General features: G+C 71.9%; 178 protein-coding genes, 3 pseudogenes and 1 riboswitch (2 of these 182 only partly in view). Of the genes and pseudogenes, 62 read left to right on the plus strand and 119 right to left on the minus strand.

Going from position 1 to position 230,686, the window contains the following annotated elements; genetic code table 11:
- The 4 genes from ACIOD1_RS16200 to ACIOD1_RS16215 form a co-directional block, all read left to right on the plus strand.
- On the plus strand, positions 1-263 hold the 3' end of the coding sequence (locus ACIOD1_RS16200) for a response regulator transcription factor (protein ID WP_365616641.1). The gene continues 400 nt to the left of window position 1, outside the view; 263 of the gene's 663 nt are visible here — the last part of the coding sequence; its start codon lies beyond the left edge, outside the window; its stop codon occupies positions 261-263.
- A 124-nt stretch (positions 264-387) separates the two neighbouring features.
- Positions 388-1,668, plus strand: coding sequence for a ribonuclease D (locus ACIOD1_RS16205; protein WP_365616639.1), 1,281 nt, complete (start codon positions 388-390; stop codon positions 1,666-1,668).
- A gap of 294 nt (positions 1,669-1,962) precedes the next feature.
- Positions 1,963-3,189: an acetyl-CoA C-acyltransferase gene (locus ACIOD1_RS16210; RefSeq protein WP_365616637.1), complete on the plus strand. Its 1,227-nt coding sequence runs from the start codon at positions 1,963-1,965 to the stop codon at positions 3,187-3,189.
- Positions 3,186-5,324 carry a 3-hydroxyacyl-CoA dehydrogenase NAD-binding domain-containing protein gene (locus ACIOD1_RS16215; protein ID WP_365616635.1) on the plus strand — a complete coding sequence of 713 codons (2,139 nt, stop codon included), beginning with the start codon at positions 3,186-3,188 and terminating at the stop codon, positions 5,322-5,324. The genes ACIOD1_RS16210 and ACIOD1_RS16215 overlap by 4 nt, the downstream gene beginning before the upstream one ends.
- A gap of 94 nt (positions 5,325-5,418) precedes the next feature.
- Here the strand turns inward: ACIOD1_RS16215 and ACIOD1_RS16220 are convergent, their stop codons facing one another.
- Both ACIOD1_RS16220 and ACIOD1_RS16225 read right to left on the minus strand, forming a co-directional pair.
- Complete coding sequence (locus ACIOD1_RS16220; protein ID WP_365616634.1) at positions 5,419-7,155, minus strand: polysialyltransferase family glycosyltransferase; 1,737 nt, start codon at positions 7,153-7,155, stop codon at positions 5,419-5,421.
- Positions 7,152-8,129, minus strand: a complete 978-nt coding sequence (locus ACIOD1_RS16225) for a glycosyltransferase family 2 protein (RefSeq protein ID WP_365616632.1) — start codon at positions 8,127-8,129, stop codon at positions 7,152-7,154. Before ACIOD1_RS16225 ends, ACIOD1_RS16220 begins: the two co-directional genes overlap by 4 nt.
- A gap of 309 nt (positions 8,130-8,438) precedes the next feature.
- On the opposite strand from ACIOD1_RS16225, the gene ACIOD1_RS16230 reads away from it, so the two are divergent.
- From ACIOD1_RS16230 to ACIOD1_RS16245, 4 genes are read left to right on the plus strand one after another with little or no spacing between them, the layout of a single operon-like run.
- Positions 8,439-9,713: a DUF6716 putative glycosyltransferase gene (locus tag ACIOD1_RS16230; protein ID WP_401902812.1), complete on the plus strand. Its 1,275-nt coding sequence runs from the start codon at positions 8,439-8,441 to the stop codon at positions 9,711-9,713.
- Between the two features lie 46 nt (positions 9,714-9,759).
- Positions 9,760-10,536 carry an acylneuraminate cytidylyltransferase family protein gene (locus ACIOD1_RS16235; protein WP_365616628.1) on the plus strand — a complete coding sequence of 259 codons (777 nt, stop codon included), beginning with the start codon at positions 9,760-9,762 and terminating at the stop codon, positions 10,534-10,536.
- A gap of 6 nt (positions 10,537-10,542) precedes the next feature.
- Positions 10,543-11,460, plus strand: a complete 918-nt coding sequence (locus tag ACIOD1_RS16240) for an N-acetylneuraminate synthase family protein (protein ID WP_365616626.1) — start codon at positions 10,543-10,545, stop codon at positions 11,458-11,460.
- A complete protein-coding gene (locus ACIOD1_RS16245) occupies positions 11,457-12,503 on the plus strand; it encodes a hypothetical protein (protein ID WP_401902814.1) in 1,047 nt (348 codons plus the stop codon). The genes ACIOD1_RS16240 and ACIOD1_RS16245 overlap by 4 nt, the downstream gene beginning before the upstream one ends.
- A gap of 9 nt (positions 12,504-12,512) precedes the next feature.
- Here the strand turns inward: ACIOD1_RS16245 and ACIOD1_RS16250 are convergent, their stop codons facing one another.
- A complete protein-coding gene (locus ACIOD1_RS16250; protein ID WP_365616622.1) occupies positions 12,513-13,532 on the minus strand; it encodes a hypothetical protein in 1,020 nt (339 codons plus the stop codon).
- Between the two features lie 266 nt (positions 13,533-13,798).
- Between ACIOD1_RS16250 and ACIOD1_RS16255 the strand changes: the two genes are divergently transcribed.
- Positions 13,799-14,917, plus strand: coding sequence for an LCP family protein (locus ACIOD1_RS16255; RefSeq protein WP_365616620.1), 1,119 nt, complete (start codon positions 13,799-13,801; stop codon positions 14,915-14,917).
- A gap of 48 nt (positions 14,918-14,965) precedes the next feature.
- Here the strand turns inward: ACIOD1_RS16255 and ACIOD1_RS16260 are convergent, their stop codons facing one another.
- The 6 genes from ACIOD1_RS16260 to ACIOD1_RS16285 all read right to left on the minus strand — a co-directional run bounded on the left by ACIOD1_RS16260 (position 14,966) and on the right by ACIOD1_RS16285 (position 23,555).
- The gene (locus ACIOD1_RS16260) at positions 14,966-16,495 is read right to left on the minus strand and encodes an amino acid permease (RefSeq protein WP_365616618.1); all 1,530 of its coding nucleotides are present in this window, start codon (positions 16,493-16,495) and stop codon (positions 14,966-14,968) included.
- 137 nt (positions 16,496-16,632) lie between these two features.
- Positions 16,633-18,549 carry a 1-deoxy-D-xylulose-5-phosphate synthase gene (gene dxs / locus ACIOD1_RS16265; RefSeq protein ID WP_365616616.1) on the minus strand — a complete coding sequence of 639 codons (1,917 nt, stop codon included), beginning with the start codon at positions 18,547-18,549 and terminating at the stop codon, positions 16,633-16,635.
- Positions 18,550-18,802: 253 nt separating this feature from the next.
- Positions 18,803-20,125 carry a sugar ABC transporter permease gene (locus ACIOD1_RS16270; RefSeq protein WP_401902817.1) on the minus strand — a complete coding sequence of 441 codons (1,323 nt, stop codon included), beginning with the start codon at positions 20,123-20,125 and terminating at the stop codon, positions 18,803-18,805.
- Positions 20,122-20,910: an ATP-binding cassette domain-containing protein gene (locus ACIOD1_RS16275; RefSeq protein ID WP_365616614.1), complete on the minus strand. Its 789-nt coding sequence runs from the start codon at positions 20,908-20,910 to the stop codon at positions 20,122-20,124. The genes ACIOD1_RS16270 and ACIOD1_RS16275 overlap by 4 nt, the downstream gene beginning before the upstream one ends.
- Before the next feature lie 193 nt (positions 20,911-21,103).
- On the minus strand, positions 21,104-22,222 hold the full coding sequence (locus ACIOD1_RS16280; RefSeq protein WP_365616612.1) for a substrate-binding domain-containing protein: 1,119 nt from the start codon (positions 22,220-22,222) through the stop codon (positions 21,104-21,106).
- A 118-nt stretch (positions 22,223-22,340) separates the two neighbouring features.
- Positions 22,341-23,555, minus strand: a complete 1,215-nt coding sequence (locus tag ACIOD1_RS16285) for an ROK family transcriptional regulator (protein WP_365616608.1) — start codon at positions 23,553-23,555, stop codon at positions 22,341-22,343.
- Positions 23,556-24,130: 575 nt separating this feature from the next.
- On the opposite strand from ACIOD1_RS16285, the gene mgtA reads away from it, so the two are divergent.
- Positions 24,131-26,851 (plus strand): magnesium-translocating P-type ATPase, encoded by a 2,721-nt coding sequence (gene mgtA / locus ACIOD1_RS16290; protein ID WP_401902821.1) that lies wholly within the window; start codon positions 24,131-24,133, stop codon positions 26,849-26,851.
- A 16-nt stretch (positions 26,852-26,867) separates the two neighbouring features.
- A complete protein-coding gene (locus ACIOD1_RS16295) occupies positions 26,868-27,605 on the plus strand; it encodes an MgtC/SapB family protein (protein WP_401902823.1) in 738 nt (245 codons plus the stop codon).
- Here the strand turns inward: ACIOD1_RS16295 and ACIOD1_RS16300 are convergent.
- The 5 genes from ACIOD1_RS16300 to ACIOD1_RS16320 all read right to left on the minus strand — a co-directional run bounded on the left by ACIOD1_RS16300 (position 27,598) and on the right by ACIOD1_RS16320 (position 35,181).
- The gene (locus tag ACIOD1_RS16300) at positions 27,598-28,524 is read right to left on the minus strand and encodes a carbohydrate ABC transporter permease (RefSeq protein WP_401902824.1); all 927 of its coding nucleotides are present in this window, start codon (positions 28,522-28,524) and stop codon (positions 27,598-27,600) included. The two genes, ACIOD1_RS16295 and ACIOD1_RS16300, sit on opposite strands and share 8 nt — an antisense overlap.
- Before the next feature lie 12 nt (positions 28,525-28,536).
- A complete protein-coding gene (locus tag ACIOD1_RS16305; protein ID WP_365616602.1) occupies positions 28,537-29,481 on the minus strand; it encodes a sugar ABC transporter permease in 945 nt (314 codons plus the stop codon).
- A 43-nt stretch (positions 29,482-29,524) separates the two neighbouring features.
- The gene (ngcE, locus tag ACIOD1_RS16310; RefSeq protein ID WP_365616600.1) at positions 29,525-30,976 is read right to left on the minus strand and encodes an N-acetylglucosamine/diacetylchitobiose ABC transporter substrate-binding protein; all 1,452 of its coding nucleotides are present in this window, start codon (positions 30,974-30,976) and stop codon (positions 29,525-29,527) included.
- A 330-nt stretch (positions 30,977-31,306) separates the two neighbouring features.
- Positions 31,307-34,036: an aconitate hydratase AcnA gene (acnA, locus tag ACIOD1_RS16315; protein ID WP_365616598.1), complete on the minus strand. Its 2,730-nt coding sequence runs from the start codon at positions 34,034-34,036 to the stop codon at positions 31,307-31,309.
- A gap of 140 nt (positions 34,037-34,176) precedes the next feature.
- Positions 34,177-35,181, minus strand: coding sequence for a LacI family DNA-binding transcriptional regulator (locus ACIOD1_RS16320; protein WP_365616596.1), 1,005 nt, complete (start codon positions 35,179-35,181; stop codon positions 34,177-34,179).
- 142 nt (positions 35,182-35,323) lie between these two features.
- Between ACIOD1_RS16320 and ACIOD1_RS16325 the strand changes: the two genes are divergently transcribed.
- The 4 genes from ACIOD1_RS16325 (at position 35,324) to ACIOD1_RS16340 (ending at position 41,242) form a co-directional block, all read left to right on the plus strand.
- Entirely contained in the window at positions 35,324-37,222 is a 1,899-nt protein-coding gene (locus ACIOD1_RS16325; protein ID WP_401902827.1) for an amidohydrolase, read from the plus strand.
- Between the two features lie 240 nt (positions 37,223-37,462).
- On the plus strand, positions 37,463-38,992 hold the full coding sequence (locus ACIOD1_RS16330; protein WP_365616592.1) for a UDP-N-acetylglucosamine 1-carboxyvinyltransferase: 1,530 nt from the start codon (positions 37,463-37,465) through the stop codon (positions 38,990-38,992).
- Positions 38,993-39,150: 158 nt separating this feature from the next.
- Positions 39,151-39,654 (plus strand): NUDIX domain-containing protein, encoded by a 504-nt coding sequence (locus tag ACIOD1_RS16335; protein ID WP_365616590.1) that lies wholly within the window; start codon positions 39,151-39,153, stop codon positions 39,652-39,654.
- 118 nt (positions 39,655-39,772) lie between these two features.
- The gene (locus ACIOD1_RS16340; protein WP_401902830.1) at positions 39,773-41,242 is read left to right on the plus strand and encodes a cytochrome P450; all 1,470 of its coding nucleotides are present in this window, start codon (positions 39,773-39,775) and stop codon (positions 41,240-41,242) included.
- Here ACIOD1_RS16340 and ACIOD1_RS16345 read toward each other — a convergent pair.
- A complete protein-coding gene (locus ACIOD1_RS16345; protein ID WP_365616588.1) occupies positions 41,239-42,804 on the minus strand; it encodes an MFS transporter in 1,566 nt (521 codons plus the stop codon). The genes ACIOD1_RS16340 and ACIOD1_RS16345 overlap by 4 nt on opposite strands.
- Before the next feature lie 82 nt (positions 42,805-42,886).
- Here ACIOD1_RS16345 and ACIOD1_RS16350 point away from each other — a divergent pair, with 82 nt between their 5' ends.
- Entirely contained in the window at positions 42,887-44,944 is a 2,058-nt protein-coding gene (locus ACIOD1_RS16350; RefSeq protein ID WP_365616586.1) for a prolyl oligopeptidase family serine peptidase, read from the plus strand.
- Positions 44,945-45,043: 99 nt separating this feature from the next.
- Here ACIOD1_RS16350 and ACIOD1_RS16355 read toward each other — a convergent pair whose 3' ends face one another.
- The 14 genes from ACIOD1_RS16355 to ACIOD1_RS16420 all read right to left on the minus strand — a co-directional run bounded on the left by ACIOD1_RS16355 (position 45,044) and on the right by ACIOD1_RS16420 (position 61,443).
- Positions 45,044-46,048 (minus strand): oligopeptide/dipeptide ABC transporter ATP-binding protein, encoded by a 1,005-nt coding sequence (locus ACIOD1_RS16355; protein ID WP_365616584.1) that lies wholly within the window; start codon positions 46,046-46,048, stop codon positions 45,044-45,046.
- A complete protein-coding gene (locus ACIOD1_RS16360) occupies positions 46,045-47,070 on the minus strand; it encodes an ABC transporter ATP-binding protein (RefSeq protein WP_365616582.1) in 1,026 nt (341 codons plus the stop codon). The genes ACIOD1_RS16355 and ACIOD1_RS16360 overlap by 4 nt, the downstream gene beginning before the upstream one ends.
- On the minus strand, positions 47,070-48,056 hold the full coding sequence (locus ACIOD1_RS16365; RefSeq protein ID WP_365616580.1) for an ABC transporter permease: 987 nt from the start codon (positions 48,054-48,056) through the stop codon (positions 47,070-47,072). Before ACIOD1_RS16365 ends, ACIOD1_RS16360 begins: the two co-directional genes overlap by 1 nt.
- Positions 48,053-49,054 (minus strand): ABC transporter permease, encoded by a 1,002-nt coding sequence (locus ACIOD1_RS16370; protein ID WP_401902835.1) that lies wholly within the window; start codon positions 49,052-49,054, stop codon positions 48,053-48,055. The genes ACIOD1_RS16365 and ACIOD1_RS16370 overlap by 4 nt, the downstream gene beginning before the upstream one ends.
- A 29-nt stretch (positions 49,055-49,083) precedes the next feature.
- Positions 49,084-50,829 carry an ABC transporter substrate-binding protein gene (locus ACIOD1_RS16375; protein WP_365616576.1) on the minus strand — a complete coding sequence of 582 codons (1,746 nt, stop codon included), beginning with the start codon at positions 50,827-50,829 and terminating at the stop codon, positions 49,084-49,086.
- Positions 50,830-51,028: 199 nt separating this feature from the next.
- Entirely contained in the window at positions 51,029-51,739 is a 711-nt protein-coding gene (locus ACIOD1_RS16380; RefSeq protein ID WP_365616574.1) for a GntR family transcriptional regulator, read from the minus strand.
- Between the two features lie 56 nt (positions 51,740-51,795).
- On the minus strand, positions 51,796-52,716 hold the full coding sequence (locus ACIOD1_RS16385; RefSeq protein ID WP_401903073.1) for an ornithine cyclodeaminase family protein: 921 nt from the start codon (positions 52,714-52,716) through the stop codon (positions 51,796-51,798).
- 95 nt (positions 52,717-52,811) lie between these two features.
- On the minus strand, positions 52,812-53,843 hold the full coding sequence (locus tag ACIOD1_RS16390) for a proline racemase family protein (protein WP_365616570.1): 1,032 nt from the start codon (positions 53,841-53,843) through the stop codon (positions 52,812-52,814).
- Entirely contained in the window at positions 53,840-54,844 is a 1,005-nt protein-coding gene (locus tag ACIOD1_RS16395) for a proline racemase family protein (protein WP_401902839.1), read from the minus strand. Before ACIOD1_RS16395 ends, ACIOD1_RS16390 begins: the two co-directional genes overlap by 4 nt.
- Positions 54,845-54,864: 20 nt before the next feature.
- Positions 54,865-55,803: a dihydrodipicolinate synthase family protein gene (locus ACIOD1_RS16400; protein WP_401902842.1), complete on the minus strand. Its 939-nt coding sequence runs from the start codon at positions 55,801-55,803 to the stop codon at positions 54,865-54,867.
- Between the two features lie 74 nt (positions 55,804-55,877).
- On the minus strand, positions 55,878-57,323 hold the full coding sequence (locus ACIOD1_RS16405) for an NAD(P)/FAD-dependent oxidoreductase (protein WP_401902843.1): 1,446 nt from the start codon (positions 57,321-57,323) through the stop codon (positions 55,878-55,880).
- A complete protein-coding gene (locus tag ACIOD1_RS16410) occupies positions 57,304-57,615 on the minus strand; it encodes a (2Fe-2S)-binding protein (protein WP_401902846.1) in 312 nt (103 codons plus the stop codon). The genes ACIOD1_RS16405 and ACIOD1_RS16410 overlap by 20 nt, the downstream gene beginning before the upstream one ends.
- The gene (locus ACIOD1_RS16415) at positions 57,615-58,907 is read right to left on the minus strand and encodes an NAD(P)/FAD-dependent oxidoreductase (protein ID WP_401902848.1); all 1,293 of its coding nucleotides are present in this window, start codon (positions 58,905-58,907) and stop codon (positions 57,615-57,617) included. The genes ACIOD1_RS16410 and ACIOD1_RS16415 overlap by 1 nt, the downstream gene beginning before the upstream one ends.
- A gap of 127 nt (positions 58,908-59,034) precedes the next feature.
- Positions 59,035-61,443, minus strand: a complete 2,409-nt coding sequence (locus ACIOD1_RS16420) for a collagenase (protein WP_401903075.1) — start codon at positions 61,441-61,443, stop codon at positions 59,035-59,037.
- 240 nt (positions 61,444-61,683) lie between these two features.
- Between ACIOD1_RS16420 and ACIOD1_RS16425 the strand changes: the two genes are divergently transcribed.
- Positions 61,684-63,066 (plus strand): aminopeptidase P family protein, encoded by a 1,383-nt coding sequence (locus tag ACIOD1_RS16425; RefSeq protein ID WP_401902850.1) that lies wholly within the window; start codon positions 61,684-61,686, stop codon positions 63,064-63,066.
- 85 nt (positions 63,067-63,151) lie between these two features.
- Here ACIOD1_RS16425 and ACIOD1_RS16430 read toward each other — a convergent pair whose 3' ends face one another.
- On the minus strand, positions 63,152-63,550 hold the full coding sequence (locus ACIOD1_RS16430; RefSeq protein ID WP_365616556.1) for a RidA family protein: 399 nt from the start codon (positions 63,548-63,550) through the stop codon (positions 63,152-63,154).
- Positions 63,547-64,674, minus strand: a complete 1,128-nt coding sequence (locus tag ACIOD1_RS16435) for an acyl-CoA dehydrogenase family protein (RefSeq protein ID WP_365616554.1) — start codon at positions 64,672-64,674, stop codon at positions 63,547-63,549. The genes ACIOD1_RS16430 and ACIOD1_RS16435 overlap by 4 nt, the downstream gene beginning before the upstream one ends.
- Before the next feature lie 149 nt (positions 64,675-64,823).
- On the opposite strand from ACIOD1_RS16435, the gene ACIOD1_RS16440 reads away from it, so the two are divergent.
- The gene (locus ACIOD1_RS16440) at positions 64,824-66,443 is read left to right on the plus strand and encodes an AMP-binding protein (protein ID WP_401902854.1); all 1,620 of its coding nucleotides are present in this window, start codon (positions 64,824-64,826) and stop codon (positions 66,441-66,443) included.
- Positions 66,444-66,447: 4 nt separating this feature from the next.
- Entirely contained in the window at positions 66,448-67,248 is an 801-nt protein-coding gene (locus ACIOD1_RS16445; RefSeq protein WP_401902856.1) for a PaaX family transcriptional regulator C-terminal domain-containing protein, read from the plus strand.
- Positions 67,249-67,491: 243 nt separating this feature from the next.
- On the opposite strand, the gene ACIOD1_RS16450 is transcribed toward ACIOD1_RS16445, so the two are convergent.
- Both ACIOD1_RS16450 and ACIOD1_RS16455 read right to left on the minus strand, forming a co-directional pair.
- Positions 67,492-69,762, minus strand: coding sequence for a bifunctional salicylyl-CoA 5-hydroxylase/oxidoreductase (locus ACIOD1_RS16450; protein ID WP_401903078.1), 2,271 nt, complete (start codon positions 69,760-69,762; stop codon positions 67,492-67,494).
- A 13-nt stretch (positions 69,763-69,775) separates the two neighbouring features.
- Complete coding sequence (locus ACIOD1_RS16455) at positions 69,776-70,603, minus strand: enoyl-CoA hydratase family protein (RefSeq protein WP_365616549.1); 828 nt, start codon at positions 70,601-70,603, stop codon at positions 69,776-69,778.
- A gap of 300 nt (positions 70,604-70,903) precedes the next feature.
- Here ACIOD1_RS16455 and ACIOD1_RS16460 point away from each other — a divergent pair, with 300 nt between their 5' ends.
- Entirely contained in the window at positions 70,904-71,323 is a 420-nt protein-coding gene (locus tag ACIOD1_RS16460) for an ATP-binding protein (RefSeq protein ID WP_365616547.1), read from the plus strand.
- Positions 71,324-71,353: 30 nt separating this feature from the next.
- Here the strand turns inward: ACIOD1_RS16460 and argF are convergent, their stop codons facing one another.
- The 7 genes from argF to ACIOD1_RS16495 all read right to left on the minus strand — a co-directional run bounded on the left by argF (position 71,354) and on the right by ACIOD1_RS16495 (position 80,446).
- Complete coding sequence (gene argF, locus ACIOD1_RS16465) at positions 71,354-72,370, minus strand: ornithine carbamoyltransferase (protein WP_365616546.1); 1,017 nt, start codon at positions 72,368-72,370, stop codon at positions 71,354-71,356.
- Positions 72,371-72,492: 122 nt separating this feature from the next.
- Positions 72,493-73,719 carry an arginine deiminase gene (locus tag ACIOD1_RS16470; RefSeq protein ID WP_365616544.1) on the minus strand — a complete coding sequence of 409 codons (1,227 nt, stop codon included), beginning with the start codon at positions 73,717-73,719 and terminating at the stop codon, positions 72,493-72,495.
- 55 nt (positions 73,720-73,774) lie between these two features.
- The gene (locus ACIOD1_RS16475) at positions 73,775-74,233 is read right to left on the minus strand and encodes a hypothetical protein (RefSeq protein WP_365616542.1); all 459 of its coding nucleotides are present in this window, start codon (positions 74,231-74,233) and stop codon (positions 73,775-73,777) included.
- A gap of 210 nt (positions 74,234-74,443) precedes the next feature.
- Entirely contained in the window at positions 74,444-77,011 is a 2,568-nt protein-coding gene (locus ACIOD1_RS16480) for a polynucleotide kinase-phosphatase (RefSeq protein ID WP_401902860.1), read from the minus strand.
- Positions 77,008-78,591 carry a 3' terminal RNA ribose 2'-O-methyltransferase Hen1 gene (locus ACIOD1_RS16485; RefSeq protein ID WP_401902863.1) on the minus strand — a complete coding sequence of 528 codons (1,584 nt, stop codon included), beginning with the start codon at positions 78,589-78,591 and terminating at the stop codon, positions 77,008-77,010. Before ACIOD1_RS16485 ends, ACIOD1_RS16480 begins: the two co-directional genes overlap by 4 nt.
- Before the next feature lie 5 nt (positions 78,592-78,596).
- Positions 78,597-79,508: a homocysteine S-methyltransferase gene (gene mmuM / locus ACIOD1_RS16490; protein ID WP_401902865.1), complete on the minus strand. Its 912-nt coding sequence runs from the start codon at positions 79,506-79,508 to the stop codon at positions 78,597-78,599.
- Entirely contained in the window at positions 79,505-80,446 is a 942-nt protein-coding gene (locus ACIOD1_RS16495) for an LLM class F420-dependent oxidoreductase (RefSeq protein WP_365616535.1), read from the minus strand. Before ACIOD1_RS16495 ends, mmuM begins: the two co-directional genes overlap by 4 nt.
- Before the next feature lie 298 nt (positions 80,447-80,744).
- Between ACIOD1_RS16495 and ACIOD1_RS16500 the strand changes: the two genes are divergently transcribed.
- Positions 80,745-80,903: a hypothetical protein gene (locus tag ACIOD1_RS16500; protein WP_401902867.1), complete on the plus strand. Its 159-nt coding sequence runs from the start codon at positions 80,745-80,747 to the stop codon at positions 80,901-80,903.
- Positions 80,904-81,125: 222 nt separating this feature from the next.
- Here the strand turns inward: ACIOD1_RS16500 and ACIOD1_RS16505 are convergent, their stop codons facing one another.
- From ACIOD1_RS16505 to ACIOD1_RS16520, 4 genes are all read right to left on the minus strand, one after another.
- Complete coding sequence (locus tag ACIOD1_RS16505; protein ID WP_365616533.1) at positions 81,126-81,611, minus strand: DUF6099 family protein; 486 nt, start codon at positions 81,609-81,611, stop codon at positions 81,126-81,128.
- A 122-nt stretch (positions 81,612-81,733) separates the two neighbouring features.
- Positions 81,734-82,114: a nucleotide pyrophosphohydrolase gene (locus tag ACIOD1_RS16510; protein WP_365616531.1), complete on the minus strand. Its 381-nt coding sequence runs from the start codon at positions 82,112-82,114 to the stop codon at positions 81,734-81,736.
- A complete protein-coding gene (locus tag ACIOD1_RS16515; protein WP_401903080.1) occupies positions 82,111-83,376 on the minus strand; it encodes an ATP-binding protein in 1,266 nt (421 codons plus the stop codon). The genes ACIOD1_RS16510 and ACIOD1_RS16515 overlap by 4 nt, the downstream gene beginning before the upstream one ends.
- Positions 83,377-83,553: 177 nt before the next feature.
- Positions 83,554-83,949, minus strand: a complete 396-nt coding sequence (locus ACIOD1_RS16520) for a cell division protein SepF (protein WP_365616527.1) — start codon at positions 83,947-83,949, stop codon at positions 83,554-83,556.
- 246 nt (positions 83,950-84,195) lie between these two features.
- On the opposite strand from ACIOD1_RS16520, the gene ACIOD1_RS16525 reads away from it, so the two are divergent.
- Together ACIOD1_RS16525 and ACIOD1_RS16530 are read left to right on the plus strand one after the other, a co-directional pair.
- Positions 84,196-84,933 (plus strand): DUF2470 domain-containing protein, encoded by a 738-nt coding sequence (locus ACIOD1_RS16525; protein ID WP_401902871.1) that lies wholly within the window; start codon positions 84,196-84,198, stop codon positions 84,931-84,933.
- Between the two features lie 55 nt (positions 84,934-84,988).
- The gene (locus ACIOD1_RS16530; protein WP_401902873.1) at positions 84,989-85,909 is read left to right on the plus strand and encodes an NADP-dependent oxidoreductase; all 921 of its coding nucleotides are present in this window, start codon (positions 84,989-84,991) and stop codon (positions 85,907-85,909) included.
- An 88-nt stretch (positions 85,910-85,997) separates the two neighbouring features.
- Here ACIOD1_RS16530 and ACIOD1_RS16535 read toward each other — a convergent pair whose 3' ends face one another.
- The 6 genes from ACIOD1_RS16535 to ACIOD1_RS16560 form a co-directional block, all read right to left on the minus strand.
- Positions 85,998-87,329, minus strand: coding sequence for an LLM class flavin-dependent oxidoreductase (locus tag ACIOD1_RS16535; protein ID WP_365616521.1), 1,332 nt, complete (start codon positions 87,327-87,329; stop codon positions 85,998-86,000).
- A gap of 96 nt (positions 87,330-87,425) precedes the next feature.
- A complete protein-coding gene (locus ACIOD1_RS16540) occupies positions 87,426-88,523 on the minus strand; it encodes an ABC transporter permease subunit (RefSeq protein ID WP_401902876.1) in 1,098 nt (365 codons plus the stop codon).
- A complete protein-coding gene (locus ACIOD1_RS16545) occupies positions 88,520-89,341 on the minus strand; it encodes an ABC transporter ATP-binding protein (RefSeq protein ID WP_365616519.1) in 822 nt (273 codons plus the stop codon). Before ACIOD1_RS16545 ends, ACIOD1_RS16540 begins: the two co-directional genes overlap by 4 nt.
- Before the next feature lie 8 nt (positions 89,342-89,349).
- On the minus strand, positions 89,350-90,381 hold the full coding sequence (locus ACIOD1_RS16550; RefSeq protein ID WP_365616517.1) for an ABC transporter substrate-binding protein: 1,032 nt from the start codon (positions 90,379-90,381) through the stop codon (positions 89,350-89,352).
- A gap of 38 nt (positions 90,382-90,419) precedes the next feature.
- Positions 90,420-91,043, minus strand: coding sequence for an NADPH-dependent FMN reductase (ssuE, locus tag ACIOD1_RS16555; protein ID WP_401903082.1), 624 nt, complete (start codon positions 91,041-91,043; stop codon positions 90,420-90,422).
- Between the two features lie 134 nt (positions 91,044-91,177).
- Positions 91,178-92,119, minus strand: coding sequence for a TauD/TfdA dioxygenase family protein (locus ACIOD1_RS16560; protein ID WP_401902878.1), 942 nt, complete (start codon positions 92,117-92,119; stop codon positions 91,178-91,180).
- Between the two features lie 873 nt (positions 92,120-92,992).
- Between ACIOD1_RS16560 and ACIOD1_RS16565 the strand changes: the two genes are divergently transcribed.
- The 4 genes from ACIOD1_RS16565 (at position 92,993) to meaB (ending at position 99,645) form a co-directional block, all read left to right on the plus strand.
- Positions 92,993-94,195 (plus strand): ROK family protein, encoded by a 1,203-nt coding sequence (locus ACIOD1_RS16565; RefSeq protein ID WP_401902881.1) that lies wholly within the window; start codon positions 92,993-92,995, stop codon positions 94,193-94,195.
- Positions 94,196-94,570: 375 nt separating this feature from the next.
- A complete protein-coding gene (locus ACIOD1_RS16570) occupies positions 94,571-96,436 on the plus strand; it encodes a methylmalonyl-CoA mutase family protein (RefSeq protein WP_401902883.1) in 1,866 nt (621 codons plus the stop codon).
- Positions 96,433-98,646, plus strand: coding sequence for a methylmalonyl-CoA mutase (scpA, locus tag ACIOD1_RS16575; protein WP_365616508.1), 2,214 nt, complete (start codon positions 96,433-96,435; stop codon positions 98,644-98,646). Before ACIOD1_RS16570 ends, scpA begins: the two co-directional genes overlap by 4 nt.
- Before the next feature lie 12 nt (positions 98,647-98,658).
- The gene (meaB, locus tag ACIOD1_RS16580; RefSeq protein WP_365616506.1) at positions 98,659-99,645 is read left to right on the plus strand and encodes a methylmalonyl Co-A mutase-associated GTPase MeaB; all 987 of its coding nucleotides are present in this window, start codon (positions 98,659-98,661) and stop codon (positions 99,643-99,645) included.
- 21 nt (positions 99,646-99,666) lie between these two features.
- Here meaB and ACIOD1_RS16585 read toward each other — a convergent pair whose 3' ends face one another.
- On the minus strand, positions 99,667-100,668 hold the full coding sequence (locus ACIOD1_RS16585) for an asparaginase (RefSeq protein ID WP_365616504.1): 1,002 nt from the start codon (positions 100,666-100,668) through the stop codon (positions 99,667-99,669).
- Positions 100,669-100,792: 124 nt separating this feature from the next.
- Between ACIOD1_RS16585 and ACIOD1_RS16590 the strand changes: the two genes are divergently transcribed.
- The gene (locus ACIOD1_RS16590) at positions 100,793-101,248 is read left to right on the plus strand and encodes an Lrp/AsnC family transcriptional regulator (protein WP_401902886.1); all 456 of its coding nucleotides are present in this window, start codon (positions 100,793-100,795) and stop codon (positions 101,246-101,248) included.
- 5 nt (positions 101,249-101,253) lie between these two features.
- Here the strand turns inward: ACIOD1_RS16590 and ACIOD1_RS16595 are convergent, their stop codons facing one another.
- Positions 101,254-103,848 (minus strand): DUF262 domain-containing protein, encoded by a 2,595-nt coding sequence (locus ACIOD1_RS16595; protein WP_401902889.1) that lies wholly within the window; start codon positions 103,846-103,848, stop codon positions 101,254-101,256.
- Positions 103,849-104,334: 486 nt separating this feature from the next.
- Between ACIOD1_RS16595 and ACIOD1_RS16600 the strand changes: the two genes are divergently transcribed.
- Entirely contained in the window at positions 104,335-106,017 is a 1,683-nt protein-coding gene (locus ACIOD1_RS16600) for an SWIM zinc finger domain-containing protein (protein ID WP_401902891.1), read from the plus strand.
- Positions 106,018-106,127: 110 nt separating this feature from the next.
- On the opposite strand, the gene ACIOD1_RS16605 is transcribed toward ACIOD1_RS16600, so the two are convergent.
- The gene (locus ACIOD1_RS16605) at positions 106,128-107,168 is read right to left on the minus strand and encodes a beta family protein (RefSeq protein ID WP_401902894.1); all 1,041 of its coding nucleotides are present in this window, start codon (positions 107,166-107,168) and stop codon (positions 106,128-106,130) included.
- Positions 107,169-107,510: 342 nt separating this feature from the next.
- On the opposite strand from ACIOD1_RS16605, the gene ACIOD1_RS16610 reads away from it, so the two are divergent.
- The gene (locus ACIOD1_RS16610) at positions 107,511-109,373 is read left to right on the plus strand and encodes a DNA/RNA helicase domain-containing protein (protein WP_401902897.1); all 1,863 of its coding nucleotides are present in this window, start codon (positions 107,511-107,513) and stop codon (positions 109,371-109,373) included.
- A gap of 196 nt (positions 109,374-109,569) precedes the next feature.
- On the plus strand, positions 109,570-109,698 hold the full coding sequence (locus tag ACIOD1_RS16615) for a DUF6408 family protein (protein WP_401902900.1): 129 nt from the start codon (positions 109,570-109,572) through the stop codon (positions 109,696-109,698).
- 54 nt (positions 109,699-109,752) lie between these two features.
- Here ACIOD1_RS16615 and ACIOD1_RS16620 read toward each other — a convergent pair whose 3' ends face one another.
- Entirely contained in the window at positions 109,753-111,819 is a 2,067-nt protein-coding gene (locus tag ACIOD1_RS16620) for a DUF2075 domain-containing protein (protein WP_401903084.1), read from the minus strand.
- A 331-nt stretch (positions 111,820-112,150) separates the two neighbouring features.
- Here ACIOD1_RS16620 and ACIOD1_RS16625 point away from each other — a divergent pair.
- Positions 112,151-113,812, plus strand: a pseudogene (locus tag ACIOD1_RS16625) (NERD domain-containing protein); the annotation flags it as partial.
- Between the two features lie 28 nt (positions 113,813-113,840).
- Positions 113,841-115,283, plus strand: a pseudogene (locus tag ACIOD1_RS16630) (helicase-related protein); the annotation flags it as partial.
- A gap of 620 nt (positions 115,284-115,903) precedes the next feature.
- On the opposite strand, the gene ACIOD1_RS16635 reads toward ACIOD1_RS16630, so the two are convergent.
- Together ACIOD1_RS16635 and ACIOD1_RS16640 are read right to left on the minus strand one after the other, a co-directional pair.
- Positions 115,904-117,235 carry a class I SAM-dependent RNA methyltransferase gene (locus tag ACIOD1_RS16635; protein ID WP_401902903.1) on the minus strand — a complete coding sequence of 444 codons (1,332 nt, stop codon included), beginning with the start codon at positions 117,233-117,235 and terminating at the stop codon, positions 115,904-115,906.
- 118 nt (positions 117,236-117,353) lie between these two features.
- Positions 117,354-119,408 carry an APC family permease gene (locus ACIOD1_RS16640; RefSeq protein ID WP_365616460.1) on the minus strand — a complete coding sequence of 685 codons (2,055 nt, stop codon included), beginning with the start codon at positions 119,406-119,408 and terminating at the stop codon, positions 117,354-117,356.
- Between the two features lie 243 nt (positions 119,409-119,651).
- On the opposite strand from ACIOD1_RS16640, the gene ACIOD1_RS16645 reads away from it, so the two are divergent.
- Together ACIOD1_RS16645 and ACIOD1_RS16650 are read left to right on the plus strand one after the other, a co-directional pair.
- Positions 119,652-120,320, plus strand: coding sequence for a TrkA family potassium uptake protein (locus ACIOD1_RS16645; RefSeq protein ID WP_365616458.1), 669 nt, complete (start codon positions 119,652-119,654; stop codon positions 120,318-120,320).
- Positions 120,317-120,982, plus strand: a complete 666-nt coding sequence (locus ACIOD1_RS16650) for a TrkA family potassium uptake protein (protein WP_365616456.1) — start codon at positions 120,317-120,319, stop codon at positions 120,980-120,982. The genes ACIOD1_RS16645 and ACIOD1_RS16650 overlap by 4 nt, the downstream gene beginning before the upstream one ends.
- A gap of 151 nt (positions 120,983-121,133) precedes the next feature.
- Here ACIOD1_RS16650 and ACIOD1_RS16655 read toward each other — a convergent pair whose 3' ends face one another.
- The 7 genes from ACIOD1_RS16655 to ACIOD1_RS16685 all read right to left on the minus strand — a co-directional run bounded on the left by ACIOD1_RS16655 (position 121,134) and on the right by ACIOD1_RS16685 (position 127,802).
- Positions 121,134-121,889, minus strand: coding sequence for a DUF3159 domain-containing protein (locus ACIOD1_RS16655; RefSeq protein ID WP_365616454.1), 756 nt, complete (start codon positions 121,887-121,889; stop codon positions 121,134-121,136).
- A 3-nt stretch (positions 121,890-121,892) separates the two neighbouring features.
- Positions 121,893-122,312: an OB-fold nucleic acid binding domain-containing protein gene (locus ACIOD1_RS16660; RefSeq protein ID WP_365616452.1), complete on the minus strand. Its 420-nt coding sequence runs from the start codon at positions 122,310-122,312 to the stop codon at positions 121,893-121,895.
- 24 nt (positions 122,313-122,336) lie between these two features.
- On the minus strand, positions 122,337-123,023 hold the full coding sequence (locus ACIOD1_RS16665) for a response regulator (RefSeq protein WP_365616450.1): 687 nt from the start codon (positions 123,021-123,023) through the stop codon (positions 122,337-122,339).
- Positions 123,020-125,728, minus strand: a complete 2,709-nt coding sequence (locus ACIOD1_RS16670; protein WP_365616448.1) for a sensor histidine kinase KdpD — start codon at positions 125,726-125,728, stop codon at positions 123,020-123,022. Before ACIOD1_RS16670 ends, ACIOD1_RS16665 begins: the two co-directional genes overlap by 4 nt.
- A 163-nt stretch (positions 125,729-125,891) precedes the next feature.
- Positions 125,892-126,674: a DUF3710 domain-containing protein gene (locus ACIOD1_RS16675; protein ID WP_365616446.1), complete on the minus strand. Its 783-nt coding sequence runs from the start codon at positions 126,672-126,674 to the stop codon at positions 125,892-125,894.
- Position 126,675: 1 nt separating this feature from the next.
- Positions 126,676-127,218 (minus strand): dUTP diphosphatase, encoded by a 543-nt coding sequence (dut, locus tag ACIOD1_RS16680; RefSeq protein WP_365616444.1) that lies wholly within the window; start codon positions 127,216-127,218, stop codon positions 126,676-126,678.
- Positions 127,218-127,802, minus strand: a complete 585-nt coding sequence (locus tag ACIOD1_RS16685) for a PaaI family thioesterase (RefSeq protein WP_401902905.1) — start codon at positions 127,800-127,802, stop codon at positions 127,218-127,220. The genes dut and ACIOD1_RS16685 overlap by 1 nt, the downstream gene beginning before the upstream one ends.
- Positions 127,803-127,860: 58 nt before the next feature.
- Between ACIOD1_RS16685 and ACIOD1_RS16690 the strand changes: the two genes are divergently transcribed.
- The gene (locus tag ACIOD1_RS16690; RefSeq protein WP_365616441.1) at positions 127,861-128,331 is read left to right on the plus strand and encodes a DUF3093 domain-containing protein; all 471 of its coding nucleotides are present in this window, start codon (positions 127,861-127,863) and stop codon (positions 128,329-128,331) included.
- Between the two features lie 18 nt (positions 128,332-128,349).
- Here ACIOD1_RS16690 and ACIOD1_RS16695 read toward each other — a convergent pair whose 3' ends face one another.
- The 4 genes from ACIOD1_RS16695 to ACIOD1_RS16710 all read right to left on the minus strand — a co-directional run bounded on the left by ACIOD1_RS16695 (position 128,350) and on the right by ACIOD1_RS16710 (position 131,866).
- Entirely contained in the window at positions 128,350-129,273 is a 924-nt protein-coding gene (locus ACIOD1_RS16695; protein ID WP_401902908.1) for a hypothetical protein, read from the minus strand.
- A 9-nt stretch (positions 129,274-129,282) separates the two neighbouring features.
- Positions 129,283-129,579: a DUF4193 domain-containing protein gene (locus tag ACIOD1_RS16700; protein ID WP_365616438.1), complete on the minus strand. Its 297-nt coding sequence runs from the start codon at positions 129,577-129,579 to the stop codon at positions 129,283-129,285.
- A 384-nt stretch (positions 129,580-129,963) separates the two neighbouring features.
- On the minus strand, positions 129,964-131,208 hold the full coding sequence (locus tag ACIOD1_RS16705) for a HAMP domain-containing sensor histidine kinase (RefSeq protein ID WP_365616436.1): 1,245 nt from the start codon (positions 131,206-131,208) through the stop codon (positions 129,964-129,966).
- Between the two features lie 4 nt (positions 131,209-131,212).
- Entirely contained in the window at positions 131,213-131,866 is a 654-nt protein-coding gene (locus tag ACIOD1_RS16710; RefSeq protein WP_365616434.1) for a response regulator transcription factor, read from the minus strand.
- A 273-nt stretch (positions 131,867-132,139) separates the two neighbouring features.
- Between ACIOD1_RS16710 and ACIOD1_RS16715 the strand changes: the two genes are divergently transcribed.
- The gene (locus ACIOD1_RS16715; RefSeq protein WP_365616433.1) at positions 132,140-132,313 is read left to right on the plus strand and encodes a hypothetical protein; all 174 of its coding nucleotides are present in this window, start codon (positions 132,140-132,142) and stop codon (positions 132,311-132,313) included.
- A 142-nt stretch (positions 132,314-132,455) separates the two neighbouring features.
- Here ACIOD1_RS16715 and ACIOD1_RS16720 read toward each other — a convergent pair whose 3' ends face one another.
- Together ACIOD1_RS16720 and ACIOD1_RS16725 are read right to left on the minus strand one after the other, a co-directional pair.
- Positions 132,456-133,259 carry an inositol monophosphatase family protein gene (locus tag ACIOD1_RS16720; RefSeq protein WP_401902910.1) on the minus strand — a complete coding sequence of 268 codons (804 nt, stop codon included), beginning with the start codon at positions 133,257-133,259 and terminating at the stop codon, positions 132,456-132,458.
- Between the two features lie 11 nt (positions 133,260-133,270).
- A complete protein-coding gene (locus ACIOD1_RS16725; protein WP_401902911.1) occupies positions 133,271-134,431 on the minus strand; it encodes a ferrochelatase in 1,161 nt (386 codons plus the stop codon).
- Positions 134,432-134,615: 184 nt separating this feature from the next.
- On the opposite strand from ACIOD1_RS16725, the gene ACIOD1_RS16730 reads away from it, so the two are divergent.
- Together ACIOD1_RS16730 and ACIOD1_RS16735 are read left to right on the plus strand one after the other, a co-directional pair.
- Positions 134,616-135,881, plus strand: a complete 1,266-nt coding sequence (locus tag ACIOD1_RS16730) for an MFS transporter (protein WP_365616429.1) — start codon at positions 134,616-134,618, stop codon at positions 135,879-135,881.
- On the plus strand, positions 135,823-137,160 hold the full coding sequence (locus tag ACIOD1_RS16735) for a D-arabinono-1,4-lactone oxidase (RefSeq protein WP_401902914.1): 1,338 nt from the start codon (positions 135,823-135,825) through the stop codon (positions 137,158-137,160). Before ACIOD1_RS16730 ends, ACIOD1_RS16735 begins: the two co-directional genes overlap by 59 nt.
- A gap of 36 nt (positions 137,161-137,196) precedes the next feature.
- Here ACIOD1_RS16735 and ACIOD1_RS16740 read toward each other — a convergent pair whose 3' ends face one another.
- Positions 137,197-138,051: a hypothetical protein gene (locus tag ACIOD1_RS16740; protein ID WP_401902916.1), complete on the minus strand. Its 855-nt coding sequence runs from the start codon at positions 138,049-138,051 to the stop codon at positions 137,197-137,199.
- Positions 138,052-138,589: 538 nt separating this feature from the next.
- Between ACIOD1_RS16740 and sepH the strand changes: the two genes are divergently transcribed.
- Positions 138,590-139,615: a septation protein SepH gene (gene sepH, locus ACIOD1_RS16745; protein WP_365616424.1), complete on the plus strand. Its 1,026-nt coding sequence runs from the start codon at positions 138,590-138,592 to the stop codon at positions 139,613-139,615.
- Between the two features lie 126 nt (positions 139,616-139,741).
- Here the strand turns inward: sepH and ACIOD1_RS16750 are convergent, their stop codons facing one another.
- Positions 139,742-140,575, minus strand: coding sequence for a sulfurtransferase (locus ACIOD1_RS16750; RefSeq protein WP_365616422.1), 834 nt, complete (start codon positions 140,573-140,575; stop codon positions 139,742-139,744).
- Positions 140,576-140,756: 181 nt separating this feature from the next.
- Here ACIOD1_RS16750 and ACIOD1_RS16755 point away from each other — a divergent pair, with 181 nt between their 5' ends.
- The gene (locus tag ACIOD1_RS16755) at positions 140,757-141,578 is read left to right on the plus strand and encodes a VOC family protein (RefSeq protein WP_365616420.1); all 822 of its coding nucleotides are present in this window, start codon (positions 140,757-140,759) and stop codon (positions 141,576-141,578) included.
- A 24-nt stretch (positions 141,579-141,602) separates the two neighbouring features.
- Here ACIOD1_RS16755 and ACIOD1_RS16760 read toward each other — a convergent pair whose 3' ends face one another.
- From ACIOD1_RS16760 to ACIOD1_RS16770, 3 genes are all read right to left on the minus strand, one after another.
- On the minus strand, positions 141,603-143,309 hold the full coding sequence (locus ACIOD1_RS16760) for an aspartate-alanine antiporter (protein ID WP_401902920.1): 1,707 nt from the start codon (positions 143,307-143,309) through the stop codon (positions 141,603-141,605).
- Positions 143,310-143,393: 84 nt separating this feature from the next.
- Complete coding sequence (locus tag ACIOD1_RS16765; protein WP_401902922.1) at positions 143,394-144,179, minus strand: SGNH/GDSL hydrolase family protein; 786 nt, start codon at positions 144,177-144,179, stop codon at positions 143,394-143,396.
- A complete protein-coding gene (locus ACIOD1_RS16770; RefSeq protein WP_365616414.1) occupies positions 144,166-144,735 on the minus strand; it encodes a PadR family transcriptional regulator in 570 nt (189 codons plus the stop codon). Before ACIOD1_RS16770 ends, ACIOD1_RS16765 begins: the two co-directional genes overlap by 14 nt.
- Before the next feature lie 90 nt (positions 144,736-144,825).
- On the opposite strand from ACIOD1_RS16770, the gene ACIOD1_RS16775 reads away from it, so the two are divergent.
- Positions 144,826-145,293 (plus strand): nuclear transport factor 2 family protein, encoded by a 468-nt coding sequence (locus tag ACIOD1_RS16775; protein ID WP_401902924.1) that lies wholly within the window; start codon positions 144,826-144,828, stop codon positions 145,291-145,293.
- 43 nt (positions 145,294-145,336) lie between these two features.
- Here the strand turns inward: ACIOD1_RS16775 and ACIOD1_RS16780 are convergent, their stop codons facing one another.
- On the minus strand, positions 145,337-146,128 hold the full coding sequence (locus ACIOD1_RS16780; RefSeq protein ID WP_401902925.1) for a hypothetical protein: 792 nt from the start codon (positions 146,126-146,128) through the stop codon (positions 145,337-145,339).
- 58 nt (positions 146,129-146,186) lie between these two features.
- Positions 146,187-147,482: an MFS transporter gene (locus ACIOD1_RS16785; RefSeq protein ID WP_401903086.1), complete on the minus strand. Its 1,296-nt coding sequence runs from the start codon at positions 147,480-147,482 to the stop codon at positions 146,187-146,189.
- A gap of 171 nt (positions 147,483-147,653) precedes the next feature.
- Here ACIOD1_RS16785 and ACIOD1_RS16790 point away from each other — a divergent pair, with 171 nt between their 5' ends.
- The 6 genes from ACIOD1_RS16790 to ACIOD1_RS16815 are packed head-to-tail and all read left to right on the plus strand — an operon-like array spanning position 147,654 to position 153,577.
- Entirely contained in the window at positions 147,654-148,691 is a 1,038-nt protein-coding gene (locus ACIOD1_RS16790) for an ABC transporter substrate-binding protein (protein ID WP_401902927.1), read from the plus strand.
- Positions 148,681-149,811 (plus strand): iron ABC transporter permease, encoded by a 1,131-nt coding sequence (locus tag ACIOD1_RS16795; RefSeq protein WP_365616407.1) that lies wholly within the window; start codon positions 148,681-148,683, stop codon positions 149,809-149,811. The genes ACIOD1_RS16790 and ACIOD1_RS16795 overlap by 11 nt, the downstream gene beginning before the upstream one ends.
- Positions 149,808-150,599 carry an ABC transporter ATP-binding protein gene (locus ACIOD1_RS16800; protein WP_401902929.1) on the plus strand — a complete coding sequence of 264 codons (792 nt, stop codon included), beginning with the start codon at positions 149,808-149,810 and terminating at the stop codon, positions 150,597-150,599. Before ACIOD1_RS16795 ends, ACIOD1_RS16800 begins: the two co-directional genes overlap by 4 nt.
- 11 nt (positions 150,600-150,610) lie before the next feature.
- Complete coding sequence (locus tag ACIOD1_RS16805) at positions 150,611-151,525, plus strand: Rossmann-like domain-containing protein (RefSeq protein ID WP_401902931.1); 915 nt, start codon at positions 150,611-150,613, stop codon at positions 151,523-151,525.
- Positions 151,522-152,517: a GHMP kinase gene (locus tag ACIOD1_RS16810; RefSeq protein ID WP_401902933.1), complete on the plus strand. Its 996-nt coding sequence runs from the start codon at positions 151,522-151,524 to the stop codon at positions 152,515-152,517. The genes ACIOD1_RS16805 and ACIOD1_RS16810 overlap by 4 nt, the downstream gene beginning before the upstream one ends.
- The gene (locus ACIOD1_RS16815) at positions 152,498-153,577 is read left to right on the plus strand and encodes a pyridoxal-phosphate dependent enzyme (RefSeq protein ID WP_401902934.1); all 1,080 of its coding nucleotides are present in this window, start codon (positions 152,498-152,500) and stop codon (positions 153,575-153,577) included. The genes ACIOD1_RS16810 and ACIOD1_RS16815 overlap by 20 nt, the downstream gene beginning before the upstream one ends.
- A gap of 158 nt (positions 153,578-153,735) precedes the next feature.
- Here ACIOD1_RS16815 and ACIOD1_RS16820 read toward each other — a convergent pair whose 3' ends face one another.
- Genes ACIOD1_RS16820 through ACIOD1_RS16830 form a run of 3 tightly spaced genes read right to left on the minus strand, consistent with a single transcriptional unit; the run spans position 153,736 to position 154,662 of the window.
- Positions 153,736-154,224 carry a hypothetical protein gene (locus ACIOD1_RS16820; RefSeq protein WP_401902936.1) on the minus strand — a complete coding sequence of 163 codons (489 nt, stop codon included), beginning with the start codon at positions 154,222-154,224 and terminating at the stop codon, positions 153,736-153,738.
- Positions 154,221-154,460, minus strand: coding sequence for a hypothetical protein (locus ACIOD1_RS16825; RefSeq protein ID WP_401903096.1), 240 nt, complete (start codon positions 154,458-154,460; stop codon positions 154,221-154,223). The genes ACIOD1_RS16820 and ACIOD1_RS16825 overlap by 4 nt, the downstream gene beginning before the upstream one ends.
- Positions 154,396-154,662 carry a hypothetical protein gene (locus ACIOD1_RS16830; RefSeq protein WP_365616853.1) on the minus strand — a complete coding sequence of 89 codons (267 nt, stop codon included), beginning with the start codon at positions 154,660-154,662 and terminating at the stop codon, positions 154,396-154,398. The genes ACIOD1_RS16825 and ACIOD1_RS16830 overlap by 65 nt, the downstream gene beginning before the upstream one ends.
- Before the next feature lie 6 nt (positions 154,663-154,668).
- Here ACIOD1_RS16830 and ACIOD1_RS16835 point away from each other — a divergent pair, with 6 nt between their 5' ends.
- Entirely contained in the window at positions 154,669-155,286 is a 618-nt protein-coding gene (locus ACIOD1_RS16835) for a hypothetical protein (protein WP_401902938.1), read from the plus strand.
- A 294-nt stretch (positions 155,287-155,580) separates the two neighbouring features.
- Here the strand turns inward: ACIOD1_RS16835 and ACIOD1_RS16840 are convergent, their stop codons facing one another.
- Genes ACIOD1_RS16840 through ACIOD1_RS16855 form a run of 4 tightly spaced genes read right to left on the minus strand, consistent with a single transcriptional unit; the run spans position 155,581 to position 161,044 of the window.
- The gene (locus ACIOD1_RS16840; RefSeq protein WP_365616393.1) at positions 155,581-156,231 is read right to left on the minus strand and encodes a thymidine kinase; all 651 of its coding nucleotides are present in this window, start codon (positions 156,229-156,231) and stop codon (positions 155,581-155,583) included.
- A 54-nt stretch (positions 156,232-156,285) separates the two neighbouring features.
- Positions 156,286-157,491: a nucleotide pyrophosphatase/phosphodiesterase family protein gene (locus tag ACIOD1_RS16845; protein WP_365616391.1), complete on the minus strand. Its 1,206-nt coding sequence runs from the start codon at positions 157,489-157,491 to the stop codon at positions 156,286-156,288.
- Positions 157,491-158,087: a DUF5998 family protein gene (locus tag ACIOD1_RS16850; protein ID WP_365616389.1), complete on the minus strand. Its 597-nt coding sequence runs from the start codon at positions 158,085-158,087 to the stop codon at positions 157,491-157,493. Before ACIOD1_RS16850 ends, ACIOD1_RS16845 begins: the two co-directional genes overlap by 1 nt.
- 47 nt (positions 158,088-158,134) lie before the next feature.
- On the minus strand, positions 158,135-161,044 hold the full coding sequence (locus ACIOD1_RS16855) for a GNAT family N-acetyltransferase (RefSeq protein ID WP_365616387.1): 2,910 nt from the start codon (positions 161,042-161,044) through the stop codon (positions 158,135-158,137).
- A gap of 209 nt (positions 161,045-161,253) precedes the next feature.
- On the opposite strand from ACIOD1_RS16855, the gene ACIOD1_RS16860 reads away from it, so the two are divergent.
- Positions 161,254-161,535: an HPr family phosphocarrier protein gene (locus tag ACIOD1_RS16860; RefSeq protein WP_351815341.1), complete on the plus strand. Its 282-nt coding sequence runs from the start codon at positions 161,254-161,256 to the stop codon at positions 161,533-161,535.
- A 442-nt stretch (positions 161,536-161,977) separates the two neighbouring features.
- On the opposite strand, the pseudogene ACIOD1_RS16865 reads toward ACIOD1_RS16860, so the two are convergent.
- The 4 genes and pseudogenes from ACIOD1_RS16865 to ACIOD1_RS16880 form a co-directional block, all read right to left on the minus strand.
- Positions 161,978-162,699 (minus strand): annotated as a pseudogene (locus ACIOD1_RS16865) (GntR family transcriptional regulator).
- Positions 162,700-162,884: 185 nt separating this feature from the next.
- On the minus strand, positions 162,885-163,694 hold the full coding sequence (locus ACIOD1_RS16870) for a M23 family metallopeptidase (protein WP_401902940.1): 810 nt from the start codon (positions 163,692-163,694) through the stop codon (positions 162,885-162,887).
- 12 nt (positions 163,695-163,706) lie between these two features.
- Positions 163,707-163,866: riboswitch (cyclic di-AMP (ydaO/yuaA leader) on the minus strand.
- Positions 163,867-164,114: 248 nt separating this feature from the next.
- The gene (locus tag ACIOD1_RS16875) at positions 164,115-165,482 is read right to left on the minus strand and encodes a pitrilysin family protein (RefSeq protein WP_365616851.1); all 1,368 of its coding nucleotides are present in this window, start codon (positions 165,480-165,482) and stop codon (positions 164,115-164,117) included.
- Positions 165,483-165,502: 20 nt separating this feature from the next.
- The gene (locus tag ACIOD1_RS16880) at positions 165,503-166,864 is read right to left on the minus strand and encodes a M16 family metallopeptidase (protein ID WP_401902942.1); all 1,362 of its coding nucleotides are present in this window, start codon (positions 166,862-166,864) and stop codon (positions 165,503-165,505) included.
- A 277-nt stretch (positions 166,865-167,141) separates the two neighbouring features.
- Between ACIOD1_RS16880 and ACIOD1_RS16885 the strand changes: the two genes are divergently transcribed.
- Both ACIOD1_RS16885 and ACIOD1_RS16890 read left to right on the plus strand, forming a co-directional pair.
- Positions 167,142-169,598, plus strand: coding sequence for a DNA topoisomerase IV subunit A (locus ACIOD1_RS16885; protein ID WP_365616380.1), 2,457 nt, complete (start codon positions 167,142-167,144; stop codon positions 169,596-169,598).
- Positions 169,599-169,712: 114 nt separating this feature from the next.
- The gene (locus ACIOD1_RS16890; protein WP_401902943.1) at positions 169,713-171,860 is read left to right on the plus strand and encodes a restriction endonuclease; all 2,148 of its coding nucleotides are present in this window, start codon (positions 169,713-169,715) and stop codon (positions 171,858-171,860) included.
- Here ACIOD1_RS16890 and ACIOD1_RS16895 read toward each other — a convergent pair.
- Both ACIOD1_RS16895 and ACIOD1_RS16900 read right to left on the minus strand, forming a co-directional pair.
- Complete coding sequence (locus tag ACIOD1_RS16895; RefSeq protein WP_365616378.1) at positions 171,857-173,008, minus strand: GTP-binding protein; 1,152 nt, start codon at positions 173,006-173,008, stop codon at positions 171,857-171,859. The genes ACIOD1_RS16890 and ACIOD1_RS16895 overlap by 4 nt on opposite strands.
- Positions 173,009-173,022: 14 nt before the next feature.
- Complete coding sequence (locus ACIOD1_RS16900) at positions 173,023-174,174, minus strand: citrate synthase (RefSeq protein WP_401902946.1); 1,152 nt, start codon at positions 174,172-174,174, stop codon at positions 173,023-173,025.
- Between the two features lie 70 nt (positions 174,175-174,244).
- On the opposite strand from ACIOD1_RS16900, the gene ACIOD1_RS16905 reads away from it, so the two are divergent.
- Positions 174,245-175,525, plus strand: coding sequence for a citrate synthase (locus ACIOD1_RS16905; protein WP_401902948.1), 1,281 nt, complete (start codon positions 174,245-174,247; stop codon positions 175,523-175,525).
- A 39-nt stretch (positions 175,526-175,564) separates the two neighbouring features.
- Here ACIOD1_RS16905 and ACIOD1_RS16910 read toward each other — a convergent pair whose 3' ends face one another.
- The 6 genes from ACIOD1_RS16910 to ACIOD1_RS16935 form a co-directional block, all read right to left on the minus strand.
- A complete protein-coding gene (locus tag ACIOD1_RS16910) occupies positions 175,565-177,172 on the minus strand; it encodes a glycoside hydrolase family 13 protein (RefSeq protein ID WP_365616373.1) in 1,608 nt (535 codons plus the stop codon).
- 55 nt (positions 177,173-177,227) lie between these two features.
- Positions 177,228-178,103, minus strand: a complete 876-nt coding sequence (locus ACIOD1_RS16915; RefSeq protein ID WP_401902949.1) for a carbohydrate ABC transporter permease — start codon at positions 178,101-178,103, stop codon at positions 177,228-177,230.
- Positions 178,104-178,117: 14 nt separating this feature from the next.
- The gene (locus ACIOD1_RS16920) at positions 178,118-179,026 is read right to left on the minus strand and encodes a sugar ABC transporter permease (protein ID WP_365616369.1); all 909 of its coding nucleotides are present in this window, start codon (positions 179,024-179,026) and stop codon (positions 178,118-178,120) included.
- A 114-nt stretch (positions 179,027-179,140) separates the two neighbouring features.
- Positions 179,141-180,544 (minus strand): ABC transporter substrate-binding protein, encoded by a 1,404-nt coding sequence (locus ACIOD1_RS16925; protein ID WP_401902951.1) that lies wholly within the window; start codon positions 180,542-180,544, stop codon positions 179,141-179,143.
- Between the two features lie 202 nt (positions 180,545-180,746).
- Positions 180,747-181,757: a LacI family DNA-binding transcriptional regulator gene (locus ACIOD1_RS16930; protein ID WP_365616366.1), complete on the minus strand. Its 1,011-nt coding sequence runs from the start codon at positions 181,755-181,757 to the stop codon at positions 180,747-180,749.
- 164 nt (positions 181,758-181,921) lie between these two features.
- Entirely contained in the window at positions 181,922-186,208 is a 4,287-nt protein-coding gene (locus tag ACIOD1_RS16935) for a discoidin domain-containing protein (protein ID WP_401902953.1), read from the minus strand.
- Between the two features lie 215 nt (positions 186,209-186,423).
- Here ACIOD1_RS16935 and ACIOD1_RS16940 point away from each other — a divergent pair, with 215 nt between their 5' ends.
- A complete protein-coding gene (locus ACIOD1_RS16940; protein ID WP_401902955.1) occupies positions 186,424-188,040 on the plus strand; it encodes an ATP-binding protein in 1,617 nt (538 codons plus the stop codon).
- Entirely contained in the window at positions 188,037-188,744 is a 708-nt protein-coding gene (locus ACIOD1_RS16945) for a response regulator (RefSeq protein WP_365616360.1), read from the plus strand. The genes ACIOD1_RS16940 and ACIOD1_RS16945 overlap by 4 nt, the downstream gene beginning before the upstream one ends.
- Before the next feature lie 12 nt (positions 188,745-188,756).
- Here the strand turns inward: ACIOD1_RS16945 and ACIOD1_RS16950 are convergent, their stop codons facing one another.
- The 3 genes from ACIOD1_RS16950 to ACIOD1_RS16960 all read right to left on the minus strand — a co-directional run bounded on the left by ACIOD1_RS16950 (position 188,757) and on the right by ACIOD1_RS16960 (position 193,151).
- On the minus strand, positions 188,757-190,349 hold the full coding sequence (locus ACIOD1_RS16950; protein WP_401902956.1) for a cation acetate symporter: 1,593 nt from the start codon (positions 190,347-190,349) through the stop codon (positions 188,757-188,759).
- Complete coding sequence (locus ACIOD1_RS16955; protein WP_401902958.1) at positions 190,346-190,831, minus strand: DUF485 domain-containing protein; 486 nt, start codon at positions 190,829-190,831, stop codon at positions 190,346-190,348. The genes ACIOD1_RS16950 and ACIOD1_RS16955 overlap by 4 nt, the downstream gene beginning before the upstream one ends.
- 199 nt (positions 190,832-191,030) lie before the next feature.
- Positions 191,031-193,151: a DNA topoisomerase IV subunit B gene (locus ACIOD1_RS16960; protein WP_365616355.1), complete on the minus strand. Its 2,121-nt coding sequence runs from the start codon at positions 193,149-193,151 to the stop codon at positions 191,031-191,033.
- A gap of 447 nt (positions 193,152-193,598) precedes the next feature.
- Here ACIOD1_RS16960 and ACIOD1_RS16965 point away from each other — a divergent pair, with 447 nt between their 5' ends.
- Positions 193,599-193,835, plus strand: a complete 237-nt coding sequence (locus tag ACIOD1_RS16965) for a hypothetical protein (protein ID WP_267032258.1) — start codon at positions 193,599-193,601, stop codon at positions 193,833-193,835.
- 252 nt (positions 193,836-194,087) lie between these two features.
- On the opposite strand, the gene ACIOD1_RS16970 is transcribed toward ACIOD1_RS16965, so the two are convergent.
- From ACIOD1_RS16970 to ACIOD1_RS17005, 8 genes are all read right to left on the minus strand, one after another.
- The gene (locus ACIOD1_RS16970) at positions 194,088-194,942 is read right to left on the minus strand and encodes a serine protease (protein WP_365616353.1); all 855 of its coding nucleotides are present in this window, start codon (positions 194,940-194,942) and stop codon (positions 194,088-194,090) included.
- Positions 194,943-195,100: 158 nt separating this feature from the next.
- Positions 195,101-196,669, minus strand: a complete 1,569-nt coding sequence (locus tag ACIOD1_RS16975; protein ID WP_401902961.1) for an RNA polymerase sigma factor — start codon at positions 196,667-196,669, stop codon at positions 195,101-195,103.
- Positions 196,670-197,029: 360 nt separating this feature from the next.
- Positions 197,030-197,971: a FadR/GntR family transcriptional regulator gene (locus ACIOD1_RS16980; RefSeq protein WP_401902963.1), complete on the minus strand. Its 942-nt coding sequence runs from the start codon at positions 197,969-197,971 to the stop codon at positions 197,030-197,032.
- A gap of 157 nt (positions 197,972-198,128) precedes the next feature.
- Positions 198,129-200,186: an ATP-binding cassette domain-containing protein gene (locus tag ACIOD1_RS16985; protein ID WP_401902964.1), complete on the minus strand. Its 2,058-nt coding sequence runs from the start codon at positions 200,184-200,186 to the stop codon at positions 198,129-198,131.
- A 170-nt stretch (positions 200,187-200,356) separates the two neighbouring features.
- Positions 200,357-201,103 (minus strand): NUDIX domain-containing protein, encoded by a 747-nt coding sequence (locus tag ACIOD1_RS16990; RefSeq protein WP_365616345.1) that lies wholly within the window; start codon positions 201,101-201,103, stop codon positions 200,357-200,359.
- Positions 201,104-201,223: 120 nt separating this feature from the next.
- Positions 201,224-203,254 (minus strand): glycogen debranching N-terminal domain-containing protein, encoded by a 2,031-nt coding sequence (locus tag ACIOD1_RS16995; RefSeq protein WP_401902966.1) that lies wholly within the window; start codon positions 203,252-203,254, stop codon positions 201,224-201,226.
- 464 nt (positions 203,255-203,718) lie between these two features.
- Positions 203,719-204,993 (minus strand): DUF4192 domain-containing protein, encoded by a 1,275-nt coding sequence (locus tag ACIOD1_RS17000; RefSeq protein ID WP_401902968.1) that lies wholly within the window; start codon positions 204,991-204,993, stop codon positions 203,719-203,721.
- Between the two features lie 338 nt (positions 204,994-205,331).
- Positions 205,332-207,491 carry a RecQ family ATP-dependent DNA helicase gene (locus ACIOD1_RS17005; protein ID WP_401902971.1) on the minus strand — a complete coding sequence of 720 codons (2,160 nt, stop codon included), beginning with the start codon at positions 207,489-207,491 and terminating at the stop codon, positions 205,332-205,334.
- Between the two features lie 609 nt (positions 207,492-208,100).
- Between ACIOD1_RS17005 and ACIOD1_RS17010 the strand changes: the two genes are divergently transcribed.
- The gene (locus ACIOD1_RS17010; RefSeq protein WP_365616337.1) at positions 208,101-208,730 is read left to right on the plus strand and encodes a hypothetical protein; all 630 of its coding nucleotides are present in this window, start codon (positions 208,101-208,103) and stop codon (positions 208,728-208,730) included.
- 102 nt (positions 208,731-208,832) lie between these two features.
- On the opposite strand, the gene ACIOD1_RS17015 is transcribed toward ACIOD1_RS17010, so the two are convergent.
- From ACIOD1_RS17015 to ACIOD1_RS17025, 3 genes are all read right to left on the minus strand, one after another.
- The gene (locus tag ACIOD1_RS17015) at positions 208,833-209,483 is read right to left on the minus strand and encodes a hypothetical protein (protein ID WP_365616336.1); all 651 of its coding nucleotides are present in this window, start codon (positions 209,481-209,483) and stop codon (positions 208,833-208,835) included.
- A 38-nt stretch (positions 209,484-209,521) separates the two neighbouring features.
- Positions 209,522-210,232 (minus strand): ribonuclease HII, encoded by a 711-nt coding sequence (locus ACIOD1_RS17020; RefSeq protein WP_365616334.1) that lies wholly within the window; start codon positions 210,230-210,232, stop codon positions 209,522-209,524.
- Positions 210,233-210,305: 73 nt separating this feature from the next.
- Positions 210,306-210,911 carry a TetR/AcrR family transcriptional regulator gene (locus tag ACIOD1_RS17025; RefSeq protein ID WP_401902974.1) on the minus strand — a complete coding sequence of 202 codons (606 nt, stop codon included), beginning with the start codon at positions 210,909-210,911 and terminating at the stop codon, positions 210,306-210,308.
- A gap of 141 nt (positions 210,912-211,052) precedes the next feature.
- On the opposite strand from ACIOD1_RS17025, the gene ACIOD1_RS17030 reads away from it, so the two are divergent.
- Positions 211,053-212,606: an MFS transporter gene (locus ACIOD1_RS17030; protein ID WP_401902977.1), complete on the plus strand. Its 1,554-nt coding sequence runs from the start codon at positions 211,053-211,055 to the stop codon at positions 212,604-212,606.
- Positions 212,607-212,724: 118 nt separating this feature from the next.
- On the opposite strand, the gene ACIOD1_RS17035 is transcribed toward ACIOD1_RS17030, so the two are convergent.
- The 4 genes from ACIOD1_RS17035 to ACIOD1_RS17050 form a co-directional block, all read right to left on the minus strand.
- Positions 212,725-213,642, minus strand: a complete 918-nt coding sequence (locus tag ACIOD1_RS17035; protein WP_401902979.1) for an ADP-ribosylglycohydrolase family protein — start codon at positions 213,640-213,642, stop codon at positions 212,725-212,727.
- An 11-nt stretch (positions 213,643-213,653) separates the two neighbouring features.
- On the minus strand, positions 213,654-214,313 hold the full coding sequence (locus ACIOD1_RS17040) for a histidine phosphatase family protein (RefSeq protein ID WP_365616327.1): 660 nt from the start codon (positions 214,311-214,313) through the stop codon (positions 213,654-213,656).
- Positions 214,314-214,386: 73 nt separating this feature from the next.
- On the minus strand, positions 214,387-214,992 hold the full coding sequence (locus ACIOD1_RS17045; protein WP_365616325.1) for a YdbC family protein: 606 nt from the start codon (positions 214,990-214,992) through the stop codon (positions 214,387-214,389).
- Between the two features lie 32 nt (positions 214,993-215,024).
- Positions 215,025-215,933 carry an arylamine N-acetyltransferase gene (locus ACIOD1_RS17050; protein WP_401902982.1) on the minus strand — a complete coding sequence of 303 codons (909 nt, stop codon included), beginning with the start codon at positions 215,931-215,933 and terminating at the stop codon, positions 215,025-215,027.
- Between ACIOD1_RS17050 and ACIOD1_RS17055 the strand changes: the two genes are divergently transcribed.
- Both ACIOD1_RS17055 and ACIOD1_RS17060 read left to right on the plus strand, forming a co-directional pair.
- Positions 215,932-216,189 (plus strand): hypothetical protein, encoded by a 258-nt coding sequence (locus tag ACIOD1_RS17055; protein ID WP_401902985.1) that lies wholly within the window; start codon positions 215,932-215,934, stop codon positions 216,187-216,189. The genes ACIOD1_RS17050 and ACIOD1_RS17055 overlap by 2 nt on opposite strands.
- A gap of 5 nt (positions 216,190-216,194) precedes the next feature.
- Positions 216,195-216,518: a hypothetical protein gene (locus tag ACIOD1_RS17060; protein ID WP_401902987.1), complete on the plus strand. Its 324-nt coding sequence runs from the start codon at positions 216,195-216,197 to the stop codon at positions 216,516-216,518.
- 174 nt (positions 216,519-216,692) lie between these two features.
- Here ACIOD1_RS17060 and ACIOD1_RS17065 read toward each other — a convergent pair whose 3' ends face one another.
- The gene (locus ACIOD1_RS17065) at positions 216,693-219,578 is read right to left on the minus strand and encodes a vitamin B12-dependent ribonucleotide reductase (RefSeq protein WP_401902990.1); all 2,886 of its coding nucleotides are present in this window, start codon (positions 219,576-219,578) and stop codon (positions 216,693-216,695) included.
- A gap of 137 nt (positions 219,579-219,715) precedes the next feature.
- Positions 219,716-220,231 carry a transcriptional regulator NrdR gene (gene nrdR, locus ACIOD1_RS17070; protein ID WP_365616321.1) on the minus strand — a complete coding sequence of 172 codons (516 nt, stop codon included), beginning with the start codon at positions 220,229-220,231 and terminating at the stop codon, positions 219,716-219,718.
- Positions 220,232-220,801: 570 nt separating this feature from the next.
- Here nrdR and lexA point away from each other — a divergent pair.
- Entirely contained in the window at positions 220,802-221,596 is a 795-nt protein-coding gene (lexA, locus tag ACIOD1_RS17075; RefSeq protein ID WP_365616319.1) for a transcriptional repressor LexA, read from the plus strand.
- Between the two features lie 118 nt (positions 221,597-221,714).
- Here lexA and ACIOD1_RS17080 read toward each other — a convergent pair whose 3' ends face one another.
- The 4 genes from ACIOD1_RS17080 to ACIOD1_RS17095 form a co-directional block, all read right to left on the minus strand.
- Positions 221,715-223,685, minus strand: coding sequence for an ATP-dependent DNA helicase (locus ACIOD1_RS17080; protein WP_401902993.1), 1,971 nt, complete (start codon positions 223,683-223,685; stop codon positions 221,715-221,717).
- A 348-nt stretch (positions 223,686-224,033) separates the two neighbouring features.
- The gene (locus tag ACIOD1_RS17085) at positions 224,034-224,672 is read right to left on the minus strand and encodes a GNAT family N-acetyltransferase (protein ID WP_365616315.1); all 639 of its coding nucleotides are present in this window, start codon (positions 224,670-224,672) and stop codon (positions 224,034-224,036) included.
- Positions 224,673-224,702: 30 nt separating this feature from the next.
- Positions 224,703-226,583 (minus strand): IucA/IucC family protein, encoded by a 1,881-nt coding sequence (locus ACIOD1_RS17090; protein ID WP_401903088.1) that lies wholly within the window; start codon positions 226,581-226,583, stop codon positions 224,703-224,705.
- 1,536 nt (positions 226,584-228,119) lie between these two features.
- The gene (locus ACIOD1_RS17095) at positions 228,120-229,439 is read right to left on the minus strand and encodes a diaminobutyrate--2-oxoglutarate transaminase family protein (RefSeq protein WP_365616846.1); all 1,320 of its coding nucleotides are present in this window, start codon (positions 229,437-229,439) and stop codon (positions 228,120-228,122) included.
- 518 nt (positions 229,440-229,957) lie between these two features.
- On the opposite strand from ACIOD1_RS17095, the gene ACIOD1_RS17100 reads away from it, so the two are divergent.
- Positions 229,958-230,686 carry the 5' portion of a hypothetical protein gene (locus ACIOD1_RS17100; protein WP_365616311.1) on the plus strand. 459 nt of this gene lie beyond the right edge of the window, so the window shows 729 of its 1,188 coding nt (coding positions 1-729); its start codon is at positions 229,958-229,960; its stop codon lies off the right edge, out of view.

The following is a 230,686-nucleotide window of genomic DNA, read 5'->3' on the forward strand; positions in this document are numbered from 1 at the left end:
CCATCGGCGCCGCGGCCGCCCGTATGCACCGCCGCCCCCCGGGTGCCCCGAGCCACCCGGGCGGCTACCGCGAGCTCTCCGGCCGCGAGGTCGAGGTCCTGCGCCTCGTCGCGGAGGGCCAGTCCAACAAGGCCATCGGAGTCTCGATGGGCCTGTCCGCCCTGACCGTCAAGTCCCACCTCGCCCGGATCGCCCGCAAGCTGGGCACCGGCGACCGGGCCGGGATGGTCGCCGTCGCACTGCGGACCGGGATCATCCACTGACCCCTCCCGGAGGACCCCGGGCGAACTGCCGGGGAACCCCGGGAATCGTCCCGCCCCGCCCCTCGCGCCCGTCGCCGGAACGTTCCGGCGACGGGCGCGTCACATCCACGGATACCCTTGACCGGTGACCGACGCCCAAGAGACCGCAGCAGACCTGCGCACCACCACCGGGGGCGGCCCCCCGGACGACGAGGTTTCGTCCAATGGGCTGCCGATTCCGTTGCTGGAGCCCCGTGAGGGCATCCCCCCGGTGGTGGCCGACGCGGACGCCCTCGCCCAGGTGGTCGCGGCCTTCGCCGCGGGCACCGGCCCCGTCGCCGTCGACGCCGAACGGGCCTCCGGGTACCGCTACGGCCAGCGCGCCTACCTGGTGCAGCTGCGCCGCGAGGGCGCCGGCTCCGCACTGATCGACCCGGTCGGCTGTCCGGACCTCTCCTCCCTGGGCGAGGCCCTCTCCGGAACCGAGTGGATCCTCCACGCCGCCACCCAGGACCTGCCGTGCCTGCGCGAAATAGGCATGGCCCCGACCTCCCTGTTCGACACCGAGCTGGCGGGCCGACTGGCCGGCTTCCCCCGGGTCGGACTCGGCGCCATGGTCGAGAGCGTGCTGGGCTACGTGCTGGAGAAGGGCCACTCGGCCGTCGACTGGTCCACGCGCCCGCTGCCCGAGCCGTGGCTGCGCTACGCCGCGCTGGACGTGGAGCTGCTGGTGGACCTGCGCGACGCCCTGGAGGAGGAGCTGGACCGCCAAGGCAAGCTCGAATGGGCCCACCAGGAGTTCGACGCCATCGCCGCCGCACCGCCCGCCCCGCCCCGCAAGGACCCGTGGCGCCGTACGTCCGGCATGCACAAGGTGCGCCGGCGCCGACAGATGGCCGTCGTACGGGAGCTGTGGGAGTCCCGCGACCGGATCGCGCAGCGCCGCGACGTCTCCCCCGGCAAGGTGCTGGGCGACGCCGCGATCGTCGAGGCGGCCCTCGCGCTGCCCGCCAACGTGCACGCCCTGTCCGCCCTGCCCGGGTACGGGCAGCGGATGGGACGGCGCCAGCTGGACCAGTGGATGGCCGCGGTGGACCGGGCCAAGGAGGTGCCGGAGAGCGAGCTGCCGCAGCCGGGGGCGTCCCCGTCCGGACCGCCGCCGCCGCGTTCCTGGGCCGACAAGGACCCGGCCGCTGCCGCCCGGCTCTCGGCGGCCCGCACGGCCGTCTCCGAGCTGGCCGAGGGGCTGAACCTGCCCCAGGAGAACCTGATCACCCCGGACACCGTGCGCCGGCTGTGCTGGGAGCCTCCGCAGCGCCCGACGGCCGACGTGGTGGCCGAGGCGCTCGCGGCCCACGGGGCACGCCCGTGGCAGATCGAACAGGTGACCCAGGCGCTGGTCAAGGCCTTGGGCGCGAAGGGCTGACCCGAGATCCACGACAGAAGACCCCCGGCCTCGGCCGGGGGTCTTCCGCGTTCGGCCGGGTGCGCCGAACGCTCGGGCCGCGGGGCACCCGGGCCTGCGAGGGAGCCCGCGGCCGAGGTCGCGCCGGGGTCCACGGCGGAGGCCGCGGAAGTGTGACCTTCGCCGCTCCTCGGGGAGGGGGTGTGCACATTGGTTACCCACAAGTAGCATGGGCCGGGTGAGCGGGCGCTCAGGACCAACGTCCCGAACCGCCCCCGCGCAGCAGTGCACACCCGCACCTGGAGGAGAGCCAACGTGCCTCGTACCGTCAGGGACGTCGTCTTCGTCGACGGCGTCCGCACCCCGTTCGGCAAGGCGGGCCCGAAGGGCATCTACAACGGGACCCGCGCCGACGACCTCGTCGTGAAGGCGATCCGGGAGCTGCTGCGCCGCAACCCGGACCTGGACCCCGCGAAGATCGACGAGGTCGCCATCGCCGCGACCACCCAGATCGGCGACCAGGGCCTGACGCTGGGCCGTACGGCCGGCATCCTCGCGGGCCTGCCGCAGTCCGTCCCGGGCTACTCGATCGACCGCATGTGCGCCGGCGCGCTGACCGCCGTGACCGCCGTCGCGGGCGGGGTGGCCTTCGGTGCCTACGACGTCGCCCTCGCCGGCGGTGTCGAGCACATGGGCCGTCACCCCATGGGTGAGGGCGTGGACCCGAACCCGCGCTTCGTCTCCGAGAAGCTGGTCGACGAGTCCGCCCTGTTCATGGGCATGACCGCCGAGAACCTGCACGACCGATACCCGACGATCACCAAGCTCCGCGCCGACGAGTACGCCGTGCGCTCGCAGGAGAAGGCCGCCAAGGCGTACGCCGACGGCAAGATCCAGCAGGACCTCGTCCCGATCTCGGTGCGCAACACCAACGAGGCGGCCGGCGAGACGGGCTGGGGCCTGGTCACCGCCGACGAGCCGATGCGCCCGGGGACGACCCTGGAGAACCTGGCGGGCCTCAAGACCCCGTTCCGGGTCCACGGCAACGTCACCGCGGGCAACGCCGCCGGTCTCAACGACGGCGCCACCGCCGCGATCATCGCCTCCGAGGACTTCGCCCGCGCGAACAACCTCCCGGTCAAGATGCGCCTGGTGGCGTACTCCTTCGCCGGCGTCGAGCCGGAGGTCATGGGCTACGGGCCGATCCCGGCCACCGAGAAGGCCCTGGCCCAGGCCGGCCTGACGATCGACGACATCGGCCTGTTCGAGGTCAACGAGGCCTTCGCCGTACAGGTGCTGGCCTTCCTGGAGCACTACGGCATCGCCGACGACGACGCCCGCGTGAACCAGTACGGCGGCGCCATCGCGTTCGGCCACCCCCTCGCCTCCTCCGGCGTACGCCTGATGACGCAGCTGGCCCGGCAGTTCGAGGAGCAGCCGCACGTCCGCTACGGCCTCACCACCATGTGCGTGGGCTTCGGCATGGGCGCCACGGTCATCTGGGAGAACCCGAACTTCAACGCCGAGGGAGACTCCAAGTGAGCACCACCGCTGAGCTCCTGAAGGGTGCGGCCGAGCTGTTCCCGGACGAGGTCGTCACCGCCGCGCACGTCCGTCACCTGGACCTGCCGTTCGGCGCCGGGCGCTTCGCCCTGATCACGCTGGACAACGGCCTGGACCACACCAAGCCGACCACCTTCGGCCCGCAGTCCCTCGCCAACCTGAACGCGGCGATCGACCAGGTAGAGCAGGAGGCCCTCGCGGGCTCCGTCGTGGGCGCGGGCATCACCGGCAAGCCGTTCATCTTCGCGGTCGGCGCCGACCTCAAGGGCGTCGAGCTGCTCAAGAAGCACGACGAGGCGCTCGCGATCGGCAAGGGCGGCCACGACGTCTTCAAGCGTCTGGCGGCCCTGACGGTCCCGACGTTCGCCTACTACAACGGCGCGGCGATGGGCGGCGGTGTCGAGGTCGGTCTGCACTGCACCTACCGCACCGTCTCCAAGGCCATCCCGGCCTTCTCCCTGCCCGAGGTCTTCCTCGGTCTGGTCCCGGGCTGGGGCGGCTGCGCCCTGCTCCCGAACCTGATCGGCGCGGAGCGCGCGATCTCGGTGATCATCGAGAACTCGCTGAACCAGAACCGTCAGCTCAAGGGCAAGCAGGTCTTCGAGCTCGGCATCGCCGACGCGCTGTTCGAGGGCGCCGACTTCCTGGAGCAGTCGCTCCTGTGGACGGCGAACGTCCTGAACGGCACCACCGAGGTCACCCGCGCCGAGGTCGAGCGCGGCGAGACCTGGGACGCGGCCGTGGCCAAGGGCCGCGCCGTCGCGGACTCCAAGGTGCACGGCGCCGCTCCGGCCGCCTACCGCGCGCTGGACATCATCGCCGCGGCCAAGGACGGGGACCTCCAGGCCGGCTTCGACGCCGAGGACTCCGCGCTCGCGGACCTCATCATGGGCGGCGAGCTGCGCTCGGGCATCTACGCCTTCAACCTGGTCCAGAAGCGCGCCAAGCGCCCGGCCGGCGCCCCGGACAAGTCCCTGGCCCGCCCGGTCACCAAGGTCGGCGTGGTCGGCGCGGGCCTGATGGCCTCGCAGCTGGCGCTGCTGTTCCTGCGCCGCCTGGAGGTGCCGGTGGTCCTCACCGACATCGACCAGGAGCGCGTGGACAAGGGTGTGGGCTACGTCCACGCCGAGATCGAGAAGCTGCTCGGCAAGGGCCGCATCAACCAGGACAAGGCGAACCGCCTCACCGCCCTGGTGACGGGCGTCCTGGACAAGGCCGAGGGCTTCGCGGACGCGGACTTCATCATCGAGGCCGTGTTCGAGGAGATGTCCGTCAAGCAGAAGGTGTTCGCGGAGGTCGAGGCGGTCGCCCCGGCGCACGCGATCCTCGCCACCAACACCTCCTCGCTGTCGGTGTCGGAGATGGCCTCCAAGCTCGTCCACCCCGAGCGCGTGGTCGGCTTCCACTTCTTCAACCCGGTCGCGATCCTCCCGCTGCTGGAGATCGTGCGCGGCGAGCAGACCGACGACGCCTCGCTGGCCACGGCCTTCGGTGTCGCCAGGAAGCTGAAGAAGACCGCGGTCCTCACCAAGGACGCCCCGGCGTTCGTCGTGAACCGCATCCTGACCCGCTTCATGGGCGAGATCCAAAACGTCATCGACGAGGGCACCCCGGTGGTCACGGCGGAGAAGGCCATCGAGCCGCTCGGCCTGCCGATGTCCCCGCTGGTGCTGCTGGAGCTCGTGGGTCCGGCGATCGGTCTGCACGTGTCCGAGACCCTGAACCGCGCCTTCCCGGAGCGCTTCACCGTCTCCCCGAACCTGGCGGCCGTGGTCAAGGCCGGCAAGCGCGGGTTCTACGTCTACAAGGCCGAGAACGGCTTCAAGCCGGAGCTCGACCCCGAGGTCGCCGCGCTCCTGGTGCAGGGCGACACCGTCCTGACCGAGGAGCAGGTCCGCGACCGCGTCCTGGACGCGGTGGCGCAGGAGATCGGCCTGATGCTGGAGGAGGGCGTCGTGGCCGAGGCCCAGGACATCGACCTCTGCCTCATCACCGGTGCGGGCTGGCCCTTCCACCTGGGCGGCGTCACGCCGTACCTGGACCGTGAGGGCGTCTCCGAGCGGGTGAACGGCAAGAAGTTCCTCGCCCCGGGCGTGGCGAGCGTCCCGGCGTAACGCGCCGGTTCGACCGAACGGCCCGTCCGCACCAGGGGTGCGGACGGGCCGTTCGGCGTTTCCGGGAGCGTACGGGCGCCTCCTCGGGCCCCGTTCAGCGGCGGCTGAGGCGGCCGCCCTTGACCAGGCGCTGGGCCGCGGGGGAATCGGGGTTCAGGCGCAGGGCCCGGCCGCCCGCCTCGCGGCGGAGGTCGTCGCCGGCCTTGCCGAGCTTCGCCGCCGTCTCCCCGATCCGCAGCCAGACCAGGGCCCGCCCGCTGTCGGCGGACAGGCCGATGGCGCGCTGGAGGCGCCGTCGGGCCTGGTCGGTCTCCTTGCGGCGGATGTGCGCCTGGGCCATGCCGAGCAGCAGGTCGAGGTTCTCGTGTTCGGCGAGCAGCTTGGCGCCCACCTCCAGGACGCCCCGGTCGTCCTTGGCCTCCACGAGGGAGGCGAACCCGCTGAGGGTGATGTCGGTGAAGGGCGTGTCCTCCTCCCCGCGTTCCCGGGTGGCGAGGAAGGTCCAGCCCTTGCCCCGGCGCCACTTCCAGGTGCGCGGGCCGGGGAGGTCCAGGCGGGTGCGGGTGCGCTCGTTGAAGTGCATGGACAGCTCGGGGCGCTCCTCCCACCGCTCGACGGCGGCGGCGACGTACACCTCGGCGACCGGGCGCAGGAAGGCGTACCGCTTGGGCTGCATGCAGTAGCCGACGGCCTGGACGTACGGGGTCACCTCGTCCCGGACGTGCTCGACGTCGAGGATCCGGTCGACGCCGTGGCCGGCGGGGGCCTCCAGGTCGGGGAGCAGGGCGTGGGTGAGGGTGGCGGGGATGCGGTTGCTGTTGGCGTAGGGCCGCATCCGGCGGATGACCTCCAGCGCGCCGATCTGGGCGACGGGGATGCCGTAGAGGGCCCGGGCGGTGAACAGGCCGGTGGAGAAGCAGCCGATGACCTGGCGGGGGCGCAGGTGGGCGAAGACGGTCTCGGCGAGGACGGGGAGGTCCAGGACGAGGAAGGGGACGCCGGCCGCGCGGGCCGCCTCGGTGAGGGTGTCGGCGAGGCTGGAGGGGGCGCTGGGGTGCGGTTTGAAGACGACCGCGGCGTGTCCGAGCCGTACGGCGTTCCGGAACATGCGCAGGTGGAGTTCCTCCTCCTCCGCCTCGGTGAGGATGCCGAGCGGGGAGAGGTACTGGCCGAGCAGGAGGGCGGTGTTCGGTCCGAGTCGGGCCAGTTCGGGCGGGATGGCCCGTTCGAGGAGGGGGCGGCACTCGTGGGTGACCTCGGCCATGAGCGCGAGGACGGCCGCGGTGTGCACGGGCCGCGAGGGGATCGCGTACTCGGTCAGGAGCAGCGGAAGCAGGGTGGGGACCAGATCGAGGTAGAGGACCTGGGTGATCCGGCCGTGGACGCTCCGGTTGAGGTCGTTGCGGGTCGGGCCGTAGCTCATGACCCCGTCCGCGTAGACGGCGAGGGTGGCGTCCGAGAAGATCTTGCAGAGGGTCTGGGCGGGTTTGACCTGAATGGACTCGACGACCAGTTCCAGGGGGCCGGGGCGGATGCCCATCTTCTCCGCCATGACGGTCCGCCACAGGGGGGCGTCCTCGTCGCGGGGGGACCAGAGCGCCGGGTGGAACGGGTAGATGAGGTCGTTCCAGTAGACGACGCGGTGGAAGCGGGCGAGCACGGCGGCGGCGCCGGGCATGTGGTGCAGCGGGGTGGCCACTTCGGGGATGTCCACGTTGTTGCACACGAGCAGGACGCGTTCGCGGTCGTCCCGGCCGAACTGGCCCGCGTCGACGGCCGCGGCCACCGTCATGGCGCCGTAGAGGGTGGAGGCGGCGAATATCCGGGTCATCGGGCGGCGGCGCCCTGGTGCCGGGACATCAGTGCTCTGAGCTTGTTCACGCGTGCGGAGTCCATTCCTGCCAACGTCCCCTCCAGGATGTCCTGGGGGAGGTCCCGGAGGATCTGCCCGCTGCGTTCCAGGAGCAGGGTCCGGGTGAGTTCCTCGTACGACTCGGCGCGGTCCATGTGAATGACGATGAGGGCGCACAGAGTTCGCATGGCCTTGAACGAGAGTTCATATCCGCGGGGGTGACGGGCCAGCTCGTCGAAAATCAGGCGGAAGGCCGGAAGGAAGTCCAACTGGCGCTCGTCCGGCGCCTTGGTGAGGGAAGTCGACACGTCCCGACGGTAGAAGACGCCGTGGAGGTCGACGACTCCGAAGGAGTGGGTGCGCAGGTGCAGCTTGTAGAACCAGGGGCGGTCCTCGGCGGTGCGCAGTCTCTCGTCGAAGTAGAGCGCGCCGAGGTCCAGGAGGCGCTGTCGGTCGTAGATGCCGGCCCAGGACTGCGGGTAGTCCATGAAGGTCGAGGCGTCGACGGGTCCTATGTAGTCCGCCGGATCGAGCGGAAGGGCCCTCGGCGCGAGCGGGGCCATGACGATCTTCCGCTTTCGCCCGTATACGCGCACGTGACCGGTGCGCAGGAAATCCACTCCCGACTGACCCATCCAGCCGACGAGTTGCGAGAGGTATCCGGGGGCGTACCAGTCGTCTCCGTCGAGAAACGTGACGAACCTTCCGCGGGCGGCGGCGAGACCCACGTTGCGGGTGGCGGAGATTCCCGTGTTCTGCGGATTGACGATCAGCACGGCGCCGGGAATCCTCGGCACCATCTCCTGAAGGATTTCGGAGGTCCCGTCGACGGATCCGTCATCCACCACGATGAACTCGAAGTCCTGCCGGGCATTCAGCGCCAAGGACTTGAGCGCGGTCCGGCAGTAGTCACGGACGTCGCACATCGCGACGATTACCGAAAGGGTCACCATCGGAAGCACTCACCTTCTCCCCATTCATCGCCACACTCCCGGCAAGTCGCCCGGACCGGTCGTCCGCGCACTCTCCCAGCCTACGTTCAGGTAACACGTCGGCCATCATGGCAGAACCACTCGAACCCTCAGAACGATCACCCTGGTGTGACGTACAACTCCCTTGCGCATCGACGCGCTTCCGTGACATGTAGGGCTGAGATCAGCATGTAAGGTCGAGCGGACCGCGCGGCAATCCCGGCTGTGCCCGCGCTCGGCTGCGTGTGACTCGACGGCAGTTGGGCTTCACCGACCGACCAGGAATCCCCCGTGCGCATCCACGTGCTCGCAGACTCCGACACCCGCTGGAAATGGGGCGCGGGGCTGGCCGTGGGCTTGGCACCGGGCAGCGAGGTCCACGCGCACATGCTCCGCGGCCGCAGCACGCCGACGGCGCGCCAGTTGGCCGAGGTCGGCATCACCCCCGCCTCGATCACCGAGGGGACCCTCGCCGAGTTCGCGGCGGCGCCCGAACTCGCGGCGGCCGACGTGGTCGTCCTGGGCACCGTCGGCGGGGCCACCCACTCGGCGCTGCACGCGCTCGCCCACCGCTTCAGGAACTCCCTGCACCGGCCCGTGGTCATGACCGGGTACGTCGGGGTGGTCTACGAGAAGATGGCCGACGGGCTCCTGCTGCGCGCCGGCGCCGATGTCGTCCTCGCCAACAGCCCTTTCGACCGGCGCCGATTCCGCGATGTCTACGCGCCGCTCGGAATTCCGGAATCCTGCATCGTCCAGACGGCGCTGCCCTTTCTCGACCAACGTCCCTACGACATGAACCGGACGCACGCCGAACACCCCTATACGGTGTGCTTCGCCGTCCAGCCCTCGGTACCCGAGGATCGAAACGGCCGCCTCTACATGCTGCGTCGGGCGATATCCCACGCACGGCGCCGCCCGGGTCGGGACGTACTCGTCAAACTCCGCAGCAGGCCGGGTGAGGCGACCACCCATGTCGAGGCGCACCACTATCAGGTCCTGGCGGAACAGACCGGTGAACCGCTCCCGCCGAACCTGCATTTCGTGTACGGCAACATGTCGGAAACCCTGGACCGTACCGACCTGCTCGTGACGGTCAGTTCCACCGCCGCCCTGGAATCCATGCACCGGGGCATGCCGACCGCCATCCTGAGCGATCTCGGTGTCCGGGAAATCCACGGAAACCACTATTTCGTCGGATCCGGATGCGTCACGGACTGGAGCGCGATAGACGAGGGCGCGGCCCCCCTGGCGCACGAATCCTGGACCGCCGACCAGGGAATCCGTTCCACCGATCCCTTCGGGGAACTGCGGCACAGGATCGCGGAATTGCGGCGCTTCCCGCTGCCCCCGATCTCCCCCTACTACACGGCCGAGAGCGCGCCCGAATACGTCGCCACGCTCCTGCGCCGCCGGGGCCTGAATCCGGACGGCTCCCCCGGGGCGGGCGCCGCGACCCGCTCGCGCGGCCCGATGCGGCGCACTTCGCGGCGCGTGCTGAAGGTGGCGTATCAATTCGGCGTGCAGCGCGTGGCGCCGAAGATCCAGCAGTGGGGCGGCGTATGAGCGCCGTCCACGTCCACGATCACGTCCACGATCACGGGAGCGCCTTGTGAACGTCACCGCCGTCATACCCGCCCGGGGCGGCTCCAAGGGGATCCCCGGCAAGAACCTCGCGGAAGTCGGCGGGGTCCCCCTCGTCGCCCGCGCGGTACGAGCCTGCCTGGCCGCCGCCGGGGTGACCCGGGTCGCCGTCTCCACCGACGACGGGGCCATCGCCGACGCGGCCCGCGCCGCCGGCGCCGAGGTGGTCGCGCGCCCCGCCGAGCTGGGCACCGACCGGGCGTCCAGCGAGTCCGCGCTGCTGCACGCCCTGGACGCCTTGGAGGAGCGGCACGGCGAAGCGGTCGACGTGCTCGTCTTCGTCCAGTGCACCAGCCCCTTCCTCACCACCTCGGAGGTGGAGGAGACCGTCGCGGCAGTGGTCCGGGACGGGGCGGACTCGGCCTTCACCGCCGTGCCCTTCCACGGGTTCCTGTGGACCGCCGACCCCGACACGGGGGCCGGGCACCTGGCGCGGGGCGTCAACCACGACAGCGCCGTCCGTCAGCGCCGCCAGGACCGCCGCCCCGAGTACCTCGAATCGGGAGCCGTCTACGCGATGCGCGCCGAGGGGTTCCGCCGACACGGCCACCGCTTCTTCGGCCGCACCCAGCTCGTCCCCACCGCCCCGGAGCGGGTCGTCGAGATCGACGAGCCCGGCGACCTCGCCCGGGCGCGGGCCCTCGCTCCCCTGCTGGACGCCGCCCTTCCGGCGGACGTACCGGCGCAACCGTCACCGGCGGCCCCGTCGCCGGGATCCTCGCAGTACATCGGAAAGGAACTCTGAACAGTGGTGCACAGCAACCGTATCCGCCGTATCGGTAACCGGGAGGTTGGCAAGGGCCGCCCCGTCTACGTCATCGGCGAGATCGGGATCAACCACAACGGCGAGTTGGCCAACGCCCTCGCCCTCGTGGACGCCGCCGCCGACGCGGGCTGTGACGCGGTGAAGTTCCAAAAGCGCACGCCCGAGATATGCACCCCCCGCGACCAGTGGGACATCGAGCGGGACACCCCCTGGGGGCGGATGACGTACATCGACTACCGCCACCGCGTCGAGTTCGGCGAGGAGGAGTACCGGGCCATCGACGAGCACTGCGCGAAGCGCGGCATCGACTGGTTCGCCTCCCCGTGGGACACCGAGGCCGTCGCCTTCCTGGAGAAGTTCGACGTGCCGGTGCACAAGGTGGCCTCGGCCTCGCTGACCGACGACGAGCTGCTGCTCGCCCTGCGCGCCACCGGCAAGACGGTCATCCTGTCCACCGGCATGTCCACGCCGCAGCAGATCCGGCACGCGGTGGAGGTGCTCGGCAGCGAGAACACGGTCCTGCTGCACGCCACTTCCACCTACCCCGCCAAGGCGGAGGAGCTGAACCTCCGCGTCATCCAGAGCCTGGAGGCTGCGTACCCCAACGTCCCCGTCGGCTACTCCGGCCACGAGACGGGGCTGCAGACCACCGTCGCCGCCGTCGCCATGGGCGCGTGCGCCGTCGAGCGGCACATCACCCTGGACCGCGCCATGTGGGGCTCGGACCAAGCCGCCTCGGTCGAGCCGGGCGGCCTCGTCCGTCTCGTCCGCGACATCCGCACCATCGAGACCGCCCTCGGCGACGGCGTCAAGCGCGTCTACGACTCCGAGCTCGGCCCCATGAAGAAGCTCCGCCGCGTCCAGGGCGCCCTCGCCGACGAGGGCGTGACGACCTCGGCATGAGCGACACCCTCGCCCTGGTGGAGAGCCCGGCTCAACTGCTGAACGTCCTGGAGTGGGCCCACCTCCACCCGGGCGGGGCGTCGTCCCTGGCCATCGCCGTGCTCCAGCCGACGGACCCGCGCTCGCGGGAGCAGGTCCGTCGGCTGTGCCGGTTCGCCTCCCGGTCGCAGGTGGCGTGGCGGCGCTACGAGGTGCGCGCCGGCTACCTGGGGCGGGCCCACGAGCTGGTGCGCCTGCGCCGTGCCGTGGCGGCGGCCGAACGCCTGGTGATCGGGGACCTGTTCTCCCGGACCATCCAGCTCGTCCTGCCGCGCTCCAGGGCCCGCGAGGTGGTCGTGGTCGACGACGGCACCGCGACCGCCGAGCTGGTCGCGCTGCTGGCCGAGGGACAGCCGTTGACCCGCTGGCACCAGGGCGAGGTCAAGGCCTCGGCGAAGGCAGGGCCGGTGAACCGGTGGCTGGCCCGCGAGGAGTTGGAGCGCGTCACCTTCTTCACCTGCATGCCGGTGCCGGCTCCGCCGGGCGCCGAGGTGCGGGCCAACGAGTACGCGTGGAGCCGTGCGACCTTCGGCCCGGTGCGGGTCCGGGCGGGCGCCGACCTGGCGGGCAGTTCCCTGGTGGAGACCGGGGTCGTCGACCAGGACCGCTACGTCGAGGCCGTCGCCTGGCTCACCCGCAGCCGCGGCGCGCGCCGCTACCTGGCGCACCGGCGCGAGAGCCCGGAGAAGCTGGCGCGGATCGCGGCGGCGACCGGGCTGGAGGTCGTCCATCCCGAGCTGCCGCTCGAACTGACCGCGCTGACCGAGCCCATCGGGCAGTCCGTGCTGACCTTCGCGTCCACCGTCGCCTACACCCTGCCGATCGTGCTGGCCGGCTCGCCGGTGCGGGTGGAGCTGTGCGAGATCGACGACGACTGGATCACCCCGGACACGGCGGAGCGTTCGGTGGACTTCCTGCGCCGGATCTCCGCCCTCGCGGTGGACCGGCACGGCCTGGGCCTGATCCCGCCGCAGGGGCGCGGTCGCAGGCCGGTGACCTCGTAGGCCCGAGGGTCAGAGCCGCTGCCAACGGCCCAGCGAGAGGCCCGAGCTGTCCTTCTGGCGGTTCACCAGCAGTTCGCCGCCGGCGGCGATCGAGGCGATGACCACCCTGCCGCGGGCGTCCACCGCGAGGGCCGGGGAGCCGGGGCAGGGCTCGCCGATCTCCGTCCACCAGAGTCCGGCGGCCTCGTTCTCGGTGGGGTAGGCGGCCAGCGCCGTACGGCCGCTCGCGGCCCGGTGGGCCAGGACCGTGCAGTCGTAGCCGTCCACCACGGCCCGTACGGCGGCGACCGCACCGGTGCCCGGTCCACCCCCCAGCGCCAGCACCCCGGCGCCCTCGCGGTGGGCGACGAGCCCGCTCCCGTCGGCCGCGTGCCAGAACCGGGTGATCCGGCCGGGGGCCGTCTCCAGCGAGCACACCGAGCCGTCCTGGGCCGGGTACGGGATGTCCTCGCCCCGGTGCAGCGGGCCGCCGGGGCCGGTCTGGGACCAGAGGGATATCCCCTTCTCCCCGGGGGCGGCGAGCAGGATCCGCCCCTCGGCGGTGACGTCGGCGCAGGGCCCCTCGAAGGTCTTGCTGCCCCGCAGGTCCTCCCACTCGGCCCACTTCCCCCCGGCGTCCTGGCGGCGTACGTGGACCCCCCGCCCGGCGTTGCGCACGAAGACGTGCGGGGCCCCCCGGGCGTCCACGGCGAGCGCCGGCGGGCCGCCCCGGTGGAGCATCTCCGGGCGCCGGTAGAGGGTGCCCAGGGAGTTCCAGGGGCCGAGCGGGCGCCCGCTCTGGTACTGCACCGCGTGGTGGTAGGTGACGCGGTCGCCGTCGGCCCCGCCGTCGCCGGGGCGGTGGTGCCTGCCCACGAAGTGGGTGTAGCCGTCGCGGCCCCGGGCCATCGCGAGGTCGGTCAGTCCCTGGGCGGGGAAGAACGCGGGGGCGCCCCACTCGGGTCCGCCGGGGGCCCGTTCGGTCCAGCGCAGCAGTCCGCCGCGGGCGCGGGCGTAGGCGGTGAGGCGTCCGTCGCGGTCGACGGCCAACCAACGGCCGTTCAGGGGGCCGAGAGCCGGCGGGATTCCGTCCCGGGCGGGGGCCGGCGCGGACGCGGGCGCGGCGGTCGGTGCGGAGCGCGGAGCGGACGTCGTCGCCCTTCCGCGCCTGGATCGCGTCCCCATGGACCGCAAGCAACCCTTCCCCGACAAGATTCGAACACAATCAGGATACCCCGGAGGCCTTCTGGCGTGTTCCTGCGTCTATGTTGAAGCCCGCCAGATTCCCCCAAGCGTTCGGAAGGCCGGTCCCGGGAATGACTGCAGACACGACCACAGCCGCCACCGGCTCCCCCTCCCGGCCGCCCCGCTCGCGCGGCAGCCGGATCCGGCGCGGGCTGGCCTGGACGGCCGCCGTGGTGGTGCTGGGCGCGGCCGGCGCCGGCTGGTGGGGCTACGAGCACCTCAACGGCAACATCTCCAGCGTGGACCTCGACAAGGCCATCGGTTCGGACAACCGGCCGCCGAAGGTGGTCGAGAACGCCCAGAACGTGCTGGTGCTCGGCTCCGACTCGCGGGCCGGCGCCAACGGCGACCTGGACCACGGCGACGTCAGCGGCGCCCGCTCCGACACCGCGATGCTGGTGCACATACCCGAGGGCCGGGCCAGGGCCACCGCGGTGAGCATCCCGCGCGACACCCTGATCTCCCGGCCCGAGTGCAAGGACGGGGACGGCAAGACCGTGCCCGAGGCGAACCGGGTCATGTTCAACTCCGTCTACTCGGTGGCCGGTCCGGCCTGCGTGGTCAAGACGGTGGAGCAGATGTCCGGGATCCGCGTGGACCACTTCGTCGAGGTGGACTTCGCCGGCTTCAAGGGTCTGGTGGACGCCCTCGGCGGGGTCACCGTCACCCTGGACCAGCCGATGAGCGGGGCCAAGGGCGGCCTCAAGCTCGACGCGGGCACGCACCGCCTGAACGGCACGGACTCGCTGAAGTTCGTACGTACCCGCTACGGCTACGGGGACGGCAGCGACCTCGGACGCATAGGCCTCCAGCAGCAGTTCATGATGGCGATGCTGACGGAGATCAAGAACCAGGACGCCTTCGGCAACCCGGCCCGCCTCTACAAGCTCGCGGACGCCGGCACCAAGTCGCTGACGACCGACTCCGACCTCGCCTCGCTCACCGCGCTGTCCGACTTCGCGCGGAGCATGAAGGCCGTGGACCCGTCCACGATGGAGACGATCATGCTGCCGGTGGCGTACGACAAGATCGACCGGAACCGGGTGATCGTCGCCCAGCCGCAGGCCGGCCAGTTGTGGGAGGCCCTGCGCACCGACCAGAAGGTCCCGGCCTCGGCGAAGGACTCTCCCGCGAAGGGCGGCTCGGGCGCCAAGTCCCCGGCGCCCAAGCCGTCCCCCTCGACCTCGTAGTCGGGCCGGCCGACGCGGGGCCGGCCCGCGTCGGCCGGCCCGCGTCGGCTACCGGGTACCGCGTGCTTCGGCGCCCGGCTCCGTACCGATGCCCACTCCCTCGCCGCGTCCGAGCCGGCTGTGCCCGCGCCCGTAGAGGAAGTAGACGAAGAAGCCGATGACCATCCAGATCGCGAACCGCAGCCAGGTCTCCGCGGGCAGGTTGAGCATCAGCCAGACCGAGGCGGCGATGGACACGATCGGGAGGAACGGCACCCACGGGGTGCGGAAGGCCCGGTGCAGGTCGGGGCGGCTGCGGCGCAGGATGATCACGCCGAGGGCCACGACGACGAAGGCGAACAGCGTGCCGATGTTCACCAGGGTGGCCAGTTCGTTGATGCTGGTGAACCCCGCGACGATCGCGATGATCACGCCGAGCAGGATCGTCGGCCGGTAGGGCGTACGGAACTTGGGGTGCGTCCGGGAGAAGAAGCGCGGCAGCAGTCCGTCGCGGCTCATCGCGAAGAACACGCGCGTCTGGCCCAGCAGCAGGATCATGCAGACCGTGATCAGGCCCACCGCGGCGCCGAAGCTGATGATGCCGCCGTACACGGGGTGTCCGGCGGATTTGAAGGCATCGGCCAGCGGGGCGCTCACCGACAGTTCGGTGTAGTGCTGCATGCCGGTGACGACCAGCGAGACGGCCACGTAGAGGACCGTGCAGATGAGCAGGGAGCCGAGGATGCCGCGGGGCATGTCCCGCTGCGGCAGCTTGGTCTCCTCGGCGGCCGTGGCGACCACGTCGAACCCGATGAAGGCGAAGAACACCACGGAGGCGGCGGTGAAGATGCCCATGACGCCGAAGTCGGTGGGCTGGTAGCCGAACATCAGCTGCACGAGCGGGGCATTGAGTCCGCCGCCGCCCTTCTGCTTGACGGCTTCCGGGATGAAGGGCTCGTAGTTGCTGCCCTTGATGAAGAACAGCCCCGCGATGATGACGATGAGGACGACGGTCACCTTGATGGCGACGACCACCGCGGTGATCCTCGCGGACAGCTTCACGCCGACGACCAGGATCGCGGTCAGGACCAGCACCAGGACGAAGGCCAGCACGTCGAAGTGGCCGCCCGGCACGTCCGGGCCCTCCAGCGAGGCCGGCAGGTGCATGCCGAGGTTGTCCAAGAGCGAACGTACGTACCCGGACCAGCCGACGGCGACGACCGCGGTGCCGAGCGCGAACTCCAGCACGAGGTCCCAGCCGATGATCCAGGCGGGCAGCTCGCCGATCGAGGCGTAGGAGAAGGTGTACGCCGAACCGGCGACCGGGACGGTCGAGGCGAACTCGGCGTAGCACAGCGCGGCGAGGGCGCAGACGACACCGGCGGCGACGAACGCCAGGGCGGTGGCGGGGCCCGCGGTCTCCTTGGCCACCTTGCCGGTGAGCACGAAGATTCCGGTGCCGATGATGACGCCGACGCCGAAGACGGTCAGGTCCCAGGCCGACAGCGACTTGCGGAGCGCGTGTTCCGGCTCCTCCGTGTCGCGGATGGACTGCTCCACCGACTTCGTGCGGAAGGGACTGTGGGGATCCGTACTCACCGACGCACCTCCGAACAGGTGGCGCCCGCACGTACTGAACGCGAACGCGAACGGGCCGGGAGACCCGCCCTCTCAGGGTGATCTCCCGGCCCGTGACGTGCAACCGCGCGTGATCCGGCCGGCGGCCGGTCCGGCGCCTAGTCCACCGTGGCGGCCTGCTCGCTCTCGTAGCGCCCGTCCAGCTTGGCGACCAGGCCGGTGACCTGGCGGGCGATGTCGGGGGCGGTCAGACCGATCTCGGCCATGATCTCCTTGCGGGAGGCGTGGTCGAGGAAACGCTGCGGAATGCCGAAGTCGCGCAGCGGTACGTCGACGCCCGCGTCCCGCAGGGCCTGCGCCACGGCGGAGCCCACACCGCCGGTGCGGCCGTTGTCCTCGACGGTGACGACGACCCGGTGGCCGTCGGCGAGCGGGGCCAGGGCCTCGTCCACCGGCTTGACCCAACGGGGGTCGACGACGGTCGTGGAGATGCCCTGCTTGTCGAGGAGGTCGGCGATCTCCAGGCACATCGGGGCGAGCGCGCCGACCGAGACGAGCAGTACGTCCGGACGGGTGACCTCGGGGGCCGGGGCCCGCAGCACGTCCATGCCGCCGACGCGGCCCACGGCCGGGACGGCCGGTCCGACGACGCCCTTGGAGTAGCGCACGACGGTGGGCGCGTCCTTGACCGCGACGGCCTCGCGGAGCTGCGCGCGCAGCTGCTCGGCGTCGCGCGGTGCCGCCAGGCGCAGGCCGGGGACGACCTGCATGATCGACATGTCCCACATGCCGTTGTGCGAGGCGCCGTCCGTGCCGGTGACCCCGGCGCGGTCCAGGACGAAGGTGACCCCGCACTTGTGCAGGGCGACGTCCATCAGGACCTGGTCGAAGGCCCGGTTGAGGAAGGTCGCGTAGACCGCGAAGACCGGATGCGCGCCGCCGGTGGCCAGGCCGGCCGCCGAGGTGGCGCCGTGCTGCTCGGCGATGCCCACGTCGAAGATGCGGTCCGGGAAGGCGTCCGCGAACTTCTTCAGGCCGACGGGCTGGAGCATGGCCGCGGTGATCGCGACGATGTCCGAGCGCTCCTTGCCGAGCTTGACCATCTCGTCGGCGAAGACGGAGGTCCAGCTCGCGGCGTCGGTGGTGACGGGCAGGCCGGTGTCGGGGTGGATCGGACCGATGCCGTGGAAGCGGTCCGCCTCGTCCTGCTCGGCGTGCGTGTAGCCGCGACCCTTCTGGGTGAGGCAGTGCACGATGACCGGTCCGCTGAAGCGCTTGGCGCGCTGCAGGGCGGACTCCAGGGCCTCGATGTCGTGACCGTTGATGGGGCCGATGTACTTCAGGCCCAGGTCCTCGAACATGCCCTGCGGGGCGATGAAGTCCTTGAGGCCCTTCTTGGCCCCGTGCAGGGTCTCGTAGAGGGGCTTGCCGACGACCGGCGTGCGCTCCAGGAGGTCCTTGCCGCGGGCCAGGAAGCGCTCGTAGCCGTCGGTGGTGCGCAGGGTCGCCAGGTGGTTCGCGAGGCCGCCGATGGTGGGGCCGTACGAGCGCTCGTTGTCGTTGACGACGATGACCAGCGGGCGGTCCTTGGCGGCGGCGATGTTGTTCAGCGCCTCCCAGGCCATGCCGCCGGTGAGGGCCCCGTCGCCGATGACGGCGGCAACGTGGTGGTCCTCGCGGCCGAGCACCTCGTTGGCCTTGGCGAGGCCGTCGGCCCAGCCCAGCACGGTGGAGGCGTGGGAGTTCTCGATCACGTCGTGGTCGGACTCGGCGCGCGAGGGGTAGCCGGAGAGGCCGCCCTTGCTGCGCAGGCCGACGAAGTCCTGGCGGCCGGTGAGCAGTTTGTGCACGTACGCCTGGTGACCGGTGTCGAAGAGCACCTTGTCCTTGGGCGAGTCGAAGACCCGGTGCAGGGCGATCGTCAGTTCGACCACCCCGAGGTTGGGGCCGAGGTGCCCGCCGGTCTTGGAGACGGCGTCGACGAGGAAGGACCTGATCTCGGCGGCGAGCTGGTCGAGCTCCTCCTGGCTGAGCCGGTCCAGATCGCGCGGTCCCTTGATGCGGGTCAGCAGCACCCGTGCCTCCTTGCAGTTGCTTGCCGGTCTGACGAGTCTAATGTTCCGCTCGCGAGCGCGGTCATCGGGCGGTACCCACAGGGTCACGCCTTTGTCATACCTGTACACCCCGGCACGGAATCACACCTCCCAAACGGGCGTATACCCGCACAGCTGTACGTGCACGGGCACGCACAGGTGCCCGGCGCCGCACGGGGCGGCGCCGGGCACTGTGACGGGTCTTACCGCCCGGGGACGGCCCCCGGTCGCGCGGTCAGGCGCGGCCGGCCGTCTTCTGGGTCTTGCGGGTCACCGAGTCGATGACCACCGTGGCCAGCAGTACGGCACCGGTGATCATGTACTGGATCGGCGTCGCGATCCCCTCAAGGGCCAGACCGTACTGGATCGAGGTGATGACCATGACGCCGAGGAGGGCGTTCCAGGTCCGGCCCCGGCCGCCGAAGAGGCTGGTGCCGCCGATCACGGCCGCCGCGATCACGTTCATCAGGAGGTCGCCGGCACCGGCGCTCTGGTTGGCCGCCGCGATCTTGGAGGCCCAGAAGAGGCCGCCGATGGCGGCGAAGGTGCCCGCGATCGAGAAGACCGCGATGCGGATCCCGGTGACGTTGATGCCCGCGCGGCGGGAGGCCTCGACGCTGCCGCCGAGGGCGAAGATGCCGCGGCCGAAGGAGGTGCGACGCAGCAGGAAGTCCGTGCCGACCAGCGCCAGGACGAAGAGCACCACCGCGAGCGGCAGGCCCTTGTACTGGTTGAAGACGACGGCGGGGCCGAAGGTGAAGACGGCGAGGACGCCGGTGCGCAGCAGGATCTCCGTCAGCGGTCGCGAGGGGACCTGGGCGGCCTCCCGGCGACGGTTGTCGTAGAAGGTGGCGAGGAAGTACCCGACCACGGCGACCGCCGCGAGGCCGTAGCCGACGGCCACGTCCGAGAAGAAGTACGTGGTCAGCTTGCCGACCACGCCGTCGGAGTCGAGGTTGATGGTGCCGTTGCTGCCCAGGATCTGGAGCATCGCGCCGGACCAGAACAGCAGGCCCGACAGGGTGACGGCGAACGCCGGGGCACCGATCTTGGCGAAGAAGAAGCCGTGGATGGCGCCGATCAGGGCGCCGCCCGCGATGGCGGCGAGGATCGCGAGCCATTCGTTCACGCCGTGGGTGACGGCGAGGACGGCGACGATCGCGCCCGAGACGCCGCTGACGGAGCCGACCGACAGGTCGATCTCGCCGAGCAGCAGCACGAAGATGATGCCGACGGCCATCATGCCGGTGGCGACCATCGTGATCGCGATGTTGGTGAGGTTCTCCGGGGAGAGGAAGTTCGAGTTCAGGCCCTGGAAGATGCCCCAGATGACGATCAGGCCGAGGACGACCGGGATGGAGCCCAGGTCACCGGCCTTCAGCTTGCGCCCGAACTCGTTCAGGTAGCCCGCGAAGCCCTGCTCGCGCACGAGCAGGCGGGGGTCCACCGCCGGGATGGCGTCGGCCGCCGCGGCCCGGTTGACCGGGTCGACGTGGCGGCCGGAGCCCTTGTCGGGCCCCTTGCCGAGCGGGGTTGCGGCAGAGTTCTGCGTGCTCACTTGCGGGCCTCCCCGGTGCGGGCCGCCCGGCGGGTCACGGCGTTGTCCGTGGCCCCGGTGATGGCGGAGATGATCTCTTCCTGCGAGGTGTCGGCGACGTTGAAGACACCGTTGTTGCGGCCCAGCCGCAGGACGGCCACCTTGTCGGCGACGGCCTTCACATCGGCCATGTTGTGGCTGATGAGGATGACGGCGTGGCCGCGCTCGCGCAGTCGCTCGACCAGGTCGAGGACCTGGGCGGTCTGCTCGACGCCGAGGGCGGCGGTGGGCTCGTCGAGGATGACGAGCCTGGGCTCGCCCAGCATGGATCGGGCGATCGCCACGGTCTGGCGCTGTCCGCCGGAGAGCGAGGCGATCGGGATGCGGACGCTGGGGATCCGGATGGACAGGGTGGTCAGGAGCTCGCGGGCGCGGCGCTCCATCTCCACCTCGTCGAGGGTGCCGAAGCGCTTCAGTTCGCGGCCCAGGAACAGGTTGCCGACGACATCGATGTTGTCGCACAGCGCGAGGTCCTGGTAGACCGTGGCGATGCCCAGGCTCTGGGCGTCGTGGGGCCGGTTGATGGAGACCGGGCGTCCCTCCCACTCGATGACTCCGTCATCGATGGGGTGTACGCCGGCGATCGTCTTGACCAGCGTGGACTTGCCGGCGCCGTTGTCGCCCACGAGGGCGACCACCTCACCGGAGTGGATCTCGAGGTCTACGTCGGTCAGGGCCTGAACGGCACCGAACCGCTTCGAGACCCCTCGCAACGCCAACACGGGCGCAGCGGACACATGAACCATCTCCTTCGCCGCCTGACCGGCGGGGATGTCGTGCAAAAGAGCAGGAGCGGGGCGGACGGGGGGGTATGACAAACGGGGCACCGCGGAGAGGGGAATCGTTTCTGCCCGGCGCCCCGCCGTGGCGGGGTGAAGAAGGGCGGGGCGCCGGGCAGGCGTGGGGGTCACGGCGCGGGGAGCGCCGTGACGGGGGGCCTTACTTCAGGCCGAGGGTCGCGCAGGCGGCCGCGTACTTGTCCGCGCAGATCTCGTCGGCGGTGTAGACGCCGTCCTTGATGACGGTGTCCTTGATGTTGGTCTTGGTGAGCGACACGACCGGGATCAGGACGGACGGGACACCCTTGGTGGTGGGGCTGTCCACGTTGTTGTTGATGATCCCGTCGATCTTCTCGCCCTTGGCGAGGGCGACGGCCATCTCGGCGGCGGCCGTGGCCTCGGGGGCGTACGGCTTGTAGACGCTCATGAACTGCTCGCCCGCCACGATGCGCTGCACACCGGCGAGTTCGGCGTCCTGGCCGGTGACCGGCGGCAGGGGGGAGAGGTTCGCGGCCTTGAGGGCGGTGATGATGCCGCCCGCCATGCCGTCGTTGGCGGAGTAGACGCCGACGACCTTGTCCTTGCCGAGAGCGGAGAGCGCGGCCGCCATGTTGGTGTTGGCGTTCTCCGGCTTCCACTCCTTGGTGTCGTACTCCTTGCCGATGGTCACCTTGCCGTCGAGGACGGAGTGAGCGCCCTTCTTGAACAGGGCGGCGTTCGGGTCGGTGACGGAGCCGTTCATCATGACGATCTGGCCGTCCTTGGCCTTGTCGCCCAAGGCCTCCAGCAGGGCCTTGCCCTGGACCTTGCCGACCTCTTCGTTGTCGAAGGAGGTGTAGGCGTCGATCGGGCCCTCGGCCAGGCGGTCGTAGGCGACGACCGGGATGCCCGCGTCCTTGGCCTTCTTGACCGAGCCCGCGATCGCCTTGGCGTCGACCGCGTCGACGATCAGGACGTTCACCTTGTTGGTGATCATCGCGTCGACCTGGGCGTTCTGCGCGGTGGCGTCCTGCTTGGCGTTGGCGTAGACGACCGTGCCCTTGCCGTTGGTGAGGTCCGCGACCTTCTTCTCGATCAGCGGCTTGTCGAACTTCTCGTAACGCGCGGTCTGGTTCTCCGGGAGGAGCAGGCCGACCTTGACTGCGTCACCGGCGACGGCGGCGGAACCGCTGGGCTTGGTCTCGCCACCGGCCTCCTTGGCACTGCCACAGGCGGCGAGCGAGACGGCCATGGCGCCGGCGGCTACGGCAACGGCGGTTCTGCGCATACGCGTGTTCATTGGTTGAACCTCCCTGACGAGGCCGCAACACTGCGGCCGAGGTGGATGTGAGTCAACCCCGGCCGCAAGTTCGCCGTCAAGGAGTGAATCCTTAACGAGATGACAACGGTGCCATCCGTTATTTAACTGAAGACAGGACGGCGGGAGCCCGCACCCCGAACCCATTCTCCGCCAAAAGCGTCGAATCGCCCATCTCGCTCAGCACCAGGGCCAGGGCTCCGAGCACCTCCGCCCGCTCGCCCAGCGATCCGGTCAGGACGGACAACTGACGGGCCGCGCTGGGGATCGCGTACCTCCCCACCGATTCACGGATCGGAGCCAGCACCAGTTCACCCGCCTCGGCCAGGGAGCCGCCCAGGACCACCCTGCTGGGGTTCAGGAGGTTGCACAGGCTGGCGACCCCGCTGCCCACGTGCCGGCCCACGTCGGTGACCACACGACGGCATCCCGGGTCCCCCTCGCGCGCCAGCTCGACGACCCGCTCCATCGTCAACTCCGGCCCGTGGCTGCTCTGCAGGAGCGGCAGCACGTAGCGGGCGGCGGCGAAGGTCTCCAGGCAGCCGCGGTTGCCGCAGCGGCAGACGGGCCCCGATTCGTCCAGGGTGATGTGCCCGATCTCGCCGGCGGTCCCGCCGGGCCCCCGGTAGATCTGACCGTTGATCACCAGCCCCGCGCCCACACCGCTGGCGACCTTGATGTACGCCAGGTCCTTGACCCCCCGGCCGCTGCCCCAGACCAGCTCGCCCAGCGCTCCGAGGTTCGCGTCGTTGTCCACGTAGACGGGGACGCCGAGGCGCTGCGAGAGCTCCTGGCGCGGGTTGATCCCGGCCCAGCCCGGCAGGATCGCGGTGGAGCCGAGGGTGCCGGATTCCACGTCGATGGGGCCGGGAACGCCGAGCCCTACGCCGATGACCTTGTCCCGGCCGACCCCGACCCCCTCGACCAGCCGCCCGACGAGGGCCTCCGCCCGGTCGAAGCCGTCCACCCAGGAGGCGTCCACGTCCAGCGGCTCCGACTCCTCGGCCAGCACCTGGTGCGCGAGGTTGCCGACGGCCACCCTCAGATGGGTGTGGCCGAAGTCCACGCCGATCACGATGCCCGCGTCCCCGCTGAGCGAGACGCTGCGGGCCCGGCGACCACCCGCCGAGGTGTCGGTGACCTCGACGGTCCCGCCCTCCTTGAGCTCACGGACGATGTTGGAGACCGTGGCCGCCGACAACCCTGTGGTGCGGGCGATCTCCGCCTGGGTCAGCGAACCGGCGAGGCGCACGGCGCGCACGACCCGTTCGAGGTTCGCGCGATGCAGCGAAGACTGCGATCCGGGAGTCTGCACGACTCATCCACTCCTGCCCATAAGCGACGGCAAGCCGTCGCCCCCCGAGCCGGTCGTCGCGCATACGCGGTCGCCCACGCTCCGAGACCCCGGCGTCTCTCCAACTTGTGAACCTTAAGTCGAGCCTTTGGCCCTCCAGACGTCAAGAGGCTGACGCAGCACGAATGGGACACCTCTGACCAAAAGGAGGAACAGTGCCCCCTCTCGATCGTGCTACGGTCGCTGAGGCGCCGATCCTCTGCGGCCTTTCCGGCCGGACCGGGCGCCCTTCGTTGACAGCGCTACGCAAGGAGGTGTTCGGGAATGAGTCCCGATCGAAGTCCTCGCAGCGCTCGCGTCAGCTGACCCGTTGAACAGCTGACCTGCCCCGAGTGCGCACGGCAGCGCTTCACCACGCGCCTCTCCGTGCATCTTTTCATTCCTTCCGCATGCCCTGCACTTCGTGACGGGGCTGCGTCATCCATGCCCATCGGTGCGTCCCGAGGCCTTCCGTGCCCTGCCGCGCCGACCCATGATCACTCCACGTGACCGCTCGGCCGCGCGCCGTCCGGACACCGTGGAGGGAGGTATTCGTCATGACCATGCTCACCCCTCGCACCCCCACGAAGCTCGCGCCGCCGGGCCGCTCCCGTCGCGACCGCAAGGCCGCCGAACTGGAGGCCGGCACCCGACGCGTCGCCGACCGTCTCGCAGCCGTCAGCGCGCGCCCGGTCGTACAGGTCCTCCAAGAGGTAGACACCTCCCGCAACGGCCTCACCCACACCGAAGCCTCCCTGCGCCTGGAGCGTCACGGCGCCAACGCGGTGGCCAAGGAGCGCGCCCCGCGATGGTACGTCCAGCTCGCCACGGCGTACTGCAACCCCTTCATCGGGGTGCTGGTCTTCCTGGCCGCCGTCATGTTCTGGCAGGACCCGGCCGACCCGGGCGTCGTCATCCTCTCCGTGATGGTCGGGATCAGCGGACTGCTGCGGTTCTGGCAGGAGTTCCGCTCGGGCCGCGCCGCCGACGCCCTCAAGAAGCTCGTCACCACCACCTGCGCGGTCCAGCGCCGGGCCGGTTCCGGCTCCGGGCCGACCACCTTCGAGGTGCCCATGGACCAGGTGGTCCCGGGCGACCTCGTCAAGCTCGCGGCGGGCGACCTGATCCCCGCCGACCTGCGGCTGCTCACCGCCAAGGACCTGATGGTCGGCCAGGCCGCCCTGTCCGGCGAGTCCCTGCCCGTGGCCAAGGCCGACTCGCGCGCCGAGGACCTCGGCCAGCACACCACCACCGACCCGGTCGAGGCCGACAACCTCTGCCTGATGGGAACCTCGGTCACCTCCGGCACCGCCACCGGCGTGGTGGTCGCCACCGGCGCCGACACCTACTTCGGCTCCATGGCCGGCTCGCTGGTCGGCGAGCGCCCGCAGACCAACTTCGACACCGGCGTGCGCAAGGTCAGCTTCCTGCTGATCCGCTTCATGCTGGTCATGGTCCCGATCGTCTTCATGATCAACGGCTTCACCAAAGGCGACTGGAACGAGGCCTTCCTCTTCGGTATCGCCGTCGCCGTCGGCCTGACGCCCGAGATGCTGCCGATGGTCGTCTCCGCCAACCTGGCACGCGGCGCGGTGGCCATGTCCAAGCGCAAGGTCGTCGTCAAGCGGCTCAACGCGATCCAGAACCTGGGCGCGATGGACGTGCTCTGCACGGACAAGACCGGCACCCTCACCGAGGACCGGATCGTCCTGGACCGCTACCTGGACGTGCACGGCGACGACGACAACGAGGTCCTGGAGTACGGCTACCTCAACGCCCACTTCCAGACGGGCCTGAAGAACCTCATGGACCAGGCGGTCATCGACCGCGTCGACGAGGCCGAGGAGGTTGTCGTCGACGCACGGTTCTCGATGGTCGACGAGATCCCCTTCGACTTCGCCCGGCGCCGGATGTCCGTGGTCCTCAACCGCAACGGCGTGGTCGGCGGCCCCGGCCGTGCCGAGCACGTCATGATCACCAAGGGCGCCGTCGAAGAGGTCCTGGACCTGTGCACCCACCTGACGGACCGCGGCGAGAAGGTGGAGCTGACCGGGGAACTGCGCACGCACGTCACCCGGATCGCCGAGGAGAACAACCGGCGCGGCCTGCGGGTGCTGGCCGTCGCCACCCGTCGGATCGCCGCCCCGCGCGACACCTACGCCGTCGCCGACGAGGACGGACTGACCCTGGTCGGGTTCCTCGCCTTCCTCGACCCGCCGAAGGCCTCCGCCGCGGCCGCCCTGCGCGGCCTCGCCGACAAGGGCATCGCCGTCAAGGTCGTCACCGGCGACAACGAACTGGTCGCCGCCCGGGTCTGCTCGGACGTCGGCATCGCGGTCGGGCACGTGGTCTCGGGCGCCGGGGTGGACACCCTCGACGACACGGAGCTGCGCGCGGCGGCCGCCCGTACGACCGTCTTCGCGAAGGTCAACCCGGTCCAGAAGGCCCGGATCGTCCGGGCCCTGCAGGCCGGGGGCCACACCGTCGGCTTCCTCGGGGACGGCATCAACGACGCCGCCGCGCTGCGCGACGCCGACGTCGGCATCTCCGTCGACACGGCCGTCGACATCGCCAAGGAGTCCGCCGACATCATCCTCCTGGAGAAGGACCTCACCGTCCTCGAACAGGGTGTGGTCCAGGGCCGGACCACCTTCGGCAACACCATCAAGTACATCAAGATGACGGCCTCCTCGAACTTCGGCAACGTCTTCTCGGTGCTGGTGGCGAGCGCCTTCATCCCCTTCCAGCCGATGCTCGCGATCATGCTGCTGGTGCAGAACCTGGTCTACGACATCTCCCAGCTGGCCACCCCGTGGGACCGGATGGACGAGGAGTACCTGCGCAAGCCCCGCAACTGGGACGCCAAGGGCATCTTCCGCTTCATGGTGACGATCGGACCCGTCAGCTCGATCTTCGACATCTCGATGTTCCTGATCATGTGGAACGTCTTCGGCGCGAACAGCGAAGCGCACCAGGCGCTCTTCCAGTCCGGCTGGTTCGTCGAGGGCCTGCTCTCGCAGACCCTGATCGTCCACATGATCCGCACCCGGAAGATCCCCTTCATCCAGTCCCGCGCCTCCTGGCCGGTGATGGTGATGACGGTCCTCGCGGTACTGGCCGGGCTCTGGCTCCCCTTCTCCCCGCTGGCCGCCTCGCTCGGCTTCGTCGCCCTGCCCGCGGGCTACTTCCCGTGGCTGGTCGGCGTGCTGCTCGCGTACTGCACGCTCACGCAGCTCGTGAAGACCTGGTACATCCGCCGCTTCGGCACCTGGCTCTAAGGGAGGAGGCGGAGCGATGACGCTGCCGAACGAATGGGAGATGGCCGGGCACCTGGCCGCCGCGCTCGGTTTCGGGGCGGTCATCGGCCTGGAGCGGCAATGGCGGGCCCGCCTCGCGGGGCTGCGTACGAACGCCCTGGTGGCGGGCGGGGCCGCGCTGTTCGTGCTGCTCTCGCAGTACGGGTTCCTGAGCACGGTCTCCGAGGTGAACTACGACGGCTCGCGGGTCGCCGCCCAGATCGTCTCGGGGATCGGCTTCCTCGGCGCCGGGGTGATCATGCGGGACGGCCTCAGCGTTCGAGGTCTGAACACGGCGGCGACGCTGTGGTGTTCGGCGGCCGTGGGCTGCCTGGCCGGGGTGGGCCTGTTCGTCCTGGCCGCCCTCGGCACGGTGGGCGTGGTGGGGGCCAACCTCCTGCTGCGCCCGCTGGGCCGGCGGCTCGACCGCGAGCCGCGCGGGGGGGCCGAGGTGGCCGTCGACTACCACTTCGAGGCGGTCTGCCTGGAGGCGGAGGAGGCCCACATCCGCCACCGGCTGGTCGACGCGCTCGGCCGCCCCGGCTACCAGCTCCGTGAGATCCGCAGCCAGGACGGCCCGGTGCCCGGCCGGGTGACGGTCTCGGCGCTGCTGACCGCCGAGGGGACCCAGGGCCGGGCCTTGGAGGAGGCGGTCAGCAACCTCTCGCTCGACCCTTCGGTGTCGGCGGTCGGCTGGTCGGTGGTCCCGGATCCCCGGGACCTGCGACCTACTTGAGGGTGGCCGAGGTGAGCCCGGCCTGGATCTGGCGCTGGAAGGACAGGTAGACCACCAGCATCGGGATGATCGCGATGGTGGCGCCGGCGAACAGCACCGGCAGGTCCGAGGCGTACCCCATCTGCTGCTGCAGCTGGATCAGGCCCTGGGTGAGCATGTAGCGCTCGGGATCCGTGCTGGACTGCGGCTGCATGAGCACCGCGGGCAGGATGTACTGGTTCCACTGCCCCAGGACATTGAATATTCCGACGCTGATCAGGCCGGGCTTGGCCATCGGCAGCATCACCTGGAAGAAGATCCGGGTGTCGGAGGCCCCGTCGATCACGGCCGCCTCGTGGATGGCGGTCGGCAGCGTCCGGAAGAACGAGTGCATGAAGAAGATGGTGAAGGGCATCGAGTACGCGATGTAGACCAGGATCAGCCCCTGATAGGTGTTCAGCATGTCGAAGCGCTTGACCATGAAGAACAGCGGGACGAGCGCGAGGAACACCGGGAACATCGCGCCGCTGACGAAGAAGTAGTAGAAGAGCCGGTTCCCCTTGAAGGGGTACCGGGCCAGTACGTACGCCGCCATCGACCCGAACAGCATGGTCAGCGGGACCGAGAACACCAACACGATCAGGGTGTGGGCGAAGTAGCCGCCGATGCCCTTGGTCCAGGCGCGCGCGAAGGCGTCGAAGTGCCAGTTGGACGGCCAGCTGAGGGCCGATCCGCCGATCTGCGCGTCGGTCTTGAAGGCACCGAGGGCGAGCCAGATCAGCGGCAGGATGATCATTATCGCCCAGAGGGCGAGGAAGCCGTGCGAGAAGACGTTGAGGACCTTGCCCTCGGAGCCGCTCGCCTTCCGCTTCTTGACCTTCACCGGTCCGCCCGAGGGCTTCGCGGTCGCCTCGCCCGAAACCTTGGTCACTGTGGTCATGGTGTCTCCCGCTCAGTACTCGATGCGCTCGCGGCGGGTGGCGCGCAGCGTGATGATGGAGAGGATCATGGTCAGGACGAGCATGACCACGCCCATGGCGCAGGCGTAACCGCTCTTGCCGAAGTAGAGGAAGTTGCGCATCAGAACCGTGGCCATGACCTCGCTGTGGTGGTCGGGGCCACCGCCGAACTGCCCGGAGGTCATCGTCGAGACCAGGACGAACATGTCCATCGCGGCGATGCCGAGGTAGACCGCGGCGGTCTGCACGGAGTCCCACAGCAGGGGCAGGGTGACCTTGAAGAAGGTCTGGGCCCGGCCGGCGCCGTCCAGCAGCGCGGCTTCGTAGATGTCCTTGGGGACGGACTGCATGGCCGCGGAGAACAGGACGAGGTAGAAGCCGACCCCGGACCAGACGACCACGAACAGCAGGCACCACATGACGAACGAGGGCTCGTTGAGCCATTCGATGGGGTGCTGCGCGTCGATCGCGCCGAGCTTGACGAGGAAGCCGTTGAGCAGGCCGCCCTCGTCACTGCGGTAGACGGCGCCGAAGAGCACCGCCAGGATCGCGAGGGAGAGGACCTGCGGGAAGAAGTAGACGATCTTGTAGACCCGCGACCCGGCGACGCCCTGCACTCCACCGGCCCCGCTGCGCCCTCCCGCGTTCACCATGAAGGCGAAGAAGAGGGCCAGCAGGATGGTGATCACCGGGACGAACACCAGGAGCAGCAGGTTGTGCCACAGCGCGCCGCGAAAGACCTCGTCCTTCATCAGGGCCGAGTAGTTGTCCAGCCCGACGAAGTCGAAGACCGGTGACTGCCCCGTCCAGTTGGTGAAGGAATATCCGAACGTCTGGATATACGGCCAGATGACGAAGGTCAGGTACAGCGCGAGTGGTGCGATGAGGAAGCCGGTGATGAAGCCGTACTTCCCTTTCCCCTGGGCTACTTGGCTCATGGTGTCCGTCCCTGGTGGTTCCGGGTGACCGGTGGACGCGGTGTCAGCTGCGGTGGTTGTTCTTGGCGTTCGGGTCCTTGGCAGCCTTGTCTACCGCAGCCTGGGCCCGCTTGATCCATTCCTTCGGCTGGATGCGCTGGGCCATCAGCTCATTGGACGCGTTCTCGATCTCGGTGCCCATCTCGCTGTACCACTCGGTGTACAGGTAGTTGAACGTGTTGTCGCCGGCGCCCTTGAGCGCCTCGACCGCCGACTGGGTGCCGGGGCGCAGCTTGACGTTCGGGTCCACGCCGTCCTTGACGACGGTGAGGGAGTTGGCCTGCTGGGCGAAGATGGTCGACCATTCGCGCGACAGCATCGAGCGCAGGAACTCCAGGCCTCCGGCCTTGTTCGCGGCCTTCTCCGGGACGATGAAGGGCTCGCCCGCACCGGCGCGCATGGCTTCGAGGGGAAGCTTGCTGTCGGCGAGGACCGGCACCGGGAGGAACTTCATGTCGAAGTCCTCGGGGGTCTGCTTGAGCTGCTCGTTCTCCAGCCAGGAGCCGGAGGGGATGAAGGCCGCCTTGTACTGGTTCCAGGCGGTCTGGGACTCGGTGTGGGTGAGGCCGTTGGTGCCCGGCATCAGGAGGCCCTTCTCCACCACCTCGTAGACGGCCTCGACGGCGGCCAGCGCGGCGGCGTTGCCCTCGAAGGCGTTGGGCTCCAGGTTGTCGATCGCCTTCATGGCGTCCAGACCGCCCTTCTTGGCGATCAGGTCCATGATGACGACGTTGATGTAGTACGGGAACTTGCCCTGGTGGGCGAGGCCGCCGATGCCCGCTTCCTTGGCCTTGGTGCAGACGGCCAGGAACTCGTCCCAGGTCTTGGGGGCCGTCCAGCCCTTCTCCTTGAAGAGCTTGCCGGAGTACCAGAAGCCGAAGACGGTGTAGACGTAGTTCAGCGCGACGAACTTGCCGCCCTGGGTGCCCTGTTCGACCGTTCCGGCAATCAGGGTGTCGCGGACCTTCTTCTTCGGGTCGTCGAGCGAGGGGGCGTCGAGGATCACGGTGAGGTCGGCGAGCTGACCGCCCTTCGCCAGGACGTCGAGCTTGATCTGCTGGGCACCGGCGTCGTCGACGACGTCCGGCGGGTTGCCGCCGTTGAAGCGGGGCTGGAGCTTGGCCGTGATCTCCTGGGTGCCGAGGTGGGCGCTGGTGGTGCCCCACTTCTTGTCGAAGGCCGCTTCCCAGGCCTTGGCGTAGTCGTCGCCGAAGCCGCCCTTGAAGACCACGACTTCGAGCTTGCCGCCCTTGGCGACCCCGAAGGGGTTCTCCGGGCTGGTGGCCGCCTTGGACGCGTTGCCCTTGGGCGCCTCCTCACCGCCGGAGGCGCAGGCGGACAGGAAGCTCATCGTCGGGACGGCGATCAGGCCGAGTGCCGCGGAGCGCTTGATCAGATCCCGGCGGCCGAGGCCCGCACCGGTGCTGTTCTCGCCGTGGGCGGAGGTGGATCCCATGCTCAAGTCCTCGCCTTCGTAAGGAGTGTGAAGGAGGAAGGGATCACGGCAGTCGCCGCGCATGCGGACAACGCCGCAGGTCCCCGCCCTCCCCCGGTCCGGGGCCGCTCGTCTCGCGGTGGTCCGGACGGGCACAGGTATAGTCCACTTCCGCTCGCCTGAGCAAGATCGTGCACAAGGATGGGCCCCAGCTTTTCCGAGTTGAGACCTCCCCGTCACCTGGTTCGCTCCCCAAGAGCGCCCCGTGGGAAACGGAAGGGCCGTACCCCCTTGTCGGGGATACGGCCCTATGGTGCCGATCGGTGACGGATCGCTCCGTCCGGCGCGCCCTTAGCCGCGGATGAGGTTCCGCAGGACGTACTGCATGATGCCGCCGTTGCGGTAGTAGTCGGCCTCGCCCGGCGTGTCGATGCGTACGACCGCGTCGAAGTCCACACCGGTGTCGGTGGTGACCTTGACGGTGCGCGGGGTGGTGCCGTTGTTCAGCTCCTCCACACCGGTGAAGGCGAAGGTCTCCTCGCCGGTGAGGCCCAGGGAGGCCGCGGTGGCGCCCTCGGGGAACTGCAGGGGCAGGACGCCCATGCCGATCAGGTTCGAGCGGTGGATGCGCTCGTAGGACTCGGCGATGACGGCCTTGACGCCGAGCAGCGCGGTGCCCTTGGCGGCCCAGTCGCGGGACGAGCCCGAGCCGTACTCCTTGCCCGCCAGGATGACCAGCGGGATGCCGGCGGCCTGGTAGTTCTGGGAGGCGTCGTAGATGAAGGCGACCGGCGCGCCGTCGACGGTGAAGTCGCGGGTGAAGCCGCCCTCGGTGCCCTCGGCGATCTGGTTGCGGAGGCGAATGTTGGCGAACGTTCCGCGGATCATGACCTCGTGGTTGCCGCGGCGGGAACCGTACGAGTTGAAGTCGCGGCGCTCGACGCCGTGCTCCGTGAGGTACTTGCCGGCCGGGGTGTCGGCCTTGATGGCGCCGGCCGGGGAGATGTGGTCGGTGGTGACCGAGTCGCCCAGCTTCGCCAGCACGCGCGCGCCGGCGATGTCGGAGACCGGGGTGGTCTCCATCGTCATGCCCTCGAAGTACGGGGGCTTGCGCACGTAGGTGGACTGCGGGTCCCACTCGAAGGTGTTGCCGGTCGGGATCGACAGCGCCTGCCACTGGGCGTCGCCCGCGAACACGTCCTGGTAGGACTTGTTGAACATGTCCTCGCCGATGGCGTTGGCGACGACGTCGTTGACCTCGGCCTCGGAGGGCCAGATGTCCTTGAGGTAGACCGGCTTGCCGTCGGTGTCGATGCCGATGGCCTCGGTGGTGACGTCCACCTTCATGGAGCCGGCGATGGCGTACGCGACGACCAGCGGCGGGGAGGCCAGGTAGTTCATCTTGACGTCGGGGTTGATGCGACCCTCGAAGTTGCGGTTGCCCGAGAGGACCGAGGTGACCGCGAGGTCGTGCTCGTTGATCGCCTTCGAGATCTCCTCGTCCAGCGGACCGGAGTTGCCGATGCAAGTCGTGCAACCGTACCCGACGAGGTTGAAGCCCATCTTGTCCAGGTACGGGGTCAGGCCGGCCTTGTCGAAGTAGTCGGTGACGACCTTCGAACCGGGGGCCAGGGTGGTCTTGACCCAGGGCTTGCGGGACAGGCCCTTCTCGACGGCCTTCTTGGCCACGAGCGCCGCGGCGACCATGACGTAGGGGTTCGAGGTGTTGGTGCACGAGGTGATCGCGGCGACGGTGACGGCGCCGTGGTCGATCTCGAAGGAGGTGCCGTCGGCCAGGGTGACCTGGGTCGGGCGGCTCGGAACGCCGTTGGCGGAGGCCGGGGCGTCGGAGGCCGGGAAGGACTCCTTGCCCGCCTCGTCGTCGTCCTCGACGTAGTTGCGCACGTCGAGCGCGAACTGCTGCGAGGCGTTGGCGAGGACGATGCGGTCCTGCGGGCGCTTCGGGCCGGCGATGGAGGGGACGACCGTGGAGAGGTCGAGCTCCAGCCTCTCGGAGAAGTCCGGCTCGGCGTGCGGGTCCAGCCACAGGCCCTGGGCCTTGGCGTACGCCTCGACGAGGGCGACCTGCTGGGCGTCGCGGCCCGTCAGGCGCAGGTACTTCAGCGTCTCCTCGTCGATCGGGAAGATCGCGGCGGTCGAGCCGAACTCCGGCGACATGTTGCCGATGGTGGCGCGGTTCGCCAGCGAGGTGGCGGCGACGCCCTCACCGTAGAACTCGACGAACTTGCCGACGACGCCGTGCTTGCGGAGCATCTCGGTGATGGTCAGCACGAGGTCGGTGGCCGTGGTGCCGGCCGGCAGCTCGCCGGTCAGCTTGAAGCCGACGACGCGCGGGATCAGCATGGAGACCGGCTGGCCGAGCATCGCGGCCTCGGCCTCGATGCCGCCGACGCCCCAGCCCAGCACGCCGAGGCCGTTGACCATGGTGGTGTGCGAGTCGGTGCCGACGAGGGTGTCGGGGTACGCCTGGCCGCCACGGACCATGACCGTGCGGGCCAGGTGCTCGATGTTGACCTGGTGGACGATGCCGGTGCCCGGGGGGACGACCTTGAACTCGTCGAAGGCGGTCTGGCCCCAGCGCAGGAACTGGTAGCGCTCCTTGTTGCGGCCGTACTCCAGCTCGACGTTCTGGGCGAACGCCTCGTGGGTGCCGAACTTGTCCGCGATGACCGAGTGGTCGATCACGAGCTCGGCCGGGGCCAGCGGGTTGATCTTGGAGGCGTCGCCACCGAGGGCCTTCACGGCCTCGCGCATGGTGGCCAGGTCCACGACGCAGGGGACGCCGGTGAAGTCCTGCATGATCACGCGAGCCGGCGTGAACTGGATCTCCTCGCTGGGCTGGGCCTGCGAGTCCCAGTTCCCGAGCGACCGGATGTGGTCGGCGGTGATGTTCGCGCCGTCCTCGGTACGGAGCAGGTTCTCCAGCAGGACCTTCAGGCTGTAGGGAAGGCGGGCGGAGCCCTCGACCTTGTCCAGCTTGAAGATCTCGTACGACTCGTCGCCCACCTGCAGCGTGCTGCGGGCGTCGAAGCTGTTCGCCGACACGACAGTCTCCTTCATGCATGAATTCGCGCGTTTTACCGCAATCCTGCCGCCACGCCCCTTGGCCAATCCCTTAAGGTAAGGCTAAGTTAGGTAACCCTTACCATCGGGGGCGGCTGCGGTGCGCCTTCGGCAGTTATCTCGATGTCGAGATAACTCTAGTACATGTCCGGCCGGACGGACGAGGTGCGCACCCGCAGGCTTGCCGGGACCAGCTGTCTGCCCGGAGATTCCGCTTGTCCGGATTCGATCAACGTGACCAGCGCGGACACCGCACAAACCGCGATCCGCTCCGGGTTCAGCGTGACGGTGGTCACGGAGAGTTCGTCCCCGGCGTACACGGGATCCTCACTCGCGCACACCAACAACAGCTCCTCCGGCGTACGGATCCGGTGGCGCGCGGCGGCGGCCAGCGCCTGCCGGCCGCCCGGGTCGTAGGCGCAGTAGACGGCGTCCGGACGGGCCCCGGCCGCACCGAAGGAGGCGTCGAAGGCGTGCCCGGCGTGGTCCTCGGGGTCGAACGGGATCACCAGCGGGGCCAGGCCCCGTAGGGCGCACCAGGACGCGTACGCGGAGGTGACCGCCGTCGTGTAGAACTCGCGGCCGTCACCGCACTGCAACGCGACGCGCCGGGCCCCGGAGCCCGCGAGGTGATCGAGCACCTCCCGCGTCATCGCCACGTGGTCGTTGTCCACCCACACGTCCTCGGGCCGGGGATCGGTCGGCCGGCCGTCGAAGACCACGGGCAGGCCGCGCGCCCGCAGCGCCCCGGGCACCGGGTCTCCGGCCGGGCTGTCCAGCAGCAGCATCCCGTCGACGGCGAGGGTGTGCCACAGCGGCTCCCCGCCGCGCTCGGCCGGCAGGGTGGTCAGCGCGTAGCCCCGGGCGTGCGCGGCGGAGGTGGCCGCCGTCAGCAGCCGGGAGAAGTAGGCGACCCCCACGAAGTCCCACGGGGATCCGGCGAAGGTGGTGACGGCGACCCCGAGGGTGCGGGTGCGCGGCCCGCGCCGGGCGCCGTAGCCGAGGGCCGCCGCCACCTCGCGGACCCGGCGGCGGGTGGAGCCGCCGAGCCGGCCGGTGCCGTTGAGGGCGTGGGAAACGGTCGCGGTGGAGACCTCCGCGGCGCGCGCGATGTCGGCGATGGTCGGTCCGGTCCCGGGCACGCGGTCATCGTACGGACGTACGAGCCCCGCGGGTACGGGCCGGGGTGCTGCGGAATCCGTGGCCGGGGGCGGGTTCCGGTTAAGGGGTTAACCACCGAGGGTCCGGCGTAGCGACCTTCCCCCCTCTATCTCTGGAGTGGCCATGACCTCTTCCGCCCTGTCCCGCCGGGGACTCCTCACGGCCGCCGGGGCCGCCGGCGCGGCCGGACTGCTGGGCACCGGGACCGCGAGCGCGGACTCCTACGCCCCGGCCCGGGGCCGCGGCGGCCCGGCGGCGCTCGTCTTCCACAACGCCCGCGTGTTCACCGGGCTGTCGGGCGGCGCCCCCGTGGACGCCGTCGCGGTCGGCCGGGACGGCCGGATCCTGGCCACGGGCACGGGTGCGGCCGTGCGCCGGCACGCGGGGCGGGACACCGAGTTCGTCGACGCGGGCGGCAACACCGTCATGAGCGGGATCCACGACGGGCACGTCCACCCGCTGGGTGCCGGGGAGCGGTCGCTGCGGCCGTCGCTGGCGGGGGCCGAGACCACCCTGCCCGAGCTGCGCGAGATCCTGGGCGGCTTCCTCGCCGACACCGGCGGGGCGGGCGCGGAGCCGGACGGCTGGCTGGTGGTGGAGGACTGGAACCCGGTCGGGCTGCTGCCGACGGGCACCGCCCCGCACCACACGATGCTGGACGCGCTCCCGACGCGCCGCCCCGTCGTCCTCGTCGGCGGCGACGGACACAACCTCTGGGCCAACCGCCGGGCCCTGGACATCGCCGGGATCACGGCGGCCACCCCCGACCCGGTCGGCGGCAGGATCGTCCGGGACCCGGACGGGGCCCCGACGGGCGTGTTCAAGGACGACGCGCAGGAGCTGGTGAAGCGGCACGTCCCGGAGCCCTCGCGGGCCGAACTGGTGGCGGCCTGCGCGGCCGTGCTGGAACTGGCGGCGGCGTCCGGGGTCACCACGATGATGGACGCGCTGGTCGGGCGGCACGAGCTGGAGCTGTACCGGGACCTGTCGGCGGCGGGCCGACTGCCGCAGCGGATCGTTCCCGCGATCCGCCTCGACGTCGCCCTGACCCGGGACCCGACCGCCGCCCTCGCCTACGCGCGCGGGTTGCGGCGGGAGTTCGACGAGGTGGGCGGGCTGCGCTTCGGGACGGCCAAGGTGTTCCTGGACGGGGTCATCGAGTACCCGGCGCAGACGGCGGCCCTGCTGGAGCCCTACCTCGACGGCGCCGGGAAGCCCACCGCCAACCGGGGCGAGCTGTACACCTCGGCGGCGGAGTACGGCCGGCTGACGGCGGCCTTCAACCGGGCCGGCTGGCAGATGCACGCCCACGGGCTGGGCGACCGCGCGGTGCGCACGGCCCTGGACGGGTACGCGTACGCCCGCCGCGAGACCGGGCAGCGCGACGCCCGCAACGCCGTCGCCCACCTCCAGTTGGTGGACCCCTCCGACCTGCGGCGTTTCGCCCAGCTCGGGGTCACGGCCTGCATGCAGCTCCAGTGGGCTACCCGGGACACCTGGACCGTGGAGGCGCTGCTGCCCTACATCGGGCCGCGCCGACACCGGTGGATGTACCCGGCGCGCAGCCTGGAGCGGGCCGGGGCGTGGCTCGCGGGCGGCTCCGACTGGCCGGTGGACGCCCTTCAGGTGTGGAACCAGCTGAGGACCGCGATCGACCGTCAGGGCGCCGACGGCGAGGGCCCGCTGTACCGGGAGCTGGAGGGCCTCGGCCGGGAGTCGGTGCTGCGGATGCACACCTCGGGCACGGCCCGGCAGCTGCGCCAGGAGGGACTGACGGGCACGGTCGAGCCGGGCAAGGCCGCGGACCTGGTCCTGTTGGACCGTGACGTGGCCCGCTGCCCGGTGCCCGACATCAGCGCCACGGGCGTACGGATGACCCTGGTCGGCGGGCGCGTGGTGCACGACGCCGGCTCGGCGGCGGGCCGGGCGGCCACGGCCCGGGCGGCGCGCTCGACGGCGGGTCCGCGCCCGGCCTCGTACACGGCGGTACACGGAGGCCGGCACTCCGCCTGCGGACACTGAGGTCGCGGTCGGGGCGCTCCGTCCGGGCGTTGACCGCCGCGGCGATCTCCTCGGGCCGCCCGCCTCCGGGCAGAGGCGGGCGGCCCTTTCACCCCCGGGCGGGAGCGGCTCACCGCCCCGCTCGGACGCCGGGTCGCGCACCACGCGGGCGCGGAACCGGACATGTGACCTGACGCGGGGTAACACCCGTCTGCCACGCCCAGCGCGAGCGGAATCTCATATCTGAGATACCGTGCACCCATGGCAGACGACTACCTCGTACGCATCGGCAAGCTCATCCGTGACGCCCGGCAGCACAGGGGCTGGACACAGACCCAGCTCGCCGAAGCGCTCGGCACCAGCCAGAGCGCGGTGAACCGGATCGAACGCGGCAACCAGAACATCAGCCTTGAGATGATCGCTCGAATCGGTGAAGCGCTCGACAGCGAGATCGTCTCCCTGGGTTACGCCGGTCCGATGCACCTGCGCGTGGTCGGCGGTCGCCGTCTGTCCGGCGCGATCGACGTCAAGACGAGCAAGAACGCCTGCGTGGCGCTGCTGTGCGCCTCGCTGCTCAACAAGGGCCGTACGGTCCTGCGCCGGGTCGCGCGCATCGAGGAGGTCTACCGCCTCCTGGAGGTCCTGAACTCCATCGGCGTCCGCACCCGCTGGATCAACGACGGCGTCGACCTGGAGCTCGTCCCGCCGGCCCGCCTCGACATGGAGGCCATGGACGCGGACGCGGCCCGCCGGACCCGGAGCATCATCATGTTCCTGGGCCCCCTGCTGCACCGCATGGACCACTTCCGCCTGCCGTACGCCGGCGGCTGCGACCTCGGCACCCGCACCATCGAGCCGCACATGATCGCCCTGCGCCGCTTCGGCCTGGACATCACCGCCACCGAGGGCATCTACCACGCGCAGGTCGAACCGGGGGTCTCCCCCGGCCGTCCGATCGTGCTGACCGAGCGCGGGGACACGGTCACCGAGAACGCCCTGCTGGCCGCGGCCCGCCACGACGGCGTCACCGTCATCCGCAACGCCTCCTCGAACTACATGGTCCAGGACCTCTGCTTCTTCCTGGAGGCCCTGGGCGTCAAGGTGGAGGGCATCGGCACGACCACCCTCACCGTCCACGGCGTCCCCGTCATCGACGTGGACGTGGACTACTCCCCCTCCGAGGACCCGGTCGAGGCGATGAGCCTGCTCGCCGCCGCGGTGGTCACGGAATCGGAGCTGACGATCCGCCGGGTCCCGATCGAGTTCATGGAGATCGAGCTCGCGGTCCTGGAGGAGATGGGCCTCGACCACGACCGCTCGGCGGAGTACGTGGCCGACAACGGCCGCACCCGCCTGGTCGACCTCACGGTCCGCCCCTCCAAGCTCGAAGCCCCGATCGACAAGATCCACCCGATGCCGTTCCCCGGGCTGAACATCGACAACGTCCCCTTCTTCGCGGCCATCGCCGCCGTGGCGCAGGGTCAGACCCTGATCCACGACTGGGTCTACGACAACCGGGCCATCTACCTCACGGACCTCAACCGCCTCGGCGGCCGCCTCCAGCTCCTGGACCCCCACCGCGTCCTGGTCGAGGGCCCCACCCGCTGGCGCGCGGCAGAGATGATGTGCCCGCCGGCCCTGCGCCCGGCGGTGGTCGTCCTGCTCGCCATGATGGCGGCGGAAGGCACCTCGGTCCTGCGCAACGTCTACGTCATCAACCGCGGCTACGAGGAACTCGCGGAGCGCCTCAACTCGGTCGGCGCCCAAATCGAGATCTTCCGGGACATCTAGGCGACCCTCGGGCCGGAAGGGCGAGCCGGGGCGCCGCACCGTGCGGCGGCGCCCGGACCCCGGACGGCGTGGGCGGGGCGCGTATACGCTGCCGAGGGCGGCCGGGGGTCGGCCGGCCGGTCGGGGTGACCGGGAACGGGCGCACTCAGGGGGTTCGCATGGGCAGTGGTTGGCTTCCGCCGGCGGAGTACGTACGGACCATCGCGCAGGCCACGAGTTACGCCTGCCTGTACTTCACCGACACCGCCGGGCGACCGGTGCAGCTGCGGGCGGTGTACACGGACGAGGCCTGGCAGTGGCCCGGCGGGAACATGGATCCCGGGGAGACTCCCTGGCAGTGCGCCGTGCGGGAGTGCCTGGAGGAGACCGGGTTGGTCTTCGAGGGGGAACCGAAGCTCCTGGGGACCCAGTTCGTCGGGCACCGGGGCGAGGCGTGGCCCGCCAACCACATCGGTTTCATCTTCGACGGCGGGACCCTCACCGACGCCCAGATCGCGGCGTTCGTCCTGGACCCGGAGGAGCACGACGCGGTGGCGGTCCACACCGTGGCCGCCTGGGAACGGCTGATGACCCCGACGGGTTTCCGCCGGCTGCGGGAGATCGACTCGGCGCGCCGGGAAGGCCGGGTCGCCTACCTGGAGGTTCCGCAGGAGCTTCCGTAGGCGGACCGCGTCCGTCGCGAGGTGCGTCGATATTCGGCCGCGCGGGGCGCCGGCCCTCGCCCCGCCCCGCGCGGGCACGGCAGACTCGGGCCGACGGAGCGGTGTCGAGGGGGCGGCCATGGCGGCGATGACAGGGCAGAGCGGCAGGACCGGCTCGGGCGGGGAAGTCCCCGCCCTGGAGGGCGGTCCCCTGCTCGGGGCGTTCCTCGAACTCCGTGCGGACTCCCTCGCCACCTTCCTGCGGGCCCGCCGTGACCACGGCGACCTCGTACGGATCAGCGCCGGGCCGCCCGGGCTGCGGACGGAGCTGTACTGCGTCTTCTCCGCGGAGGGCGCCCAGCGGGTGCTGGCCTCCGAGGCGGCCAACTTCCGCAAGGACAGCACCTTCTACCAGGAGATCCGGGACTCCTTCGGCAACGGTCTGCTGACCAGCCAGGACGAGGACTACCTGCGCCAGCGCCGGTTGGTGCAGCCGCTGTTCACCCGCAAGCGGGTGGACGGCTACGCCGCGGCCGTGGCGAGCGAGACCGCGGCGACGCTGGAGTCGTGGAGCGAGGCCGTCGACGGGATCGTCGACGTCTCCGGCGAGATGACGCACCTGGCCCTGCGCGCCGTCGCCCGGATCCTCTTCGGCACCGACGTGGACACCACCGTCGACGTCGTCGACCGCTGCTTCCCGGTCATCACCGAGTACGTGGTACGCCGCGGCTACTCCCCTGCCAACATCCCGCGCGCCTGGCCCACTCCGGGCAACCGGCGGGCCGCCGCCGCGATGGAGGAGATGTACGCGGTCTGCGACCGGATCGTCGCACGGCGCCGGGCCACGGCCGGGGCCGAGGCCGAGTGCGAGGACGGAAGCGAGGACGCGGGCGGGGACCTGCTGACGCTGCTCGCCGCCGCCGGGAGCGCCGCCGGGAGCACCGGCGCCGGCGACGGATCCTTCGACGTGGCCGAACTGCGCGACCAGGTGTTGATCTTCCTGCTGGCCGGCCACGAGACGACGGCGACCTCGCTGGCCTTCTCCCTGCACCTGCTCGCCCGCCACCCCGAGGAACAGGCCCGGGCGCGCGAGGAGATCGTCCGCGTCCTGGGCGGGCGGGATCCCGAGGCGGCCGACCTGGAGCGGCTCCCGTACCTGACGCGGGTGCTCAAGGAGGCCATGCGGCTCTACCCCGCGGCGCCGGTGATCGGCCGCAAGGCAGTGGCCGCGACCGAGATCGGGGGCCGTCGGATCCCGGCGGGCGCCGACGTGATCCTGGCGCCGTGGGTGACGCACCGCCACCCCGACTACTGGAGCGACCCGGAACGCTTCGACCCCGACCGCTTCACCCCGGAGGCTGAGGCCGGGCGGCCCCGCTACGCCTGGTTCCCCTTCGGTGGCGGCCCGCGCGCCTGCATAGGGCAGCACTTCTCGATGCTGGAGTCCGTGATCGCGCTGGCGATGGTCCTGCGCGCCTACGAGTTCGAGGCCGTGGACACCGAGGTCCCGGTGGCCGCGGGAATCACCCTGCGCCCGACGGGCCCGGTCCGCGTCCGGATCCGCCCGACCGGCGCCCCCGCCCCCGCTCCCGACGCCCCGGGCGCCTAACGCCCGCTCTCCTCCTGGGCCGGCGCCGGCGTGTGGTTGCCCTGGAGCCGTTGGAGGTCCGAGGGTCGGACCTGGATGACGAACAGCGCGATGGCCGCGCCGACCAGGGTGAACAGGGCGGCGGCGACGAAGGCCGAGCTGACGCCCGAGGTCAGGACCTGGTCGGACCAGGGTTTGGGCAGTTGTCCGGTGCGCGCGAAGAGGGCCTTGTCGGCGGGGCCGGCCGTGGACAGGAAGTCCGGCACCTGCTGTTTCGCCTCGCTTCGGCTGGCCGTGCCGAAGACCGTCACCAGGATGGACAGGCCGAGCGATCCGCCGATCTGTTGCATCGTGTTGAGCAGCCCGGAGGCCGCTCCCGATTCTCGGTCACGGACGTTGGAGAGGGCCATCAGCGTCAGCGAGACGAACTGCAGCCCCATGCCGGTGGCGAAGATCAGCATCGGCCCGAGGATGCTGCCCAGGTAGGTGGAGTCGACGTCGGTCTGCGTCAGCCAGGCGAGGCCCCCCGCGCAGCACAGCGCGCCCACGACCATGAAGGGTTTGGGCCCGAATTTGGGCAGCAGTTGCGAGGCCGTCCCGGCCGCGATCGCGATCATGGCACTGATGGGCAGGAAGGCGAGACCGGCCCGCAGCGGGCTGAAGCCCAGGACGTTCTGCACGAACAGGGTCAGGAAGAAGAACATGCCGAAGATCGCGCAGGCGAGGAACAGCATGATCCCGTACGTTCCCGCGCGGTTGCGGTCGGCGAACATGTGCAGCGGGGTGATCGGCTGTGGCGACCGGCGCTCGTTGACGACGAACAGGGACAGCAGGATCACGGCGGCCACGAAGGAACCGATGGTCACCGGATCGCGCCAGCCTTCCTGGGAGGCGCGGATGAAGCCGTAGACGAGGGTGACCATGCCCGCGGTGGACAGCAGCGCGCCCGCGAGGTCGAAGTGGCCGGGGTGCCGTTCGGACTCGCGCAGGACCCGCCTGGCCAGTACGGCGATGATCACGGCGATCGGGACGTTGACGAAGAGCACCCAGCGCCAGTTGAGCCATTCGACGAGGATGCCGCCCGCAAGGAGGCCGATCGCGCCGCCGCCGGCCGAGACGGCCGCGAACACACCGAAGGCCCGGTTGCGGGCCGGGCCTTCGCGGAAGGTGGTGGTGATCAGGGCGAGTGCGGTCGGGGAGGCGATGGCCCCGCCGACGCCTTGGAGGGCCCGGGCGGCCATGAGTTGGCCGGAGTTCTGGGAGAAGCCTCCGAGGAGGGAGGCCAGGCCGAACAGCAGCACGCCGAAGATGAACACGCGTTTGCGGCCCAGGATGTCGCCGGTGCGCCCGCCGAGCAGGAGGAGCCCGCCGAAGGTGAGCGTGTAGGCGTTGACCACCCAGGAAAGGCTCTCCGTCGAGAAGCCGAGGGCGGTCTGGATGTGCGGGAGCGCGATGTTCACGATGGTGATGTCGAGAACGACCATGAGTTGACAGGAGGCGATGACGAACAGGGCCAGCCCTTTTCCGCCCCCTCGGACCTTGCCGTCGGTCCCGTTGCTGGTCGGCAGTGCGTTCGGGTCCACTAGTCGAAGTTATGCCCGTGGCCCTTGGGTCACCACTCGACTGGCCTAGGCCATGTGATATTTCACATGGCAGACTGGCGTGATGGATGACTTCCTCCGACTGACCGCCGAGACCAACCGGTTTACCTACGGAGCCCCCCGCGCCCTCACCTTCGGCGACGAGGGCCGGCTCCTGTGGTTCCTGCGCTCGACGGGGCCCACCGACCCCCTCGACGACCTCTGGGTGCTCGACACCGCCACCGGCGCCGAAACCCGGCTCGCCGACCCCCGCGTCCTCTCCCCCGAGGGCGGAGAACTGCCCGTCACCGAGCGCAGGCTGCGCGAACGGATCCGCCTCGTCGCCGCCGGCATCGGCTCCTACGCCCTCACCGCCGACGGCCGCCGCGCCGTCTTCGCCCTCCACGGGCGGCTCTACGCGGTCACCGCCGACGGAACCGGACGGCCCGAGGAACTCCCCGTGGCCGGACCCGCCCACGACCCCCGCCCCAACGCCGACGGCTCCCGCACCGCGTACGTCACCGCCGACGCCCTCCACACCATCCCCGGCGGCCGTGTCAGCCCCGACGACGGGGCCCGCTGGGGCATCGCCGAGTTCGCCGCCGCCGAGGAACTCGGGCGGGAACGGGGCCACTGGTGGTCCCCCGACGGGCAGACCCTGCTGGCCGCCCGGGTGGACGAGTCCGCCCTCCAGCGGCGCTGGTTCGCCGACCCCGCGCACCCCGAGCTTCCGGCGGAGGACTTCGCGTACCCGGAGGCGGACGGCCCCAACGCCGACGTACAGCTGTGGGTGCTGCGCCCGGACGGGAGCCGGATCCGGCTCGACTGGGACGCCGAGGCACACCCGTACGTCTCCGAGGCGGGCTGGGAGTCCGCGGAGGAGATCCTGCTCACCGTGCAGGACCGGCTCCAGCGGAACGTCCTGCTGCTCAGCGCCGACCCGGTCACCGGCCGCACCCGGGAGCTCTCGCGCACCACGCACCCCCAGTGGGTCGACCCGATGCTCCCCGGAACCCCGGCGCGGCTGCCCGACGGGCGCACGCTGACCGCCGTCGACACCCCCGGCGGGCTCGCGCGCGGGCTCGCCGTCGACGGGAAGCCCCTCACCGGGGACGGCGTCCAGGTCCGCCGGGTGGCCGGGGTCCACGAGGGCCGGCTGCTGATCGAGGCCGGCCTGCGCGACCCCTCCGAGCAGCAGGTGCTGCTGCTGGACCCGGCGACCGGCGAGCTGACCCCGCTCGCCGACGGCCCCGGGGTGCACTCCGTCTCCGCACAGTCGGGGAGCCTGCTGCTGACCTCCGCCGACGCCGACGGGATCCGGCGCACCGTACGCACCTCGGACGGCCGCGAGTTCGCCCCTGCGGACCTGTCGGCCCCGCTGCCCCACCGGGTGGTGCCGCTCCTGGAACGGGTCACCGAGCACGGGATCCCGACCGCGTTGGTGCTGCCCCGGGGCCACGTCCCCGGCCGGAAGCTGCCCGTCCTGATGGACAGCTACGGCGGCCCCTGCTTCCAGGACGTCAGCGCCGAACCGCTGCGCTGGCAGCACCGCCAGTGGTGGGCCGACCAGGGCTTCGCGGTGGTCACCGTCGACAACCGGGGCACCCCGTACGTCTCGCCCGCCTTCACCCACGCCGTGTACCGGGGCTTCTCCGACGTCACCCTGGACGACCAGGTCGCCGCCCTGCGCGCGCTCGGCGCCCGCCACCCGGACCTGGACCTCGACCGGGTCGGGGTGCGCGGCTGGTCCTACGGGGGCTACCTGGCCGCGCTGGCCGTCCTGCGCCGCCCGGACGTCTTCCACGCGGCGGCGGCCGGCGCCGCGCCCACCGATTTCCGCCGCTACGACACCGCGTACACCGAGCGGTACCTGGGGCTGCCGAGCGAGCACCCGGAGGCGTACGAGCGGGATTGCCTGATCGCGGACGCGCCCGCGCTGAGCCGGCCGCTGATGCTGATCACGGGCCTGGCCGACGACAACGTCCACCCCTCGCACACCCTGCGCCTGTCGCGGGCGCTGACGGACGCCGGACGCCCGCACAGCCTGTTGGCGCTGCCGGGGGTCACCCACATGACCCCGGGCGGCACCAAGGAGAAGGTGATGGCCCTCCAACTGGACTTCTTCCGCCGCGAACTGGCGTAGCCGCTCCCACGGACGGACGCGGAAGGGCCCCGGAGACGCCGTTGTCTCCGGGGCCCTTCCCGTACCCGGGGTCCCCGTCAGGCCCCCGGGGGTCTGTGGCTACGCCAGGTGGCAGGCCACCTCGCGGGAGGCGACGGACCTCAGGAGCGGCCGCTCGGTGCGGCAGACGTCCCGCGCCACCGGGCAGCGCGGGTGGAAGGCGCAGCCGGGGGGCGGGGCGGCCGGGCTCGGCGGGTCGCCGAGCAGCACGATCCGCTCCCTGCGCCGTTCCGCCGCCGGGTCGGGCAGCGGAACGGCGGACAGCAGCGCCCGGGTGTAGGGGTGCCGCGGGTCCTCGTACAGGGCCTTCTTGTCCCCGATCTCGACGATCCGGCCGAGGTACATGACGGCGACCCGGTCGCTGACCCTCTTGACCACCGACAGGTCGTGCGCGATGAACACGTAGGCCAGGCCCAGTTCGGTGCGCAGCCGCTCCATCAGGTTGACGATCTGCGCCTGGACGGAGACGTCGAGGGCCGAGACCGGCTCGTCGGCGATGACCAGGCGGGGGCTGGTGGCCAGCGAGCGGGCGATGCCGATGCGCTGGGCCTGGCCGCCGGAGAACTCGTGCGGGTAGCGGTCGATGTGCTCGGGGATGAGGCCGGTCAGCTCCATCAGCTCGGCGGCCCGGCGGCGGGCGTCGCCCGCGCTCCAGCCCTGGACGAGCAACGGGTCGGAGATGATCCGGGCCACCGTCTGGCGGGGGTTGAGGGAGGAGTGGGGGTCCTGGAAGACCATCTGGATGTTCTTGCGCAGCGGTCGCAGGGCGCCCTGGGAGAGGCGGCCGATCTCCCTGCCCTCGAAGGCGATGCTGCCGGAGGTGGGTTCCAGGAGCCGCACCAGCATCCGCCCGGTGGTGGACTTGCCGCAGCCCGACTCCCCCACCAGGCCCAGGGTCTGCCCGGCCGCGAGGTCGAAGGAGACCCCGTCGACGGCCCGCACCGGCGCTCCCCGGCGGCCGATCGGCGAGCGGCGGCCCGGGAAGGTCATGGTCAGGTCGCGTACGGAGAGCAGTGGCTCGGTCGCGCCGCCGGCGGGCCCGCCCGCCGGGGTGCTTCGCGTCATCGGAGCGCCTCCTCGGCGGCGGCGGAGGGCGTGGAGGGTGGCCCGGCGAAGTGGCAGGCGACCGCGCGCGGCGGCCCGTCCCCGTACGCCGTGAACCGGGGGCGCTCCCGCGCGCAGCGTGCGGCGGCCCGGGGGCAGCGGGGGGCGAAGGCGCAGCCCGGGGCGGGGGTCAGCAGGGACGGCGGGGAGCCGGGGATGGAGGGCAGGGGGGCGTCCTCGTCGGTGTCGAGGCGGGGCAGGGAATCGAGCAGGCCGCGGGTGTAGGGGTGGGCGGGGTCGGCGAACAGCTCGTCGACCGGGGCTTGTTCGGCAGCCCGCCCGCCGTACATGACGAGCACCTCGTGGGCGACCCGGGCGACCACGCCGAGGTCGTGGGTGATCATGACCACGCCCAGGCCGCGCTGTTCCTGGATGCGGGCGATCAGCTCCAGGATCTGCGCCTGGACGGTGACGTCGAGGGCGGTGGTGGGTTCGTCGGCGATGAGGAGTTCGGGCTCGCAGGCCAGGGCCATGGCGATCATCACGCGCTGGCGCATGCCGCCGGAGAACTGGTGCGGGTACTCCCCCGCGCGGCGGGCCGGTTCGGGGATGCCCACCTCGCCGAGCATGTCGACGGCGCGTTTGCGCGCGGCGGCCCGCCCGGCCCGCAGGTGCACGCGGACGTGCTCGGCGATCTGCTCGCCGACGGTGTAGTAGGGGTGCAGGCTGGACAGCGGGTCCTGGAAGATCATGGCCATGCGGCGGCCCCGGATCCGGGAGAGTTCCCGCTCGGACAGGGCGGTCAGTTCGCGTCCGGACAGCGCGACCGAACCGGCGACCTCGGCGCCCGCCCGGTGCAGGCCCATGACGGCGAGGGAGGTCACGGACTTGCCGGAGCCGGACTCGCCGACGATGCCGAGGGTGCGGCCGGCCTGCACGGTGAAGCCGAGGGAGTCGACGGCGCGGACGGCGCCGCGCGGGGTGGTGAAGGTGACGCTCAGGTCGCGCACTTCGAGCAGGGGCGGCGCGGCGGACCGGTCCATCAGTACCTCACCCTCGGGTCGACGACGGCGTACAGGAGGTCGACGACGAGGTTCGCGACGACGATGAAGAAGGCGGCGAGCAGGGTGACGCCGAGGACGACGGGCTGGTCGGAGCTGACGAGCGCGCCGTAGAAGAGCCGGCCGATGCCGGGCAGGCCGAAGAGGGACTCGGTGATGACGGCGCCGGCGAGGAGTCCGCCCAGGTCCATGCCGAAGAGGGTGAGGATCGGGGTCATCCCGGAGCGCAGTCCGTGCTTGAGGACGACGGTGCGTTCGGGCATGCCCTTGGCGCGGGCGGTACGGATGTACGGCTCGGCCATCGCCTCGATCATCGAACCGCGGCTCTGGCGGGCGTACATGGCGGCGTAGAGCAGGGCGAGCGCGATCCAGGGCAGCAGCAGGTTCTGCGCCCAGGCGAGGGGGTCGTCGGTGAAGGCCCGGTAGGTGGGGTAGGGCAGCAGGCCGGCGAGGCGGATGACCCCGTGGATGAGCAGGACGGAGGTGAAGTAGACGGGCAGCGAGGCGGCGGCGACCGCGCCGACCATCAGGGCCTTGTCGGTGGCGGTGTCCTTGCGCAGGGCGGCGGTCACCCCGGCGCCGAGACCGAGGACGAGCCAGAGCACGGCCGCCCCGACGGCGAGGGACGCGGAGACCGGGAGCCGGTCCATGAGCAGGTCCCAGACGGGCAGGGAGTTCTCGTACGAGTACCCGAGGCAGGGGAAGTCGCAGGGGACGGCGTACTGGCCGGAGCCGAGGGTGCGCCCGGTGAAGATGCCGGAGAGGAAGTCGGCGAACTGCCTCCACAGGGGCAGGTCGAGGCCGAGGTGGGCCCGTACGTCGGCGAGGCGTTCGGCGCTGCAGGTCTTGCCGCAGGCCGCGGCGGCCGGGTCGCTGGGCAGGACGTAGAAGACGAGGAAGGTGACGGCGGCGATGGCCAGCAGCACGCCGGCCAGGGCGAGCAGCCTGCGCAGGAGGTAGAGGATCACGTACGGCCTCCCCTCGGGTCGAGGATGTCGCGCAGGGCGTCTCCGAGCAGGGTGAAGGCGAGCACGGCGAGGAAGAGGAAGACGCTGGGGATGACGAAGTACATGGGGTCGGTCTCGTAGAAGGCGACGGACTCGGCGATCATCTGGCCCCAGGAGGGGGTCGGCGGGCGGACGCCCACGCCGAGGTAGCTGAGCGCCGCCTCGGTGCTGATCATGCCGGGGACGAGCAGGGTGGTGTAGGCGATGACCGGCCCGGAGACCCCGGGGAGGATGTCGCGGGTGAGGATCCGCCAGGCGCCGGCGCCGGCGACGCGGGCGGCGTCGACGTACTCGCGGTGTTTGAGGGAGAGGGTCTGGCCCCGCACGACGCGGGCGATGCCGGGCCAGCCGAACAGGCCGATGACGGCGGTCATGAGCACGATCCGGTTGACGTCCTTGGCCACCGACAGCATCGCGATCATGAAGATGAGGGAGGGGAAGGACATGGTGAGGTCCATCAGCCGGGAGAGCAGCGCGTCGACGCGGCCGCCGAAGTAGCCGGCCGCGATGCCGGCGGCGGTCCCCGCGAGGACGACGACGGCGGTGGCGGAGAAGGCGATGAGCAGGGAGACCCGGGCGCCGTGGACGACGCGGGCGAACAGGTCGCGGCCGGTGACCGGTTCGACGCCCAGCCAGTGCTCGGGGCTGATCCCGCCGAGCGAGCCGAGGGGCTTGCCGCCGAGGTAGGGGTCGACGGCGGCCTTGTCGAACGCGTCGGGGGACCAGCCGCCGAGGGCGCCCAGCCAGGGCGCGGCGAGGGCCATCAGGACGAAGAGCAGGACGACGCCGAGGCTGACGCGGACGGCGGGCCGGCGGCGCAGTTCGCGCCGGGCGAGCTGCCAGGGGCTGCTGCCGGTGGGGCGGTCCTTGGCGGGGGCGGCCGGGTCGGGGGTGGACGGGCCGGGGGCGGCGGGGTCCGGGGGCGCCTCGTCGGCGGCTCCCGGTGCGGTGGTGGTCATCGTGTCTCGGGACCGTTGCCTCGACTCCCTCAACCCCGGCTCTTGGCCGGGTCCTTGAGGCCGAGGGTCCCGTAGTCGATGGTGCCGGTCCAGACCGGGTGACCGAAGGCGCCGGCGATGTTGGTGCCGACCAGGAGCGGCTTGCGCTCCAGCAGGAGCGGTACGGACGGGGACTTCTTCATGATCTCGGCGTCGAGGTCGATCCAGGCCCGGTTGGCCTCCTTGGCGTCGGCCATGGCGTTGATCTCGTCGATGCGCTTCATGGTGGCCTCGTCGCGGAACTGGCTGTTGTTGCCCTGGTTGCCCTTCTCCTTGATGGTGCGGCCGTCGAAGACGAAGGGGATCCAGGTGGACCCGGAGGGGTAGTCGGGGCACCAGCCGGCGAGGCTCATGTCCGGGGTGGTGGAGAGGTCGCCGATGACGTCGTAGTAGGCGCCCGGGTCGACGGTGTCGAGGACCACCTCGACACCGGCGCGGGCCAGGCCCTGCTGGATGGCCTCGCCCTTGCCCTTGTCTCCGGTGGAGACCGACAGGGAGACCTTCAGCCGTTCCTTGCCGGCGGCCTTGAGGAGTTCCTTGGCCTTGGCGGGGTCGCCCGCGGCCGGGATCTTCAGGGTGTCGGCCTGCCTGCCGCCGGAGAGCGCGGGCGGCAGGTAGGCGGTGGCGATCTCGTTGAGGGCCGGTCCACCGCCCGCGGTGACCACGGCCTCCTTGTCCACCGCGTACTGGAGGGCCTCGCGCACCTTCGGGTCGTCGAAGGGGGCCCGGGAGTTGTTGAGGTGGAGCATCTCGGTGCAGCCCTGGGACTCGGCGAGCAGGCGTGATCGGACGTCGGGCTCGGGCAGGACCTTGGGCGCGCTCTCGGGGCGCATGTCGGCGTACTCGACGGTGGAGGCGTCGGCGCCCTCCCCGGCGATGATCCGGTCGTCGATCTGGCCGCCCTTGAGGCCCATCACGACGACGAACCGGTCCGGGTAGGCCTTGCGGACGGTGTCCGTCTTGGGGTCCCAGTGCTCGTTGCGGACGAGCACGAGCTTCTTGTCCCGGTCGTACGTCTCGATCTTGTACGGGCCGGAGGAGAAGGGGCGGGCGTCGTACTGGGCCCCCTTCTCCCGGGACTGCGGGACGGGGGCGAAGGTGGGCAGGGTGGTGGTCGCGGAGAACTCGGCGACGGGACGCTTGAGTTCGAAGACGATGGTCCGCTCGTCCGGGGTCTTCACGGAGTCGAGGTGCTTGCCCTGGAGCGGCCCCTTGTAGCCCTCGGCGCCGGCCAGGTACTGGGCGGCGTAGTCGGGGCCGCCGGTGAGGTCGGGGGCGAAGGAGCGCTCGACGTTGTACTTGACGTCCTCGGCCCTGATCGGGGTCCCGTCCTCGTACTTGACCCCCTCCTTGAGGGTGAAGGTCCAGGTGCGGCCGCCGTCGGAGGGGGTCCCGAGGTCGGTGGCGAGGTCGGGGACCAGCTCGCTGCCGGCCTTGCCCGGCTCGGCCTTGAAGGTCACCAGGGTCCGGTAGAGGAGGCGGGTGGCGAAGTCCATCGTCGGCATGACCCAGTTGCGGGCCGGATCGAGGTGGGCGAAGTCCTGGTTGGACAGGACCGTGAGGGTGCCGCCCTTGACCGGGTTCCCTCCGAGGACCTTGCCGTCGTTGGCGGCGGCGGGATTCGAGGCCGAAGGCGCTGCGCCCGCCCCCTTCTTGGGGTCGGAGCAACCCGAGGCACCGAGGGCGAGTGCGGCCACCAGGCTGGTGGCGAGGGCGAGTTGGGTGCGCTTGGTCATGAGGTCACTCCAGTGAAGGGCGCGCTTTAGGATGTGACCGGTAACATAGTAATGTGAAATTGTACTGACAAGGGGCAGGTGCCACCGTTACCCAGCCGTGTCCGAATCCCTGGCGCACAGGGCGAGTTGACGCCGTGCGCGCCGCCGGCGGACACCACCGGCGACGGGCACGCGGCCGGGCCCAGAGACCCGGGCCGGCCTAGAGGCCCGAGCCGAGGCCACCCTGGGTGCGGCCGACCGGCTCGTCGCGGCCTTGGGCCCAGAGCGAGCGGACGTGGCCGAGGTGGCGCGTCATGCACTCCTCCGCCGCCTCGGAGTCGCCGGTCAGCATCAGGTCGAGCAACTCGATGTGCTCCTCGGCGGAGGAGACCAGCTTCCCGGCCTCATCCAGCCCCGTCAGTCCGTACAGCCGGGACCGCTTGCGCAGGTCGCCGACGGTGTCCACCAGGCGGTCGTTGCCGGCGAGGGACAGCAGGGACAGGTGGAAGCGGCGGTCGGCCTCCAGGTACCCGATGAGGTTGTGCTCGCGGGCGCTGGTGACGATCTCCTCGGCGATCGGGCGCAGGGCCTCCAACTGCTCCGCCGTGGCGATCTTCGTGATCCGGCCGATCGTGGGGACCTCGATCATCGTGCGCAGTTCGGTGTACTGGTCGAGGTCGCGCTCGCTGACCTCGGTGATCCGGAAGCCCTTGTTGCGGACCGGCTCGACGAGGCCCTCCCGGGCCAGGTCGAGCATGGCCTCGCGCACGGGCGTGGCCGAGACGCCCAGTTCTGCGGCGAGCCCGGGGGCGGAGTAGACGCTGCCCGGGCGCAGCTCTCCGGCGATGAGAGCCGCTCGGAGGGCGTGGCCGACCTGGTCCCGGAGCCGTTCCTGAGCCTTGATGAGGCTGTGCTGCTTCAGGTCACCCATTGCTTTTCCTCCGAGACCCCCGACACCTGCGACGAGAAGAGGAACAGCGTACAATGTCACGTTTCTCTGTTCGCCCCGGCGGCCTGAAACAGAGCGACCGCCACGGCGAGATCCTCCCAGGCCATGCCCACGCTCTTGAAGAGCTGTGGACAAGCCGGCCGGCCCGCGGGCCTCGTCCGGCCCGACACCAGGTCGGCCAGGGTGGCGGTGATATGACCGGGTCCGATCGCCCCCTCCGCCTCCGGGACCAAGAGGTCCCCCGCCTCCCGCAGGGCCGCCGCGCGCGACTCCACGTACACCGCCGCGCGTCGCACGAGGGCGGTGTCGGTCTCCCGGGCGTCCGGCTCGTGGGAGCCCACCGCGACCACGGTGGCGCCCGGGGCGACCAGGCGACCGTCGAAGAGCGGCTCCCGGGCGGTGGTGCAGCACAGGACGAGGTCCGCGCCGGCCACGTCGGCCGGGACCCCCGTGCGGGCCGGGGCCCCCAGGGCGCGGGCGTGCACCGCCAGTTGCTCCGCCCTGCCGCGGTCACGGCCCACGATCACCGTCTCGACCGGCTCCCGCAGCGCGAGCACCGCTTCGAGGTGCCCGTACGCCTGGGGGCCGGAGCCGAAGATCACCAGTCGGGCCGGCGGCCCCGGCGGCAGGAGGTGGCGCAGTGCGAGGGCGGAGACCGCCGGGGTGCGCAGCGCGGTCAGGGCCGCGCCGTCGAGGAGGGCCAGCGGGCGCAGGGTCGGGCCGTCCAGGAGGAGGTAACTGCCGGTGATCCGGGGCAGTCCGCGCTTCGGGTTGCCCGGGGCGACCCCGGCGATCTTCACCCCGGCGTACGCTGCCGACGCCGAGGGCATCAGCAGCAGTTCGCCGCCTCCGGGGACGGGCAGGCTCCCGCGCGGGGGGCAGGCCTCCGGGTCGAGGCCCGCGCGGAGCGCGTCGGCCAGGGCGTCGGCGGCGCGGGTCGGGGTCAGGAGGGAGGCCATCAGCGCGGCGCCCCACTGCGGTACGCCGGCCTCCGGGTCGATGCGCGAGGGGTCGGCGCGCACCGGGTCGGCGCCCACCGGGTCCCCGTCCGCGGTCACAGCGCGAATCCCGTGCCGAGGGCGTCGGACGGGTCGACGGTGAAGAGGTGCTCCCCCGTGCGGTACGCCGCCCCGGTGACCTCCGTGACCCCGTCGGCCAGGATCCGCCCGGTGAACACCGTGCCCACGACCGACTCGTGCAGGAGGTCCTCCCCCGGCCCGAGCCGCCCGTCCTCGGCCAGCAGCGCGAGCCGCGCGGAGGTGCCGGATCCGCAGGGGGAGCGGTCGACCTGCCCGTCGGCGAAGACGGTCACGTTGCGCTGGTGCGGCCCGAAGGGGGTGTCGGGCAGTTCCTCGTACAGGACGACCCCGTACACCCCGGACAGGAGCGGCCCGTCCGGGTGCCAGGTCGCGGGGTGGGTGGCCAGCGCGGCCCGGATCTCGCGGCCCGCCCGCACCAGCTCGGGCAGCGCGGCGCGGGAGACGTCCAGGCCGAGGTCCCGGGCGGCGACCGAGGCGTAGCAGGCCCCGGCGTGGGCGATGTCCACCTCCGCCAGGCCCAGGGTGGTGGCCACCGGCACCTTGCGGGCGCCCACCCGGGCCGGGACGTTGCGGAAGGTGACCCCGGTGGTGCGCCCGCCGGCGCGGTGCACGGTGGCCGCGACCCGCCCCGAGGGGACGTCGACGCGCACCTGGACGTCCCCGTCGGCGGGGGCGGGGACCCGGCCGGTGTCCACGGCCCAGGCGCCGAGGGCCATCGTGCCGTGTCCGCAGGCGGTGGAGTAGCCGTCCTTGTGCCAGAACAGCGCCCCGAAGTGGGCCCCGTCGTCGTCGGGCGGCACCACGAAGGCCCCGTACATCCCGGAGTGCCCGCGCGGTTCCAGCACCAGCGTCCGCCGTACGTCGTCCAGCGCGCCCCGGCGCGGCGCGGTCCCCGAGCCACCGGGGCCGATCGCGGTGGCGCAACGCTCGGCGACGGTGTCCCCGGGAACCGGCGGGAGGCCTTCGGAGACGATCCGGAAGGGCTCCCCCGCCGTGTGGTAGTCGGTGGTGCGGATGCCCGTCGGGGGCGGGGTCGGGGCGCTCACAGGAGGAACCCTCCGGGGAAGGGGTCGGTCGGGTCGAGGAAGTACTGGGCGGTGCCGGTGATCCAGGCCCGACCGGTGACGGTGGGCACCACGGCCGGCCGGCCGCCGACGGTGGTCTCCCCGATCAGGCGCCCGGTGAACTCGGTTCCGATGAAGGACTCGTTGACGAAGTCGGTATCGAGGGCCAGCAGACCCCGGGCGTGGAGTTGCGCCATGCGCGCGCTGGTTCCCGTGCCGCAGGGCGAGCGGTCGAACCAGCCCGGGTGGATGGCCATGGCGTGGCGGGAGCGGTGGGCGTCGGAGCCGGGGGCGGCGAGGTAGACGTGCTTGACGCCGGCGATGGAGGGGTTCTCGGGGTGGACGGGGCGGTCGTCGGAGCCGTTGATCGCGTCCATGATCGCCAGGCCGGCGGCGAGCAGGTCGTCCTTGCGGGAGCGGTCGAAGGGCAGGTGGAGGTCGTCGAGTTCGACGAAGGCGTAGAAGTTGCCGCCGTAGGCGAGGTCGTAGGTGACGGTGCCGAAGCCGGGGACCGGCACCTTGAGGTCGAGGCCGACGCAGTAGGACGCGACGTTGGTGAGGGTGACGGCGGTGGCCGCCCCGTCCTCGACGCGGACGTCGACGCTCACCAGCCCGGCCGGGGTGTCGAGGCGGACGGTGGTGACCGGTTCCACGACCTCCACCATGCCGGTCTCGACCAGGACGGTGGCCACCCCGATGGTGCCGTGCCCGCACATGGGCAGCAGGCCGGACACCTCCACGTACAGCACGCCGAAGTCGGCGTCCGGTCGGGTGGGGGGCTGGAGGATCGCGCCGCTCATCGCCGCGTGGCCGCGCGGCTCGTACATGAGCAGCGTGCGCACGTGGTCGGAGTGCTCGATGAAGTGGAGCCGCTTCTCGGCCATGGTGGCGCCGGGGACCACCCCGACTCCCCCGGTGATCACTCGGGTCGGCATGCCCTCGGTGTGCGAGTCGACCGCGTGGTAGACGTGACGCGTGCGCATCAGGTGCCCCCTGTGGCTGTTTAGTTGAGGCCCTCGGCGAGGGCCTTCTCGGTGGCGGCGCGGACGGCGGCCTCGGTCTCGCCGGTCAGCGGGAAGCGGGGCGGGCGGGTGGCGCCGCCGGGACGGCCGGCCAGGTCCATGGAGAGCTTGATGGCCTGGACGAACTCGGTCTTGGAGTCCCAGCGCAGCAGGGAGTGCAGGGACTTGTAGAGGGGCAGCGCGGTCGCGAGGTCGCCGGCGACGGCGGCCCGGTACAGGGTGGCGCAGGAGCGCGGGAGGGCGTTGGGGTAGCCGGCGATCCAACCGACGGCTCCGGCGAGGGCGAGTTCGAGGAGGACGTCGTCCGCGCCGATGAGGAGGTCGAGGCCGGGGGCGAGTTCGGCGATCTCGTAGGCCCGGCGGACGTCCCCGCTGAACTCCTTGACGGCGACGATGGATCCGTCGCCGTGCAGGCGGGCGAGGAGGGCCGGCGTGAGGTCCACCTTGGTGTCGATGGGGTTGTTGTACGCCACCACGGGCAGGCCGACTCCGGCGACCTCCGCGTAGTGGGCCCGTACGGCGGCCTCGTCGGCCCGGAAGGCGTTGGGGGGCAGCAGCAGGACGGATCCCGCCCCGGCCTCGGCGGCCTGTTCGGCCCAGCGACGGGCCTCGGCGCTGCCGTATGCGGCGACGCCGGGCATGACGCGGGCGCCGTCCCCGGCGGCCTCGACGGCGGTGCGCACGACACGGGCACGCTCCTCGTCGGTGAGGGTCTGGTACTCGCCGAGGGAGCCGTTGGGGACCACGCCGTCGCAGCCGTTGGCGATCAGCCAGGCCACGTGTTCGGCGTAGGCGTCGTGGTCGACGCTCAGGTCCTCGCGCAGGGGCAGGGCGGTGGCGACCATGATGCCGTGCCAGGGGCGGGTGCGCGTGTCGGCGGGGCGGTCCGTGCGGGGCGCGGGGGTGGGCGCGTGGTTCATGGAGACTCCCTAGTGTGGTGTGTGACATTTTACTAGTGGGTGTGAGACGGCCACAAGGGTTCGGGGCGACCCGATCAGCGGCCGGAGGGGGGAGCTTCGTCCGACGGAGCCCCCGGAGCGGGCGGGAGCCCCGCCAGGTGGCGCAGCGGGACCGGGCAGGACAGCGGCCGCCGCTCGGCCCCCACGTCCGCGGACCCGGAGGAGCCGGCCGCCAGGGCCGCGACGACGGGACCGCACATCCGGCCCTGGCACCAGCCCATGCCGGCCCGGGTGAGGAGTTTGACCGTACGGGCGTCCCGCGCGCCCCACTCGCTCACGGCCTCGCGGATCCGGCCCACCGGGACCTCCTCGCAACGGCAGGCGTCCGTCCCGTCGGTCAGCCACCCCGTCCAGCCCTCGCCGGGGCGGTGGGCGGCGGCCATGGCCCCGGCGAAGGCGCGCAGCCGGGCCCGGGTGCGCGGGAGGCCGCCCGGTACGGGCCGATCGGCGATCGCGTGGGCGGCGATCTCCCCCTCGGTCAGCGCCAGTTGGGCACCGCCGATGCCCCCGGTCTCGCCCGCGGACCAGATCCCCGGTACGGAGGTGCGCTGGTGGGCGTCCAGTTCCAGGGCGGCGACGCCGTCGGCACCGCCCCGGGTGGCGCAACCGAGGCCGGTGGCCAGTTCCAGCTGGGGGACGAGCCCGTGGCCCACCGCGAGGGCGTCGCACGGGATCCGGCGGGCGGTGCCGGGCAGGGGGCGCCAGTCCCGGTCGAGGCGGGCGACGGTGACGGCCTCCACCCGGTCGACCCCGTGGGCCTCGACGACGGCGCGCCGGGTCAGGAGGCGGATGCCGTGGCGCAGCAGGGCCCCGCCGTGGACGGCGCCTTCGGCGAGCTTGGCGGGGTTGCGCAGCAGGGCGGGGGCGTGGGGCGCGTACGCCGTGTAGGAGGCGGCCTCGACGACGGCGGGCACGGCGGCTCCGGCCGCGGCGAGGGATCCGGCCACCGCGAGCAGCAGGGGTCCGCTCCCGGCGACGAGGATCCGGCGCCCGGGCAGGACGAGGCCGGCCTTGAGCATGGCCTGGGCGCCGCCCGCGCCGACGACCCCCGGCAGGGTCCAGCCGGGGAAGGGGAGCTGGCGCTCGTAGGCCCCGGTGGCCAAGAGCACCCGGTCGGCGCGGACCGTGGCCGGAGCCTCCTCGGGGCCGGCCACGGCGTGCAGGGTCCAGCCCCCGCCGTCGGCCGGGACGACGGTCCAGACGTGGTGGAAGGGGAGGTACGTGATCCGGCCCGCCGACACGTGGGCGCGCAGGGCGGCTTCGCGGTCGGCGAAGGCCCGCCAGTCGTGGTGCAGGGCCTCGGGGCGGGCGGCGCCGAGGCCGGGGGCCGGGTGGCGGTAGTACTGCCCGCCGGGGCGTTCGGCGGCGTCGAGGAGGACCACGTCGAGCCCGAGCGTCGCGGCGGTGACGGCCGCGGCGAGGCCGGCGGGGCCCGCGCCGACGACGGCGAGCCGGGTGGGCTCAGACGGCGAGGTCGTCATGGCCGGTGCCTTCCTGGGTGGTGACGGTGTCGCCGGGGCGGGCGGGGACGAGGCAGGCGCGCCGGCCCGGGTGTCCGTTGACGGTGACGAGGCAGTCGTGGCAGGCCCCGATGCCGCAGAAGACGCCGCGCGGGGCGCCGCCCTCGCGGGTCGTGCGCCAGGCGAGGATGCCGGCGGCCCAGAGCACGGCGGCGACGGACTGACCTTCCTGGGCCGGGAGTTCGCGGCCGTCGAAGGTGATCGGGTAGGTGGCCGCCGGGCTGCCGCCGACGAGCGAACGGGGACTGCGCATCAGGGGGTGCTCCTCGCGGGCTCGGCCGCGGGCTCGGGGCCCGGGTCCTCGAAGCGGTCGGGGCGGAACGGGTCGAGCGGCAGCTCGGGGGCCTCGCCCCGCAGGGCGGCGGCGATCAGCAGGCCGGTCGCGGGGGCGAGTCCGATGCCGGCGCCCTCGTGGCCGCAGGCGTGGAACAGGCCGGGGACCCGGGGGTCGGGGCCGATGGCCGGGAGGTGGTCGGGGAGGTAGGGGCGAAAGCCGTGGTAGGCCCGCAGCACCCGGACGTCGGCCAGGACCGGAAAGAGCGCCGCCGCCTGGGAGGCGAGGCGGCGCAGGGCCTCGGTGGAAAGGCTTCGGTCGAAGCCGACCCGTTCGCGGGTCGCCCCGATCAGCACCGGGCCCGAGGGAGTGCCCTCGACCACCGCCGAGGACTGCAGGGCGGCGGAGCCGCTGGCGACGTCGGCGATGTAGTCGGCGGCATAGACCTTGTGACGGACCACCCGGGGCAGGGGTTCGGTGACGAGGACGAAGCCGCGCCGGGGCAGCACCGGCAGGGTGGTTCCGGCGAGGTCGGCGAGCTGCCCGGCCCAGGTCCCGGCCGCGTTGACCACGGCCGGGGCGAGGATCGTCCGCCGGGAGGTGCGCACCCCGCGCACGGCGCCCCGTACGACCGACCCGGCGCCGGCGCCCGCGTGCGGCCCGACACCCGGCCCGACCCCCGAGCCGGCACCCGCGCCCGCGCCCGGCTCGGCCGTCGCGCCCGGCTCGGCCGTCGCGTCCCGGAGCACCTCGACGACCTCCTCCCCCAGGTACCGGACGGCGCCGGACGCGGCCAGCAGGCGGGCCGCCGCCAGCGCCGGCTGGACCTGGGCGTCCTGGGGGTAGTGGAAGCCGCCCGCCAGACCCGGGGCGAGGTGTGGTTCCAGGTCGTGGAGGGCCTCGGGGGCCACTTCGGCGCAGCTCACTCCGGCGGCGCGCTGGCCTGCGGCGAAGCCCCGCAGGGCCTCGAAGGTGGCCTCGTCCGGGGCGACGACCAAGCCGCCCTTGGACTCGTACTCGGTCTCCCCCGGCAGGGTCTCGGCCAGTTCGCGCCAGAGGCGGGTGGAGAGGAGCGCGAGGTCGAGTTCCGGTCCGGCCCCCTTGTCGGAGACGAGGAGGTTGCCCTCCCCGGCGCCGGTGGTGCCGCCCGCGACGGGACCGCGGTCGACCACGGCCACGGAGAGGCCGGCGCGGCTCGCGTAGTACGCGCACGCGGCGCCGACGACACCGGCGCCGATGATGACGACGTCCGGGGAATGGGTCTGGGACACGGCAGTAATATGTCACATTCTTTAGAGGGTGCCCATGGGGCCACGAATCCGTGGGGCCACGGGTTCCCGGGCGGGCTCCCGGGCCGGTCCCGCCCCCCGTTCGGGTAAGGGACCGACCCGGACCGGATCAGCTGCGCAGCGGTCCCTCGCAGCTGTAGGAAGCGGTACCCGCCACGTGGTTGGTCCAGATCTCCGTCGGACCGAAGGAACAGTTCATGTCGGCCAGGTTGTTGGAGGCCGCGCCCGCCCGGTCGAGGATGAAGTAGTCGACGGTCTCGGACATGTCCTTGAAGTTCTGGTCGTCGTCGCGCCAGTTCTTCAGGTTCGCGGTGATCCGGCCCGTACAGGTGAAGCGGCGCTTGCCCGGGTCGCCGTTCTCCACGCAGTCGGGCGTGTTGTAGGTGGCCGTCGCGAAGGCGGACTTCACCGAGGCGAGCGCGGAGTCGCGCAGCCGCTCGTTGGGCGTGAAGGTGGTGTTCGGCACGTAGAGCTGGTCGACCTTGGCGATCTGGGCGTCCAGGAAGCGGTTGTAGTCGCGCTGGAGGTAGGTGTCGGCGCCCGTGCGGTGGCGCCAGGCGTCATAGCCGGCGACGTCGTTGGCGCGCAGGTACCCGTACATCTCGCGCAGCAGGGTGGGCTTCTCGGTCCAGAGGAACTCGAAGAAGGTGCCGGCGTAGTTGTAGAAGCGGAAGCCGTCGCCGTCGTAGGTGGCGTTCAGGAGCTGCTCGACGCTCATGCGCGGGCCGCCGCCGGAGGTGTCCGAGATGATGCCGCGGACCAGGGACTTGCGCACCGCGATGCCGTTGTCCCGGGTGGCCCCGTCGAAGAACTCGGCGGTGCCCTCGTCCATGGCGGTGGTGCGGTCGCCCTCGTACCAGGGGCCTTCGCCGAAGAAGCCGGGGACGGCGTAGCGGCCGTTGAGGTAGTGGGTGTACTCGTGGCGGAAGAGCTCTTCGAGGGTGAGGCTGGAGTCCTGGGGGACGCGGCGCTGGTAGGTGTAGAAGGTGGCGCCGTTCTCGATGTAGATGCCGCCGTTGTTGGTGCCGTAGCCGGTCAGGATGGGGTGGTAGTTCTCGTAGTCGGCGCGGGAGGCGTAGAGCACGATGTTGAGGGTGGTGTTCGGGTCTCCGGCCAGGGGCTGGTCGGTGCCGAGGACCCGGTGGAACTGGGTCTTGACCTGCTTGCTCGCGTAGTAGAGCTGGTCGACGGTGGCCCGGTCGAGGGCGGTGCGGACCTTGATGGCGCCGTTGTCGTAGCTGTAGGTGTAGGGGAAGAGCTGCCGCTCGATGTCCTCCTTGCAGACCCCGTACGGCGCGCAGGCCTCGTAGAAGTTCAGCCAGGAGACGAGCTTGGCCCACGGCTCGCTGCCGTTGCCCCAGCCCGCCTTGACGGGCTCCAGCAGGGCGCCGAGGTCCGCGACGGTCTGGCTCCGCAACGCGTCGATCTGCCCGAAGCGGCCGTACTCGCCGAGCGCGTCGCGGGCGGCCCAGGCGTTGCCGGTGCCCTTGAGGTGGGTGTATCCGGCGAAGGCCTTGAAGGCGGCGCGGTACGGGGCGTCGGCGGTGACGGCCGCCTGGAAGGCCGCGTCCTGGTTGCCCGGGTAGACGCCCAGGTAGTTGACGGAGAGCGCCGCGAGGACGGCGCCGCCCCAGCCGGCGTCGGTGTTGGTGGCGGGGTGGGCCGCGTCCAGGGTGGCCAGGACCTTCTTGATCAGGCCGAGTTGGTGTTGGCGCAGGCCGGGGGCGCTGGCGGCGTAGAGCGCCTCGCGCAGGGTGCGGGCGTTGGAGGGCGTGGCGTCGAAGGTGTGGGCCGCGTTCCCGAAGTCGGCGATGGCCAGGCGCATGGCGTCCACGGTCGGAGCATCGGTGACGTCGATCTCGGTGCGCGAGTAGTCGTGGTAGGCGACCGCGTGGAGATAGGTGAACATCTCCTCCAGGTGCGAGGAGTTGCGGCCGTCGTGGGCTGCGGCCAGGGCGGATATCCGGTGGGAGACGGCCTGGACGTGGGCATCGGACATGACGGGCGCGAGCCGCGCGTCCCAGGTCCAGATCAGGCCGCGCAGGCACCCGTCGGCGAGGACGGCCTGGTCTCCGAGGAAGTCGGCGAACTGCTCGGGGGTGAGGTTGGTGATCCCGTCGAGGGTGCAGGGAACACCGGCGGCGACGCTCCGCGCGGTGGGCGCGGCCTGGGCGGAGGCCGTCGTACGGCTCTTCTCCGCGCGCTCGGCGGCAGCCGTGGCGGCGGGCGTGGCCGCGCTCGGCGTGGCGCCGGGGACCTTGCCGTCGGTGACGGCCTTGCCGCCGGGGGCCGGGGCGGGCGCCGGGACGAGCGGCTGCGCCTGGGCCAGGCGGTCGACCTCGTCGAAGGGGTTCGGCGCGGCCGTGCCGGCGGCGGGGGCCGCGGCGGCGAAGGTGCCGGTGGCGGCGGGGGCGCCCCGCTCGGCGGCCTGGGTCACTGCCTGGCCGGCGGTGGCCAGGAGGGTGACCGCGACGGCGGCGGAGAGGAGGGACGAACGCACAGCTCTGTGCTGGGACACCGGGAACTCCTGGTGGGAGGGGTGGTGGGGGAGGTGGTGCGTGAACTGCCCTGCTTCGTGCACTTGACTGCTTCGTGAACCGGCTGGCTTCGTGAACCGGCTTGCGTCGTGAACCGGCTTGCGTCACACGGCGTTTGACGGGGATTAACGTGCCGCGGTGTGAGCTGTAACATAGTAATGTGAAATTGCACTGACAACCCCTGTGCGCCCACCAGTTCGACACTTCTTGGGGAGCCACCGTTGACCGACACCCCCTCCCGTCTCAACACCGGCAGCCACGACCTGCCCGTATCAGCCGAGTTGTCCCGCTTCATGGCGGGGAACTGGGCGGCCTCGCCGCTGCCGGACACCACCCGCGTCCCCGCGTACGCCGTCACACCCGCCCGTCGCGCCCGCCTCTCGGCCCGCTTCCCGGGCGAGCGGCTCCTCGTTCCGGCCGGTGAGCTGCTGGTCCGCTCCAACGACGCCGACCACCGCTTCCGCCCGCACAGCGCGTACGCCTGGCTGACCGGGCTCACCGGCGAGGACCAGGCGGGGCACGTCCTGGTGTTGGAGCCGTCCGGGTCGCACGGCCACGAGGCGGTGCTGTACCTCAGGCCCCGCTCGAACCGGGCCGACGGCAAGGAGGAGTTCTTCCGCGACCGCCGCTACGGGGAGTTCTGGGTGGGCCGGCGCCCCGACCTCGCCGAGGCGGAGCGCCTGACCGGCATCCGCTGCGCGCACCTGGACGACCTCGGCTCCCCGCCGGCCCGCCACAGCGTGACCGACCCCGAACTGGCCGCCGCACTGTCCGAGTTGCGGCTGGTCAAGGACGCTTGGGAGGTCGCGCAGCTGCAACTGGCGGTGGACCACACCACCGCCGGCTTCGAGGACGTCGTACGGGCCCTGCCGCAGGCCCTCGCGCACCCGCGCGGGGAGCGCTGGATCGAGGGGGTCTTCGGGCTCCGCTCCCGCGCGGAGGGCAACGGCACCGGCTACAGCACGATCGCGGCGTCGGGCGCCCACGCCTGCGTCCTGCACTGGATCCACAACGACGGGAAGCTGAACCGCGACGAACTGCTGCTGCTGGACGCGGGCGTGGAGACGGACTCCCTCTACACCGCCGACATCACCCGCACCCTGCCGCTGTCGGGGCGGTTCTCGCCCGTGCAGCGGCAGGTGTACGACCTGGTGCTCGCCGCCCAGGAGGCGGGCATCGCCGCGCTGCGACCGGGGGCGCGCTTCGGCGACTTCCACCGGGCGGGAATGCGGGTCATCGCGGAGGGGCTGACCGAGTGGGGGGTCCTCAAGGACCCCGAGGGCGACCTGCACCGGCGCTACACCCTCTGCAACAGCGGGCACATGCTGGGGCTGGACGTCCACGACTGCGCGAAGGCGCGGGCCGAGACCTACCTGGACGGGATCCTGGAGGAGGGCCAGGTCCTGACCGTCGAGCCGGGCCTCTACCTCCAGCCGGACGACGAGACGCTGCCGGTCGAGCTGCGCGGGATCGGGGTGCGCGTCGAGGACGACCTGGTGATCACCTCGGACGGCGCCCGCCTGATGTCGGGGGCGCTGCCGAGGACCGCCACCGGCATCGAGGAGTGGATGGGCGCCCTCCTGGAGGCGACCCCCCGCCCCTGACCGGGGCCGACCGGGGCCCCGCCGCCGCCGGCCCCGGTCGGCGGGGACGGCGGGGCGGCGCGAGCCCGGCCCGGCCCTGGCGGGGTCACTGGACCAGGGCGATGCCGTCCAGTTCGACGCGGGCCTCGTGGTCCCAGAGGCGGACCACGCCGATGACGGCCATCGCCGGGTAGTCGCGCCCGGCCAGCCGCTGCCAGATCCGCCCGAGTTCGCCCGCGTGCTCGCGGTAGTCCTCCACGTCCACCGCGTACACCGTCACCCGGGCCAGGTCGGCCGGGTGGCCGCCGGCGGCGGCGAGGGCGGCCAGCAGGTTCGCCAGGGCCACCTCGAACTGTTCCGTCAGGGTCTCCCCCACGACCTTGCCGTGACCGTCCAGGGCCGTCTGGCCCGCGAGGAACACGAGCCGGCCTCCCGTGGCGGTGACGGCGTGCGAGAAGCCCGTCGCCGGGGACAGCTCCGACGGGTTGATCCGCTCCAGGCTCATCGCGCAGCCACCCCCCGGTAGAGCTCCTTCGCGATGACGGCCCGCTGCACTTCGCTCGCCCCCTCGTAGATCCTGGGCGCCCGCACCTCCCGGTAGAGGTGCTCCAGCAGGTGGCCGCGGCGCAGGGCGACCGCCCCGTGCAGTTGGACGGCGTGGTCCACCACGTACTGGGCCGTCTCCGTGGCCAGCAGCTTCGCCATCGCGGCCCGCCTCGGCACGTCGGGGGAACCGCTGTCGTACGCCCCCGCCGCCGCGTACACGAGCAGCCGGGCCGCCTCGGTGCGGGTGGCCATCTCCGCCACCCGGTGCGCGACCGTCTGGAGGTCGGCGAGGACACCGCCGAAGGCGGTCCGGCCGGCCGTGTGGGCCAGCGTCGCGTCCAGCGCCGCCCGGGCCATGCCGACCGCGAAGGCGCCCACGCTGGGCCGGAAGAGGTTGAGGGTCTCCATCGCCACCCGGAAGCCCCCGCCCGGCTCCCCCAACACGTCCTCGCGGCCGACCGGCACCCCGTCGAAGGCGAGCGAGCCGATCGGGTGCGGGGACAGCATGTCCAGGGCCTCGCCCGTCAGGCCCGGCCGGTCCGCGGGAACCAGGAAGGCCGTGATGCCCTTGGCGCGGGGCGCCTCACCCGTACGGGCGAACACGGTGTAGAAGTCCGCCTCGGGTGCGTTGGAGATCCAGCACTTCGCGCCGCTCAGCCGCCAAGCCTCCGGTCCGTCCGCCTCCGCCGCCAGTTCCAACGCCGCCGCGTCCGAGCCGGCCCCGGGCTCGGAGAGCGCGAAGGCCGCCACGTGCCGCCCCGCCCGTACTCCCGGCAGCCAACGTTCCCGCTGCGCCGCGCTGCCCGACCGCAGTACCGGGTGCGCGCCGAGGCCCTGGAGGGCCAGGGCCGTCTCCGCCTCCGTGCAGCCGTAGGCGAGGGACTCCCGCAGCAGGCACAGCTCCAGCGCGCCCGAGGTGAACACCCGCTCCAGCAGACCCTGTTCGCCCAGCTCGGCCAGGAGCGGCCGGTTCACCCGGCCGGGTTCGCCCTTCTCGGCGAGGGGGCGCAGCTTTTGTTCCGCCAGGGTGCGCAGCCGTCCGCACCATTCCTCTTCGTCCGCCCCGAGCGCGAATCCGGTCATCCGAATGCCCCAGTTCTATCGCGTCCTGTTGACTGTCGTCACGACCACGATACGCTCGGATCGCGACCGCACCAGCATGGCCGGCACCACCCGCCCCCAGCCTCCGCTGGGAGGTTCCCCCGCGGACGTCACAAGGGGGCGATCCCGCCTTGGAGCTCAAGCCTTCCGCTCACGTCGACACTTTCGCGCGCGACCATCTGCCTCCCGCACACGCCTGGCCGGAACTCCTCTTCGACCTCCCCGAACTGGCCTACCCGGACCGGCTCAACTGCGGCACCGAACTCCTCGACGCCACCATCGAACGGTTCGGACCCGACCGGCCCGCCTTCCGAAGCTCCTCCGGCGAGGTCTGGTCGTACGGCGAGCTGCGCGAGCGCGTCGACCGACTCGCCCACGTCCTCACCGTCGACCTCGGCGTGGTCCCCGGCAACCGGGTGCTGCTGCGCGGACCCACCGGCCCCTGGCTCGCCGCCTGCTGGCTGGCGGTGATGAAGGCGGGCGCCGTGGCCGTCACCGTCCTCGCCCAGCAGCGGGCCCAAGAGCTGGCAACGGTCTGCGCGATGGCCCGGGTGCGGCACGCCCTGTGTCACGCGGACGCCGTGGACGACCTGGTCAAGGCGGAGGTGCCCGGACTGCGGATCACCCCCTACGGCGGCCACGCCCCGGACGACCTGCTGAGGCTGGCCGAGGCCCACACCGCGCCCTACCCGGCCGTCGCCACCTCCGCCGACGACGTGGCGCTGATCGCCTTCACCTCGGGCACCACCGGCCACCCCAAGGGCTGCATGCACTTCCACCGGGACCTCTTGGCGGTGGCGGACACCTTCTCCCGCCATGTGCTGCGCCCCGAACCCGACGACGTGTTCGCGGGCAGTCCGCCGCTCGGATTCACCTTCGGCCTCGGCGGGCTGGTCGTCTTCCCGCTGCGGGCCGGGGCCTCCACCCTGCTCCTGGAGGAGGCCGCACCCCGCCGGCTGCTGCCCGCCCTGGCCCGCCACCGGGTGACCGTGCTGTTCACGGCGCCCACGGCCTACCGCGCGATGCTGGACACCCTGGGCCCCTACGACGCGGGCGCCTACGACCTCTCCGCCCTGCGCCGCTGCGTCTCGGCCGGGGAGAACCTGCCCGCCGCCACCTGGCAGGCCTGGCACGAGCGGACCGGGCTGCGCATCATCAACGGCATCGGGGCCACCGAGCTGCTGCACATCTTCATCTCCGCCGCCGACGAGGACATCCGCCCCGGTACCACCGGCCGGGTGGTCCCCGGCTGGGAGGCACGGGTGGTGGACGCGTCGGGGCGGCCCGTGGCCGACGACGAGCCCGGCCTGCTGGCCGTGCGCGGGCCCGTCGGCTGCCGCTACCTGGCCGACCCGCGCCAGGGCGAATACGTACGGGACGGCTGGAACCTGACCGGGGACACCTACGTCCGCGACCACGACGGCTACTTCCGCTACGTCGCCCGGGCCGACGACATGATCATCTCCTCGGGGTACAACATCGCCGGCCCCGAGGTCGAGGAGGCGCTCCTTCGCCATCCGGACGTGGTCGAGGCGGCGGTGGTCGGCCGGCCCGACGAACGACGCGGCCAGAGCGTGGTGGCCTACACCGTCCCCCGGGAGGGAGCGGCGCTGACGGAGGAGTCCCTGCGGACCTTCATGTTGGGTGAGCTGGCCCCCCACAAGTGCCCGCGCTCCTTCGTCTTCCTCCCCGCGCTGCCCCGGACCGCGACCGGCAAACTACAGCGCTTCCGGCTGCGCGATCTAGAGTGAACCCGTGGCCGAGCAGCACACTCCGCGATCCCTGATCGTCACCTTCCACGGCGCCTACGGGCGGTCCTTCGAGGGCCCCGTACCGGTGTCGGCGTTGGTGCGCCTGCTGGGCGCGGCCGGCGTCGACGCGCCCTCCGTCCGGTCCTCGGTGTCCCGGCTCAAGCGGCGCGACTTCCTGCTGCCCGCGAAGGCGGCGGACGGCTCGGCGGCCTACGCGCTCTCCGAGGAGGCGCGGCTGCTGCTGGAGGACGGGGACCGGCGGATCTACGGAGCCCCGCGGGTGTCGGAGGAATGGCTGGTCGCCGTCTTCTCGGTCCCCGAGCAGGAACGCCACAAGCGCCACCTGCTGCGCTCGCGACTGGCCCGCCTGGGCTTCGGCGCGGTGGCCCCGGGCGTGTGGATCGCCCCGGCCCAACTGGCCGGGGAGACCACGCGCACCCTGGAGCGGCTGCACCTGACCGCCTACGTCGAACTCTTCCGGGGCGCCCACCTCGGTTTCGCCCCGACCGCCGAGGCGGTGGCCCGCTGGTGGGACCTGGCGGCGCTGGCCAAGCAGCACGAGGAGTTCCTCGACCTGCACGAGCCGGCCCTGCGCGCCCTCCAGACGGGCCCCGAGCCCACCCCGGAGGCCGCCTACCGGACCTACCTCCTCGCCCTGGACACCTGGCGCCGGCTCCCCTACGCCGACCCGGGCCTCCCCCGCGACCTCCTGCCCGCGGACTGGCCGGGAGACCGCTCGGCGGCCGTCTTCGCCGAACTCCACACCCGTCTCCACGCCCGGGGCGCCCGCTTCGTCCACCCGTGAGGCCGCCGGCTGTGCGCGCACCCGCCCGGAGGCCGCGCCCTCGTCGGACGGCGCCCGGCCGTAGACCTCGCCATACGCCCCGTCGCACGCCCGCCTGATCCGCACGTTCATGGTTCCTCCCCCCGCCGGAGCCCTTCGGGCCCCCGGAGCACCGATTTGCTCCGTACCTCCAAGGTGCCCGGCGTCCCGCGCCGGCGGCTCCCCCGTGCGAGGGGGCCGTCTCCCCCACGTGGGGGAGACGCCCTAACCCCGCCCCGTCGGGGGTGTGCGGGAGCCGGCGCGGTAGGGGTCGGGCCAGGGGGCGGCGGGGCCGGTGTAGCCCTGCTCGGCGGCCGCGTGGAGGGTCCAGTGGGGGTCGTACAGGTGGGGCCGGCCTACGGCGCAGAGGTCGGCGCGCCCGGCCAGCAGCAGGGAGTTCACGTCGTCCCAGGAGGAGACGGCCCCCACCGCGACGACGGGTACACCGAGCGCGTTGCGGATCCGGTCGGCGTACGGCGTCTGGTAGGAACGCCCGAACTCGGGGGCCTCGTCGGACACCACCTGGCCGGTGGACACGTGGACCGCGTCGGCCCCGTGGGCGGCGAACGCGGCGGCGATCTCCTGCGCGTCCTCGGGGGTGGTGCCGCCCGGCGCCCAGTCGGACGCGGAGATCCGTACGGTCATCGGGCGCTCCGCCGGCCAGACCTCCCGGACCGCGTCGAAGACCTCCAGCGGGAAGCGCAGGCGGTTCGCCGTCGGGCCGCCGTACGCGTCCTCGCGGTGGTTGGTGAGCGGGGAGAGGAACCCGGACAGCAGGTAGCCGTGGGCGCAGTGCAGCTCCAGCAGGTCGAAGCCGCAGTCGGCGGCCCGTACGGCGGCGGCGGCGAAATCGGAGCGGATCGCGGCCAGGTCGGCCACGGACAGGGCGCGCGGCACGTCGGACACGCCCGGCCGGTAGGGCAGTGCGGAGGCGGCGACCAGGGGCCAGTTTCCCTCGGGGAGGGGCTCGTCCATGCCCTCCCACATGACCCGCGTCGAACCCTTGCGGCCGGAGTGGCCGAGCTGCACGCCGAAGGCGGCCCCGGGTGCGGAGGTGTGGACGAAGTCGGCGATCCGCTTCCAACCGTCCGCCTGCTCCGATGTCCACAGACCGGCGCAGCCGGGAGTGATCCGCCCTTCGGGGCTGACGCAGACCATCTCCGTCATGACCAGGCCGGCGCCGCCCAGGGCCCGCGCGCCCAGGTGCACCAGGTGGAAGTCGCCCGGCACCCCCTCGTGCGCCGCGTACATGTCCATCGGGGCGAGGACGATCCGGTTGCGCAGGGTCAGCCCGCGCAGGGTGAACGGGGTGAACATCGGCGGAGTTCCCGACTCCGCCACGTCGCCCGGCACGGTTTCACCGGCCGGCTCGGGGCAGCCGAACTCCCGTTCCACCGCCCGGGTGAAGCGGGGGTCGCGCAGCCTGAGGTTGTCGTGGGTGACGCGGCGGCTGCGGGTCAGCAGGTTGAAGGCGAACTGCCGGGCGGGTTGCCCGACGTACACCTCGATCTCCTCGAACCACCGCATGCTGGCGGCGGCCGCCCGCTGGGTGCTGGCCACGGCCGGCCGGCGCGCCTCCTCGTACGCGGCGAGGGCCTCGGGCACCGAGGGCAGCGCGGCCACCGCCTCGGCCAGGGCGAGGGCGTCCTCGACGGCGAGTTTGGTGCCGGACCCGATGGAGAAGTGCGCGGTGTGCGCGGCGTCGCCGAGCAGCACCACGTTCCCGTGGGACCAGCGTTCGTTGACGACCGTGCGGAAGCTCGTCCACGCCGAGCGGTTGCCGCGCAGGGGCCTGCCCCGCAGGGCCTCGCCGAAGATCTTGGCGCAGCGGCCGGCGGACTCCTCCTCGTCGCACAGGTCGAATCCGGCGGCCCGCCACACCTCTTCGCGCATCTCGACGATCACGGTCGAGGAGTCGGCGGAGTACGGGTAGGCGTGCAGCTGCATCACGCCGTGGTCGGTCTCCGCGATCTCGAAGCGGAAGGCGTCGAAGGCGAAGTCGGCGGCGAGCCAGATGTAGCGGCACCGCCCGGGCGTCACCGTCGGCCGGAAGTGCGCGGCGCCGCTCTCCCGGATGGCGCTGTGCACCCCGTCCGCCGCGACCACCAGGTCGTACGCCTGCGCCAGCTCCCGGATGTCGGGCGCCTCGCTGCGGAAGCGGAGCCGGACCCCGAGGCCCGCGCACCGCTCGTGGAAGACCTCCAAGAGGCGGCGGCGCCCGAGGGCGGCGAAGCCGTGGCCGCCGGAGGTCAGCAGCCGACCCCGGTGCACCACCTCCACGTCGTCCCAACGCACGAACTCGGCGCCGAGGGCGGCGTGCACGACGGTGTCACCGCGTTCGATGCCACCCAGTGTCTCGTCCGAGAGCACGACGCCGAAGCCGAAGGTGTCCTCCGGGGCGCTCCGCTCCCAGACCTCGACGGCGTGCCCCTGGCGGGCCAGCAGCGCGGCGGCGTACAGCCCGCCCGGTCCTCCTCCGACGACGGCCACCCGCATCTGGCGCACGGCGCTACCTGCCCTTCCACTCCGGCGGTCGCTTCGCGGTGAAGGCCGCGTGGAACTCCGCGTAGTCCCGGCCGTGCATGAGCAGGGCCTGGGTGTTGGCGTCCAGCTCCACCGAGGCGGCCAGCGGCATGTCCAGTTCCGCCGTCAGCAGGGCCTTGGTCTGGGCGTGGGCGAGGGCGGGTCCGGCGGCGAGGCGCGCGGCGAGTTCGGCGGCGCGGGCGTCGGCCCGGCCCTCCTCGACCAGCTCGCTGAGCAGTCCGATCCGCTCGGCCTCGGCGGCCCGTACGGGCTCTCCGAGCATCAGCAGCCGCGTGGCGTGGCCGAGGCCGACCACACGGGGCAGCAGGTAGGCGGCGCCCATGTCCCCGCCCGAGAGGCCGACCCGGGTGAAGAGGAAGGCGAAGCGGGCGGTGGGGTCGGCGATCCGGAAGTCGGCGGCGAGGGCGAGGACGGCCCCGGCCCCGGCGGCGACCCCGTGCACGGCGGCGATCACCGGGAAGGGGCACTCCCGGACGGCCCGCACCACCTGGCCGGTCATCCGGTTGAAGTCGAGGAGTTCGGCGGTGTCCATGGCGAGGGTGGCGCCGATGATCTCGTCCACGTCCCCGCCGGAGCAGAAGCCGCGCCCCTCGCCGGCGAGCACCAAGGCCCGTACGGATCGCTCGCGGGACAGTTCGGCGAGGAGGTCGCGCAGGTCCGCGTAGGCGCCGAAGGTCAGCGCGTTCAGTTTCTCGGGGCGGTCGAGGGTGACGGTGGCCACGCCGTCCTGCCGGGTCACCCGCAGGTGGCGCCACCGTTCGGTCGCTGGAGTGGAACCGGTGAAGGGGCTCACGGAATCGAAGCTATCACCTGATCGTGACTGCCGTCAGGAAAACGCGACACGATCCGCGCCGCGATCCACGACACGATCGCCCCCGACGGCACGGTCCCGCGCGCCGAAGGTCCCCCGGCGCTGGTGGCGGTGGTCCCCACCCCTTCCGTACGGGGTGCCCTACAGCTTCGGGATTCCACTTCGTATCGTTGAAAGTGGGATTTTCACGGACAGCGGGATCACCCGGGCCCGCCCGCGGACCCCTGCCCCCGGAGGCCTCCGCGGGCACCGCCCACGAGCCCACGGAACGGACGGTGCGCCTTGCCCGACACCTCCGCCTGGAGGATCGCCCTCCCCCACACGGCCGCCGCCGTGCCCATCGCGCGCGCCTTGGTGCGCACCGCCCTGGCGGAACTGGAGGTCTCGGCGGACAGCGACACCGCCGAACTGCTGACGGCGGAGTTGGTCGCCAACGCCGTGCAGCACACCTCTCCGGGCGCCCCGATCGAGCTGGCGGTCGAGCTGCTCGCGAACGGCTGCCAGGTCGAGGTCCACGACGGCGATCCGCGCCCGCCGGGCGATCTGACCGCGCGCCCCGACGACGACCACCCCGACCCCTGGCAGGAACACGGCCGCGGGCTGCTGCTGATCCGGACCCTGAGTTCCGCCTGTGGCCACCGCCGCACCGAGCACGGCAAGGCCGTCTGGTTCACCCTCCCGGCCCGGACCGCGACGGCCTGACCGACGGCCTGACCGACGGCCCACGACCGACTACGGCGCAGGCGCCGGCTTCGCCAGCGTCGCGACGAGCATCGCCTTGATCGTGTGCAGCCGGTTCTCTGCCTCGTCGAAGACGATCGAGTGCGCGGACTCGAACACCTCGTCCGTGACCTCCAGCGAGTCCAGCCCGTGCCGCTCGTACACCTCCCGGGCCACCTTGGTGCCCAGGTCGTGGAAGGCCGGCAGGCAGTGCATGAACTTCACGTCCGGGTTCCCGGTCGCGCGCAGCACGTCCATGGTGACCGCGTACGGCGACAGGGCCCCGATCCGCTCGTCCCAGACCGCCTTCGGCTCGCCCATGGAGACCCATACGTCCGTGGCGACGAAGTCCGCCTGCGCCACCCCCTCGGCCACCTCCTCCGTCAGCGTGATCCGCGCCCCGCTGGTCTCCGCCAGCCGCCGGGCCCGGGCCACGACGGCCTCGGCGGGCCAGTAGGCCCGGGGCGCGACGATCCGTACGTCCATGCCCAGCAACGCGCCGGTGACCAGGTAGGAGTTGCCCATGTTGAAGCGGGCGTCGCCGAGGTAGGCGAAGGCGACACGGTCCAGGGGCTTGGAGCAGTGCTCGGTCATCGTCAGCACGTCGGCCAGCATCTGGGTGGGGTGCCAGTCGTCGGTGAGGCCGTTGAAGACGGGTACGCCGGCGTGTGCGGCCAGCTCCTCGACCGCCTCCTGGCTGTCCCCCCGGTACTCGATGCCGTCGAACATCCGGCCGAGCACGCGCGCGGTGTCCTTGACCGATTCCTTGTGGCCCATCTGGGAACCCGAGGGATCGAGGTAGACGGTGGCGGCGCCCTGGTCCGCGGCGGCGACCTCGAAGGCGCAGCGGGTGCGCGTGGAGGTCTTCTCGAAGATCAGGGCGATGTTGCGCCCCTGGAGCCGACGCTCTTCCATCCCGGCCCTCTTGGCCGCCTTCAGCTCGGCGGCCAGCTCGACCAGACCTCGGAGCTCGGCGGCGGTGAAGTCGAGCTCCTTGAGGAAACTGCGGCCGAAGAGGTCGGTGGCCATGGGGACACTCCAGGGTGACGCTGACAGGGAATGCTGGAAGTCTATACGATGCACTGCATTGATATACATCCCAGGGAGTGTCTTTCCACGGGACGTCCGTCACCCAGTAGCGGCGGCCCGGGTCAGACCGCGTCCCGCTCCACCGGGCAGCTCATGCACCGCGGCCCGCCCCGGCCCCGCCCCAGCTCGCTGCCGGGGATCTCGATCACCTCGATGCCCTCCTTGCGCAGGTGCGTGTTGGTGGTCACGTTCCGCTCGTACGCCACGACCACCCCCGGCTCCACCGCCAGCACGTTGCAGCCGTCGTCCCACTGCTCGCGCTCCGCCGAGTGCACGTCCTGGGTGGCGGTCAGCACCCGGATCCGATCCAGCCCGAGAGCCGCCGCGATGGCCCGGTGCATGTGCTCCGGCGCGTGGTCGGTGACCTGGAGCTCGCTGCCGCTCTCGCCGGGGCGGATGGTGTAGGAACGCAGCATGCCCAGCCCCGCGTACTGGGTGAAGGTGTCCACGTCGACCATCGTCATCACCGTGTCCAGGTGCATGAAGGCCCGCCGCTTCGGCATGTCCAGGGCAACGATGGTCGTCGCCGAACCGGCGGCGAACAGGCCGCGGGCCAACATCTCGACCGCCTGCGGTGTGGTGCGCTCGCTCATCCCGATCAGGACGGCGCCGTTGCCGATGACCAGCACGTCCCCGCCCTCGATGGTCGAGGGGTAGTCCGCCTGCCCCTGGGACCAGGTGTGGAAGGGACCGGAGCCGGTGAAGAGCGGGTGGTGCCTGTAGATCGCCTCGAAGTGGACGGTCTCGCGCTGCCGGGCCGGCCAGCGCATGGCGTTGATGGACACCCCGTCGTAGATCCAGGCGGAGGTGTCGCGGGTGAAGAGGTGGTTGGGCAGCGGCCCGAGCAGGAAGCCGTCCGTCTCCAGCGCGTGGAAGCGTACGGAGACCGGCTCGGCGTGCCGTTCCAGGAACTCCCGCTTGGTCATGCCGCCGACCAGGGCCTCGGCCAGGTCCGCCGAGGACAGCCCGTCGAACACCGCCCGGAGGTGGTCGGTGGCGAGCGGACCGTACTCCTTCTCGTCGAACACCCGGTCCAGTACGAGGTGTCGCGCCTCCGGGATGTCGAGGGCCTCGCGCAGCAGGTCGCCGAAGAGGTGGACCTCGACCGCCCGGTCGCGGAGCACGTCCGCGAAACCGTCGTGCTCCTGACGGGCCCGACGCACCCACAACACGTCGTCGAAGAGCAGGGCGTCCTTGTTGCTTGGTGTGAGCCGCTTCAGCTCCAGATCGGGCCGGTGGAGGATGACGCGGCGAAGCCGCCCGGTCTCGGAGTCGACATGGAATCCCATGCCTTACACGTTCCCAGACCGAACGGCTTTTTGACCTCGCGTCGGCCGCGCCGGCTCAGCGCAGGCCGAGAAGCGCCGTCGGGGCACCGATCAGTTCCGGGGCGGTCAGGCCCAACTTCGGGGCGGTCAGGTTCGGCAGCCCGTAGTTGCTCCCGTCCGGCATCGACAGCGGCGCACCGAGGACGGCGCCGGGACTGCGGGTCTGGATCGTCGTGTTCGGCGACTCCAGGGAACCCTCGCCGTCCGTCTCGGGCGTGCCCGCGAGGTTGGGCACCGGGGAGGTGAGGCGGGTCGCCCCGAGGTCGGTGGCGATCGGCACCACCGGCAGCAGTGGGGTCGGCAGCAGGTCTCCCGTGTGGTGGCGGGGCGCCTCGGGGGCTCCGACGACCGGTACCGGAACCGCGGTGGCCACGTGCGGGACGGGCACGCCCAACGTGGTCTCCACGGCCTCCAACGGGACACCCACCGGGACCGAGTCGGCCACGGCCGGCGAGGCCACGACAGCCGCGGCCATACAGGTCATGAGCGCCGCAATGCTTCCGCGCGCGGTCATCTTCATAGGTGACGTTCCGTCCTTCCAGATTCGCGGACACTCCGCATTCCCTGGATGAACGATCCCGCCGCCGGTTTCCCCGGCGTTCACGGCGAAAGTTCCCCCATACGACCTAATTCCCGGCCGTACGGGGGCTGCCGCTTTACGCCGCGTGCTGTCGCGGCCCCGCGCTCACAGCCGGGGGTCGACCGGCTCCGACTCCAGGGCGAGCACCGCGAACACCGGTTCGTGGACGCGCCACAGCGGCTCGCCCTCCGCCAGCCGGTCCAAGGCCTCCAGCCCGAGCGCGTACTCGCGCAGCGCGAGGGAGCGCTTGTGCCCGAGGAACCTCTGGCGCAGCTTCTCCAGGTGGTCCGGACGCGTGTACTCCGGACCGTAGATGATCCGCAGGTACTCGCGCCCGCGCACCTTCACCCCCGGCTGGACCAGACGCCCCTTGCCGTCCCGGGCGTACGCCTCCAGAGGCTTGACGACCATGCCCTCGCCGCCGGCGGCCGTCAGCGCCGACCACCAGTCGGTGCCGGCCTCGACCGAGGCCTCGTCGGAGGTGTCCACGAGGATCCGGCCGGTGCGGCGCAGCAGCGGGGCGGCGGCCCGCTCGTCGGCGTCGGCGAGCCGGTCCAGCCAGGCCAGTTGCCCGTCGTGCGGTACGGCGGCCAGTGAGCGACCGCGCGCCGCGAGCAACTGGAAGGGTGCGAACCGTACGCCGTCCAGCCCGTCGGTGGTCCAGCAGTAACGCCGGTACGCCTCGGTGAAGGCGGCGGCGTCGACGGCCCGGCCGCGCTGGCGCTCCAGCAGGGCGCCGGTGTCCACGCCCCGGGCTCCGGCCGCCTCCAAGGCGGCGAGGGCCTCGGGGAAGACGGCTCGGGAGGCCGCGCCCACGGCGGCGTACTGATGGCGCAGCAGGCCGGTGGACTTGAGCGACCAGGGCAGCAGTTCCCCGTCGAGGAGCAGCCAGTCCGTCCGCAACTCCTCCCACAGGCCCGCTCCGTCCACGGCCGCGCGCAGCCGGGCCAGGAACTCCTCGGTGAGCTGCGGGTCCTGGAAGAAGGGGCGCCCGGTGCGGGTGTAGAGGGAGCCGGTCACCCCGGTGTCCACCCCGAACCGCTCGCGGGCCGCGTCGGCGTCCCGGCAGAGCAGGACGGTGGCGCGCGATCCCATGTGCTTCTCCTCGCACACCACGCGCTCGACGCCGTCGGCTCGGTACTGGGCGAAGGCTTCGGCCGGGTGCTCCAGGTGGCCCTCCTCCCCGGAGGTGGCGGTCGGGGCCATGGTCGGCGGGAGGTACGGCACCAGCCGGGGGTCCACCGCGAAGCGGCTCATGACCTCCAGGGCGGCGGCCGCGTTCTCCTCGCGGACGTTGACGTTGCCCAGGTGACGGGTCTCCACGACCCGGCGCCCGTGCACGTCCGCGAGGTCCAGCGGGCGGCCCTCGTGGCCTCCGGGCGCCTCGGCGGCGAGCGGTTTGACCGGCTCGTACCAGACCTTCTCGGCCGGGACGTCGATCAGTTCGCGCTCGGGCCAGCGCAGGGCGGTCATCCGGCCGCCGAAGACGGCGCCGGTGTCCAGGCAGATGGTGTTGTTGATCCAGGTGGTGTCGGGGACCGGGGTGTGACCGTAGACGACGACGGCCTTGCCCCGGTAGTCCTCGGCCCACGGGTAGCGCACGGGCAGGCCGAACTCGTCGGTCTCGCCGGTGGTCTCCCCGTAGAGGGCGTGCGAGCGGACCCGACCGGAGGTGCGGCCGTGGTACTTCTCGGGCAGCCCGGCGTGACAGACCACCAGCCGGCCGCCGTCGAGGACGTAGTGGCTGACCAGGCCGGCGATGAACTCCCTGACCTCCTTCACGAACTCCTCGGACTCGTGGCCGAGCTGTTCGACCGTCTCGGCGAGCCCGTGGGTCTGCTGGACCTTTGACCCCTTGAGGTAACGGCCGAGCTTGTTCTCGTGGTTCCCGGGCACGCACAGGGCAGTGCCGGACTTGACCATGCCCATGACGCGGCGCAGCACGCCGGGGCTGTCGGGGCCCCGGTCGACGAGGTCGCCGACGAAGACGGCGGTGCGACCGGCCGGGTGGGCGCCGTCCTCGTAGCCGAGCTTGGCGAGCAGGGTCTCCAACTCGGAGGCGCAGCCGTGGATGTCACCGATGATGTCGAAGGGGCCGGTGAGGTGGGTGAGATCGTTGAACCTCTTCTCCAGCACCACTTCGGCGGTGTCGGCCTCCTCCACCGTGCGCAGGACGTGCACCTTGCGGAAGCCCTCGCGCTCCAGCCCGCGCAGGGAGCGCCGCAGCTCGCTGCGGTGGCGCTGGATGACCCGGCGCGGCAGGCCGGCCCGGTCGGGGCGGGTGGCGTTGCGCTCGGCGCAGACCGCCTCGGGCATGTCGAGGACGATCGCGATGGGCAGTACGTCGTACTCGCGGGCCAGTCGGACGAGCGCGCGCCGCGACTCCGGCTGGACGCTGGTGGCGTCCACGACGGTCAGCCGGCCGGCGGCGAGCCGCTTGCCCGCGATGTAGTGGAGGACCTCGAAGGCGTCCTTGCTCGCGCTCTGGTCGTTCTCGTCGTCGGCCACCAGCCCCCGGCAGTAGTCGGAGGACAGGATCTCGGTGGTCTTGAAGTGCTTGCGGGCGAAGGTGGACTTGCCCGATCCGGTGGCTCCGATCAGGACGACGAGGGAGAGGTCGGTGACGGACAGGACGCGGGGGGCGGTGGCGCGGGGGTTCTCGGTGACGGTCATGCCGCCTCGACCTCCTTCGGGGTCTCGTCGTCGGTGTGCGGCGCGGAGCCGGCCCTCGGCGCGGAGCCGGTGGCCGTTCCGGTGGCGTTGGCCGTTTCGGTGTCGGCGACCGTTGCGGTGTCGGCGGCCGTCGCGGTTTCGGCGGCGCGGGTGAAGACGGCCATCTGGGTCGGCGGTCCGACCTCGGGGTCGTCCTCACCCACGGGTACGTGGGCGACGGTGTAGCCGTAACGTCCGGCGACCCGGCCGGACCAGGCGCGGAACTCCTCGCGGGTCCACTCGAAGCGGTGGTCGCGGTGGCGGACGTGCCCGGCGGGCAGGGACTCCCAGCGGACGTTGTACTCGACGTTCGGCGTGGTCACGAGGACCGTGCGGGGGCGGGCCGATCCGAAGACGGCGTACTCCAGCGCGGGCAGCCTCGGCAGGTCCAGGTGCTCGACGACCTCGCTCAGCACGGCGGCGTCGTAGCCGACGAGCCGCTTGTCGGTGTACGCGAGGGAACCCTGGAACAGGCGCACCCGGGCGCTCTGCCGCTCCCCCATGTGCTCGATCCGCAGCCGCCTGGCCGCCGTGGCCAGGGCCCGCATCGACACGTCGACACCGACGACCTCCGTGAACGCGACGTCCTTCAGCAGTGCCTGGACCAGCTGGCCCTGGCCGCAGCCCAGGTCGAGGACCCTGGTCGCGCCGGCGGCGCGCAGCGCGGCGACGATGGCCTCGCGCCGCCGCACGGCGAGCGGTACGGGCCGCTCCTCGGTGTCCTGGGAGTCGTCCACGGCGTTGTCCAGCTCCTCCACCTCGCTCCCGTCGGCCTCGGCGAGGCGGGCCAGCTCCAAGCGCTCCATGGCGTTCTGGGTGAGCTTCTTGTGGCGGGCCAGGTAGCGGGCGGCGATCAGCGCGTGTTCGGGGTGCGCGGCGAGCCAGCCCTCGCCGGCGCGCAGCAGCTTGTCCACCTCGTCGGCGGCGATCCAGTAGTGCTTGGCGTCGTCCAGCACGGGCAGCAGCACGTACAGCTGGCGCAGGGCGTCGGCGAGCCGCAGCTCCCCTTCCAGGACGAGCCGTACGTACCGGCTGTCGCCCCATTCGGGGAAGCTCTCGTCCAGCGCGACGGGCTCGATCTCCACGGAGTCCCAGCCCAGCGGCGCGAACAGGCGGCGCACCAGGTCGGGGCCGCCCCGGGCGGGGAGCACCGGGATCTCGATCCGCAGCGGGCGCGCCCGACCGGGCAGTTCGGGCCGGGCGGTGCACTGGCCGGCGAGGGCGCTGCGGAAGACCCCGCTGAGCGCGACGGCGAGCAGGGAGGAGGCCGCGTACGGGCGGTCGTTGACGTATTGCGCGAGAGCGGCGTCGGGGGCTCCGCCCCGGCCCTTGCCCTGACCCCGGCGCACGAGCGCGACGGGGTCCACCTCCAGCAGCAGGGCCGCCGTGCACCGTTCGGCCGTGGCCTCCGGGTAGAACACGTGGGCGGTGCCGTGGGAGGTGGAGAACTCCTGCGCCTTCCCGGGGTGCTTGTGCAGCAGAAAGCCCAGGTCGGTGGCCGGATTCTCGAAGGTGCCGGTCGTGCCGATCTTCAGGAACATGCGTTTCAGTATGGGTCGGGACCGTCCGGCGTCCCACTGCTTTTCCGACCGGTCCGCAGCCGCCTGCCCAGGCCGTCGATCTCGGACGGCCCGATGCGGCAGCAGCCTCCGATCAGCCGGGCGCCGGCCGACCGCCAGGCGGCGACGGGCCACGGGGCGGGGGTACGGGGGGCGTGCCACCTGCCGGCGCCGGCCTCCCAGACGGAGCCGTCGTTCGGGTAGGCGAGCAGGGGCTTGTCGGTGACGGAGGCCGCCGCCTCCAGAGCGGGCAGCACCTGCGCCGGATCGCAGCAGTTGACGCCGACCGCGATAACCTCGGGGGCGGCGGCCGCCAGGGCGAAGGCCTCGGGCAGGGGTTGGCCGGCCCGGGTGCGGCCGGCCTCGACGGTGTAGCTCAGCCAGGCGCGGGCCCCCGTACCGGCGAGGGCGCGCAGCAGGGCCTCGGCCTCGTCGGTATCGGGGACCGTCTCCAGGGCGAGCACGTCCGGCCCGGCCGCCCGGAGCGCCTCGACGCGGGGCCGGTGGAAGGCGGTCAGCCGCGCCACGCTCAGCCCGTACCGCCCCCGGTACTCGGAGCCGTCGGCGAGGACCGCTCCGTACGGGCCCACCGAGGCGGCCACCCAGACCGGACGGTCGGCGGCCCGGGCCGCCCGGTCGGCCACCCGGACGCCGCGTTCCAGCAGCCCGGGGTCGTGGCCGAGCTGGTAGGTGGCGGTGATCAGCACCTCGGCGCCGGCCCGGACGTAGGCGGTGTGCGCGGCCTCCACCTCCTCGGGCCGCTCGGCGAGCACCCGGCCCGTCCACAGCCCTCCGGACAGGTCGCACCCCTGGTCGGCGAGCTGATTGCTCAGTCCGCCGTCCAGGAGTACGGGCCCGGCCGCCAAGGCCTCGGCGAGCGGGCCGGTCGCTCGGCTCATGACGCCGGCGTCGCCTGTCCGAGCTGGGACAGCACCCGGGAGGAGATCAGTTCCAGGTGGTCGAGGTCGTCGAGGTCGAGGAGCTGGAGGTAGACCCGGGAGGAGCCGATGGCCGCGTAGGTGCCGATCTTCTCCACGACCTCGTCCGGGGACCCGGCGAGGCCGTTGGCCTTGAGTTCGTCGACCTCGCGGCCGATGACGGCGGCCCGGCGTGCCACCTCGGCGTCGTCCTTGCCCACGCACACCACGAGGGCGTTGGAGTAGACGAGGTCGTCGGCCTTGCGGCCCGCCTCCTCGGCGGCGGCGCGGACCCGACCGAACTGCCGCTCGCTGTCGGCGATCGAGGCGAACGGCATGTTGAACTCGTCGGCGTAGCGGGCGGCGAGGCGCGGCGTGCGCTTCGCGCCGTGGCCGCCCACGAGGACGGGCACCTTGGCCTGGAGCGGCTTCGGGAGCGCCGGTGAGTTCTCCACCTGGTAGTGGCTGCCCCGGTAGTCGAAGGTGGCGCCGGGCGCGGTGGCCCACAGGCCGGTGACGATGGCGAGCTGTTCCTCCAGCCGTGCCATCCGCTCCGCCGGGAAGGGGATCCCGTACGCCGTGTGCTCCTCCTCGAACCAGCCCGCGCCCAGGCCGAGTTCGACACGGCCGCCCGACATCCGGTCCACCTGGGCGACCTGGATCGCGAGGACGCCGGGCAGCCGGAAGGTACCGGCCGTCATCAGCGTGCCCAGTCGGATCCGCCGGGTCTCGCGCGCCAGGCCCGCGAGGGTGATCCAGGCGTCGGTGGGACCGGGCAGCCCGTCGGCGGATCCCATGCGCAGGTAGTGGTCGGACCGGAAGAACGCGTCGAAGCCCAGGTCCTCGGTGGCCTTGGCGACGGTCAGGAGGGTGTCGTAGTCGGCACCCTGCTGGGGCTCGGTGAAAATGCGAAGATCCATGGCTCCCATCCTGCCCTCCCCGCCCCTGCCGGGTGAATCTCCGTCAACCCGACGGTCCACCCCGTGGCCCGCCAGTGACCGGCGGGGAGGGAGATCGTTGGCTCGGACGGAGCCGGACCGCCCGGCCGCGCGCCGGCGGTCCCTCGTCGGTGCGTCCACCGCCCCCTTCCCGACCGGGAGGGCCAGGGCCGAGGAGGCCGCAATGTCCCACGAGGCCGTGCCGGAAACCCCCCGACAGACCGGACCGACCGGAGTGACCGCGCAGGCAGCACACGAGGGCGCACCACGGGATTCCGCGGTGCCCGCCCAGGCTGACGCGCCGAAGGGCCTGCTGCAGCAGATGGAAGAGCTGCTGGAGGCACTGAACGCCGACCTCTCCCAGCTCGATGCCGACCTCCAGCTCGTGGCGGACCGCATGCCCCCCGCCACACCGGTGGCCCCGGCCGGGCTCACGTAAGGAAGCCGGCGCTCTCGCGACGGGTCCCTCCGACCGAGCCGGATCCTCCGACCGAGCCGGGTCCCGTCGCACGCGACGGGGCCCTACTCCCGCACATCACACTCCCGCACGTCACGCTCCCGGGCGTTACTCCCGAGCCGTCCCGTGCCCGCGCCCCGGCCCACCCCGGACAGGGCCGGACGGGACCGCCGTATGGCACGCCCCAGCCGCGTGCCGTCGGGCTCACATCACGCCCGAGGCCGACCCCCGTTCGCTGACGGTCATCCGGCGCAGCAGGGCCCGGACCCGGTCGCTCGATTCGTCGGCCGCGTCGATGGACTCTATGCACTGCCAGTAGAGGCCCTCTTCGTCCGTCGCGCAGGCCACTCCGACGAGGGCTATGCCGACCTCGCCCAGCAGCGCCTGGAGCCCCAGGAGAGCCGGCCGGACATCGGCCACCACCGTCAGTTGCGCCGCCCTCGGCGGCTGTTCGGGTCTGCTGCCCTCACCGCGCAGGGCCGCCCGGTCGATGACCCCGCAGCCCCTGCCTCCCGCTTCGCCCAGCCCCCGCGCCTCCGCTCTCAGCTCTCGCGGCCCGGTGACCGCCAGCCAGCTCCCTATCCCCTGTGCGAGGGCCTGGGCCTGCCAGGCCTCCCCCACGATGTCCCACGCCGCTCCGCTCTGTGCCAGCGCGTGCCGGCCGGCCGCGATGAGCCGTACCGCATCCATATGCCGTCCCCCGTCCGCACGACATCCCGCCGTTCTTCACTACCCAGAGTGAAGGCAAGGAGCCAGTAAAGCCAGGGGTATTCGGAAATCTGTGGACACAAACATGGTTGTGGATGACGCCATCACTCCGAAGAGTGACGATCTTCCGCCGGTGTACCGGTCACGGGGAAGCGGAGTTCGTTCCTCTCGATCTTGGCGGCGAGCGCATCCAGCACATCCACCCCGAGAACCTCACTGAACTGCAGCAGATACGCCAGGACGTCGGCCACCTCGTCGGCCACCCGATGAGCGGTCGCGGGCTCTTCCATCACCGCCGCCGACTGCTCCGGTGTCAGCCATTGAAAGATTTCGACCAGTTCGGACGCCTCGACGCTCAGGGCCACGGCCAGGTTCTTGGGCGTGTGGTACGGGGCCCAACCCCGGGCGGCCGCGAAGTCGGCCAGCCGGCGCTGGAGTTGGTACAGCCGTTCTCCGTGCGGGTGGTGATCCTGCGCATCGCTCATGGTGACAGGTCTACCACCGAGACGCCGGGGATTCCCCGCACGGTTCCCGCGGTCTCCTCGCCCACCGCCGCGACCAGTCGGATGTGGCCCCGACCACCGGACAGCCCGGCCAGCCGCAGCAGTTCGGCCCGCTGGCGCCCGTCCATGCTCCGGTCGAGTTCGTCGGCGAGGACGGTCAGCGCCTGCCGGGCGGAGAGCAGTTCGGCGGCGGGGTCCACGGCCAGCACCCCGGGCCCCGTGAGCAGGACGAGGGACAGCGCGAGGAAGCGGAGCTCGCCCGACCCGAGCCGCCCGAACGTGGTCGCGGGCCGGCCCGGGCCCCGGTCCAGGACGGCGGTGACGAACGCGGAACCCGGGTCGGAGGGGTCCACGTCGGGGTCGCCGCCGTCCGCGCCCCGCACGTCCAGCGCGACGACCGGCCCGGGGCACGCGGTGCGCGCGGCGGCGGTGAGCAGCGCGTGGCGGGTCCCGCACTCGTGGCGGGTCCGGCGCAGCACGTCGGCGAGGTTGCCGCAGTCGGTCCGCAGCCGTCCGGCGCCGGTCGGGACGGGCTCCCGCATCCGCTCCGGGCGAGGATCGCAGGGGTAGGTCGCGCGCAGGGCGACGATCACCTGTTCGACGGCGGCCAGGACGCGCCGTTGCCCCTCGGTGGCTCCGGCGACGCGCAGCGGCAGCAGGGCGGTGCCGAGCCGGTCGTCCGGCAGCGGGGCCCGGGTCACGCCGACCGAGCCGCCGGTGAGCCAGCCGGCCTGGACGGAGCGCCGGCGGGGGTCGCGCAGGGCGGTACTGAGGAGGATCTGCCCGTCCTGGGAAAGCCGTTCGCCGACCACGCGCAGCTCGGGCTCGGCCTGGACGGCGAGTTCGAGGAGGACCGGCCCGGCGGGGCCGTCGACCGTACAGCCGATCCGGAATCCGCGCCGTCCCTCGGCGTCGGGGAGAGCCCGTTCGGGCACCCGCCCGGCGGGGTCCGCGAAGGCCTCGGCCAGGGTGGCTCCGGAGCAGAGCCGCGCGAGGGCCCCGTAGGCCTCCAGCACCTGGGACTTGCCGCTGCCGGCGGGCCCGGTGAACAGGGTGACGGGCCCGAGCTCGAACGTCGCCGACCGGTGCCTCCCGTAGGCGGACAGCCGCAACTCGGTGACGGTGGGCCGCAGGAGCGCGGAGCCGCCCGCGTCCACCGCCCCGCCCGCCGGTCCGGCGGCCTGTCCGGGTAACGCGAACGCGGGCGCGAATACGGCGGCAGACGTAGACGTAGACGCAGGCATGGGCATGGGCGTAGGTGGGGGCATCGGCGATCCGTCGGGCCGGCCGTGACCGCGTTCCGCGTCCGGGAAGTCGACGGCGGCCGGTCCGGCCGCGTCCAGGGTGAGGTCCATGGCCGGACGGTACGGTCCGTCGGGCCACCGAGGGGCCCGGCGAACCGTTCCGTCACGGCCACCTTCCTACGATCGGGGGACGGCGGCGGCCGCGATCCCCTCGACCTCGGTCCCGACGGGCGCCAGCAGGAAGACGTTCCGGTCGACCCGGTGCATCCCACTGCCCAGGCCGAAGACCACGCCGCTGCTGAAGTCGAGGATCCTCTTGGCCACTTCGCTGTCGGCGCCCGTGAGGTCGAGCAGCACCGGGATCTGCGCGATCAGGTACTCCGCCACCTCCCGCGCGTCGGCGAAGATCTGGACCCGGATCACCACGAAGCGCCGCTGTTCCGCCGCCGTGGCCCCGGGGGCCGTGGGAATCGTGCGGTGGTCCACCCGGGAGGGCCATTCGTTGCGACTGCGCAGGGGTACCACCTGCGCGAGCCCCTCCCACTGTTCGTCCGTGACGTCGTACCTGCTCACCGGGCCGCCTCGGCCGTGCGCTTCATGTGCATCCCCCCATCCTCTCGTGTTTCACCCGTTCAGCCCAACACCGACACGGGGCAGGTGCGGGCGCCGCCGGGGCGAGCGTCCGCGCCGGGTTGCCGGCTTCCCGGATCCGAACGGATCGCCGAGACGCCGGACGGGCCGAGAAGGGGGGTATTCGACGACCGGAGCCATAGGTTAGGTTAGGCATACCTAAGTCACTCTGGAGAGGGAGAGATCCGCATGCGCCTGCTCGGTGACCCTGCCGCAACGCCCGCCGACCGGCCCACCGAAGCCGAGCGCGTCCGGTCCGTGCTGGCCGCCGCCCACTCCATGACGGTGGTGCTCGACGGCGTCCGTCACGAGGTCCGTCACCTCGACGGCAGCGACGTCCTCGGCCGGTTGCACCTGCATCCGGCGGACCCCGCCGCCGGGCACTCCCCCGCCGTCCTCGGCACCGAGCGGCCGGCCATCCGGCTGGAGTTCACCGACATCGCCCCGACCCCCGTACGGGACCGGGTGCGCGCCCGCGTCACCGTCGTCGGCCGGCTCCTGACGCCCTACGCCGACGAGAGCGCCGACCCCCGGGCCACCACCTGCGCGGAGTACGGCCAGGCCGTCCTGGAGACCGCGGAGGGGACCTCGTACATCGGGCTGGAGAAGCTGGACGAGGCCTGGCCCGACCCGCTGGCCCCGTACGAGGCGGGCATGCTCACCCACCTCCTGGACGACCACCCCGAACTGGTCACCCTGCTCCTGCGCCTGGTCCGCCCGCTGCCCTCGGGCTCCGTCCTGCGCGCGCTGCCGCTGGCCCTGGACCGCTACGGGCTCACCCTGCGCCTGGAGGAACGACGCGGCCACCGCGACGTCCGGCTGCCCTTTCCCTCCCCGCTGGACGACGTGGAGCAGTCGGGTGCGCAGATCCAGGCCCTGCTCAGCGCGGCCCGCCGGCGCTCGCACCACAACACGCTGCCCGCCTGAGGGAACGTCCAGGCCGGAGGGAATAGCTCCGCGGACCGCCCGGTTGGCGCCGATCATGAAGGCCATCACGTACAGCGCGTACGGCACCACCGATCAGCTGCGACTCGTTGACGTCCCGGAGCCCAAGGTGGGGCCGGGCGAGGTCCTGATCCGCGTCAAGGCCGCCGGGGTCAACCCGGTGGACTGGAAGCTCGCCGCCGGGTACCTCGACCCGATCCTCGAAGTCCGCTACCCCGTCATACCGGGTTGGGACGTCGCCGGCGTCGTGGAGGCGGTCGGACCGGACACCTTCGACCACGCCGTGGGCGACGAGGTCTACGGGTACGTGCGCAAGGAATGGGTCGAGCTGGGCACCTACGCCGAGCTGGTCAGCGCCCCGGTGCGCACCCTCGCCCGCAAGCCCCGCGAGCTCACCTTCGAGCAGGCCGCCGGCCTTCCCCTCGCCGGGCTCACGGCCTACCAGTCCCTCACCCGCGTCGGCCTCAAGGCCGGTGAGACCGTCCTGATCCACTCGGCGGCCGGCGGCACGGGCTCCTTCGGCACGCAGATCGCCGTCGCCCTCGGCCTGCGCGTCATCGGCACGGCCGGGGCGCGCAACCACGACTACCTCCGTTCCCTCGGAGCCGAGCCCGTCCTGTACGGCGAGGGCCTGGCCGAGCGGGTCCGCGAGCTGGCGCCCCAGGGGGTCGACGCGGCCCTCGACTTCTACGGGGACGACGTCATCGCGACCCTCCAGTCACTGGTCAAGGACAAGGAGCGGGTCGCCTCCATCGCCGACTACACCGCCGCCGCCCAGGGCGCGCACCAGCTGTGGGTGCGCCCGGACACCGCGGACCTGACCTTCCTCGCCGAGCTGGCCGATTCGGGCCGGCTCACCGTCAACGTGGAGCACGCGGTCCCGCTCGCCGAGGCCGCCAAGGCCTGGGAGCTGAGCGCGGCGGGCCGGACCCGGGGCAAGATCGTCCTCACGGTCTGACGACCACCCGCGTACGTCGGCCCGCGCGGCCGAGCGGCCCGCCGGAGCGCATTGCTCCGGCGGGCCGCTCGGTTCGGATCCGGGCCGGTCAGGCGGACCGGGCCGTGTGGCGGTTGGCGGGCCGCGCCAGGCCGTAGTTCTCGCGCAGGGTGGCCCCGGTGTACTCGGTACGGAAGAGCCCGCGCTGCTGGAGGATCGGCACGACGTGGTCCACGAAGTCCGTGAGGCCGGTCGGCAGCACGGGCGCCATGATGTTGAACCCGTCGGCGGCGCCCCGGGTGAACCACTCCTCCAGCTGGTCGGCGATCTGCTCGGGCGTGCCGGCGAAGACCCGGTGCCCCCGACCGGCGCCGAGGCGGGCGATCAGCTGCCGCAGGGTGAGGCCGTCACGCCGGGCCAGTTCGGCGACCAGGGTGAAACGGCTCTTGTTGCCGTTGATGTCCCGCTCCTCGGGGAGGGCGGGCAGCGGCCCGTCCAGGTCCGCTCCGCCGAGGTCCACGCCGAGCATTCCGGACAGCTGGGCGAGACCGTACTCGGGCACCTGGAGGTCGGTGAGTTGCTGCTCCAAGGCCTTGGCCTCGGCTTCCGTGGAGCCGATCACGGGGGCGATGCCGGGCAGGACGAGCAGCTCGTCCTCGGAGCGACCGTACTTCGCCAGGCGGGACTTGAGGTCCTTGTAGAAGGTCTGGCCGTCGGCCAGGGTCTGTTGCGCCGTGAAGACGGCCTCGGCGTACTGCGCCGCGAACTCCTTGCCGTCCTCGGAGGAGCCCGCCTGGACGAGCAGGGGGTGGCCCTGGGGCGAACGGGGCACGTTGAGCGGGCCCGCGACACCGAAGTACTCGCCCCGGTGGGCGGCGGGGTGCAGTTTGTCCGTGTCGGCGTAGATGCCCGCCTCCCGGTCGAGGACGATCGCGTCGTCCTCCCAGCTGTCCCAGAGCTTGGTGGCCACGTCCAGGAACTCGCGGGCGCGGTCGTAGCGCAGGCCGTGCTCCAGGTGCTCCTCCTGGTTGAAGTTGCGGGCCTCGTCCACGGTGCCGGAGGTGACGATGTTCCAACCGGCGCGGCCGTTGCTGATGTGGTCGAGCGAGGCGAACTTGCGGGCGGTGTGGAAGGGCTCGTTGAAGGTGGTGGAGACGGTCGCGATGAGTCCCACGTGCGTGGTGACGGCGGCGATGGCCGAGAGCAGGGTGAGCGGTTCGAAGCCGCCGAGGGCGTTGTAGCGGGCCTTGCCCCAGAGGGCGAGGCCGTCGGCGAAGAAGATGGAGTCGAGCCGTCCGCGCTCGGCGGTACGGGCCAGCTCCTGGAAGTACGCCACGTCCGTGACGCGCTCGGGGCTGCTGTCGGGGTGGCGCCAGGCGGCGTCGTGGTGGCCGGCGTTCATCAGGAACGCGTTCAGGTGGAGGGTGCGGGGTGCGGACATGGTTGGTCCCTGTGTCGGCGGGCGCGGCGGGGCGCTCCGCGGTGTGGTGGCGGGCGGTTCGGGCGGGGCGGACGGGGCCCGGAGTGGGGGTGGGGGTCAGGACGTCGGTACGCGCCAGAGGCTGAGGCGGCGCTCGATGGCGACCAGGACCTGGTTGAAGGCGACCCCGATGACGGAGATCGTCACGATGCCCGCGTACATCTGGGGAATGGCGAAGTTGAACTGGGAGGCGTTGATCAGGTAGCCGAGTCCCGCCTTCGCCCCGATCATCTCGGCGGCCACGAGGACCAGGATCGAGACGGCGCCCGCCAGTCGGATGCCGGTGAAGACGGCCGGGACCGCGGAGGGCAGGATCACCTTCTGGAAGAGCTTCGGGGTGGAGAGGTCCATCGAGCGGGCCAGGCGGACCAGGGTGGGGTCGGCGTTGCCGACGGCGCTGATGGTGTTGAGCAGGATCGGCCAGACGCAGGCGTAGACGACGATCGACACCTTCGAGGTCTCGCCGATGCCGAGCAGCAGGACGAACACCGGGAGCAGGGCGAGGGCCGCCGTGTTGCGGAACAGCTCCAGCAGCGGGCCGAGGAAGGCCGCGACGGGGCGGTACCAGCCGATCAACAGGCCGAGCGGGACGGCGACGGCGACGGCTATCGCGAAACCGCCGAAGGAACGGGTGAGGCTGGCCCGGGTGTGCTCCCCGAGCTGACCGTCGCCCAGCAGCTCCCACCAGGCCCGGGCCACCTCGCTGAACGGCGGCAGGAAGGTGGCGTCGACCAGCCCGAGCCGGGGCGCGGCCTCCCAGATGAGCAGCAGGACGATGATGGCGGCCGAGCGCAGCAGGGCGGAGCTCAGCCACCGGCCGACCGCCCGGGCCGGGCGCAGGACGGCGACCGGGGCCTTGCCGACGGCGCGGGCGGCGGGCTCGGTGCCGGGTTGGTCCGTGGCGGGGCGGCCCGGAGCGGGGCGGCCCGTGGCGGGGCGGTCCGTGGCGGGGCGGTCCGTGGCGGCGGGCTCCGCAGCGGGCCCTTCCCTACCGGACCGCGCACCATCGGGCCGGGGTACCTCGCCCTCGCCCGCCGGGGCCGGGGCCCGGGCCGGGTCCCGCACGGCCGCGTCGGCGGTCGCGTCGGCGGTCGCCTCGGCGGCGGGGCGACCGGGCTCGGTCAGGGGCAGGGCAGGCGTGTCGGTGGCGCTCATGCGGCGGCCTCTTCCTTCTCCAGTCGCTGGGCCCTGGCCACCTCGTCGTGCAGCAGGGTCCAGATCTCGTGGCGGTAGCGGGCGAACTCCGGGCTGGAGCGCAGGTCCTCCCCCGTGGCGCCGCCGGCGCGGTCGCCGAAGGAGACCGGGACCACCTCCTTGACGCGGCCGGGGCGGGAGGTGATGACGGCCACCTTCTGCCCGAGGTAGACCGCCTCCTCAATGCCGTGCGTGATGAACACAACCGTCTTGCCGGTGCGCTGCCAGATGCGGCGCAGCTCGTCCTGGAGGGACTCGCGGGTCTGCGCGTCGAGCGCGGCGAACGGCTCGTCCATCAGCAGGACGTCAGGGTCGTAGGCCAGCGAGCGGGCGATGGCGACGCGCTGGCGCATGCCTCCGGAGAGTTCGTGCGGGTGGCGGTCCTCGAATCCGGTGAGGCCGACCAGGTCCAGGAACTCGCGCGCCTTCGCCTCGCGTTGTCTACGGGGTACGCCGGTGGCCTCCAGCCCGAAGGCGACGTTGCCGAGCGCGGTGCGCCACGGCAGCAGGGCGTACTGCTGGAAGACGATGCCCCGGTCCAGGCCGGGCCCGGTGACCGGGCTGCCGTCGAGCAGGATCCGGCCGGAGGTGGGGCGGGTGAGCCCGCCGAGGAGGTCCAGGAGGGTGGACTTGCCGCAGCCGCTGGGGCCCACGACGACCAGGAACTCGCCTTCGCCGATCTCCAGGTCGATTCCGTCGAGGGCGGTGAACTCGGTCTTCCGCTTCTTGTCCTTCGTCGGGAAGGTCTTGGTGACCGACTCGAACACGATCTTCGCCATGACGACCCTCAGCCCTTCCCGTTGCCGTTGAACTCGTTGGTGAAAAGGTCCGCGGCCTTCAATTGGCCCTTCTTGATCTCGCCGCGGTCTCCGAGCCAGTCGATCCAGAGCTGGAACTCCTTCTCCTCGATCCGCCCGGCCGGCGCGGCGACCCCGTACGAGCGCCAGTACTTCAGGGCCGAGGTGTCCTCGTTGCGCCCCCGCTTCTTGACGATCTCCGTGAGCCGGGCGATGACCTCCTCGCGCGGGGTGGCGCGCGACCAGTCGATGGCCTTGCCCACGCCGGTCACGAAGGTTCGTACGGTGTCCGGGTTCTCCTTGATGAAGCGCTGGGTCATCACGTACGTGCCGCCGCTGAAGGCGCCGAGGAGGTCGAAGTCGCTGAACAGCGGGCGGATGCCGCCGGCCGCGACGGCCTTGTCGCGCAGTACTCCGCTGAGCACGCCGACCTCGATCTGCTTCTGCCGCAGGGCCTGTTCGGTGTTGACCGGGGGCACCACCAGGGCCTCGACCCGGTCGGACTCGGCCCGGGAGAGGCCGTTGCGCCCCAGGTAGATGTCCAGGAGGGCCTGGGCGTGGGCGCCCAGGGTGTTCATGCCGACCTTCTTGCCGATCAGGTCCCGCGCGGAGCGGATGGGGCTGTCCTCCAGGACGTAGTAGCCGAGGTTGGTGTCCTTGTCGGAGCCGTAGTACGAGATGACGGACCTGACGGGGGCCTTCGCCGCGACGAGCTTGACGACCGCGCCGTTGAAGGCGCCCCCGAAGTGGATCTGGCCGGTGGCGGCGGACTGGATGTCCTGCGGGCCGCTGATGGTGTTGCCCACCCATTCGAGGGCGAGGCCGCCGAGGTAACCGAGGTCGGCGGCGAGTTCGGGGAGGGTGACCGAGCCGACGGCCCCCTGGTACTTGAGGGTCGTGACCTGCTTTCCGCCGCCGGAGGTGGCGGTGGCCGTCCCGCAACTCACCGCGGCCGCCGAGATGCCGAGCAGGGTGAGGAACTGGCGCCGGGAGCGGATGGCCGGGGAGGGTGCTGCGGGCATGACGGGTCCTTGTCGGTGCGGGTCGGTGGCTGTGGGGGTTACGGGGCGGACGTGAGGGCGGAGACCCCCGCGGAGCCGGCGGCGGACGCTGCCTCGCCGGCCGCGCCGGCGGCGATCGAGGCGCGGCCCGCGAGGGAGGCGTGCAGGGCGTCGGCGAACTCGTCGACGGCCTGGAAGAGGTCCAACTCCGCCTCCGGGCGCAGCCGGTCCGGACCGGCCCCGCGCTCGACGGAGGAGTCCAGGACGAAACGGCCCGCCGTGACGTGCCGGGCTCCGAGCGCGGCGAGGACCGGACGCAGGGCGTAGTCGATGGTCAGTACGTGGGCGAGGCTGCCGCCGGTGACGAGCGGCAGAACCGTCTTCCCGGCCAGGCCGTCCTGCGGGAGCAGGTCGAGGAAGGCCTTGAGCAGGCCGGTGTACGAGGCCTTGTAGACCGGGGTCGCGATGATCAGCCCGTCGGCTTCGGCGACGGCTTCCAGGGCCCGCCGGATCTCGGGCTCGCCGCGTCGGGCTGACAGGAGGTCGGCGGCGGGCAGTTCCCGTACGGCCAGGTGGGAGGTCTCGAAGCCGGAGTGGGACAGGCGGCGCACCACGTGGTCGGCGACGACGGCGGTACGGGAGTTGCCGGAGGGGCTTCCGGTGAGGGCGAGCAGCTTGGGCACGGGGGCTCCTTGGTCGGACGCGTACGAGCGGCTGCGTACGGCGGGTGCGGTCGGCAAGTACGTACGGTGAGTACGTACGGCGGGTGCGGTCGGGCGTTCGCGGCCCCGGGGGTCGGCCGGGGCCGCAGGGCGGGTCAGGCGGTGGTGGAGGCGCCCGAGGGGATGCCGAAGGAGGGGTCCGGGACGGCCTCCGGGCTGATCAGGCGGGAAGACGCGCCGTCGGGGCCGACCGGGACGTCGCCGTCGACGGTGACGCGGCGCAGGGTGCGCTCGTGGTCGTCGGAGTCGTCGACCCCGTAGTGCTGGGTGGCCCGGTTGTCCCAGATCGCCACGTCGCCGGCCCGCCACTGCCAGCGGACGGTGTTCTCGGGGCTTTCGACGTGGGCCTGGAAGAGGTCGAGCAGGGCGCGGGAGTCGCGGCCGGTGAGCCCGTTGATCCGCTGGACGAAGTTGCCGAGCAGCAGGGTGCGTTCGCCGGTCTCGGGGTGGACCCGGACCACGGGGTGCTCGGTGAGGAACTTCGTGGAGGTGAACACCTCGCGGTACTGCGCGAGGGCTTCGGGGAGGGCGTCGGGCTTGAGCGCCGCGTAGTCGTACTCGTTGGAGTGCACGGCGCGCAGGCCGTCGGCGAGGGTGCGCAGCGGCTCGGGGAGGTGGGAGTAGGCGGTGGCGGTGTTGGCCCACAGGGTGTTGCCGCCGTACGGGGGAATAGTGACGGCGCGCAGGATGGAGAAGGCCGGGTAGGCGGGCACGAAGGTGACGTCGGTGTGCCACTGGTTGGCGCGGGCGCCGTGGTGGGAGTCGATGCCCAGGGCGTAGCGGCCGTCGGCGGAGGGGACGGTGGGGTGGGCGACGGGCGCGCCGAGCAGTTCGGCGAAGGCCTCGTGACCGGCCTCGTCGAGGTGGTCTTGGCCGCGGAAGAAGACGACCTTGTGGGCCAGGAGGGCGGCGCGGATCTCGGCGACGGTCTCGGGGGCGAGACCGCCGCCCAACTCGACGCCGCCGATCTCGGCGCCGATGCGGCCGCCGATCCTGGTGACGGTGACGGGGGCGGCGGGGCGGGTGACGGTGGTCATGGGGACTCCTCTGGCGGGCCGGCGGCTATTTATTTCCGCTGCGGAAGAAATGCGGGTGCGAGGAAGGCGGGACGGGTGGACGGAGGTGCGGGGAGAGCTACGAGGAGACACGGTCGGGCCGTTCGACGGCAGCCCGCCGGAGCGGTGTCACGCGGAGCGGCGGGATCCCGGACGGTACGGCGGGCGGGACGGAGGGGGGGAACGCGCACCCCCCGCTCGGGATCGGGATCGGGAGCCGCATCCCGGACCGTCTCGGCCGGCAGGGGCTTCGGGGCACCGCGGAGCCGGCCGGACCCGGCGTCACTCGGAGTCGACCTCGCGAAGCCGGAGCCGGAGCCGGCCGAAACCGGACCTCGGTCGGCCTCGGCGACGCGCGGCCTCCGGTCGTCCCACCCTCGGACGGGTCCCGGCGGCTCGACCCGCCGGCGGCCGGGGCTGCGGGCTCCGACCCGCGTCGGCGGGGCGGAGGTTCGGCGGGCCCTACGGAGGGGTCAGGCCGGACAGCGGCCCGGACACGCGCCCGGCACGGTACAGACGAGGCCGGGGGTGCGGAGCCGCGGGGCGAGGTGCTCGTTCGCGGTCATGACGGGGAGCCTGTCAGCGGCCCCGCCCGGGGTCAACCCCCGGCCGGGCCCCGGCCGTAGACCGCCGACATCAGGGCTGACCTGCACGTTTCCGCGTACATGGCGGCCGAAAACCGTGGCCGGATTTCACAGCCCCGCAACGCGCCCGCCATGCACGCCCCCAGCCCGCCCCGCCTACGCCCCCACATCCCCCGTCGCGCCGCCCTCCCGCCGCCCTCGCCCCGCCCTCGCCCCGCCCTCGCCCCGCCCGGACTCCTCCCGGTCCGGCCGGGTCCGGCATGATCGGGGCATGACGCGAATGGCCGGCGACCGCCGGGGAGCCGCCAACGCCGCCACCGTGCTGCGGACGGTGCTGGAGCACGGGCCCGTCGCGCGCAGCGGCATCTCCGAGCTGTGCGGGCTGAGCCCCGCCTCGGTGTCACGGCAGACCACCGGGCTCGTCCGGGCCGGCCTGTTGCGCGAGCTCCCCGAGCCCGGGGGCCGCCCCTCCTCCGGTCGCCCCCGCATCCCCCTGGACCTGCACACCGGGGCCGTCGGCGGGCCCGTCACCGCGGGCCTGCACATCGGCGTCCCCTCCTCCACCTTCAGCCTCGTCGACCTGCGCGGCCGGATCCTGGCCCGCCGGGGCTTCCCCCACCCGGACCCGACGGACCCCGCCCTCCCCCTGCGCATCGCCGGGGAACTCGCACGCTTCCTCAGGGAGTTCGACACCGGACGCCCCCTGCTCGGCGTCGGCGCCGCGCTCGGCGGCTGGGTCCGACCCGACACGGGGGTCGTCGTACGCCACCCCGCGCTCGGCTGGCGGGACCGGCCCCTGGCCGCCGAACTGTCCGGCGCGCTCGGCCTGCCGGTGCACCTGGACAACCACGCCCGCGCCGTCGCGGGAGCCGAGGTGCTCTTCGGGCACCCGGCCGCCCGGCGGAGCCTGGTCCACCTCTTCATCGGCAACGTCGTCGACGCCGCCTTCGGGATCGAGGGCGCCGTCCACCAGGGTCCGGACTCCGCCGCCGGGGACGTGGCGCACCTGCCGGTGCCCGGCTCGCGAACGGCCTGCGCGTGCGGACGTACGGGATGCCTCCAGGCGACCGCGTCCGACATCGCGCTCGGAGCCGAGGCCGTGCGCCGGGGGATCGTGCCGGACCCGTCCGTCCCCCTCCTCGTCGACGCCGCCGCCACCGGCGACCCCCGCGCGGACCGGCTCCTGCGCGAGCGGGCCCGGGCCGTCGGGCGGGCCGCCGCCCTGCTGCTGGACGTGTTCAACCCGGCCGTCATGATCGTCACGGAGCTGTCCAGCCTCCTGCACGAGGGGTACCTGGACGAGATCCGGGCCGCCGCCGTCGCCCAGTCCCACGTGTGCCGGGACCCCGAGCGGATCATCGCCCCGCACGCGGGACCGGCCGTACTTCCCGAGGCCGCCGCGACCGTCCTGCTCGGCCCCCTCTTCCAGGACCCGGCCGCGGCGGCGTCGGGGGTAAGCACGGCGGCCCCCTGACCGCGGGACCTCCCCCCGCCTCCGCCCGGTTCGGCCCTCGCCGCCCACCCCGTACCCCTCGCCGGCCACCCCCGTACCGCTCACCGGTGGCCCCGCACCGCTCACCGCCGCGCGCTCGAACTCCGGCGGCGCTCCGCTCGATCACCGCCCGGCCGTCACTCGATCTTCGCCCCGCGCCCCTTCGAGCGCCGCTCGAACGCCGTCCCGCAGCAGCGCCGTCGAGCGGCCGGCGACCGCGCCGCCACGCCCCGCCGACCTGCGCAAAGCGGTTCCCGCCGCGCCCGGACCGCCCGGTCACCACCCCCTGACCTGGGAGTGCGAGATCACATCCGGCGGTTATGGTCTCGGTTGAGCGGCCCCCCTAGCATTCGAGCCATGACGGTCCTGCCTGACGACGGGCTCTCCCTGGCCGCCGAGTTTCCTGACACGACGCATGAGCAGTGGCAGCGCCTGGTGGAAGGCGTACTGCGCAAGTCGGGCAAGGAAGTATCCGGCGAGGCGGCGGAAGCGGCTCTGTCCACGACGCTAGAGGACGGGCTCACCACCCGCCCGCTGTACACGGCACGCCCCGACGGGGAGGGCCCCGACACCGGCTTCCCGGGCTTCGCCCCCTTCGTCCGCGGCGGCACCCCCGAGGGCACCAGCGCCTCCGGCTGGGACGTGCGCCAGCGGATCGCGGGCAGCGACCCCGTACGCGTCAACGAGGCGGCCCTCGCCGACCTGGAGAACGGCACCACCTCCCTCTGGCTGACCGTGGGCTCCACCGGCATCCCGGTCGACGGACTCGGCCGCGCCCTGGCCGGGGTCTACCTCGACCTCGCGCCGATCGCCCTCGACCCCGGAGCCGAATACGCCCCGGCGGCGCGGGCGTTGCTGGCCCTGTACGCCGACCGCGGGGTGGCCCCCGAGGCCGCCCTCGCCTCGCTCGGCATCGACCCGCTGGGCCACGAGGCCCGCACCGGTGAGGCCCTCGACCTCGACGGGGCCGCCACCCTGGCCCGTGAGGTCACCGGCGCCTGGCCGGGCGTACGCGCCCTGACGGTCGACGCCCTGCCCTACCACGAGGCGGGCGGCTCGGCCGGCGAGGAGCTCGGCCTGTCCCTGGCCACCGGGGTCGCGTACCTGCGCGCCCTGACCGGGGCCGGGTTCGACATCGAAGAGGCCCTCGGGCAGCTGGAGTTCCGCTACGCCGCCACCGCGGACCAGTTCCTGACCATCGCCAAGTTCCGTGCCGCGCGCCGCCTCTGGTCCCGGATCGCCGAGGCCTGCGGGGCCCCCGCCGCCGGCGCCCAGCGTCAACACGCGGTCACCTCGCCGGTGATGATGACCCGCCGCGACCCCTGGGTGAACATGCTGCGCACCACCGTCGCCTCCATGGCGGCGGGCGTGGCCGGCGCGGACTGCGTCACCGTGCTCCCCTTCGACAGCGAGCTGGGCCTGCCGGACGCCTTCGCCCGCCGGATCGCCCGCAACACCTCCACCGTCCTGCTGGAGGAGTCCCACCTGGCCCGGGTCATCGACCCGGCCGGCGGCTCCTACTACGTGGAGACCCTCACCGACGAACTGGCCCACGCCGCCTGGGAGTTCTTCCAGACCGTCGAGCGGGCGGGCGGCCTGCCCGCCGCCCTGCGCTCGGGCCTGGTCGCGGACCGGCTGGCCGCCACCTGGGCCACGCGCTCCAAGAAGCTGGCCACGCGCCGCGAACCGATCACCGGCGTCAGCGAGTTCCCGCTGCTGTCGGAGAAGCCCGTCGTCCGCGAACCCGCGCCGGCCGCCCCCCTCGGCGGACTGCCCCGGGTCCGGCGCGACGAGGCCTACGAGGCCCTGCGCGCCCGGAGCGACGCCCACCTGGCCGCCACCGGCGCCCGGCCCCGGATCTTCCTCGCCGCCCTCGGCCCGGCGGCGGCGCACACCGCCCGCGCGACCTTCGCGTCCAACCTCTTCCAGGCGGGCGGCATCGAGCCGGTGCACGACCCGGTCTCCGTCACCCCGGAGACCGCCGCCGCCGCGTACGCGGCCAGTGGCGCCGACGGCACCGCGGTCCTGTGCTCCAACGACGCGCTGTACGAGGAGCAGGCCGGGGCGGTGGCCGCGGCCCTGCGCGAGGCCGGCGCGACGAACGTGTTCCTCGCCGGCCGGCCCGGCACCTCGGCCGACGCCGTCGACGCGTACGTGTACGCGGGCTGCGACGCCATCGCCGTACTGTCCTCCACCCTCGACCGCATGGGAGTGGCGTCTTGAGCAGCGCCGGCAGCATCCCCGACTTCTCCGAACTGCCCCTGGACGGCGGCCCGTCCGCGGCGCCCACCGAGGACGGGTGGCGGGCCGCGGTCAAGGAGTCCACCGGGACCGCCACGGGCGACCTGCTCTGGGAGACCCCCGAGGGCATCGGCGTCAAGCCGCTGTACACCGGCCGCGACCTGGAGGGCCTGGACTTCCTGCGGACCTACCCGGGCTCGGCCCCGTACCTGCGCGGCCCGTACCCGACGATGTACGTCAACCAGCCCTGGACGATCCGGCAGTACGCCGGCTTCTCCACGGCCGAGGAGTCCAACGCCTTCTACCGGCGCAACCTCGCCTCCGGGCAGAAGGGTCTGTCGGTCGCCTTCGACCTGCCCACGCACCGCGGCTACGACAGCGACCACCCGCGCGTGACGGGCGACGTCGGCATGGCGGGCGTGGCGATCGACTCGATCTACGACATGCGCCAACTCTTCGACGGGATCCCCCTCGACAAGATGTCGGTGTCGATGACGATGAACGGCGCGGTGCTGCCGGTCCTCGCCCTCTACATCGTGGCGGCGGAGGAGCAGGGCGTCTCCCCCGACAAGCTCGCCGGGACCATCCAGAACGACATCCTCAAAGAGTTCATGGTCCGCAACACCTACATCTATCCGCCGAAGCCCTCGATGCGGATCATCTCGGACATCTTCTCGTTCACCTCGCAGAAGATGCCCCGCTACAACTCCATCTCCATCTCGGGCTACCACATCCAGGAAGCCGGGGCCACGGCCGACCTCGAACTCGCCTACACCCTCGCGGACGGGGTCGAGTACCTGAGGGCCGGGCAGGGCGCCGGGCTGGACGTGGACGCCTTCGCGCCGCGCCTGTCGTTCTTCTGGGCGATCGGCATGAACTTCTTCATGGAGGTCGCCAAGCTGCGCGCCGCCCGCCTCCTGTGGGCGCGCCTGGTCAAGGAGTTCGACCCGAAGAACGCCAAGTCGCTCTCCCTGCGCACCCATTCGCAGACCTCGGGCTGGTCGCTGACCGCGCAGGACGTCTTCAACAACGTCACGCGCACCTGCATCGAGGCGATGGCCGCCACCCAGGGCCACACCCAGTCCCTGCACACCAACGCCCTCGACGAGGCCCTGGCCCTGCCGACGGACTTCTCCGCGCGCATCGCCCGCAACACCCAGCTCCTGCTCCAGCAGGAGTCCGGCACCGGCCGCTCCATCGACCCCTGGGGCGGCAGCGCGTACGTCGAGAAGCTGACGTACGACCTCGCGCGCCGGGCCTGGCAGCACATCCGGGAGGTCGAGGCGGCGGGCGGCATGGCGCAGGCCATCGACGCCGGCATCCCCAAGCTCCGCGTGGAAGAGGCCGCCGCCCGCACCCAGGCGCGCATCGACTCCGGCCGCCAGCCCGTGATCGGCGTGAACAAGTACCGGGTGGAGACCGACGAGCAGATCGACGTCCTCAAGGTCGACAACTCCTCCGTGCGCACCCAGCAGATCGCCAAGCTGCGCCGGCTGCGCGAGGAGCGCGACGAGGACGTCACCCAGGACGCACTGCGCGCCCTGACCAACGCCGCGGAGCGCGGGGCCGGACCGGGGATGGAGGGCAACCTGCTGGCCCTCGCCGTGAACGCCGCCCGCGCCAAGGCCACCGTCGGCGAAATCTCGGACGCCCTGGAGAAGGTCTACGGCCGGCACGCCGGGCAGATCCGTACCATCGCCGGTGTGTACCGCAACGAAGCAGGCGAGTCCCCGTCCGTCGAGCGCACCCGCGCCCTGGTGGACCGGTTCGAGGAGGCCGAGGGCCGGCGGCCCCGCATCCTCGTCGCCAAGATGGGCCAGGACGGGCACGACCGCGGCCAGAAGGTGATCGCCACGGCCTTCGCCGACCTCGGCTTCGACGTGGACGTCGGCCCGCTGTTCCAGACGCCCGAGGAGGTGGCCCGCCAGGCCGTCGAGGCGGACGTCCACGTGGTCGGCGTGTCCTCCCTCGCGGCCGGCCACCTGACCCTCGTACCGGCGCTGCGCGAGCAGTTGGCGGCGGAGGGGCGCGAGGACATCATGATCGTGGTCGGCGGGGTCATCCCGCCCGCCGACGTGCCCACGCTCCTGGAGATGGGCGCCACGGCGGTCTTCCCGCCCGGCACGGTCATCCCGGACGCGGCCCACGACCTGGTGACGCGGCTGGCCGCGGCACTGGGCCACGAGCTGTAGGCGGCCGCCCGGATGCCCCCGAAGATCGACATCGACGTGTACGCGAAGGGCGTGCTCGACGGGAAGCGCGCCCAGATCGCCCGCGCCATCACCCTCGTCGAGTCCACCCGCGCCGAACACCGGTCCCTGGCCCAGGGCCTGTTGACGCAACTCCTGCCGCATTCGGGGCGTGCGCGCCGGATCGGCATCAGCGGGGTGCCGGGCGTGGGCAAGTCCACGTTCATCGACGCGTTCGGCACGATGCTGACCGCACGGGGCCACCGGGTCGCCGTCCTGGCCGTGGACCCGTCGTCCAAGCGCACGGGCGGTTCCATCCTGGGCGACAAGACCCGGATGGAACGCCTCGCGGTCGATCCCGCCGCCTTCGTACGTCCCTCGCCCTCGGCCGGGACCCTGGGCGGGGTCGCGAAGGCCACCCGCGAGTCCATGATCGTGATGGAGGCGGCGGGCTACGACGTGGTCCTCGTCGAGACCGTCGGCGTCGGGCAGTCGGAGACCACCGTCGCCGGGATGGTCGACTCCTTCCTGCTCCTGAGCCTCGCCCGTACCGGCGACCAGCTCCAGGGCATCAAGAAGGGCGTGCTGGAACTCGCCGACGTGCTCGCCGTGAACAAGGCGGACGGCCCGCACGAGCGCGAGGCGAAGGCGGCGGCCCGCGAACTGGCGGGCGCGCTCCGGCTGATGCACCCCGTCGACGCCGCCTGGACCCCGCCCGTCCTCACCTGTAGCGCCCGCGAGTCCATCGGCCTCGACGAGGTCTGGGACCGGCTCGAACAGCACCGCGCCGTGCTGGAGGCGGGTGGCCGGCTGGCGGCCAAGCGGGCCGATCAGCAGGTGGAGTGGACCTGGTCGATGGTCCGCGACACCCTCCTGGACCGGCTCCGCTCGGATCCGGCGGTACGGTCCCTCGCGCCGACCCTGGAGGCGGAGGTCCGGGGCGGCACGGCGACGGCCACCTCGGCGGCGGACCGCATCCTGTCGGCGTTCACGGGCACGTAGCCGCCGACCGCGCGGCCTCCCTCAGGCCTGGACGAGCACGGACCCGTCGGCGCCCAGCACCCGTCCCAGCACACGGACGCGCTCGGCGGGGTCCTCGGAGGCGAGCAGCGCGGACAGTACGGCGATCCGCGCCTGCCCGGCCCGCAGCGTGCCGGTGGGCACGGCGCCGGCGGCGACCAGGTCGACCGCTCCGCCGTGCGTGTAGATCTCGGTGACGGGCCCGGCGGGGACCCGGGTGGTCAGCGCGACGAGCACCCCGCGCTCCACGGCCGCGGCGACCGCCTCGACGATCTCCGGGGTCGCGTTGCCCGCGCCGGTCCCGACGAGCACGATCCCGCCGGCCCCCGCCTCCACGGCGGCGTTGAACAGCACCGGGTCGCCGTCGGCGTGGTGCATCACCATGTCCACGCGCGGCGGCAGCTCCGGCATGGCGGGCAGCGCGAGGGCCGCGGGCCGCTGGGGGCGGCGCAGCATGGTGACCTTACCGAAGCCGATCTTGCCGAGCAGTTCCTTGGAGGGGTCGGCGAAGGCGTCGAGGGCCACGGCCTGCGTCTTCACGGTGCCACGGGCGGCGTGCACCCGTCCGGCGAAGGTGATCAGGACGCCGAGTCCGCGCGTGGTGGCGGCGGTGAGCAGGGCGTCGTAGAGGTTCCCGGGCCCGTCCCCGTCGGCGGCGCCCATCGGGAGCTGCGATCCGGTGAAGACGACACTGCGGGCGTCGTGGTGGTGCAGGTCGACCAGGAAGGCCGACTCCTCCAGGGTGTCGGTCCCGTGGGTGACGACGATCCCGTCCACGTCGGGGTCGGCGAGGACCTCATGCACGGTGCGCAGCAGGGTCAGCTGGTGCGCGGTGGTGAGGCGGGGGCTGTTCACGCTGAACAGGTCCACGACCTCGACGTCGATGCCCTCGGGGAGCGGCGCGGTGGCCATCACCTCGCTGCCGTCGGCATCGGCCGCGAATCCGGAGCCCTGCCACCGGCTGGCTATCGTCCCGCCGGTGCTGATGACGACGATGCGTCCCATGGCCACCCTTCCCCATCCATCCGTCGCACACGTATTCCAGAGAGGGCAATGATAGTGAGATCTACGCGCAACACGATTGCCTATTTGGTCGCACCTGTTCACACAGGTGGCGGATAATTGCGCCATGGACTCCATTGACCTGGAAATCTTGCGCGAGCTCCAGCGCGACGGCCGCCTCAGCAACCAGGAACTGGCCCAGCGCGTGGGCCTGACCCCCTCCCCCTGCATGCGCCGCGTGCGCCAGCTCGAACAGGACGGGGTGATCCAGGGCTACCACGCGGTGATCAACCCCGAGGCGGTCGGCCGCGGCTTCGAGGTCCTCGTCTCGGTCGAGGTCCGCCGCGACCGCGCGGCGGTCGAGGCCTTCGAGGCCGCCCTCCAGGACATCCCCGACGTCATCGAGGCCTACCGCCTCTTCGGCAGCCCCGGCTGCCTCCTGCGCATCGCGGTGGCGGACCTCCGCGCGTACGAACGCCTCTGGATCGAACAACTCACGGCCCTGTCGGGCGTGACGGAGGTCAACTCCCAGATCATCATGAAACGCATCAAGGAACCCACGGGCCTCCCGGTGGCCCCCTGAACCGGTCAGATCGCGAGCGGACCGCCGCCACCGTCGATCGGACGGCGGGCCTGGGACAGGGTGACCGCCTGGGCGAACCACTCCAGGACGGAACGGATCTCGTCTCCGTGAGCCCCGAAGACCTCCAGCGGGAAGGAGGGGCGCAGGTCGAGCTTTGCCTCGGCCAGGTCGATGCCGTCGATGGAGTTGAAGCGCTCCATCAGGCCGCGGCGCAGGGGCTCGTCATCGAAGGGCGGGCGCCGCTTCAGGTACTGGAAGACGACCTCCACCGTGCCGCTCACCGGGTAGATGCCGATCGGCCACAGGGCCCGCGCCCCTTCGGGCCCGCCCGCGTCCACGGTCGGGAAGCAGCTGGTCTCGCTCGCCTTGCCGTGGACCCGGTAGCCACCCTGTTCCTCCCAGAACCGGAGCGCGCCCAGAACTCCTTCGGCGACCTCCGGGGTCTGGTTCCTGCGCAGCAACGCCTCGAAGCGGACTGCGGCTTCGTCACCGCCGTTCGTCGACGCGGCCGGCGTCCCCGCCGAGCTGTCCTCCGGGAACTCCTTGCCCGTCAGGACGGCCAGGTCGGCGCTGCTCAGGCGGTGGGCCTTCGACGCCCGGCCGTTCTCGTCGAAGGGCACGCCCTCGGCCTCCAGCACCATCTTGGGGTCCCCGGTGTGCCGTTCGTCGGTCCACCGGAAGCCACCCGCGATCCGACCGTCGGCGGTCAGCACCCGGTAGGCGCAGTGCAGGCCCGTCCGGGCCGCGATGTGGTTGCCGACGGCGATGGCGCTCGTACCGATCAGGGCGGCCAGTTCACCGTACGAGGTCCAGGTCCCCGCCGGGACGGCGAGCAGGGTCTCCCTCAGCTCCCGCCAACCGGCCCACTCGTCGTCCGCGTGTACGAACCCCTCCAGCGGTCCGGGCCACAACTTGACCGCGCGGGAGGCCAGTTCATCGGCCCGAGCGATGATCTCCGCGCGGCCCCAGCGATCCTGCGCGGCGATGTTCTGGTTCATCCGCAGCGCACTGGAGTCGAGCAGTTCCTGCTTGCGGTGGAAGGGGTGGTTGGACAGCCGCGCGTTCTCGCCGGAGAGGGTGAGGTTGCCGAGGGTGTGCACGAGGAGGTTGTGGATCTCCTCCGGGCTCTCACCGTCGGCCGCTTCTTCGGCCAACAGCTCGAACCACTGCTGCGCGGGGCGCTGCGGCAGCACGTGTTCCACGGTGAGCGGGGCCTTGTCGTAGTCGACGGGTTCGCTCGATCCGTGGCTCTCCTCCAGCCGCCGCAGGATCTGGAAGCGCTGGTTGCCACGGCCGGTCTTGTAGAAGGGGCGGGTGCGGATCGCCTCGCGAACGGCGTCGTCGCCGGGCCACGCACGGGCGCCCGTGCGGGCACGCGAGAGGAAGCGGCGTACCGCCTCGGCCGGGGAGCCGTCCTTGTCCAGCTCCTTGGGGAGTTCCATGAAGACCCGGTTGCTACCCGTCGTGGACAGACCGGCGAAGAGGCGCCGCACCACATAGCTCTCCGCGTAGCCGAGCGCCTCGGCCGCTTCCGTGGCCGTGGTCCTGCGCTCGTCCACGAGGTCGAGGAGGTACAGGGCCAGCGGATAGTGGGTCTGCCCTCCCCAGCGGGACCACCGTTCCAACACCGCCCGCAGGCCCGGGTCATTCTCCCGCTCGGGTTCAAGGATGCGCATCAGGCGATCGGCGCGCAGCGAGAGCCGGGCGATCACGGCCTCCAGCGCGGCCTCGTCCCCGCTCAGCGGCTCCAGGCGCTTCTTCTGGTCCCGGTAGATCTCGCTCTGCCGGGCCCGGCTGTTCCCGCCGACGACGAGGTCCAGCCACACCAGCAGCTCAAGATGCGCGGGGCCCAGCAGGTCCTGCATGGGAAGCCACCGTTTGCGGTAGACGTCCTCGCCCCGGTTCGGGAGGCACATGAAGAGGTAGTTGCGCAGCAGGTCGCTCTGACTGAGCCCCACTCCGGTGTTGTTGATGGATTCGAAGATGCGGTAGACGTTGTCGCCCTCGGCGGCGGTGATCGCGACGATCGAGAGGCACTCCCCGAGCACGGACTCGACCGCGTCCGCCCACGCCTCGCCCCCGCTCTCGCTCCCCTCGGCCAAGGCGGCGACGAAGAAACGGTAGGCCGCGCCGACGTTCCCGGCCCCGCCGGCCTTCGGAAGGCTGTCCACACAGGCCGTGTACGCCTCGCGGTCCGCCTGCGTCGGCAGCAACCGGTAGCCGTCGTGACCGTCCTGGTAGGTGTTGACGAGGATGAGGTCGTTGATGCGGGCGGCCTTCTTCGCCGCCCCCCGACCGCGGTGGTGGTCCCGAAGCGCGGTGAACGCCAGCATCAGGGTGGTCATCCGCTGCTGCCCGTCGACGACGAGCCAACGCCGCATCCCGCCCGCGACGACCCGCTCGGGCGCCAGCACCACCGACCCGAGGAAGTGCCCGGACCCGGGGCGCCCTTCCAGTCGGTCCTCGACCAACTCCTGCACGTCGTCCCACAACTGCCGAAGCTCGTCACGCTGCCAGCTGTAGGTGCGCTGGTAGAGCGGCACCTGAAACTGCTGCTCCCCCTGGACCAGCTTGCTGAACGTGGTCTCCTGAGCGTGCACGCCCGTCCCCTCCCGAACCCCCCGGCAACGACGCCCCATTGTCGCCCCACGCCGTCCGCTGATCGGCCGGAACGTCCACATGTGCACCCCCCGTGAACACCCCGGCAACACCGGACACCCCCAGCCCCCGCCCCGAGACCCGCACGCCGCACGCAAAACGGTCGGCCCGGCCCCGTCCGAAGACGCGGCCGGGCCGATGAACCGAGACGAGGCGGGAAACCTCAGGTCAGGCGTCTGCCTTGACCGTCTCCAGGATCGCGACGCACTCCACGTGGTGCGTCATCGGGAAGAAGTACGCAGCCCTAGAGGTCAGGAAACCCGCAGGTCAGAGTGGACTCGGCGATCTGGCCGGTGCGGCCGTGCGTCAAACGAGCGTCACGGGCCACCTTGATGGGACGAGCCAGAAAACCGAGGTCGACACAAGCCCAGCGACGAAAGTTCCCCGACCACAGCCGCACACGTGCCAGATCCCATTCAATAAGAGCTATGAACAAGGTGCTGAGGTTCGACGAAGACGAGCTACGTCGACTGGCGGGGTCCCGATCGTTCGAGCGTGGCCTCGCCTATGTGTCCTCGGTGTATGCGATGGAGATCGGCGAGAGGTCGATCACCGCGACCGTGGACGGCACCGACGCGTACGAGGTCGAGCTGACGGAAAAAGCGAAGGGACTCACCGGCCGATGTGATTGCCCCTACGGGCAGGAGGGCAACTTCTGCAAGCACTGCGTGGCGGTGGCACTGACGGTCCTGCAACAAGCAGATTCGGTTCCCAGGCACCGGGCCGCCGCTACGTCTCGCGGCCGGCAGCTCACCACCTGGCTGGAATCCCGCAGCCGAGACGAACTGCTTTCTCTGCTGAAAGAGCACATCGCGGACGACCGCGACCTGCGCCACCGACTGGAACTTCGCGCGGCCACTGCCAGAGACGACCTCGGCGCCGTCCGCGAGCGCATCCTTGGTCTGCTCGACACCCGGCCCTTCGCCCGGTACGGCTACGTCGAGTACGCGGACGCCCACGCCTACGGGCTGCAGGCGGCAGAGGCCGTGTCGGCTCTGCGCACTCTGACGGAGACCGGCCGGGCAACGGAAGCAGTAGAGGTGGCACGGGACGCGATCGAGGCCCTCGCTCGAACGTACGGAGAGATCGACGACTCGGACGGAGTCATCGGGAGCGTGGCGACCGAGCTCGCCGCAGCGCACCTCGAAGCCTACCGAACGGCTCGCCCCGACCCGGCCCGGACCGCCGACTGGCTGGTGGACCATCTCCTTGGCGACCTGAGCGACGCCACCGACATCCTGCTGCCCGACTACGCGGACGCCCTGGGCGCGGCGGGCCTGGCACGGGCTCACGAATGGGCCGCCGGGGCCCTGCGCGACAACCCGAAGGGCTGGGCGGAGAAGTACCTCATGGAACAGCTGATGCGCGCCGAAGGCAGCGTGGACGCGCTGATCGAGTTCCAGGCGGCGGACTTGGCCCCATCGGGCGCCACGCACCTGCTGATCGCCCAGGAGCTGGAGCGGGCCGGCCGCCCGGCAGAGGCCCTGGAGTGGGCGGAACGCGGCCTACGTGAGGCCGAACCCAACCACGGCCCCGACAGTCGCCTGTCGGACTTCGTATGCGAGCGCTACACCCGGGCCGGCCGTGGCGCCGACGTAATCCCGATCCGCCGCGACGCGCTGCTGCACCGTCGCTCCCTGGCGGCATACCAGGACCTCCGCACGGCAGCCCGCACGGCTGGCTGCTGGGACGAGACCGAACGGACCCGAGCACGGGAGCTGCTCCGCGCGGACGCCCGGCCCCGCAAGAGCCCCGGCCCCACAGGCTCGGCCCTGGTCGACGCCTTGCTCGACGACGGCGACCACGACGCGGCCTGGGAAGCGGCCTCGGCGGGCTACGCCGACGGCCGCCAGTGGCTCACCCTCGCCGACCTCACCCGGGACGACCGCCCCGCCGACGCCCTGGCGGTCTACCTCCGCCTCATCGTCCCGCTCCTCACCCGCACCGGCGACACCACGTACGAGCACCTGACGGAACTGCTCCTCAGCGCCCGCGCCTGCCACCGAGCCCTCGGCACGGAGGACGCATTCACCACCTACATGACCACTCTGCGCACCGCCCAAAAACGCAAGCGAAAGCTCACGACACGGCTAGACCAGCACGGCCTGTAGCCCCCCTGTCGCGGGCCGCCTGTTCACGCCTCCCGGCCACGCCCGCGGGGTGATCCCGCAACGAGTAGCTCGATGATGCCCTCCACGCTGGGAGCAAGGATCCCTGCAGGTCACACGTACCGCGCTGCGTAGGTCATGTGCTGCACGTTGCCCACGCACAGCCACGTGCCGAAGTTGCCCGTTCCCTGTGCGCCGAGACCGAGCGCGCAGTCACGCAGCCAGGTTTCGCCACTGCTGGCAGTCGGCCCGCGGAAGCCCGGATACGCCAAGAACTCGTGGGCAGTTGCACGGTTGTGTACGGCCCGGCCATCGCCCGACGCGAGCAGCCTCCCGAGGACGAAGGCTTCGTCGAGCGTGTAGCGCAGAAAGCCCCAGGGCGGTCCACCCCCGGCCGAGCGAGGGGGCCGGCTGATGGCTTCGGCGGGCTGCACTCCGTAGTCGCCGTAGCTGAGCAGCTCACGATACGCGCGGCCGCCGGCGGCTATCTCGTGCCACGTGTTCCGATCCGTTCGCGGAACTTCACACAATCCGTGCTCCAGCATGTCGGCAGTGACGTTGGGGAAGCCGCCGCTGAGCACAGCGGCGGTTCGCCAGGGCGCCAGCGGGATGAGGCAGTCCAGCGCACGCAGTGCTTCCTTGCCGGCGTCGGGTCTGTCGGCCCGTACGGCGCCCAGGTCCAGGAGGAGATCCACCCGGACCACCGGATCAGCCCGTTCGAGCAGATGGCGTACATCGTCGCTGGTACGGCCGTCCCATTCCCCCGGAACCCGGACGCGTACACCCAGCCCGTCACCGGCCGTCCGGGCCGTCGCGAGTGCCATGGCCTGCTGCTCCTCGGGCCTTCCAGGCCCGGTCACCGGGCGCAGCAGCCCGAACGCGCTCGCTTCCGACATCAGCTCGGCGAGTACAGGTACTTCCTCCTCACCCGCGAAAGGGGCGTCCAGCCAGGCGGGGCGGTACCGCTGGGCCCGGGACACCGTGGCCAGGTCCTGGCGTACCTTCGCAGCCAGCTCGGTCGGTGAAAGCCCGGGGTGTGGCGGCAGATTCCAGACGGGCGTCAACGCGTTCTGAACGTCCGGCCGGAGCCGAGCGTAGGCACTGACCGCATGCGGCCGGGTCGGCAGAACGGGAACGTACAGCGGTCCGGCCATGGCGGTTCCCCCTTCGACGCTTCTCACGCCCCTACGCCTCTGGCATCAGGGTGGGCAGTCATGGCACGCCAGGAAAGAGCGCCCTTTCGGCCATCGGCCAAGCCGCCGGAGAAGCGCCCGATCCTGTGTGCTCACCCTTCACGCAGCGCCACGAACAGCACCGCCGCCCCAGGGGTCCCATGGCCCGGACCGTGGTTCCTCGTCCGGCTGCATGATCCACGCACTGCCATAAGATGACGTTGACCATCTCAGCGGCCCGCCGGGCTTCCGTTCCACCTCCGTGGAACAGAAGGACATGCCCCCACCCGCACGAGTTACTCCGTGCTGCCTGGGGGCGATTTCTTGCTGTTCCGTGAATCCGCCGCGTCCTTGGCCAACCGCACTGCCCTTGAGGGACGGCTGGCGGAGCTTCTCAGTGAGAACTTCCTTCACCGGCACGGCTACAGGCCGCACGCTGCCGAGGTCCACTCCTGGGAGCGGAGCATTCCCGCGCTCACACACGCTCTGATCGAAGCGGGTCTCGGTGAGGTCGAGATGCTGCTGGAGTACGGGCTGCCACTGACGAGCAAGCGCGCGGACGTGGTACTGGCCGGGGTGCATCCGGTATCCGGCGAGCCGTCGTACGTCGTCGTGGAGCTCAAGCAGTGGACCGAGGCCCAGCCCGTGGACGACGACCCGCTGCGGTGCAGCGTGCCCTCCTACGGCGAGCCCGTGCTGAACCCCATCGAGCAGGTACGGGGCTACTGCGACTACCTGGTTTCCTTCAACGGGGCTCTCGAGCAGAACCCCGGCTCCGTCTCCGGAGTGGTGTTCCTGCACAATGCAGCCGAGGTCAGGGTCGCCGGGTTGCGCGAGGTCGAAGAGGACCACCGCGGCCGCATGTTCACCGCCGATCAGCGCGGTGCGTTCCTCGACTACCTGCGCTTGAGGCTGGCCGCGAAACCCGGTGCTGCCGCCGCCGACGACCTCCTGCAAGCCAGGGTCCGGCCGTCCAAGCAGCTGATGGCCGTGGCTGCGGACGAGGTCCGCGACCGGGAACAGTTCGTACTGCTCGACGAGCAGCGGCTCGCCTACGAGACTGTGATGGCGGCCGTCCGCAAAGCGCAACGCCGCAACAACAAGCAGGTCGTCGTCGTGACCGGCGGGCCCGGATCCGGCAAGAGCGTGATCGCCCTCTCCGTGCTCGGCGACCTGTACCGGCGCGGTGTGCCTGCTCTCCATGCCACCGGATCGCAGTCGTTCACGAAAACCATGCGCAAGGTCGCGGGCGCCCGCAAGCCCGAGGTCCAGCGCCTGTTCCGCTACTTCAACAGCTTCATGGAGGCCGAGCCCAACGATATCGAGGTGCTCGTCTGCGACGAGGCGCACCGGCTCCGCAAGACCTCTGCCAATCGCTACACCAAGGCCTCGCTGCGCTCCGGGCGCCCACAGGTATCGGAGCTGATCGACGCGGCCCGTGTCCCGGTGTTCCTCCTCGATCAGCACCAGGTGGTGCGTCCCGGCGAGATGGGCACCGTCGAGCAGATCAGGCAGGCCGCGGCCGAGCAGAAGGTGGACTTCACACTGGTGGAGCTGGACAGCCAGTTCCGGTGCGGAGGCAGCGATGCCTACCTGCGGTGGGTGACCGGTCTCCTCGGCCTGGAGGGCGAGGGGCCGATCGAGTGGGAGCCGGATGGCAAGGTACAACTGCTGACGCTGGACAGCCCTCAGGAGTTGGAGGCCTTCCTGGACGGCAAGCGCGCGCAAGGGTACGGCGCCCGGCTTTCCGCCGGCTACTGCTGGAGGTGGACCACGAAGATCACTTCGGCGATGACGACGCTCCCTGCTGATGTGGTCATCGGCGACTGGTCGAAGCCGTGGAACCTGTACGGGGACCGATCCATTCTGGGAGCACCGCCGGCTCCACTCTGGGCCACCGATCCGGCCGGCGTCGGCCAGGTCGGCTGCGTGTACACGGCTCAGGGCTTCGAGTACGACTGGTCGGGCGTGATCATGGGCCCGGACCTGGTCTGGCGGACCGACCGATGGGTGGTCGATCGCGCCGCCTCGAAGGACCCCTCCTTCACGAGGGCCACGCCGGACGAGGACGTCGACCGACTCATCCGCAACACGTACAAGGTGCTCCTCACCCGAGGCATGATCGGAACGGTCGTCTACTCGACGGACCCCGAAACCCGTCAGAAGCTCCGCTCGCTAATTCCCTGACCGCCGGACCGGTCAACGGATACCATGATCTCGCTGCGCACCTTCCCGGAGGGTACGAGGCTGTGGTTCATGCATGAGGCCTGACAGGCCGTGAGTGACGAATGGTTGTGCCCGTCGTGCGGTAACGCACGACGCGAGCGTGGCTACCCGGTAGGGCGCCCCCTGCCATTCGGAGCTCACCCACCTGGGGGCTGGCATGTCCAACACCGAGTACAAGCCTGCGCGTCGTGACCGGATCCGCGAGATCCTGATCGACACCGTGTCCGGAGTCGTCTCCAGTCTTCTGGTGGCGGCCCTGACCGCGGTGGCGAACCTGCTCTTCTGACGCAGGTGTGTGGCGGGCCCGGCGAGCCCGCCACCACATCGTCGGTCGTCCCTGTCAGAACAGGACATCAGGACTCTGCCCCTTCGATTTGCCGGCTTCGCCTCCCCGCCTGTTCGGCCGGTTTTCACGCGCGCGGCGATCCGACGCCTGCCGATTCTGCATGGTGGGACGGAGTCCATGGATCTCCACGGGACCCACTTGTTCCTTCAAATGGGCGCGGGTCTCCTCGTCCGTCGAGTACAGCACCGTCGCGCGGCTGCCGCGGGTCATGAGCACGTGGTAAGCCTGGCGTACGAGTAGCGCGAATTCATCGGGACCAACGCCGGATGCCTTGACGTCGGGATCGAACGATCCAGGCTGAGCCACGCGCCAGATCTTGGACTCGGGCGCCTCCTTGCGCTTCTTTCCCCGACGGAACTCCCATTTACCACCTCGGCGCACCATGTCCTCGCCCATAATCACACCGCACCAGTCCCATTCCAGGCCCTGCGCCGTGTAGATACAGCCGATCTGGCCGAGGCCGCCGTCGTTCACCGCCCAGATCCTCGACGGGGGTGCTCCGTCCGCGCAAAAGGTCTCGCCCTTCGCGTTCCACGGGCGGTGCCAGTCCCCGATGCGCACATCGGCTTCCAGCCTCTTCTCCTTGCCCTGGGGGTTGTTCCAGGGCCAGCAGTACCCCGCGACCATGCGTGCGGAAGCACCTGCCTCGACCTCGGTCCGGATGATCTGCTCGAGCTCCTGGGGGGTGTCCGCGACCTCCACGTGCATGAGGCCGTCGGGCCTCCAACGCTCCGGCGCGTCCTCCGACAACCCGAGCAGGGCGTGTACCCAGCGGATGTAGGCATCACTGCCACCGCACCGGAACTGCTCCCGCAGGTCGTACGTGGCGAGCTGGGCTCCGTAGCGGTGCGCCGCGTCCCTGATCAGATCGGCGGTTCCCACCTCGTCGGGACGTACGGACTGGCGCTCGTCCAGGAAGAAGACCGACAGACGTGACGCGTCGAGGAGTTCGTCCACCTGTGGGCGGGTGCCCGACTTCCTTGCATCCCTCTTGTTCTTGGAACGCTCGCAAAGACGGTGGGCTTCGTCGCAGATGAGTACGTCCAGGGGCGGGTCCGGCGTCGTGACGAAGCTCTTGAAGCTGGTGAACGTCTTCTTGAACTTCCCGTCCCCGTATCCCACGTGTTCTCTCAGGGCTCCGTTGAAAGCCTGGCTTCCGCTGGCGTATTTGACCGTCCGGCCCTGCGCCTCGAGTTCCTTCTTGACCTGCAGACCGATGGCGCTCTTCCCCGTTCCAGGCCCACCGGTCACGAGGAAGACGACACGCTTGTCGCCTGGAATGGCCTTCTCAGCCTTTTCCAGGATCTGGTCCGCAGCCTCCTTCTGTCGCCCCCGCAGGGTGAAAACCGTGTCGGCACCGCGGGATCGGATCATGGCATCGAGCAACGGGGTGTTGCGCAGCCCCATGCTACGGAGCATGGCCTCGGCCTCGGCAGCTCCGCCCTGAGCATCGAAACTCCTCCTGAGACTGTGGAACAGTTCCTCACGCTGATCGCCCGTGTAAACCCGAGCATAGGCACCCGTCGGTGCATCCACTTCAATGAGCGGACGCACCGAGTCCTGAGTGGCATTGTGCAAATAGGCGAAACCACCGCACTCGATTTCCATCCCCTGAAAAGGACCGGTTTTGCCCGTGAAGTCCAGGAAGTGCTCATGCAGCTGCAGCGTCGGGTGCTTTTTCTTACCCATCCCCGGTACGTCCACAAAGTCTGCGGTGGCCTGTTCGATTCTGGTGACGGTCGACCAGCGTTTCAGTTCGACCAGCTGCACGGAAGGGCGGTTCTCCTGCGGATGACGCCCGACCAGCACAACATCGATGAGCGGCGGCCGATCGATCTTCGCGGTCGTGGCTGCGCACTCGACGACCATCTCGACGTTCCCGCGGTCCGCGTCAACCAGGTCGTTCGCCAGACTGATCAGACTTTCCGCCCATGCGGAGCGCTCCGAGACCGAGACCTTTGCATGGCGGAAGTGCCTCCAGCGTGCGGCTAGGTGCGGCACCATGTGCTGGCGTTCATGCAGGGTGAGCAGATCCTGGGCCGAGAGCTTGAGCAGGAGCATGGACACGAGGTGGTTCCCCCAGGGCACGAGTGACTCGTGCGGGTGGGGGCATGTCCTGGTCGGAAGCCTGTCGGGCCGCATTCAGTTCCGGTGATCTTAAGGAACGGCCCAACGCCCAGGTACACCGCCACGGCCGTCGGCCGAAACCACAGCCATCATGGCCGGATCACACGGGGCCACGCCCCCCGGCAGCTCTCTGCCCGGTTCGTCGCAGCTGCCCCGGATGTCACCGCCCACCGTTAGGATCTCCGGAGAGCTTTCTCTACCGCCGGATGGCCGAGCCGGTCAGCTCTCAGCGCGTAGCAACGAAGTGACGAAGCGGGGGCCGCACATGCGGGAAGGCCGGTGGACCACGGTCACCGAGTCCGAGTACGAGCACGAGCACCGGGGCTTGGAGTCCATCCGCGAGAAACTTCCGGACTCCGACCCGTGGCGGGCCTGGTCGAACTTCACCTTCACCGCGAACACCGGGCACGTACGCGAGATCGATCTCCTCGTCATCACCCCCGGCGGCGTCTGCATGATCGAGCTGAAGAACTGGCACGGCGCTCTGACCAGCGAGAACGGCACCTGGGTCCAGACCACGCCCAACGGTCGCCGCGTCCCGCACGGCAACCCTCTCCACCTGGTCAACAAGAAGGCCAAGGAGCTGGCGGGGCTGCTCGGCCAGAACGGCAAGCGTGTCTGGGTCGCCGAGGCCGTCTGCTTCACCGCCGATGACCTGCGCGTACGGCTCCCCGCCCACGACGAGAACGGCGTGTACACCGTCACCGAGCTGGTGGCGATGCTGAACGAGCCCCCGCGCGACGAACGCCGGCGGATCACCGCCATCGACTCCCGCGAGATCAAGACGGCCCTGGAGCGGGTCGGCGTCCGCCCCAGCGACGCCAAGTACAAGGTCGGACCGTACGAGCTGAAGCGAAAGGCCTTCGACTCCGGCGAGACCTGGGCGGACTACCTGGCCGAGCACACTGAGCTCCCCGAGGTCGCCCGCGTCCGCATCTACCTGCGCGAGCGCGGCTCGGACAGCACCATCCGGCAGTCCGTGGAGAGTGCCGCCCGCCGCGAGGCGGCAGTCTTGCGCCGCTTCCGTCATCCCGGCGTCGTCCAGCTCAAGCAGTACGACCCGTCCGGGCATTCCTGGGGCCCTGCCCTGATCTTCGACTACCACCCGCAGACCCTGCGCCTGGACGAGTACCTCCTCCAGTACGGAGAGAAGCTCGACATCCTCGGCCGCATGGCCCTGGTCCGCCAGCTGGCCGAGACGATGCGCTCCGCGCACTCCAGCCGCCTCCACCACCGGGCACTCGCCGCCCGCTCCGTGCACGTCCTGCCGCGCAACCGCGGTCGCGACGGGCAGAGCATCGGCGAGGACGCCGCCTGGCTCTCCCCGCACCTGCAGATCTCCGACTGGCAGATCGCCACGCAGCGCAGCGGCACGGGCAGCTCCGGACAAGGCATGACCCGCTTCGCCCCGACCGCGCTGTCGGCGATGCACCTGCCGGAGGGCTCCGACCCCTACCTCGCCCCGGAGCTGACCGCCCTCAACGCCGACCCGGTCTACCTGGACGTCTACGGCCTCGGCGTCCTCACCTACCTCCTCGTCACGGGCAAGGCCCCGGCCGCCAGCCAGGCGGAACTCCTGACTCGCCTCGAAGCGGGCGAGGGCCTGCGCCCCAGCTCCCTCGTGGACGGCCTCTCCGAGGACATCGACGACTTGGTGCAGGCGGCCACCGCCTACCGGCCCGGCCAGCGGCTCTCCACCGTCGACGAGTTCCTGGAGATGCTGGAACTCGTTGAGGACTCCCTCACGGCCCCCGCCTCTCCTCCGGCCCCGGAAGCCCCCGAGAAGGACCCGCTCGAAGCCGTCGCAGGCGACGTATTCGGCGGTCGCTGGCAGGTTCGGCGCCGTCTGGGCACCGGCTCGACCAGCCGCGCCTTCCTCGTACGCGACCTCGAGGCCGAGGCCCGCGCTCTCGCCCGCTGCCGACCCGACCGTGGCCGCCGCAAACGGCAACCTCCGGCCGCCGGGCGAGGTGGAGCTGGACTACGTGGGCTCCCTCGACAACGCGTCCAAGTTGATCGCAGCTCTGCACAGGGGTGAGAAGCGGCTGGTGTTCTGCGAGTCCAGACGACAGGTGGAGGAGCTGGGAGCCGCTCTACGAGCACGCGAAGTGACGGTGTTCCTCTCGCACGCCTCGCTCTCGGCCGAAGAAAGAGCCCGGTCGGAACAGGCCTTCGCGGAGGCACGCGACTGCGTCATCGTCTCCACCTCCACATTGGAGCTGGGCATCGACGTGGGCGACTTGGACCGCGTCATCCAGATCGACTCGCCCCGTACCGTGGCATCCTTCCTTCAGCGCATCGGCCGTACCGGCCGGCGCTCGGGGACCACGCGCAACTGCCTGTTCCTCGCCACCACCAAGGACACCCTGCTACAGGCCGCCGCTCTCCTGCTGCTCTGGGGTCGCGGCTGGGTCGAGCCGGTGATCCCTCCGCCACAGCCGCGCCACCTCGTAGCACAACAGCTGCTCGCCGCCACGCTCCAACAGCACCGCATCGGTAACCGGACATGGGAAGGAATGTGGAACGGGCTGGCCCCGTTCGACGGATCGGCGGCTCCCATCCTGCGACACCTGGTGGACGAAGGGTTCCTCGACGAGGACGGCAGCATGCTCTTCATCGGTCCCGAGGCGGAGCGGCGATTCGGCCGCCGCCACTTCATCGAGCTGACCGCTTCCTTCACCGCTCCCCCGCAGTTCACGGTGCTATCCGGTCGTACCGAGATCGGGCAGACCGACCCTTCCGTGTTGACGGAGGAGCGGCCGGGCCCGCGCCGATTGCTTCTCGGCGGACGCAGCTGGCAGGTGACGTTCATTGACTGGGGACGCAAGCGGGCCTTCGTCGAGCCTGCCGATGGTGGCGGCGTCGCCAAGTGGACGGGCGGGTCGCTCGCCGGCCTCTCGTACGCCTTGACCCGCTCGATGCGCGACGTACTTCTCGGAGCAGACCCCCTGGTTTCTCTCACCCGTCGGGCCGGGGCATGCCTGATTGAGTGGCGCGAGGACGAAGCTCCTCAAATCACCCACGCTGACGGCTCCCTGATCACCCGGAGCGGAACGGATGTGCGGTGGTGGACATGGGCCGGCTACCGAGCGAACGCGACACTCGCTGCCACGCTTCCGTCGATCAGTGACCCAGTTCAACGGCCGACGGACTGCTACGTGCGGCTACGAGAAGACCTGACAGCCGACATGTGGCGAATGGCTCGTCTGGATGCTGACAACGGAAGCGCCCTGGTGCTACCTGATATCGACCACCGGGCGGTGCACGGCCTGAAGTTCTCAGCAGCGCTCCCCCAGCGTCTTGCGGTGGCCACCGTTGCCGCAAGGCTGGCCGACTTCGACGGAGCGCGCACGACACTGCAAGGTCCGGTCCGTTTCCATACCGGATCCCTCACGTGAGACGACGGCAGGCCTTGATACTGGCGGCGGTGTCTGGCGTCGTCAGTGCCACCGTTTGGCATTCGTCAGCCGCGAAGCGCCACACCGTCGAGGTGGCGTCTCAGGACGTCGTGCCCTGCTTGCCGCCTCAGGCAGAGACAGGACTTCGCCCCGGTAGGCGCAGCCCCCGAAGAGCCGTAGGGCACGGACACAGAGATCAGGGTCAGAAACGATTCGGCGGCGCCTCGCTTCGGAGCACGAGTGCCATGGACCACGATGTCGTCCACTGCCCAGTCTCGAACGGCTTGCACAGGTCGGGCAGTGACTCAGAGATACCGCTACGAGGACCGCTCACCTACTTAGGTGTTCGGACAGCAAAGGGCTACTCACCTACCAACCCCACCCCCATCACATCGGCCCGGCCACGTCCTTGGAGGTGGCCGGGCCGATGTGATGGGGGTTCAGAACGTGCGTCATTTGAGCGTCAGCAGCTTGAGGCGTGTCCAGACATCGCTACCGACGACCGCGGTTTTCCGTACTGAAACCGCAGGTCAAGCAGCCCTCGCAAGCTCCAACAGACCTTCACGCGTTGCGTGAACGGAAACAGGTCAAACAGCTGACGAGTGTCGAGAAACCGCAGGTCAGGCGCCCTTCGCCACCGGCTCCAGGATCGCCACGCACTCCACGTGGTGCGTCATCGGGAAGAGGTCGAAGACGCGGAGCGTGCGGACCTTGTAGCCGTTTTCCTTGAAGTAGCCCAGGTCGCGGGCCAGGGCCGCCGGGTCGCAGGCGACGTAGGCGATGCGGCGCGGGGTGAGGGCGGCGATCTGGCGGACCGTCTGCTTGCCGGCTCCGGCGCGCGGGGGGTCCAGGACGACCAGGTCGCACTCGGTGATGCCGGTCTTCGGGAGGATCTGCTCGACCTTGCCCTGCTCGATCCGGACCCGGGGGAAGTCGGCCAGGTTGTGCCGGGCGTCCTCCACCGCGCGCTTCGTGGACTCGATGCCGAGCACCGCGCCCGTGTCGCCGAGGCGCTCCGCGAGGGCGCCGGCGAAGATGCCGACGCCGCAGTAGAGGTCGAGGGCCATGTTGCCCTTGCGCGGCATCAGCCCCTGCATGACGGCCTTGATCAGGGTGTCGGCGGCCTGCGGGTGGACCTGCCAGAAGCCGCCCATGCCGACGCGGTACGTACGGCCGTCGGCGCGCTCGCGGACGAAGGGGCGGCCGTGGACCCGGTGGACCCCGCCGTCCTTCTCCTCCACGCGCAGGACCGAGACCGGCTTGTCCAGCTCGACCAGTGGCAGGCGGCCGCCGGGGCGCGGGGTCAGGACGACCTGACGGTCGCCGGAGCCCGAGGCGGCGATGGCCTCGACGGAGGCCATCTGGGGCCAGTCCTGCTTCTCGATGCCCAGCTCGCTGACGCCGGGAGCCGCGATCATGCAGTGGTCGACCAGCTCGATGTCGTGCGAGCGGTGCTTGCGCAGCCCCGCGTTGCCGTCCTCGTCGATCGCGAACTGGACGCGGGTGCGCCACTGCGGGACCTGCCCGGCCGGGAGCTTGTCGCCCTCGGCCGGCATGACGGTGCCGTCCCAGCCGGCTTCCTCGGGGGTGAGTCCGGCGAGCCGCTTGAGCTGCTCGGCGACGACCTCGCCCTTGAGCCGGCGCTGGGCGCCGGGCTTGGCGTGCTGCCAGTCGCAGCCGCCGCACTTGCCGGGGCCGGCGTACGGGCAGGGGGCCTCGACGCGGTCCTTGGAGGGGTCCAGGACGGTGATGGCGTCGGCGCGCAGGAAGCGGGAGTCCGACTCGCCCTCCGTCACGCGGGCGATGACCTTCTCGCCGGGCAGGGTGTGGCGGACGAACAGGACGCGGCCGTCGGCGGTGCGGGCGATGCAGTGGCCTCCGTGCGCGACGGGGCCGACCTCCACCTCGTACTCCTCCCCGACCAGTGACTGCTTCTCGTTCTGCTCGGTCATGGTGGGGAGGCTCCAGGAGATCAAGGGAAGGCAAAAAGGAAACGGCCGGACGACCGACCCACCAGTTTACGTGGATCTCGTCCGGCCGTTCACCACCCGCGGGGGCGGGCGGCGGATGCTACTTGCCCGCCGTGTCCTTCGGACGCGGGCGCGGGGTGTCGACGGGGCCGCGGCGCACGGCGCCCGGGGCGTTCCACTCGGCGCGCTTCTTGGCCCGCCGCTTGGCCAGCTCCGAGGACTCCAGCTGGTAGGGCACCGAGGTGACCATCACGCCGGGCGTGAACAGCAGGCGACCCTTGAGCCGCAGGGCGCTCTGGTTGTGCAGCAGGTGCTCGTACCAGCGGCCGACCACGTACTCGGGGATGTAGACGCTGACGGCGTCGCGCGGGTTCTCGCTGCGCAGGCCCTTGACGTACTCCACCACCGGGCGGGTGATCTCGCGGTAGGGCGAGTCGAGGATCTTGAGCGGGACGTTGATCCCGCGGCGCTCCCAGTCCGCCTTGAGCGCCTTGGTCTCGGCCGGGTCGACGCTGATGCTCAGCGCCTCCAGCGTGTCCGAGCGGGTCAGCTTGGCGAAGGCCAGGGCCCGCAGGGTGGGCTTGTGGACCTTGGAGACCAGGACGATCGAGTGGACGCGGGAGGGGCGCACGCTGTCGTCGCTGGGGCCTTCGGCGGCGGCGATCTCGGTGGCGACGCGGTCGTAGTGCTTGCGGATCGCCGACATCGTCCCGTAGAAGATCACCATGCCGAGCAGGGCGACCCAGGCGCCGTGGGTGAACTTGGTGGCGAGGACGACGACCAACACCATGCCCGTGAAGAAGGCGCCGAAGGTGTTGATGGCCCGCGAACGGTGCATGCGGCGGCGGGCGGCCTGGTCGTGCTCCGACCTCAGGTGGCGGTTCCAGTGCCGGACCATGCCGATCTGGCTCAGCGTGAAGGAGACGAAGACGCCGACGATGTAGAGCTGGATCAGCTTCGTGGAGTCCGCGTCGTAGATCCACACCAGCAGCATGGCCGCGCCCGCGAGGAGCACGATGCCGTTGGAGAACGCGAGCCGGTCGCCGCGCGTGTGGAGCTGGCGCGGCAGGTAGCGGTCCTGGGCGAGGATCGAGCCCAGCAGCGGGAAGCCGTTGTACGCGGTGTTGGCGGCCAGGAAGAGCACGAGCGCGGTGGCGGCGGCGAGCACGATGAACAGGAAGCTGCCGTTGCCGAAGACGGCCTCGGCCACCTGGGAGATCACCGGGTGCTGGACGTATTCGGGGCCGACCGGGACGCCGTTGTCGATGAGGTCGGTGGCGGGCTTCTCGGCCATCCTGACGTTGGTGGCCATGGCGAGGCCGATGATCCCGCAGAACATGGTGACGGCCAGGGCGCCCATCAGGGCGAGGGTGCTGGCGGCGTTCTTGCTCTTGGGCTTGCGGAAGGCCGGAACGCCGTTGCTGATCGCCTCCACGCCCGTCAGGGCGGCGCATCCGGAGGAGAAGGCGCGCAGGAGCAGGAAGACCAGCGCGAATCCGGCGAGCCCCTGATGTTCGGGCTTGATCTCCAGGTGGGAGGTCGGAGCCTCCATCGTTTCGCCCATCACGAGGCCGCGCCAAGCGCCCCACGCGATCATCACGAACACCGCGCCGACGAACACGTACGTCGGAATCGCGAAGAGGTTCCCGGATTCCTTCACACCGCGCAGATTCATCAGCGTGAGGAGCAAAATCATGATCATCGCCGAGAGCACCTTGTGCTCGATGACGAAATCGACCGCCGAACCCAGGTTCTCGACTCCGGAGGAGATCGAGACGGCGACGGTGAGGACGTAGTCGACGAGCAGGGCGCTGGCGACGGTGAGGCCGGCCTTGGGCCCGAGGTTGGTGTTGGCCACCTCGTAGTCGCCGCCACCGCTGGGGTACGCGTGGACGTTCTGCCGGTAGGAGGCGACCACCGTGAACATCAGCACGACGACCGCGAGCGCGATCCAGGGGCTGAAGTGGTACGCCGAGACACCGGCGATCGACAGGACCAGCAGGACTTCGCCGGGGGCATATGCCACCGAGGAGAGCGGGTCGGATGCGAACACGGGAAGGGCGATCCGCTTGGGGAGGAGCGTTTCCCCGAGGCGGTCGCTGCGTAGCGCCCGGCCGATCAGGATCCGTTTGGGCACGTCGGTCAGTTTGGACACGCAGAGGATCGTAAGCGTTCGAAATCCGGCCGGCGAACCCCCCGTCCCATATCCGGGGCAATGAGCTGCCCAAGAGCGGTCGAAGAGCAGTCGAAGAGCCCACTGTGCGGCACCGCCCGGGCACCAAACGGTCACACCGGTGACCGGCCGTGTGTAGCTTGGGCCATCGTCTGAGACCCTGTTTAGCCAGAGCATGCAATGAGGCTGGTAACCAGCGAGCCGCTGTCAGCCGGAAGGACGGCCGTGCACATCGTCATTATGGGCTGCGGAAGAGTGGGCTCCGCCCTCGCGCAGACCCTGGAACAGCAGGGTCACACCGTCGCGGTCGTCGACCAGGACCCCACCGCATTCCGCCGGCTCGGGGCTTCCTTCGGCGGCCGCCGCGTCACCGGGGTCGGATTCGACCAGGACACGCTGCGTGAGGCCGGGATCGAGGAGGCGGGCGCCTTCGCCGCGGTCAGCAGTGGTGACAATTCCAACATCATCGCCGCGCGCGTGGCGAGGGAGATGTTCGGCGTCGAGAACGTCGCCGCCCGCATCTACGACCCCAAGCGCGCCGAGGTCTACCAGCGCCTCGGCATCCCCACCGTCGCGACCGTACGGTGGACCGCCGACCAGATGCTCCGCAGGCTCCTCCCCTCGGGCGCCGAGCCCCTGTGGCGCGACCCCAGCGGCGGCGTCCAGCTCGCCGAGGTGCACACCTCCGCGGCCTGGATCGGGCACAAGATCAGCACGCTCCAGGAGGAGACCGGCGTCCGCGTCGCGTTCCTCACCCGACTGGGCGAGGCGATGCTGCCGACTTCGCAGACCGTCCTCCAGGAGGGCGACCTCGTCCACGTGATGATGCGCACGGACGAGATCGAAAAGGTTGAGGCGTCCTTCGCCGAGGGTCCTGAGGAGTCACACGCATGAGAGTCGCCATCGCCGGAGCCGGCGCCGTGGGCCGCTCCATCGCCGCGGAGCTGCTGGAGAACGGCCACGAGGTGCTCCTCGTGGACAAGGCGCCGACCGCCATCTCGGTGGAGCGCGTGCCGCAGGCCGAGTGGCTGCTGGCCGACGCCTGCGAGATCACCTCGCTCGACGAGGCCGCGTTGCAGCGCTGCAACGTGGTCATCGCCGCCACCGGTGACGACAAGGTCAACCTGGTCGTCTCGCTGCTCGCCAAGACCGAGTACGGGGTCCCCCGGGTCGTGGCGCGCGTGAACAACCCGAAGAACGAATGGCTCTTCAACGAGTCCTGGGGCGTCGACGTGGCCGTGTCCACGCCGCGCCTGATGTCGGCCCTCGTCGAGGAGGCCGTCAGCGTCGGTGACCTGGTGCGCCTGCTGCGCTTCAGCCACGGCGACGCCAACCTCGTCGAGCTGACCCTGCCGCCCGACTCCTCGGTCGCGGGCACCCAGATCGGCGACATCGCCTGGCCCGAGGACACCTCGCTCGTCACGATCATCCGCGGCAACCGGGTGCTCACCCCGCACGGCGAGGAGACCCTGGAGCCGGGCGACGAACTCCTCTTCGTGGCCGCGCAGGCCCGCGAGGAGCAGTTGGAAGACCTCCTCCAGGCCCGCCTCCCGTAACCCGGGCAACCCGGGCAAGCGCGACGACGGGGCGCACACGACGACCGGGCGCACACGACGACGAAGGGGCGGAGCAGCCGATCAGCTGCTCCGCCCCTTCACCCGTTCGGCGGGACGTCGCGGGTCGGACGGGTCCGACGGGTCCGACGGGTCAGATCCCGCGCTCCCGTGCCGCGGCGGCCTTGCGGGCCTTCTCCGCGACCTCCTCGGCCTCGTACTCGGCGATCACGTCGATCGGCGGCGGCGCCTTCGCCAGGAACATCCAGGTGAAGTAGACGGCCAGCACCATCGGCGGCAGCTTGAGGGCGATGAGCACCCAGCCGAGTTGCGTCGCGTCGCCCCACCAGTACAGCGGGAAGAGGATCGCGTACTTGGCGAGGAAGATCAGGCCCCACGCCAGGCTGGCCTTCGTGTACGCCTTCTTGCGGCCGGGGTTGCGGGTGCGCCAGGACAGGTTCTCCTTGAACACCGGCCCCAGGATCACCCCCAGCAGCGGGAAGCCCACCAGCGCCGAGAGCGTGAAGGCCACGCCCAGGCCGACGCCGTAGATCATGCCGGGCAGGTAGAAGCCCTTCGCGCTGCCCGTGAAGAGGGCGAAGGCCACGCCGACGGCCACGCCGAAGACCCCGCTGAAGGCGTGCTTGACGGTGTCCCTGCGGGCCAGGCGCACGATCACCAGCAGGACCGCGACGGCGCCCGCCGCGATCGCGGACATCTTCACGTCCTTGTTGATCGTGTAGATCATCACGAAGAGCAGGCCGGGGAGCATGGTCTCCACGGTGCCCCGGATGCCGCCGAAGGCCTCGAAGAGCGCCGCCTGCGTCACGGCGGCCTGATCGGCCTGGCTCGTGCCGTCGGAGCCGGGCTCCGGAGTGGCCGGGGTGGTCGGTTTGTCGAATGACGTCACCGGTTACTGCTCCTGTCCGAGCGGTCGAAGTTCGTACTTCGGGTTGAAGAGCACACGACGCCCGTGGCTCATCGAGATCCGCCCCGAGGCGATCATGCGCCGGCCGGGCTCGATTCCCACGATCGAGCGACGCCCGAGCCACACCACGTCCAGCGGGGCCGAGCCGTCGAACAGCTCGGCCTCCAACGCGGGAACCCCCGCGCGCGGCCGCAGGGTGACGGTACGCAGGGTTCCGGTCACCTTGACTATCTGGCGGTCGTGACAGTCGCAGATCCGCAGGCACCCCGCGGCTTCTGCGTCCTCCTGCAGCTCCGCCGAATGCAGCTCCTCCTGGGAGGTGGACAGCCGCTCTATCATCCGGCGGAACCGGCCCGCCGGCCTGGCCGGCTTCGCGGGCTTCTCGGGACGCGGTTCAGCACTCATACAGGAAGCGTACCGGCGCCCCGACTACCTCTCGAAGCGGTATCCCATGCCCGGCTCCGTGATGAAGTGCCGGGGGTGCGAGGGGTCCGCCTCCAGCTTCCGGCGCAGCTGCGCCATGTAGACGCGCAGGTAGTTGGTCTCGGTCCCGTACGAGGGCCCCCAGACCTCCTGGAGGAGCTGCTTCTGGCTCACGAGCTTCCCGCCGTTGCGCACCAGCACCTCCAGGAGGTGCCACTCGGTGGGCGTGAGGCGTACGTCGCGGCCCTCGCGCACCGCCTTCTTGGCGGCGAGGTCGACCGTGAACCCCTCGGTCTCGACGACCACCTCGTCCTCCCCGGCGCCGGCGGCGGGTTCGGCCCGGCGGACGGCCGCGCGCAGGCGGGCCAGCAGCTCGTCCATGCCGAAGGGCTTCGTGACGTAGTCGTCGGCGCCGGCGTCGAGGGCCTCGACCTTCTCGTCGGAGCTGTGCCGGGCGGAGAGGACCAGGATCGGCACCCGGGTCCAGCCGCGCAGCCCCTTGATCACCTCGACCCCGTCCATGTCGGGCAGGCCCAGGTCCAGCACGACCACGTCGGGGTGCCGGGCCGCCGCGAGCTCCAGGGCTCCGGCGCCGTCGAAGGCGGCGTCCACCTCGTACTTGCGCGCCTTGAGGTTGATCACGAGGGCTCGGACGATCTGCGGTTCGTCGTCCACCACGAGCACCCGGGTCATTGGGGTCCTGCCTTCTGTCGTTCGGAATCGGCGTGCTTCACGGGCGGCCGTACGGCTCGCACCGGCCCCACGGGTCCTACGTGCTCGGGTCCTACCTGCTCGCGTCCTTCGGGTCCGCGTCCCACGGCCTCAACGCGGCCGGACTCCCACCCGGTTCCCCCCGCACCCTCCGCGTCCGCCGCGACCACCGCGGGCGGGCCCTCCCGGGGCACCGCGCGCAGGGTGAGCACCATGGTCAGCCCGCCGCCGGGGGTGTCCTCGGCGGCGAGGGTGCCCGACATGGCCTCGGCGAAGCCCCGGGCCACGGCGAGCCCGAGACCCACCCCGGCCCCGCGCGGGGCGTCCCCGTGCCGCTGGAACGGGGCGAAGATGCGGTCCTTGGCCTCGTCGGGCACCCCGGGCCCCCGGTCCACGACCCGCACCTCGACCCGGTCCCCGAGGAAGCTGGCCGCGACCAGCACGGGCTCCCCCGGCGGGCTGTACTTGACGGCGTTCTCCACCACGTTGGCCACGGTCCGCTCCAGGAGCCCGGGGTCCACCGCGACCATCGGCAGGGTCTCCGGCACGTCGAGCAGCACGCTGTCCTCGGGTACGCCCCCCAGCGCCATCGGCACCACCTCGTCGAGGTCGATCTCCCGGATCAGCGGGGTCACGGTGCCCGTCTGGAGCCGGGACATGTCCAGGAGGTTCCCGATCAGGTGGTCGAGCCGGTCGGCGCCCTCCTCGATCCCGGCGAGCAGCTCGGCCCTGTCCTCCTCGGACCACTCCACGTCGTCGGAGCGCAGGGAGCTGACGGAGGCCTTGACGGTGGCGAGCGGGGTGCGCAGGTCGTGGCTGACGGCGGCCAGCAGGGCGGTGCGGATGCGGTTGCCCTCCGCGAGCCGGCGCGCCGCCCCGGCCTCCCCGACGAGGCGTTGGCGGTCCAGCACCACGGCGGCCTGGGCGGCGAAGGCGCCGAGCACCCGGCGGTCCTCCGCCGGCAGCACCCGCCCGGACAGGGCCAGGGCCATGTGGTCGCCGATCGGCATGTCGACGTCGGCGTCCTCGGGCCGGGCGGCCGGGTTCGGCCCGAGGCTGCCGGCCCGGGTCCAGGGCTCCACGTCCCCGGCGCGCTCCAGCAGGGCCACCGACTCCATGGCGAAGGTCTCCCGCACCCGCTCCAGCAGCGCGTCCAGGGCGGTCTCCCCGCGCAGCACGCTCCCGGCGAGGAAGGACAGGATCTCGGACTCGGCGCGCAGCCGGGCGGCCTGGTGGGTGCGCCGGGCGGCCAGGTCCACCACCGAGGCCACCGAGACGGCCACCCCGAAGAAGACGGCGATGGCCACGATGTTCTTGGGGTCGGAGACCGTGAAGCGGTGCAGCGGCGGCGCGAAGAAGTAGTTCAGCAGCAGGGATCCGAAGGCCGCCGAGGCCAGGGCCGGCCAGAGCCCGCCCAGGAGCGCGGAGGCCACCGTCAGGGCGAGGAAGAGCAGCATGTCGTTGGCGAGCCCGGGGTCGGCGTCGACGTGCGTCAGCAGCACGCACAGCGCCACGGGGAGGATCACCCCGACCACCCAGCCGGCCACGATCCGGGGCCGTCCGAGCCGGGCGGCGGAGCGGACCACGGGCAGTCCGCGCCCCTTGGCCACCTCCTCGTGGGTGACGATGTGCACGTCGAGGTCGGGCCCCGAGTCGCGGGCCACGGTGGCGCCCACTCCGGGCCCGAGCACGTACTGCCAGGTCTTGCGGCGGCTGGAGCCGAGCACGATCTGGGTGGCGTTGATCCCCCGGGCGAACTCCAACAGGGCTTCGGGGACGTTGTCGCCGATCACATGGTGAAACGTTCCGCCCAGGTCTTCGACCAGGGTCCTCTGGAGGGCCAGCTCCTTCGGCGAGGCCGAGGTCAGTCCGTCGCTGCGGGCGATGTAGACGGCGAGGATCTCGCTGCCGGAGCCCTTGGCCGCCATCCGTGAGGCCCGCCGGATCAGGGTGCGCCCCTCCGGTCCGCCGGTCAGCCCCACGACGATCCGCTCGCGGGCCTGCCAGGTCGAGCGGATGTCGTGCTCGCCCCGGTACTGCTGGAGGTACTCGTCGGCCCGGTCGGCCACCCACAGCAGGGCGAGTTCGCGCAGCGCGGTGAGGTTGCCGGGGCGGAAGTAGTTGGACAGGGCCGCGTCGACCTTGTCGGACTTGTATATGTTCCCGTGGGCCATCCGCCGGCGCAGGGCCTGCGGGGACATGTCGACCAGCTCCACCTGGTCGGCCCGCCGGACCACCTCGTCCGGCACGGTCTCCCGCTGCCGCACCCCGGTGATGGACTCGACGACGTCGCCGAGGGACTCCAGGTGCTGGATGTTCACGGTGGAGATCACGTCGATGCCGGCGCGGAGCAGCTCCTCCACGTCCTGCCAGCGCTTGGCGTTGCGCGAGCCCGGCACGTTGGTGTGCGCGAGTTCGTCCACCAAAGCGACGGCGGGGCGGCGCGCGAGCACCGCGTCCACGTCCATCTCGGTGAAGGCGGCGCCGCGGTACGTCAGCTCCGCGCGCGGCACCTGTTCGAGGCCGTGCAGCATGACCTCGGTGCGCGGCCGGCCGTGGTGCTCGACGAAGCCGACGACGCAGTCGCCGCCCCGTTCCACCTTGCGGTGGGCCTCCGAGAGCATGGCGTACGTCTTGCCCACACCGGGCGCCGCGCCGAGATGGATCCTTAGCCTGCCGCGTCCCATGCGCCCATTCTCGGGGACGTCCGCGCCCTTCACGCGCCGATGGGCGGCCGTCCGGCCATCCCTGACGCATCCCTGACGCACGAAGGCCGGTGGGTCCCGCTCCACGGGAGCGGGACCCACCGGCCGGAAACTTCCGTGCGCGGGGGCCCGTGGGGCCCGCGGGTCAGCGGACCTCGGTGATCTCCGGGCCGCGTTCCAGCTGGCCCATGCCACCGGAGAAGCGCGAGCCCTCCTGGTCCTCGACGGTCTGCACGCCGTCCGGAACCATCTGCGCGTCGTTCGGCAGCTTGAGGACGATCGGGTCGCGCGGGGCCATCGGGCCGTCGCCGCGCAGGACGACGGTCTCGCGGAAGATCTGCTCCAGCACGCCGGCCGACTCCGGGCGCACCGCGCCCTGGCCGGAGATCACGCCGCGCAGGAACCAGCGCGGCCCGTCGACGCCGACGAAGCGCACCAGCTGGGCGCCCTTCTGGCCGTCGGGCAGCGGTACGGGGACCTGCGCGCGCAGCTCCCAGCCCAACGGACCCTCGACCTCGTCGATGATGCCGCCCTGCTGGGTGATGCCGGAGGCGATCTCGTCGCGGACCTCGCCCCAGATGCCCTCCTTCTTGGGGGCGGCGAAGGCCTGCAGTTGTACGGCACTGTCGCCGAGGACCACGGTGGCGGCCACGATCGCGTCACCGGCGACCTCGACGCGCAGCTCCATGCCCTCGACACCGGGTACGAGGATGCCGCCCAGGTCGACGCGACCGTCGGCCGGGTTTCCGGGCACCTCGGAGAGGTCCCACGGGCCGTCGGGCCGCGGGGCCGGAGGCAGGTTCAGCCTGCGCGGCTTGGCGGAGTCGAGCCCGTCGGCGTCGACCTCCTCATCGGCGCGCGCGCCGTCGACCTGCTCGGTCGCGCCGCCGTCCTTGACGGAGTCGTTCTTCTTGCGACGTCCGAACACGTCACTGTCCTTCCCGGTCGGTTACGACCGAAGCGTAGCCATTCCCACCCTGCTGACCAGCGCCGGATCCGGCCACGGCCGCATGACCGCCGGTGGAGCCGAACCCCCCGTCGGCCCGAGCCGAACCGGGAAGCTCCTCCACCTCGTGGAAGCGCACCTTCTCGACCCGCTGGACAACCAGCTGGGCAATGCGGTCGAAACGCTCGAACCTGACGCTCTCGCGCGGGTCGAGATTGACCACGATCACCTTGATTTCCCCACGGTACCCGGCATCCACCGTCCCCGGGGCATTCACGAGCGCGAGGCCGCAGCGGGCGGCCAGGCCCGAGCGGGGATGCACGAAGGCGGCGTAGCCGTCGGGCAGGGCGATGGAGACTCCGGTGGGCAGTACCGCCCGCTCGCCGGGCTGCAACTCGGCGGCGACGGTGGTCACCAGATCGCAGCCGGCGTCGCCGGGGTGCCCGTACGCGGGCAGGGGCACCTCGGGGTCGACGCGGCGGATCAGCACGTCGACGTCGTGGCGCGTGTGGTTGTTCTGGGACATCAGGGGTTCACCTCGAAGGCGCGTGCGCGCCTGACCTGGTCCGGGTCGGACATCGCCGCCCGGATCTCCTCGGGTCGACCGTTGTCGATGAAGTGGTCGACCTTCACCTCGACGAACAGGGCCTCGGCGCGTACGGCCACCGGGCCCTGCGGGCCGCCTATCCTGCCGACGGCCTTGGAGTAGATCTTCCGCCCGGCGACGGCGGTGACCTCGGCCTCCAGGTACAGCACGGTGTCCACGGGCACGGGCCGCACGAAGTCGGTCTCCAGCCGGCCGGTGACCGCGATGACGCGCAGCAGCCAGTTCAGGGAGCCCAGCGTCTCGTCGAGCGCGGTGGCCAGCACCCCGCCGTGGGCGAGTCCGGGGGCACCCTGATGAGCGGGCTTGACGGTGAACTCGGCGCTGACGCGCACGCCCTCGCCGGCGCGGGCCTCCAGGTGGAGCCCGTGGGGCTGGCCCTCGCCGCAGCCGAAACAGTGTTCGTAGTGCGCGCCGAGGAGCTCCCCGGGGGCCGGGGCGTCGGGATGCCGGACCGGGGCGACGGCATCGGCCGGGGGTGTCAACGCTGTGTTTCGTCCACTCACAGCCGCAGACCTTACCCGCGCGGCTACCCGCCGGTCGCCGCGTGGGAGGCTTGCCCGCATGCAGCTCTCCCCCGCGCACCACGACGAACGCCTGTCCGCCCCCCGCTCCTGGTGGGGCATCGCCGCCCTGGCCGGGCTGGCCTGCGCGCTGATGCTCCTGCCGCTGGGAACGCTGCCCGCGCTGGCGGGGCTGGTCGGGGGCGCGGCGCTGACGGGGATGCTGGTGAGTTCGTACGGTTCCGCGCGCGTGCGCGTGGTCAACGGTTCCCTCGCGGCGGGCGATGCCCGGATCCCGGTGACGGCCCTGGGCGAGCCCGAGGTGCTGGAGGCGGAGGAGGCGCGGGCCTGGCGTACGTACAAGGCCGACATGCGCGCCTTCATGCTGATGCGCAGCTACGTCCCGACGGCGGTGCGGGTCGAGGTCACCGACCCGGAGGACCCGACCCCGTACGTCTACCTGTCCACGCGGGAGCCGCAGGCCCTGGCGGCGGCGATCCGGGCGGCGAAGGAGTCTCCCGCGCAGCTCTGATCGGCTGCGTCGGTCGCGTCAGCCGTGGTCCGGACCTTCGAGGGCGGCCCTGATGGCCTCGGGAAGGGGCTGGGAGGGCTGTTCCAGGGGCGGTAGGGCCGCGAGGGTCTCCCAGGGCACGGCGCGGCTCCGCAGGTCTCCACGGACCTTCTCGGCGACTTTTCTGGTGTCCCTGTTGTTCATGACCGCTCCGACGGCGGCGCCCACCATGAAGGGCATCAGGTTGGGCAGGCTGCGGAACATCCGCTTGGTGACCTGCTGGCGCAGTTCGCGCTTCATCTGACCGCCGAGCGCCGCGTTGAGCGTCGTCGGTTTGGTCAGGTCGATCCCGCGCTCCTCCGTCCATGCCGTGAGGTAGGCGAAGCTGCGGTCCTTCAGGGCGCCGGGCGGTCGCTGCCCGTACACCTCGTGGAGTTCGGCGACGAGCTTCAGCTCGATCGCCGCGACGCTGGTGATCTCCGCGGCCAGCTCCGCCGGCATCGCGGGCGGAACCGGCAGCATCGCCGCCGCGCCGATTCCCGCGCCGACGGCCGAGGCCGCGTGCGCGGCGCCGTTGATGAGCTTGTCGGCCAGTTGGTCGGGGCCCAGACCCGGGAACTGCGCGCGCAGCGTCGCGAGGTCCCGTACGGGAACGCGCGGGGCGTTCTCGATGATCCGGTCGGCGATGTACAGGGCGGCGGCCTTCGCTCTTTCGCCGCCCTTGCGCACACCGTTCCTGACGGCCCGCATCCGGCGCGAGCCGGATCCGTCCCTCACCTCGACGCCCGCTGTGGCCTGCGGCACCGCGGGAGCGGTGTCGAAGGGCACGACGGCCGTCGTCTCTGGGGCGGGTTCGCCGGAGGCGCCGGGGCCCGTCTCCGGGCCCGTGGCGGCAGCCTGCTTCTCCGCCGGATCGCCCGACTTACGGAAGCGCAGCTTCCGAAAGGGTGCCGAACCGGTCATGGCCGAGGCCTAGTCGCAGTCTCGGCAGATGGGCTGACCGTTCTTCTCGCGGGCCAGCTGGCTGCGGTGGTGGACCAGGAAGCAGCTCATGCAGGTGAACTCGTCAGCCTGCTTGGGCAGCACCCGGACGGACAGTTCCTCACTGGAAAGGTCCGCGCCGGGCAGCTCAAGGCTCTCGGCTCCGTCGTAGTCCTCGGAATCGACGCTGGCCGAGGTCTTCTCGTTGCGCCGGGACTTCAGCTCTTCGATGCTGTCGTTGTCGACGTCATCGTCGGTCTTGCGTGGGGTGTCGTAGTCCGTTGCCATTTTTTCGCTCTCCCCCTCTGGGATTTAGCGGTGTCTCAGCGCACGTAACGCGCGAGAGGCCGGACTTGTGCCCGACCTGAGGCGGAGATTTTGCCTCACATCAAGGTCTGTTACTCAATCGACACCCAGCGGCACGCCCGAGGGGGCTCGCAGCTGGGATGACGACCGGGACCGTACACGGTCCGGGGGCCGTCTTGCACAAACGCCACCCCGTGTATTTCCCGCCGTCAGGGGGGCCGGAAACCCGGACTTCCCGGGCTTTCCGGCCCTCCGGGGGTCACCGAACGCACATGACCCGACACTCGACAATGTGATCGATCACACAAGCACCACCCGCCACCCCGTTCGGTCGTTCCGCCCAGAGCGAACAGGGGCCCGAGTGGATCAAAGGGGCAACGTGACACGCATCACGAGGCCACCGCCCTCACGAGGGGTCGCGATGATCCGGCCGCCGTGTGCGCGCGCCACGGAGCGCGCGATCGACAGACCGAGCCCGACCCCCTTGTCGCTGCCCGTTCGCTCCGTACGCAGCCGTCTGAACGGCTCGAAGAGGTTGTCCACCTCGTACGCGGGAACCACGGGACCCGTGTTCGATACCAGGAGTACCGCCTGACCGTGCTGGACCTCGGTGGTGACGTCCACCCAACCGCCCTCCGGCACGTTGTACCGGACGGCGTTCTGCACCAGGTTCAGGGCGATGCGCTCCAGCAGGACCCCGTTGCCCTGGACCACGGCCAGGGCGCGCTCGCCCCGGATCTCGACGCCCTTGGCGGTGGCCTCCCCGCGCGCCTGGTCGATGGCGCGCGAGGCCACCTCCGCCAGGTCGACGGGTTTGCGCTCCACGATCTGGTTCTCGCTGCGGGCCAGCAGCAGCAGGCCCTCCACGAGCTGCTCGCTGCGCTCGTTCGTCGCCAGGAGGGTCTTGCCCAGTTGCTGGAGCTCCACCGGGGCCCCGGGGTCCGAGAGGTGCACCTCCAACAGGGTCCTGTTGATCGCCAGGGGGGTCCGCAGCTCGTGCGAGGCGTTGGCCACGAAGCGCTGCTGGGCCGTGAAGGCCCGCTCCAGGCGGTCCAGCATCTCGTCGAAGGTGTCGGCGAGCTCCTTGAGCTCGTCGTCCGGCCCGTCCAGCTCGATCCGCCGGGTCAGGTCGGAGCCGACCACGCGCCGGGCGGTACGCGTGATCTTGCCCAGCGGCGAGAGCACCCGGCCGGCCATCGCGTAGCCGAAGGCGAAGGCGATGATGCTGAGGCCGAGGAGGGCCATCAGCGACCGGCTGAGCAGGTCGTCCAGCGCGTGCTTGCGCTGGTCGAGGATGCACTGCCCGATCGCGGCGTTGAACTGGTCGATCGACTGGTCGATGCCCACGCCGGGGCAGGTCGTGCTGGAGACCTCGACCTTCTGCCCGCCGACGATCTTGAACGGCAGGGCGTTGCCCTCCCGCAGCGCCTGGGCGGCCAGCAGGTAGATGATCGACAGCAGCAGGATCCCGGCGATCAGGAACATCCCGCCGTACAGCAGCGTGAGCCGTATGCGGATGGTCGGCCTCAGCCAAGGGAAGGGACCCTCGGGCTGGCCGGGGTCCCACGTGGGTTTCGGTGGCGCAGCCGGTGGCGCCGGAGTAGCGGCCACGCGGTCAGATCCGGTATCCGGAGCCGGGCACGGTCACGATGACGGGCGGCTCCCCCAGCTTGCGGCGCAGGGTCATCACGGTCACCCGGACCACGTTGGTGAACGGGTCGGTGTTCTCGTCCCAGGCCTTTTCCAGCAGCTGCTCGGCGGAGACCACGGTCCCCTCGCTGCGCATCAGCACCTCCAGCACCGCGAACTCCTTGGGTGCGAGCTGCACCTCCTTGCCCTCCCGGAACACCTCGCGCCGGTTCGGGTCCAGCTTGATCCCGGCCCGCTCCAGTACGGGGGGCAGCGCCACGGTGGTGCGCCGGCCCAGCGCCCGGACGCGGGCGATCAGCTCGGTGAAGGCGAAGGGCTTGGGCAGGTAGTCGTCCGCCCCCAGCTCCAGGCCCTCGACGCGGTCGCTGACGTCACCGGAGGCGGTCAGCATCAGGACACGGGTCGGCATGCCGAGTTCGATGATCTTCCGGCAGACGTCGTCACCGTGCACCAGCGGAAGGTCGCGGTCGAGCACGACCACGTCGTAGTCGTTCACCCCGACGCGCTCCAGGGCGGCGGCGCCGTCGTACACGACGTCCACGGCCATGGCTTCCCGGCGCAGGCCGGTGGCCACCGCATCGGCGAGCAGCTGCTCGTCCTCGACGACGAGTACGCGCACGTCGTTTCCTTCCTTCGAGCCCAGAAGGGCACACGTGTATGGCGCGTCCATCCTGCCGGTTTCGGCCGTAAACCGGCTGTAAGGCGACCTGCGGGGCCTGCCGGACAGGTGTACGGCGAGGGGCGGCCGGGACAGAAGTGAGGATTCCCTCGCCTTACGAGGTTTCTGTGCCCGGGGTGCCGGGGAAGACGACAGCACACCCCAACCACTCCCTGACGGCGGGCTCCTCCGTGCTCGCCCGCCGCCGACCCATGAAGAGGGGGCGCACCCACCATGGACGCATTCACCGCGGGACTCCTGCAGCGCATCCAAGCCACGCAGTCGGACCTCAGCAAGGCCCGTGAGACGGGCGACGACTACCTCGCGGACGTGGAACAGGCCGAGCTGGAGGACCTCCAGCGACTCGCGGCGGAACACGGCGTGGCGGTGGCGGTCCCGGCCGCCTGACCCACCCCCACCGACGCGGGCGCCACCCGGCCCACCGACCCGACGACCCACCACCGCAGCACCCTCACCGGAGTACCGCAGCACGCCACGGGACCCCGGCCGCCGGACAGGGCGGCCGGGGTCCCGTGGCGTGTGCGCGGCCTCAGTCGTGCCAGGCCCCGGCCTCCTCCAGCAGCGGCAGGAGCGAGGCGTACACCGCCGGGGTGGCCGCCACCGTCAGCTCCCCGGAGGCCGGCTCGCCGCTCCGGCCGCCGGTCAGGGCCCCCGCCTCGCGGGCGATCAGCTCGCCCGCCGCGAGGTCCCAGGGGTTCAGCCCGCGCTCGTAGTACCCGTCGAGGCGCCCGGCGGCGACGTCGCACAGGTCCAGCGCCGCCGAGCCTCCGCGCCGGATGTCCCGTACGAGCGGGATCACGCGGGCGACGACCTCGGCCTGGTGCGCCCGCCGGGTCTGGAGGTAGCCGAAGCCGGTGGCGATCAGCGCCTGCTCCAGCGGCGCGGCCGGCCTGCACTCCAGCCGGGTGGTGCCCATCAGGGCCCCACCGCCCAGGACGGCCCGGTACGTCTCCCCGCGCATCGGGGCCTCGACCACCCCGACGACCGTCTCGCCCCGGTACTCGGCGGCGATCGACACCCCCCAGCCGGGCAGGCCGTAGAGGTAGTTGACGGTGCCGTCGAGCGGGTCGACGATCCACCGCACCCCGCTCGTGCCCGCGATGTCGGCGCCCTCCTCGCCCAGCAGCCCGTCCGCGGGCCGCCGCTCGGCGAGGACGCCGGCGATCAGCTTCTCGGCCGCGATGTCCATCTCGGTGACCACGTCGATCGGGCTGGACTTGGTCGCGGCCACCGCCAGGTCCGCAGGTCGGCCGTCCCGCAGCAGTTCGCCGGCCCGCCGGGCGGCCTCCAGCGCCACGTCCAGCAGTTCGGCCTTCAGCTCTTCTGAGATCACTCTCTCGCTCCCTACGCGTACGGACTGTCGGCGCCCGCGGCCGCCGGCCGGGGCGTCCGCGCCGGGCAGCAGCCCACGGCGCAGAGGTCGTGACCGGGCCCGAGCAGCCCGAGGGCGCGGCGCCGGACTTCCTCGCCGCGTTCGCCGGCGGCCCGCTCCAGCAGGAGTTCGCGCACCGCCGCGGCGAAGCGGGGGTCGGCGCCGACGGTGGCGGAGCGGGCGACGGGCAGGCCCAGCTCGGCGGCCTTCGCGGTGGCCTCGGTGTCGAGGTCGTACAGGACCTCCATGTGGTCCGAGACGAACCCGATGGGCACCATGACCGCCGCAGGGGCGCCTGAGGCGTGCAGCGCCTCCAGGTGGTCGCAGATGTCCGGTTCCAGCCAGGGGATCTGGGGGGCGCCGCTGCGCGACTGGTAGACCAGCTCCCACGGCCGCTCGGTGCCCGTCTCGGCGTGGACCGCGTCGGCGATCACCTTCGCCACGTCCAGGTGCTGGCGGACGTAGGCCCCGCCCTCGCCGTGCCCCTCCACTGGGCCGGAGGTGTCCGCGCCGGCGGTCGGGATGGAGTGGGTGGTGAAGACCAGGTGGGCGCCGTCGCGCACCTCGTCGGGGAGCCCGGCCAGGGCGGCGAGGACCCCGTCGATCATGGGCTGTACGAAGCCGGGGTGGTTGAAGTAGTGCCGCAGCTTGTCCACCCGGGGCAGCTCGGCCACGCCCTCCGCGGCCAGGGCGGCGAGCGAGTCGGCGAGGTTCTCGCGGTACTGGCGGCAGCCCGAGTAGGAGGCGTAGGCGCTGGTGGCCAGCACCGCGATGCGGCGGCGGCCGTCGGCGGCCATCTCGCGCAGCACGTCGGTCAGGTACGGGGCCCAGTTGCGGTTGCCCCAGTACACCGGCAGGTCCAGCCCGTGGGCGGCGAAGTCCTCGCGCAGCGCGTCGAGCAGTTCCCGGTTCTGCCCGTTGATCGGGCTGACCCCGCCGAAGCCGAAGTAGTGCTGCCCGACCTCCTTCAGCCTCTCGCGCGGGATCCCGCGCCCGCGCGTGACGTTCTCCAGGAACGGCACGACGTCGTCGGGGCCCTCGGGGCCGCCGAAGGACAGCAGCAGGAGGGCGTCGTAGGGGGCGGCGAGGCCGTCGGCCACGGGCGCTTCGGGGGTACGGAGCTGGTCTGACATGCCTCGAATCCTGCCACTCGGGCCTCGCGCGGGAGAATTCGACCGGTCCGCATCGCGGACGCGTCGATGCGAGGTCACCCTGGGATGGAGACCCGGCCGCACGTTCCCGTGCCCGAAACCCGTACGGATGTCCGGTGGGCGGTCGTAATCTGTACGGGCCACAGACGTCCCTTACGGAGACACCTTGCCCAGTCCCTACCGCGCGATCTTCGCGGCCCCCGGCACCAGGGGCTTCAGTGCCGCCGGCCTCATAGGCCGGCTGCCACTCTCGATGGTGGGCGTCGGCGTCCTGACGATGATCTCCGAGATCACCGGCCGCTACGCGATGGCCAGCGCGCTCACCGGCACCCTGGCCCTCGCCGCCGCGGTGATCGGCCCCCAGGTCTCCCGGCTGGTGGACCAGTACGGCCAGCGCCGCGTCCTGCGCCCCGCCACCCTGGTCTCCGTCACCGCGGTCGCCGGACTGCTCCTGGCCGCCGCCAACGGCCTCCCGGACTGGACCCTCTTCGTCTGCGCGGCGGTCGCGGGCTGCGTACCGAGCGTCGGCTCGATGGTCCGCGCGCGCTGGACCGTGCTCTACCGCGACTCCCCCCGCTCACTGCACACGGCCTACTCCTTCGAGTCGGTCGTGGACGAGGTCTGCTTCATCTTCGGCCCGATCCTCTCCATCGGGCTGTCCACCGTCTGGTTCCCCGAGGCGGGTCCGCTGTTCGCAGCCGTCTTCCTGGCCGTCGGCGTGTGGCTGCTCACCGCCCAGCGCTCCACCGAGCCCGCCCCGCACCCCCGCGACGCACACACCGACCGGGCCTCGGCCCTGCGCTCCCCCGGCCTCCAGGTGCTGACGGCCACCTTCGTCTCGACCGGCGCGATCTTCGGCTCGATCGACGTGTCCACGCTCGCCTTCGCCGACGAGCAGGGGAGCAAGTCCTCCGCCAGCCTCGTCCTGGCCATCTGGGCGCTGGGGTCCTGTATCGCCGGAATCGTCTTCGGCCTGTTGCACCTCAAGGGCAGTGCCGAACGCAGGTGGGTACTGGGCATATGTGCGATGGCCGTGAGTATGATCCCCCTCCTACTGGCCGGGAACCTTCCGTTTCTGGCCGTGGCGCTCTTCGTCTCGGGCCTCGCCATCGCTCCCACGATGATCACCACGATGGCCCTGATCGAGGCGCACGTCCCGCGCACGAAACTCACGGAGGGCATGACCTGGATCAGCACCGGCCTCGCGGTCGGTGTCGCGCTCGGGTCCTCCGTGACCGGCCTGGTCATCGACGCGGCCGGAGCGCAGCGCGGGTACGTCGTCTCCATCTCGTCGGGGGTCGTCGCGGCGGCGGTGGCGTTCGCGGGTTACCGCCGGCTGAGGAAGCCGGCGCAAGGGGAGGAGCCTGCCAGCGATGGCGCAGACAGCGAAAGCACGGGCAGCGGGGACGAGCGGGCCGACCGCGTGGCGTAACTGGGCGGGGAACGTCACCGCCACCCCCGCCCGCGTGGTCACCCCGGCCTCGGTCGGGGAACTCCGCGAGACGGTCCGCCGGGCCGCCGAGGAGGGGCTGCGGGTGAAGGCGGTCGGCACCGGCCACTCCTTCACGGCGGCCGCCGCGACGGACGGGGTCCTCGTACGGCCCCAGGCGCTGACCGGGATCCTCTCGGTCGACCGGGCGGCCGGGACCGTGACGGTGGCCGCCGGCACGGTCCTGGAGGACCTGAACCGGGCCTTGGCGGAGCAAGGCCTGTCGCTCACCAACATGGGCGACATCATGGAGCAGACGATCTCCGGGGCGACGAGCACGGGCACCCACGGCACCGGCCGCGACTCGGCCTCCATAGCCGCCCAGATCCGGGGCCTGGAACTGGTCACGGCGGACGGCGGGCTGCTGGCCTGCTCGGAGAAGGTCGAGCCGGAGGTCTTCGCGGCCGCCCGGCTGGGCATCGGGGCGCTCGGCATCGTCACCTCGATCACCCTCGCGGTGGAGCCGCTGTTCTTCCTGACCGCCCGTGAGGAGCCGATGCCCTTCGACCGGGTGACGGCCGAGTTCGACCAGCACGTCGCGGAGAACGAGCACTTCGAGTTCTACTGGTTCCCGCACACCGGCAACTGCAACACCAAGCGCAACAACCGCAGCCAGGGTCCCGCCGCCCCGCCCGGCGCCGTCAGCGCCTGGGTCGAGGACGAGCTGCTGTCGAACGGCATCTTCCAGGCCGTCAACTCCCTGGGCCGCGCGGTCCCGGCGGCCATCCCGGCCATCGCCCGCGTCGCCAGCCGCGCGTTGTCCGCGCGGACCTACACGGACATCCCGTACAAGGTGTTCACCAGTCCGCGCCGGGTGCGGTTCGTGGAGATGGAGTACGCCGTCCCGCGCGAGCGGCTGGTCGAGGCGCTGCGGGAGCTCAAGGCGATGGTCGACCGCTCGCCGCTACGGGTCAGCTTCCCCGTCGAGGTGCGCACCGCCCCGGCGGACGACATCACCCTGTCGACGGCCTCGGGCCGGGAGAGCGCCTACATCGCGGTCCACATGTACCGGGGCACCCCGTACCAGGCCTACTTCACGGCGGCCGAGCGGATCTTCACCGCGCACGGCGGCCGGCCGCACTGGGGCAAGGTGCACACCCGGGACGCGGAGTACCTGGCCGGGGCCTACCCGCGCTTCGGGGAGTTCACCGCGCTGCGCGACCGGCTGGACCCGGACCGGCGGTTCGGCAACGACTATCTGCGGCGGGTGCTGGGCGACTGAGCCGGGCGGCGGGGCGCCGGGGCTCCCGGGCGGAGTTCAGGGGGTGGCCCCCGACGGGCCGCCGGCTCCCTGGCCGCCGGCGCTTGGGCCGCCCGCTCCCTGCCCGGAACCGCCTCCGCCGGTGGCCCCGCCGGTCCCGGGCGTGGGGCCGGGCGGAGTGGGCTTCACGGGATCGGGCTGCGGGCTCGGGTCCACGGGCGCGCTCTTCTGCGGCGAGGGGCTGGTGCCCGGGTCCGGACTCCGCTCCCCGCCGGTGCCGCCCCCCTGGTGGGACCGGGAGGGGGTCGGCGAGGTGCCGGTGTGCGGAGTGCCGCCGTCCTTTCCGCCCTTCTCCCCCTCGCCCCCGCCGTCCGGGTCGTTCTTCGTCGGGGAGGGCCGGTGGTCGGCGGCCTTCTTGACCCCGCCGGTCAGGAGGGTCCCGCCGTCGCTGCTGATGGAGGTGCCCGCGACGGCCTCGTACGTCCCGAGGCCGCCGATGGCCAGGGCGAAGGCGAGCCCGGAGGCCACGGCCGTGCGCTTGACCCCGCGCCGGCGGGTGCCGTGCACCGTCGCCTCGCCGAACTCCCCGTCGGACGGGGCCCCGGCGGCGAGGACGGCGGTCTTGTCCCCGGCCGGCCGCTCCCCCTCGAAGGGGGGCACCTGACGGCTCCTGGGACGGGCGTTCTCGCGGATCTGGTCGCCGGTGCGCCGGAAGAAGTGCTGGATGACCGGTCCGCCCGCGGTGGCGACCACGCTCACCACGCCCGCCCCGAGGATCGTCCCGTAGACGCCCATCTGCGAGGCGAGCAGGGCCGCGGCGACGGTGGCGAGCGAACTGCCGGCCACCTGAGCCGCGCTCAGATCGAGCTTCTTCTTCTCCGGTTCGACATCCGACGCCGTCTTCTGACCCATCGCCATCCCCTGCGTGTCCCGCCTCTCGCGCTTCTCCTCTTTCAGGAGTTACTGACCGCTGAGCGAAACGGATAGTTCCGGATCTGGGGATTCTGTGAAGCAAGACACCCGAAATCGGACGCGCACGCTGGTCGGCCCGCCAGTGGGCCCGATTTCGGGCAGCCCAACTCCCGCCGCCCGAGACAACTTCGGCGGCGCGGCGGTCCACCCGGGTGGCCCGAATGGAGTACTGTGGCGAGCCCTGGGACCGTCCTTCCTCACGGATGTCCGGACTCGGGAGAGGGGGCCGGGCGATGGAAAATCGGCACTCGAGACCGGCGATGCCGCGGTATTGCACGGAGGCCTGATGCGCACAGTAATCAAACGGTCACTGTCCGTACCCAACGGGTAACCGTGCCATAACGTCGATCAAGGGCGCATGCCCGACACGCCGGTTTAACTCGGCAAGGTTGTGGCAGGCTGCACCCGGGCAGGCCACACTCGACTAGCGGAAGCAGCGACGCACGTGACGTCGGCAGGCACCACCCGGGAGGTCCCCATGCCCGAACTGCGTGTCGTGGCCGTCTCCAATGACGGCACACGACTGGTGCTCAAGGCTGCGGACAGCACGGAGTACACGCTTCCGATCGACGAGCGGTTGCGGGCTGCCGTGCGCAATGACCGCGCACGCCTGAATCAGATCGAGATCGAGGTGGAGAGCCACCTCCGCCCCCGCGACATCCAGGCCCGTATACGAGCGGGTGCCTCCGCGGAGGAGGTCGCCCAGCTCGCCGGCATCCCCGTCGACCGGGTCCGCCGCTTCGAGGGTCCCGTGCTCGCCGAGCGCGCGTTCATGGCCGAGCGCGCCCGGAAGACCCCCGTGCGCCGTCCCGGCGAGAACACCGGCCCGCAGCTCGGCGAGGCCGTCCAGGAACGGCTGACGCTGCGCGGGGCCGACAAGGACTCCGTCCAGTGGGACTCCTGGCGCCGCGACGACGGCACCTGGGAAGTCCTGCTCGTCTACCGGGTTGCGGCCGAACCGCACTCGGCGAGCTGGACGTACGACCCGCCGCGCCGGCTGGTCGTCGCCGTGGACGACGAGGCCCGCTCGCTGATCGGCGAGGCCGACGACCTGCCCTCGACCCCCGAGCCGAGCTTCCCCTTCGTCCCGAGGATCGCCCGGCTGCCCCGGGACCGGCCGCTCGACCGCGCCCTGGACCGGCAGATGGAACGCCCCCTCGCGCCGGCCCCGCCGGAACCCGAGGAGGAACGGGACACGCTGACCAGCCTGCTGGAGGCCGTCCCGAGCTTCCGCGGCGACCTGGTCGTCCCGGACCGGGCCGATCCGCCCGAGCCGGAACCGGAGATCGAGGAGCCCCCGGCTCCGGCCGCGGCCGCCTCGTCGGGAGCCGGCTCGGCGTACGCGGACGTCCTGATGCCGCGGACAGTGGCGGGCCACCGCGACCGGCTCACCGGCACGACCGACCGTCAGGCCGAGGCCGACGGGGTCCGACCCGGCCGCCGCGCGGCGGTGCCCAGCTGGGACGAGATCGTCTTCGGGACGCGGCGCAAGAAGCAGGAGTAGCAGGAGGAGCGGGAGCGGGAGCGGCGGGAACGCGACGGGCCCACCGGGCGACCGGAGCAACGGCCGTCACGGCCCGGCGGTGCCTTGACGGGCGCCGCCGGGCCGGTCTGCCGCCGCTCGACGGACCTAGGGGTTCGGGCCCGTGGCCACCGGGCGCTCCGGGTCCGAGGACCACTGTGACCAGCTGCCCGCGTACAGGGCAGCCGGGATTCCGGCCACTTCCAGGGCCAGCACCTCGTGCGCCCCGGACACCCCCGAACCGCAGTACACGCCGACCGGGGTGTCCCCCGCCGCGCCCAGTTCCCCGAAGCGGGCGCGCAGTCGCTCCGCCGGCAGGAACCGCCCGTCGGGGCCGACGTTCTCCGTGGTCGGCGCCGAAACCGCGCCCGGGATGTGACCCCCGACCCGGTCGATCGGCTCGACCTCGCCCCGGTAGCGCTCCCCCGCCCGCGCGTCGAGCAGGAGCCCCGTGCCGGCGAGCGCGGCCGCCGCGTCGGCGTCCAGCAGGCCCAGAGCCCCCGGGTTTGGCTTGAAATCGCCCTCCGCAGGCGTCGGCGTGTCGGCGGTGGTCTCCCCTCCCGCCTCCGTCCAGGCGGCCAGTCCCCCGTCCAGGACGCGCACCGCCGTGTGACCCGTCCAGCGCAACAGCCACCAGGCGCGCGCGGCGGCCCACCCCTGGCCCCCGTCGTACACGACCACCGGCCGGTCGGAGTCGACTCCGGCGCGGCGGGCGACCGCCCCGAAGGCCTCCGGGTCCGGCAGCGGGTGGCGTCCGCCCGACCCGGGCGGACCTGCCAGTTCGCGGTCGAGGTCGACGTACACGGCGCCGGGCAGGTGGCCGGCTTCGTAGGCGGGACGCTGGTCGGGGCCGCCCAGCTGCCAGCGGACGTCCAGGAGGACGGGCGGGCGCGCGCCGGACAGCTCGTCCATGAGTTCGGAGGCCGAGAGAATCGCAGTCATGGGGTCATCTTCCTCCCCGCCCGGAAACCCCCGTAACAAGCCGGACACCCGTTGGCCGCCCGGATCCGGTCATCTCTGCCCGCACCCCCACGACCCGGCCCGGTCGGGGCGCGCCGCGCCGCGCGGGGTGCAAGCATCAGCGGGGGATCCGGTTCCGGACACGGTAGAGGAGACGGCTGACATGACGCAGGCAGAGGGGGCTTCGCGGCACCTGCCCGGCACACCGTGCTGGGTGAGCCTGATGGCGCACGGCCTCGGGGACACCGAGGACTTCTACGCGGACCTCTTCGGCTGGGAGTACGAGCCGGGGCCCCAGCACCTCGGCCCGTACGTGCGGGCCTTCCTCGACGGTGAGGAGGTGGCGGGCATCGGCGAGCTGCCGCCCGACCGGCACCTGCCGGTCGCCTGGACCACGTACTTCGCCACCGACGACGCCGACGCCACCGCCGAGGCGATCCGCTCGTGCGGCGGGACGGTCGCGGTGGGCCCGCTGGACACCGGTCCGGCCGGTCGGATGGCGATCTGCTCCGACCCGCTGGGGGCGATCTTCGGGATCTGGCAGGCCGGGGACCACCCGGGGGCGCGGACCTTCGGGGCGCCGGGCACGCCGGTCTGGAACGAGCTGGTCACTCAGGACACCTCGACGGTCGGCAAGTTCTACGCGCACGTCTTCGGTCACGAGGCCGAGGAGTACGCGGGGCCCGACGCGGCCCTGTACACCGAGGAGTCCGGTGACCTGGACTACCTCACCCTGCGTCTGGCCGGCCGGCCGGTGGCCGCGGTCCACGGGGTCGGTCGGGCGCTGCCGCACGACCGGGGCCCGCACTGGATGACGTACTTCGAGGTGGCCGATCCCGACGCGGCGGCGGTGCGGGTGGTGGACCTCGGCGGACGTGTCGTCAGCCCGCCGCGCGACCGGATCCGGGGCCGGCTGGCCACGGTGGCGGACCGCGAGGGGGCCGTCTTCACCATGGTCCGCACCTACGGCGCCGCCCCCGCCTGAGGGGCCGGCCGCGACGGGTACCCCTCACCCGATCAGCAGCACGATCGCCGAACCCCACACCGTGAGCAGGACGTTGCCCAGGGCGTAGGGGACGGTGCAGCCCAGGCCCGGGATCTGGCTGCGCGCGCGCTCGTTGAGAGCGCCGATGGCGGCGGTGGTGGTCTGGGCACCCGCCAGTGCGCCGAGCAGGGTCGGGAGCGGGATGCGCAGCAGGAAGTGGCCGAAGACGAATCCGGCGAGCAGGGGCAGGACGGTGACCACGGCCCCGCCGACGAGCAGCGGCCAGCCCGCCTCTACGAGACCGCTCGCGAAGCTGGGTCCGGCGTTCAGGCCGACGATGGTGACGAACATGCACAGGCCGAGGGTGCCCAGCAGCCACTGGGCGGCCGAGGGCAGGTTGCCGTAGGTGGGGTGCTTGCTGCGGATGTGGCCGAAGACCAGGCCCATCAGCAGGGCCCCGGTCGAGGTGGACAGGGAGAGCGGGGCACCGGCCGCGTGCAGGGCGGGGATGCCGATGCAGCCGCCGACGAAGAGACCGCTGGCGATCCACACCATGTCGGTGGCGAAGGTCGTCGGCACCGCCTTGCCCAACTCCTCGGCGGCGGCGTCCACCAGCAGCCGGGGGCCGGTGAGGACCAGGGTGTCGCCGCGCTGGAGGGAGTTGGCGCGGCCCATCGGCAGTTCCGCGCCGGACCGGAGCTGGCTGACGATGAACACCCCGGTCATGAAGTCCTCGTGGCGCAGGGTCTTGATGGTGGCGCCGTCGAGCCGGTGGCCCGTCAGCACGATGCTGAGGGTCTCGGTGCGGTAGCCGAGGAGCTCCATGTCGTCGGACTCCATGCCGATGTGGGTGCGCGCGTCGAAGGCGACGAGGTCCCCGCGGACGGCGCTGACCGCGACGGTGTCGCCGAGGCGCAGCCGGGTGTCGGTGTCGTGCTCGACGATCTCCCCCGCGCGGCGGACGCGGGTGATGTAGATCCGGCGGTCCAGCTCGCGCTGCTCCGCCTCGAACTCGCCGATGCCGCGGCCGGCGAATCCTTCGACGTCCACGTCGTAGGCGCGCAGGACGTGTTGGTAGTAGCCCTGGCCCGCGTCCGGGTCGGGGTCGGGGACGGCGCTGTCGAGGTCGGCGGCGAGGACGGCGCTGTCGGCGGCGAGGTCGCGGCGCAGCAGCCGGGGCAGGACGGTGGGCAGCAGGATCGCGGGCAGGACGGTGCCGAGGGGGTAGGTGACGGCGTAGGCGATGGCGACGAGGTGGGCCTCGTCCTTGCCCTGGGCCGGGTCGAGGCCGGGCAGGTGGACGATGGTGTCGGCGGCGACGCCGATCACGGAGGACTGGGTGAGGGCGCCGCCGAGGAGGCCCGCGGCGAGTCCGGGTCCGTAGCCCAGGAGGGACGCGAGCAGCCAGGCGGCGGCGAGTCCGCCGCCGCAGACGACCAGGGTGAGCAGGACCTGGGGGACGGCGTCCTTGCGCAAGGAGCGGAAGAACTTGGGTCCGACGTCGTAGCCGAGGGCGAAGAGGAACATCAGGAAGAAGACGGACTTGATGGGTCCGGTGATCTCCACGTGTGCCTGGGAGCCGATGACCAGTCCGGCGACGAGGCAGCCGGTGACCGCGCCGACGGCGAAGGTCTTGTAGCGGATGCGGCCGATCTGGAAGCCGACGGCGACCGTCAGGAAGATGAGCAGTTCGGGGTACGGCTGGAAGACGTGCTCCCGAAGCCAGTCCATGTACGTTCTCCCCCTGATCGGGCCGGTTCCCGATCCCTGCCCGCCCGGGGGGACCGGGGCAACCCGGGCCCCGGACCGTTCCCCCTATCGGCCGACGGGGTCCAGGGGCATCAGGGTGGGCCGTTTGGCGGTGCGGCCGTCGCCGGAGGAGGCGCCGCGCAGTCGGCGGCCGAGCCAGGGGCCGAGGAACGCGGCCAGCCAGCTCAGTTCCGCTGCGGCGGTCCGGACGGCGTTGGAGGCGGGCAGCGGGGGCAGGGGGTGCTTCCAGGTGCCGTCGCTGCCGGGCAGGCGGACGGCCTCGGCCAGGGCGGCGGCGATGCGGGCGTGGCCCAGGGAGCTGGCGTGGAGCCGGTCTGCGGCCCACATCCTGCGGTCGGTGGCGGCGGCCTCGCGGCCGGTCTCGGCGACGAGGACCCCGTGGCGGGCGGCCGCGGCCCGGATGTGGGCGTTGAGCGCCAGGAGACGGGGGCGCACGGGCCGGACCAGGGGGGCGATGCTCGTGATGTCGGGGAAGGTCACGGTGACCACCCGGGCTCCGGCGGCGGTGAGCGCGGCGAACATCGCCTCCAGCTCTCCGGCCACCTCGGCGGCGTCGAACCGGGGCCGCAGGAGGTCGTTCACGCCGGCGACGACGGTGGCGAGGTCGGGGCGCAGGGCGAGGGCGGGGGCGAGCTGTTCGGCGCGGACCTGGCCGGCGAGTCGGCCGCGCAGCCCCAGGTTGGCGTACAGCAGGTCGGGGGTGTCCGCCGCGAGGTGTTCGGCGAAGCGGTCGGCGAAGCCGCGCAGGCCGGTGGTGTCGTCGCCGTCGCCGAGGCCTTCGGTCTGGCTGTCGCCGAGGGCCACGTAGCGCAGGGGTTCAGTGTTCGGCACGGTCGTCCTGTCTCTGTTCGAGTACGGCGGCGGTGCGCAGGCACCAGTCCCGGTGGCCCTCTTCGAAGGCGAGGCCGCGCAGGCAGGTGAGATAGCCGCCGATCCGCTCGCCCCGCAGGAGGTACGTGTCCTCGTCCGTGTCCCCGCGCATGTTGCGCAGGATCTTGGCGAGGAGCGCGATCTTGGCCTCGGCGGCGGCGGCGCGTTCCTTCAGCTGTCCGATCACCGGGCCGGTGCCGACGCGGTCGGCGTTCTGGACCTTGACGAGGAGGTCGTCGCGGATGGAGGTGGGCTTGGACGGGGCCTCGGCGAAGCGTTCCAGCTCGGTCCGACCGGCGTCGGTGACCCGGAACAGCCTCTTGTTGGGCCGGGTCTCCTGGACCACTTGGCGTCCCTCGACCAGTCCGTCCTTCTCCAGCTTGGTCAGCTCGGCGTAGAGCTGCTGGGGCAGGGCGTGCCAGAAGTTGGCGACACCGATGTCGAACGACTTCGCCAGTTCGTAGCCGCTGTACTCGCCGTCGAGCAGTGCCGCCAGCACCGCGTGCCTCAAGGCCATGTCGGGCTCCCTCCCCTTCCTTTTCCTCGTGCGCCCCGGCATCATACTCAAAAATGTGACTAGTCAGATTCTTGACTATGAGGAGGGCTCATGGAGAACGGATCCGTGTCCACGCCGGGACTCGACGGGGGTTCCGAGACCGCCGATCGCTTCCGGGCGGCCGTGGAGAAGCGCGACCTCGCCGCACTGGAGGAGTTGTTCACCGAGGACGTCCGGCTGTACAGCCCGGTGAAGTTCACGCCCTTCGAGGGCCGGCCCCTGGTGATGGGCCTCTTCGGCGTCCTGCTGCGCGTCTTCGGCGACCTCCGCTACCTCGGCAGGCTGGAGGGCGCGGCCGAGACCAGCGCGGACGGCGAGGAGGCACCGTCGGTGATCCTGCCGTTCCGGGCGCTGGTGGAGGGCCGACAGATCCACGGCATCGATCTGCTGCAGTTCGACGGGGAGGGCCGGATCAAGGAGTTCACGGTGATGGTCCGCCCACAGTCCGCCGTCCAGGCCCTGGGGGCCGCGGTGTTGGCGGGCCTGGTCGAGGACGGCCTGGCGCCGGCAGCCCCGTAGAACCCGGAGCGGGGGCGCCGGCACGGAGGCGCCGGCCGAGCGCTCAGCGGCCGAGCGCCCCGCGCAGGGTGACGCCGTACCGCACCCGCAGCCGGCGCAGCTCCCACACGGACAGCGCGGTGACCGAGAGCGGCGGCGCGGCCAGGAAGAGCAGCCGTACGCCGAGGGGCGCGGCCACCGACGGAGCGTCGAAGAGCTGGACGGCGGACATGGCCCACACCAGCACGGGCGAGACCAGCGGCGGAAGCACCTCGTGGACGTCGGCGGTGCGGAAGGAGTGGTGGACGCAGAGCACGGCGGAGGCCAGCCCGAAGGGCAGCGCGAAGAGGTAGAGCACGCCGATCAACAGCTGTGCCACGTACCAGAACTCGCCCCATGCGCTCCAGTGCGCGAGGTCCGCCGTCGGCCCGGCGAGCACCAGGAGCAGCGCGGTCCCGAAGAGTCCGCCCAGGGCGACGAGCGGGCCGCGCATCCGCGCCCGGTAGAAGGCGGGGCCGGGCGGGCGGGCGGCGTACACGAAGACGGCCAGCGCGATGGGGACCAGCACCAGCAACAGGCCCGCGCTGATGAGCAGTTCGATGAACTTGCCCCCGAGTATGGTGACCGCCGACTCGCGCAGCGGGTAGGCGAAGAGCAGCCAGGCGGTGGCGACGAAGCCGATGGCGGTGCGGGCGACTTGTGCCCGCTCGATCCCCTCGTCCGTCAACCGACCGGCCCGCGCGGGCCGGCAGACGCGTGCGGCGAGCGAGAACGGCAGCAGCAGGAAGCCCGCACAGCCCCCTCTGCGCTGCGCCGACCCGCTCCCCGACCTGGTCCCCCGTGTGCACGTGCTCACCGCGTCGCCCCCCTACGATCAAGATCACCGCATCATAGGAGGCGCCTCGGCCCCGCGGTCAGTCGGCCGTGGTCGACGGTCGGCCGAGGTGGCGGGCCGTGGGCGCGAGAGCGGCGGCCGCCGGTACGAGGAAGCAGGCGGCGGCGCAGACGGCGAGTACCGGCGTGACGCCGAAGACGGTGATGGCGGGGGCGATCAGGGCCAGGCCTACGGGGGCCAGGCCGTAGGAGACGAGGAAGTCGAGCGAGGAGACCCGGGCCAGCTTGTCGGGGGCGACCTCGCGCTGGGCGGCGGTGAACCAGGGGACGTTGAACAGCTCGATCCCGATCCCGGCGACGACGTAGGCGGCGACGACCACGACGGGGTGCACCGGCAGCATCAGGCTCAGCGGCGCGAAGCCGTAGGCGCCGAGTCCGGCGAAGGCGACCCACCCCGGGGCCCGGGGCCGCAGCCGCGCGGTGACCAGGGCGCCGGCGAGCGCGCCGACCGTGTAGGCGGTCAGAGCCGCGGCCAGGACCCACTCGGAGCCGTAGCGGTCGCGGCTGATCAGGGGCAGGGCGACGCTGGTCGCCGAGTACCCCAGCGCTATCACGGCGGTCAGGGCGCCCAGCCCGGCGAGGAACCAGGGGTGGCGGCGGGCCTCGCGCACGCCGTCCACGAACTCGGCACGGAACGAGGCGCGCCGCGCGGGCCTGGCGGACGGGTGCGGGGACGGTCCGGCGCAGGGGCGGGCGGACGGGCTCGCCGGCGCGCCGACGGCCACCCCCCGGCCGGGCATGAGGGCGGCGGCCAGCCAGAGAAGGCCGATCCCCAGGAGCAGGGTCGAGACGCCGACGAAGGCGGCGAGCAGCGCGGTCAGCGTCGGACCGGCCAACGTGGAGGTGCGGACCGCCAGGGTCATCGCGGCGTTGGCCCGCTGCCGCCGGTCGGGGTCCACGACCTCTGCGGTGAGGGCCTGGAAGGCGGGGCGGCAGGCACCCTGGCCGGCGCCGGCGAGGACGGCGGCGCCGGTCATCAGCGCGAGGGACCGGCCGAGTCCGGCGGCGAGAAGCGGGGCGGCGAGCGCGGCCGCGGAGGCGGACCAGAGCACGACCGCCCGCCGTGAGTGCCGGTCGGCCAAGACCCCGCCGACGAGGACGGCGACGAGGAATCCGGCGGTGCGTGCCGCGAGGACCAGGCCCAGGCCCGCGGCGCCGAGCCGGTGGTCCAGGACGGCCAGGCCCAGCACGAAGGGCAGGGCCCAGGTGGCGAGCCCGGAGGCCGTGGCGGCGATCCACAGGCGCAGGAAGGACGGGTCGCGCAGGATCGAACGCCCGGGCGGTGGAGCGGTCTTGGGGGGCGCGGGCAGGGGCATGGTCGTCACGGTGTGGTGCTCCTCATCGGTCGGCAGGGGCGGGCGCATCGCGTCGCGGGCGACGGCGACCCGGGGTCGTTAATGAAAACGATAACCATTACGATACTCTTCGAACGTGGCACTCCTGCCCGGTGCACGACCACACCCACGCCCTCCCCAGACCGGAGACCCATGCGCCAGCACCACCGCGCCCGACTCGGAACCGCCCTCGCCCTCACCCTCGCCATGGCCTGCGCGGGCTGTTCGACCGCCCCCGAAGGCCGCTCCCCGGAGAATCCCGGCGCCGCCGCCGACTCCGCGACGACCGTCACCAGTTGCGGACGTACGCTCGCATTCGCCCGCCCCCCGGAGCGGGCCGTCACCCTGGACCAGACCTCGACCGAGACCCTGCTGGAACTCGGCCTCCAGGGCCGGATGGTCGGAACGGCCAACCTGAAGACGAAGGTCCCCGACCTCTACCGGGACGCATACGCCACGGTCCCGGTCATCGCCCCCAAAATCGCCACTGCCGAGCAACTGCGCTCCGCGACACCCGACTTCGTCGTCGCCGGCTCCGCCGACCTCTACACCGGCGACCGGGCGGGCACGCGCGAGGAGCTGGGCGCCCTCAAGGTCCCCTCCTTCGTCAGCGCCGTGGACTGCCCGGAGCGCGACGGGGCCGGGAAGAGCCCCTTCGAGCTGCTCTTCTCCGACTACGAGCGGTTGGGCGCGGTCTTCGGTGTCGGGGAACGGGCCCGCGCGCTCGCCGAGGAGCAGCGCGCCGTCGTCGCGAAGGCCGGTGCGAACGTCGCCGGGGCCGCACGGGACGGAAGGCCGCCCTCCGTGGTCTACCTCTACTCCGTCTTCAACGGCATGCCCTACGTCGCGGGGAGGACCGGCCTGCCGCACGAGATGAGCCGGATCGTCGGCGCCCGCAACGCCTTCGACGACGTGAACGAGGACTGGCCGGAGGTCTCGTGGGAGGAAGTCGCCCGACGTGACCCGGACTTCATCGTCGTAGGAGACCTGTCCGAGCGCGGCCGGCCCGGCGACAGCGCCGTCGAGAAGCGGGCCGCCATGGCCGCGGACCCCTTGGTCTCCAAGCTGCCCGCGGTGCGCGACAACCGGATCATCGTGGTCCCCGGCATCGAACTGGACCCCTCCGTGCGCTCCGTGCACGCGCTGGAGCTGCTGGCGCGGGGCATGAAGGACCTCGGGCATGTCCGCTGACCTCGCCGGCCCGCCGGCGCCGGTGGACCTGCTGCATCCCGCGGCCCGTGGAGCGCGGCCGCCGGCCGTCGCCGCGCGGGCGCCCGCGCCGGAGGGCCGGTCCACGCCGGTCCGGGTGGGGCTGGTGCTCGCCGCCGCCCTGGTGACGGTCGCCTCCGTCGCGGTCGCCCTGCGCGTCGGCACCGCACCCGTGGGGTGGACCGACCTCGCCCGGGTCCTCGGCGCCCGTCTCGGCCTGGGCGTCGAGCCGTTGCCGCCCCTGACGGACTCGCTCGTCTGGGACCTGCGCCTGCCGCGGGTCCTGATGGCGGCCCTGGTCGGGGCCTCCCTGGCCGTCTGCGGGACGGTGCTCCAGGCCGTCACCCGCAACGCGCTCGCCGACCCGTACCTCCTCGGCGTGTCCTCGGGCGCCTCGACCGGGGCCGTCGTCGTGGTCGTCCTTCCCCTGGGCGGGGCCGGCCTCGGCGCCCTCGGGGTCACCGGCGGCGCGCTGATCGGCGCGCTGCTCTCCTTCGCCCTGCTCATGGCCCTGCTGCGGCGGACCGGGCTGGACTCCGTACGCATCGTCTTGACGGGCGTGGTCGTCGGACAGCTCTTCACCGCCCTGACCTCGCTCGTCCTGATGTCCTCGGCCGACGCCGACACCACCCGGGCCGTCACCCACTGGCTGCTGGGTTCGATGGCCCCCGCCCGCTGGGACGCCGTCACGATCTGCGCGATCGTCACGCCGCTCGGGCTGATCGCCGCCCGGCTGTGCGCGAACGCCCTCGACGGATTCGCGTTCGGCGCGGACACCGCCGCTTCCCTGGGGATCGACGTGCGCCGCACCCGCCTGCTGCTGCTCGTGGTGACGGCCGTGCTGACCTCGGTGGCGGTGGCCACCGTCGGCGCCATCGGCTTCGTCGGGCTGATCGTCCCCCACGGGGTGCGCTTCCTCGTCGGCCCGTCCCACCGGGTGTTGCTCCCCTGCGCGGCCCTGGCCGGCGCGGTGTTCCTGGTGTGGACCGACGCGCTGGCTCGGATCGCCTTCGCCCCCCGCGAGGTGCCGGTGGGCGTGATCACCGCGCTGATCGGCGTACCGCTCTTCCTCCTCGTCCTGCGCAGGCGGGGTGACCTGTGAGGATCACCGCCGAGGGGCTGAGCTGGTCGGCGGCGGGCACCCCCGTCGTACGGGGCGTCGACCTGGACGTGGCCCCGGGCGAGACGGTCGCGCTGCTCGGCCCCAACGGGTCGGGCAAGTCCTCCCTGCTGCGCTGCCTGGCCGGGCTGCGCGTGCCCGACACCGGCACGGTGCGCTACGACGGCCTGTCCGTACAGGGCTGGAGCGCCCGGCGGATCGCACGCCGGGTCGCCTTCGTCGAGCAGGACTGCGCGCTCGATACCGAGCTGCGCGTCGCCGACGTCGTGGAGCTGGGACGGACCCCCTTCCGGGACCGCTGGCGCGGCCCGAACGACACCGACCGGGCCGTCGTGGCCGCCGCGTTGGACCGCGTGGGGCTCGGGGCGCTCGCCGAACGCCCCTGGAAGTCCCTGTCCGGCGGCGAACGCCGGCGCGCCCACCTGGCCCGCGCCCTCGCCCAACAGCCGTACGCACTGCTGCTGGACGAGCCCACCAACCACCTGGACGTGAAGCACCGCCTGGAGCTGATGGAGCTGCTGTCCGGCACCGACCGAACCGTCCTGGTGGCCCTCCACGACCTCTCGCTGGCCGCGCGCTACTGCGACCGCCTGCTGCTCATGCGCCACGGACGCCTGGTCGCCTCCGGCAGCCCGGCCGAGGTCCTCACCCCCGAGCACCTGGCCGAGACCTTCGAGGTGGACGGCGAACTGACCACCGACCGGCTGGGCCGCCCCGCGCTCACCTACCGCGGCCCCCTCCCCACCACCACCTCCCGACCCACCCCATGACGAGGAACTCCATGACCGTCCTGCCTTCCCCGACCACCGCCATCACGCCGACCCCTGCTTCGCCGCCGACCGTCGACGCCCTCGTCGAGGCCGTGCTGAACGGCGAACACGGCCCCCTGCCCGGCGACCTCGTCACCGGGGTCTTCTGGCTCCACCACGGCACCCGGCTGGCCGGCGGCGACACCACCTACCTCAACCAGTACGTTCTGGTGCGCCTCGGCGGGTCCTTCGGCGCCTGCGCCTTCGAGGCCGGGGAGGTCGACCCGGCGGTCTGCCGCGACTCCTCGGGCGTGGCCCTCGACGTCCTGTTGCGCGGGGCGTCACGCCCGCTACGGATCGCCGCCCTCGACGCCTACCTCGCCGAGCGACGCCCGCACCGCGACGCGGCGGACGCCGACGGTACGGGCGCCACCGGTACGGACGCCACCGGTGCGGGCGCCGGACCGCGGGCCGAGCGGGTGGTCCTGCCCGCCGGCACCCCCGAGGTCCGCGCCAGGGCCCGCGACGCGGCGATCGCCGGACTCCTCGACATCGAGGAGGGCGCCACGGTCGGCCTCATCGGGGTGGTCAACCCTCTGGTCGCGGCGATCCGCGAGCGCGGCGGCCACCCCCTGCCCTGCGACTTCAACCTGCGGACCACCCAGTGGGGCGACCCCGTCACCACGGACATGCACGAGGTGCTGGATCGCGCGGACGCCGTCGTCGCCACCGGAATGACCCTGAGCAACGGCTCGTTCGACACCATCCTCGACCGCTGCCGCGCCCGGGGCGTCCCGCTGGTCGTGTACGCCCAGAGCGGCAGCGCGGTGGCCCGCGCGTTCCTGGGCTCCGGGGTGAGCGCCCTGTCGGCGGAGCCCTTCCCCTTCTCCCAGTTCAGCGCCGAGCCGACCGCCCTGTACCGCTACCGGACGGCGGGCGGCGCGTGATCCCGACCGCCCGCCGGAGCGCGCCCGGCGCCGCCCGGCGCGGGGCCGGGCGCGCCTCCTGCCACCACGGCGAGATCCTCCAGGGCGTCTTCCTCGACTCCGCCGGGCGCGGGTGCGCCGCGCTGGTGACGCTGCCGATGGCGGGGCCGGGCAGCCGCGCCGAGTTCACCCGCCGCCCCGGCACCCCCGCGCACCGGCTCACCGTCCTGCCGACCGACCGTACGAAGGCGGCCCGGGCCGCGGCACTGGCCGTCGCGGAGTGCGCGCGCCGGCGCCGGGAGCCGCCCTGCGGAGGGGAGTTGAGGATCACCGGCGACATACCGGTGGGCCTCGGCATGGGCAGTTCCACGAGCGACGTCATCGCCGGGGTGCGGGCGGTCGCGGACTCGTACGGGACGCGCCTGGCACCCGGAACGATCGCCGGGCTGGCCGTACGGGCCGAGACGGCCTGCGATCCGTTGATGCTCGACGAGCGCCCGGTGCTCTTCGCCCAGCGCGAGGGCCGGGTCCTGGAGGTGCTCGGCGCCGCCCTGCCGCCCCTCGTCGTCGTGGGGTGCGTCCTGGGCGGGGGCGCGCCCGTGGACACCCTCTCCCTACCGGTCCGTGGCCGCGATCACCCCGACGCGCGCGACGACCACGACGTACGCGCCTGCGAGCGGTTGCGCTCCCTCCTTCGACGGGCCGTGGCCACGGGCGACGCGGCGCTGCTCGGCGAGGTCGCGACCGCGAGCGCCCGGCGCGGACAACGGGTCCTGCGGCACGCGGAGTTCGACACGCTCACCGAAGTCGCCCGCGGTCTCGGCGCCCTCGGCGTGCAGATCGCGCACAGCGGATCCGTGGCCGGGGTGCTCTTCGATCCGGCGGTCCCACACCTGCGGAACCGGGTCCGGGAGTGCGTGGGGGCCCTGACCGACCGCGCGATGCCCCACACCCGCACCTTCACCACCTTCCCGACCACCAAGGAGTTCCCGAGTGGACCAGCACATCGCTGAGTCGATCGGCCGACCGGACCTGGTCCGCCTCGACGACCGTCTCCTCTGCCTGCGCTTCGAGACGATGAAGGTCGTCTCGGCCCTGGCCGCGGTACGCCACCTGCTCGACACCGGCGCGGTGCGGCGCGGGGACACGCTGCTGGACAGCTCCAGCGGCATCTACGCCCACGCCCTCGCCCTGGCCTGCCACCGCTACGGGATGCGCTGCCACATCGTCGGGTCGACCACCGTCGACCACACCCTGAGCACCCAACTCGCCGTGCTCGGCGCGACGCTGGAGCGGATGGAGCCCTGCGACGACCTCAAGCTGGACCAGAGGCGCCGGGTGGAGCGCGTCCACGAGATCCTCGCCGAACACCCCGAATACCACTGGATGCGCCAGTACCACGACGACATCCACTACCTGGGGTACCGGGCCGTGGCCGACCTGATCCGGAGATCGACCGGCACGGAGGAACTCACCCTCGTCGGTGGGGTGGGATCGGGCGTGTCCACCGGGGCGCTCGCCCGCTATCTGCGCGCGGACGCGCCCGGCGTCGAACTCGTCGGCGTCCAACCCTTCGGCAGCGTCACCTTCGGCTGCGAGCACGTCGCCGACCCCGAGATCATCATCGCGGGGATCGGCAGCTCGATCCCCTTCGGGAACGTCAGCCACGCCTCGTACGACGTCCTGCACTGGATCTCGTTCGACGCGGCCCTGGCCGGCAGCGTCGACCTGCTGCGACGGCACGCGGTGTTCGCCGGGCTGTCCACCGGGGCCGGCTACCTCGCCGCCCGTTGGGAGCGGGCCCGGTCCCCGCGCAGGACGGTCCTCTTCCTCGCGGCCGACACCGGCCACCGCTACGTGGACACGGTGTTCGCCCGCCACCGCGAGGCGGCCGCCCTGGAATCCCTCGCCCCCCGGCCCGCCACGACCCGCTCCGAGCTGGCCCTCCCCTGGTCCCGAGCCCACTGGAACCGCGCCCCGGCCGAGCAGTTCACGAGCCTCGTACCCGCACCCGCACCCGCCCCCCTCGCCCGAGCACGGCGGCCCACCGGCGGCTCCGTCAGGCGTGGTTGACGGGGAGGATGTCCGGGGAGAGGGCGCCGGGACGAAGCGCGGTGTGCGCGGCGCGGCGCACGTGAAGCAGCCTCCCGTGCGGCTCCTCGCCGCCACCCGGGTGCGGCGTCGCTCCGTGGGTTGGCCGGCTGGGATCAGCCGGGGCCGGTCCGATCGGCTCAGCGGCTCCAGCTGACGCTCCAGACGTCCCCGTGGCCCGGCCAGTCGTCCCGTTCGTCCTCCCCCTCCACGACCATCACGGACACCTTGGTGAGTGGATTGCGGTACTCCAGAAAGCCCCCCTGTTCGGTACGGTCCATGGCCGCGCCGAGGCCCGGGGCGGCCGCTGCGAGGACCCGGAGCACCTCGTCCCACTCCGTGTAGGGCGCGAAGTCGACACCCATCGCCTCACGCCACTCCCCGGCGACGTCGGGATCGCCGGGAATCCGGTGCAGTTCCAGTGATCCACTCGTCAGGAACCAGTCCGGACCGCCCGAAAAGCACAGCTCCACGAGGCCGTAGTCCCTCCGCAGCGACCCGCCGGCACCGTCCTCCTCGGCGATGAAGCCGACGCCGATCACACGGTCGGCCTCGTCCCGGGAAGCACCGGGGCGCAGCCCGTGAAACCCTCCGGTCAGCAGCTGTGCGATGAACTCGGATCCGGTCACGACCCATTCTCCAGCTTGTCGATGAGGGCCCGCATCTCGCCCTCGCGATTCTGCGCGTTGCCCCAGTGGTGATCTTCCATGTGCTGCTGGGCCGATTTGGCCTTGGCCGGCAGATCGGCCCTCGGTTCGGGATCGTTCTCCACTGCCTCGACCGCGGTCCTGCCGCTCTTGTCACCGGACCAGCCGGTGACCTTCAGCCAGATCGGCGCGCCCACCGGCTCCCCGTCCTTGTTCACATGTGCCGTCCCCTGTGAAGAGGACCTCCTCGGCGACCGCGCCGTCGGTGGAGAGCCCCTGCTTGGACATCCGGCGGCTCGGTGGGTCGTAGGCGTACCGCCAGGTCGTCCCGTCGGGGGCGACCACCTGGGTCAGGCGCGGGACTTCCTGCGTCACAGACCGGTCACAGCACCCACACAGCCACCCGAACCGCGCCAACATGGCGCGATGCGCCCACACCACGCCATCACCCTCCTTGCTGCCGCGAGCGTCCTCGCCCTCACCGCGTGCGACCCGCAGGTCGCCGACAGCGGGAAGCCCTCGACGCCCGGCACCCCGGCGGCGTCCAGCACCGCCCCCTCCACCAAGACGGCCACCCTGCCCGACCTCGTCGGCAAGGGCCTCCAGACGGCCCAGGACGAAGCGCAGCGGGCCGGCTTCTTCGTCCTCACGTCACATGACGCCCTCGGCAGCGAGCGGCTCCAGGCTCTCGACCGGAACTGGAAGGTGTGCAGCCAGACCCCTGGGGCGAGTGCGCGACTCGACACCAAGACCGCCGTCGACTTCGGCGCGGTCAAGCTCGAGGAAACCTGCCCCGCCACGGACGCGCCCGCCCCGAAGCCCGCGGGCGACGTCATGCCGAACTTCGTCGGCCAGGGCATGAAGGCCGTCCGCTCCGCACTCCCTGGCAATGCGAGCATCACCGTGAAAGACGCGGTGCAGAGCCGCATGGTCCTCCAGGAATCGAACTGGAAGGTCTGCACGCAGGACCCGAAGGCCGGCGCCGCACTCTCCGGCCGGCCCGTGACCTTCACCGTCGCCAAGACCGAGGAGTCCTGCCCCTAGCTCCCTGCCCGGGCCCGCCAAGATCCGAAAGTGGCGGCCTAGCCCCCACGCGTGCCCTCGCCTCGGCTCCCGGGGAGGGCTGGACGCCGGCCCTAGCCAACGCCCTCGCCGAACTGGCACGCAGGCGAGAAGGCCGGCGACCCCAAGGGAGCCGAAACCCTCTGCCAACGAGCCGCCGACCGTGGTGGTGCCTGGCGTCCCTGCGCGGCGACCCTTGGCCGTACGGTCTGGATCCAGATGGCGAACCGAGCGACCCCCGGCACCAGGACCGTCGGTCGGAGCAGGAAGCCGGCCTCAGGCGTGGTTGACCGGGAGGACGTCCGGGGAGAGGGCGCCGGCGTTCGCCGCCGCGCTCGTCATGCGGCGGCGGTGGTGGCGGCGGCAGAGGACCTCGTATCCGATCTCCTCCGCCGGGCGGTTCACGTCACCGACGACGACCTGGGCTCCCTCGACGACCATCTCGCCGTCCACCGTGCGGGCGTTGTGCGTGGCGCGGGCACCGCACCAGCACAGGGCCTCGACCTGGAGCTGCTCCAGGCGGTCCGCCAGCTCGATCAGGCGCTGGGAGCCGGGGAAGAGCTTCGTACGGAAATCGGTGGTGATACCGAAGGCGAACACGTCCAGGCCGAGGTCGTCCACGATCCGAGCCAGCTGGTCGATCTGGTCGGGAGCCAGGAACTGGGCCTCGTCGACGATGACGTAGTCCGCCTTGCCACCCTTGGAGAGTTGGGCCACCAGGTACGCGTAGAGGTCCATGCCCTCGCCGGCCTCGACCGCCTCCGTCACCAGACCCAGCCGGGAGGAGAGCTTGCCCTCGCCCGCACGGTCGTCACGGGTGAAGATCACGCCCTGGAGCCCGCGCGCCGAGCGGTTGTGGCCGATCTGGAGCGCCAGCGTGCTCTTTCCGCAGTCCATCGTTCCGGAGAAGAACACCAGCTCGGGCATGGGAAGTACGGGACCTTTCAGGGCGTGGAGGGAGGGGAAGAGGGGTGGCCGGGGTCAGGAGCGGATTTCGAGCAGCGGGACCAGCTGCTCGGCCGGGGTCATTGAGCCGTGCATGCCGACGAGGGCCGACTCGTTGGGCTCGTTGCGGGAGGCGGTGATCGCGACATCGGCCTGGGCCGCCGCGATGACGTCGCCAATCCGGCCCAGGACGCGCTCGTCGCACTCTCCCGGCGTCCCGAACCAGCCCAGTTCCAGGGCCTCTTCGCGGCTGGCCACCCAGAAGCGGTCACCGAGGACCTCGCGCCACACGGTCAGGACGTCGGCCTCGGCGCCCGGTACGGCGTACACGTGCCGGGCTCGACCCTCGCCGCCCAACAGGGCCACGCCCGCGCCCAGTTCCCAGTCGTCGTCGAAGTCGATCCGCGCGTCCTCGTCGAAGGGGACGTCCACCATGCCGTGGTCGGCGGTCACGTACAGCGCGGTGCGCGGCGGGAGTTGCTCCGCGAGGCGCTGCACGAGCCGGTCCACGTACATGAGTTGGCCCCGCCAGGCGTCGGAGTCCACGCCGTGCCGGTGGCCGGCCCCGTCGAGTTCGCTGTAGTACGTGTAGACCAGCGAGCGCTCGCCGGCCCCGAGCTGGATCGCCGCGAGGTCCATCCGTTCCTCGCCGCTCATCCGGCCGTGGAAGGTCCCGCCGCTGAGGGCGATCTTCGTGAGCGGGGTGGTCCGGAAGGCGGGCGAGGACACCTGTGCGGTGTGCACCCCGGCCGCGTCCGCGAGCTGGAAGACCGTCGGGTACGGCTGCCAGGGCTTGGGCTGGGTCCAGGGGTGCCAGCGGAGCTGGTTCATCAGTTCGCCGGAGGCCGGGTTGCGCACGGCGTAGCCGGGCAGGCCGTGCCGGGAGGGCGGCAGGCCGGTGCCGACCGAGGCCAGCGAGGTGGCGGTGGTCGCCGGGAAGCCGGCGGTGATCGGCCGGCCGGTGCCGCCGCGCGAGCCCGCGAGCAGCGAGGTCAGGTACGGAGCCTCGGCCGGGTGCGCCTTGATCTGCTCCCACCCCATGCCGTCGACCAGGAACACGCAGTTCCGGTCGGCGGGGGTCAGCTCGGCGATCCCGGCGGTGAGGCCGGGTACGCCCTGGCCGGCCGCGAGGGTGGGCAGCAGGTCGGCGAGGGAGCCGGTCCCGTAGTGCGGGACCGGGGCGCCGGCGAGGTCGAGGAGTTCCGGTTCGTCCTGCCAGTTCGGCGGCGCGGAGTACGGCATCAGCGGGCGGGGGTGGAGGTCGCCGCCGTGGCCTCGGAGAGGGCCTGGGCGAAGACCAGGGTCTGGCGGACGGTCTCGGGACCGTCGCCCGCCTCGCTGACCCGCAGGCTGAGGTCGTCGGCGGTGGAGTTGCCGGTGTAGCCGTGGTCGGCGTCGCAGTTCTGGTCGCCGCAGGCGGCGGGCTCCAGGTCGATGCGGGAGACCGCGCCCCAGCCGATGGTCAGCACGACCTCGCGGGGCAGCTGGCCGGGGGTGTAGGACTCCGGGTTCGCCACGACCCGGCTGAGCACCACGGAGGCGATGCCGGACAGCTTGACCGACTCGGTGGAGGTGGTCGCGTACGGGGAGGGGGACCCGGCGTCGGCGGCCTGCTCGTCGGTGTGGCTGACGATGAAGCGGTTGCCGGTCAGGACCAGCACCGTGACGTGCCGGCGCACCTCGTTGGAGTCGAAGGTGGTCTCCTGGTGCACCAGGTACGACGAGATGGGCTCGCCGCCGACGGCGGCCTCCACCGCCTCGGCCACGAGGGCCGGGTAGTAGCCGCTGCGCTCGATCGCCGCGCGCAGCCCCTGGGTCGTCGTACCGGATTTCGCCATGAGGTCCATCCTAAGGCCCCTCCGGGGTCCCCCTACCTGCCCGGCGCTCAGTAGCTGGGCAGAGTCCGCGGTCCGAGGTCGGTCCGGACCGGCGGGTGCCCGATGCGCACGGTGGCGCTGAGCACGGAGAGGCCTTCCGTGGCGACGACGACCGGCTCCAGCGAGACTCCGGTCACCTCGGGATGGTCGTCCACCAGACGGGACAGGCGCAGGAGGAGTTCCTCCAGGGCGGGGGTGTCCACGGGGTCGCTCCCGCGCCAGCCGAAGAGGAGGGGCGCGGTGCGGATGGACCGGATCAGTCCGGCGGCCTCCCGGTCGGTGGCGGGGACCAGGCGGTGCGCGGTGTCCCCGAGCAGCTCGGAGGCCACCCCGGCCAACCCGAAGGTGAGGACGGCGCCGGCGGCCGGGTCGACGACGGCCCGGACCACGGTGTCCACCCCGCGCGGCACCATCGCCTGGACCACGGGGAGCAGCTCGGCCGGCTTGCCGAGGGCCTCGGTGAGTTCCTCGTAGGAGCGCCGCAGCTCGGCCTCGGTGGTGAGGTCCAGGCGTACGCCGCCCAGGTCGGCGCGGTGGCGCAGGTGCGGGGCGGTGGTCTTGAGGGCGACCGGGTAGCCGAGGATCCGGGCCGCCCGGACGGCCGCGTCGGCGCCGGGGGCGGGCAGGGTGGGCAGCACCCGGATCCCGTAGCGGCCCAGCAGCTCCCGCGCGTCCTCCTCGTCCAGGGTCAGGACGGCGCCCTCGCCGACCCCGGCGAGGAGGGCGGCGACCTGCGCGGCGGCGCCGGTCTCGTCGATGTCCTCGTACTCGGGGACCTTGCCGCCGACCTCGGCCTGCGAGCGGCGCCAGCGGGCGTAGCGGAAGGCTTCGGCGAGGGCCTTCACGGCGCGCTCGGCGGCGGGGTAGGCGGGGATCCGGCTCGGCCGGGGGCGCGGGGCGGGCCCCTCCCCCGCGTCGGGGCGGCCTTCGGGGGCGATCCCGGCCTGCGGCGGCGTCCCCGGGAGGGACACGGCCGGGGCCCGCCCGGCGGGCGGGGTTCCGGGGGCGGCGGTCGGGGGGCGCTCGGCGGGTGTGGCGCCCGGGGCGGCGGTCGGCGGCTGCGCGGCGGGGGCCGTGGCGCGGGCGGCGGACAGCGCCTCGACCAGCTCCCCCAGCTCCACGTGCACCACCGCGACGGGCTTGCCCGGCACCTCGTCGGCGGCCTCCCGCAGGGCTCCCGCGAGGTCGTCGGCGAGGTTCAGCTCGCCGACCCAGGGGATCGCGGTGACGACGACGGCGTCGCAGTCCTCGGAGGCGAGGGCCGCAGACAGGGCGGCCCGGAAGTCGGCCGGACCGGCGGCGGTCGTCAGGTCGAGGGGGCGCAGCGGACGCAGCCCCTCGGTCAGGCAGGCGTCGTAGGTGAGCACCCCGAGGGACTCGGAGTTGCCGAGGATGGCCACGCGCGGTCCGGCCGGGAGCGGCTGTCCGGCCAGCAGCAGGCCGACGTCGACCAGCTCGGTCACGGTGTCGACCCGGATGACCCCGGCCTGGCTGAGCAGTTCGGAGACCGTGGCGTCGGGGAGCCGGGTGCCGGGGACCACGTGCCCGGCCGGGGTGTGGCGGCCGCCGCGGGCGACGACCACGGGTTTGACGGCGGAGGTGCGGCGGGCGAGCCGGGTGAACTTGCGCGGGTTGCCGAGGGTTTCCAGGTACATGAGGGCGACGTCGGTGTTCTCGTCGTCGTACCAGTACTGGAGGATGTCGTTGCCCGAGACGTCGGCCCTGTTCCCCGCCGAGACGAAGGACGAGAGCCCCTCGCCGCGCCGCAGCAGCCCGGAGAGCAGGGCGATGCCGATGGCGCCGGACTGGGTGAACAGGCCGATCCGGCCGCGCGCGGTGGCGGGCGCCGGGGCCAGTGAGGCGTTCAACTCGACGTCCGGGGCGGTGTTGATCACGCCGAAGGCGTTGGGTCCGATCAGCCGCATCCCGTACGAGCGGACCTGGCGGACCAGTTCGCGCTGCCGGGCCGTCCCGGCGGGTCCGCTCTCGCCGTATCCGGCGGACAGGACGACGAGGCCCTGGACCCCGTGGTCCCCGCAGGCGGCGACGGCGTCGGGGACCCGCTCGGCGGGGACGGCGACGACGGCGAGGTCGACGGGGGCGCCGATGTCGGCGACGGTGCGGTAGGCCCGTACGCCGTCGAGGAGGTCGCCCTCCATGCCGGGGGCGCGGGCCTCGTTGACGGCGTAGAGGTGTCCGTGGAAGCCGCCGTCGCGCAGGTTGCGCAGGGCGGCGGCGCCGACTCCGGCGCCCGAGCGGCTGACGCCGATCACGGCGACCGATCCCGGGGCGAGGAGGCGCTGGACGGAACGGGCCTCGGCGCGTTGTTCGCGGGCTCGCTGGACGGCGAGGGACTCGGCGGTGGGTTCGAGGTCGAGCGTGAGGTGGACGGCGCCGTCCTCGAAGCTGCGCTTCTGCTGGTAGCCGACGTCCGTGAACACCTTGATCATCTTGGTGTTGGCGGGCAGCACCTCGGCGGCGAACCGGCGGATGCCCCGCTCGCGGGCCACCGCGCCGATGTGTTCGAGGAGGGCCGAGGCCACCCCGCGGCCCTGGTGGGCGTCCTGGACGAGGAAGGCCACCTCGGCCTCGTCGGCCGGGGCCGAGGCGGGCCGGCCGTTGGGGCCGATGCGGTCGAAGCGGACGGTGGCGATGAACTCCCCGCCGATGGTCGCGGCGAGACCGACCCGGTCCACGTAGTCGTGGTGGGTGAAGCGGTGGACGTCGCGGTCCGAGAGACGGGGGTGGGGGGCGAAGAACCGGTAGTACTTCGACTCGTCCGAGACCTGCGCGTAGAAGCTGACCAGGCGGTCCGCGTCGGCGGTGGTGATGGGACGGATCCGGGCCGTGCCGCCGTCGCGCAGCACGACGTCCGCCTCCCAGTGGGCTGGGTACGAAGGGTCCGACGCCGAGGTCATGGGGCCACCCTAAGGGGCGATCCGACCCTGTGTGCGAGTGCCACGGCGGCCTCCTCGCCGCGCGCGCGGCGAATGCGGGGACCGGGGGCAAACCAAGGCAAGCTGGGGAGGGTCGAACGGCGGCACGATCGGGCCGAAAGTCGGTCCTGGCATTCCGGACGCCGTGAGAGACTGGTCTAGACAACCGTAAGAACCTGAAGGGCATCACCATGGCAGAGCGCCGCGTCAACGTCGGGTGGGCCGAGGGCCTGCACGCTCGTCCCGCCTCGATCTTCGTCCGCGCGACGACCGCTTCCGGCGTCCCGGTGACCATCGCGAAGGCGGGCGGCGACCCCGTCAACGCCGCGTCGATGCTGGCGGTCCTGGGCCTGGGCGCCCAGGGCGGCGAGGAGATCGTCCTGGCCTCCGAGGCCGAGGGCGCGGACGCCGCGCTGGACCGCCTCGCGAAGCTGGTCGCCGAGGGTCTCGAAGAGCTCCCCGAGACCGTCTGACCCTTCGGGTCCGGTTCACCACCGACAGACCGCCGAAGCCGCGGCCGCCGTCACCACGGGGCCGCGGCTTCGTCGTTGCCGGCACCGGTCGGGTTGCCGGGACCGGTCGGTCCATGCCGGGACCGGTCGGTCGTTGCCGGGACCGGTCGGTCGATGTCGCCGGGGCCCGTCGATCGATGTCGCCGGGGCCGGTCGATCGGGGCCGCGCGCAGGCGACCCCGCCTCCGGTGAAGGCGGCGCAATTCCGGCAGGGCGAATTCCGGGGAGATAAATATCCTGGTTCCGGGCAGACGAATGTCCGGGTAGGCAGTCTGGATTCCCGGAATGCCTCGGCTACGAGAATTCGGGCCGCATGGCGCCATCACAAGCCATCACAATGGCGCCCGGCATCGCCCGAAATCATGCGCGAATACCACCCGGATCCTTTTGTATACGGGCCGTGTTAATGCGGACCTCCCGCCGTGTTTACGGCAGGTTGCGAACTCCTCACCGAGGCACCGGGGCACGCGACTCGCTCGCCGCCTCGACCGGCGCCGGGGGCCGCGGCCGGAGCCGGTAGGCCCCGGTGGCCCGCTCCGCGTGCTGCGCGGCCAGCGCCCTGGCCCGCTCCGCGTCGCCGCGCGCCACCGCGTCCACGATCGCCCCGTACTCCGTCCAGGAGTCCATCGGCCGCGCCGGCGCGTCCACCAGGTACATCCACGCGATCTTGTGCCGGGTCTGGGTCAGCAGGGCGATCAGCCCGGGACTGTCGGAGGCCTGGGCCAGGGTCTCGTGGAACCAGCCCCCCAGGGCCCTCAGATCCTCCCCCTGCCCCCTCCGGGCCCGCTCCTGGCCCAGCCTGACCAGTCCGCGCAGCACCTTCAGGTGGGCCTCGCCGCGCCGGTGGGCGGCGCGGGCGGCGGCGAGGGGCTCCAGCAGCATCCTCAGTTCCAGTAGGTCGGCGGCCTCCTGGGCGCTCGGTTCGGCCACACAGGCGCCCGCGTGCCGCCGGGTCGTGACGAACCCCTCGGACTCCAGCGTGCGCAGCGCCTCGCGGACCGGGACGCGCGAGACTCCGTACCGGCGGGCGAGCACCTCCTCGGTGAGCCGGCCTCCGGGGCCGAAGAACCCGGAAACGATGTCGTCGCGGATCGCTGTGCATACCGCGTGCGCAGGAATTCGCAAGGCCGGACCTCCGCTTGATTTCGACGGCCGGCGTCATCGCCGGGATCGTGACCGTGCTGCGACTCTATTGCAACACACGATAATTTCCGAGGACGGCCTGAATTACGAAACATTCCGCACGTGCGGGAAACGAAGAAGACCCCGGCTCGGAGAGCCGGGGTCTTCTTCGTCGATGTGCGTGCGGATCAGACGTCGACGCCGTGGCTGCGCAGGTACGCCAGCGGGTTGATGTCGGTGCCGTACGTGGCGCCGGAGCGGGCCTCGAAGTGCAGGTGGGCACCGCTGGAGTTGCCGGTGTTGCCGGACAGGCCGATCTGCTCGCCGGCGCCGACGGTCTGGCCGACGGAGACGCTCAGCGAGGACATGTGTCCGTACTGGGTGTAGGTGCCGTCGTTGTGGCGGATGACGACGTTGTTGCCGTACGCGCCACCCCAGCCGGCCTCGACGATCGTGCCCGCGCCCACGGCGTGGACCGTGGTGCCGGAGTCGGCGTGGAAGTCGATGCCGGTGTGGCTGCCGGAGGCCCACATGCCACCACCGGCGCCGTAGTTCGTGCTGACGTACGAGCCCGTGATCGGGGCGACGTAGGCGTTGAGGCGCTTGCGCTCCTCGTCGCGGGCGGCGCGCTCGGCGGCATCGCGCTCGGACTTCGCCTTGGCCTCGGCGGCCTCGGCGGTGCGCTTGGCCTCGGCGGCCCGCTGCTTGGCGTCGGCCTCGGCCTGGGCCTGGACCGCGATCGCCTCAGCGGCGCGCTGCTGGGAGTCGACCTGGTCCTGGAGGTCGGCCTGGAGGCCGTCGGCCACGACGATCGAGTTCTGGCCGGTGTCCTCGGCGGAGTGACCGTTGTTGTCGGCCGCGAAGGCCGGGGCCGCGATGGTGGCGACCACGCCCGTGGTGGCGAGGGCGGCTATGCCGGCGTAGCCGGCGGTCTTACGGCTCAAACGGCTGGAACCACGGTGCTTGCCGGGAGCTGCGGTACGACTGCCAAACGCCATGAAGGGGCTGATCCTTTCCTTCCCTCTCGCCTACCGGGTTAGCTGACGGGTTCGGAGCAGGAAGGTCTCCTACGGGCCCCCTCTTGCGAGGCGGTCCGATTCACCCCAGGGACGCATGTGGGTCCCCGGCTCCCCAGGCTCGCGCCTGACGGGGACTCGGCGATCGCTGTCCGGTGCCGCGGGTGCGGCGGGCACAACTGACGGACAGCAAGAGCGACGCTAGGCGGACCGCCAGTCGATCACCAAACAGACGAGCTATTTTGTTGCGTACGCCACACCGCATACGCGCAACCTCCGCAGTAAAGCGGACAAAAAGGGGTTCCGGCGGTGAATCCGCCGGAACCCCTTGTCAGAGCCCGGTGTTAGGGGTCGGCGGTGGAGCCGCGGTCGGAGCCCGGTCGGGACTCCTTCCCCCCGACGTCAGTTGGTGACGACGGTGACCTCGCCGATCCCGAGGGCCCGTACGGGCTCCTCGATCAGGGCGGCGTCGCCCACCAGGACGGTGACCAGTCGGTCCACCGGGAAAGCGCTCACGACCGCCGAAGTGGCCTCGGCCGTACCGGTTTCCGCGAGGCGCGCGTACAACCGCGCCTGGTAGTCGTCCGGCAGCTCCTGCTCCACCTGGTCGGCGAGGGTGCCGGCGACGGAGGCGGCCGTCTCGAACTTGAGCGGGGCCACGCCCACCAGGTTCTGCACCGCCACGTCCCGTTCGGCGTCGGTCAGTCCGCCCTGGGCGAGGGTGCGCAGCACCTTCCAGAGGTCGTCCAGCGCCGGACCGGTGTTGGGGGTGTCCACGGAGCCGCTGATGGCGAGCATCGAGGCGCCCTTGCCGTCGGCGGTGGAGCGCAGCACCTGGCCGAAGGCGCGTACCCCGTAGGTGTAGCCCTTCTCCTCGCGCAGCACCTTGTCCAGGCGGGAGGTGAGGGTCCCGCCGAGGCAGTAGGTGCCGAGCACCTGCGGGGCCCAGACGATGTCGTGCCGGTCCGGTCCGATCCGGCCGATGAGCAGCTGGGTCTGCACCGCCCCGGGCCGGTCCACGATGACCACGCGGCCCGTGTCGTCGGCCGTCACCGGCGGGACCGGGAGCGGCGCGGCGGTGTCGCCGGTCCAGGTGCCGAGGGTGTCCGCCAGCACGGCGTCCAGATCGATGCCGGTCAGGTCGCCGACGACCACCGCGGTGGAGGTGGCGGGGCGCACGTGGGCCGTGTAGAAGGCGCGTACGGCCGCCGCGTCGATCCGCGCGACCGTCTCCTCGGTGCCCTGGCGCGGGCGGGACATGCGCAGGGTCGCCGGGAACAGCTCCTTGGAGAGCTGCTTGGCGGCGCGGCGCTGCGGGTTGGCCAGCTCGTGCGGGATCTCGTCGAGCCGGTTGCGGACCAGGCGGTCGACCTCGTTGTCCGCGAAGGCGGGCGCGCGCAGCGCCTCGGCGAGCAGTCCGAGCGCCTTGTGCAGGCGGGAGGCCGGCACCTCCAGGGAGACCCGCAGACCGGGGTGGTCGGCGTGCGCGTCGAGGGTGGCGCCGCAGCGCTCCAGCTCGGCGGCGAACTCCTCGGCGGAGTGCTTGTCGGTGCCCTCCGACAGGGCGCGGGCCATGATGGTCGCCACCCCGTCGAGGCCCTGCGGCTCGGCGTCCAGCGGGGCCGCGAGGTTGATCTCCACGGCGACGACCTGTTGGCCGGGGCGGTGGCAGCGCAGCAGGGTCAGGCCGTTGGACAGCGTGCCGCGCTCGGGGGCGGGGAACGCCCACGGCTGGGGCTCGCCGGCCTCGGGGCGCGGGTGGAAGGTCATCGTGACGGCTGCGGTGTCGCTCACTGCTCCGCCCCTTCGTTCTCGTCGGATCCGGTCTCGTCGGAGTCCGTGTCCGTGTCTTCGGCAGCGACCGGTTCGTACACCAGGACCGCGCGGTTGTCAGGGCGCAGTCGGGCCGCGGCCACGGCCTGCACCTCCTCGGCGGTGACGTCCAGGACGCGCCCGACGGCCGTCAGCGCCAGCTGCGGGTCGCCGAACAGGACCGCGAAGCGGCACAGTTCGTCGGCGCGGCCGGCGACGGTGCTGAGGCGGTCCAGCCATTCGCGTTCCAGCTGGGCCTGCGCGCGCTCCATCTCCTCGGCGGTGGGGCCCTCGGCGGCGAACCGGGCGAGTTCCTCGTCGACGGCGGCCTCGATGGCGGGGACCTCGACGCCGCTGGAGGTCTTGACGTCCAGCCAGCCCAGCGAGGGCGCGCCGGCCAGGCGCAGCATGCCGAATCCGGCCGCCACGGCGCTCTGGTCGCGGCGCACCAGGCGGTTGTGGAGGCGGGAGGACTCCCCTCCGCCGAGCACGGTGAGGGCCACGTCGGCGGCGTCGCACTCGCGGGTGCCGTCGTGCGGGAGGCGGTAGGCGGCCATCAGCGCGCGGGCCGGGACCTCCTCGACGATCTCCTCGCGCAGCTGCGCGCCCATGACCTCGGGCAGGGAGCCGTCGCGGGGCGGCTGCTTGCCGTCGTGCGCGGGGATGGTGCCGAAGTACTTCTCGACCCAGGCGAGCGTGCGCACGGGGTCGATGTCGCCCACGACCGACAGGACGGCGTTGTTGGGCGCGTAGTACGTACGGAAGAAGTGGCGCGCGTCCTCCAGGGACGCGGCGTCCAGGTCGGCCATGGAGCCGATCGGGGTGTGGTGGTAGGGGTGGCCCTCCGGGTAGGCGAGGGCGGTCAGCTTCTCGAACGCCGTGCCGTAGGGGACGTTGTCGTAGCGCTGACGACGCTCGTTCTTGACGACGTCGCGCTGGTTCTCCATGGACTCCTCGTCCAGGGCGGCCAGCAGCGAGCCCATCCGGTCCGCCTCCAGCCACAGGGCGAGTTCCAGCTGGTGGGCCGGCATCGTCTCGAAGTAGTTGGTGCGCTCGAAGCTGGTGGTGCCGTTGAGGGAACCGCCGGCGCCCTGGACCAGCTCGAAGTGCCCGTTGCCCGGAACGCTGGACGAGCCCTGGAACATCAGGTGCTCGAAGAGGTGAGCCAGACCCGTCCGCCCCTTGACTTCGTGGCGCGAGCCGACGTCGTACCAGAGGCAGACGGCGGCGACCGGGGTGAGGTGGTCCTCGGACAGCACCACGCGCAGGCCGTTGGCCAGCCGGTGCTCGGTCGCTGTCAGGCCGCCGGAGCCCGCCTGAGCTGTGGCCGTGTGACCCATGGGCATGTGGTCCCTTCGATCGCGATGCAGAGAATTCGGTCAGACCTGCCACTGTATGCAAGCGTGTCGGCCGCCGGAGAAGTTCCCGGGCCCCGCCCCTGACTCCGTCCGGGGGGGAGCCCCGGGGTCGGAGTCGGCGTTGTCGGTGCCTCGGGCGACAATGGTCGACGTCGACCCCGGTCGGACCGCCGAGCGCGACCCGCCCGAACGTCCGGCCCGGCCGGAACCCCGCACCACCCCCGTACACCCCGAACCTTGGTTAAGGAGCCGCGCAGCGATGGCCCGCCGCAGCACGAAGACCCCGCCGCCGGAGGACTTCGAGGAGAAGATCCTCGACATCGACGTCGTCGATGAAATGCAGGGCTCCTTCCTTGAGTACGCGTACTCGGTGATCTACTCCCGGGCCCTGCCCGACGCCCGGGACGGCATGAAGCCGGTGCACCGGCGCATCGTCTACCAGATGAACGAGATGGGCCTGCGCCCCGACCGGGGGTACGTCAAGTGCGCCCGCGTCGTCGGCGAGGTGATGGGCAAGCTGCACCCGCACGGCGACTCGTCGATCTACGACGCCCTCGTGCGCATGGCCCAGCCCTTCTCGATGCGGCTGCCGCTGGTCGATGGCCACGGCAACTTCGGCTCGCTCGGCAACGACGACCCGCCGGCCGCCATGCGTTACACCGAGTGCAAGATGGCGGACGCCACCTCGCTGATGACGGAGTCGATCGACGAGGACACCGTCGACTTCACCGCCAACTACGACGGCCAGGAGCGGGAGCCGGTGGCACTGCCCGCCGCCTACCCGAACCTGCTGGTCAACGGCGCCTCCGGGATCGCCGTCGGCATGGCCACCAACATGGCACCGCACAACCTGGGCGAGGTCATCGCCGCGGCCCGCCACCTGATCCGCTACCCGGAGGCGGACCTGGAGGCGCTGATGCGCTTCGTGCCGGGTCCCGACCTGCCGACCGGCGGTCGGATCGTGGGCCTGTCCGGCATCAAGGACGCCTACGAGAACGGCCGGGGCACCTTCAAGATCCGCGCGACGGTGGCCGTCGAGGACGTGACCCCGCGCCGCAAGGGCCTGGTCGTCACGGAACTGCCCTTCACGGTCGGACCCGAGAAGGTCATCGCGAAGATCAAGGACCTGGTCGGTTCGAAGAAGCTCCAGGGCATCGCCGACGTCAAGGACCTCACCGACCGTTCGCACGGCCTGCGTCTGGTCATCGAGATCAAGAACGGCTTCCACCCGGAAGCGGTACTGGAGCAGCTCTACAAGCTGACGCCGATGGAGGAGTCCTTCGGCATCAACAACGTGGCGCTCGTCGACGGTCAGCCGTTGACGCTGGGCCTCAAGGAGCTGCTGGAGGTCTACCTCGACCACCGCTTCGAGGTCGTCCGGCGCCGCAGCGAGTTCCGCCGCCGCAAGCGGAGCGACCGGCTGCACCTGGTCGAGGGCCTCCTGGTGGCGCTGCTCGACATCGACGAGGTCATCCGCCTCATCCGGGACAGCGACAACTCCGCCCAGGCCAAGGAGCGCCTGATGGAGCGCTTCTCGCTGAGCGAGATCCAGACCCAGTACATCCTGGACACCCCCCTGCGGCGCCTCACCCGCTTCGACCGGATCGAGCTGGAGGGCGAGCGCGACCGGCTGACGGGCGAGATCGACGAGCTGACCGGGATCCTGGACTCGGACGGCGAGCTGCGCAAGCTGGTCTCCTCGGAACTGGCGGCCGTCGCCAAGAAGTTCGGCACCGAGCGTCGGACAGTGCTGCTGGAGTCGGCGGGGACGGCCATCGCGGCGGTTCCGCTGGAGGTCGCGGACGACCCCTGCCGGGTGCTGCTGTCCTCCACCGGCCTGCTGGCCCGGACCGCGAACGCCGATCCGCTGCCGCGCGAGGAGGACGGCGCCCGCGCCAAGCACGACGTGATCGTCTCCCAGGTGGCGGCGACCGCCCGGGCCGACGTGGGCGTGGTGACCTCCTACGGTCGCCTGCTGCGGCTCTCGGTGATCGACCTGCCGCAGCTGCCCGACACGCACGCCGCGCCGAACCTGGCGGGAGGGGCCCCGGTCTCGGAGTTCGTCTCCGGGCTGGAGGCCGACGAGAGCGTGATCTGCCTGACCTCGCTCGACGAGTCCTCCCAGGGCCTGGCCCTGGGCACCGAACAGGGCGTGGTCAAGCGCGTGGTGCCGGACTATCCGGCGAACAAGGACGAGCTGGAGGTCATCACCCTCAAGGACGGTGACCGGATCGTCGGCGCGGTCGAGCTGCGCACCGGCGAGGAGGACCTGGTCTTCATCACCGACGACGCCCAGTTGCTGCGCTACCCGGCGTCCCAGGTCCGCCCGCAGGGCCGGCCGGCCGGTGGCATGGCCGGCGTCAAGCTGTCCGACAACGCCAAGGTGATCCACTTCTCGGCGGTGGACCCGGCCGTGGACGGCGTGGTGTTCACGGTGGCCGGCTCGCTCGGGACCCTGGACGACTCCGTCCACTCCGGCAAGCTGACGCCCTTCGACCAGTACCCGCGCAAGGGTCGGGCCACGGGCGGCGTGCGCTGCCAGCGGTTCCTGAAGGGCGAGGACGTGCTGGTGCTGGCCTGGGCGGGCAACGCCCCGGTCCGCGCGGCCGCTGCGAACGGCGCCCCGGCGGCCCTGCCCGCACCCGACCCGCGCCGCGACGGCTCGGGCACGGCCCTGCCGGCCACGGTCGTATCACTGGCGGGCGGCGCCCTGTAGGGCGCGCCCCGGGCGTACGGGACGAGGGGCGCGGAGTCCGCTTTCGGCGGTCGCGCCCCCCTCGTCCCGACTACTGTTTTCCCCGTACACGCGGGTGGGGGGAGAGCAGAACTGATGAGTCGTCGGTCCAGCGGTTCGATCGGGGTGTGGGCCGAGGCCCAGCGCCAACAGCAGCGGGCGCAGCTGATACAGCAGCGTGAGGCGGAGCGCAGGCAGCGGGCCTGGGAACGGGACGTGGCCCGGGGGCAGCGGGAGCAGCAGGCCGCCTACAAACAGCGCCGCGAGGCCGAGGCCCGGCGCCTGACCGAGCGGATCGACGCCGAGGTGGCCGCCCTCCAGGGGCTGCTGACCACGGGGTGCCGGGCGCCGGCGTTCCGGATGGGTTCCCTGGTCCGGTCCGAGCGGATCGAGGCGTTCGACCCGGGCGCGCTCGGGCAGCCGGTCCCGATGCCGCACCTCCAGCAGTTCCAGCAGCAGAGCAGCGGCTGGACCCTGGGCTCGGGCCGCCGGGCCCAGGCCGAGCGGGAGGCCCACGACCGGTACACCCAGGCCTGGCAGGCCGCGCACGCCGCCGATCAGGACCGGCTGCGCCGGCTGGCGGCGTACCGCGACCAGTACGACCGTTGGGCGACCGGGCAACTGGCCGGGATACGCCGCCACAACAGCGGTCTCGGCGCACTGGCCGAAGCCCTGCGCCGGGGCGACCCCGAGTCGGCGGTGGAGTACTTCTCGGCAGCCCTGTACGCCTCGGGCGCCTGGCCCGAGGAGCTGCCGCGCCAGGTGTCGGCGGCCTACGACCCGGGCCCGCGGCAGTTGGTGTTGGACTGGGAACTCCCCCGCTACGAGGTGGTGCCCGAGGCCAAGTCCGTCCGCTACGTGCCGAGCACGGACCAGGACAAGGAGATGGCCCGGCCGGCCACGCAGCGCCGCGCCCTGTACCGGGACCTGCTGGCGCAGTGCGTGCTGCTGGTGCTGCGCGAGCTGTACGCGGCGGACGAGTTCGACGCGCTGGACTCGGTGGTGGTCAACGGGTTCGTGGACGACCACGATCCGGTGACGGGCCGGGCGGCGCAGATCGTCCTGGTGACCGTGCAGGCGGCACGTTCCGCCTTCTCCGGCCTGCGGCTGGAGCAGGTCAGCGCGGTGGACTGCCTGGTGGACGGCCTGCGCGGACAGCTGTCGGCGCGTCCGGACCAGTTGACGGCCGTACGGGCGGGGCGTGCTCCGGGCGACGTCGGCGGGGCGGGCGCCGTGGTGAGTCACGGCGGGCACGCCGACGGTGGGGAGGAGGAGCCCGACCTCTTCGCGATGGACCCGATCGCCTTCGAGAACCTGGTCGCGGAGCTGTTCCGGGCCATGGGCATGGAGGCGGTGACCACGCAGCGGTCGGGCGACGGCGGCGTGGACGTCGAGGCGTTGGACCCGGCCCCGATCCGGGGCGGGCGGATCGTGGTGCAGGTCAAGCGCTACCGCAACACCGTGCCGCCGACGGCGGTACGTGACCTGTACGGCACGGTCCAGGACGCGGGGGCGAACAAGGGGGTGCTGGTCACCACCTCGTCCTTCGGGCCCGGGTCGTACACCTTTGCCAACGGCAAGCCGCTGGAGTTGGTTCCCGGGGTGGAGCTGGTCGACCTCCTGCACCGGTACGGGCTGCGGGGCCGGCTGGGCGACCGCACGGGCGGGGACGGCGGCCGCGCGGGCGGGGCGACCATCCCGGACCAGCGCACCGCGGCCGGGCCCGCCGCCCCCTCCCCCGCTCCCGGACCGCTCGCCGCGGACCGCAACGTGCTGGGCATGTCCTGGTCGGGGGCGGTCGCGCTCGACGTGTGCGCCCTGGTCTGCGAGGGCGGTCGGGTGCTGAGCGAGGACCACTTCGTGTTCTTCAACAACCCCGCCACTCCCGACGGGTCGGTGCGCTCGCGCCCCCACACGGCCCCCGACAAGGCGGCCGTCGAGGTGGGCTTCGACGACCTGCCCGGCCGGGCCGACCGGCTGGTGCTCGTGGCCGCGATCGACCCGGAGGTCAATCCGGACGCCGACCTGGCGGGCTTCACCGACGCCCGGATCCGGCTGCTGGGTGCGGGCGGCGAGGAGTTGGACCGCCTGGAGGTCTCGGACGGCCGGGCGGGCGAAACCGCCCTGGTGCTCGGCTCGTTCCGGCGGCGCGCGAACGGCGACTGGAAGTTCGTCATCGGCGGCAAGGGCTACCGGGGCGGCCTGGAGGACCTCCTGCGGGAGTACGGCGTGGACGTGGCCTAAGGCCCGACCTCCTCCGGCTCGCCGACCTCCTCCGGTTCCTGCGGCCCGAGAGCCGGTGGTCCGTCGCGCCGTACGTACCGCAGGACGGCCCACATGCTCTCGGGGCGCGCCTCGTGCGGTGCCTCCTCCCGGCAGGCCTCCAGTTCCCGGAGCAGGCCGGGGCCGTCGGTGCCGGAGCCGATCAGGACCAGTTGGGTCCGGCGGGGCTCGCCCCGCCCCCAGGGGCCGGGGGTGAAACTCAGGTGGCGGCCGACCGCGTGGACCTCGTAGCGCTCCCCGTGGCCGGGCACTCCGAAGCGGACGTAGCCCTTGATCCGGTAGAGGCCGGGCGGGCGGCGGTCGAGGAAGTCGATGAACCGGCGCGGGGACAGGCCCTGCTCGGAGGTGAACTCGACGCTCTCGTAGGCCGCGTGGAGGTGACCGTCGTGGCCGGCGCGGTCCCCGTGCCCGGCGTGGTCGGCATCCGAGCCCTCCGTCAGCAGGTCCTCGAAGGAGAGCTGACCACGGGTCTCGGTCCACGGCCGGCGGTCGAAGAGCAGCTCGGGATCGACCCGGCCGTGCTCGACGGCGAGCATCGGGGTCCCGGGGGCGCAGAGGGCCGCGAGTTCCCGTTCGACCCGGGCCCGTTCGGCGGGCTCGACCCGGTCGGTCTTGTTGAGGACGACGAGATCGGCCACGGCCAGGTGGCGGTCGGTCTCGGGGTGCGCGGCGCGGGTCGCCTCGAACTCCGCAGCGTCCACCACCTGCACCAGACCGCCGTAGGCCACGGCCGGGTTCTCGTTGGCGACCAGCATCCGCACCATCTCCTGCGGCTCCGCAAGCCCGCTGGCCTCGATGACGATCACGTCGATGCGGTGGGCCGGCGCGGCGAGCTTCTCCAGGTACGCGTCCAGTTCGCTGCCGTCGACGGCGCAGCACAGGCAGCCGCCGCCGAGGGAGACCATCGAGTCGCCGAGCCGTCCGGCGACCGACATGGCGTCGATCTCGATGGATCCGAAGTCGTTGACGACGACCCCGATCCGGGTGCCGCCGCGGTGGGTGAGGAGGTGGTTGAGGACCGTGGTCTTGCCGGATCCGAGGAATCCGGCGAGGACGACCACGGGGATGGGGTGGGCGGAGGGAGAGGGATCGGGCTGCCTGCTGTTCACCCGGTCGATCGTAGTCAGCGCGGCGTCGGAACCGGGTGCGGTGGGGTCGGACCGGTGTAGCGGGCGGCCGGACGGATGATCTTCGAGTCGGCGGCCTGTTCGAGGATGTTGGCGCTCCATCCGACGACCCGGGCCGCGCAGAAGGTCGGCGTGAACATCTCGCGCGGCAGTCCGCACAGCTCCATGACCACGCCCGCGTAGAACTCCACGTTGGTGTGCAGTTCGCGGCCCGGCTTCAGCTCGGCGAGGATCTCCTCCACCTGCCGTTCCACCTCGACGGCGAACTCCACGAGCGGCCCGCCGAACCCCTGGGCGATCTCGCGCAGCATGCGGGATCGGGGGTCCTCGGTGCGGTAGACGGGGTGTCCGAAGCCCATGATCCGGTCCCCGGCCAGGACGCGTTCGCGGATCCAGGGCCCGATGCGCTCGGTGGTGCCGATGGCGTCGAGGGTGTCCAGGGCGCGGCTCGGCGCTCCGCCGTGGAGGGGGCCGGAGAGCGCGCCGATCGCTCCGGTGAGGCAGGCGGCGAGGTCGGCGCCGGTGGAGGCGATCACCCGGGCGGTGAAGGTGGAGGCGTTGAAGCCGTGGTCGACGGTCGAGATCAGGTACCTCTCGACGGCGCGGGCCCTGATCGGGTCGGGCTCCTCCCCGGTCAGCATCCAGAGGTAGTTCGCGGCGTACGGGAGGTCGTCGCACGGCTCCACCGGCTCCAGCCCCCGACCGAGCCGGTGCAGGGCGGTGAGCAGGGTCGGGACGGCGGCGCAGGCGGCGAGGGCGTCCGCGGAGCGTCGCTCGGGCGTGAGGTCGTAGACCGGGCGGAAGCCGGCCGAGGCGCCGAGCAGGGAGAGGGCGGTGCGCAGCCCGGCGAGCGGTCCGGACAGGGCGCAGGCGCGGGCGAGGGCGGGCAGGGCGCCGCGGACCTCGGCGGGCAGGTGCCGCAGCGGGGCGATCTCGGCTGCGAAGGCGGCGCGGGCGGGTCCGTCGGCGGGGAGGTCGCCGCGGAACATCAGGTGCCAGACGTCCTCGAAGCTCCGGCTCTCGGCCAGCTCGACGGCCGAGTACTGGCGGTAGTGGTAGAAGCCTTCGCGGCCTCGGACGTCACCGAGTTGGGTCTCGGTGACCACGACTCCCGCGAGACCGCGGGGCACATCGACGGTGGTGTTCATGGACCGACCATCCATCCTTGAATCAATCCTTGTCAACGTTGATCCGATCAATCTATGTAGGCTGTGCGTCATGAGTGACGATCCTGCCGGGACCGGCGACGACGCCCCCTCCGCGTCCGACGAGCACCCCCGTCGACCGGCTCCCCGACTGACCACCCGGGAGGCCGCGCAGGTCCTCGGCGTGAAGCCGGCGACCGTGTACGCGTACGTCAGCCGGGGGCAACTCGGCAGTCGTCGGGACCCGACCGGGCGGGGCAGCAGTTTCGACGCGGGCGAGGTGGAGGCCCTGGCCCGGCGCAGCAGGCGCGAGGCGGCCGTCCCGGCCGGGGAGCTGTCCGTACGCACCTCGCTGACCCTCATCGAGGCCGACCGGTACTACTTCCGCGGGGTGGACGCCGTCGAGCTGGCCTCCCGCCACTGCTACGAGGAGGTCGCCGAGTGGCTCTGGACGGGGACCCTGTCGCCCGGTGCCCGGTTCGACGCTCCCCCGGAGGTGCTCGCCGCCGCCCGGCGGGCGGTGGCCGCGCTGCCCGAGCACGGCGGGCCGATCGACCGGCTCCGGGTGGCGGTCGCCGCCGCGGCGGTGGCGGACCCGCTGCGCTTCGACCTGTCGGAGGCGGCCGTACTGGGCTCCGCGCGCTGCCTGATCCCGACCCTGGTCGACGCGCTGCCCCCGGTCGGCGCCCCGGCACGGGACGGGGACGGACGGCTCGCGCGGCGGTTGTGGTCCCGGCTGACCGCGACGGATCCGGACCCGGCGGCCCTGGACGTGCTGGACCTGGCGCTGGGACTGCTGGCCGACCACGACCTGGCCGCCTCCACCTTGGCCGTACGGGTGGCGGCCTCGGCGCGGGCACATCCGTACGCCGCCGTCTCGGCCGGGCTCGGCGCCCTGGAGGGGCCGCTGCACGGGGCGGCCGGGCGACTCGCGCACGGGATGCTGACGCAGGTGCGGGCGCGCGGCGGGGCGGCGCCCGTGGTGGCGGAGTACCTGCGCGCCGGGCAGCGGGTCCCCGGATTCGGCCACCGCCTCTACCGGGGGGAGGACCCGAGGGCCCGGGCGCTGTTCGGGCGGCTGACGGAGCTGCCCGGGGCCGCTCCGGCGCTGGGTGCGGCGCGGGACGTGGCGGCGGTGATGTCCCGCCACGGGCTGCACCCCAACGTGGACCTGGCTCTGGCGGTGCTCACCGTCTCCTGCGGGATGCGGGCGGAGGCCGGGGAGACGGTGTTCGCGGTGTCGCGGACGGCGGGTTGGGTGGCGCACGCCCTGGAGGAGTACCAGGAGCGGCCGCTGCGGATGCGGCCGAGCGGGCACTACGACGGCCCCCGACCGCCCCGGCCGCTGCCGTGACGGGAGGGGGCCGCCGCAGGGGGCGGTCCGGCGGCGGCGTCAGGTCCGCAGCCAGACCGCCGTGTCCCGCGGCAGCAGCCCCGCCCCCTCCAGCGGGGAACTGCTCAGCAGGACGTTCGTGTGGCCCGGGATCGGAACCGGGCCGTCCGACAGGTTGACCACGCACGACAGCCCGTCGGGGCGGGTGAAGGCCAGCACCCCGGGCGGCGCCTCCAGCCACTCCAGCGAGCCGCCTCCGAACCCGCCCGCCACCCGGCGCAGCCGCAGGGCCGTCCGGTACAGGGTGAGCATGGAGTCCGGGTCGCGGTCCTGGAGGTCGGCCGCGTACGCCGCGAAGTGCGCGGGCTGGGGCAGCCAGGGCTCGTTCCAGGGCTCGGCGGTCCAGGGCAGCGGGACCCGGCAGCCGTCCCGGCCGGGGTCGGTGCCGCCGGAGCGGAAGTGCATGGGGTCCTGGATGCGGTCGAGCGGGACGTCGGCTTCGGGCAGCCCCAGTTCCTCGCCCTGGTACACGTAGACGGAGCCGGGCAGGGCCAGCGTCAGCAGGGCGGCGGCCCGGGCCCGTCGGGTGCCGAGCTCCAGGTCGGTGGGGGTGCCGAAGGCCTTGGCGGCGAAGTCGAAGCCGGTCTCGGTCCGGCCGTAGCGGGTGACGGTACGGGTGACGTCGTGGTTGCACAGCACCCAGGTGGCGGGGGCCCCGACGGGCGCGTGCTCGGCGAGGGTCTCCTCGATGGAGGTGCGCAGCCGCCCGGCGTCCCAGGGACAGCTGAGGAAGGAGAAGTTGAAGGCGGTGTGCAGTTCGTCGGGGCGCAGGTAGCGGGCGAAGCGCTCGGTATCGGGCAGCCAGACCTCGCCGACGAACACGGCGCCGTACTCGTCGGCGACGGCCCGCCAGGAGCGGTACACGTCGTGGAGGTCGTCCCGGTCGATGTACGGGTGGCCCCCGCCGGGCCATGGGTCCGGCGAGCGGCCGGCGAGGTCGGGCAGGGCGGGGTCCTTCGCGAGCAGCGCGGCGGAGTCGATCCGTACGCCCGCGACCCCGCGTTCGAACCAGAACCGCAGCACCTCCTCGTGCTCCCGGCGGACCTCGGGGTGGTCCCAGTTGAGGTCGGGCTGCTGCGGGGTGAAGAGGTGCAGGTACCACTCGCCGTCGGGGACCCGGGTCCAGGTGGCGGCGCCGTTGAACTGGGAGGGCCAGTCGCCGGGCGGGAGTTCGCCGTGCTCCCCGCGGCCGGCCCGGAAGTGGAACAGCTCCCGCTCCGGGCTGCCGGGGCCGGCGGCGAGGGCGGCCCGGAACCAGGCGTGCTGGTCGGACACGTGGTTCGGGACCACGTCGACGAGGGTGCGGATGCCGAGCGCGCGGGCCTCCGCGATGAGCTTCTCGGCCTCGTCGAGGGTGCCGAAGGCGGGGTCGATGCGGCGGTAGTCGGCGACGTCGTAGCCGCCGTCGGCGAGCGGGGAGAGGTACCAGGGGGTGAACCAGAGCGCGTCGACGCCCAGCTCCGCCAGGTACGGGAGTCGGGCCCGGACGCCTGCGAGGTCGCCGGTGCCGTCCCCGTCGCCGTCGGCGAAGCTGCGTACGTACACCTGGTAGATGGCGGCCGAGCGCCACCAGTCGGCGTCGCTCGCGGGCAGGGGAAAGTCGGCCACGAGGGGTCCTTTCACTGCGGGTCCGGTGACGGGGGAAGAGGGCGGCTCCGGGCGCTCAGCCCTTGAGGGAGCCTGCCGTCAGGCCGCTCATGATGTTGCGCTGGAAGATGAGGAAGACGATGAGCGTGGGCGCGGAGGCCATCGCGAGTGCGGCGATGAGGTGGTTCTCCGGGACGCCGGTGGAGAGCGAGTAGATGCCCACGTTGAGGGTCTGCAGGGCCGGGTCGGGGAGGGTGAGCATCGGCCAGAGGAAGTCCTTCCAGACCCCGACGATCGCGAAGATCGACACGACTCCGAGGATGGGCCGGGACATCGGCAGGACGATCGAGCGCAGGGTGCGGACGGCGCTCGCCCCGTCGATGGCGGAGGCGTCGAGGATCTCCTGGGGTATGGAGTCGAAGAACCGCTTCAGCAGGAAGATGTTGAAGGCGTTGGTGACGGACGGCAGCCAGATCACCCAGGGCGAGTTGAGCAGGTTCCGCTCGATGAGCGGCATGTCGAGGACCGTGAGGTACTGCGGGACCACGAGGACGGCCGCCGGGATCATCAGTGTCGCCAGCATCATCCCGAGGACGACCTTGCCGAAGACGGGCCGGAGCTTGGACAGCGAGTAGGCGGCGCCCACGTCCAGGACGAGCTGGAAGGCGAGCGCGCCGAAGGCGTAGTAGAGGGTGTTGAAGAGCAGCTTGGCGAGGTCCATGACCTTCCAGGCCGCCGTGAAGTTGTCGGTGTGCAGGGAGTCGGGGACCAGGGTGGGCGGGACCTGGGCGAACTCCTGCGTGCTCTTGAGGCCGTTGGCGACCATCCAGTAGAGGGGGCCGAGGAAGACCAGGGTGAAGGCGATCACGACGAGGGCGAGGACGGTCCAGTAGACGGCCTTGCCCCGGGTGCGGCCGAGTTGGGCCGGGGAGATCAGCGTGCGCTCTGCCATGTGAGGGTCTCCTGTCAGCTCTCGTTGTCGCGGCTGAGGCGGACGTAAAGCGCGGAGAATCCCGCGAGCAGGACGAGCAGGCACAGGCCCAGGGCCGCGGCGGGGCCGTACTGGTTGAAGTTGAAGGCGTACTGGTAGATCTGGACGACCACGGTGGTGGTCGATCCCTCGGGGCCGGCCCCGCCGGTGAGCATGAACGGCTCCACGAAGACCTGCATCGTCGCGATGATCTGCATCAGCAGCATGAGCGAGAGGATGAGCTTGGTCTGCGGGATGGTGACGTGCCAGACCTTGCGCAGGACGCCGGCGCCGTCGAGGTCGGCCGCCTCGTACAACTCGCCCGGGATCCCCTGGAGCGCGGCCAGGTAGATCAGGGTGGCCCCGCCCATGTTCATCCACGTGGAAGCGATGACCACGGAGAGCATCGCGGTATCGGTGGACTGCAACCAATCCTGCGCGGGAAGGTGCAGGAATTGCAGGATCCTGTTGAAGAGGCCGAAACCGGGGTCGTAGAAGTACTTGAAGAGCAGGATCGAGGCCACCGGCGGCATCATCACCGGCAGGTAGACCAGGAGGCGCAGGTACCCCTGTGCGTGGCGGAACTCGTTGAGCACCAGCGCCACGACGAAGGGAACGACAAATCCGAGGATCAGGGCCAGGCCGGTGAACAGGAGCGTGTTGCGCCAGGCCTGCCAGAAGCCGGGGTCGGCGAAGACGTAGGCGAAGTTGTCCCAGCCGACCCAGCGGGTGGCGCCGCTCTCGGTCTTCTGGAAGGCCAGCAGGAACTCCCGGACCATCGGGTACCAGGAGAAGAAGGCGAAGCACAGGACGGCGCCGATCAGGAAGCCGTGGGCCGTGAGGTTGCGCTTGAGCGCCCGGAGGAACTCTGCGCGGGAGTCGCGGGGCAGGGTGGGAGCCGACATCGCCGCTCGCTCCTTGTGGGTCGTCGCCGTCGGTGAACGGATGCTCTGGGGCGGGTGGGGCCCGGGGGGCCGGCGGGGAAGCGGAGAGGCGCACCGCCGGGCCCACCCGGGTCTTTACTGGTTCCCCAGCACCTGGTTGACGGCCTTCTCGGCGTCACCGAGGAGTTGTCCGGCGTCGGCGTTCTTGTTGGTGAGGACACCCGACATCACCTTGTCGAGGACCTTGTAGACCTCTTGCGCCTTCAGCGGCTCCGGCTTGCCGGGGACCGGGTTGTCCAGGAAGGACTTGAAGTTCGCGACGGGCATGGTCGCGCTCGCGGCCTTCAGCTCGTCGTCCTTGGCCTTGCTCGCGCCGGTGAAGAAGGCCGGCTGCGGCAGGCCCACGGGCAGGCCGTCGGTCTTGCTGCGGTCGTACTGGAACTGGCCCTTGCCGACGGCGAGGGTCTTGAAGTTGAGCCAGGCCACGGCGGCCTTGACCTTGTCCGGGGAGCTGCCCTTCTTGATCAGGTAGCCGTTGCCACCCGCCAAGGTGGACGCTCCGCCGGGAATCGGGCCCATGCCGAAGTTCTCGTACTTCGCGCCGAGCTGCTGGACCATGTACGTGATGTCGTCGGGCGCGGCGAGGAACATGCCGAGCTTGTCCGAGGCCATCTGCTTCTGCAGGTCGCCCCACTTGAGCAGCTGGGTCTTGCCCATGCTGTCGTCCTCCCAGCGCATGGCGTGGAGGTTCTCGACGATCTTCCGGCCGGTGTCGTTGTTGAAGGCGGCCTCGCCGTCGGCGCCCACGACGTCGCCGCCGAGTCCGTACATGGCGGCGGTGTAGTGCCATCCGCCGGTGTTCTCGACGCTGTACTCGCCGTAGCCGGAAGTGCCGTTGCCCAGGGCGGCGATCTTCTTGGCGGCGGCCCGGACCTCTTCCCAGGTGCGCGGCGGGGCGTCGGGGTCGAGGCCCGCGTCCTTGAAGAGCTTGCGGTTGATCAGCAGGCCCATCGTGTAGTTGCTGGTGGGCACCCCGTAGAGCTTGCCGTCCTGCTTGAGGACGTTCAGCACGTTCTTGTCGATGTCGTCGAGGGCGGGCACGGACTTGGGGGTGACGTAGGCGGAGATGTCCTCGGCCCCGTCGTTGTCGAGGACCTGCTTGAGGTCGGTGAAGTAGGCGTAGAAGACGTCCGGCTGCGACTTGGCCTTGAGCATGGCGGTGAAGCGCGGGGGCTCCAGGCACTGGCCGGGGGTGGACCGGCCCTCGATCGTGACGTTCGGGTAGGTCTTGTTGAACTCCGCCACGTCCTCCTTCCACTCCTTGAGCTCGGCTGCCTTGGCCGCGGGCGGCATGCAGTCGATGGAGAGGGTGACCTTGGTCTTCGGGTCGAGCGGGGACGAGGCGTCGGCGCCGCCCGTGGAGGGCTGCTCCTTCGGGTCGTCGCCGCCGCTGCTGCTGGTGCCACAGGCCGCGAGGGCGGTGACGGCCAGCGCGGAGACAAGGGCGGCCGCGACGTTGCGGCGGACGTTGGTTCTCATCGGTGGACCCCTTCGAGCTTCGAGCAGGAGGCGTGGGGGCGAGCGGGGCACACTCAACCACCACCGACAGATGAACGCAATATCTCGCGCAGATTTCGTAAGCCATTGACATCAGGAGGTCACAGCGGTGTCTCTGGAACGCAAAAAAGGCCCGGAAACGTCGACATGACGTTTCCGGACCCGGTATCCCTGTCGTACGGGGCTACCCGCGCGGCGCCTGCGCGGTGGAGCCCCGCACCACCAGCTCGGGCTCGAACAGCAGCTCCCCGGGCTGCACCGCGGCGCCCTGGATCTGCGAGGTGAGGAGCTCGACGGCGGCCCGACCCATGGCCTCGATGGGCTGGCGGACGGTGGTCAGCGGGGGCTCGGTGCAGTTCATGAAGGCCGAGTCGTCGTAGCCGACCACTGAGACCTCCCGGGGCACGTCGAGACCGCGCCGGCGGGCGGCCCGTACGGCGCCCAGGGCGAGGGGGTCGCTCGCGCAGATGATGCCGGTGATCCCGCGGTCCAGCAGCCGGGAGGCGGCCGCGTGGCCACCCTCCAGGGAGAACAGGGTCCGCTCCACGTGAGCGGCGGGCAGCTCCGCCCCGGCCGCCGCGACGACGGCCTGTGCGGCCACCAGCTTGCGCAGCGAGGGGATGTGGTCCGCCGGTCCGAGGACCAGTCCGATCCTCTCGTGCCCGAGGGAGGCCAGGTGCCGCCAGGCCTGTTCGACCGCCACGGCGTCGTCACAGGAGACGCACGGGAAACCCAGATCCTCTATCGAGGCGTTGATCAGCACCACCGGAACCTTGCGCTCCGACAACAGACGGTAGTGGTCGTGGGGGGCGTCCGCCTGAGCGAACAGTCCGCCGGCGAAGACCACCCCGGACACCTGCTGCTGAAGCAGCAGTTCCACGTAGTCGGCCTCCGAGACGCCGCCGGTGGTCTGCGTGCACAACACCGGGGTCAGCCCCTGTTGCGCGAGGGCCCCGCCGATGACCTCGGCAAAGGCGGGGAAGATCGGATTCTGGAGTTCCGGCAGGACCAGCCCGACCAACCTGGCCCGCTCGCCCCGTAGCTGGGTCGGGCGTTCGTAGCCGAGAACGTCGAGGGCGGTCAGCACGGATTGGCGGGTGGAGTCCGAGACGCCCGGCTTGCCGTTGAGCACCCGGCTGACCGTTGCCTCGCTGACTCCCACCTTCTTCGCCACTTGAGCAAGTCGTCGCGTCATGCACGCAAGCCTAGCGCAAGCGATGCAAGTCGCTTGCGGTTCGCTCGACCGCCGTGCGGGCGCCCCCACGCGGGTGCGGGAGCGCGCCCGTGACGCACCGGTGGCGAGGCGCCCCCGCACCGGGGGCGCCCCGCTCTGGTCGGTGCCGCAAGACCCCGCAGGGGCTACGGCAGCTGGTTGATCCGGAACGTCGAGGTCGTGTTCCGGATGTCCACGGCGTTGTCGCCCGTCCGCAGGTTCTGGATGGTCACCTCGCCGACCGCCGGTCCCTGACCCGCCTCGGGCATCTCGTTCGCCCAGAGCCCGAAGCCCGACTTGGCGTCGAAGGCGTCACCGCTCTTGCGCGCCCCGGTGATCGTGATGTCCTTCAGGATGGTGTCCTTGATGGGGTTGACGGGCTGGCCGCCGACGTACTGCGTCTGGAACATGATTCCGCTGTACGTCGGGTCGACGATGTCGACGTTGTTGATCCGGATGCCCTGGAACACCTTCGACGCCGAGAAGATCCAGATTCCGGGGAAGGTCTGCCCTCCCCAGAAGTGACCGCCGGAGCGGACGATCGAGATGTTCTCGAAGGTCGTCGGATCGGTCCCGAACCCGTTCATCGGGTACCCGAAGTCCAGCGAGCTGATGGTGATGCCGGAGTAGACGAGGGTGTCGGCGATGTGGATGTTGCGGAAGGTGTTGTTGAAGCCCCCGTAGACGGCCACACCGGCCGCGCGCCAGGTGAGGATCGTGGTCAGGTTCTCGTAGACGTTGTTCTTCATGTCCGCGCCGCCCGCGTCGATCGCGGAGAACAGCGCGAAGCTGTCGTCGCCGGTGGCCCGTGCCTCGTTGTTCGTGACGAGGTTGTCCGTGCTCCCGTTCGTCATGTTGATGCCGTCCGCGAACATGTCGCGGATCCGCGAGTTCTTGATGGTGATCCGGTCCGTGTTGGCGCCCCAGTAGAGGCAGACCATGTGTTCGTTCCAGATGTTGTCGATGGTGATGTCGCTGACGTTGGCGAAGTCGAAGACCTTGCCGGGGCCGTCGATCCGTGACGTGTAGTTGCCGAAGTAGGCGAATCCGGAGAAGGACGATCCCTTCGCGGTGCCCTCGGCGCGCCAGCCGATGTCGGTGTTGTCCTGGGCGGACGGGGCGTGGAAGCGGGTGAACCAAGGTCCCGCGCCGACGACCTGGACGGCCTTGCCGTAGACCTGGAACTTGCTCGACGTGTCGTAGTCGCCGGCCGGCAGGTAGACGCCGACGAGCTTGCCGGTGGTGTCCATGCGGACCTTGTCCAGGGCGTTCTGTACGTCCTGGTGGGAGAAGCCGGTGGGCACCGTGAAGGTCGCCGGGTCCGGGTTGGGCGTCTGCGCGGCCTGCTCAAGGCTCACGAAGTCGATGGCGTAGGCGGAGGTGTTGGCCGCGTCCTTCTGGAGGCGGATCTTGCTGCCCTGCGGGATGGTCTCACCCAGCAGGATGTTGGCCTCGTCGTAGATGTGGCGGGGCGCTCCGGCGCTCGGGGAGTTGCCCGGGGAGGCCTCGGCCCCGTAGAGCCAGGCGTACTTGGAGGTCAGCGGCAGGGCCTTCTTCAGGGTGCCGTTGACGTAGAGGTTCAGCGTGGAGTCGATGCCCCCGCCGCCCGGTGCGTCCGGGATGGAGAAGCGCGTGACCAGGGTGTTGGTCGCGGCCCGGGTGGTGAACTCCACGTACTCGCCGGTCGCGTCGAGGTTCACGGCCTTGCGACCGGAAGCCTCGCCCGCGATGTCGCCGATGGTGCGGTTGGGCCCGACGACCTGGGCTCCGCCGCCGACGGACGCGTCCTCCGCCTCGTACATGTCGAAGGGCATGTTCGCCCCGCGGCCCACGAAGAAGGACCGGGTGGAGGTGTTGTTGGCACGCTTGACCGGAAGCTCGTTCGCGTCGTCGGCGAGCACCACCTTGACGCCGTACCTGCCGTTGGCGGCGGGCCAGCTGCCGAGCGCGATCGGGGCCGAGGAGGCTCCGGCCGCGAGGGCCCCGCTGAAGGAACCCGTCAGCGTACGGATGGTCGCGCCGCCCGCGTCCTGGAGGGTGAGGGTGACCTGGTGCGCGCCGGAGGCGGCGGCGACGGAGCCCTGGTTCTTGACGGTGACGGTGAAGTTCACCGTCTGTCCCGCCGAGGGGGCGCTCGGCGACCAGCTGACGGCCGAGGCGACCAGGTCGGAGCTGTCCACGGGACGGACCACCAGCGGGGTGCCCGTGAAGGAGTTGTTGCTGTCGTTCTGCTCCACGACGGTGTTCGCCTCGTCGACGATCGCGCCGAGCGGGTACGTCCCGGCGTCGCGCGCGCCGATCTGCGCCGTGACGGTGGCGCTCGCGCCCGCCGCCAGCGCGGGAACGGCGGCGGTACCGACCTTCGTACCGCCGAGCTGGAAGGTGACGTTGGTGGCGGCGGCGGGGGCCGGACCGCTGTTCTTGACGGTGGCGGAGAGCGTGACCGGGTCCGACTCCACCGGCGCGGACGGCGCCGCGCTCAGGGCCGTGACCACGAGGTCCGGGTTGGGCGCCGGAACGCCGATGACCTGGAACTCGGCGATCTGCCCGTTCGAGGAGCCGGTGTTGGCGGTGAAGCGCAGCTGTACGTCCGCGACGCGGGCGGTCAGCGGGATGGTGACGGTGTTGCCGGACGCCGGGTCGAAGACGTAGTCCTTGGCGGCGATCAGACCGGTCGCGCCCGGGGCTCCCTGCTCCCGACCCAGGACCTGGATGCTCTGGGTGCGCCTGCCCCAGGAACTGTCGGGGTTGACCTTGAGGACCAGGCTGCTGACGTCGGCGTTCGCGCCGAGCTTGACCGTCAGGGTGCTGGGGTAGGCCCCGCCGGCGCCCTCCCAGTAGGTGGCGGTGTTGTTGTCGTTGGCGTTCTCCGCGACGAAGGTGTGGATGACGGAGCTGGCCTCGACGGGCTTGCCCACGGCCAGGTTGGAACCGCCGCCCCCGGTGCCGTTGCGGGTCACCTGGTTGCTGTCGCCGGAGCGGTTGCCGGCCGCATCCTTGGCCCGGACGAAGTAGGTCACGGTGGCGGTGGCCGGCTGGGTGTCGGTGAAGGTGGTCGTGTTGCCGGCGACGGTGGTGCGCAGCACGTTGTTCGCGTAGACCTCGTAGCCACTGACCCCGACGTTGTCGGTGGAGGCCTGCCAGGTCAGCTTGACCTGGTCGGCGGCCGGAGCGGTGAGCGCGAGGGAGCCGGGCGCGGTCGGCGCCTGGGTGTCACCGGTGTCGCCGGCTCGGGTCACGCTGTTGCTGTTGGGCGACTGGTTGCCGGCGGCGTCCTTGGCGCGGACGAAGTAGGTGACGCTCGTGCCGGTGGGCTGGGTGTCGGTGAAGGTGGTGACGTTCCCGGCGACGGTGCTGCGCAGTTGGTTGTTGGCGTAGACGTCGTAGCCGGTGACGGCCGTGTTGTCGGTCGCGTCCTTCCAGGTCAGCTTGACCTGGCCGGTGGCGGGCTCGGTGTAGGCCAGCTCGGAGGGGGCGGTCGGCGCCTGGGTGTCGCCGGTCTGGGGCCCGTAGATCTCCAGCTCCGAGAGCTGTCCGGCGGACTGCACGCTGTTGGCGGTGATCAGGACGCGCAGGTAGCGGGTGGTGGCCGCGTCGAAGGAGACGGTCACCGCGTTGCCGACGGCCTGGTTGAACTCGTAGCCCTTGGAGGCGCTGAGGTCGGTGAAGTCCGTGCCGTTGGCGCTGCCCTGGATCTTGAGCGTCTGGGTACGGGTGCCCCAGCCGTCGGGCAGGCGCAGGACCACTCGGTCGACGCGGACGGAGGCGCCGAGGTCGGCCTGGAGCCACTGCGGCAGGGCGTTGTTCGCGCTCTCCCAGTAGCTCGCGTTGTTGCCGTCGTTGGCGTTGGGGGCGGCGTAGACCTGCGTGGAGCTGCTCGCGGTCAGGGTCTTGCCGAGGGCCAGGTTGGTGGTGGACTCGCCGGCGGCGCGGACCTCCAGCTCGGACAGCTGCGCGGCCTGCCAGCCGGTGTTGGCGGTGATCTCCACGCGGACGAAGCGGGTCTGGGTCGCGGGGAAGGTGATCGTCACCGTGTTGGCGCCGCCCTGGGTGAAGGCGTAGGAGGCGGAGGCGACCAGGGTGGTGAAGGCGGTGCCGTCGGCGCTGCCCTGGACCGAGAGGGTCTGGTTCCGGCTCTCCCAGGCCGCGGGCAGTTTCAGCACCACCTGATCGACGCGGGCCGTGGCACCGAGGTCGGCCTGCACCCACTGCGGGAGGGCGCTCCCCGCGCTCTCCCAGTAGGTGGACTGGTTGCTGTCGGTGGCATTGCCGGCGGTGTAGGCGCCGTTGCTGCTGCTGGCGGCCGCGGGGCGGCCCGCCGCGACGCTCGGTCCACCGGCGGCCGCGGCGGTCAGGGCGGGCATGCCCAACAACAGCAGGGTCGTACTGACGGCGGCGGCCACGACCCGCCACCTCCAGAAGTGCCTTCTCATATGTCCTCGTCCCTCGACATGAGCTTTCCGAACCAGTTGAGACAGGAATTTGCGGCGTTCGGTGCGAGAATTGCAGAGCGATGCTCAGGCGTCCACACTCCTGACCACAGATTCCGGGCTGTATTCCTTGCGCAAGCTGGGCGCAAATAACGCAAGTGATTTGCGTAGACAGGAGAAATTCCGCTTATGCCCGAACCGACCTACGGTTGCTGGTCATGCGGTTCCTCTCCACGAGCGCTCGGCGCCTCGGGCTGCCCCGACGGGCCGTCTCCCAGATCCTGCTCACCCAGCTCGCCATCGCCGCCGGGGTCCTCACGCTGGCCACGGGCCTCTTCCTGGCACCCCTCGGGGCCCAGCTCGACGACCAGGCCATGCGGCGCGCGCTGGCGATTGCCCAGAGCGCGGCAGCCGACCCGTCACTCGCCGCCGACCTCCTGCGCACCCGCCCCGAGGCGGACACCCCGGTCCAATCGGCGGCCGAACGCGTCCGCCGGGCGACGGGCGCCGAGTACGTGGTCGTCATCGACCTGGAGGGCATCCGCCGCTCCCACCCCAGCCCCGCCCTGATCGGACGGCCCGTCTCCACCGACCCGAGCGAGGCCCTCGCGGGCCACGAGGTGATGGAGATCGACGTGGGCACCCTGGGCAGGTCCGCGCGCGGCAAGGTCCCGCTCCTGGCCGGCGACGGGGAGATCGTCGGAGCGGTGTCCGTCGGCATCGCCTACGAGGGGGTGCGCGACCGCCTGCTGGGAGCCATCCCCGGACTGCTCGCCTACGCGGGAGGAGCCCTGGCGGTCGGCGCCCTCGCCGCCTACCTGCTGTCGCGCAGGATCCAGCGACAGACCCGGGACCTTGCCTTCTCGGACATCGCAGGCCTGCTCGCGGAACGCGAGGCGATGCTCCACTCCATCCGCGAGGGCGTGATCGCCCTCGACCGCGAGGACCGGGTGCGCCTGGTCAACGACGAAGCCGCCCGCCTCCTGGGACTCACCCCGGAGACGGCCGCCCTGGCCACCGGACGCCCCCTGGACGAGGTGATCGGCACCGGCCGCACCGGTGACGTCCTGGCCGGCCGCGTCACCGGCAAGGACCTGCTCACCGTCCAGGGCCCGCGCGTCCTGGTCGCCAACCGGATGCCCACCGTCGACGGCGGCGCCGTCGCCACCCTGCGCGACCGCACCGAGGTGGAGCACCTCGGCCGCGAACTCGACTCCACCAAGGGCCTGATCGACGCCCTGCGCGCCCAGGACCACGAGCACGCCAACCGCCTGCACACCGTGCTCGGCCTGCTCGAACTCGGCCTGCACGAGGAGGCGGTCGAGTTCGTCAACGAGGTCGTCGGGGGCCACCGCACCACGGCCGAGCAGGTGACCGAGAAGGTCCACGACCCCCTGCTCGCCGCCCTCCTGGTCGGCAAGGCCACCGTCGCGGCGGAGCGCGGTGTCCCGCTGCGCCTGGCCCCGGCCACGCTCCTCCCCGACCGCCTGGTGGACCCGGGCGGCCTCGTGACGATCCTCGGCAACCTCGTCGACAACGCCCTGGACGCGGCGGTGGGCTCGGCCGCGCCCCTGGTGGAGGTCGACATCCGGGCCCAAGGGCGCACCGCCGTGCTCAGGGTGCGCGACAGCGGCCCGGGGATCCCCGCCGCACGGCGCGAGGAGATCTTCACGGAGGGCTGGTCGACCAAGCAGCCCAAGGCCCACCGCGAGCGTGGGCTGGGGCTCGCCCTCGTACGCCGCCTCGCGGAACGGCAGGGCGGCAGCGCCCGGGCCGGGGAGGCAGCGGACGGAGGGGCGGAGTTCTCCGTCGTACTCCCGGAGGCCCTGCGATGAACGAGACCCCGATGCACGTATTGGTCGTCGACGACGACATGCGTGTTGCCCGGATCAACGCGGCGTACGTGGCGAAGGTTCCCGGCTTCGAGGTGTCCGGCCAGGCCCATTGCGCGGCGGACGCCCTGCGGTTCCTCACCGCCCACCCGGTCGACCTCGTCCTCCTCGACCACTACCTCCCGGACGAGAACGGCCTCGACCTCGTGCGCCGCCTGCGCCAGCTCGGCCGGCACACCGACGTGATCATGGTCACCGCCGCCCGGGACCTGGCCACCGTGCAGGCGGCGATGCGTCTGGGCGCCCTGCAGTACCTGGTCAAACCGTTCACCTTCGCCGGCCTGCGCGCCAAGCTGGAGGCCTACGCCGACCTACGCCGTTCCCTCTCCGTAGGAGGCGAGGCCGAACAGGCGGAGGTCGACCGCATCTTCGGCGCCCTCGCCGCCGCCGGCACTCCGAACGAGCTGCCCAAGGGTCACTCCCCCACCACCGCGGAACTGGTCCGCCAGGTGCTCATGACCGCCGAGGGCCCGCTCTCGACCGCGCAGATCGCCGAACGCTCCGGCATCAGCCGGCAGACCGCGCAGCGCTACCTCAAGCTCCTGGACCGCGCGGGGCGGGTCAGCCTCGCCCTGCGCTACGGCGAGACCGGCCGCCCCGAACACCGCTACACCTGGACCCCGAGCGGCCGGACCGCCGGCGGTTGAGAGCCGGGTGGCTCACACCGCCCCGGCGCCCGTCAGCGAACGGACCTCGATCTCGGCGTGCTTGCGCTCGTCCGGCTCCTCGGCGGACGTCACCGTCCCCAGCCAGCCCGCCAGGAATCCGAGCGGGATCGAGATGATCCCCGGGTTCTGCAGCGGGAAGTACTGGAAGTCCACTCCGGGGAAGAGCGATCCGGGGCTCCCGGACATCACGGGCGACAGCACGACGAGCAGCACGGCCGGGATCAGTCCCCCGTAGACCGACCAGACGGCCCCCCGGGTGGTGAACCCCCGCCAGAACAGCGAGTACAGCAACACCGGCAGGTTCGCCGAGGCCGCCACCGCGAAGGCCAGCCCCACCAGGAAGGCCACGTTGAGGTCTTGGGCCAGCAGCCCGAGTCCGATCGCCGTGGCCCCGATCCCGACGGCGGCCACGCGGGCCACGGCCACCTCGCTGCGCTGGCGTGCGTGCCGGCGCTTGAGGGAGGCGTACAGGTCGTGCGCGACGGAGGCCGACGAGGCCAGCGTGATCCCGGCGACCACCGCGAGGATGGTCGCGAAGGCGATGGCGGCGGTGAACGCGAACAGCACGGCGCCACCCGTGGATTGGGCGCCCCCGCCGAGGTAGGCCGCGAGCAGCGGCACGGCCGTGTTGCCCGAGGCGTTGGAGGCGCGCACCTCGGCCGGCCCGAGCAGCGCGGCCGCGCCGAACCCGAGCACGATCGTCATCAGGTAGAAGGCACCGATGAGCCCAATCGCCCAGACGACCGAACGACGGGCGGCCCGGGCGGTCGGCACGGTGTAGAAGCGGGACAGGATGTGCGGCAGTCCGGCCGTGCCCAGGACGAGCGCCAGACCGAGGCTCATGAAGTCGAACCGGGCCGTCCAGTCACCGCCGTACTTGAGCCCGGGGCCCAGGAACCGCATCCCCTTGCCGCTCCGCTCGGCGGCGCCGGTGAGCAGGGCGTTGAAGTCGCCGTGGAAACGTAGCAGGACGAGCACGGTCAGCGTGATCGCGCCGCCCATGAGCAGTACGGCCTTCACGATCTGGATCCAGGTGGTGGCCCGCATCCCGCCGAAGGACACGTAGACCACCATCAGGGCGCCGACCCCGATCACGGTCAGGGTCCGGGCAGCGGGTCCGGAGTCCCCGAGCAACAGGCCGATCAGGCTGCCCGCGCCGACCATCTGCGCGACCAGGTAGAGCACCGAGACCACCACCGAGGAGGTACCGGCGGCGATCCGCACGGGCCGCTCGCTCATCCGGGCGGCGACGACGTCGGCGAGGGTGAAGCGCCCGCAGTTGCGGACCAGTTCGGCCACCAGGAACAGCACCACCAACCAGGCCACGAGGAAGCCGACCGAGTACAGCAGGCCGTCGTATCCGAAGAGGGCGATCAGGCCGGAGATGCCGAGGAAGGAGGCGGCGGACATGTAGTCGCCCGCGATGGCGAAGCCGTTCTCCATGGGCGAGAACAGTCGCCCGCCGGCGTAGAACTCCTCCGGCGAGCCGTGCCGGTTGCGGCTGACCCAGGTGGTGATGCCGAGGGTGACGGCGATGAAGACGCTGAACAGGATCAGCGCCAGCGTCTGGTGCTCGGTGGTCACCGGCCCTCCCCGAAGGCCCGGTTGCGCTCCTGGTCGCGCTCCTGCTCGAAGACCGTCCAGCGCAGGTCGAGCGCGGCCCGGTCCCGGCGCAGCCGCGCGTGCCGGGCGTAGGCCCAGGTGAGGAGGAAGGTGGTCAGGAACTGCCCGAGGCCCGCCACCAGCGCCACATTGACCGCGCCGGCCACGGGCCGGGCCATCAACTCGGGGGCCGCGGTGGCGGCGACCACGTAGGCGACGTACCAGAGGAAGAATCCGACGGTCGCGGGGACGACGAACCTCCGGTAGCGCCCCCGGACTTCCTGGAAGGCGGCGCTGCGCTGCACTTCCAGATAGATGTCCGACGCGACGGGCGCGGCCCGACCGCCACCGGCCGCGGGCTGCGGGACCGTTTCCCCGCCCTCGCCCCAGCCCACGGCCAGTGCGTCGTACCAGGGGTCGTCGAGCCGGATCGTTCCGGCATCGCGACCATCGAGCTTGTCCACCGAACTCTCCTTGTCCGCCGCCGCATTGGCCGCGTGTCCCAAGGATGTACTCAGTGGGCGATTTCGGAATGGTTGTCCCGGTGCTCTTCACTCATACAGGTGAGGAAATGACGGACATCCGTGTTTGAGGGGCGAGAACGGGCTCTCGCGGTACCGACCGCCTCCGGCCGGTACCGCGCTCGCGTCGGGCCCCGCCGGATCAGGCGTCGATGCGCGAACGGTCCAAGGTCGCCGCCGAGCTGGTGATGAACTCCTTGCGGGGAGCCACCTCGTTGCCCATGAGCAGGTCGAAAACCTGCTCGGCCGAGTCCAGGTCGCCGATGTTGATCCGGCGCAGGGTGCGGAAGCGGGGATCCATGGTGGTCTCCGCGAGCTGGTCCGCGTCCATCTCGCCGAGGCCCTTGTAGCGCTGGATGGCGTCCTTGTAGCGGACGTTCTTGCGCTGGTACTCCAGCAGGGTCTGGCGCAGCTCGTTGTCCGAGTACGTGTAGACGTACTTGTCCTGGCCCTTCTTCGGCTGGACCAGCTCGATCCGGTGCAGCGGCGGCACCGCGGCGAACACCCGGCCGGCCTCGACCATCGGGCGCATGTAGCGCTGGAAGAGCGTCAGCAGCAGGCAGCGGATGTGCGCGCCGTCCACGTCGGCGTCGACGAGCAGGACGATCTTGCCGTAGCGGGCGGCGTCGAGGTCGAAGGTGCGACCGGAACCGGCTCCTATGACCTGGATGATCGCGCCGCACTCGGTGTTCTTGAGCATGTCCGAGACCGAGGACTTCTGGACGTTGAGGATCTTGCCGCGGATCGGCAGGAGCGCCTGGAACTCCGAGTTCCGCGCAAGCTTGGCCGTACCGAGGGCCGAGTCCCCCTCGACGATGAAGAGCTCGCTGCGCTCCACGTCGTCACTGCGGCAGTCCGCCAGCTTGGCCGGCAGCGAGGAGGATTCCAGCGCGGTCTTGCGACGCTGGGCATCCTTGTGCTGACGCGCCGCGATCCGGGTCCGGGCGGCCGCGACGACCTTCTCCATCACCGCGCGGGCCTGCTGCTTGTCGTCGCGCTTCGTCGAGGTCAGGAAGGCCTTCAGCTCCTTGGCCACGACCGCCGAGACGATCCGGGTCGCCGCCGAGGTGCCGAGCACCTCCTTGGTCTGGCCTTCGAACTGAGGTTCGGCCAAGCGGACCGTGACGACGGCCGTCATGCCCTCCATCGCGTCGTCCTTGACCACGTCGTCCTCGGCCACGCGCAGCATCTTCGCCGAGCGGAGCACTTCGTTCACCGTCTTGGCGACCGAACGCTCGAAGCCGGAGACGTGCGTGCCTCCCTTGGGGGTGGCGATGATGTTGACGAAGGACTTGAGGTTGGTCTCGTACCCCGTGCCCCAGCGCAGGGCGATGTCCACGCCCAGCTCGCGGGTGACCTCGGTGGGCGTCATGTGGCCGCGGTCGTCGAGGACCGGGACGGTCTCCTTGAAGGTGCCGGAGCCGGTCAGGCGCAGGACGTCGCAGACGGCCTTGTCCTGGGCGAGGTAGTCGCAGAACTCGCCGATGCCCCCGTCGAAGCGGAAGGTCTCCTCGGTCTTGCCGGCCCCCTCCAGGGCCCGCTCGTCGCGGACCACGATGGTCAGACCGGGTACGAGGAAGGCGGTCTGGCGGGCCCGCTGGTAGAGGGTGTCCAGGTTCAGCCGGGCTTCCTTGAGGAAGATCTGGCGGTCGGCCCAGTAGCGGATCCGGGTGCCGGTCTTGCCCTTGGCGATCCGCTTGACCTTGCGCAGGCCGCCGGCGGGGTCGAAGGGGCTCTCGTCGCCCTGCTCGGTGAAGTGTCCCGGGACGCCGCGGCGGAAGCTGACGGCGTGCGTGGAGCTGTTCCGGTCGACCTCGACGTCGAGGCGGGCGGACAGGGCGTTCACCACGGAGGCGCCGACGCCGTGGAGGCCGCCGGAGGCGGCGTAGGAGCCACCGCCGAACTTGCCGCCGGCGTGCAGCTTGGTCATGACGACCTCGACCCCGGACATGCCGGTCTTGGGCTCCACGTCCACGGGGATGCCGCGGCCGTTGTCCCGAACCTCCACGGAGGCGTCCTCGTGGAGGATCACCTCGATGTGGTCGCAGTAGCCGCCCAGGGCCTCGTCGACGGAATTGTCGATGATCTCCCACAGGCAGTGCTGCAGGCCCCGGCTGTCGGTGGACCCGATATACATGCCGGGGCGCTTGCGAACGGCCTCTAGGCCTTCGAGGACGAGCAGGTGCCGCGCGGTGTAGTTGGACCCGTCCCGGTCTGCTCCGGACAGCAGCGCGCTGGAAGGCACGGACTTGTCGGCGGTCACGCAGTTCGCTCCTCGCTGAATTTCTTTTCTGGCCCGGTCGGGCTCAGGGGTGGCTCGGTTGCCGGTCCGAGGGTACCGAGGCCTGGTAGAGCCGATGCAACGCCACCCTCGCGCGCTCCTCAGCCTAGTCCAGGTCCGCACGGATGTTCGATCCCCCGTCAGGGTGAAGCAAACATCACGTTCCCTTCGACGCATGAACCATTTAGTGTTCGGGCACGTCCTCATGAACAACCGGCACTCACGCCGGGGGGATGCGAACTGCTACAAGCGCAACGACTGACAACGCGAAACCGTAAAGCAACGCAATACGGCTCCTTCGCCGCCAACCGGCAGCAGCCGGCCAGCTTCGGAAGGAAGTTTCGAGGAAAAGCCGCGAGCGGGAACGTTTTCGGCCTGGTTGGATGTTGACCCTGGTACGACAGCTCGTCGAGCTAGAGAAGAGGCGACGTGACTACTGTTCTGACACCCGCGACCCCGCTGACGGCCGCTGACCGATGCGACCGCTGCGGCGCCCAGGCATATCTGCGCGTCGTCCTCCTGAGCGGTGGTGAACTGCTCTTCTGCGCCCACCACGGGCGTAAGTTCGAGCCGGAACTCAAGAAGATCGCCGCGGAAATACAGGATGAGACCGAGCGGCTTACGTCCGCTCCGGCCGCGAGCGCGGCCGATACCGAGGACCGCTGACACAAGGCCTGCACCTCGCATCCGACGAGCCAGGACCGGCCAGGCCGGTCGACGGGCGGTATCCCTGAGACCCAGGGACGCCGCCCGTCCTCATGCCCGGAACCGTTATGAGCGCCCCGCACCGGCGCGGCCCTGCTGCACAGGGGCGGGCGGAGCCGTTCAAGCCGCTCCCCCACCCCCCCTCCATCCCCCGCCACCCTTACCGGGCCGTACGGGGTGCCTGGAGCCCCTCCGGGCACCCCGCGTGACGTCCTAGACCCCGCCCCCGCGCGAGGCCGTCTGGGAGCCGCTCACGAAGTCGATGAGCGGAGCGACCCGGGTGTACACGCCCGGGCTGTCGGCGCGGCCGCAGCCGCGCCCCCAGGACACCAGCCCGATGAGCCTGCCCCGGGCCACCAGCGGGCCTCCGCTGTCGCCCTGGCAGGCGTCCTTCCCGCCGTCCCGGTCGCCCGCGCACACCATGGAGTCCGCCAGGTAGCGGCCGTCCGAGTCCCCCGGGTACGCCCGCCGGCAGGAGTCGTCGTCCAGAACCGTCACGCGCGCGGCCCGCAGCCCGTACGCGTAGTCACCGAACCCGCTCGTATCGCCCCAGCCGTACACGGTCGCCTCGCCGCCCGCGGCGTAGGCCGAGTCCGCGGCGCCCGCCATGGGGAGCACATGGTCCGCGGGTACGGCCTCGGCCAGCGTGAGCACGGCCAGGTCCCCGGCGTTGGTGCCGGGGTCGTAGTCGGGGTTCACCCGGGCCGCGCGCACCGCGATCTCCCTACCGTCGGTCGCGCGGAGTTCCGTACGGCCCGTGATCACCCGGAAGTCGGCGACGGATTCGACGGGGCCGCCGAGGACCTGGCGGCCCAGGCAGTGGGCCGCCGTGACCACCGTGGTCGGGGCGACGAGGACGCCGCCGCAGAACTGGCCGTCGCGGGTACCTCCGAACCGGTCACGGCTGGCGAGGGCCACGACCCACGGGCTGTCGCCCACCTTCGCCGGCTGCCCGCCTATGACGATGCTGTCCGCGGCCGCCTTGGGGGCTTGGGCCAGCGGCGCCGCAGCCGCTCCCGCCACCAGGGTGAGCGCGCCCGCCAGGGCGCGGGCAAGGGGACGACGCATGAGGCCTCCTGACTCCGGGTGTACATGACTCCACCCAGAGTGGGATGCCCGGTGGCCGTGCGCACCCGCGCGACCACCGGCGTACGTCGTCGGGAGAGCCGGTCCGGGCCCGGACCGGCCGACCTCGATCGGCCCTGGTCGGGCCCGTTCGGCGCAGGTCAGTCGAGGTAGTCGCGCAGAACCTGGGACCGCGAGGGGTGGCGCAGCTTCGACATGGTCTTGGACTCGATCTGGCGGATGCGCTCACGGGTGACCCCGTAGACCTTGCCGATCTCGTCCAGCGTCTTGGGCTGGCCGTCCGTGAGGCCGAACCGCATCGATACCACGCCCGCCTCGCGCTCACTGAGGGTGTCGAGCACGGAGTGCAGCTGCTCCTGCAGGAGCGTGAAGCTGACGGCGTCGGCCGGGACGACCGCCTCGGAGTCCTCGATGAGGTCGCCGAACTCGCTGTCGCCGTCCTCGCCGAGCGGGGTGTGCAGGGAGATCGGTTCGCGACCGTACTTCTGGACCTCGATGACCTTCTCGGGGGTCATGTCGAGTTCCTTGGCCAGCTCCTCCGGGGTGGGCTCGCGGCCCAGGTCCTGGAGCATCTGGCGCTGCACGCGGGCGAGCTTGTTGATCACTTCGACCATGTGCACCGGGATGCGGATGGTGCGGGCCTGGTCGGCCATGGCGCGGGTGATCGCCTGCCGGATCCACCAGGTGGCGTACGTGGAGAACTTGTAGCCCTTGGTGTAGTCGAACTTCTCGACCGCGCGGATCAGACCCAGGTTGCCCTCCTGGATCAGGTCCAGGAAGAGCATGCCGCGGCCGGTGTAGCGCTTGGCCAGGGAGACCACGAGGCGGAGGTTGGCCTCCAGGAGGTGGTTCTTGGCGCGGCGCCCGTCCTCGGCGATGATCTCCAGCTCGCGCTTGAGCTTGGGTGCCAGCTTGTCGGAGTTCGCCAGCTTGTCCTCGGCGAACAGGCCCGCCTCGATGCGCTTGGCGAGCTCGACCTCCTGCTCGGCGTTGAGGAGCGGCACCTTGCCGATCTGCTTGAGGTAGTCCTTGACGGGGTCGGCGGTGGCGCCGGCCACCACGACCTGCTGGGCGGGAGCGTCGTCCTCGTCGTCGGAGATGACGAAGCCCTTGTTCTCCCCGCCCTCCTCTTCCTCGTCGGCCTCGGCCTTCGCCGCCTCGGGGGCCTCGTCGGAGGCTTCCTCGCCGCCGTCCGCGTCCTTCTTGGCGGCGGTCTTCTTGGCCGCCGTCTTCTTCCCGGCCGTCTTCTTGGCGGGGGCGGCCTTCTTCGCCGTGGCTTTCTTCGCGGCCGCCTTCTTCGCGGGCGGTTCGGACGCGGTCTCCGCGCCGAGGGCGACGGTGGACTCGGGGTCGATGGCCGCGGCATCGGCGGTGGCACCGGTCACGGCCGGAGGCGCCGTCGTCGCCGCGACGGTCTTGGTCGCCGTCCGCTTGGCGGGGCTCTTCGCCGCGACGCTCTTGCGGGGGGCGGTGCGCTTGGGCGACTCCGCGGCACTGACCATCAGCGTCACACCCTCTTCCTCGAGGATCTGGTTGAGGCTGCGCAGAACATTCTTCCACTGGGTCGCAGGAATCTGGTCAGCCTCGAAGGCCCGACGCACGTCATCGCCGGCGATCTGCCCCTCGGCCTTTCCCCGCTCGATGAGCGCCATCACAGACTCGGAATCGGCGATCTCCGACGGGAGCGTACGGGATGTGCTGGCCGACACGAACAACCTCTCGGAACGATGGGAAGGGCTTCCGACCCCGGCCTGGTGCTGGACCGGAGCCGACGACCACCGACTGGGAATGGGCCGGGGGCGCGGGCAGGGGCCGGGGAGCTGCACAGCATCCCCAAGGGCTGCTGTCTTCCCTCCGTCGGCCATCACCTCTTAGGTCATCGCGTGACGTCGCGGAGCGTTACGCCCAATCTTCGTGGCCCGAGTCACACCCGATTCGCACCCATGCCCGCCTTGCGGTCGTACGTGCGGATTCGGGGGTCGCGAAAAGCCCCCGGACGCCGGTGTCGCCGGACCCGAAACGGGCCCGGCGACCGGTGGTGCACCCCCGCGCGCCCGCGCGTGGACCCGTCAGTGCTCGCGCGGGGCGGGGACCACGCGCTCGACCTCCGGATGCACCGTCAGAAGCTGGCGCATGGCGTTCTCGGCGCCGACAGCGTCGCCGGCGGCCAGCGCCTCGACCATCCGTGCGTGGTGGGCGACACAGGTTTCGCTCGGACGGTCGCAGGCGGTGACGGGATGACCCGAGACCTGGAGGGCGGAGGAGACGATGCCGGAGAGGTGCTCCAGCATCCGGTTGGCGGCGACCTGGATCAGGAGGGCGTGGAACTCGTTGTCCGCGCGCGCGAAGGTGATCGCGTCTCCCTGCCCGAGGGCGTGCCCCATGATCTCGACCATGTCGGAGAGCCGCTGCTGGACGTCGGGACGGCCGTGGCCCGCGGCGAGACGGGCGGCGAGCGGCTCGATGGTCCAGCGGAGCTCGTTGAGCTCGCGGCGCTGGTCGTCGCGCTGCGGACCGAACGCGCGCCACTCGATGATGTCGGGGTCGAGCAGGTTCCAGTCGGCGACCGGACGGACCCGGGTGCCCACATTGGGGCGGGCGCTGACGAGGCCCTTGGCCTCCAGCACGCGCAGCGATTCGCGGACGACGGTGCGGGAGACCTCGAAACGCTGGCCGATCTCCTCGGGCACCAGCGGCCGGTCCGCGCCGAGGTCACCGGAAACGATCATCTGGCCGAGCTGCTGGACGAGTTGGCCGTGCAGACCGCGGCCGCGGCTGCCGGCGGCGCGGCGGCCGACGCGGCTCAACTCGACGTCGGCGCCGTTCCAGTGGGGCGGTCCGACGCGCTCGGCCCCGGGGGAATCCGCGTAGGGGTAACGGTCGAGTTCGCCCGGGCCGGCGAGGCCGGTGTCGGCATGGCGGGCGGCGGTCATCATGGTGTGCGCAAGGGTACTCACGAATCCTTTGTCGGCCGTGCCTCCACGACCCTTGAGGTCTTTGGTGAAAAGCACACGAAAGGGTGATCGGTGCCACCTACGCAATTGACGACTTATCGTAAAGAACCGGGCGTTTTGCGGGGAGTTGCGATCCGCGTCGTGTGATTTCGCCTGATGCGGACGTCTACGGACTTCCGTGATCCCTGCAGTGTCGTCTCCCGCACCTCAACGATCACCAACGGACTCGGGTGCGCAGTCCTGTGAACCCATAGGCGCACAACAGGACCATCAGCGACAACAGCAGGGCGACGCCGACGGGTTGGGCAACCGTCCGGAGGGCGCCCAACACCACTCGGTCCGCCACCGGAGGCCACTGCGCCCATGCCAGTGCGCGCAGCCGGTCGACGAATCCGTCCACCGGATACGCGGACGGCCCCTCCGACACCTTGCGGACCAGCGGTACGACCATCACCGGTACGGCGAGCACCGCCGCCAGGCCGGCCGAGGTCGAGCGGAAGATCCCGGAGGCGAGCACTCCGGCCCAGGCCGAGCCGACGAGGAGACCGGCCCAACTCGCGGCCGGGGACAACCATTCCTCGGGGGTACTCGGCACGGCGGGACCGAACACCGTCCTCAGGGCGGCGGCGTCGACGACGACGGCGACGGCTCCGAGAGCCAGGGCGAGGGCGGCGCACACCCCGAGCTTGGCGGCGAGGAGCCCCAACCGGCGCGGGACGGTACCCCGGTCGGCGGCGAGCGCGGGGTAGCGGTACTCCTCCCCGAAGGCCAGGGCTCCGAGCAGGCCGGCGCCGAGGGCGGCGGGCGGCAGGGGCAGCAGCTCGGGCCAGGCGGCGAGGATCCGGTTCTGCGGGGTGTGCCCGAACCGGGCGAGGAGCAGGGCGGTGACGGCGGAGACGACGGCGACGACGGCGGCCGTGAGCAGGGGGGTGAGCGTGCCGAAGACGCGGCGCAGTTCGTACCTCAGCGGGCGCAGCGGTCCGGTGGGGCGGCGCACCGACGAGACGAGCCGGCCCGACCGGGCATGTCGGGGCGTGCGGCCGGCGCCGTCGCGCGCACCGGTCTCCGGCACGTCACCCGGGGTTGCGTCGACCGGAGCGGTGGCGGGGACGGGGGCGGGGGCCGCGGCGAGGGCGGCGCAGGCCGTGGCCATCGGCGGCAGACCCGAAGCCGGGCCCCGGGCGGGGCCGGGGAAGGCTTCGCTCCCCACTTCGGGCCGGGTCACGGCCGATGGCGCGGAGTCGATGACCGACTGCGGGGCGGTGTGCGTCCCGTTGTCCGCAGGGCGGCGACCTCCTCCGGCTCCGCCGCGCACCTGGGCTCCGGCCTCGATCCGCAGTTCCGCGCGCGCGGCCCCGGTGGCGCCGGTCCGGGCCCCCGGCACGGGCGGCACCGGGGCTCCGGCATCGCCGGTCTCGTCGGCGAGCTGGTGGACCAGTACCCCGTTGCGGAAGGCGGCTTCCCCGACCTCGGCGCAGCTACTGCCGTACACCGACAGGCGGCTGCCGCTCTCCTCGACGACCTCGACGGTGCGCCGGTCGGCCCGGGCCTCGCGGCCGAGAACGTCTGCCAGCCGGGCTGCGTGCGGGGTGCGCACGGCGACGCGCGGTCGCAGGCGGGTACGGGCGAAGTCGGCGGCATCCTGGTCGGCGAGGAGCCGGCCCGCCGCGAGGGAGACGACCCGGTCCGCGCTGCGGGCAGCCTCCTTGGCATCGTCGGTGGTGAACAGCACCGCGCCGCCGAGGGACGCGTGGCCGCGCAGCAGTGCGTGCATCCAGGCGCGTTCACGGGGGGCGAGGCCCGAGGTGGGCTGGTCGAGGATCAGCGTGCAGGGATCGGCGAGGAGGGCCGCGGCCAGCCCGACCCGGCGGTCCATGCCGGCGGAAAGCGAACCGAGCCTCTGGTCGCGCAGGCCGCCGATGCCGACGATCTCCAACATGGTGTCCGCGCGGGAGGCCGGTACCCCGGCGGCGGCGCAGAGCATCCGCAGTTGGCTGCGGACGGTACGGGAGGGGTGCCCCGGGACGTCCCCGAGAAGGACGCCGACCTCTCGACCCGGATGGGGGATCCGGTGCAGCGGCCGGCCGCGGAAGTAGGTGACGCCGCGGCCCGGTTCGAGTTCGAGCATGAGCCGCAGCGCGGTGGTCTTGCCCGATCCCGGCTCGCCGAGCAGGGCGGTCACGCAGCCCTGACGTGCCTCGAAGGTGAGGTCGTCCACGAAGGGCGGGAGACCTCGACGGGGTGTGCTGGTGAGTCCGATGGCCTGGAGCATCGCTTCTCTCGCGGGGAGTGAGACCGCTCTGCGGCAAAATGAGTACCGCAAGAAAGATAACGCGATATGTCCGATTTTCTGCGTAACCGACTCGGGGTGGCGCCCCTCCCGTTTCACGAGGCCGGAACAGGAACGGCCCCGCGCCCGGCCGCTCCGCCGCCCCGCGCCGCTCAGACTTCGGGCCGCAGCATCGGCGGGTTGAGGAGGGTCGCCCCGCCGGCACGGAACAGCTGGGCGGGCCTGCCGCCCTGACGGGTCGTCGTGCCACCGGCGGGCACCAGGAATCCGGGAGTCCCGGTGACCTTGCGGTGGAAGTTGCGCGGATCGAGCGCCACGCCCCAGAGGGCCTCGTACACCCGGCGCAGCTCGCCGACCGTGAATTCCGGCGGGCAGAAGGCGGTGGCCAGGGAGGAGTACTCGATCTTCGAGCGGGCCCGCTCGACTCCGTCGGCCAGGATCCGCTCGTGGTCGAAGGCCAAGCCGACCGAGGTTTGGTCGGGCCCGTCGAGCAGTTCGTCGACGGGAGCCCAGCGGGCGCCGTTCGCATCACCGCCCGCGCGGGGGGCCGGCAGGTCCGGGGCGAGGACCAGGTGGGCCACGCTGACCACCCGCATCCGGGGATCCCGCTGCGGATCCCCGTAGGTGGCGAGCTGTTCGAGGTGTGCGCCGTTGTCCACGCCGGGGGCGGCCGGGTCGAGCGCGCACAGCCCGGTCTCCTCGGAGAGTTCCCGGGCCGCGGCTCCCGCCAGGTCCTCGTCCTCGCGTACGAAGCCACCGGGCAGGGCCCAGCGTCCCTGGAAGGGCTGCTCCCCTCGGCGTACGACCAGCGCGCAGAGCGCGTGACGCCGCACGGTGAGCACGACCAGGTCGACGGTGACGGCGAAGGGCGGGAAGGCCGACGGGTCGTAGGGCGACATGCCGCGATCATAGTCGTCTGCCTGACGATAAACAGGGCTTTGGTGATCCCGCCGACGGTGATCTGGAACCCAGTCACCATCTTCGCCGCCGCCCGGGCCCGAACCGTCGGACGTCCCCCGTCAGCCCAGTTGGAGCGCATCGCCGGCCTCCTCCACCATTCCGATGCCGAGGCGGCTGATCCGGACGGTGAACGGCTCCTCGGCGACCCTCAGCCCCGAGAGTCGCAGGGCCCCCAGCGGAGTGCCCGCAGGCGGGTTCACCGCGACAGTGCCCGCCGGGGCGTCCGGGCGGATGCCGGCGAGGGCGGTGAGCGCGTGGATCCCCGCGGCAGCGGCGACGGCAGCCGGGCGGCAGGCCGCCGGATGCGGCAGAGGGGCGCTCCCGGCGGTGCGCTGCTCGGCCGCGTACATCTCCGGCAGCCGGTATCCGAAGGTCTCGGCGGCGTCGAGCAGGCCCCGCAGCAGGCCCGTGGCCTCCTTCTCGAAACCGGCTTGGGCCAGGCCGGCCACCGCGACGGCGCTCTCGTGGGCTCGGACCGCCCCCGAACGGTGCCCGAAGGGGTTGTGTCCCGGTTCCCGGGCCGCCATGCTCCGCAGGCCCCACCCGGAGTCCATCGCCGGGGCTCCCAAGAGCCGGGCCAGCTGTTCGGTGTGGATGCGGTCGAGCAGGCCCGGCGCGAGCCGGCCCGCACCGAGGAGGCCGGTGTCGAGGAGGTGCGCGGCGGCTCCCGTCAGCCGGGTCAACGGCCGGCCGTCCGGGTGCAGGGCGGCGGCGGGACGACCCCCGTCCGGTCCGTCGATCCAGAAGCGTGCCCGGAACCGCTCGCGCAGCGCGGCCGCCCACTCCCGCCACTCCTCGGCTCCGGGGCGCCCGCATCCGGCGAGCAGGTCGGCGCCGAGCAGCGCGGCCCGATGGGCGTGGGCCTGGGTCTCGCAGCGGCGGGGCCCCGGATCGGGATCGGCCAGGAAGCCGTCCTGCCCCAGGGCCCCGCGCAGCCAGTCCAGGCAACGTTCCGCGGCGGGCAGCAGTCGGGCCACCTCCTCCTGGGGCAGCCCCCACCGCCGGGCCTCGGCCAGCACCGCCGGAAAGCCGAGGGTGGCTTCGGTGCCGGTGCAACCGGGCGGCAGCTGGGGTCCGGCGGCGCGCAGCGGCCCGGGGATCATCCCCGCGTCGGGCCCGCCTCCGGGAAGCTGGCTGCGGGCCAGGGTCCGCAGCGTGGCGGCGGCCAGCCCGGTGCCGAGCGGAAGCGCCATCCGCGCGGCCCACAGGGACTCCGCCGGGGCCAGGCCGAGCCTCCACGGCACTCCGGCCGCCGCGAAGGCATCGCCGGGCTGCACGGGGTCCCGCAGGAGCAGGGCCCGGAGGTCGTCGAGGCTGGTTCGGAACCATGCCTCGGCCCTGGGGTCGTCGCCCTCGGCGCGGGCGGGGGCGAGGGGGCTGGCGACCTGCCCTACGGGGGCCCGTGCGGCGCGGTCCCGCGTGGTCCGCAGCTCGATGGTGCGGGACTCCCCCGGGCCCAGTTCGAGTTCCCAGCGCAGTAGTCCGGCCGAGGCGAGGGCGTCGTCGGGGGACGGCTCGGCCGTGGTGACGGCCTGGGCGTCCCCCGTGGTCCACCGCAGCCCGCCCGCGTGTACTCCGGCGGCGAGTTCGGGCCCGGCGCGGCCCGCGGCGACCGCTGCCAGCTCGGCCAGGTCGGTGCCGAGGAAGAGCTCCACCGGCAGGCGCAGGGGGCGGGGAGCGAAGTTGCGCAGGGTGATGCGTTCGGTGCCGTCGGCGTGGCGGGTCCGCTCCACGCCGACGTCGGGATCGGGTCCGGGATCGGCGCCGGTGCGGACGGTGGCGGTGAAGACGGCGAGGTCCGCGCCGAGGCTGCGGCCCTGCACGGAGACCGGGTCTCGTCCGGCGACCCTCAGGACACAGCGCGCCAGGAGTCGCCGCCCCGCGCGGTAGATCCCTTCGATCCCCCGGCCGGTCAGTTGGCCGTGCTCGGGCGAGATGGCCAGACAGGGCGCGGCCACGCAGATGACGGCGCCGTGTACCGGGGGCAGTTCGGCCCGGCGCACCTGGTCGGGCGCGGGGCGGGCCGCCCGTGTACGGCTGCCCGGTCCCGTGGGCCCGCCTGCGGCGCCCGGTCCGCGGGCCGCGGCCACCGCCGGTCCGGGCCCCTGCCCCGGCGGCGGCCCGGGTGCCGTGCGCGAACCCGCCCAGGGTTCCGGCGCCGACGTCGCCCCGGCCCACAGTTCGGCGAGGGCGACGGACTCTGGGTCGGCTCCCCCTGGCGGGTGCGGCGGGAGTCCTCCGGGTGGCTGACCGGGTGCCTCGTGGAGCGGTCCCGAGGCAACACGGAAGACGGTCGCGGTCTGTTCGGTGTCGGGTACGGAGGAAGCCATGTGCCGCCTTGTCTGCGCTCCGGCCGGTTCGGCTGGGCGGCGGCGCGGCCGGGCTCCTGCCACCCCCCAGCTGAACGCCCGCGCCCCCGCTCGGGTCACGGGCCCGATGGGTGGCTGCCCGCAGCGGCCGCCGCCCGGACGGCGTCGGACCGCGTCCGCCGCACCGCGCAGCCGCCGCACCACCGCGCATCCGCGGGAGTTCCGGTGCGGGGCCGTGCGGGGACTCATCGACCGCTCCCGTCGGCGCGGCGGCGCGTGCGACCGCGCGGCCCGGAGCGGCGGCCGGGCGGGCGGGTAGGAGCGGCGGACCGCTTCCTGCGAGGTGCGCGGGGTTCCCGGCGCTTGCGTTCCTCACGGAGGCACTCCCTCAGCCCCTCGGGGCCGATGCCCTCGTTGCAGGCCTGGTGGAGCAGCTGGGCGAAGCGGTAGTCGGCGTCGGCCCGCAGGGCCAACCCGAGGGCGATCCTGGCGGTCGGTTCGTCCCCGGCGGACCACGAGACCCAGCCGGCGAGGGTGAGGGGAGCCGCGGCGTGCTCCCCGTACGCCCCGACGCAGCGCCGGGCCAGTGCCCTCCAGAGCCGTAGGGCCGGGGCGACCTCCTCGTCCTCCATCCATTCGGCGGCGACGTCCCGGATCTCCCGGTCCTGGAGCCCGAGGATCACGGCGGCGGCCTCGTCGTGACCGAGCAGGGAGTCGTCCAGGTCGTCGGCTCGGAGCCCGCCCTCGACGGGGTGGGCGAGGGTCAGGCGTCGCATGAGGGTCCTCGCCAGGCCCAGGGTCTCGGCGCCCACCTCCTGACGGGTCGCCCCGTCGAGGATCTTCGGGACCAGCGCCACCGCCGCCCGGTCCAGGGCCTCTTCCTGCTCGACCGCCCGGTCATCGCGCAACGGGGTCAGTCGGTTCTCGATCTCCTTCAGGGATCCCCGGACCTGAAGGCCCGCGAAGGTGGCCGTCGCGGCCATCACCGACGTGCCGGGACGGGTGAGCGGCCTGCCCTCGGCCGGGCAGCAGTCCGCGTCGTTGCAGGTGTAGGACCACCACCGGCCGCCCGAAAGGCACAGGGCCTCCAGCACGGGTACGTCCAGGGACCCGCAGGCGAGCCGCAGCCGTTGGGCGAACGGCCGCAGGCGGGTCATGACCCGCTGCGCGCTGTCGCCTTCACCCGGGTCCTGGCAGAGGAAGACGACGATGCCCTCGGGCTTGCCTCCGCGCCGTTCGCTGCCGCGGACCAGGCAGGCGGCCACCTGACTGGCGGTGTCCTCCCATTCGGCGGGGGCGGAGGGAATGCCGACCCTCAGGCGGCCCCCGAAGCGACCGCCCTCGCCGTGGACGGCGACCATGACGAGGGAGTCGGTCGGGTGGAAGCCGAGCATGTAGGGCAGCGCGTCGGCCAGTTCGGCCGGGCTGCGCAGGGTGATCCGAGGTTGTTCGTCGCAGGCTCCGGAGGGGCTGACGGACGGTCGCTCGGACGGAGTGCGTGGTTCGTGGTTCGTCGTCATGCCACGACGGTCCCGTGATCCCTCCGATACCGAAACCCCTGTGGATAACTCGGGCGAAGTCCGTGCATATCATCCGACAGGAGTTATCCACAGGTTCGGACCGTCAGTGGCCAAATGTCAGAGCCGTCAGGTCACATGGAGGCATGGACGCACACCTGAGGTCATCGATCGTCTCCACACCCGCCCGACGCACGGGCGATCCAGCCGACACACTCCCCGCCCCCACTCCCGACGCATGGTCAGGCGGCCCCACGGTGAGGTTCCGTGGGGCGGGCCACGACGAACGGAGCCTCGCGGCGCGTGCCACACGGCCCACCGGGAGGCTCCGACGACGCGCGCTATCCGCCCAGGGCGAGGACCAACGGGAGTACCCGGTCGGCTCCGCTCCGCCGCAACAGGCGTGCGCCCACGGCCAGGGTCCAACCGGACTCGGTGTAGTCGTCGACGAGCAGGACCGGGCCCGGGTTGGCGGCCAGGGCGGCGGCCAGCTCGTCGGACACGGTGAACGAGGCGGCCAGAGCGCGCAGCCGCTGCGCGGAGTTGCTGCGGTGCGCCGCGTACTCGCCTGCCTGTTCGGTGTAGGCCAGGGCGCCCAGCAACGGGAGCCTGCCGACCCGGGCCACGCCCTCGGCCAAGGAGCCCACCAAGCGCGGGCGCGTACGGGAGGGCATGGCGACGATCCCCACCGGCCGCGCCACCGCTTCGGGGCCGGCGGAGGCCCAGCCACCCGGCGAGCGCGCCCAGTCGGCCACCACCGTCACGACCGCCGCCAGCACGTCGTCGGGGACCGGCCCGTCCCCGGCCTGCTCCGCCAGCAGCGGACGCAGGCGGTTGCCCCAGCCGATGTCCGACAACCTTCCCAGCGCGCGCCCGGTGGCCGCCTGCTGCCCGTCCGGGATCCGACCCTTGAGGTCGACCCCGACCGCGGGCATCCCCGTGGGCCACATCTTGCGCGGCTCCACCTCGACGCCCGGGCGCTCCAGCTCACCCGCCGCACCCGCGAGGGCGGCGTCCGAGACGGCGGGGTCCCACCAAGGCCCGACGCAGGAGTCACAGCGGCCGCAAGGGACCGCCTTCTCGTCGTCGAGCTGGCGCTGCAGGAACTCCATCCGGCACCCCGTGGTCGCCACGTAGTCCCGCATCGCCTGCTGCTCGGCCTGTCGCTGCCGGGCCACCCACGCGTACCGCTCCGCGTCGTAGGCCCACGGCTCGCCCGTGGCGGTCCAGCCCCCCTTGACGCGCTTGACCGCCCCATCCACGTCCAGGACCTTCAGCATCGTCTCCAGCCGCGAGCGCCGAAGGTCCACCAAAGGTTCCAGGGCGGGCAGCGACAGCGGGCGGCCGGCCTGTTCCAGAGCGGCCAGCGTGCGCCGCACCTGCTCCTCGGGCGGGAAGCCCACCGAAGCGAAATAGGCCCAGATCGCCTCGTCCTCGGGCCCCGGCAGCAACAGCACGTCCGCGTGGTCCACACCGCGGCCCGCACGTCCCACCTGCTGGTAGTAGGCGATCGGCGACGAGGGCGATCCCATGTGGACCACGAAGCCCAGGTCCGGCTTGTCGAAACCCATCCCCAGTGCCGAGGTCGCCACCAGCGCCTTCACCCGGTTCGCCAGCAGGTCCTCCTCCGCCCGCAACCGGTCGGCGTTCTCCGTCTTGCCCGTGTAGGAGGCCACCGGGTACCCACGCTGTCGCAGGTACGCCGCGACCTCCTCCGCCGCCGCCACCGTCAGGGTGTAGATGATCCCCGATCCCTGCAGATCCCCGAGGCGCTCCCCCAGCCACGCCAGGCGGTGCGCCGCGTCCGGCAGCCGCAACACACCCAGACGCAGGCTCTCCCGGTCCAGCGGCCCCCGTAGGACCAGAGCGCCCCCACCGCCCGTGCCCAGCTGGTCGGCGACGTCTGCGGTGACGCGCGCGTTGGCGGTCGCGGTGGTCGCCAGTACCGGCACACCGGGGGCGAGCTCGGCGAGCATCGCCCGCAGTCGGCGGTAGTCGGGCCGGAAGTCGTGACCCCAGTCGGAGATGCAATGCGCCTCGTCGACCACCAGCAGGCCGGTCGTGGCCGCCAGCTTGGGCAGCATCTGCTCACGGAAATCGACGGAATTGAGGCGTTCCGGGCTGACGAGGAGAACGTCGGTCTCGCCGCGCTCGACCTCCTCGTAGATGGCGTCCCACTCCTCGGGGTTGGCCGAGTTGATGGTGCGCGCCCTGATCCCGGCCCGCGCCGCCGCCTCGACCTGGTTGCGCATCAGCGCCAGCAGCGGCGAGACGATCACGGTGGGGCCGGAGCCCCGTCGGCGCAGCAGCGCGGTCGCGACGAAGTACACCGCCGACTTGCCCCAGCCGGTGCGCTGCACCACCAGGGCGCGGCGGCGCTCCTCCACCAGAGCCGACACCGCCTGCCACTGGTCCTCCCGCAGCCGCGCCGAACCCCCCGGGTCGCCGACGAGCTCGGCGAGGATGGCGTCGGCTTCGGTGCGGAGCTCCAGGTTGTCCATCCCCCCATGCAACCCGATGCCAAGGACAATCGGCCAATCCACCCCGCGTGACACTTCACTCGCGAAGCGTCCACCGGCCCCGCACGGCCGACGGCGACCCCGACGGAGACCCGGGCCCTGCCCCTGGCTCCCCACGCATCCACCACGCGCCGGACGGAGCGCGGGGGCTCCACCAGGCCTTGTCCGTGCCACCAGCCGCGACGGCGAACCTGGGGCGCGATCCGAGGGGCCTCTGCACAGCGCGCCCGGCCGAGATCGTGAAAGGCCTCTCGGCCCCGTGCCGGACGGCGCCGGAAACGGGCGGGCATCCGCGCCGCCCCGGGCAGGCAGGCGTCGGCGCATCACCCGAACGCGAAGGGGTGTGTTTCCGCTGCTACTCGCGCTCCGGCGAACGCCGATGCGTCATCTCCGTCGGGAAGGGGCAAGGATATGAACGGCATACCGGCGAATTCCGGTCCGCGGCTTCAAATGCTCATTGCCCCACCCGCGCGGGCCACGCGAGAATCTGAAGAGTTCCCACTCGGCTCGTCGGCACCCTCCAGGGCCGTGCTGCGGCGCGCCCACATCCCAGCCGTGCCCGCCAGCGGGCGCGTACCCGAAGGGAGGACCGTGACCTTCGGATTCGCCCCGGCCCCGACCACGTCCCTGACCATGGCCACCGGCGCCGCCAGCCGGCACGGCCGACTGCTCGAACCGGCCGAGTGGACGGCGGCCGGCATCCCCCTGCTGCGCAACCCGCGCGAGGTGGTGAGCGGCCTGCACTCCCGACACGCACCGGTGATCTCCACCGCGGTGGTCGCCGTCCTCGGTCCGGAGGAACGCCTGGTCGCCAGCGCTTCCTTCGTGCAACGGTCGCCCACGGCCGACGGCTGGGACTACCGCAACGCCCTCCTGTCTGCGCTGCGCCGGATCATCCCGCACGACCTGCGCCGACGCACTCCCGTCCGCACCGCGGTGCTGTTGTACTGCCGCGACGGGGACGAGCGGTGGACGGAGGAGGACGGTGCCTGGATGTGGGGACTGCGCGACGCCTGCACCCTGCACGGCCTGCGGTGCGGCGCCTACATCACCCTGACCCGGAGCGGCTGGCAGGTCCTCGGTGAGGGACGCGGGGGCCGGCGGCCCGATGCGACCTCCCGGCCCGAACCGCTGGGCGCGACAGCGACCGAACTCTCACCGCTGACCCTGCGCACCGGCGGCAGCGGAACCGAGGCGTGGCGCCGTACGGCGGCGCGCTGATCCGGTCGAACACCCGGAACGCATACAGCTCGCCAGGGCACGGGCTTCGGCGGGGCCGGATCCCGGCCCCGCCCCGGCCCGCGCCGCGTGGTCGACGGAACGTCAGACGTTCGCGCCCAGCACGGAGTTGATCTCTTCCGCGTCACCGCACACGATCAGCAACGCACCGGCACGCGTGAGCGCGACCGGCAGCGCGGTCGCGGTGGTGCCCGCCGGTCCGCCGTTGGCCGCGAAGACCACGACGGGGCGAGTGGCGGCACGCTGCACCTGCGCCGCGTCCGCGTAGAAGACGTCGTCCCCGGCCTCGTGCTGGGCCCAGTAGGAGGCCTCGCCGAAGGACAGCTCGTGGGCGGCCCACGGGTGCGGGTCGCCGGTGGTGAGCACCAGGATCTCGCCGGGCGTGCGCCCGGTGTCGAGCAGCAGGTCCACGGCCTCTTCGGCCGCGTCCAGCGCGCCCTCGGCGGACGCGGGGATCAGCTGGACCTTGGGTACCGCCGCCGAGACGGACGGCGTGGTGGGAGTTGCGGGAACGGGTCCGGGGGCGGGCTGCGCCGCGCGCTGCGCGGGCGGAACGGGCCGGGGACCGGGGCGTCCGGGCCGGGGTACGGCGGCGGAACGCGGACCAGGTACGGGGCGGGGGGTCTGCGCGGTGCGGCTCGCGGCCGGCGTGACGCGGGGACCCTGGGCACTCTCGTGAATCTGAGGCTCCTCGATGGCGGGGGTGAGAGGCGTGAGTTGACATCTATCAAACACCGGTACGAAACGTACCGGTGGGTGGCACGTGGGTGCGATCAGAAATCGAAGCCGAGTTGGCCTCCGTTTTCCAGTTCCGTCGCTTCCTCGCTGCGGCGCACTTTCTTCAAGTGGCGCCACCTGGGCAGCGCGTCGAGGTACGACCACGAGAGCCGGTGGTACGCCGTGGGCCCCCGCTCCTCCAGCGCCGCCCGGTGTACGGGCGAGGGGTAGCCGGCGTTGGCGGCGAAGGCGAACGGCTGCAGGCCCTCGTCGGGGTGGCCCAGTTCGGCCATCATCCGGTCGCGCCGGACCTTGGCGATCACCGAGGCGGCGGCGACGGCGACGCAGGACTGGTCTCCCTTGATCACCGTACGAACCCGCCAGGGCGAGCCGAGGTAGTCGTGCTTGCCGTCGAGGATCACCGCGTCGGGCCGGACCGGAAGGGCCTCCAGCGCCCGCCCCGCCGCGAGCCGCAGGGCCGCCGTCATCCCGAGCTCGTCGATCTCCTCCGGGGACGCGTGCCCGAGGGCGTGCGCGGTCACCCAGTCCTCAAGGACGTCGAGCAGTGCGTCGCGTCGCTTCGGGGTGAGCAGTTTGGAGTCGGTGAGTCCCGGGGGCGGTCGGCGCAGACCGGTGACGGCCGCGCACACGGTGACGGGACCGGCCCAGGCTCCTCGGCCGACTTCGTCGACCCCGGCGATGATCTTGGCGCCGGTGGTGGCGCGGAGGGAGCGCTCGACGGCGTGAGTGGGTGCTTCGTACGGCATGGCGCCAGCAAGGGTACGCCGCCGCGGGCCGCCTGCACACCCCGGGCCGGGACCGGGCACCCGCACCGGCCGTTCACATCCGGAGCATCGGCACCATCAGGCTGTCGATCATCTCGGCGATCTCACCGTCGAGCCATTCGCTGCCGCACACCTTCGCTCGGTACATGAACAGGGCCGGTATCACGTCCGTGATCATCTCGTTCGTGGCATCCGGGCGGACGTCACCCCGTTCCATCCCACGGTCCACCAAGGTCCGGATCAGCAGCTGCGCGGGCCCGTGCAGCCCGTCCCGGATGACCTCGCGGAACCGGTACGCGTGCGTCGGATCGCATTCGTGAAGGACCGCACTCAGGGCCTCGCCGGCCGGTGAGCGCATCACGTCCCGCATCCGGACGCACAGCCGGTAGAGGTCCTCGCGTACCGATCCGTGATCCGCGATCTCACCCAGTGGCGGAAGCCCCTCGCTCAGCACCTCCGCGACAAGGTCCGCCTTGGACGACCAGCGCCGGTAGAGCGCGGCCTTCCCCGTCCGCGCGCCCGCCGCGACACCCTCCATCGTCAGGGCGTTCCAGCCGACGGTGCCGAGCTGCTCCAGAGCCGCGTCCAAAATCGCCCGTTCGAGCGCGGGCCCCCGTCTGCGCACCGGAGCCGCCCCCTGCGGCCAGCGAGAACCCGTCATGCCGCCACCTCCGACCGGCCCGCACGTACCCAGCACATATTTTCAGCCCCCAGTGAACGCTTGCGTCCCCTCGGCGGGTGCTCCTACCTTGGTCCCGCAGTGAACGATTGCGTTCACTATTTCACTTCGGGGGGATCCACAGTGACAAGCGTCCAAATCGCCGCTCCTCGGATATCGGGAGCCGCCCGACGGCCCGGTCGCCCGGGTGTGGCGCTCGCCGTCATCGCCGCCTGCCAGTTGATGGTCGTCCTCGACGCCACCATCGTGAACATCGCGCTCCCGCACATCCAGACCGCGCTCTCCTTCTCCACGACCGACCTCTCCTGGGTGCTCAGCGCCTACACCCTCACCTTCGGCGGCCTGCTGCTGCTCGGCGGTCGGGCGGGCGACATCCTGGGCCGGCGCCGCGTCTTCATGGCCGGCATCCTGCTCTTCACCCTGGCGTCCCTCCTCGGCGGTTTCGCCCAGGAGCCCTGGCATTTGATGGCGGCGCGTGCGCTCCAGGGCGTCGGCGGCGCGATCGCCTCGCCCACCTCGCTCGCCCTGATCACGACCACCTTCCCCGAAGGCCCCGAACGCAACAAGGCGTTCGGGGTGTTCGCCGCCGTCTCGGCGGGCGGCGGTGCCATCGGCCTGCTGGCCGGAGGCATGCTGACCGAGTGGCTCGACTGGCGCTGGGTCCTCTTCGTGAACGTGCCGATCGGCCTGCTGATCGCCTTCCTCGCCCCGCTCTACATCAACGAGTCCGAACGCCACCCCGGCCGCTTCGACGTCGCGGGCGCGCTCACCTCCACGGGTGGCATGGCCACCCTGGTGTACGGGTTCATCCGCGCCTCCGAGGACGGCTGGCGGGACGCGCTGACCATTGGCTCGTTCGTCGCCGCCGTCCTGTTGCTCGCCCTCTTCGTGCTGATCGAGTCGCGGGCCTCGGAACCGATCATCCCGCTGCGGATGTTCGCGGACCGCAACCGTGCGGGCACCTACGTGATCATGCTCGGGCTGGCCGCCGCCATGTTCGGGATGTTCTTCTTCATCGTCCAGTTCGTGCAGAACGTCCTGGGCTTCTCGCCGATCCAGTCCGGCCTCGGCTTCCTGCCCGTGACCGTCGCCATCATCACCGCCGCCGGACTCTCCCAGCGGTTCCTGCCCCGCTTCGGCCCGAAGCCGTTCATGGTGGTCGGCTCCGCGCTCACCGGTACAGGTCTGACCTGGCTGACCTTCATCCACACCGACAGCTCGTACGCCTCCGGGGTGCTCGGGCCGATGCTGCTGTTCGGCTTCGGCATGGGGCTGAACTTCGTGACCCTCACCCTCACCGCCGTCTCCGGCGTGGCTCCCCGGGAAGCGGGCGCGGCCTCCGGGCTGCTCAACGCCAGCCAGCAGGTCGGCGGCTCGCTCGGCCTGTCCATCCTGGTCACCGTCTTCGGCACGGCCGCCCGCACCGAGGCCGGCAAGCAGGTGCCCGAGTTCATGGCGCAGGCCGACCCCGGGCAGCTGGCGACCTTCAAGGCCACCGGGCAGTTGCCCGACCCCTGGGGGGACCTCGTCCTCACCCAGGGCATCTCCACGGCCTTCATCGCCGCCGTGGCCATGGCCGGCCTCTCGCTGGCCACCGCCCTGCTGGTGATCCGGGTGCGCAAGAGCGACCTGGAGGCCCTCAACGGAGCCGCCGCGCAGGCGGGCCCGGCGGCCTGAGCCACCGCCCGGCGGCGCCTGCGCCGAGGCCCGGGCCCGCGGGTTCAGCCCCGCAGGCCCGGGCCCCGTACGTCTCGTGACCCCGTACGCCTGGCGCCCCGTACGTTTGGCGCCCCGGCTACGCCCGTCCTGCCTCGGTCAGCCACGCCGGGAAGGGCTCGGTCCGCGCCACCCACTCCGGCGGCAGCACCTGGTCGCCGCGCGCTCCCAACACCCCGCCGACGATCGCGCAGGTGGTGTCCACGTCGCCGCCCACCTGGGCGGTGGTCCAGAAGGCCCGCTCGTAGTCGTCCAGGGACCGCGCCGCCGACCACAGGGCGAAGGGGACCGTGTCGTGGGCGCTCGTGCGCCGACCACAGCCCAGTACGGCGGCCACGGTGGTCGCGTCGCCGTAGTCGAGCATGTCGCGCGCCCGGCGCACGCCCGCGCCCACGGCGCTGCGCGGCACCAGGGCGATGACCCCGTCCAGGAGTTCGGTGGCGGTCGGCGGTCCGGCCGGAGCCGCCGCCAGCGCGGCCGCGGCGGCGACGGCCATCGCCCCGCACACCGCCTCGCGGTGCTGGTGGGTGGTGTAGGAGGAGATCTCCGCCTGGTGGGTGGCCTGCTCGGGGTCGTCCGCGTACCAGGCGCCGAGCGGGGCGATCCGCATGGCGGCGCCGTTGCCCCAGGAGCCCTGCCCGTTGAAGAGTTCGGCGGCCAGCGTGCGCCAGTCCTCACCCTCGCGGACGAGCCTCAGCATCCGGTTGACGGCGGGACCGTAGCCGCGGTCGAAGTCGTGGTGGACGGCGAAGGACTGCGCCAACGCGTCCTGGTCGACACGGCCGTGGGCGGCGAGCACGGCCACCACGGAGCAGGCCATCTCGGTGTCGTCGGTCCACTGCCACGGCTCGCTGCCGGCGGGCAGCTCGCGCCGCTTCAGCAGCGGGTAGTTCACGGGGACGAAGAACTGGGAACCCAGGGCGTCACCCAGAGCCAGCCCTCTGAGGCTGGACATGGCGCGTGCGCGGCGCCTTTCGGGAGCGGAGTCAGCGGTCATCCCGCGCCACTCTAGCCGTCCAGGTCATAAGGCTCGGGTGTGGTCCACCGCTCAAACGGGCGGTCCATCCGGTACCGGCCGTCCGGACCCAGCATGAGGACCCGGAATTCGCCGTTCCCGGGGTTGGACAGGGCCTCGAACTCCGACACCGACCAGTGGAACCAGCGCATGCAGAACAGCCGCATCGTCAGCCCGTGCGTGACAAGAAGGACGTTCTCGGGGTGGTCCGGGGCCTCGAAACTGCGGTAGAGGCTCTCCAAGAATGAGCCGACCCGGTCGTAGACGTCGGCGCCCGACTCTCCCTGGGCGAAGCGGTAGAAGAAGTGCCCGTAGGCGTCCCGGTACGCCTTCTGCAGCCGTACGTCGTCCCGGTCCTGCCAGTTGCCCCAGTCCTGCTCGCGCAGCCGCGGCTCCTCGCGCATCCGCACCCGCGCCGGGTCCAGCTTCAGCTCGCGGAAGGTCTGCAGGGTGCGCCGGTAGGGCGAGACGTACGCGCTGATGTGCTCGTCGCCGAACAGCTCACGCAGCCCCTCGCCGGCGGTCGCGGCCTGGGTCCTGCCGGCGGAGGTCAGCCGGAGGCCGTGGTCGGGCTCGCGCTCGTACACCGTGTCGTCGACGTTTCCTTCCGATTCCCCGTGCCGGACAAGGACGATGCGCCGTGGTCGTACCATTCCACGACCCTATTCGGCCATCCGCGCGGCCAGGTCACGGGCACGCCGTTGCGGGCGGCGGGTCGTCGTACGGTCATACCGTCCAGCCGGGTTCGAGGTCCACGACGTCCCCCGTGAGGGCCTCCACATCGGCCTCGGTCTGGGCGCGCAGGGAGAGTCGCTCCACGCGTTCCTGCCGGTACTTGCCGTGCTCGGCGGCCGCCCGCCACATGGACAGCACCAGGAACTCCCGGCCCGGGGCCTCGCCGAACAGCCCCCGGATCATCCCCGGGGAGCCGGCCATCGCCGGGTTCCACACCTTCTCCTGCATGAGGGCGAAGTGGTCCACGCGCCCCTCGCGCACGCGGGTGTGCGCCACCCGGACCACGTCGGCGTCGGTGAACCTCGGCTCGAAGCCGGTCTTCACGTCGAAGCGGTGGTCGAAGAGCGTGACGCGCGCGTCGGTGAAGGTGCCGTGTTGGGAGGCGGCCAACCGGTCGTGGGAGCGCGCCATGAAGGAGTCGTAGAAGGAACGGCTCTCCCAGAACGCGAAGACGTGCGCGACCCCCTGCCGACCCCTGCTCCAGCCGCCGCCCTGCCCTCGGAATCCGGGTTCTCCGGGCAGCCCCGCCCATTTTCGCTGCCCGCGCTCGAACCCGCGTCGGTCCGTCACCGTGCAGCGAATCCACTTGACCAGCACCGCGCCATCGTACGGGCCGGGCAGGGTCGGGGTCAGTCCCCGGAGCGGTGGATCCGCACCAGTTCCGCGGCGTCCCGCTCCGACAGGCGAAGACCGAACTCCCGGTCGAGCAGGCCGGTCAGGTCTTCAACGGCCACGGGCTCCTGCTCGGTGCGGCCGTCGGAATGCGCCCGCGTGAGCTCCAGCCCGACGAGCGCCAGGCGTACGCCGTCACCCGGAAGCTGCACGGTGGTCCGCCCCACGAAGGCCGAGCGGGGGTGCGAGGAGCTGTAGTGGTTGAGCACGACGTAGTCAACGGGGTGGTAGGGCTGCGGGGAGAAGGCGTACAGGTCCCGCCACACGCCTCCGCGCAGCTGCCGCAGGGCCAGGACTCCCCCCGCCTCCTCTCGGACGGCGTACGTCCACGCTCCTTGCCGCACCTCGACACCGGGCCGCCCGAGCGGAACGGGCTCGCACGGGCCCAGGTGACCGAATCCGGCGTCGCAGAGCCACGACTCCCCGTCGAGGGTGACGACGAGGACGGCGTGCGTCACCGGCAGCAGGGCATCACCCCGGGTGCGGTTGCGGGCACCGCGCCCCGACACCTCGAAGCCGATCCGCTCCAAGGCGGCGGCCAGGAGCGAGTTCTGCTCGTAGCAGTAACCGCCTCGGCGGCCGTGCACGAGCTTGCCCTCGATGGCCTTGACCTCCAGGTCGACGGGGCGGCCGAACAGGACGTCCAGGCTCTCGAAGGGGATCGAGGCTGTGTGGGCCCGGTGCACTTCGTACAACGTGCGCAGGTCGGGGCGGAGTTCCCCGTCCTCGGCCACCGGTCCCGCGTATCCGATCCGCTCCAGATACGCACCGAGGTCCAGCTCGTCACCGCTCCACATGGCTCTCCCGCTCCCCACCGTGAAATGCCCGGGGCGCCCCGTGTCCTCGCCCCGCACAATGATCGCCATGACCGCCCTGCACACCAACCCGCTCTTCGCCCGCCTGGCCAACGTCGAACGGATCCTCGTGGCCGGCGCGGGGGGCGGGTTCGACGTCTACTCCGGACTGCCCATCGCCCTCTCCCTCCTCCACCAGGGCAAGGAGGTCCACCTCGCGAACCTGTCCTTCAGCGCCCTCGCCGGCCTCCCCTCGCAGGACTGGGTGGCCCGGACCTGGCCGCCGTCACCCCCGGGTCCGCGCCGCACCAGTCGTACGAGGAACTGACCAGCGTGGCGGCGCTGGCCGCCCTGGACGACGTGGCGGAGCGGTTCGTGGTGTCGGTGGGGTTCGGCGTGGACGCCTACCACGGGGTCAGTCACGCCCTGGTGTTGGAGAACATCGCGGCGCTGGAACGGGACGGGGCCTACCTCGGCGCGTTCTCCCTCTCCCGCTCGACCCGTGAGGGCGCCCTCTTCCTCGACGCCGTCGCCCACGCCCAGGCCCACACCGCGGACCGTCCGACATCGTGGCGGGCTCGATCGCCGCGGCCTGGACCGGATCGAGGACACCCACCTGATGCGCCAGGTCGGCTCGATGATCGCCGAGTTCCGTGACGGGGTCGTCACCCGCCCGGCCCGGCGGATCCCGCACTGACGATCACCCGTCCGTGGTTCCGGGGCGCGGGCACGACGAAGGGGACCGGCCTGTGGCCGGTCCCCTTCGTGGACCGCGGGTCAGCCGCTCGGGCGAGCCGCGCAGGACGATGTCCTACGCGGCTCAGCCCGAGGTCAGCTGCAGCCGCTGGTCGAGCCGCAGCCCTCGCAGATGTAGCAGGAGCCGGCGCGCTGCATCTTCGTACCGCACGAGAAGCAGAGCGGGGCGTCGGCGGAGACGCCGAGCTGCATCTCGACCAGTTCGGCGTTGGAGTGCGCCGTCTTGGGGGCCGGGACCTGGACGGCTTCCGGCTTCGGGGTCGGGACCGCCGTGAGCGGAGCCGACTGGGCCAGGGTCTCCGTGTCGAGCTGCTCGCCGTCGAGCGGCTCGTAGGAGCCGGTGTCGAGGTGGCGCTGACGCTCCTCGGCGGAGTGGATGCCGAGCGCCGAGCGGGTCTCGAAGGGCAGGAAGTCGAGCGCCACGCGACGGAAGATGTAGTCGACGATCGACTGCGCCATCCGCACGTCCGGGTCGTCCGTCATACCGGCCGGCTCGAAGCGCATGTTCGTGAACTTCGCGACGTAGGTCTCCAGCGGGACCCCGTACTGCAGACCGACGGAGACGGCGATGGAGAAGGCGTCCATCATGCCCGCGAGGGTCGAGCCCTGCTTGGACATCTTCAGGAAGACCTCGCCCAGACCGTCGTCCGGGTAGGAGTTCGCGGTCATGTAGCCCTCGGCGCCACCGACCGTGAAGGAGGTGGTGATCCCCGGGCGGCCCTTGGGGAGGCGCTTGCGGACCGGACGGTACTCGATGACCTTCTCGACGGCCGTACGGATCGTCTCTTCGGCCTTCGCGGTGACCTCGGTCTTCGCCTCCTCCTTCTTCTTGGCGGAGAGGGGCTGACCGACCTTGCAGTTGTCGCGGTAGATCGCGAGCGCCTTGACGCCCAGCTTCCACGCCTCGAAGTAGATCTCCTCGATCTCCTCGACGGTCGCCGTCTCCGGCATGTTGACCGTCTTCGAGATCGCGCCGGAGATCCAGGGCTGGATCGCCGCCATCATGCGGACGTGGCCCATCGCGGAGATGGAACGCTCGCCCATGGCGCAGTCGAACACCGAGTAGTGCTCGGTCTTCAGGCCCGGGGCGTCGACGACGACACCGTGCTCGGCGATGTGCTCGACGATCGCCTCGATCTGCTCCTCCTGGTAACCCAGGCGGCGCAGGGCCTGCGGAACGGTGCCGTTGACGATCTGCATCGAGCCGCCGCCGACGAGCTTCTTGAACTTGACCAGGGCCAGGTCCGGCTCGACACCGGTGGTGTCGCAGGACATCGCGAGACCGATGGTGCCGGTCGGCGCGAGGACGGAGGCCTGGGAGTTGCGGAAGCCGTTCTTCTCGCCGAGGCGCAGGACGTCCTGCCAGGCCTCGGTGGCCGCGGCCCAGATCACGTTGTCGAGGTCCGCGGTGCGCGGGGCGACGGTGTTGGCGTCCGCGTGCTGCTTCATGACGCGCTTGTGGGCGTCGGCGTTGCGGGCGTAGCCGTCGTACGGGCCGACGATGGCGGCCAGCTCGGCGGAACGCTTGTAGGCGGTGCCGGTCATCAGCGAGGTGATCGAGGCGGCGAGGGTGCGGCCGCCGTCCGAGTCGTACGCGTGGCCGGTGGCCATGAGCAGGGCGCCGAGGTTGGCGTAGCCGATGCCCAGCTGGCGGAAGGCGCGGGTGTTCTCGCCGATCTTCTGCGTCGGGAAGTCGGCGAAGCAGATGGAGATGTCCATCGCGGTGATGACCAGCTCGACGACCTTGGAGAAGCGCTCGGCGTCGAAGGACTGGTTGCCCTTGGAGTCGTCGTTGAGGAACTTCATCAGGTTCAGCGAGGCGAGGTTGCAGGACGTGTTGTCCAGGTGCATGTACTCGCTGCACGGGTTCGACGCGGTGATGCGGCCGGACTCGGGGCAGGTGTGCCAGTTGTTGATCACACCGTCGTACTGGATGCCCGGGTCGGCGCAGGCCCACGCGGCCTCGGCGAGCTTGCGGAAGAGCGCCTTGGCGTCGACCTTCTCGATGACCTCACCGGTCATGCGGGCACGCAGACCGAACTCGGTGCCGTTCTCGACGGCCGTCATGAACTCGTCGTTCACGCGGACGGAGTTGTTGGCGTTCTGGTACTGGACGGACGTGATGTCGTCGCCGCCCAGGTCCATGTCGAAGCCCGCGTCGCGCAGGGCGCGGATCTTCTCCTCTTCCTTCACCTTGGTGGCGATGAAGTCCTCGACGTCCGGGTGGTCCACGTCCAGGACGACCATCTTGGCCGCGCGGCGGGTGGCGCCACCCGACTTGATCGTTCCCGCGGACGCGTCGGCGCCGCGCATGAAGGAGACCGGACCGGAGGCGTTGCCGCCGGAGGAGAGGAGCTCCTTGGAGGAGCGGATGCGGGAGAGGTTCAGGCCGGCGCCGGAGCCGCCCTTGAAGATCATGCCCTCTTCCTTGTACCAGTCGAGGATCGACTCCATGGAGTCGTCGACGGCCAGGATGAAGCAGGCGGAGACCTGCTGCGGCTGCGGGGTGCCGACGTTGAACCAGACCGGCGAGTTGAAGCTGAAGATCTGGTGCAGGAGCGCGTACGTCAGCTCGTGCTCGAAGATCTCGGAGTCGGCCGGGGAGGCGAAGTAACCGTGGTCGTCGCCGGCCTTGGTGTAGGTCTTCACGATCCGGTCGATGAGCTGCTTCAGACCGGTCTCGCGCTGCGGGCTGCCGACCGCTCCGCGGAAGTACTTGCTGGTGACGATGTTGACCGCGTTCACCGACCAGAAGTCGGGGAACTCGACGCCACGCTGCTCGAAGTTGACCGAGCCGTCGCGCCAGTTGGTCATGACGACGTCACGGAGCTCCCAGCTCACCTCGTCGTACGGGTGCACGCCCGGAGTCGTGTGGATGCGCTCGATCCGCAGGCCGCCCTTGGCGGCCTTGATCCCCTTGGTGCGGGAACCTCGCGCCGAGCTGCTCGCCGTCTCTGTCATGGCCGCCTCCCATATGCGGGCAAAAACGCCCTAAAGTGCCATCGCTATTCCGCGGCACGGTGCTGTGTGTCTTGTAACTACGAATCTCGCCCTGCCGACCCGGGCCGAACGCGCCGCACCGAGGTGCGGCCGTCCGGTCAGTCGGTGGCGGAGGCGGGCACGGGGACCGCCTGGGGGGTCCCACCGGGCTCGCGCTCGTTGGGATGAGGCCGCCGATCGCGCAGTTCCGCGATGGCGGTCTCGAAGTCTTCGAGGGTGTCGAACGCTTTGTAGACGGATGCGAACCGCAGGTAGGCGACGAGGTCGAGTTCCTGCAAGGGGCCGAGTATGGCCAGACCCACGTCGTGGGTGGTCAGCTCGGCGCTCCCGGTGGCGCGCAGCGCTTCCTCGACCCGCTGGCCGAGCTTGGCGAGGGCGTCCTCGGTGACCGGTCGACCCTGGCACGCCTTGCGGACGCCAGAGATGACCTTGGTGCGACTGAAGGGTTCGGTGACACCGCTGCGCTTGATCACCATCAGCGAGGCCGTCTCCACCGTCGTGAAGCGACGGGAGCAGTCGGGGCACTGACGGCGCCTGCGGATCGACGTCCCGTCATCCGTGGTGCGGCTGTCGACCACGCGGCTGTCGGGGTGCCTGCAGAAGGGGCAGTGCATGGTTCCCTCACCCTTCCTTTTTGGCACGAACGAATCACCCCACGGAGCCCCTCAGCGGCAGGATCGGGACCCTGCCGGGGGCTCGTGAAGCAGCCACAAGCATATGCGATGTCGGGACCGCCGGTAGACCGGGGACCACAACCTCTGGGTGGCGACGCTCATCCAACCACTAGATCTTGGGTTGCGGCGGATTTTCTCCACTCCGCGTGTCGCGGCGTCCGATACCCGGAGCGACACGTTCCCGATGCCACACTGGGGATGATCCCGGAGCGGGCGACCCAACGGGGAAGGGTACCGTAAGGAGCGCACGCCGAGCCGAACCCACGTTCGGAACCCGGCGCCCGAACGGACCCCTGGACGCGAGTCCCGGGCGCTGTCGCGGCGCGGGGGCAAACGCGCCGGTCAGCCCCTTTCGGGCACGTCCGCGAAGGGCGCATCGATCACCCATACACCCACCGATCTAGCCCAGGTGGGGGATCCTCGATTTTTCACTCGAACGTGTGTTTGGCGCAACCTTTCGAAAGCTACTACCGTTGTCCAGCTAGGGAGAACATTTCGAGAGGGGCCGACGTGACCACCACCGCAGACAGTGCCGCCACCATCACTGCCCAGAACCGCTCCCAGAGCCGACTTGAGCCGGTGCATGCCATGAATGACGCAAGTCAGAACCCGGAGGCGGAGCCCGCGCGCCCCGCACGCTCGCTGCCCGGGCGACCTCCAGGCATCCGCGCCGACAGTTCCGGGCTCACGGACCGGCAGCGGAGGGTCATCGAAGTCATCCGGGACTCGGTGCAGCGCCGCGGCTACCCGCCGTCGATGCGCGAGATCGGCCAGGCGGTCGGCCTCTCCAGCACCTCGTCCGTGGCGCACCAGCTGATGGCGCTGGAGCGCAAGGGCTTCCTCCGCCGGGACCCGCACCGGCCCCGCGCCTACGAAGTGCGCGGCTCGGACCAGCCCAGCTCGCAGCCCACCGACACCACGGGCAAGCCCGCCGCCTCCTACGTGCCCCTGGTCGGTCGGATCGCGGCCGGTGGCCCGATCCTCGCCGAGGAGTCGGTGGAGGACGTGTTCCCCCTCCCCCGCCAGCTCGTCGGCGACGGTGAACTCTTCGTTCTGAAGGTCGTCGGCGACTCGATGATCGAGGCCGCCATCTGTGACGGCGACTGGGTCACCGTGCGCCGTCAGCCGGTGGCGGAGAACGGCGACGTCGTCGCCGCGATGCTGGACGGTGAGGCCACCGTCAAGCGGTTCAAGCGCGAGGACGGCCACGTCTGGCTGCTCCCGCACAACGCCGCCTACCAGCCGATCCCCGGCGACGAGGCCACCATCCTCGGCAAGGTCGTCGCCGTCCTCCGCCGGCTCTGACGGCCCCCGGCCCTCGTACCAGCTCCGGGATCCACTGCGCCGGTCCCGGAGCTGTTCGTTCTCCGCGCCGACTGCGGTGCGGCTCGCGCGCAAGCCCCTGCCCGCTCGACGGCAGGGGCTATGTGCCGTCCGCCTGCGCGGTGGCGTCGATCGCGGCCAGCGAGCGGCGGACCTGGTTGCGGTCGGTGGTGTACCAGAAGTCGGGCAGCGTGGCGCGCAGGAAGCTGCCGTAGCGGGCGGTGGCCAGGCGCGGGTCCAGGACGGCGACCACACCCCGGTCCCCGGAGGCACGGACAAGCCTTCCCGCGCCCTGGGCCATCAGCAGGGCCGCGTGCGTGGCGGCGACCGCCATGAACCCGTTGCCCCCGTGTTCCTCCACCGACTTCTGCCGTGCGCTCATCAGCGGGTCGTCGGGCCGGGGGAACGGGATCCGGTCCATGATCACGAGCTGGCAGCTGGGGCCGGGTACGTCCACGCCCTGCCACAGCGAGAGCGTGCCGAACAGGCACGTCTTCGGGTCGGCGGAGAAGGTCTTGATCAGCTCGCCGAGGGTCTCCTCACCCTGAAGGAGGATCGGGTGGTCGAGCCGGCCACGGAGTTCCTCGGCCGCCGCCTTGGCTCCGCGCATGGAGGAGAAGAGGCCGAGGGTGCGGCCCCCGGCGGCTTCGATCAGCTCCGCCAGTTCGTCCATCATGTCGCCGCGGGTGCCCTCCCGGCCCGGAGTGGCCAGGTGCTTGGCGACGTAGAGGATGCCCTGCTTCGGGTAGTCGAAGGGGGATCCTACGTCCAGGCCCCGCCAGATCGGCACGTCGTCCCCCTCGATGCCCTCGGGCGAGAGGCCGAGGGACGCCGCGACCCCGTTGAAGTCGCCGCCCAGTTTCAGGGTGGCGGAGGTGAGGACCACCGAGCGGTCCTCGAAGAGCTTCTCCCGCAGCAGCCCGGAGACCGAGAGCGGGGCGACCCGGAGGGTGGCGCCGAAGCGGTCGTGGCGTTCGTACCAGACGACGTCGTACTCGGAGTGGTTGGCGATCCGCTCCGCCACGCTGTGCACGCCTTCGACCGCCGCGAGGGCCTGCTTGCGGACGGCGTCCTCGTCCTGGACGGACTTGTCGCGGGTGGCGCCCATCGCGGAGATCACGTTGCGGGCGGCGTCGCGCAGGGCCATCAGCGCGTAGAGGAGGTCCTCGGGGACCTCCTCCAGCCGGCCGGGCAGGGCCAGCTCCATGACGCGTTCGAAGGACTCGGAGGCGGTCTGCAGGGAGTCGGCGGTCTTCTCGTCCACGAGCTTGGCGGCGCGCTTCACGGCCCGGTTGACCTGGCCCGGGGTGAGTTCCCCGGTGGCCACTCCGGTGACGCGGGAGACCAGCTCGTGGGCCTCGTCCACGATCAGCACCTCGTGCTGGGGCAGCACGGGCGCACCCTGGATGGCGTCGATGGCCAGGAGGGCGTGGTTGGTGACCACCACGTCGGCGAGCTTGGCCCGCTCGCGGGCCGCCTCGGCGAAGCACTCGGCCCCGTAGGCGCACTTCGTCGCACCCAGGCACTCGCGGGAGGAGACCGAGATCTGGCTCCACGCCTTGTCCGAGACGCCGGGGGTGAGGTCGTCCCGGTCGCCGGTCTCGGTCTCGTCGGCCCAGTCGCGCAGGCGCAGCAGGTCCTTGCCGAGCTTGCTGCTCGGGGCGGCGGCCTCGAACTGGTCGAAGAGCCCCTCCTCCTCGTCCTGCGGCGCCCCCTCGTGGAGGCGGTGGAGGCAGAGGTAGTTGGAGCGTCCCTTGAGCATGGCGAACTGCGGCCGGCGGCGCAGCTGCGGGTGCAGTGCTTCGACCGTGCGGGGCAGGTCCCGCTCGACGAGCTGCCGCTGGAGCGCCAGCGTCGCCGTGGCGACCACCACGCGCTCGCCGTGCGCGAGGGCGGGCACCAGGTAGCCGAGGGACTTTCCGGTGCCGGTGCCGGCCTGGATCAGCCGGTGGGAGTTGTCATCGATCGCTTCGGCGACGGCTTCGGCCATGGCCACCTGGCCGGGCCGCTCCGTGCCGCCGACGGCGGAGACGGCGGCGTGCAGCAGGTCGGGGAGGGAGGGCTTCGTCATAGCAGTGCCAAGCCTACGGGGCGCCACCGACACCGGCCGCCCCGTTCGGACGTCACGGGTGGCAGGTCGAAGAGCTCGTACCGCTCCTTGAGCTCGGGAAGCGGGCCCGCTGGCGCAGGATCTCCGCCCGTACGAGGGACCGGAGGTCGCCCTCGGGGACGCCGAGCCGCCGGCTTGGGGGGCGAGCCCGGGCAGGCCCGCCGATCGGGAACTTTGCTGTGTGGAGCAGAGTTTTCGAAGGGAGAGGCAGTCGACCGGCCGGTCGGTTGGCCAGCCGGCCAGTCGGCGAGCGGCGGGCGGCGGGCGGCGGGCGGCGGGCGGCGGGCGGCGGGCGGCGGGCGGACGGGGTCAGAGGAGGTTGCGCAGCGCCTGCTCCCGGATCATCAGCGCGGCGCGCTTCTCGGGAAGGTCGATTTCCGTGCTGTAGCGGAAACCGGCGGTCAGGAAGGCGGAGACGGAAGGGGTGTTGCGGATGTCCGGTTCGGCGATCACGCGGGTGCACGGGGGCCGGTTGTCGAGGACCAGGTCGGCGACGGTGCGCAGCAGGGTGGCGCCAAGTCCCCTGCCACGGTTCGTGCCCTCTCCGATGAGCAGGTGGATACCCATGTCGTGGGGGCGCGACGGGTAGTGGTGGGCGATCGGGTCGAGATCGGCCCGGTAGATCTCCCAATAGCTCATGGGGGCGCCGTTCAGGATGCCCAGGCAGGGAAGGCTGCGGCCGTCGCCGTCGAGCTGGGCGCGGAGGTGGGCCGCCGTGAGGGTGGAGGGGCCGCCAAGTTCCCAGTACGCGGCCACCTCGGGGTCGTTCATCCACCGGGTGAGCAGTTCGAGGTCACGGGCCGGTCGTACGGGTTCGAGGTGGAAACTGCCGGCGGCGGTGGTGACGGAGCCCCAGCCGGCGGGTGAGTCCAGCAGGTCCGCCTCGGCGAGCAGGGGCAACATCCGTGCCGTGAGGCGGGGTTCGACGGGGGTGGCGGTGGCGGGCATCGGGCTCTTCTCCGTGTCGGTGGGAGCGCGTCAGGCGTGGAGGGGGTTGGCGATGGTGACGTAGACGGACTGGGTATCGACGGGGCCCACGAGTTCGTCGAGTCCACCCAGGCGGGTCAGCAGGTTCGCCTTGCAGCGCAGGGTGGGTGAGTCGAGCAGGTGGGTGGGCAGCGGTCCCAGGTCGGCGGCCTTGCCGAGGAAGCGGCGGAACGCGGCGAGGAGCACGCGTTCGTCGGCGAGGTGCTGGGAGCCGAAGGCGCCGATGAGCCCGAGCACGTTGTTGATGCCGAGGTAGTAGGCGAAGCGTTCGTCGGTGACGGCGTCGGGGACGAAGGTGTCGCTGGCCTCGCCGATGCCGGGGAGACGTCGTTCCAGTTCCGTGCGACGGGACTCGCGGAAGTAGTAGCCCTGGTTGTCGCGGAAGCGGCCGCCCACGGGCCATCCGGAGGGGTCGAGGAGCACCAGGGTGTTCTGCTGGTGGGCTTCGAGGGCGATGCCCGCGAGTGCGTCGAAGGCGAGGACCGGCAGGACCACGTGTTCGAGGTAGCGCAGGAACCACTCGGCGGCCACGGCGGAGGTGGAGCGGCCGGTGGTGGTGGCGAGCCGGGCGACGGTCTCGGCGAGCCGGGAGGACATCGTGGCCCGACCGGGCCAGGGACGCGGGGCCGTGAGCGCGGCGACGCAGACGGCGTCGTCGCCCGGTCGGAAGGGGTTGTGGCGCAGGAGGGCGTCGAACCCTCGGACGGGAGTGCCGTCGAGGGCGTCGACGGCGACCCAGGCGGGGTCGCGGACGATGTCGAAGCCGGGGTGGCCCGTCTGCCATTGCTCGGCGAGGCCGGTGCGGAGCAGTCGGTGCGCTTCGACTCCGCGGTGGAGTTCCTTGCGGAGGTTCTCCCGGCGGGAGTTGGTGATGCGCAGGCCCAGGGAGAGCTTGAGCATCGCGGGGGCGCCGGGGCGGTGGACGGTCCGGACGGAGGAGGTGGGGTACCAGGGGGCACCGTACGGGCCCAGGTCGATCAGGAGTCCGGCCTCGCGGAGAGCGGTGACGGCGGGGCGCTGGAGGAGGTCGCGGGCCTGCCACGGGTGCAGGGGAAGAGGGGTGGTGCCGGCGGGCAGCGGGAGTTCCGGTGCGAGCCGGGTGAGCAGTTGGGACGCGGAGACCGGGCGGCCCCGTTCGGTCCAGGCGGAGTCGGTGGCGAGGGCGGCCGGTGCGACGGCGACCCAGTGCAGGGGGAAGGAGCCGTGGAGTTCGGGTGAGTACCGGCGGATCTCGGCCTCGGAGAGTCCTTCGCGGCTCTTCGGGTCCGGTTGGAGGGGGTGTCCGAGGAGGAGGGACTGTTCGGCGGTCAGGAAGCGGTCCGCGAGGACGGGAGCGGGGGCGGTGGGACGTCGGCGCCGGTCGGCGACGAATTCGGAGGTGCGGCGTACGGAGTCGGCGACCCTGCCGACGAGGTCGGCTCCGCCACGGCCGTCGCCCTCGCGGGCGAGCAGGGCGGCGAGGGTCACAGCGTCCAGGGCGGGGGCGTGGGTCGGGGAGCCTGCGAGGCGGGCGGGGCCGAAGCGGTGCCAGCCCGCGAGGGACCAGTGTCGGACGGGCACCAGGAGTTCGACGCCGGACGCGGGGAGGGGGATGCGCAGGAGCGTTCCGGCGGGCCCGTCGGGGCGGAGGATGCCGCTTTCCCGGACCCAGCACCGCAGCAGGTTCTCCACCGTCGCGGCCTCGGCGGCGAGGGCGGGGTCGTGGTGGTCCAACGGGTCGGGCGCGGCGGCCGGTTCGAGGCCGCCGGTGCCGGACCCGCCCGGGCGGGAGCGGGGGGCGCCGTCCTTCTGCCGGGGCACCGTGCTCGGCGCGATCGCCTCGGCGGGGCGGGCGTGGGCGGCCGTGCCCGGCTCCGCCTCGGGCGGGGCCACGCCGGTATCGGGCCCGCCGGCCAGGCCCGCCGGGGCTCGGACCTCACCGTCCGGGCCTGCCGAGGTAGGCCCGGCGGCGCCTCGGGCCGGCGGCGCCGAGCGCTCGGCGTCCGAGGGGCGGGCGCCGGACGGACCGGAGCCGGAGGGGCGGATGCCCGAGGGGCGGGTGTCGGCGGGGCCGGTGTCCGAGGGGCCGGTGCCGGCTGGGCCGGTGCCGGCGGGGCCGGTGCCGGCGGGGCGGATGCCCGAGAGGCCGGTGCCGGCTGAGCCGGTGCCGGAGGGGCGGGTCTCGGCGGGGCGGGTGTCCGAGAGGCCGGTGCCGGCTGGGCGGATGCCCAAGGGACGGGTGTCCGAGATGCCGGTCTCCACGGGGCCGGTCACCACGCCGCCCATCTCCTCACGGCCGGTGTCCACAGGATTCGGGCCGGTGGGTTCGGAACGCGGAGGGGCGGCCGTCGTTTCCGAGAGGGCCCGGAAGGCCGGGGCGACCCACAGGGTTGCCCCGTCGACCGGGACCGGAGGGGCGGGGAGTGCAGGGGTGGGGGGCGCCAGGCCAGCGGTCTGACCGGGCCGGGTTCGGGTCGTGGCCTGTGCGCCGCTCGATGTCGCCTCGGCAGCCGCCCGCGCCCGGGCCGCCTCCACCGACCCGTGCTCCCGAGCGGGGTACACCGGGCTCGGGTCGGTGCTGGTTGCCAGCTGGGGGCGGCTCACGGGTGATGCCTCGGAGAGGCGGGCCTCGGCCGGGGAGAAGGGAGTTGTCGGGCGTGAGTGGGCCACGGAGGACTCCGGAGAGAACCGGACCGCGAGCCGTTCAGCAGCGGCCTCCGGTTGCGGGACGGCCTCGGTCGGCACCGAGACGGGGGGTACCAGGGCCGGGGCGGCAGCAGATTCCGGCTGCCGAGCGGCTTCAACAGACCCCGGGGTGGAGGGCGCCTGGTGCGGGGCGGCGGGAGCAGTCGGCTGCGGGTGGGGCGACTTGGGCTCGGGGGCGAGGCGCACCAAGGCCGGGGTGGCAGCGGTCTGCGGGTGTAGGGCGGTCTCGGCCGACCCCGGGGTGGTGTGCACCGTTGCCGGGGCGGGCGGAGGGCCCGGGCGGGGACGCGGCGGCGTGCCGCCGACCGGCTGAGCTGAGGCCGAGGTGAGCCGGTCGTCGCGGGGTGGTTCCGTCGAGGACGCAGCCGGGTCCACCGGGCCCGAGGCGAACCAAGCATCGTGGGGCGGCGCAGTCGAGGACCCAGCCGGCTCCGTGGAGGCCGGGGTCGATGCGCGGTGCGGCGCCGTCGAGGACGGAGCCGGGTCCACCGGGGCCGAGGCGAACCAAGCGTCGCGGTGCGGCGCCGTCGAGGCCTGGGCGGGCTCCGTGGAGGCCGAGGGGGGACCGGCATCCCCGTGCGACGCCTTCGAGGGATGGGCCGGGTTCAGCGAGGCCGAGGGGGGCCGGGCCTCGCGGAGTGGAAGGGGCCGGGGCGGGGCGGGTTCTGTGAGGGCCTGGAGGAACGGGGTGGGGTCGGGCATCGGGGGTCCTTCGCGTGCGGGTCAGTGGAGGCGGCGGACAGCGGCCGGGAGGGCGTCGGCCAGGCGGTCCAGGACGGCGGCGGCCTGCTCGTCGGTGAGGATGAGCGGGGGCAACAGACGGACCACGCTGGAATGTCGGCCGCCGAGTTCGACGATCAGGCCCCGGTCCAGGCACTCCTGGCGGACGGCGGTCGCCAGGGCCGGGGCGGACTCCCCGGTGTCGGGGTCGGCGAGTTCGAGGCCGATCATCAGGCCGCGGCCCCGGACGTCCCCGATGCAGGGCTGGTCGGCCGCCAGGCCGCGCAGGGCGGTCGTCATCCGCTCCCCCAGTACCGCGGCGCGTTCGGCGAGCCCGTTGCGGCGCACGTAGGCGAGGGTGGCCGTCCCGGCGGCCATGGCGAGTTGGTTGCCCCGGAAGGTGCCGGCGTGCGCCCCCGGGCCCCAGACGTCCAGTTCGGCCCGGTACACGATCACCGCGAGCGGCAGGCTCCCTCCGATCGCCTTGGACAGGACCATCACGTCGGGGACCACACCGGCGTGGTCGACGCCCCAGAAGGCCCCGGTACGCCCGACCCCGGTCTGGACCTCGTCCGCGATCAGCGGGATCCCCCGCGCGGCCGTGATCTCCCGCATCCGCCGCAGCCAGGCGTCCGGGGCGGGGTGGACGCCGCCCTCGCCCTGGACGGGTTCGACGATCATCCCGGCGGGTGCGGGCACTCCGCCCTTGGGGTCGTCGAGGAGGCTCTCGGTCCAGTGGGCGGCGAGCCTCTCGCCCTCGGGGCCGCCGACGCCGAAGGGGCAGCGGTGGTCCTGCGGGTACGGCAGCCGGGTGACCCGTACCTCGGGGGCGCCGCCGGAGGCGTCCAGGGCGCCGGCGGTCATGCCGTGGTAGGCCCCCGTGAAGGCGAGGAGCCCGGAGCGGCCGGTGGCGGCCCGGACCAGTTTCAGCGCGGCCTCCACGGCGTCCGTCCCGGCGGGGCCGCAGAACTGCACGCGGGCATCGTCGGCGAGCCCGGCCGGGAGGTTGGCGAACAGTTCCGTGGTGAAGGCGTCCTTGACGGGGGTCGCCATGTCGAGCACGTGCAGCGGGGCTCCCGAGTCGAGGACGCCGCGGATGGCTTCGAGGACGACGGGGTGGTTGTGCCCGAGGGCGAGGGTGCCCGCGCCGGAGAGGCAGTCGAGGTAGCGCCGCCCGTCGGCTCCCTCGATGGTCAGCCCGCGCGCGCGGACGGGGACGATGGGCAGCGAGCGCGCGTACGTCCGGGCGGCGGACTCGCGCAGCGCCTGCCGGCGCAGGATCGCCTCGGCGACGACGGGCCCCCGGCTCCCTTGCGACGGCACGGACGAGGACCCGGACGAGGACCCGGACGTGGACCGGGATGTGGACCCGGACGAGGACCCGGACGCCGCCCCGGCCACGGCCCCCGATGCGACACCGGCACCGGATCCGGAATCAGCCCCGGCCAACGCCCCGTACGTCGGCGCGCAGGACGGCGCCCCCGGCGTGGCGGGCGGCGCGCAGGCGTGCGGCGCCTCGTGGTGCGGGATCTGCGCCGCGACGGCGGCGGGCTCGGTCAAGGCCACGACAGTAGGTCCTCCCGCACGGATTGCTCTTCCCGATGGCGCCTCGAACATGAACGCTGCGCACCATCCCCCGTACGTACCAACGACGGTGACGGCGGCGGATCACGGGTCGCTCGAAGATCCTTGCCCTCCGGGGGCGCCGCGAGGCGGTTCGCGGAGGCAGGAACCGCGGCCCCGGGGGCCGCCGTCCTATCCGACGGCGGCATAGTGGGGGCCTGCACTTCCGCCCCGAACGGAACCGCCCAACACCTCGAAACACCAGGGGGACTTACGACATGCGACCCAACCGACCGAACCGCCCGGTCACCGCGATCCTGTGCGTGGCCGCGCTCGCGCTGACCGCCGCGGCCTGCGGACCCGGCGACGGTGAGGCCGGCGGCGACGCCAAGCCGACCGTGGCCGCGAGCCTGCCGTCCGGCGACGTGGGCGAGATCCAGATACCGGATCAGCTCAAGGACAAGCTCAAGGAGCACGGCTTCGACCTGGAGAAGTGGAAGGGGGGTGCGTGGAAGAACTGGAAGCGGGAGGACTGGCTCCGCGAGGCGGGCGACTACGTCAACCCGATCATCGACGGCCTGTGGGACCCGGAGCGGATGCGTGACGCCGAGCAGCCGCAGCGTCCGTCCGTCGACCCGGACGCGGGCACCGACCAGGGCGTCAGCGACCCGACCCCGGTCGCCGTGGCGGCGAAGCCCGCGGCCGCGCCCTACCACACGAGCGTACCGGCGTCCGGCAAGGTCTTCTTCGACGGTCCCGAGGGCTCGATGGTCTGCTCGGCGACCGTAGTGAAGGACCCCGCCCACCCGGGCAAGTCCAACATGGTCTGGACGGCGGGCCATTGCGTGCACGCGGGCAAGGCCGGCGGCTGGTACCGCAACATCGCCTTCGTCCCGTCCTACAACAACGCGGGCAAGCCCGCCGCCGCGCTCAAGGGCGCACCGCGCGAGCAGGTGGCCCCATACGGCGTCTGGTGGAGCGACTGGGCGCAGACCTCGGACCAGTGG

The organism is Streptomyces sp. NPDC088097, assembly GCF_044741845.1.
In the GTDB taxonomy this organism is placed as follows: domain Bacteria; phylum Actinomycetota; class Actinomycetes; order Streptomycetales; family Streptomycetaceae; genus Streptomyces.

Excerpts from the sequence above, each read along its gene's own strand:
- ACIOD1_RS16930 (WP_365616366.1), bottom strand. The coding sequence starts at position 181,757 with ATGACGCGACGACTTGCTCAAGTGGCGAAGAAGGTGGGAGTCAGCGAG.
- ACIOD1_RS16890 (WP_401902943.1), top strand. The coding sequence starts at position 169,713 with ATGAGTCGTCGGTCCAGCGGTTCGATCGGGGTGTGGGCCGAGGCCCAG.
- ACIOD1_RS16750 (WP_365616422.1), bottom strand. The coding sequence starts at position 140,575 with ATGACTGCGATTCTCTCGGCCTCCGAACTCATGGACGAGCTGTCCGGC.
- ACIOD1_RS16380 (WP_365616574.1), bottom strand. The coding sequence starts at position 51,739 with ATGGGTGACCTGAAGCAGCACAGCCTCATCAAGGCTCAGGAACGGCTC.
- ACIOD1_RS16915 (WP_401902949.1), bottom strand. The coding sequence starts at position 178,103 with ATGGCAGAGCGCACGCTGATCTCCCCGGCCCAACTCGGCCGCACCCGG.
- ACIOD1_RS16305 (WP_365616602.1), bottom strand. The coding sequence starts at position 29,481 with ATGAGCCAAGTAGCCCAGGGGAAAGGGAAGTACGGCTTCATCACCGGC.
- ACIOD1_RS16340 (WP_401902830.1), top strand. The coding sequence starts at position 39,773 with ATGGCGGCGATGACAGGGCAGAGCGGCAGGACCGGCTCGGGCGGGGAA.
- ACIOD1_RS16845 (WP_365616391.1), bottom strand. The coding sequence starts at position 157,491 with ATGCCGTACTCCGCGCCGCCGAACTGGCAGGACGAACCGGAACTCCTC.
- ACIOD1_RS16715 (WP_365616433.1), top strand. The coding sequence starts at position 132,140 with ATGGACGCATTCACCGCGGGACTCCTGCAGCGCATCCAAGCCACGCAG.
- ACIOD1_RS16515 (WP_401903080.1), bottom strand. The coding sequence starts at position 83,376 with ATGCCTGCGTCTACGTCTACGTCTGCCGCCGTATTCGCGCCCGCGTTC.
- ACIOD1_RS16300 (WP_401902824.1), bottom strand. The coding sequence starts at position 28,524 with ATGACCACAGTGACCAAGGTTTCGGGCGAGGCGACCGCGAAGCCCTCG.
- ACIOD1_RS16335 (WP_365616590.1), top strand. The coding sequence starts at position 39,151 with ATGGGCAGTGGTTGGCTTCCGCCGGCGGAGTACGTACGGACCATCGCG.
- ACIOD1_RS16475 (WP_365616542.1), bottom strand. The coding sequence starts at position 74,233 with ATGGCCGCGGCTGTCGTGGCCTCGCCGGCCGTGGCCGACTCGGTCCCG.
- ACIOD1_RS16470 (WP_365616544.1), bottom strand. The coding sequence starts at position 73,719 with ATGGGATTCCATGTCGACTCCGAGACCGGGCGGCTTCGCCGCGTCATC.
- ACIOD1_RS16325 (WP_401902827.1), top strand. The coding sequence starts at position 35,324 with ATGACCTCTTCCGCCCTGTCCCGCCGGGGACTCCTCACGGCCGCCGGG.
- ACIOD1_RS16855 (WP_365616387.1), bottom strand. The coding sequence starts at position 161,044 with ATGACCTCGGCGTCGGACCCTTCGTACCCAGCCCACTGGGAGGCGGAC.
- ACIOD1_RS16560 (WP_401902878.1), bottom strand. The coding sequence starts at position 92,119 with ATGACCACCGTCACCCGCCCCGCCGCCCCCGTCACCGTCACCAGGATC.
- ACIOD1_RS16840 (WP_365616393.1), bottom strand. The coding sequence starts at position 156,231 with ATGCCCGAGCTGGTGTTCTTCTCCGGAACGATGGACTGCGGAAAGAGC.
- ACIOD1_RS16330 (WP_365616592.1), top strand. The coding sequence starts at position 37,463 with ATGGCAGACGACTACCTCGTACGCATCGGCAAGCTCATCCGTGACGCC.
- ACIOD1_RS16370 (WP_401902835.1), bottom strand. The coding sequence starts at position 49,054 with ATGACCACCACCGCACCGGGAGCCGCCGACGAGGCGCCCCCGGACCCC.
- acnA (WP_365616598.1), bottom strand. The coding sequence starts at position 34,036 with ATGAAGGAGACTGTCGTGTCGGCGAACAGCTTCGACGCCCGCAGCACG.
- ACIOD1_RS16665 (WP_365616450.1), bottom strand. The coding sequence starts at position 123,023 with ATGACCCGGGTGCTCGTGGTGGACGACGAACCGCAGATCGTCCGAGCC.
- ACIOD1_RS17005 (WP_401902971.1), bottom strand. The coding sequence starts at position 207,491 with ATGGACAACCTGGAGCTCCGCACCGAAGCCGACGCCATCCTCGCCGAG.
- ACIOD1_RS16740 (WP_401902916.1), bottom strand. The coding sequence starts at position 138,051 with ATGGGTCAGAAGACGGCGTCGGATGTCGAACCGGAGAAGAAGAAGCTC.
- ACIOD1_RS16430 (WP_365616556.1), bottom strand. The coding sequence starts at position 63,550 with ATGAGCCTGGAGCGGATCAACCCGTCGGAGCTGTCCCCGGCGACGGGC.
- ACIOD1_RS16245 (WP_401902814.1), top strand. The coding sequence starts at position 11,457 with ATGAGCGACACCCTCGCCCTGGTGGAGAGCCCGGCTCAACTGCTGAAC.
- dut (WP_365616444.1), bottom strand. The coding sequence starts at position 127,218 with ATGTCCCAGAACAACCACACGCGCCACGACGTCGACGTGCTGATCCGC.
- ngcE (WP_365616600.1), bottom strand. The coding sequence starts at position 30,976 with ATGGGATCCACCTCCGCCCACGGCGAGAACAGCACCGGTGCGGGCCTC.
- ACIOD1_RS16870 (WP_401902940.1), bottom strand. The coding sequence starts at position 163,694 with ATGGCGTTTGGCAGTCGTACCGCAGCTCCCGGCAAGCACCGTGGTTCC.
- ACIOD1_RS16945 (WP_365616360.1), top strand. The coding sequence starts at position 188,037 with ATGAACGAGACCCCGATGCACGTATTGGTCGTCGACGACGACATGCGT.
- ACIOD1_RS16590 (WP_401902886.1), top strand. The coding sequence starts at position 100,793 with ATGGACTCCATTGACCTGGAAATCTTGCGCGAGCTCCAGCGCGACGGC.
- ACIOD1_RS16880 (WP_401902942.1), bottom strand. The coding sequence starts at position 166,864 with ATGGGTCACACGGCCACAGCTCAGGCGGGCTCCGGCGGCCTGACAGCG.
- ACIOD1_RS17025 (WP_401902974.1), bottom strand. The coding sequence starts at position 210,911 with ATGACGGGTTCTCGCTGGCCGCAGGGGGCGGCTCCGGTGCGCAGACGG.
- mgtA (WP_401902821.1), top strand. The coding sequence starts at position 24,131 with ATGACCATGCTCACCCCTCGCACCCCCACGAAGCTCGCGCCGCCGGGC.
- ACIOD1_RS16860 (WP_351815341.1), top strand. The coding sequence starts at position 161,254 with ATGGCAGAGCGCCGCGTCAACGTCGGGTGGGCCGAGGGCCTGCACGCT.
- ACIOD1_RS16725 (WP_401902911.1), bottom strand. The coding sequence starts at position 134,431 with ATGTCAGACCAGCTCCGTACCCCCGAAGCGCCCGTGGCCGACGGCCTC.
- ACIOD1_RS16485 (WP_401902863.1), bottom strand. The coding sequence starts at position 78,591 with ATGTTCCTGAAGATCGGCACGACCGGCACCTTCGAGAATCCGGCCACC.
- ACIOD1_RS17050 (WP_401902982.1), bottom strand. The coding sequence starts at position 215,933 with ATGGCGATCATTGTGCGGGGCGAGGACACGGGGCGCCCCGGGCATTTC.
- ACIOD1_RS16220 (WP_365616634.1), bottom strand. The coding sequence starts at position 7,155 with ATGACCCGGATATTCGCCGCCTCCACCCTCTACGGCGCCATGACGGTG.
- ACIOD1_RS16585 (WP_365616504.1), bottom strand. The coding sequence starts at position 100,668 with ATGGGACGCATCGTCGTCATCAGCACCGGCGGGACGATAGCCAGCCGG.
- ACIOD1_RS16400 (WP_401902842.1), bottom strand. The coding sequence starts at position 55,803 with ATGAACCACGCGCCCACCCCCGCGCCCCGCACGGACCGCCCCGCCGAC.
- ACIOD1_RS16275 (WP_365616614.1), bottom strand. The coding sequence starts at position 20,910 with ATGGTTCATGTGTCCGCTGCGCCCGTGTTGGCGTTGCGAGGGGTCTCG.
- ACIOD1_RS16410 (WP_401902846.1), bottom strand. The coding sequence starts at position 57,615 with ATGCGCAGTCCCCGTTCGCTCGTCGGCGGCAGCCCGGCGGCCACCTAC.
- ACIOD1_RS17000 (WP_401902968.1), bottom strand. The coding sequence starts at position 204,993 with ATGACGACGAACCACGAACCACGCACTCCGTCCGAGCGACCGTCCGTC.
- ACIOD1_RS16395 (WP_401902839.1), bottom strand. The coding sequence starts at position 54,844 with ATGCGCACGCGTCACGTCTACCACGCGGTCGACTCGCACACCGAGGGC.
- ACIOD1_RS16755 (WP_365616420.1), top strand. The coding sequence starts at position 140,757 with ATGACGCAGGCAGAGGGGGCTTCGCGGCACCTGCCCGGCACACCGTGC.
- ACIOD1_RS17085 (WP_365616315.1), bottom strand. The coding sequence starts at position 224,672 with ATGCCCGCCACCGCCACCCCCGTCGAACCCCGCCTCACGGCACGGATG.
- ACIOD1_RS16355 (WP_365616584.1), bottom strand. The coding sequence starts at position 46,048 with ATGACGCGAAGCACCCCGGCGGGCGGGCCCGCCGGCGGCGCGACCGAG.
- ACIOD1_RS16385 (WP_401903073.1), bottom strand. The coding sequence starts at position 52,716 with ATGGCCTCCCTCCTGACCCCGACCCGCGCCGCCGACGCCCTGGCCGAC.
- ACIOD1_RS17065 (WP_401902990.1), bottom strand. The coding sequence starts at position 219,578 with ATGACAGAGACGGCGAGCAGCTCGGCGCGAGGTTCCCGCACCAAGGGG.
- ACIOD1_RS16770 (WP_365616414.1), bottom strand. The coding sequence starts at position 144,735 with ATGGCCTTGAGGCACGCGGTGCTGGCGGCACTGCTCGACGGCGAGTAC.
- ACIOD1_RS16790 (WP_401902927.1), top strand. The coding sequence starts at position 147,654 with ATGCGCCAGCACCACCGCGCCCGACTCGGAACCGCCCTCGCCCTCACC.
- argF (WP_365616546.1), bottom strand. The coding sequence starts at position 72,370 with ATGGCCACCGACCTCTTCGGCCGCAGTTTCCTCAAGGAGCTCGACTTC.
- ACIOD1_RS16885 (WP_365616380.1), top strand. The coding sequence starts at position 167,142 with ATGGCCCGCCGCAGCACGAAGACCCCGCCGCCGGAGGACTTCGAGGAG.
- ACIOD1_RS16360 (WP_365616582.1), bottom strand. The coding sequence starts at position 47,070 with ATGGACCGGTCCGCCGCGCCGCCCCTGCTCGAAGTGCGCGACCTGAGC.
- ACIOD1_RS16505 (WP_365616533.1), bottom strand. The coding sequence starts at position 81,611 with ATGGATGCGGTACGGCTCATCGCGGCCGGCCGGCACGCGCTGGCACAG.
- ACIOD1_RS16615 (WP_401902900.1), top strand. The coding sequence starts at position 109,570 with ATGTCCAACACCGAGTACAAGCCTGCGCGTCGTGACCGGATCCGCGAG.
- ACIOD1_RS16225 (WP_365616632.1), bottom strand. The coding sequence starts at position 8,129 with ATGGTGACCCTTTCGGTAATCGTCGCGATGTGCGACGTCCGTGACTAC.
- ACIOD1_RS16650 (WP_365616456.1), top strand. The coding sequence starts at position 120,317 with ATGAGAGTCGCCATCGCCGGAGCCGGCGCCGTGGGCCGCTCCATCGCC.
- ACIOD1_RS16990 (WP_365616345.1), bottom strand. The coding sequence starts at position 201,103 with ATGTCGCCCTACGACCCGTCGGCCTTCCCGCCCTTCGCCGTCACCGTC.
- ACIOD1_RS17055 (WP_401902985.1), top strand. The coding sequence starts at position 215,932 with ATGACCGCCCTGCACACCAACCCGCTCTTCGCCCGCCTGGCCAACGTC.
- ACIOD1_RS16805 (WP_401902931.1), top strand. The coding sequence starts at position 150,611 with ATGACCGTCCTGCCTTCCCCGACCACCGCCATCACGCCGACCCCTGCT.
- meaB (WP_365616506.1), top strand. The coding sequence starts at position 98,659 with ATGCCCCCGAAGATCGACATCGACGTGTACGCGAAGGGCGTGCTCGAC.
- ACIOD1_RS16690 (WP_365616441.1), top strand. The coding sequence starts at position 127,861 with ATGCAGCTCTCCCCCGCGCACCACGACGAACGCCTGTCCGCCCCCCGC.
- ACIOD1_RS16735 (WP_401902914.1), top strand. The coding sequence starts at position 135,823 with ATGGCGCAGACAGCGAAAGCACGGGCAGCGGGGACGAGCGGGCCGACC.
- ACIOD1_RS16530 (WP_401902873.1), top strand. The coding sequence starts at position 84,989 with ATGAAGGCCATCACGTACAGCGCGTACGGCACCACCGATCAGCTGCGA.
- ACIOD1_RS16875 (WP_365616851.1), bottom strand. The coding sequence starts at position 165,482 with ATGACCTTCCACCCGCGCCCCGAGGCCGGCGAGCCCCAGCCGTGGGCG.
- ACIOD1_RS16350 (WP_365616586.1), top strand. The coding sequence starts at position 42,887 with ATGGATGACTTCCTCCGACTGACCGCCGAGACCAACCGGTTTACCTAC.
- ACIOD1_RS16695 (WP_401902908.1), bottom strand. The coding sequence starts at position 129,273 with ATGACCGGTTCGGCACCCTTTCGGAAGCTGCGCTTCCGTAAGTCGGGC.
- mmuM (WP_401902865.1), bottom strand. The coding sequence starts at position 79,508 with ATGAGCCGAGCGACCGGCCCGCTCGCCGAGGCCTTGGCGGCCGGGCCC.
- ACIOD1_RS16405 (WP_401902843.1), bottom strand. The coding sequence starts at position 57,323 with ATGACGACCTCGCCGTCTGAGCCCACCCGGCTCGCCGTCGTCGGCGCG.
- ACIOD1_RS17080 (WP_401902993.1), bottom strand. The coding sequence starts at position 223,685 with ATGACGAAGCCCTCCCTCCCCGACCTGCTGCACGCCGCCGTCTCCGCC.
- ACIOD1_RS16375 (WP_365616576.1), bottom strand. The coding sequence starts at position 50,829 with ATGACCAAGCGCACCCAACTCGCCCTCGCCACCAGCCTGGTGGCCGCA.
- ACIOD1_RS16905 (WP_401902948.1), top strand. The coding sequence starts at position 174,245 with ATGAGTGACGATCCTGCCGGGACCGGCGACGACGCCCCCTCCGCGTCC.
- ACIOD1_RS16620 (WP_401903084.1), bottom strand. The coding sequence starts at position 111,819 with ATGCTCCTGCTCAAGCTCTCGGCCCAGGATCTGCTCACCCTGCATGAA.
- ACIOD1_RS16660 (WP_365616452.1), bottom strand. The coding sequence starts at position 122,312 with ATGAGTGCTGAACCGCGTCCCGAGAAGCCCGCGAAGCCGGCCAGGCCG.
- ACIOD1_RS16900 (WP_401902946.1), bottom strand. The coding sequence starts at position 174,174 with ATGAACACCACCGTCGATGTGCCCCGCGGTCTCGCGGGAGTCGTGGTC.
- ACIOD1_RS16535 (WP_365616521.1), bottom strand. The coding sequence starts at position 87,329 with ATGTCCGCACCCCGCACCCTCCACCTGAACGCGTTCCTGATGAACGCC.
- ACIOD1_RS16450 (WP_401903078.1), bottom strand. The coding sequence starts at position 69,762 with ATGCGGGTGGCCGTCGTCGGAGGAGGACCGGGCGGGCTGTACGCCGCC.
- ACIOD1_RS16985 (WP_401902964.1), bottom strand. The coding sequence starts at position 200,186 with ATGCTCCAGGCCATCGGACTCACCAGCACACCCCGTCGAGGTCTCCCG.
- ACIOD1_RS16605 (WP_401902894.1), bottom strand. The coding sequence starts at position 107,168 with ATGGCCGGACCGCTGTACGTTCCCGTTCTGCCGACCCGGCCGCATGCG.
- ACIOD1_RS16480 (WP_401902860.1), bottom strand. The coding sequence starts at position 77,011 with ATGACCGTCACCGAGAACCCCCGCGCCACCGCCCCCCGCGTCCTGTCC.
- ACIOD1_RS16545 (WP_365616519.1), bottom strand. The coding sequence starts at position 89,341 with ATGGCGAAGATCGTGTTCGAGTCGGTCACCAAGACCTTCCCGACGAAG.
- ACIOD1_RS17020 (WP_365616334.1), bottom strand. The coding sequence starts at position 210,232 with ATGCCGTACGAAGCACCCACTCACGCCGTCGAGCGCTCCCTCCGCGCC.
- ACIOD1_RS16830 (WP_365616853.1), bottom strand. The coding sequence starts at position 154,662 with ATGTTGGCGCGGTTCGGGTGGCTGTGTGGGTGCTGTGACCGGTCTGTG.
- ACIOD1_RS16775 (WP_401902924.1), top strand. The coding sequence starts at position 144,826 with ATGGAGAACGGATCCGTGTCCACGCCGGGACTCGACGGGGGTTCCGAG.
- ACIOD1_RS16935 (WP_401902953.1), bottom strand. The coding sequence starts at position 186,208 with ATGAGAAGGCACTTCTGGAGGTGGCGGGTCGTGGCCGCCGCCGTCAGT.
- ACIOD1_RS16925 (WP_401902951.1), bottom strand. The coding sequence starts at position 180,544 with ATGAGAACCAACGTCCGCCGCAACGTCGCGGCCGCCCTTGTCTCCGCG.
- ACIOD1_RS16920 (WP_365616369.1), bottom strand. The coding sequence starts at position 179,026 with ATGTCGGCTCCCACCCTGCCCCGCGACTCCCGCGCAGAGTTCCTCCGG.
- ACIOD1_RS16835 (WP_401902938.1), top strand. The coding sequence starts at position 154,669 with ATGCGCCCACACCACGCCATCACCCTCCTTGCTGCCGCGAGCGTCCTC.
- ACIOD1_RS16525 (WP_401902871.1), top strand. The coding sequence starts at position 84,196 with ATGCGCCTGCTCGGTGACCCTGCCGCAACGCCCGCCGACCGGCCCACC.
- ACIOD1_RS16565 (WP_401902881.1), top strand. The coding sequence starts at position 92,993 with ATGACGCGAATGGCCGGCGACCGCCGGGGAGCCGCCAACGCCGCCACC.
- ACIOD1_RS16280 (WP_365616612.1), bottom strand. The coding sequence starts at position 22,222 with ATGAACACGCGTATGCGCAGAACCGCCGTTGCCGTAGCCGCCGGCGCC.
- ACIOD1_RS16700 (WP_365616438.1), bottom strand. The coding sequence starts at position 129,579 with ATGGCAACGGACTACGACACCCCACGCAAGACCGACGATGACGTCGAC.
- ACIOD1_RS16940 (WP_401902955.1), top strand. The coding sequence starts at position 186,424 with ATGCGGTTCCTCTCCACGAGCGCTCGGCGCCTCGGGCTGCCCCGACGG.
- ACIOD1_RS16970 (WP_365616353.1), bottom strand. The coding sequence starts at position 194,942 with ATGCGTCGTCCCCTTGCCCGCGCCCTGGCGGGCGCGCTCACCCTGGTG.
- ACIOD1_RS16635 (WP_401902903.1), bottom strand. The coding sequence starts at position 117,235 with ATGACCGAGCAGAACGAGAAGCAGTCACTGGTCGGGGAGGAGTACGAG.
- ACIOD1_RS16295 (WP_401902823.1), top strand. The coding sequence starts at position 26,868 with ATGACGCTGCCGAACGAATGGGAGATGGCCGGGCACCTGGCCGCCGCG.
- sepH (WP_365616424.1), top strand. The coding sequence starts at position 138,590 with ATGCCCGAACTGCGTGTCGTGGCCGTCTCCAATGACGGCACACGACTG.
- ACIOD1_RS16600 (WP_401902891.1), top strand. The coding sequence starts at position 104,335 with ATGAACAAGGTGCTGAGGTTCGACGAAGACGAGCTACGTCGACTGGCG.
- ACIOD1_RS16540 (WP_401902876.1), bottom strand. The coding sequence starts at position 88,523 with ATGAGCGCCACCGACACGCCTGCCCTGCCCCTGACCGAGCCCGGTCGC.
- ACIOD1_RS16785 (WP_401903086.1), bottom strand. The coding sequence starts at position 147,482 with ATGCCCCTGCCCGCGCCCCCCAAGACCGCTCCACCGCCCGGGCGTTCG.
- ACIOD1_RS16850 (WP_365616389.1), bottom strand. The coding sequence starts at position 158,087 with ATGGCGAAATCCGGTACGACGACCCAGGGGCTGCGCGCGGCGATCGAG.
- ACIOD1_RS16760 (WP_401902920.1), bottom strand. The coding sequence starts at position 143,309 with ATGGACTGGCTTCGGGAGCACGTCTTCCAGCCGTACCCCGAACTGCTC.
- nrdR (WP_365616321.1), bottom strand. The coding sequence starts at position 220,231 with ATGCACTGCCCCTTCTGCAGGCACCCCGACAGCCGCGTGGTCGACAGC.
- ACIOD1_RS16795 (WP_365616407.1), top strand. The coding sequence starts at position 148,681 with ATGTCCGCTGACCTCGCCGGCCCGCCGGCGCCGGTGGACCTGCTGCAT.
- ACIOD1_RS17040 (WP_365616327.1), bottom strand. The coding sequence starts at position 214,313 with ATGGTACGACCACGGCGCATCGTCCTTGTCCGGCACGGGGAATCGGAA.
- ACIOD1_RS16570 (WP_401902883.1), top strand. The coding sequence starts at position 94,571 with ATGACGGTCCTGCCTGACGACGGGCTCTCCCTGGCCGCCGAGTTTCCT.
- ACIOD1_RS16550 (WP_365616517.1), bottom strand. The coding sequence starts at position 90,381 with ATGCCCGCAGCACCCTCCCCGGCCATCCGCTCCCGGCGCCAGTTCCTC.
- ACIOD1_RS16670 (WP_365616448.1), bottom strand. The coding sequence starts at position 125,728 with ATGGGACGCGGCAGGCTAAGGATCCATCTCGGCGCGGCGCCCGGTGTG.
- ACIOD1_RS16510 (WP_365616531.1), bottom strand. The coding sequence starts at position 82,114 with ATGAGCGATGCGCAGGATCACCACCCGCACGGAGAACGGCTGTACCAA.
- ACIOD1_RS17035 (WP_401902979.1), bottom strand. The coding sequence starts at position 213,642 with ATGACCGCTGACTCCGCTCCCGAAAGGCGCCGCGCACGCGCCATGTCC.
- ACIOD1_RS16495 (WP_365616535.1), bottom strand. The coding sequence starts at position 80,446 with ATGGATCTTCGCATTTTCACCGAGCCCCAGCAGGGTGCCGACTACGAC.
- ACIOD1_RS16255 (WP_365616620.1), top strand. The coding sequence starts at position 13,799 with ATGACTGCAGACACGACCACAGCCGCCACCGGCTCCCCCTCCCGGCCG.
- ACIOD1_RS16435 (WP_365616554.1), bottom strand. The coding sequence starts at position 64,674 with ATGACCGGATTCGCGCTCGGGGCGGACGAAGAGGAATGGTGCGGACGG.